The organism is Microbacterium sp. OR21, assembly GCF_047306785.1.
Classification (GTDB): Bacteria; Actinomycetota; Actinomycetes; order Actinomycetales; family Microbacteriaceae; genus Microbacterium; species Microbacterium esteraromaticum_E.
Genome location: NZ_JAZEXJ010000004.1, coordinates 1 through 206,808, shown reverse-complemented (window position 1 = coordinate 206,808; position 206,808 = coordinate 1). Strand labels below are relative to the sequence as shown.

193 protein-coding genes, 2 tRNA genes, 3 pseudogenes and 1 riboswitch are annotated in these 206,808 nt (G+C 70.1%); of the genes and pseudogenes, 126 read left to right on the top strand and 72 right to left on the bottom strand.

The features are described 5' to 3' along the window. Nucleotides 1–324: 324 nt before the first annotated feature. Nucleotides 325–1,113, bottom strand: coding sequence for an IclR family transcriptional regulator (locus V2S04_RS13525; protein WP_413638987.1), 789 nt, complete (start codon nucleotides 1,111–1,113; stop codon nucleotides 325–327). A gap of 51 nt (nucleotides 1,114–1,164) precedes the next feature. Here V2S04_RS13525 and hutH point away from each other — a divergent pair, with 51 nt between their 5' ends. The 5 genes from hutH (at nucleotide 1,165) to V2S04_RS13500 (ending at nucleotide 7,268) form a co-directional block, all read left to right on the top strand. Next, nucleotides 1,165–2,706 carry a histidine ammonia-lyase gene (gene hutH, locus V2S04_RS13520; protein WP_413638985.1) on the top strand — a complete coding sequence of 514 codons (1,542 nt, stop codon included), beginning with the start codon at nucleotides 1,165–1,167 and terminating at the stop codon, nucleotides 2,704–2,706. Then, entirely contained in the window at nucleotides 2,699–4,393 is a 1,695-nt protein-coding gene (gene hutU / locus V2S04_RS13515; protein WP_413638983.1) for a urocanate hydratase, read from the top strand. Before hutH ends, hutU begins: the two co-directional genes overlap by 8 nt. After that, entirely contained in the window at nucleotides 4,390–5,556 is a 1,167-nt protein-coding gene (gene hutI, locus V2S04_RS13510; protein ID WP_340088803.1) for an imidazolonepropionase, read from the top strand. The genes hutU and hutI overlap by 4 nt, the downstream gene beginning before the upstream one ends. Nucleotides 5,557–5,583: 27 nt before the next feature. Continuing rightward, entirely contained in the window at nucleotides 5,584–6,483 is a 900-nt protein-coding gene (locus tag V2S04_RS13505) for an arginase family protein (RefSeq protein ID WP_413638981.1), read from the top strand. Nucleotides 6,484–6,623: 140 nt separating this feature from the next. Continuing rightward, complete coding sequence (locus V2S04_RS13500) at nucleotides 6,624–7,268, top strand: SDR family oxidoreductase (protein WP_340088806.1); 645 nt, start codon at nucleotides 6,624–6,626, stop codon at nucleotides 7,266–7,268. Between the two features lie 18 nt (nucleotides 7,269–7,286). On the opposite strand, the gene V2S04_RS13495 is transcribed toward V2S04_RS13500, so the two are convergent. After that, a complete protein-coding gene (locus V2S04_RS13495; protein ID WP_413638978.1) occupies nucleotides 7,287–8,570 on the bottom strand; it encodes a DUF445 domain-containing protein in 1,284 nt (427 codons plus the stop codon). 34 nt (nucleotides 8,571–8,604) lie between these two features. Here V2S04_RS13495 and V2S04_RS13490 point away from each other — a divergent pair, with 34 nt between their 5' ends. The 3 genes and pseudogenes from V2S04_RS13490 to V2S04_RS13480 all read left to right on the top strand — a co-directional run bounded on the left by V2S04_RS13490 (nucleotide 8,605) and on the right by V2S04_RS13480 (nucleotide 10,405). Next, on the top strand, nucleotides 8,605–8,877 hold the full coding sequence (locus V2S04_RS13490; protein ID WP_099196194.1) for a metal-sensitive transcriptional regulator: 273 nt from the start codon (nucleotides 8,605–8,607) through the stop codon (nucleotides 8,875–8,877). Nucleotides 8,878–9,210: 333 nt separating this feature from the next. Further along, nucleotides 9,211–9,495 (top strand): annotated as a pseudogene (locus V2S04_RS13485) (ATP-binding cassette domain-containing protein); the annotation flags it as partial. A 172-nt stretch (nucleotides 9,496–9,667) separates the two neighbouring features. After that, complete coding sequence (locus tag V2S04_RS13480; protein ID WP_413638976.1) at nucleotides 9,668–10,405, top strand: amidohydrolase; 738 nt, start codon at nucleotides 9,668–9,670, stop codon at nucleotides 10,403–10,405. A gap of 13 nt (nucleotides 10,406–10,418) precedes the next feature. On the opposite strand, the gene V2S04_RS13475 is transcribed toward V2S04_RS13480, so the two are convergent. The 3 genes from V2S04_RS13475 to V2S04_RS13465 are packed head-to-tail and all read right to left on the bottom strand — an operon-like array spanning nucleotide 10,419 to nucleotide 13,543. Continuing rightward, complete coding sequence (locus tag V2S04_RS13475; protein ID WP_413638974.1) at nucleotides 10,419–11,579, bottom strand: acyl-CoA dehydrogenase family protein; 1,161 nt, start codon at nucleotides 11,577–11,579, stop codon at nucleotides 10,419–10,421. Further along, a complete protein-coding gene (locus V2S04_RS13470; RefSeq protein WP_413638972.1) occupies nucleotides 11,576–12,325 on the bottom strand; it encodes an alpha/beta fold hydrolase in 750 nt (249 codons plus the stop codon). Before V2S04_RS13470 ends, V2S04_RS13475 begins: the two co-directional genes overlap by 4 nt. Before the next feature lie 9 nt (nucleotides 12,326–12,334). After that, the gene (locus V2S04_RS13465) at nucleotides 12,335–13,543 is read right to left on the bottom strand and encodes an MFS transporter (protein ID WP_413638970.1); all 1,209 of its coding nucleotides are present in this window, start codon (nucleotides 13,541–13,543) and stop codon (nucleotides 12,335–12,337) included. Between the two features lie 376 nt (nucleotides 13,544–13,919). Between V2S04_RS13465 and nrdH the strand changes: the two genes are divergently transcribed. From nrdH to nrdF, 4 genes are read left to right on the top strand one after another with little or no spacing between them, the layout of a single operon-like run. Continuing rightward, the gene (nrdH, locus tag V2S04_RS13460; RefSeq protein WP_071644641.1) at nucleotides 13,920–14,153 is read left to right on the top strand and encodes a glutaredoxin-like protein NrdH; all 234 of its coding nucleotides are present in this window, start codon (nucleotides 13,920–13,922) and stop codon (nucleotides 14,151–14,153) included. Between the two features lie 10 nt (nucleotides 14,154–14,163). Beyond that, nucleotides 14,164–14,598 (top strand): class Ib ribonucleoside-diphosphate reductase assembly flavoprotein NrdI, encoded by a 435-nt coding sequence (nrdI, locus tag V2S04_RS13455; protein WP_413638968.1) that lies wholly within the window; start codon nucleotides 14,164–14,166, stop codon nucleotides 14,596–14,598. Continuing rightward, a complete protein-coding gene (nrdE, locus tag V2S04_RS13450) occupies nucleotides 14,580–16,739 on the top strand; it encodes a class 1b ribonucleoside-diphosphate reductase subunit alpha (RefSeq protein ID WP_413638966.1) in 2,160 nt (719 codons plus the stop codon). The genes nrdI and nrdE overlap by 19 nt, the downstream gene beginning before the upstream one ends. A gap of 42 nt (nucleotides 16,740–16,781) precedes the next feature. Then, nucleotides 16,782–17,762, top strand: a complete 981-nt coding sequence (gene nrdF / locus V2S04_RS13445) for a class 1b ribonucleoside-diphosphate reductase subunit beta (protein ID WP_099196083.1) — start codon at nucleotides 16,782–16,784, stop codon at nucleotides 17,760–17,762. Nucleotides 17,763–17,844: 82 nt separating this feature from the next. Here nrdF and V2S04_RS13440 read toward each other — a convergent pair whose 3' ends face one another. Beyond that, the gene (locus V2S04_RS13440) at nucleotides 17,845–18,225 is read right to left on the bottom strand and encodes a VOC family protein (RefSeq protein ID WP_413638964.1); all 381 of its coding nucleotides are present in this window, start codon (nucleotides 18,223–18,225) and stop codon (nucleotides 17,845–17,847) included. A 286-nt stretch (nucleotides 18,226–18,511) separates the two neighbouring features. On the opposite strand from V2S04_RS13440, the gene V2S04_RS13435 reads away from it, so the two are divergent. Continuing rightward, nucleotides 18,512–19,543 carry a fatty acid desaturase family protein gene (locus V2S04_RS13435; RefSeq protein WP_413638962.1) on the top strand — a complete coding sequence of 344 codons (1,032 nt, stop codon included), beginning with the start codon at nucleotides 18,512–18,514 and terminating at the stop codon, nucleotides 19,541–19,543. Nucleotides 19,544–19,609: 66 nt separating this feature from the next. Here the strand turns inward: V2S04_RS13435 and V2S04_RS13430 are convergent, their stop codons facing one another. Together V2S04_RS13430 and V2S04_RS13425 are read right to left on the bottom strand one after the other, a co-directional pair. Continuing rightward, nucleotides 19,610–20,221 (bottom strand): flavodoxin family protein, encoded by a 612-nt coding sequence (locus tag V2S04_RS13430; protein ID WP_413638960.1) that lies wholly within the window; start codon nucleotides 20,219–20,221, stop codon nucleotides 19,610–19,612. 63 nt (nucleotides 20,222–20,284) lie between these two features. Further along, a complete protein-coding gene (locus V2S04_RS13425) occupies nucleotides 20,285–21,916 on the bottom strand; it encodes an MFS transporter (protein WP_413638958.1) in 1,632 nt (543 codons plus the stop codon). A gap of 79 nt (nucleotides 21,917–21,995) precedes the next feature. On the opposite strand from V2S04_RS13425, the gene V2S04_RS13420 reads away from it, so the two are divergent. Continuing rightward, entirely contained in the window at nucleotides 21,996–22,547 is a 552-nt protein-coding gene (locus V2S04_RS13420) for a MarR family winged helix-turn-helix transcriptional regulator (protein WP_413638957.1), read from the top strand. A 27-nt stretch (nucleotides 22,548–22,574) separates the two neighbouring features. Here V2S04_RS13420 and pgi read toward each other — a convergent pair whose 3' ends face one another. After that, nucleotides 22,575–24,254, bottom strand: a complete 1,680-nt coding sequence (pgi, locus tag V2S04_RS13415; protein WP_413638955.1) for a glucose-6-phosphate isomerase — start codon at nucleotides 24,252–24,254, stop codon at nucleotides 22,575–22,577. A 93-nt stretch (nucleotides 24,255–24,347) separates the two neighbouring features. Here pgi and V2S04_RS13410 point away from each other — a divergent pair, with 93 nt between their 5' ends. From V2S04_RS13410 to V2S04_RS13390, 5 genes are all read left to right on the top strand, one after another. Next, complete coding sequence (locus V2S04_RS13410; RefSeq protein WP_413638953.1) at nucleotides 24,348–25,277, top strand: aldo/keto reductase; 930 nt, start codon at nucleotides 24,348–24,350, stop codon at nucleotides 25,275–25,277. Between the two features lie 16 nt (nucleotides 25,278–25,293). After that, entirely contained in the window at nucleotides 25,294–26,118 is an 825-nt protein-coding gene (locus V2S04_RS13405) for a sulfurtransferase (protein ID WP_413638951.1), read from the top strand. Between the two features lie 37 nt (nucleotides 26,119–26,155). After that, nucleotides 26,156–26,530 (top strand): PLDc N-terminal domain-containing protein, encoded by a 375-nt coding sequence (locus V2S04_RS13400; RefSeq protein WP_413638949.1) that lies wholly within the window; start codon nucleotides 26,156–26,158, stop codon nucleotides 26,528–26,530. Nucleotides 26,531–26,629: 99 nt separating this feature from the next. Beyond that, entirely contained in the window at nucleotides 26,630–27,232 is a 603-nt protein-coding gene (locus V2S04_RS13395) for an ArsR/SmtB family transcription factor (RefSeq protein WP_413638948.1), read from the top strand. Beyond that, nucleotides 27,229–28,470 carry an MFS transporter gene (locus V2S04_RS13390; protein ID WP_413638947.1) on the top strand — a complete coding sequence of 414 codons (1,242 nt, stop codon included), beginning with the start codon at nucleotides 27,229–27,231 and terminating at the stop codon, nucleotides 28,468–28,470. The genes V2S04_RS13395 and V2S04_RS13390 overlap by 4 nt, the downstream gene beginning before the upstream one ends. A 6-nt stretch (nucleotides 28,471–28,476) precedes the next feature. Here V2S04_RS13390 and V2S04_RS13385 read toward each other — a convergent pair whose 3' ends face one another. From V2S04_RS13385 to hrpA, 10 genes are all read right to left on the bottom strand, one after another. After that, on the bottom strand, nucleotides 28,477–29,427 hold the full coding sequence (locus V2S04_RS13385) for an epimerase (protein ID WP_413638945.1): 951 nt from the start codon (nucleotides 29,425–29,427) through the stop codon (nucleotides 28,477–28,479). Beyond that, entirely contained in the window at nucleotides 29,424–30,044 is a 621-nt protein-coding gene (locus V2S04_RS13380; RefSeq protein WP_413638944.1) for a DUF4166 domain-containing protein, read from the bottom strand. The genes V2S04_RS13385 and V2S04_RS13380 overlap by 4 nt, the downstream gene beginning before the upstream one ends. A gap of 18 nt (nucleotides 30,045–30,062) precedes the next feature. Continuing rightward, on the bottom strand, nucleotides 30,063–31,820 hold the full coding sequence (locus tag V2S04_RS13375) for a serine hydrolase (protein ID WP_413638943.1): 1,758 nt from the start codon (nucleotides 31,818–31,820) through the stop codon (nucleotides 30,063–30,065). Then, entirely contained in the window at nucleotides 31,817–33,136 is a 1,320-nt protein-coding gene (locus V2S04_RS13370) for an exo-beta-N-acetylmuramidase NamZ domain-containing protein (RefSeq protein WP_413638996.1), read from the bottom strand. The genes V2S04_RS13375 and V2S04_RS13370 overlap by 4 nt, the downstream gene beginning before the upstream one ends. Before the next feature lie 5 nt (nucleotides 33,137–33,141). Next, nucleotides 33,142–34,947, bottom strand: a complete 1,806-nt coding sequence (locus V2S04_RS13365) for a glycoside hydrolase family 3 protein (protein ID WP_413638942.1) — start codon at nucleotides 34,945–34,947, stop codon at nucleotides 33,142–33,144. Nucleotides 34,948–35,033: 86 nt separating this feature from the next. Continuing rightward, nucleotides 35,034–35,948 (bottom strand): NYN domain-containing protein, encoded by a 915-nt coding sequence (locus tag V2S04_RS13360; protein WP_413638941.1) that lies wholly within the window; start codon nucleotides 35,946–35,948, stop codon nucleotides 35,034–35,036. Nucleotide 35,949: 1 nt separating this feature from the next. Further along, the gene (locus tag V2S04_RS13355; protein WP_413638940.1) at nucleotides 35,950–36,939 is read right to left on the bottom strand and encodes a Gfo/Idh/MocA family protein; all 990 of its coding nucleotides are present in this window, start codon (nucleotides 36,937–36,939) and stop codon (nucleotides 35,950–35,952) included. 42 nt (nucleotides 36,940–36,981) lie between these two features. Beyond that, entirely contained in the window at nucleotides 36,982–38,322 is a 1,341-nt protein-coding gene (locus V2S04_RS13350; protein WP_413638939.1) for an O-acetylhomoserine aminocarboxypropyltransferase/cysteine synthase family protein, read from the bottom strand. Between the two features lie 85 nt (nucleotides 38,323–38,407). After that, entirely contained in the window at nucleotides 38,408–39,352 is a 945-nt protein-coding gene (locus V2S04_RS13345; RefSeq protein ID WP_413638938.1) for a quinone oxidoreductase family protein, read from the bottom strand. 22 nt (nucleotides 39,353–39,374) lie between these two features. Beyond that, entirely contained in the window at nucleotides 39,375–43,427 is a 4,053-nt protein-coding gene (gene hrpA, locus V2S04_RS13340; protein ID WP_413638936.1) for an ATP-dependent RNA helicase HrpA, read from the bottom strand. On the opposite strand from hrpA, the gene V2S04_RS13335 reads away from it, so the two are divergent. From V2S04_RS13335 to V2S04_RS13315, 5 genes are all read left to right on the top strand, one after another. After that, on the top strand, nucleotides 43,355–44,788 hold the full coding sequence (locus V2S04_RS13335) for a heparan-alpha-glucosaminide N-acetyltransferase domain-containing protein (RefSeq protein WP_413638935.1): 1,434 nt from the start codon (nucleotides 43,355–43,357) through the stop codon (nucleotides 44,786–44,788). The genes hrpA and V2S04_RS13335 overlap by 73 nt on opposite strands. After that, nucleotides 44,785–45,621 (top strand): aldo/keto reductase, encoded by an 837-nt coding sequence (locus V2S04_RS13330; protein WP_099194736.1) that lies wholly within the window; start codon nucleotides 44,785–44,787, stop codon nucleotides 45,619–45,621. The genes V2S04_RS13335 and V2S04_RS13330 overlap by 4 nt, the downstream gene beginning before the upstream one ends. 70 nt (nucleotides 45,622–45,691) lie before the next feature. Continuing rightward, entirely contained in the window at nucleotides 45,692–47,464 is a 1,773-nt protein-coding gene (locus V2S04_RS13325; RefSeq protein WP_413638934.1) for a thioredoxin domain-containing protein, read from the top strand. Between the two features lie 40 nt (nucleotides 47,465–47,504). Next, the gene (locus V2S04_RS13320) at nucleotides 47,505–48,914 is read left to right on the top strand and encodes an amino acid permease (RefSeq protein ID WP_413638933.1); all 1,410 of its coding nucleotides are present in this window, start codon (nucleotides 47,505–47,507) and stop codon (nucleotides 48,912–48,914) included. A gap of 68 nt (nucleotides 48,915–48,982) precedes the next feature. Next, nucleotides 48,983–49,909 (top strand): DUF808 family protein, encoded by a 927-nt coding sequence (locus V2S04_RS13315; protein WP_413638932.1) that lies wholly within the window; start codon nucleotides 48,983–48,985, stop codon nucleotides 49,907–49,909. A gap of 1 nt (nucleotide 49,910) precedes the next feature. Here V2S04_RS13315 and V2S04_RS13310 read toward each other — a convergent pair whose 3' ends face one another. Then, complete coding sequence (locus V2S04_RS13310) at nucleotides 49,911–50,129, bottom strand: hypothetical protein (RefSeq protein WP_413638931.1); 219 nt, start codon at nucleotides 50,127–50,129, stop codon at nucleotides 49,911–49,913. A 62-nt stretch (nucleotides 50,130–50,191) separates the two neighbouring features. Next, on the bottom strand, nucleotides 50,192–51,763 hold the full coding sequence (locus tag V2S04_RS13305; protein ID WP_413638929.1) for a dolichyl-phosphate-mannose--protein mannosyltransferase: 1,572 nt from the start codon (nucleotides 51,761–51,763) through the stop codon (nucleotides 50,192–50,194). Between the two features lie 59 nt (nucleotides 51,764–51,822). Between V2S04_RS13305 and rsmI the strand changes: the two genes are divergently transcribed. The 5 genes from rsmI to V2S04_RS13280 all read left to right on the top strand — a co-directional run bounded on the left by rsmI (nucleotide 51,823) and on the right by V2S04_RS13280 (nucleotide 56,617). Beyond that, a complete protein-coding gene (gene rsmI, locus V2S04_RS13300; protein WP_413638928.1) occupies nucleotides 51,823–52,638 on the top strand; it encodes a 16S rRNA (cytidine(1402)-2'-O)-methyltransferase in 816 nt (271 codons plus the stop codon). A gap of 118 nt (nucleotides 52,639–52,756) precedes the next feature. Next, nucleotides 52,757–53,365: a class I SAM-dependent methyltransferase gene (locus V2S04_RS13295; RefSeq protein ID WP_413638927.1), complete on the top strand. Its 609-nt coding sequence runs from the start codon at nucleotides 52,757–52,759 to the stop codon at nucleotides 53,363–53,365. 174 nt (nucleotides 53,366–53,539) lie between these two features. Beyond that, nucleotides 53,540–55,132, top strand: a complete 1,593-nt coding sequence (gene metG / locus V2S04_RS13290; protein ID WP_413638926.1) for a methionine--tRNA ligase — start codon at nucleotides 53,540–53,542, stop codon at nucleotides 55,130–55,132. A 6-nt stretch (nucleotides 55,133–55,138) separates the two neighbouring features. Continuing rightward, nucleotides 55,139–56,014 carry a TatD family hydrolase gene (locus V2S04_RS13285; protein ID WP_413638925.1) on the top strand — a complete coding sequence of 292 codons (876 nt, stop codon included), beginning with the start codon at nucleotides 55,139–55,141 and terminating at the stop codon, nucleotides 56,012–56,014. An 18-nt stretch (nucleotides 56,015–56,032) separates the two neighbouring features. Then, the gene (locus V2S04_RS13280) at nucleotides 56,033–56,617 is read left to right on the top strand and encodes a GNAT family N-acetyltransferase (protein ID WP_413638924.1); all 585 of its coding nucleotides are present in this window, start codon (nucleotides 56,033–56,035) and stop codon (nucleotides 56,615–56,617) included. On the opposite strand, the gene V2S04_RS13275 is transcribed toward V2S04_RS13280, so the two are convergent. After that, nucleotides 56,614–57,864, bottom strand: coding sequence for an MFS transporter (locus V2S04_RS13275; RefSeq protein WP_413638923.1), 1,251 nt, complete (start codon nucleotides 57,862–57,864; stop codon nucleotides 56,614–56,616). The two genes, V2S04_RS13280 and V2S04_RS13275, sit on opposite strands and share 4 nt — an antisense overlap. A gap of 44 nt (nucleotides 57,865–57,908) precedes the next feature. On the opposite strand from V2S04_RS13275, the gene rsmA reads away from it, so the two are divergent. The 9 genes from rsmA to V2S04_RS13230 all read left to right on the top strand — a co-directional run bounded on the left by rsmA (nucleotide 57,909) and on the right by V2S04_RS13230 (nucleotide 69,333). Continuing rightward, nucleotides 57,909–58,775 (top strand): 16S rRNA (adenine(1518)-N(6)/adenine(1519)-N(6))-dimethyltransferase RsmA, encoded by an 867-nt coding sequence (rsmA, locus tag V2S04_RS13270; RefSeq protein WP_413638922.1) that lies wholly within the window; start codon nucleotides 57,909–57,911, stop codon nucleotides 58,773–58,775. Nucleotides 58,776–58,779: 4 nt separating this feature from the next. Next, nucleotides 58,780–59,844, top strand: a complete 1,065-nt coding sequence (mgrA, locus tag V2S04_RS13265; protein WP_413638921.1) for an L-glyceraldehyde 3-phosphate reductase — start codon at nucleotides 58,780–58,782, stop codon at nucleotides 59,842–59,844. Next, complete coding sequence (locus V2S04_RS13260) at nucleotides 59,844–60,770, top strand: 4-(cytidine 5'-diphospho)-2-C-methyl-D-erythritol kinase (protein ID WP_413638919.1); 927 nt, start codon at nucleotides 59,844–59,846, stop codon at nucleotides 60,768–60,770. Before mgrA ends, V2S04_RS13260 begins: the two co-directional genes overlap by 1 nt. 69 nt (nucleotides 60,771–60,839) lie before the next feature. Next, nucleotides 60,840–61,853: a LacI family DNA-binding transcriptional regulator gene (locus tag V2S04_RS13255; protein ID WP_413638918.1), complete on the top strand. Its 1,014-nt coding sequence runs from the start codon at nucleotides 60,840–60,842 to the stop codon at nucleotides 61,851–61,853. 157 nt (nucleotides 61,854–62,010) lie between these two features. Continuing rightward, nucleotides 62,011–63,531 carry a multiple monosaccharide ABC transporter ATP-binding protein gene (gene mmsA, locus V2S04_RS13250; RefSeq protein ID WP_413638994.1) on the top strand — a complete coding sequence of 507 codons (1,521 nt, stop codon included), beginning with the start codon at nucleotides 62,011–62,013 and terminating at the stop codon, nucleotides 63,529–63,531. Then, entirely contained in the window at nucleotides 63,528–64,853 is a 1,326-nt protein-coding gene (gene mmsB, locus V2S04_RS13245; protein ID WP_413638917.1) for a multiple monosaccharide ABC transporter permease, read from the top strand. The genes mmsA and mmsB overlap by 4 nt, the downstream gene beginning before the upstream one ends. A 42-nt stretch (nucleotides 64,854–64,895) precedes the next feature. Further along, on the top strand, nucleotides 64,896–66,014 hold the full coding sequence (locus V2S04_RS13240) for a substrate-binding domain-containing protein (protein ID WP_413638916.1): 1,119 nt from the start codon (nucleotides 64,896–64,898) through the stop codon (nucleotides 66,012–66,014). A gap of 88 nt (nucleotides 66,015–66,102) precedes the next feature. Then, on the top strand, nucleotides 66,103–67,494 hold the full coding sequence (locus V2S04_RS13235) for a threonine/serine ThrE exporter family protein (protein WP_413638914.1): 1,392 nt from the start codon (nucleotides 66,103–66,105) through the stop codon (nucleotides 67,492–67,494). Between the two features lie 39 nt (nucleotides 67,495–67,533). Further along, nucleotides 67,534–69,333, top strand: coding sequence for an ABC-F family ATP-binding cassette domain-containing protein (locus V2S04_RS13230; RefSeq protein ID WP_413638913.1), 1,800 nt, complete (start codon nucleotides 67,534–67,536; stop codon nucleotides 69,331–69,333). A gap of 18 nt (nucleotides 69,334–69,351) precedes the next feature. On the opposite strand, the gene V2S04_RS13225 is transcribed toward V2S04_RS13230, so the two are convergent. Genes V2S04_RS13225 through idi form a run of 7 tightly spaced genes read right to left on the bottom strand, consistent with a single transcriptional unit; the run spans nucleotide 69,352 to nucleotide 74,898 of the window. Next, nucleotides 69,352–70,209: a prenyltransferase gene (locus tag V2S04_RS13225; RefSeq protein WP_413638912.1), complete on the bottom strand. Its 858-nt coding sequence runs from the start codon at nucleotides 70,207–70,209 to the stop codon at nucleotides 69,352–69,354. Next, entirely contained in the window at nucleotides 70,206–70,523 is a 318-nt protein-coding gene (locus V2S04_RS13220) for a lycopene cyclase domain-containing protein (protein ID WP_413638910.1), read from the bottom strand. Before V2S04_RS13220 ends, V2S04_RS13225 begins: the two co-directional genes overlap by 4 nt. Beyond that, on the bottom strand, nucleotides 70,520–70,849 hold the full coding sequence (locus V2S04_RS13215; RefSeq protein WP_413638909.1) for a lycopene cyclase domain-containing protein: 330 nt from the start codon (nucleotides 70,847–70,849) through the stop codon (nucleotides 70,520–70,522). The genes V2S04_RS13220 and V2S04_RS13215 overlap by 4 nt, the downstream gene beginning before the upstream one ends. Next, nucleotides 70,846–72,426: a phytoene desaturase family protein gene (crtI, locus tag V2S04_RS13210; RefSeq protein WP_413638908.1), complete on the bottom strand. Its 1,581-nt coding sequence runs from the start codon at nucleotides 72,424–72,426 to the stop codon at nucleotides 70,846–70,848. Before crtI ends, V2S04_RS13215 begins: the two co-directional genes overlap by 4 nt. Then, complete coding sequence (locus tag V2S04_RS13205; RefSeq protein ID WP_413638906.1) at nucleotides 72,423–73,295, bottom strand: phytoene/squalene synthase family protein; 873 nt, start codon at nucleotides 73,293–73,295, stop codon at nucleotides 72,423–72,425. Before V2S04_RS13205 ends, crtI begins: the two co-directional genes overlap by 4 nt. Beyond that, the gene (locus V2S04_RS13200) at nucleotides 73,292–74,338 is read right to left on the bottom strand and encodes a polyprenyl synthetase family protein (RefSeq protein WP_413638905.1); all 1,047 of its coding nucleotides are present in this window, start codon (nucleotides 74,336–74,338) and stop codon (nucleotides 73,292–73,294) included. Before V2S04_RS13200 ends, V2S04_RS13205 begins: the two co-directional genes overlap by 4 nt. Continuing rightward, nucleotides 74,335–74,898 (bottom strand): isopentenyl-diphosphate Delta-isomerase, encoded by a 564-nt coding sequence (idi, locus tag V2S04_RS13195; protein ID WP_413638904.1) that lies wholly within the window; start codon nucleotides 74,896–74,898, stop codon nucleotides 74,335–74,337. The genes V2S04_RS13200 and idi overlap by 4 nt, the downstream gene beginning before the upstream one ends. A gap of 77 nt (nucleotides 74,899–74,975) precedes the next feature. On the opposite strand from idi, the gene V2S04_RS13190 reads away from it, so the two are divergent. The 4 genes from V2S04_RS13190 (at nucleotide 74,976) to V2S04_RS13175 (ending at nucleotide 78,340) form a co-directional block, all read left to right on the top strand. Continuing rightward, nucleotides 74,976–75,527 (top strand): MarR family winged helix-turn-helix transcriptional regulator, encoded by a 552-nt coding sequence (locus V2S04_RS13190; protein WP_413638903.1) that lies wholly within the window; start codon nucleotides 74,976–74,978, stop codon nucleotides 75,525–75,527. A gap of 72 nt (nucleotides 75,528–75,599) precedes the next feature. Beyond that, a complete protein-coding gene (locus tag V2S04_RS13185; RefSeq protein ID WP_413638901.1) occupies nucleotides 75,600–76,499 on the top strand; it encodes a MetQ/NlpA family ABC transporter substrate-binding protein in 900 nt (299 codons plus the stop codon). Nucleotides 76,500–76,616: 117 nt separating this feature from the next. Further along, nucleotides 76,617–77,678 carry a methionine ABC transporter ATP-binding protein gene (locus V2S04_RS13180; RefSeq protein WP_413638899.1) on the top strand — a complete coding sequence of 354 codons (1,062 nt, stop codon included), beginning with the start codon at nucleotides 76,617–76,619 and terminating at the stop codon, nucleotides 77,676–77,678. Beyond that, entirely contained in the window at nucleotides 77,678–78,340 is a 663-nt protein-coding gene (locus V2S04_RS13175; RefSeq protein WP_099195692.1) for a methionine ABC transporter permease, read from the top strand. The genes V2S04_RS13180 and V2S04_RS13175 overlap by 1 nt, the downstream gene beginning before the upstream one ends. 7 nt (nucleotides 78,341–78,347) lie before the next feature. On the opposite strand, the gene V2S04_RS13170 is transcribed toward V2S04_RS13175, so the two are convergent. Then, entirely contained in the window at nucleotides 78,348–79,286 is a 939-nt protein-coding gene (locus V2S04_RS13170) for a pseudouridine synthase (RefSeq protein ID WP_413638897.1), read from the bottom strand. A 34-nt stretch (nucleotides 79,287–79,320) separates the two neighbouring features. Next, entirely contained in the window at nucleotides 79,321–79,815 is a 495-nt protein-coding gene (locus tag V2S04_RS13165; RefSeq protein ID WP_413638895.1) for a MarR family winged helix-turn-helix transcriptional regulator, read from the bottom strand. A gap of 107 nt (nucleotides 79,816–79,922) precedes the next feature. On the opposite strand from V2S04_RS13165, the gene V2S04_RS13160 reads away from it, so the two are divergent. The 6 genes from V2S04_RS13160 to V2S04_RS13135 all read left to right on the top strand — a co-directional run bounded on the left by V2S04_RS13160 (nucleotide 79,923) and on the right by V2S04_RS13135 (nucleotide 85,423). Then, nucleotides 79,923–79,994: transfer RNA gene (locus tag V2S04_RS13160), tRNA-Gln, on the top strand. Between the two features lies 1 nt (nucleotide 79,995). Further along, complete coding sequence (gene glmU, locus V2S04_RS13155; protein ID WP_413638893.1) at nucleotides 79,996–81,426, top strand: bifunctional UDP-N-acetylglucosamine diphosphorylase/glucosamine-1-phosphate N-acetyltransferase GlmU; 1,431 nt, start codon at nucleotides 79,996–79,998, stop codon at nucleotides 81,424–81,426. A gap of 5 nt (nucleotides 81,427–81,431) precedes the next feature. Beyond that, nucleotides 81,432–82,466 (top strand): ribose-phosphate diphosphokinase, encoded by a 1,035-nt coding sequence (locus V2S04_RS13150; RefSeq protein WP_413638891.1) that lies wholly within the window; start codon nucleotides 81,432–81,434, stop codon nucleotides 82,464–82,466. A gap of 55 nt (nucleotides 82,467–82,521) precedes the next feature. After that, the gene (locus V2S04_RS13145; RefSeq protein ID WP_413638889.1) at nucleotides 82,522–82,971 is read left to right on the top strand and encodes a hypothetical protein; all 450 of its coding nucleotides are present in this window, start codon (nucleotides 82,522–82,524) and stop codon (nucleotides 82,969–82,971) included. 5 nt (nucleotides 82,972–82,976) lie between these two features. Further along, entirely contained in the window at nucleotides 82,977–83,852 is an 876-nt protein-coding gene (locus tag V2S04_RS13140) for an FAD:protein FMN transferase (RefSeq protein ID WP_413638887.1), read from the top strand. A gap of 20 nt (nucleotides 83,853–83,872) precedes the next feature. Further along, the gene (locus tag V2S04_RS13135) at nucleotides 83,873–85,423 is read left to right on the top strand and encodes an FAD-dependent oxidoreductase (RefSeq protein ID WP_413638886.1); all 1,551 of its coding nucleotides are present in this window, start codon (nucleotides 83,873–83,875) and stop codon (nucleotides 85,421–85,423) included. On the opposite strand, the gene V2S04_RS13130 is transcribed toward V2S04_RS13135, so the two are convergent. The 3 genes from V2S04_RS13130 to V2S04_RS13120 all read right to left on the bottom strand — a co-directional run bounded on the left by V2S04_RS13130 (nucleotide 85,417) and on the right by V2S04_RS13120 (nucleotide 88,482). After that, nucleotides 85,417–86,928 carry a sensor histidine kinase gene (locus V2S04_RS13130; RefSeq protein ID WP_413638884.1) on the bottom strand — a complete coding sequence of 504 codons (1,512 nt, stop codon included), beginning with the start codon at nucleotides 86,926–86,928 and terminating at the stop codon, nucleotides 85,417–85,419. The genes V2S04_RS13135 and V2S04_RS13130 overlap by 7 nt on opposite strands. A gap of 2 nt (nucleotides 86,929–86,930) precedes the next feature. Further along, nucleotides 86,931–87,659 carry a response regulator transcription factor gene (locus V2S04_RS13125; RefSeq protein ID WP_099196315.1) on the bottom strand — a complete coding sequence of 243 codons (729 nt, stop codon included), beginning with the start codon at nucleotides 87,657–87,659 and terminating at the stop codon, nucleotides 86,931–86,933. Nucleotides 87,660–87,732: 73 nt separating this feature from the next. Further along, nucleotides 87,733–88,482: a FadR/GntR family transcriptional regulator gene (locus V2S04_RS13120; RefSeq protein ID WP_340088549.1), complete on the bottom strand. Its 750-nt coding sequence runs from the start codon at nucleotides 88,480–88,482 to the stop codon at nucleotides 87,733–87,735. Nucleotides 88,483–88,615: 133 nt separating this feature from the next. On the opposite strand from V2S04_RS13120, the gene V2S04_RS13115 reads away from it, so the two are divergent. The 6 genes from V2S04_RS13115 (at nucleotide 88,616) to manD (ending at nucleotide 94,730) form a co-directional block, all read left to right on the top strand. After that, nucleotides 88,616–89,926 carry an ABC transporter substrate-binding protein gene (locus V2S04_RS13115; protein WP_413638882.1) on the top strand — a complete coding sequence of 437 codons (1,311 nt, stop codon included), beginning with the start codon at nucleotides 88,616–88,618 and terminating at the stop codon, nucleotides 89,924–89,926. A 63-nt stretch (nucleotides 89,927–89,989) separates the two neighbouring features. Further along, the gene (locus V2S04_RS13110) at nucleotides 89,990–90,916 is read left to right on the top strand and encodes a sugar ABC transporter permease (RefSeq protein WP_340088551.1); all 927 of its coding nucleotides are present in this window, start codon (nucleotides 89,990–89,992) and stop codon (nucleotides 90,914–90,916) included. Beyond that, entirely contained in the window at nucleotides 90,913–91,794 is an 882-nt protein-coding gene (locus tag V2S04_RS13105; protein WP_413638881.1) for a carbohydrate ABC transporter permease, read from the top strand. Before V2S04_RS13110 ends, V2S04_RS13105 begins: the two co-directional genes overlap by 4 nt. Nucleotides 91,795–91,796: 2 nt before the next feature. After that, a complete protein-coding gene (locus tag V2S04_RS13100) occupies nucleotides 91,797–92,324 on the top strand; it encodes a gluconokinase (protein ID WP_413638880.1) in 528 nt (175 codons plus the stop codon). After that, the gene (gene dgoD / locus V2S04_RS13095; RefSeq protein WP_413638879.1) at nucleotides 92,321–93,469 is read left to right on the top strand and encodes a galactonate dehydratase; all 1,149 of its coding nucleotides are present in this window, start codon (nucleotides 92,321–92,323) and stop codon (nucleotides 93,467–93,469) included. Before V2S04_RS13100 ends, dgoD begins: the two co-directional genes overlap by 4 nt. Before the next feature lie 22 nt (nucleotides 93,470–93,491). Next, the gene (gene manD, locus V2S04_RS13090) at nucleotides 93,492–94,730 is read left to right on the top strand and encodes a D-mannonate dehydratase ManD (protein WP_413638878.1); all 1,239 of its coding nucleotides are present in this window, start codon (nucleotides 93,492–93,494) and stop codon (nucleotides 94,728–94,730) included. 74 nt (nucleotides 94,731–94,804) lie between these two features. Here the strand turns inward: manD and gndA are convergent, their stop codons facing one another. Next, the gene (gene gndA / locus V2S04_RS13085) at nucleotides 94,805–96,253 is read right to left on the bottom strand and encodes an NADP-dependent phosphogluconate dehydrogenase (protein ID WP_413638877.1); all 1,449 of its coding nucleotides are present in this window, start codon (nucleotides 96,251–96,253) and stop codon (nucleotides 94,805–94,807) included. A 91-nt stretch (nucleotides 96,254–96,344) separates the two neighbouring features. Next, the gene (locus V2S04_RS13080; protein ID WP_340088554.1) at nucleotides 96,345–96,470 is read right to left on the bottom strand and encodes a hypothetical protein; all 126 of its coding nucleotides are present in this window, start codon (nucleotides 96,468–96,470) and stop codon (nucleotides 96,345–96,347) included. A 212-nt stretch (nucleotides 96,471–96,682) separates the two neighbouring features. Between V2S04_RS13080 and V2S04_RS13075 the strand changes: the two genes are divergently transcribed. Together V2S04_RS13075 and pth are read left to right on the top strand one after the other, a co-directional pair. Then, nucleotides 96,683–97,300 carry a 50S ribosomal protein L25/general stress protein Ctc gene (locus tag V2S04_RS13075; protein WP_413638876.1) on the top strand — a complete coding sequence of 206 codons (618 nt, stop codon included), beginning with the start codon at nucleotides 96,683–96,685 and terminating at the stop codon, nucleotides 97,298–97,300. A 75-nt stretch (nucleotides 97,301–97,375) separates the two neighbouring features. Continuing rightward, complete coding sequence (gene pth, locus V2S04_RS13070) at nucleotides 97,376–97,954, top strand: aminoacyl-tRNA hydrolase (protein ID WP_413638875.1); 579 nt, start codon at nucleotides 97,376–97,378, stop codon at nucleotides 97,952–97,954. An 8-nt stretch (nucleotides 97,955–97,962) separates the two neighbouring features. On the opposite strand, the gene V2S04_RS13065 is transcribed toward pth, so the two are convergent. From V2S04_RS13065 to sdhC, 8 genes are read right to left on the bottom strand one after another with little or no spacing between them, the layout of a single operon-like run. Beyond that, nucleotides 97,963–98,472: a hypothetical protein gene (locus tag V2S04_RS13065; protein WP_413638874.1), complete on the bottom strand. Its 510-nt coding sequence runs from the start codon at nucleotides 98,470–98,472 to the stop codon at nucleotides 97,963–97,965. Between the two features lie 8 nt (nucleotides 98,473–98,480). Continuing rightward, nucleotides 98,481–99,485: a tryptophan--tRNA ligase gene (gene trpS, locus V2S04_RS13060; protein ID WP_413638873.1), complete on the bottom strand. Its 1,005-nt coding sequence runs from the start codon at nucleotides 99,483–99,485 to the stop codon at nucleotides 98,481–98,483. A gap of 36 nt (nucleotides 99,486–99,521) precedes the next feature. Next, nucleotides 99,522–100,415, bottom strand: a complete 894-nt coding sequence (locus tag V2S04_RS13055; protein ID WP_413638872.1) for an exodeoxyribonuclease III — start codon at nucleotides 100,413–100,415, stop codon at nucleotides 99,522–99,524. Nucleotides 100,416–100,425: 10 nt separating this feature from the next. Beyond that, on the bottom strand, nucleotides 100,426–101,412 hold the full coding sequence (locus V2S04_RS13050) for a YihY/virulence factor BrkB family protein (RefSeq protein WP_340088559.1): 987 nt from the start codon (nucleotides 101,410–101,412) through the stop codon (nucleotides 100,426–100,428). Nucleotides 101,413–101,426: 14 nt separating this feature from the next. Continuing rightward, complete coding sequence (locus V2S04_RS13045; protein ID WP_099195180.1) at nucleotides 101,427–102,194, bottom strand: succinate dehydrogenase iron-sulfur subunit; 768 nt, start codon at nucleotides 102,192–102,194, stop codon at nucleotides 101,427–101,429. Between the two features lie 2 nt (nucleotides 102,195–102,196). Then, nucleotides 102,197–104,002 (bottom strand): succinate dehydrogenase flavoprotein subunit, encoded by a 1,806-nt coding sequence (gene sdhA, locus V2S04_RS13040; protein ID WP_413638871.1) that lies wholly within the window; start codon nucleotides 104,000–104,002, stop codon nucleotides 102,197–102,199. Between the two features lie 17 nt (nucleotides 104,003–104,019). Then, the gene (locus V2S04_RS13035; protein ID WP_413638870.1) at nucleotides 104,020–104,460 is read right to left on the bottom strand and encodes a succinate dehydrogenase hydrophobic membrane anchor subunit; all 441 of its coding nucleotides are present in this window, start codon (nucleotides 104,458–104,460) and stop codon (nucleotides 104,020–104,022) included. Then, nucleotides 104,460–104,894: a succinate dehydrogenase, cytochrome b556 subunit gene (sdhC, locus tag V2S04_RS13030; RefSeq protein ID WP_340088562.1), complete on the bottom strand. Its 435-nt coding sequence runs from the start codon at nucleotides 104,892–104,894 to the stop codon at nucleotides 104,460–104,462. The genes V2S04_RS13035 and sdhC overlap by 1 nt, the downstream gene beginning before the upstream one ends. Nucleotides 104,895–105,020: 126 nt before the next feature. On the opposite strand from sdhC, the gene V2S04_RS13025 reads away from it, so the two are divergent. From V2S04_RS13025 to V2S04_RS12985, 9 genes are all read left to right on the top strand, one after another. Further along, nucleotides 105,021–106,133, top strand: a complete 1,113-nt coding sequence (locus V2S04_RS13025; protein WP_413638869.1) for a mannose-1-phosphate guanylyltransferase — start codon at nucleotides 105,021–105,023, stop codon at nucleotides 106,131–106,133. 151 nt (nucleotides 106,134–106,284) lie between these two features. Next, nucleotides 106,285–107,385, top strand: a complete 1,101-nt coding sequence (locus tag V2S04_RS13020) for a BMP family lipoprotein (RefSeq protein WP_413638868.1) — start codon at nucleotides 106,285–106,287, stop codon at nucleotides 107,383–107,385. A gap of 104 nt (nucleotides 107,386–107,489) precedes the next feature. Next, nucleotides 107,490–109,043 carry an ABC transporter ATP-binding protein gene (locus V2S04_RS13015; protein WP_413638867.1) on the top strand — a complete coding sequence of 518 codons (1,554 nt, stop codon included), beginning with the start codon at nucleotides 107,490–107,492 and terminating at the stop codon, nucleotides 109,041–109,043. Then, entirely contained in the window at nucleotides 109,040–110,338 is a 1,299-nt protein-coding gene (locus V2S04_RS13010; protein ID WP_413638866.1) for an ABC transporter permease, read from the top strand. The genes V2S04_RS13015 and V2S04_RS13010 overlap by 4 nt, the downstream gene beginning before the upstream one ends. After that, nucleotides 110,335–111,627: an ABC transporter permease gene (locus V2S04_RS13005; RefSeq protein ID WP_413638865.1), complete on the top strand. Its 1,293-nt coding sequence runs from the start codon at nucleotides 110,335–110,337 to the stop codon at nucleotides 111,625–111,627. The genes V2S04_RS13010 and V2S04_RS13005 overlap by 4 nt, the downstream gene beginning before the upstream one ends. An 8-nt stretch (nucleotides 111,628–111,635) precedes the next feature. Beyond that, nucleotides 111,636–112,034 (top strand): cytidine deaminase, encoded by a 399-nt coding sequence (locus tag V2S04_RS13000; protein ID WP_340088564.1) that lies wholly within the window; start codon nucleotides 111,636–111,638, stop codon nucleotides 112,032–112,034. Continuing rightward, the gene (locus V2S04_RS12995) at nucleotides 112,031–113,341 is read left to right on the top strand and encodes a thymidine phosphorylase (protein WP_413638863.1); all 1,311 of its coding nucleotides are present in this window, start codon (nucleotides 112,031–112,033) and stop codon (nucleotides 113,339–113,341) included. The genes V2S04_RS13000 and V2S04_RS12995 overlap by 4 nt, the downstream gene beginning before the upstream one ends. Before the next feature lie 17 nt (nucleotides 113,342–113,358). After that, nucleotides 113,359–114,444: an adenosine deaminase gene (locus tag V2S04_RS12990; RefSeq protein WP_413638862.1), complete on the top strand. Its 1,086-nt coding sequence runs from the start codon at nucleotides 113,359–113,361 to the stop codon at nucleotides 114,442–114,444. Between the two features lie 7 nt (nucleotides 114,445–114,451). After that, a complete protein-coding gene (locus V2S04_RS12985; RefSeq protein WP_413638860.1) occupies nucleotides 114,452–115,297 on the top strand; it encodes a carbohydrate kinase family protein in 846 nt (281 codons plus the stop codon). Nucleotides 115,298–115,299: 2 nt separating this feature from the next. Here V2S04_RS12985 and V2S04_RS12980 read toward each other — a convergent pair whose 3' ends face one another. The 3 genes from V2S04_RS12980 to V2S04_RS12970 form a co-directional block, all read right to left on the bottom strand. Beyond that, the gene (locus V2S04_RS12980; protein ID WP_413638859.1) at nucleotides 115,300–116,046 is read right to left on the bottom strand and encodes an alpha/beta hydrolase; all 747 of its coding nucleotides are present in this window, start codon (nucleotides 116,044–116,046) and stop codon (nucleotides 115,300–115,302) included. An 86-nt stretch (nucleotides 116,047–116,132) separates the two neighbouring features. Then, on the bottom strand, nucleotides 116,133–116,285 hold the full coding sequence (locus tag V2S04_RS12975) for a hypothetical protein (RefSeq protein ID WP_413638858.1): 153 nt from the start codon (nucleotides 116,283–116,285) through the stop codon (nucleotides 116,133–116,135). A gap of 149 nt (nucleotides 116,286–116,434) precedes the next feature. After that, nucleotides 116,435–117,649, bottom strand: a complete 1,215-nt coding sequence (locus V2S04_RS12970; protein ID WP_413638857.1) for a globin domain-containing protein — start codon at nucleotides 117,647–117,649, stop codon at nucleotides 116,435–116,437. Between the two features lie 118 nt (nucleotides 117,650–117,767). Between V2S04_RS12970 and V2S04_RS12965 the strand changes: the two genes are divergently transcribed. After that, a complete protein-coding gene (locus tag V2S04_RS12965) occupies nucleotides 117,768–118,454 on the top strand; it encodes a helix-turn-helix domain-containing protein (protein WP_413638855.1) in 687 nt (228 codons plus the stop codon). Here V2S04_RS12965 and V2S04_RS12960 read toward each other — a convergent pair. The 3 genes and pseudogenes from V2S04_RS12960 to V2S04_RS12950 form a co-directional block, all read right to left on the bottom strand. Next, nucleotides 118,414–119,159 (bottom strand): annotated as a pseudogene (locus V2S04_RS12960) (alpha/beta hydrolase). The gene V2S04_RS12965 and the pseudogene V2S04_RS12960 overlap by 41 nt on opposite strands. Nucleotides 119,160–119,185: 26 nt before the next feature. Next, the gene (locus tag V2S04_RS12955) at nucleotides 119,186–120,850 is read right to left on the bottom strand and encodes a phospho-sugar mutase (protein ID WP_413638853.1); all 1,665 of its coding nucleotides are present in this window, start codon (nucleotides 120,848–120,850) and stop codon (nucleotides 119,186–119,188) included. Further along, entirely contained in the window at nucleotides 120,847–121,680 is an 834-nt protein-coding gene (locus V2S04_RS12950) for a purine-nucleoside phosphorylase (protein WP_413638852.1), read from the bottom strand. Before V2S04_RS12950 ends, V2S04_RS12955 begins: the two co-directional genes overlap by 4 nt. Before the next feature lie 48 nt (nucleotides 121,681–121,728). Here V2S04_RS12950 and V2S04_RS12945 point away from each other — a divergent pair, with 48 nt between their 5' ends. Continuing rightward, nucleotides 121,729–123,177 (top strand): NAD(P)H-quinone dehydrogenase, encoded by a 1,449-nt coding sequence (locus tag V2S04_RS12945; protein WP_181417725.1) that lies wholly within the window; start codon nucleotides 121,729–121,731, stop codon nucleotides 123,175–123,177. 65 nt (nucleotides 123,178–123,242) lie between these two features. On the opposite strand, the gene V2S04_RS12940 is transcribed toward V2S04_RS12945, so the two are convergent. Both V2S04_RS12940 and V2S04_RS12935 read right to left on the bottom strand, forming a co-directional pair. Continuing rightward, complete coding sequence (locus V2S04_RS12940; protein ID WP_413638851.1) at nucleotides 123,243–125,012, bottom strand: biotin carboxylase N-terminal domain-containing protein; 1,770 nt, start codon at nucleotides 125,010–125,012, stop codon at nucleotides 123,243–123,245. Between the two features lie 67 nt (nucleotides 125,013–125,079). Next, the gene (locus V2S04_RS12935) at nucleotides 125,080–125,727 is read right to left on the bottom strand and encodes a Maf family protein (RefSeq protein WP_413638850.1); all 648 of its coding nucleotides are present in this window, start codon (nucleotides 125,725–125,727) and stop codon (nucleotides 125,080–125,082) included. 63 nt (nucleotides 125,728–125,790) lie between these two features. Between V2S04_RS12935 and V2S04_RS12930 the strand changes: the two genes are divergently transcribed. The 4 genes from V2S04_RS12930 (at nucleotide 125,791) to V2S04_RS12915 (ending at nucleotide 129,939) form a co-directional block, all read left to right on the top strand. Then, a complete protein-coding gene (locus tag V2S04_RS12930) occupies nucleotides 125,791–126,990 on the top strand; it encodes a class I SAM-dependent RNA methyltransferase (protein WP_413638848.1) in 1,200 nt (399 codons plus the stop codon). A gap of 63 nt (nucleotides 126,991–127,053) precedes the next feature. Then, nucleotides 127,054–127,716: a response regulator gene (locus V2S04_RS12925; RefSeq protein WP_413638847.1), complete on the top strand. Its 663-nt coding sequence runs from the start codon at nucleotides 127,054–127,056 to the stop codon at nucleotides 127,714–127,716. Next, nucleotides 127,706–128,944 (top strand): sensor histidine kinase, encoded by a 1,239-nt coding sequence (locus V2S04_RS12920; RefSeq protein WP_413638846.1) that lies wholly within the window; start codon nucleotides 127,706–127,708, stop codon nucleotides 128,942–128,944. Before V2S04_RS12925 ends, V2S04_RS12920 begins: the two co-directional genes overlap by 11 nt. Further along, nucleotides 128,941–129,939 (top strand): hypothetical protein, encoded by a 999-nt coding sequence (locus V2S04_RS12915; protein WP_413638845.1) that lies wholly within the window; start codon nucleotides 128,941–128,943, stop codon nucleotides 129,937–129,939. The genes V2S04_RS12920 and V2S04_RS12915 overlap by 4 nt, the downstream gene beginning before the upstream one ends. A 231-nt stretch (nucleotides 129,940–130,170) precedes the next feature. Here V2S04_RS12915 and V2S04_RS12910 read toward each other — a convergent pair whose 3' ends face one another. Both V2S04_RS12910 and V2S04_RS12905 read right to left on the bottom strand, forming a co-directional pair. Then, complete coding sequence (locus V2S04_RS12910) at nucleotides 130,171–130,389, bottom strand: acyl-CoA carboxylase subunit epsilon (protein WP_340088873.1); 219 nt, start codon at nucleotides 130,387–130,389, stop codon at nucleotides 130,171–130,173. After that, nucleotides 130,386–131,975 carry an acyl-CoA carboxylase subunit beta gene (locus V2S04_RS12905; RefSeq protein ID WP_099197033.1) on the bottom strand — a complete coding sequence of 530 codons (1,590 nt, stop codon included), beginning with the start codon at nucleotides 131,973–131,975 and terminating at the stop codon, nucleotides 130,386–130,388. Before V2S04_RS12905 ends, V2S04_RS12910 begins: the two co-directional genes overlap by 4 nt. 96 nt (nucleotides 131,976–132,071) lie before the next feature. On the opposite strand from V2S04_RS12905, the gene V2S04_RS12900 reads away from it, so the two are divergent. Beyond that, entirely contained in the window at nucleotides 132,072–133,034 is a 963-nt protein-coding gene (locus V2S04_RS12900) for a nucleoside hydrolase (protein ID WP_413638844.1), read from the top strand. 814 nt (nucleotides 133,035–133,848) lie between these two features. On the opposite strand, the pseudogene V2S04_RS12895 reads toward V2S04_RS12900, so the two are convergent. The 7 genes and pseudogenes from V2S04_RS12895 to V2S04_RS12865 form a co-directional block, all read right to left on the bottom strand. Next, nucleotides 133,849–134,832, bottom strand: a pseudogene (locus V2S04_RS12895) (IS481 family transposase); the annotation flags it as partial. After that, entirely contained in the window at nucleotides 134,832–136,007 is a 1,176-nt protein-coding gene (gene cmx, locus V2S04_RS12890; protein ID WP_071643369.1) for a chloramphenicol efflux MFS transporter Cmx, read from the bottom strand. The pseudogene V2S04_RS12895 and the gene cmx, both read right to left, overlap by 1 nt. A gap of 21 nt (nucleotides 136,008–136,028) precedes the next feature. Then, on the bottom strand, nucleotides 136,029–136,082 hold the full coding sequence (locus tag V2S04_RS12885; protein ID WP_011113070.1) for a chloramphenicol resistance leader peptide: 54 nt from the start codon (nucleotides 136,080–136,082) through the stop codon (nucleotides 136,029–136,031). 149 nt (nucleotides 136,083–136,231) lie between these two features. Beyond that, complete coding sequence (locus tag V2S04_RS12880) at nucleotides 136,232–137,140, bottom strand: hypothetical protein (protein ID WP_413638842.1); 909 nt, start codon at nucleotides 137,138–137,140, stop codon at nucleotides 136,232–136,234. A gap of 59 nt (nucleotides 137,141–137,199) precedes the next feature. After that, nucleotides 137,200–137,505 (bottom strand): hypothetical protein, encoded by a 306-nt coding sequence (locus tag V2S04_RS12875; RefSeq protein WP_413638841.1) that lies wholly within the window; start codon nucleotides 137,503–137,505, stop codon nucleotides 137,200–137,202. 77 nt (nucleotides 137,506–137,582) lie between these two features. Continuing rightward, a complete protein-coding gene (locus V2S04_RS12870; RefSeq protein ID WP_413638839.1) occupies nucleotides 137,583–138,464 on the bottom strand; it encodes a hypothetical protein in 882 nt (293 codons plus the stop codon). 87 nt (nucleotides 138,465–138,551) lie between these two features. Beyond that, nucleotides 138,552–139,244: an NTP transferase domain-containing protein gene (locus V2S04_RS12865; RefSeq protein WP_099197131.1), complete on the bottom strand. Its 693-nt coding sequence runs from the start codon at nucleotides 139,242–139,244 to the stop codon at nucleotides 138,552–138,554. A gap of 234 nt (nucleotides 139,245–139,478) precedes the next feature. On the opposite strand from V2S04_RS12865, the gene V2S04_RS12860 reads away from it, so the two are divergent. Genes V2S04_RS12860 through V2S04_RS12850 form a run of 3 tightly spaced genes read left to right on the top strand, consistent with a single transcriptional unit; the run spans nucleotide 139,479 to nucleotide 143,608 of the window. Further along, nucleotides 139,479–141,767, top strand: coding sequence for an ABC transporter ATP-binding protein (locus V2S04_RS12860; protein WP_413638838.1), 2,289 nt, complete (start codon nucleotides 139,479–139,481; stop codon nucleotides 141,765–141,767). Further along, nucleotides 141,743–143,308, top strand: a complete 1,566-nt coding sequence (locus V2S04_RS12855; protein WP_413638837.1) for a hypothetical protein — start codon at nucleotides 141,743–141,745, stop codon at nucleotides 143,306–143,308. Before V2S04_RS12860 ends, V2S04_RS12855 begins: the two co-directional genes overlap by 25 nt. 33 nt (nucleotides 143,309–143,341) lie before the next feature. Further along, nucleotides 143,342–143,608 (top strand): DUF3039 domain-containing protein, encoded by a 267-nt coding sequence (locus V2S04_RS12850; protein ID WP_099195834.1) that lies wholly within the window; start codon nucleotides 143,342–143,344, stop codon nucleotides 143,606–143,608. Nucleotides 143,609–143,681: 73 nt separating this feature from the next. Here V2S04_RS12850 and V2S04_RS12845 read toward each other — a convergent pair whose 3' ends face one another. Continuing rightward, entirely contained in the window at nucleotides 143,682–145,001 is a 1,320-nt protein-coding gene (locus tag V2S04_RS12845) for a nicotinate phosphoribosyltransferase (RefSeq protein WP_413638836.1), read from the bottom strand. Nucleotides 145,002–145,084: 83 nt separating this feature from the next. On the opposite strand from V2S04_RS12845, the gene V2S04_RS12840 reads away from it, so the two are divergent. The 6 genes from V2S04_RS12840 to V2S04_RS12815 all read left to right on the top strand — a co-directional run bounded on the left by V2S04_RS12840 (nucleotide 145,085) and on the right by V2S04_RS12815 (nucleotide 150,804). Then, nucleotides 145,085–146,551 (top strand): glycoside hydrolase family 3 protein, encoded by a 1,467-nt coding sequence (locus V2S04_RS12840; protein WP_413638835.1) that lies wholly within the window; start codon nucleotides 145,085–145,087, stop codon nucleotides 146,549–146,551. 36 nt (nucleotides 146,552–146,587) lie between these two features. Further along, nucleotides 146,588–147,523 carry an N-acetylmuramic acid 6-phosphate etherase gene (gene murQ, locus V2S04_RS12835; RefSeq protein WP_413638834.1) on the top strand — a complete coding sequence of 312 codons (936 nt, stop codon included), beginning with the start codon at nucleotides 146,588–146,590 and terminating at the stop codon, nucleotides 147,521–147,523. Nucleotides 147,524–147,534: 11 nt separating this feature from the next. After that, the gene (gene murI, locus V2S04_RS12830; protein WP_413638833.1) at nucleotides 147,535–148,404 is read left to right on the top strand and encodes a glutamate racemase; all 870 of its coding nucleotides are present in this window, start codon (nucleotides 147,535–147,537) and stop codon (nucleotides 148,402–148,404) included. Nucleotides 148,405–148,458: 54 nt separating this feature from the next. Then, nucleotides 148,459–149,205: a ribonuclease PH gene (gene rph / locus V2S04_RS12825; protein WP_413638832.1), complete on the top strand. Its 747-nt coding sequence runs from the start codon at nucleotides 148,459–148,461 to the stop codon at nucleotides 149,203–149,205. After that, nucleotides 149,202–149,792, top strand: coding sequence for an RdgB/HAM1 family non-canonical purine NTP pyrophosphatase (gene rdgB, locus V2S04_RS12820; RefSeq protein ID WP_413638831.1), 591 nt, complete (start codon nucleotides 149,202–149,204; stop codon nucleotides 149,790–149,792). Before rph ends, rdgB begins: the two co-directional genes overlap by 4 nt. Nucleotides 149,793–149,883: 91 nt before the next feature. After that, nucleotides 149,884–150,804, top strand: a complete 921-nt coding sequence (locus V2S04_RS12815; RefSeq protein WP_413638830.1) for a cation diffusion facilitator family transporter — start codon at nucleotides 149,884–149,886, stop codon at nucleotides 150,802–150,804. A gap of 6 nt (nucleotides 150,805–150,810) precedes the next feature. Here V2S04_RS12815 and V2S04_RS12810 read toward each other — a convergent pair whose 3' ends face one another. Continuing rightward, complete coding sequence (locus V2S04_RS12810; protein WP_413638828.1) at nucleotides 150,811–153,282, bottom strand: ATP-dependent DNA ligase; 2,472 nt, start codon at nucleotides 153,280–153,282, stop codon at nucleotides 150,811–150,813. A gap of 67 nt (nucleotides 153,283–153,349) precedes the next feature. On the opposite strand from V2S04_RS12810, the gene V2S04_RS12805 reads away from it, so the two are divergent. After that, nucleotides 153,350–154,249 (top strand): Ku protein, encoded by a 900-nt coding sequence (locus tag V2S04_RS12805; protein ID WP_340088764.1) that lies wholly within the window; start codon nucleotides 153,350–153,352, stop codon nucleotides 154,247–154,249. A gap of 68 nt (nucleotides 154,250–154,317) precedes the next feature. Here the strand turns inward: V2S04_RS12805 and V2S04_RS12800 are convergent, their stop codons facing one another. Both V2S04_RS12800 and V2S04_RS12795 read right to left on the bottom strand, forming a co-directional pair. Then, nucleotides 154,318–155,082: a DedA family protein gene (locus V2S04_RS12800; protein ID WP_413638827.1), complete on the bottom strand. Its 765-nt coding sequence runs from the start codon at nucleotides 155,080–155,082 to the stop codon at nucleotides 154,318–154,320. A gap of 60 nt (nucleotides 155,083–155,142) precedes the next feature. Continuing rightward, a tRNA-Leu gene (locus tag V2S04_RS12795) sits at nucleotides 155,143–155,224 on the bottom strand. A 97-nt stretch (nucleotides 155,225–155,321) separates the two neighbouring features. Here V2S04_RS12795 and V2S04_RS12790 point away from each other — a divergent pair. From V2S04_RS12790 to V2S04_RS12760, 7 genes are read left to right on the top strand one after another with little or no spacing between them, the layout of a single operon-like run. After that, the gene (locus tag V2S04_RS12790) at nucleotides 155,322–156,464 is read left to right on the top strand and encodes a CpaF family protein (RefSeq protein ID WP_413638825.1); all 1,143 of its coding nucleotides are present in this window, start codon (nucleotides 155,322–155,324) and stop codon (nucleotides 156,462–156,464) included. Beyond that, a complete protein-coding gene (locus V2S04_RS12785) occupies nucleotides 156,461–157,318 on the top strand; it encodes a type II secretion system F family protein (protein ID WP_413638823.1) in 858 nt (285 codons plus the stop codon). Before V2S04_RS12790 ends, V2S04_RS12785 begins: the two co-directional genes overlap by 4 nt. Continuing rightward, on the top strand, nucleotides 157,315–158,253 hold the full coding sequence (locus V2S04_RS12780; RefSeq protein WP_110554950.1) for a type II secretion system F family protein: 939 nt from the start codon (nucleotides 157,315–157,317) through the stop codon (nucleotides 158,251–158,253). Before V2S04_RS12785 ends, V2S04_RS12780 begins: the two co-directional genes overlap by 4 nt. Before the next feature lie 43 nt (nucleotides 158,254–158,296). Beyond that, on the top strand, nucleotides 158,297–158,482 hold the full coding sequence (locus tag V2S04_RS12775) for a hypothetical protein (protein WP_099196820.1): 186 nt from the start codon (nucleotides 158,297–158,299) through the stop codon (nucleotides 158,480–158,482). Between the two features lie 18 nt (nucleotides 158,483–158,500). After that, nucleotides 158,501–158,896, top strand: a complete 396-nt coding sequence (locus tag V2S04_RS12770; protein ID WP_413638991.1) for a TadE/TadG family type IV pilus assembly protein — start codon at nucleotides 158,501–158,503, stop codon at nucleotides 158,894–158,896. Beyond that, nucleotides 158,865–159,338, top strand: coding sequence for a TadE family protein (locus V2S04_RS12765; protein ID WP_340088770.1), 474 nt, complete (start codon nucleotides 158,865–158,867; stop codon nucleotides 159,336–159,338). Before V2S04_RS12770 ends, V2S04_RS12765 begins: the two co-directional genes overlap by 32 nt. Further along, complete coding sequence (locus tag V2S04_RS12760) at nucleotides 159,335–159,769, top strand: pilus assembly protein TadG-related protein (protein ID WP_413638821.1); 435 nt, start codon at nucleotides 159,335–159,337, stop codon at nucleotides 159,767–159,769. Before V2S04_RS12765 ends, V2S04_RS12760 begins: the two co-directional genes overlap by 4 nt. 15 nt (nucleotides 159,770–159,784) lie before the next feature. Here the strand turns inward: V2S04_RS12760 and V2S04_RS12755 are convergent, their stop codons facing one another. Beyond that, nucleotides 159,785–161,008 (bottom strand): MFS transporter, encoded by a 1,224-nt coding sequence (locus tag V2S04_RS12755; protein WP_340088799.1) that lies wholly within the window; start codon nucleotides 161,006–161,008, stop codon nucleotides 159,785–159,787. Nucleotides 161,009–161,141: 133 nt separating this feature from the next. On the opposite strand from V2S04_RS12755, the gene prfB reads away from it, so the two are divergent. Beyond that, a complete protein-coding gene (gene prfB, locus V2S04_RS12750) occupies nucleotides 161,142–162,251 on the top strand; it encodes a peptide chain release factor 2 (protein ID WP_340088771.1) in 1,110 nt (369 codons plus the stop codon). A 67-nt stretch (nucleotides 162,252–162,318) separates the two neighbouring features. Here the strand turns inward: prfB and V2S04_RS12745 are convergent, their stop codons facing one another. After that, nucleotides 162,319–163,383, bottom strand: a complete 1,065-nt coding sequence (locus tag V2S04_RS12745; protein ID WP_413638819.1) for a DUF2510 domain-containing protein — start codon at nucleotides 163,381–163,383, stop codon at nucleotides 162,319–162,321. Between the two features lie 158 nt (nucleotides 163,384–163,541). On the opposite strand from V2S04_RS12745, the gene ftsE reads away from it, so the two are divergent. Genes ftsE through smpB form a run of 3 tightly spaced genes read left to right on the top strand, consistent with a single transcriptional unit; the run spans nucleotide 163,542 to nucleotide 165,989 of the window. Next, nucleotides 163,542–164,561, top strand: a complete 1,020-nt coding sequence (ftsE, locus tag V2S04_RS12740; protein ID WP_413638818.1) for a cell division ATP-binding protein FtsE — start codon at nucleotides 163,542–163,544, stop codon at nucleotides 164,559–164,561. Next, a complete protein-coding gene (ftsX, locus tag V2S04_RS12735) occupies nucleotides 164,558–165,472 on the top strand; it encodes a permease-like cell division protein FtsX (protein ID WP_110554951.1) in 915 nt (304 codons plus the stop codon). Before ftsE ends, ftsX begins: the two co-directional genes overlap by 4 nt. A gap of 40 nt (nucleotides 165,473–165,512) precedes the next feature. Then, nucleotides 165,513–165,989 carry an SsrA-binding protein SmpB gene (gene smpB / locus V2S04_RS12730; protein ID WP_099196789.1) on the top strand — a complete coding sequence of 159 codons (477 nt, stop codon included), beginning with the start codon at nucleotides 165,513–165,515 and terminating at the stop codon, nucleotides 165,987–165,989. 3 nt (nucleotides 165,990–165,992) lie between these two features. Here smpB and V2S04_RS12725 read toward each other — a convergent pair whose 3' ends face one another. Beyond that, entirely contained in the window at nucleotides 165,993–167,858 is a 1,866-nt protein-coding gene (locus tag V2S04_RS12725; protein ID WP_413638817.1) for a S9 family peptidase, read from the bottom strand. A gap of 134 nt (nucleotides 167,859–167,992) precedes the next feature. On the opposite strand from V2S04_RS12725, the gene V2S04_RS12720 reads away from it, so the two are divergent. Together V2S04_RS12720 and metE are read left to right on the top strand one after the other, a co-directional pair. After that, nucleotides 167,993–168,943, top strand: coding sequence for a methylenetetrahydrofolate reductase (locus V2S04_RS12720; protein ID WP_413638816.1), 951 nt, complete (start codon nucleotides 167,993–167,995; stop codon nucleotides 168,941–168,943). Beyond that, nucleotides 168,940–171,252 carry a 5-methyltetrahydropteroyltriglutamate--homocysteine S-methyltransferase gene (gene metE, locus V2S04_RS12715; RefSeq protein ID WP_413638815.1) on the top strand — a complete coding sequence of 771 codons (2,313 nt, stop codon included), beginning with the start codon at nucleotides 168,940–168,942 and terminating at the stop codon, nucleotides 171,250–171,252. Before V2S04_RS12720 ends, metE begins: the two co-directional genes overlap by 4 nt. 64 nt (nucleotides 171,253–171,316) lie before the next feature. On the opposite strand, the gene lexA is transcribed toward metE, so the two are convergent. After that, a complete protein-coding gene (lexA, locus tag V2S04_RS12710; RefSeq protein ID WP_413638814.1) occupies nucleotides 171,317–172,003 on the bottom strand; it encodes a transcriptional repressor LexA in 687 nt (228 codons plus the stop codon). Nucleotides 172,004–172,307: 304 nt separating this feature from the next. On the opposite strand from lexA, the gene V2S04_RS12705 reads away from it, so the two are divergent. The 4 genes from V2S04_RS12705 to hisH are packed head-to-tail and all read left to right on the top strand — an operon-like array spanning nucleotide 172,308 to nucleotide 175,053. Next, entirely contained in the window at nucleotides 172,308–172,688 is a 381-nt protein-coding gene (locus tag V2S04_RS12705; RefSeq protein WP_413638813.1) for a LysM peptidoglycan-binding domain-containing protein, read from the top strand. Nucleotides 172,689–172,742: 54 nt separating this feature from the next. Further along, on the top strand, nucleotides 172,743–173,825 hold the full coding sequence (locus tag V2S04_RS12700; protein ID WP_413638812.1) for a histidinol-phosphate transaminase: 1,083 nt from the start codon (nucleotides 172,743–172,745) through the stop codon (nucleotides 173,823–173,825). Further along, nucleotides 173,822–174,424, top strand: coding sequence for an imidazoleglycerol-phosphate dehydratase HisB (hisB, locus tag V2S04_RS12695; RefSeq protein WP_099196055.1), 603 nt, complete (start codon nucleotides 173,822–173,824; stop codon nucleotides 174,422–174,424). The genes V2S04_RS12700 and hisB overlap by 4 nt, the downstream gene beginning before the upstream one ends. Then, nucleotides 174,421–175,053 carry an imidazole glycerol phosphate synthase subunit HisH gene (gene hisH / locus V2S04_RS12690; RefSeq protein ID WP_099196056.1) on the top strand — a complete coding sequence of 211 codons (633 nt, stop codon included), beginning with the start codon at nucleotides 174,421–174,423 and terminating at the stop codon, nucleotides 175,051–175,053. Before hisB ends, hisH begins: the two co-directional genes overlap by 4 nt. A gap of 51 nt (nucleotides 175,054–175,104) precedes the next feature. Here hisH and V2S04_RS12685 read toward each other — a convergent pair whose 3' ends face one another. Next, entirely contained in the window at nucleotides 175,105–176,250 is a 1,146-nt protein-coding gene (locus tag V2S04_RS12685) for a MinD/ParA family protein (RefSeq protein WP_413638810.1), read from the bottom strand. Between the two features lie 200 nt (nucleotides 176,251–176,450). Here V2S04_RS12685 and priA point away from each other — a divergent pair, with 200 nt between their 5' ends. Together priA and V2S04_RS12675 are read left to right on the top strand one after the other, a co-directional pair. Next, the gene (gene priA, locus V2S04_RS12680) at nucleotides 176,451–177,197 is read left to right on the top strand and encodes a bifunctional 1-(5-phosphoribosyl)-5-((5-phosphoribosylamino)methylideneamino)imidazole-4-carboxamide isomerase/phosphoribosylanthranilate isomerase PriA (RefSeq protein WP_340088779.1); all 747 of its coding nucleotides are present in this window, start codon (nucleotides 176,451–176,453) and stop codon (nucleotides 177,195–177,197) included. Continuing rightward, nucleotides 177,181–177,984, top strand: a complete 804-nt coding sequence (locus V2S04_RS12675) for an SseB family protein (protein ID WP_413638809.1) — start codon at nucleotides 177,181–177,183, stop codon at nucleotides 177,982–177,984. The genes priA and V2S04_RS12675 overlap by 17 nt, the downstream gene beginning before the upstream one ends. Nucleotides 177,985–178,007: 23 nt before the next feature. Here V2S04_RS12675 and V2S04_RS12670 read toward each other — a convergent pair whose 3' ends face one another. Continuing rightward, the gene (locus tag V2S04_RS12670) at nucleotides 178,008–178,388 is read right to left on the bottom strand and encodes a DUF1844 domain-containing protein (RefSeq protein ID WP_413638989.1); all 381 of its coding nucleotides are present in this window, start codon (nucleotides 178,386–178,388) and stop codon (nucleotides 178,008–178,010) included. Between the two features lie 250 nt (nucleotides 178,389–178,638). Between V2S04_RS12670 and infC the strand changes: the two genes are divergently transcribed. The 25 genes from infC (at nucleotide 178,639) to V2S04_RS12545 (ending at nucleotide 205,026) form a co-directional block, all read left to right on the top strand. After that, a complete protein-coding gene (gene infC / locus V2S04_RS12665) occupies nucleotides 178,639–179,262 on the top strand; it encodes a translation initiation factor IF-3 (protein ID WP_099196062.1) in 624 nt (207 codons plus the stop codon). A 74-nt stretch (nucleotides 179,263–179,336) separates the two neighbouring features. Then, entirely contained in the window at nucleotides 179,337–179,531 is a 195-nt protein-coding gene (rpmI, locus tag V2S04_RS12660; RefSeq protein WP_071643619.1) for a 50S ribosomal protein L35, read from the top strand. Between the two features lie 31 nt (nucleotides 179,532–179,562). Further along, nucleotides 179,563–179,949 carry a 50S ribosomal protein L20 gene (rplT, locus tag V2S04_RS12655; RefSeq protein WP_099196063.1) on the top strand — a complete coding sequence of 129 codons (387 nt, stop codon included), beginning with the start codon at nucleotides 179,563–179,565 and terminating at the stop codon, nucleotides 179,947–179,949. 75 nt (nucleotides 179,950–180,024) lie between these two features. Next, a complete protein-coding gene (locus tag V2S04_RS12650) occupies nucleotides 180,025–180,831 on the top strand; it encodes a TrmH family RNA methyltransferase (protein WP_413638808.1) in 807 nt (268 codons plus the stop codon). Between the two features lie 87 nt (nucleotides 180,832–180,918). After that, nucleotides 180,919–181,668 (top strand): amino acid ABC transporter ATP-binding protein, encoded by a 750-nt coding sequence (locus tag V2S04_RS12645; RefSeq protein WP_413638807.1) that lies wholly within the window; start codon nucleotides 180,919–180,921, stop codon nucleotides 181,666–181,668. 30 nt (nucleotides 181,669–181,698) lie between these two features. Then, nucleotides 181,699–182,601: a glutamate ABC transporter substrate-binding protein gene (locus V2S04_RS12640; RefSeq protein ID WP_413638806.1), complete on the top strand. Its 903-nt coding sequence runs from the start codon at nucleotides 181,699–181,701 to the stop codon at nucleotides 182,599–182,601. 61 nt (nucleotides 182,602–182,662) lie between these two features. Further along, nucleotides 182,663–183,319 (top strand): amino acid ABC transporter permease, encoded by a 657-nt coding sequence (locus V2S04_RS12635; protein WP_099196067.1) that lies wholly within the window; start codon nucleotides 182,663–182,665, stop codon nucleotides 183,317–183,319. After that, the gene (locus V2S04_RS12630) at nucleotides 183,316–184,254 is read left to right on the top strand and encodes an amino acid ABC transporter permease (RefSeq protein WP_413638805.1); all 939 of its coding nucleotides are present in this window, start codon (nucleotides 183,316–183,318) and stop codon (nucleotides 184,252–184,254) included. The genes V2S04_RS12635 and V2S04_RS12630 overlap by 4 nt, the downstream gene beginning before the upstream one ends. A 98-nt stretch (nucleotides 184,255–184,352) precedes the next feature. Then, complete coding sequence (gene pheS / locus V2S04_RS12625; RefSeq protein ID WP_099196069.1) at nucleotides 184,353–185,402, top strand: phenylalanine--tRNA ligase subunit alpha; 1,050 nt, start codon at nucleotides 184,353–184,355, stop codon at nucleotides 185,400–185,402. After that, nucleotides 185,402–187,906, top strand: a complete 2,505-nt coding sequence (pheT, locus tag V2S04_RS12620) for a phenylalanine--tRNA ligase subunit beta (RefSeq protein ID WP_413638804.1) — start codon at nucleotides 185,402–185,404, stop codon at nucleotides 187,904–187,906. Before pheS ends, pheT begins: the two co-directional genes overlap by 1 nt. A 90-nt stretch (nucleotides 187,907–187,996) precedes the next feature. Next, nucleotides 187,997–188,572 carry a pyridoxal 5'-phosphate synthase gene (locus V2S04_RS12615; protein ID WP_413638803.1) on the top strand — a complete coding sequence of 192 codons (576 nt, stop codon included), beginning with the start codon at nucleotides 187,997–187,999 and terminating at the stop codon, nucleotides 188,570–188,572. Between the two features lie 45 nt (nucleotides 188,573–188,617). Further along, nucleotides 188,618–189,589, top strand: a complete 972-nt coding sequence (locus V2S04_RS12610) for an NAD-dependent epimerase/dehydratase family protein (RefSeq protein WP_413638802.1) — start codon at nucleotides 188,618–188,620, stop codon at nucleotides 189,587–189,589. A 50-nt stretch (nucleotides 189,590–189,639) separates the two neighbouring features. Next, nucleotides 189,640–189,733: riboswitch (TPP riboswitch) on the top strand. Then, a complete protein-coding gene (gene thiM / locus V2S04_RS12605; RefSeq protein ID WP_413638800.1) occupies nucleotides 189,725–190,588 on the top strand; it encodes a hydroxyethylthiazole kinase in 864 nt (287 codons plus the stop codon). It overlaps the preceding riboswitch by 9 nt. Further along, nucleotides 190,585–192,711 carry a bifunctional hydroxymethylpyrimidine kinase/phosphomethylpyrimidine kinase gene (locus V2S04_RS12600; protein WP_413638799.1) on the top strand — a complete coding sequence of 709 codons (2,127 nt, stop codon included), beginning with the start codon at nucleotides 190,585–190,587 and terminating at the stop codon, nucleotides 192,709–192,711. The genes thiM and V2S04_RS12600 overlap by 4 nt, the downstream gene beginning before the upstream one ends. A gap of 279 nt (nucleotides 192,712–192,990) precedes the next feature. Further along, complete coding sequence (argC, locus tag V2S04_RS12595) at nucleotides 192,991–194,043, top strand: N-acetyl-gamma-glutamyl-phosphate reductase (RefSeq protein WP_413638798.1); 1,053 nt, start codon at nucleotides 192,991–192,993, stop codon at nucleotides 194,041–194,043. Beyond that, on the top strand, nucleotides 194,040–195,197 hold the full coding sequence (gene argJ, locus V2S04_RS12590; RefSeq protein WP_413638797.1) for a bifunctional glutamate N-acetyltransferase/amino-acid acetyltransferase ArgJ: 1,158 nt from the start codon (nucleotides 194,040–194,042) through the stop codon (nucleotides 195,195–195,197). Before argC ends, argJ begins: the two co-directional genes overlap by 4 nt. Beyond that, nucleotides 195,194–196,096, top strand: coding sequence for an acetylglutamate kinase (gene argB, locus V2S04_RS12585; protein WP_099195673.1), 903 nt, complete (start codon nucleotides 195,194–195,196; stop codon nucleotides 196,094–196,096). Before argJ ends, argB begins: the two co-directional genes overlap by 4 nt. Continuing rightward, the gene (locus V2S04_RS12580) at nucleotides 196,089–197,312 is read left to right on the top strand and encodes an acetylornithine transaminase (RefSeq protein WP_413638795.1); all 1,224 of its coding nucleotides are present in this window, start codon (nucleotides 196,089–196,091) and stop codon (nucleotides 197,310–197,312) included. The genes argB and V2S04_RS12580 overlap by 8 nt, the downstream gene beginning before the upstream one ends. After that, nucleotides 197,309–198,277: an ornithine carbamoyltransferase gene (gene argF / locus V2S04_RS12575; protein WP_413638794.1), complete on the top strand. Its 969-nt coding sequence runs from the start codon at nucleotides 197,309–197,311 to the stop codon at nucleotides 198,275–198,277. The genes V2S04_RS12580 and argF overlap by 4 nt, the downstream gene beginning before the upstream one ends. Continuing rightward, nucleotides 198,274–199,701, top strand: coding sequence for an argininosuccinate lyase (gene argH, locus V2S04_RS12570; RefSeq protein WP_099195670.1), 1,428 nt, complete (start codon nucleotides 198,274–198,276; stop codon nucleotides 199,699–199,701). Before argF ends, argH begins: the two co-directional genes overlap by 4 nt. Nucleotides 199,702–199,781: 80 nt before the next feature. Then, nucleotides 199,782–200,426 carry a SatD family protein gene (locus tag V2S04_RS12565; protein ID WP_413638793.1) on the top strand — a complete coding sequence of 215 codons (645 nt, stop codon included), beginning with the start codon at nucleotides 199,782–199,784 and terminating at the stop codon, nucleotides 200,424–200,426. Continuing rightward, on the top strand, nucleotides 200,423–201,172 hold the full coding sequence (locus tag V2S04_RS12560) for a hypothetical protein (RefSeq protein WP_413638792.1): 750 nt from the start codon (nucleotides 200,423–200,425) through the stop codon (nucleotides 201,170–201,172). Before V2S04_RS12565 ends, V2S04_RS12560 begins: the two co-directional genes overlap by 4 nt. A gap of 28 nt (nucleotides 201,173–201,200) precedes the next feature. Then, nucleotides 201,201–202,502 (top strand): tyrosine--tRNA ligase, encoded by a 1,302-nt coding sequence (gene tyrS / locus V2S04_RS12555; protein ID WP_413638791.1) that lies wholly within the window; start codon nucleotides 201,201–201,203, stop codon nucleotides 202,500–202,502. A gap of 94 nt (nucleotides 202,503–202,596) precedes the next feature. Then, nucleotides 202,597–204,174, top strand: coding sequence for an MFS transporter (locus V2S04_RS12550; protein ID WP_413638790.1), 1,578 nt, complete (start codon nucleotides 202,597–202,599; stop codon nucleotides 204,172–204,174). Nucleotides 204,175–204,219: 45 nt separating this feature from the next. Further along, nucleotides 204,220–205,026: a DUF4184 family protein gene (locus V2S04_RS12545; protein WP_413638789.1), complete on the top strand. Its 807-nt coding sequence runs from the start codon at nucleotides 204,220–204,222 to the stop codon at nucleotides 205,024–205,026. A gap of 9 nt (nucleotides 205,027–205,035) precedes the next feature. Here V2S04_RS12545 and V2S04_RS12540 read toward each other — a convergent pair whose 3' ends face one another. Further along, complete coding sequence (locus V2S04_RS12540) at nucleotides 205,036–206,304, bottom strand: CoA transferase (protein WP_413638788.1); 1,269 nt, start codon at nucleotides 206,302–206,304, stop codon at nucleotides 205,036–205,038. Nucleotides 206,305–206,808 lie beyond the last annotated feature (504 nt).

Sequence of the window (206,808 nt, the reverse complement as noted above, 5' to 3'; positions counted from 1 at the left end):
TCTGTGAAAGAGCCACCCATCGTCGGGTGGCTCTTTTGCGTTAACGCGACGCGATTTGACTTCCCCTCGGGACGGGCTATGGTCAGTGGTTACCGAACCCGCCAGCCGAAAGAGGGGAAGCGAGTCCATGTCTGGAAAGACACCGCAATCACGAGCCGGTAAGAAGGCTCCCCAGCTCTCACTCAAGGAGAAGAGAGCGGAGAAGCGCGCGAAGCGCGAGCCGGAGGCTTTCATCAAGCCCCGCAAGGGCGCATAGCGCCGAGTCGCACGCCGACAGGGCGCCGTGGCTGCCGTCGATCACGGTGCCACGGCGCCCTCGGCGTCTCACCGGCGGTCGTAGCCGAGCCTGCCGCGCAGAAGCTGCGCCGCCTCGAGCACGGCCGCATCCGGTCGCGTCTCCCGCTCGCCTTCCCAGGTGACGGCGACGGCGGCCACCGGCCACCCGGCATGGTCGTGTATCGCAGCCGCCACCGAACGGAAGCCGGGGGTGACCTCACCGTCCTCTTCCGCGATCCCGGCCTGACGCACCCGGCGAAGCACATCCCGCAGCTCGGACGGACGAGCGGGGCCACGGCTGGTGCGGTCGGTGAATGCACCGGCATCCGGATACAGTGCTCTCACCTGCGCCCGGGGGAGAGCGGCCAGCATCGCCCGCCCGGTGGCGGTCAGATGTGCGGGGAGCCGGACGCCGACGTCCGTGACCAGGGCGGGCCGGCGCGCGGCGCGCTCCTCGACGATGTAGAGCACGTCACGACCACTCATCACGGCGAGATGCGCGCTCTCGCCCAGCCGGTCCGCGAGGGCCGCGAGTACGGGGCGCCCCAGCCGGGCCAGCGGCTCCTGCCGAGCGTAGCCGCCGGCGAGCTCGAACGCGGTGGTGCCGAGGCCCCAGCGTCGCTCCTGCGGAAGATGCACGACGAAGCCGTGCTGCTCCAGGGTGGCGAGGAGGTGATAGACGGTGGAACGGGGAATGCCGAGGTCGCGCGCGAGCGCGGTCGCCGCGATCGGCGCCGGGCGTTGCGCGAGATGCCGCAGGATGCGCAGCGTCTGGTCGGCCGCCGGCACCTGCGGTCGGCCCACCCGGGCATCCGGAACGTCTGGGATCACAGACACAGTCTGGCATTCCGCACCCCTCCGCTGGGCGCGACAGTGTGGAATCGAGATATGCAGCCTTCCGCACCCGTGATCATCGGCGACGCACCCCTGTCGCCCGCCGAGGTCGTCGCCGTCGCCCGCCACCTCGCTCCGGTCGAGATCTCCGCCGCCGCTCGCGGACGCGTCGCCTCGGCACGGAGCGTCATCGACGGAATGGCCGCCGACCCGAATCCGCACTACGGGGTGTCGACCGGCTTCGGCGCACTGGCGACCACGTTCATCGCTCCCGAGCGGCGTCGCCAGCTGCAGCTCAGCCTGATCCGCTCGCATGCCGCCGGCACCGGTGCCGAGGTCGAGGACGAAGTGGTGCGCGCACTGCAGCTGCTTCGCCTTCAGACTCTGGCATCCGGGCACACCGGCGTGCGGCCGGTGCTCGTCGACACATACGCGGCCATGCTCAACGCGCGGATCACCCCGGTCGTGCGCGAGTACGGTTCGCTCGGGTGCTCGGGAGACCTCGCTCCGCTCGCGCACGTGGCGTTGGCGGCGATGGGCGAGGGCGACGTGCGCGGTGCCGACGGGCGGCTGATGCCCGCCGCCGACGCCCTCGCCGCGGTGGGGATCGCGCCCCTGACCCTCGTGGAGAAGGAGGGCCTCGCCCTCATCAACGGCACCGACGGCATGCTCGGGATGCTGGTGCTCGCCCTGCACGACCTGGAGATGCTCCTGACCACCGCCGACCTCGCCGCGGCGATGTCGATCGAGTCTCAGCTCGGCACCGACGCCGTGTTCGCCGCCGACCTGATGGCGCTGCGTCCGCAGACGGGCCAGGGCGTCTCGGCGGCGCACCTGCGGGCGTTCCTCGGCGACTCGCCCATGGTGCACAGCCACAAGGGCCCCGAGGACGGCCGCGTCCAGGACGCGTACTCGCTGCGCTGCTCCCCGCAGGTGCACGGTGCCGCCCGCGACACGATGGCGCACGCCGCCACCATCGCGCAGCGCGAACTGGCATCCGTCATCGACAATCCGGTGGTCACCTCCGACGGGCGAATCGAATCCAACGGCAACTTCCACGGTGCTCCCGTCGCCGCTGTGCTCGACTTCCTCGCCATCTCGGTCGCGGATGTGGCATCCGTGTCGGAGCGGCGCACCGACCGCGCGCTCGACCCCGCCCGCAGCCACGGACTGCCGCCGTTCCTCGCTCACGAGGTGGGTGTCGACTCCGGGCTGATGATCGCGCAGTACGCTGCCGCGGGCATCGTCTCCGAGCTGAAGCGGCTCGCCGTGCCCTCGTCGGTCGACTCCATCCCGTCGTCGGCGATGCAGGAGGATCACGTGTCGATGGGCTGGTCGGGCGCGCGCAAGCTGCGCCGGGCGATCGACGGCCTCGCGCGGGTGCTCGCCATCGAGATCATCACGGGTGCCCGGGCGCTCGATCTGCGAGCGCCACTGGAGGCGGGGCCGGCGACCGGCGCCGTGCGCGACCTCGTGCGCACCGTGGCCGCAGGGCCCGGACCCGACCACTTCCTCTCACCCGACATGGAGGCCGTGACCGAGCTCGTCCGCTCGGGCGCAGTCTCCCGCACCGCGAAGGAGCACGCGAATGTCTGACACCACACCGCTCGGGGCCACCCTGCACGACCCGGCGCGCGTCATCCGCGCGCCGCGCGGCAACGAGCGCACCGCGAAGAGCTGGGGCGCCGAGGCCGCCAAGCGGATGCTGATGAACAACCTCGACGCCGAGGTCGCCGAGCACCCCGAAGACCTGGTGGTCTACGGCGGCACGGGCCGCGCGGCACGCAGCTGGGAGGCGTACGACGCGATCGTCCGGACACTCGACGAGCTCGAGCCGGACGAGACGCTGCTCGTGCAATCCGGCAAGCCGGTCGGCGTGTTCCGCACCCATGAGTGGGCACCGCGTGTGCTGATCGCCAACTCGAACCTCGTCGGCGACTGGGCTACGTGGCCCGAGTTCCGCCGGCTCGAGTCGCTCGGCCTGATGATGTACGGCCAGATGACCGCGGGGTCGTGGATCTACATCGGCACCCAGGGCATCCTTCAGGGCACCTACGAGACCTTCGCCGCCGTCGCACGCTCGCTGGGCAAGGACTCGCTCAAGGGCACTCTCACCCTCACCGGCGGCGCCGGCGGCATGGGCGGTGCTCAGCCGCTCGCCGTCACGCTCAACGACGGTGTCGTGCTCATCGTCGACGTGGACGAGTCGCGCCTGTCGCGCCGCGTCGATCACGGCTACCTCGACGAGTACACCACCGACCTCGACGCCGCCGTGGCTCGCGTCATCGCCGCTAAGGAGGCAGGCGAGGCCCTGTCCGTCGGCGTCGTGGGCAACGCCGCCGAGGTGTTCCCCGAGCTGAAGCGCCGTCAGGATGCCGGGGAACTGACGATCGACGTCGTGACGGACCAGACCAGCGCGCACGACCCGCTCGCCTACCTGCCCATCGGCGTCTCGGTCGAGGACTGGAAGGCCGAGGCCGAGCGCGACCCCGAGGACTTCACCCGTCGCTCCCGAGAGGCGATGGCCGCTCATGTCGCCGCCATGGTCGCATTCCAGGATGCGGGTGCTGCCGTATTCGACTACGGCAACTCGATCCGCGCCGAGGCCGTGCTGGGCGGATTCGACCGGGCGTTCGAGTTCCCCGGATTCGTGCCTGCGTACATCCGCCCGCAGTTCGAAGAGGGCCGCGGACCCTTCCGCTGGGCTGCGCTCTCGGGCGACCCCGAGGACATCTACAAGACCGACCGTGCGATCGCCGAGCTGTTCCCCGAGGACAAGGCGCTGCACCGCTGGCTCGACAAGGCCGGAGAGAAGGTGCACTTCGAGGGCCTTCCCGCGCGCATCTGCTGGCTCGGCTACAAGGAGCGCCATCTGGCGGGCCTCAAGTTCAACGAGATGGTCGCCTCCGGTGAGCTGTCGGCGCCGATCGTCATCGGCCGCGACCACCTCGACTCCGGATCGGTCGCATCGCCCTACCGCGAGACCGAGGCCATGAAGGACGGCTCCGACGCGATCGCCGACTGGCCGCTGCTCAACGCTCTGCTGAACACGTCGTCGGGTGCGAGCTGGGTCTCGCTGCACCACGGCGGCGGCGTCGGGATCGGTCGCTCGATCCACGCCGGTCAGGTCACGGTCGCCGACGGCTCCGAGCTCGCCGCCGAGAAGCTCGAGCGCGTGCTGACGAACGACCCCGGCACCGGCGTCATGCGCCACGTCGACGCCGGCTACGAGCACGCCCGCGACATCGCTCGCGAGCGCGGACTCAAGGTGCCGATGCTGTGAGCAGCACGCTCATCACGAACATCGGGGAGCTGACGACCAACGTCGGCTCCCCGGTGGACCGGTTCGGCACCCTGGCCGACGCGGCCGTTCTCGTGGAGGACGGCCTGATCTCGTGGGTCGGTCCGTCGGCCGAAGCGCCCTCGGCCGATGAGAAGGTGGATGCCGGCGGCCGCGCCGTCATCCCCGGCTTCGTCGACAGTCACAGCCACATCGTCTTCGGCGGCGATCGAGCCGCGGAGTTCGAGGCTCGCATGGCCGGGCAAAAGTATGCCGCAGGCGGCATCCGCTCGACCGTCGCCGCCACCCGCGGTGCGACCGATGCCGAGCTGCGCGCCCGGGTGCGCGGATTTCTCGATGAGATGCTCGCCCAGGGCACCACGACCGTCGAGATCAAGAGCGGCTACGGCCTCGATGTCGCGACCGAGGCCCGCCTGGTGCGGCTCGCGGCGGAGACGACCGAGGAGGTCACCTATCTCGGGGCGCACGTCGTGCCGGCGGAGTACGCCGACCGGGGCGACGAGTACGTCGATCTCGTGGTCGGCGAGATGCTGGATGCCTGCGCACCGCACGCCAAGTGGATCGACGTGTTCTGCGAGACCGGAGCGTTCACCGTGGCGCAGTCGCGCCGCGTGCTCGAGGCCGGCATCGCGCGCGGGCTGAAGCCGCGCGTGCACGCCAGCCAGCTCGGCCCCGGAGAGGGCGTGCAGCTCGCGATCGAGCTCGGTGCCGCATCCGTCGATCACGGCACGTACCTGACCGACGACGACGTGACCGCGCTCGCCGCATCCGACACCGTCCTCACGCTGCTGCCCGGGGTGGAGTTCTCGACCCGGCAGCCGTATCCCGACGCGCGTCGCCTGATCGACGCGGGTGTGACGGTCGCGATCGCGTGCGACACCAACCCCGGCTCGAGCTTCACCTCGTCGATGCCGTTCTGCATCGCGGTCGCGGTGCGTGACATGGGCATGACGCCTGCCGAGGCGGTCTGGGCGGCGACGGCCGGGGGAGCGGCAGCCCTGCAGCGCTCTGACATCGGCATGATCGCGTCGGGCAGGCGCGCCGACCTCGTGCTGCTGGACGCACCGACCCGGGTTCATCTTGCGTACCGCCCCGGGGTGCCGCTGGTGAAGACGGTCTGGAAGGACGGCGTCGCGGTCCGCTGACGCGACGCGACGATTCAGGAGGACGACATGGCACTCTCACACGACGAGCTCTGGCCGCGGGCCGGGTCCTGGCCTGCACCCGTTGCGGGCGAGAAGGTGGACGCGGCGATCATCGGCATCCCGACCTGGCGCACGTCGCTGTCGCCGACCGGAGCGCACGCGACTCCGGCGGCGATCCGCGACGCGCTGCCGCGCTACAGCGCCACGCTCATGGGTCCGCCGGTCGTCGACCTCGACGAGGCGCTGCACATCGTCGACGCCGGCGACGTGCACGAGCCCGACGGCGATGAAGGCATCGAGCGCGCCGTCGCGACAGTGCGTGAGCTCGCGGAGCAGGCGCGGCTGGTGATCGCCCTCGGGGGTGACAACTCGCTCACCTACCCCGTCGCCCGCGGTGCCGGAGCCGACGGGCTGATCACGCTGGACGCCCACTTCGACCTGCGCGACGGCGTCTCCAACGGCTCACCCGTGCGTCGCCTGGTGCAGGACGCACCGGAGGTCGAGCGCGTCGATCCGACGCGCATCGTGCAGATCGGCATCGCCGACTTCGCGAACTCCGGCGCCTACGCCCGGCGCGCAGCCGACTGGGGCATCCGGGTGATCAGCCTCGACGAGGTGCGCGAGAAGGGCATCCGCGCGGTTGTGGCCGAGGCGCTCGCGATCGCGGGGGCGGGGTCGCGCATCCACCTCGACGTCGACGTCGACGTCGTCGACCGCTCGATGGCGCCGGGTTGCCCGGCGAGCGTGCCGGGTGGCCTCGCCGCGGGGGAGCTGCGCGCGCTGGTGCGCGCGATCGCGGCGGACTCGCGGGTGGTCAGCGCCGACATCGCCGAGGTCGACGCCACGGCGGATGCCGACGACGCACGCACCGTGCGCCTCGCAGCGCTCTGCGTGCTGGAGCTGCTCGCCGGGCTCGCCTCCCGCTGACGCGGTCCGGCGCGCCGCGCGGTCCCGCCGAGAAACCACATTCCGGTGATGCACCACGCCAGCGGGTGTTTCTCGTGCCCGAAATGGTTTCTCGCTGGCGTCGCGGAGCCGGCACCGGCTGAGGGGCGTACCGTGGAGGCATGGCTCGAATCGTGATCTTCGGCGGCCACGGCAAGGTGGCTCTCCTGCTCGCCCCTCTTCTCTCGACTCGCGGTGACGAGGTGACCGCCGTGATCCGCAACCCCGACCACGCCGACGACGTGCGGGCGGCCGGCGCGGAGCCGGTTGTGTTCGATGTGGAGCAGCAGGATCGTGCGGCGATCGCCGCGCTGCTCGCAGGGCACGACGCCGTGGTCTGGTCGGCCGGCGCCGGCGGCGGAGACGCCGCGCGCACCCGCGCCGTCGATCGCGACGCCGCCGTGCGATCGATGGATGCGGCGGCCGACGCGGGGGTGCGGCGCTACGTGATGGTGTCGTACTTCGGCGCATCGCCCGACCACGGCGTCCCGGCCGATAACCCGTTCCACACCTACGCCGAGGCGAAGGCGGCGGCCGACGAGCACCTGCGGGCATCCGGGCTCGACTGGACGATCCTCGGGCCGAGCAGCCTCACCCTCGGTGAGGCGACCGGGCGCATCGACGTCACCGCCGACGAGTCGCGTGAGGTGTCGCGCGCAGACGTCGCGCAGGTGATCGCCGAGACGCTGCGTGAGGATTCGACCGTTCGCCGCACCATCCGGTTCAACGCCGGCGACCAGCCGATCGCCGACGCGCTCCGCGCCTGACCTCGGTTCCCGACCGGCTCAACCGAGGCCGACCGGGATCAGGGCATGCGCGATCGCGTAGATCGCGAGCCCCGCGAGGGCGCCGACCACGGTGCCGTTCAGGCGGATGTACTGCAGGTCGCGCCCGACCATGAGCTCGATCTTCTCGGTCGTCTCGGCGGGATCCCACTTCTCGACGGTGTCGGTGATGATCGAGGCGATGTCGTGCCGGTACCGGTCGACGAGGAAGACCGCGGCGTCGGTCGCCCAGCCGTCGACGCGCGCCTGCAGCGCAGGCTCGGTGGCCAGGCGGTCGCCGATCTCGGCCACTGCCTGCGACGCGCGCACCCGCAGACCGCTCTGCGGGTCGGCGAGGGCGGCGAGCAGGCCGGCCTTCGCGGTGTTCCACAGCTGCGCCGCGAGCTCGCCGACGCGCGGGCTGTCGAACAGGTTCGACTTCGCGCTCTCGAGCCGCCCGCGCAGCGCCGGGTCGTGCTGCAGACCGTCCGCGAGCCGAACCAGGTATCCGTCGATGGCGAGGCGGGCCGGATGCCGGGGATCGGCGTGCACGGCACGCACGAACTTCAGCGCCTCGGAGTACGCCGTCTCGTCGACGAAACGATGCGCGAGTTTGGGCACCCAGCCCGGAAGCCGGCGCGAGATCAGCCCCTGGAAGGCGGCGGCGTTGTTCTCGAGCCACGACCCGATGCTGTCGACCGCCAGGTCGACGGCGCTGCGGTGCGCATCGGTCTCGACGATCCGCTGCAGCCAGCCTCCCGCGGTGGGCGCCCAGTCCGGCTCGATGAGGTGCTCACGGGCGAGATCGGCGATGAGGCCCTGCACGTCGTCGTCGCTGAGGGCGTGCAGCACGGCGGTGGCCGCGGTCGACGCCTCGGCCGTCACGCGCTCGGCGTGCGCGGGCACGCGCAGCCAGTCGCCGAACCGCTGCGCGAGCGCGGTGCGCGAGAGCTTGTCGCGCACGACCTCGCTCGCCAGGAAGTTCGTCTCGATGAACTCGCCGAGCGTGCGGCCGATCTCGTCCTTGCGGTTGGGGATGATCGCGGTGTGCGGGATCGGCAGGCCGAGCGGACGGCGGAACAGCGCGGTCACGGCGAACCAGTCGGCGAGAGCGCCGACCATGCCGCCCTCGGCGGCCGCGCGGACGTACCCGAGCCACGGATGCCTGGATTCGAGCCAGAACGAGATGACGAAGACGATCGCCATGAAGAGCAGCGCGCCGAGGGCCACGGCCTTCATGCGGCGCAGGCTCTGCAGTCGCTCCTGATCGGCGGGCGAGAGCAGCGCCATCGGTGTTCGCGACATGCCGACATCCTTTCACGGTGACTAGGCTCGAAGGGTGATCGACGACATCAAGAAGCGTGCCCTGCACCGCACCAGCATCCTCGAAGGTCAGCTGCGCGGCATCGCACGGATGATCGAGAACGAGGAGTACTGCATGGACATCATCACGCAGTCCCGTGCCGTGCAGCGCTCACTGGAATCCCTCAATCGCCTGCTGCTCGAGAATCATCTGCGCACGCACGTCACGCACATGTTCGAACAGGGTGGCGACGAGCGCGAGACGGCGGTCGATGAGCTCTTGAAGGCCTTCGACTTCGACCGGAAGTAGACCATATCCGCAGCGACGGGTTTGGTTCACAACGGATATCGTCGCTGATCTGATCACCTTCTTCGCTTTTCGCTATACCTCCCCGCGTGACTGTGCTTGACTGACGCTAGTCAGAACTCAACGTGGCGGTTCCATGGCACAGCCCGCACCCGCGGCCCCCACCCCGGCCCCAGCCCCGGCCGCTGAGCCCGGCACCGGCGGCGTCGACATCATCGGGGTCACCAAGCACTACGGTGACGCCACCGCCGTCGACGACCTGTCGCTGCCGATCAAGCCGGGGAGTTCCTGTCGCTGCTCGGACCGTCGGGCTGCGGCAAGACCACGACGCTGCGCATGATCGCCGGTTTCGAGCATCCCGACAGCGGCGACATCCGCATCTCGGGCCGCAGCGTCCTCGGCCTGCCGCCGCACCGCCGCGAGGTGAACACGGTCTTCCAGGCCTACGCGCTGTTCCCGCACATGACCGTCGCCGAGAACGTCGCCTACGGTCTGCAGCAGCGCCGGGTGCCGAAGGCGAAGCAGCGGGAGCGCGTGATCGCCGCCCTCGACATGGTGCAGCTGCGTCGTTTCGCAGACCGCAAGCCCACCATGCTCTCCGGCGGTCAGCAGCAGCGCATCGCCCTGTCGCGCGCACTCATCAACCGGCCCAGCGTGCTGCTGCTCGACGAGCCGCTCGCCGCGCTCGACCGGCAGCTGCGAGAGGAGATGCAGGTCGAGCTGAAGCTGCTGCAGTCCCGGCTCGGCACGACGTTCGTCTTCGTCACCCACGACCGAGAACTTCACGGCGTCGATGCTCGAACCGTACTGCGACGGGCACGGGCATCCCACCGAGAACGCCGGCATCTCGTTCGTCGAGCCGCAGGTGCTGAACGAGGCGGCCGCGCGGCTGGACGCGCTCGGCTTCACGCTGCACTTCCATGCGATCGGCGACCGCGCCGTGCGCGAGTGCCTCGACGCCGTCGAGACGGCGCTGCGTCGCAACGGCCCGCGCGGCAACCCGCACCACATCTCGCACATCCAGGTGGTGCACCCCGACGACGTGCCGCGTTTCCGCCGACTCGGTGTGACGGCCAACATGCAGATGCTCTGGGCCACGCTCGAGCCGCAGATGATCGACCTCACCCTGCCGTTCCTCGGCGAGCGGCGCTCGAGCTGGCAGTACCCGTTCGGCGACCTGCTGCGCTCGGGCGCCGCGCTCGCCGCGGGCAGCGACTGGTCGGTCTCGACACCCGATCCGCTGGCGGCGATCCACACGGCCGTCAACCGGCGCTCCGCTCCCTCGGAGTGGGAGGGCGACTACCCGCCGTTCCTGCCCGAGCAGGCCATCGACCTCGGCACCGCGCTGCAGGCGTACACCGCCGGGTCGGCGCGGGTGAACAGCCTGCCTGAGACGGGTGTCATCCGAGTGGGCATGCTGGCCGATCTCGCGCTGCTCGACCGCGACCCCTTCGAGGGTGACCCGGAGCAGATCGGCCAGACGCGCGTTCTCGGGACCTGGGTCGAGGGCGTGCGCGTCTTCGCGGCCTGATCGGGGCGGACCCTCAGATCTCGATCGGGCCCAGCCACGCGGACGCGGCCGTCGAGTGCGCCGACTCCGGGTCGGACGGGTGGAACATGCCGGCGAGCACGTCACGGTACAGTCGCGACAGCTCGTTCGAGGAGAAGTACGAGCTGCCGCCGGCGACGAGCATTGCCTCGTCGACGACCTGCTTCGCCATCACGACCGCGCGGTGCTTCAGCCCCGACAGCAGCGTGAACCAGCGCGCGCCGTGGTCGGCGCTGTCGTCGACGTCGCGCGCGAGCGCGGCGATTTGCGGCGGGAGGGCGTCGTACGCCATTGCCATCTCGGCGATCCGCCACCGGATGTCGGGATCCTGGCTGTAAGTCGTCCCGGTCTTCTTCGAACGGCGCGCCTTCGCGGCGCCGACAGCGAGGTCGAGTCCGCGCCGGGCGATGCCGGTGTACACCGATGCCATCAGGATCTCGAAGACGCTGAAGACGCCGAACACGATCGGGTCCGGGTTCGGACCGGGATCGATGCGGCGCACCACGTGCTCGGGCGCCGCGACTGCGCCGTCCAGTCGCGTGGTGCGACTCTGCGTGCCGCGCATGCCGAGGGTGTCCCAGTCGTCGCTCGTGGTCACGGCGTCCGTGCGGTCGATGAACGCGAACACGAGCTTCGGGGCATCCGGGCTCGTGGTGTCGAGACCGTGCAGCCCGAGCTTCGTCCACACCGGGGCGAGGGAGGTGAAGATCTTGGTGCCCGTGAAGGCGTAGCCACCGTCACTCTGCGGCACGGCATCCGTGTCGCTGCCGAACAGCACCAGATCGTTGCCGCCCTCGCTTATGCCGAACGCGAAGACGTCGCCGGCGACGGCGCCGTCCTGCACGAACCCCAGCCCCGGCACGCCGCGGTCGCTGAACACCTTCGCCACACCCGTCCACACCAGGTGCATGTTTATTGCCAGCGCGGTGGCGGGCGCCGCGCACGCCAGGCGCTGCTGCAGCGCCGCCGCCTCGACGAGGCCGAGGCCGGCACCGCCGCGCTCGCGCGGCACGAGGATCGACAGGTACCCGGCCTCGCGCAGCTCGTCGAGATCCTGCTGCGGGAAGGTGTTCTCCCGATCATGCACCGCCGCCCGCTCGCGGATGCGCTCGAGCAGATCGTCGGGCAGATGACGGGCGGGATCGAATGCGCTCACGAGAGGGCCTCCAGGATCTGCCGGATCGTCTCTTCGGGGCGATCGCGGTGGGGTGAGTGACCTGCGTCGGGCACGACCGACATGGTGATGTGCGGATTCGCGAGCACCGACTCGGCCAGGTCGCCGGTGAACAGGCTGTAGACCTCGGGGTCGGCTCCCACGATGTGGGTCGGGATGTCGAGCTGCGCTGCCTGCGCGCGCACGTCCCACGGCTGGTTCTGCGCGCTGGTCTGCTCGACGGCCCACCGGCTGGCCCGAAGCACGGCATCCACCTTCAGCTCCACGTCCTGCGGGTGCCAGTCGGGATGCTCTGCGCGCACCGAGTCGATGTCGGGCGCCGCGAAGGCGCGCTTCTGGCTGCGGCGGATGATCCCCTCGTCGCGCCCGGCGACATGGATCGCCGGATCGATCAGCACGAGGCGCCTCGCCCATCCGGATGCCGTGGTCGCGGCGACCACGGTCGAGGCGCCGCCCAGCGAGTGACCGATCACGGCATCCCATTCGCCGCCGCCCTCCGGGCGGGCGGCTGCGACGTCGGCGCCGTAGGCGGCGACCGAGTAGTCGAGCGCGCGAGGCGCGTCGCCGTGACCGCGCAGGTCGACCGCGGTGGCCTGCCACCCGGCATCCGCCAGCGCGGCGCCGATGCGCCACATCAGGGCGGCGGACGAGCCCAGGCCGTGGACGAGCAGGGCGCGGCGGGGGCCGTCGCCCCACACCAGACGAGGGAGGGTGAGCGGTGCAGGCACGCGACCAGCCTAGATGCGAGCGGTCTGGATCGGCTCGGTGTCGGGATAGGGAGAGGGGTCGCGGTGACGCAGGTCGGGGAACGCGCGGACGAACACGATCGAGACGACCAGACCGACGAAGGCGAACAGGGCTGCCGCGAGATACGCGCCCGTCGGACCGGACTGGTCGATGAGGATGCCGGCCACCGCCGACCCCGCGGCGGCGCCGATCAGCTGCCCGGTGCCCGCCCAGCCGAACGCCTCGGCCGTCTCGCTGAACTTCACGCTGGCGGTGGTGATCGCGAAGAGCACCGCCAGAGCGGGGGCGATGCCGACGCCGGCGAGCACCAGGGTGCCGCCGAGCCAGAAGATGTTCAACGACACCATCGTCAGGCCCAGACCGATCGTCACGATGAGCAGGCGGCGCGCCATCGCCCACGGGCCGATCGGGATGTGCCCGAAGGCCAGGCCGCCCACCAGGCTGCCGACCGAGAACACCGCCAGCACGAGTCCGGCTTCGAGTCCGCCGTGCCCGAAGGTCGCGACGACGCCCACCTCGACCGCCGAGCAGGCGCCGATGAGCAGGAAGCCGATGACCGTCGCGAGCATCACCGGGGGCTTGAGCACCACGCGCCCGAACGCACGACGGCTGCGTGGGATGCGCACACGACCCACCTCGGGGGAGAGGATGAACCACGCCCCGCCGAGCACGAGGATCGCCGCGACCAGCAGCAGTCCCTGCACCGTTCCGATCTGCGTGGAGACGACGGTGATGACCACCGGTGCGACGATCCAGATGATCTCCTGCAGCGATGCGTCGAGCGAGAAGAGCGGAGTGAGCTGACCGGCGTTGACGAGCTTGGGGTAGATGGTGCGCACGGCCGCCTGCACGGGCGGGGTCGACAGTCCCGCGAGCAGGGCGAAGACCATGTAGCCGGGCAGGCTGAGCGGGAGCAGCGCGAGACCGAGCACGGCGAGCACGCAGACGATGAGGGTGAGGGCGAGCACGCGGCGCATGCCCCACGCGCCCATCCAGCGGCTCGTCACGGGGCCGGCGACGGCCTGGCCGACCGAGGCTGCCGCGAGCACGATGCCGGCCGCGCCGTACGATCCGGTCTGCTGCTCGACATGCAAGAGGATCGCCAGGCTCGTCATGCCATTGGGGAAGCGCGCCACGAGCTGCGCGGCGATCATCCGCGACACGCCGGGGGTGCGAAGAAGGTCCCGATATCCCGCCACCAGAGAAGGCTATCCGGCCGTCGACGCCGGACGCGATGAGGTGCGACGGCGACACGCCGCGACACGCCGAGCACCCCTCTCCACAGGAAATCGAGTGTCGGTGGGCGGGCGTAGCGTCCTGCCTGTGGATGGATTCGGATGCGGGTCGGCAGACCCGCAGGAATCCGCGGTCCGAGGGCGTCCGCGAGACGCCGCGGGCTGTGGAAGAAAGCGTGGACAAGCTGTGTGGTATCTGGGGAAGGCAGTGGAAAACTACACGGATGTAACTACTACCCCTTGTGGTCGCTTCCAATGTCCGTCCCCATATGTAGTATTGAAGTCCCGGCGGGGGTCTGCCGGGAAAACCACCTGGAACAGAGGGGAATCAGACATCACCATGTCGATCACGGTCTACACCAAGCCTTCCTGCGTGCAGTGCAACGCGACCTACCGCGCCCTCGACGCCAAGGGCATCGAATACCAGATCACCGACCTCTCGGAAGACGCGTCGGCGCTCGAGCAGGTCAAAGCACTCGGCTACATGCAGGCACCCGTCGTCGTCACCGACGACGGCCACTGGTCGGGCTTCCGCCCCGACAAGATCGACGAGCTCGCAGCCCGTCTCGCATAAGGTGCCGGCCATGAGCGCTGTCGCGACCGCGGTGCCGCTCCTGGTCTACTTCTCGAGCGTGTCGGGCAACACCGCACGATTCATCGAGAAGCTCGGACTGCCCGCCCGCCGCATCCCCCTGCACCGCACCGATGAGCCGCTCGTCATCGACGAGCCGTTCGTGCTCGTCACTCCGACTTACGGCGGCGGGCAGGGACGCGGCGAGGAGAAGGGCGCCGTGCCCAAGCAGGTCATCCGGTTCCTCAACGATGAGCGCAATCGGCGACACATCCGCGGAGTCATCTCCGCAGGCAACACCAACTTCGGCGAGGCGTTCTGCCTCGCCGGAGAGATCATCAGCCGCAAGTGCGACGTGCCGCACTTGTATCGGTTCGAGGTATTCGGCACACAGGACGACGTCGATCGCGTGAGCGACGGATTGGAACGATGGTGGAAGCGACAGTGACAGACGCAGTCGAGTTCAAGGTGAACCCCGCATACGAGGGGCTCGACTATCACGCGCTCAACGCGATGCTCAACCTGTACGACGCGAACGGCAAGATCCAGTTCGACGCCGACAAGCGCGCCGCACGCGAGTACTTCCTGCAGCACGTCAACCAGAACACGGTGTTCTTCCACTCCCTCAAGGAGCGCCTGGACTACCTGGTCGAGAAGCAGTACTACGAAGGCGCCGTCATCGAGCAGTACTCGTTCGACTTCATCCAGAAGCTCAACGACCTGGCCTACTCGAAGAAGTTCCGCTTCGAGACCTTCCTCGGCGCGTTCAAGTACTACACGAGCTACACGCTGAAGACGTTCGACGGCAAGCGCTACCTCGAGCGCTTCGAGGACCGCGTCGTGATGACCGCGCTCGCGCTCGCCGAGGGCGACGAGCAGGTTGCGATCGACCTCGTCGAGGAGATCATCTCCGGCCGCTTCCAGCCCGCCACCCCGACCTTCCTCAACGCCGGCAAGGCGCAGCGCGGCGAGCTCGTCAGCTGCTTCCTGCTGCGCATCGAAGACAACATGGAGTCGATCGCCCGCGGCATCAACTCGTCGCTGCAGCTGTCCAAGCGCGGTGGCGGCGTCGCGCTGCTGCTGTCGAACATCCGCGAGTCGGGTGCGCCGATCAAGCAGATCGAGAACCAGTCATCCGGCATCATCCCCGTGATGAAGCTGCTCGAAGACAGCTTCAGCTACGCCAACCAGCTCGGCGCCCGGCAGGGCGCGGGCGCGGTGTACCTCAACGCGCACCACCCCGACATCATGCGCTTCCTCGACACCAAGCGCGAGAACGCCGACGAGAAGATCCGCATCAAGACGCTCTCGCTGGGCGTCGTCGTTCCCGACATCACGTTCGAGCTCGCGAAGAAGGGCGAGGACATGTACCTGTTCTCGCCGTACGACGTCGAGCGCGTGTACGGCGTTCCCTTCGGCGACATCTCCGTCACCGAGAAGTACCACGAGATGGTCGACGACTCGCGCATCAAGAAGACGAAGATCAACGCGCGCGAGTTCTTCCAGACGCTCGCCGAGATTCAGTTCGAGTCGGGTTACCCGTACATCATGTTCGAGGACACGGTGAACAAGGCGAACCCGATCAAGGGTCGTATCAACATGTCTAACCTGTGCAGCGAGATCCTGCAGGTGAACACGCCGACCACGTACAACGACGACCTGTCGTACGACCAGATCGGTAAGGACATCTCGTGCAACCTCGGCTCGATGAACATCGCCCTGGCGATGGACGCCGACGACCTGGGCAAGACCGTCGAGACGGCCATCCGCGCCCTGACCGCGGTCAGCACGCAGAGCCACATCACCTCGGTGCGCTCGATCGAAGACGGCAACGACCGCTCGCACGCCATCGGTCTCGGCCAGATGAACCTGCACGGCTACCTCGCCCGTGAGCGCGTCTTCTACGGTTCGGAAGAGGGCATCGACTTCACGAACATCTACTTCTACACCGTGCTGTTCCACGCGCTGAAGGCATCGAACAAGCTCGCCATCGAGCGTGGCGAGACCTTCGACGGCTTCGAGGACTCGACCTACGCGTCGGGCGCCTTCTTCGACAAGTACATCGACCAGGCGTGGGCACCGAGCACCTCAAAGGTCAAGGAGCTCTTCGCCGGCAAGTTCATCCCGACTCAGCAGGACTGGATCGAGCTGCGCGACAGCATCCAGAAGCACGGCATCTTCAACCAGAACCTGCAGGCTGTGCCGCCCACCGGATCGATCTCGTACATCAACAACTCGACGTCGTCGATCCACCCGATCGCCTCGAAGGTCGAGATCCGCAAGGAGGGCAAGCTCGGCCGCGTGTACTACCCGGCGCCCTTCATGACGAACGACAACCTGGAGTACTACCAGGACGCGTACGAGATCGGCTACGAGAAGGTCATCGACACCTACGCCGCCGCCACGCAGCACGTCGATCAGGGCCTGTCGCTGACGCTGTTCTTCAAGGACACCGCCACCACCCGCGACATCAACAAGGCGCAGATCTACGCATGGCGCAAGGGCATCAAGACGATCTACTACATCCGTCTGCGTCAGCTCGCCCTCGAGGGGACCGACATGTCCGAGTGCGTCAGCTGCATGCTGTGATTGCTGTCTGATCAGGCTTTTTTCTAGAACAGGATTGGTGGAATGACCCCGTCTCCCAAGCTCACGCTGATCGACCACGTGCAGGCGATCAACTGGAACCGCATCGAGGACGAGAAGGACCTCGAGGTGTGGAACCGCCTCGTGAACAACTTCTGGCTGCCCGAGAAGGTGCCGCTGTCGAACGACGTGCAGTCGTGGAACACGCTGACGCCCGACGAGCAGCTGCTCACCATGCGCGTGTTCACGGGGCTGACCCTGCTCGACACGATCCAGGGCACGGTCGGTGCGGTCTCGCTGATCCCCGACGCGATCACTCCGCACGAGGAGGCGGTGTACACGAACATCGCGTTCATGGAGTCGGTGCACGCGAAGAGCTACTCGTCGATCTTCTCGACCCTGTGCTCGACGAAGGAGATTGACGAGGCCTTCCGCTGGTCGGTCGAGAACCAGAACCTGCAGAAGAAGGCGCAGATCATCGTCGACTACTACCGTGGCGACGACCCGCTCAAGCGCAAGGTGGCCTCGACGCTTCTCGAGTCGTTCCTGTTCTACTCGGGCTTCTACCTGCCGATCTACTGGTCGTCGAAGGCAAAGCTGACGAACACGGCCGACCTCATCCGCCTCATCATCCGTGACGAGGCCGTGCACGGCTACTACATCGGCTACAAGTTCCAGAAGGGGCTCGAGAACGAGACCGAGGAGCGCCGTCAGGAGCTGAAGGACTACACCTTCAACCTGCTGTTCGAGCTCTACGAGAACGAGGTGCAGTACACGCAGGACCTCTACGACGGCGTCGGCCTGACCGAGGACGTCAAGAAGTTCCTGCACTACAACGCCAACAAGGCGCTGATGAACCTCGGCTACGAGCCGATGTTCCCCTCGACGGTCACGAACGTGAACCCGGCCATCCTGTCGGCCCTGTCGCCGAACGCCGACGAGAACCATGACTTCTTCAGCGGGTCGGGCTCGTCGTACGTCATCGGCAAGGCGGAGGCCACCGAGGACGACGACTGGGACTTCTGAGTCATCGCGATTCGAGAATGACGTGAGAGGGGTCGGATGCTGCTCAGCATCCGGCCCCTCTCGTGTCCGAGCCTGAGGGTGCTCAGCCCTGCGCGCCGTAGTCGGGCAGCTGCTGCAGGGTCCAGGTGTTGCCGTCGGGGTCGTCGAAGGTGACGAAGCGTCCCCACGCGAGATCCTCTACTCCCCGGGCGTCGACGCCGACTGACTGCAGGTGCGCGAGAGCCTCATCGGCATCCGGCACGACGACCTGGATCGTGTTCTGCCGGCCCGGCTCGAGATCGATGCCGAGGCCGGTACCGAAGGCGATGGAACACGCAGATCCCGGCGGTGTCATCTGCACGAAGCGCAGCTCGTCGCTCACCTGCTGATCGTGATCGGCGGTGAAGCCGATCTTCACGTAGAAGTCCTTCGAGCGGTCGGCATCTGCGACCGGTACGAAGATGAGCTCGATCTTCCAGTCCATGTTCCTGCGCCTTCCTCGAGATGACGGGAGTATCGCTACCGCGGTCACGCTACGCCCGACCACCGACATCCCGCGACGGCCCCGACACATGCCTTCCCCTGCATATCGACCCGCGTAGCGTGGGCACCAGCGATCGGCATCCGCCCTTGGCTGACACAGCTCAAGGGCATCCGATCGGCAGGAGAGCATCATCAGTTCCACTCACATCGACACCGGCGTCGAGACCAGCGCAGCCACCCTCGGACCGATCCGCCAGACCTACTCCGGCACAGCCGAGTTCCCGCCGATGGCGCACGCCTACAAGCAGGTGTCACAGGTCGTGCGCGAGACCGGCCTGCTGCAGCGGGCGTCGTGGTTCTACATCGCCGTCGCCGCCGGCATCGTGCTCGCCCTCGGGGGAGCGGTCACCGGATTCATCCTGCTCGGCGACAGCTGGTTCCAACTTCTGATCGCGGCAGCCCTCGGCATCATCTTCACGCAGATCGCCTTCCTCTCGCATGAGGCGGCTCACCGGCAGATCCTGAGTTCGGGTCCGGCGAACTTCAAGCTCGCCCGCATCCTCGCGGGCAGCATCGGCATGAGCTACTCGTGGTGGGATTCGAAGCACACGAAGCACCACGGCAACCCGAACCAGGTCGGCAAGGACCCCGACATCGAGGTCGACACCATCTCGTTCCTCGACGAGGACGCCGCGAAGTCCCGGGGCCTGATCCGCCTGATCACCCGCAAGCAGGGCTGGCTCTTCTTCCCGCTGCTCACCCTCGAGGGCCTGAACCTGCACTACATCGGGCTGAAGCACCTCTTCACGAAGAAGAAGGTCAAGGGGCGCTGGACCGAGCTCGGTATCATCGCGCTCCGCTTCGCGATCATCCTGATCCCCGTTTTCCTGATGCTGCCGCTGGGTATGGCGTTCGCCTTCATGGGCGTGCAGCTGGCCGTGTTCGGCGTCTACATGGGCGCGTCCTTCGCGCCGAACCACAAGGGCATGCCCATCATCGACCCGAATGCGCGCCTCGACTTCTTCTCGAAGCAGGTGCGCACCTCGCGCAACATCCGCGGCGGCTGGTGGGCGACGACGCTCATGGGCGGCCTCAACTACCAGGTCGAGCACCACCTGTTCCCGAACATGCCGCGTCCGCACCTCGCCAAGGCCCGCGAGATCGTACGCGACTACTGCGCGGCGAACAACGTGCCGTACACCGAGACCAGCCTGAGGCGTTCCTACGCGATCGTGATCGAGTACCTGAACCGGGTCGGCCTCGCCGCCGGCGCCGATCCGTTCGACTGCCCCGCGGCTACGGGCTTCCGCCGCGCCTGACACGCGGCGCGCGACAGAGAGAAGGCGGATGCCCGAGGGCATCCGCCTTCTCCTGCATCCGGCCGGTCATACCGCCGGGTAAGCCGACGCCTTCAGCGCGCGAGCGAGGTGCGCGGCGTTCGCCGCGGCCGTCGTGATCGTCTGCGCCACCTTCTCCGGCGTCTCGGGCAGATCCTTGTAGTCGGTCGACCCCATGGCCTCGCCGTTCCAGTAGATCGAACCCTGTGCGGGAATCGTGTACCCCACGTCGTCGAGCGACTGGAACACGATGGCGGCGATGTGGTGCGCGCCGTCCTCATTGCCGACGACGACCGCGAGCGCGACCTTGTCGAACAGGATCGGCCGTCCCTGCTCATCCGTCTCGCTGAGCTCGGCGTCCAGACGCTCGAGCACGCGCTGCGCGACGCTGGAGTGCTGGCCCATCCAGGTCGGCGTGGCGAACACGAGGATGTCGGCGGCGAGCACCCGCTCGCGCAGCGCCGGCCACTGGTCGCCGTCGCCCATGTCGGTCTGCACGCCCGGGCGGATGTCGTGATCGACCGCGCGGATGCGATCGGCGGTCACTCCGTGCTCGGCCAGGGCGTCGAGCACCTGCTCGCCCAGCACATCGGTGCTGGACTCGGCGGGGGAGGGCTTCAGGGTGCAGTTGATGAGAAGAGCGCTGAGCTGTTGGTCCATGCGCGGCACGAAACCACGCATCCGCGCGGCGCGCGAGGGCCTTTCGTGCCGGACGGCTATGGGCTACACGTCTCGCGCCTCGGCGAGGTCGGCCTCAGCGTCCGAACCGTCGTCCTCGCGTCGGGAGCCGGACCCCAGGCGCAGCGTCGCGAGGAGGCCCAGCGCGAGGAACCCGGCAGCGGCGAACGCCGACGCTCGGGTGCCGTCGCTGAACGCCTCGCGGGCGGCGTCGCCGACCGCCGGATCTCGGTCGGCGAGAGCAGGGATCGCACTCCCCGCGCTCACGACGACCGTGTCGACGATCTGCGTCCGGGCCGCGTCCGGCACCGCCGGCATGTCGGCGAGGCGCGTGTCGAGCGCCGCTCCGGTCGCAGTGAACAGCACGGTGCCGAGCACCGCGATGCCGAGCGCCGACCCGATCTGACGCGCGGTGCTCTGCGTGCCCGAACCCTGCCCGCTGAGGCGCACCGGAACGTCCTTGAGCACCACGCCGGTGAGCTGGGCGGTCGCGAGGCCCAGACCGACGCCGTAGAGGAAGAGCCAGGGAACCACCTGCAGCCACCACACCGTGGCGCTGATCGCCCAGCCGAGCCCGGCGACCCCGACGATCTCTGCGGCGATACCGACCCGTACGAGGGCGATCGGAGTCACCCGCGAGCCGACGGCCCCGGAGAAGCCGCTCGCCGCGAACGATCCGAGGGCGAGCGCGAGCAGCACGAAACCGGTCTGCAGGGCGTCGTAGCCCAGGACGTTCTGCAGCCACAGCGGCAGCGACAGCACGATGCCGAACTCTCCGAGCGAGATGATGAGCGCCGCGATGTTGCCATTGCGGAACGACGGGATCGCGAACAGCGACAGGGCGAGCAGCGTCGACTGCCCTCGACGGGTACGGCGGATGCCCCACCAGACGAACAGCGCGGTGGAGATCGCGGCCACGGCGAACGACACCGGCACGGGGGAGAGGTCGAACGGCCAGGTCCATCCGCCGATCGTCAGCCGGCGGGTGCCGTCGCTGAGCCACCAGCCGTACGTGCGGCCCTCGATGAGGCCGAACACGAGCCCTGCGCTGGCGAGCACCGAGAGCACGGCGCCGAGCACGTCGATGCGTCGGCCGTTGGGGGCATCCCGCGACTCGGAGACGGTGACGAGCACCCCGATCGCGACGATCAGACCGAGCGGGATGTTGATGCCGAACGCCCAGCGCCACGAGAAGTAGGTGGTGAGCCAGCCGCCCAGCAGCGGGCCGAGGGCGACCATGCCGCCGATCGTCGAGCCCCATACCGCGAACGCGATGCCGCGTTCGCGCCCGCGGAATCCCGCGTTGATGAGCGACAGCGTCGTCGGCAGGACCATGGCTCCGCCGACACCCTGGATCACTCGCGCGCCGATGAGCAGATCGCCGGTGGGCGCCAGTGCGACGAGCACCGACGCGGCCATGAACACGGCGATGCCGACGAGCAGCATGAGGCGGCGACCGTAGCGATCGGACAGCGTGCCGAAGACGAGCAGCAGAGCGGCGAAGACGAGGGTGTAGCTCTCCTGCACCCACTGCACCTGCGTCGAGCTGATCCCGAGGTCCTCGACGATCGACGGGATCGCCACGTTGACGATCGTGGAGTCCACGATGATGAGCGACACGGCGACGCTGATGAAGACGAGACTGAGCCATCTTCTTCTGGCTGATGCGGCATTCACCGAATCAGCGTTCCACAAACTAGCTCGCCTGGCAAGCAAATAGCCTGGCGTGCTGCCGTCGCGGGGATATGCTGTGCGCATGCATACGCGCAGGAAGAGCGCTGCCGCGCGCGGGCCGGCCATGATGGACCCGCGTGTGATCGACCCGGGCCAGCAGCTCGTCACGTTCGACGGCATGGGCGACGCCGAGATCGAGCAGGTCGTGCGCGTGCTGATGGCCATGCGCGCGTGGCGCGAATCCGAGCAGCGCATCAGCCGGCGCTCGCGCACCGAGATGGAGCTCAACGAGACCGACATGGAGGCGCTGCGCTTCCTGGTGGCATCGCTGAACAACGGCGTCGTCGTCACCGCCGGCATGCTCGCCGATCATCTGAGCATCTCGACGAGCTCGACCACGAAGATGCTCGATCGGCTCGCCAAGGCCGGTCACATCGCGCGCACACCGCATCCGACCGATCGGCGGGCGGTGATGGTGAGCATCACCCCCGACACGCACCAGCGCGTGCGCGACAGTGTGGGCCGGGTGCACGCCGATCGGTTCACCGCAGTCGCCGAGCTGACCCCTGACGAGCGCGAGGTCGTGGTGCGCTTCCTCGAGCGACTCACGCGCGGCGCCGACGAGATCTGCTGACGCTCGACGCCGGCGAACCGCCGCCGGTCAGCGCCGGTTCGCCTGGTAGTAGGCGAGAAGCGCCTTCGTCGACGGGTCCTGCGCGGCCAGGGCATCCGCATCGCCTTCGAGCGCCGGAGCGATCTGCAGCGCCAGCTGCTTGCCCAGCTCGACTCCCCACTGGTCGAACGAGTTGATGCCCCACACCGTTCCCTGCGTGAAGGTGATGTGCTCGTACAGCGCGATGAGCTGACCGAGCACCGAGGGCGTCAGCGACGGCGCGAAGATCGACGTCGTCGGGCGGTTGCCGGGGAAGGTGCGGGCGGCGACGAGCGCGCCGGTCGTGCCCTCGTCCTCGACCTCCTCCGCCGTCTTGCCGAAGGCGAGCGCCTTGGTCTGCGCGAGGAAGTTCGCGAGGAACAGCCCGTGCACATCACGTCCGTCGTCGGCGAGCGGGTAGGCGGGGTTCACGAAGGCGATGAAGTCGGCGGGGATCAGCCGGGTGCCCTGGTGGATCAGCTGGTAGAACGCGTGCTGGCCGTTGGTGCCGGGCTCGCCCCAGAACACCTCGCCGGTGTCGGTCGTGACCGGCGTGCCATCCCATCGCACGGACTTGCCGTTGGACTCCATGGTCAGCTGCTGCAGATACGCAGGGAAGCGGTTCAGCTGTTGGGCGTAGGGCAGCACCGCGTGCGTCTGCGCGTCGAGGAAGTTCGTGTACCAGACGTTGAGCAGGCCCATCAGCACGGGCACGTTCTGTGCGAGCGGCGTGCTGCGCACGTGCTCGTCGACGGCGTGGAAGCCCGCGAGCAGCTCGCGGAACGCCGACGGGCCGAACACGATCGCCAGTGACAGCCCGATCGCCGAATCGACGGAGTATCGCCCGCCGACCCAGTCCCAGAACCCGAACGCGTTCTTCGGGTCGATGCCGAAGGCCTCGACCTTGTCGAGGGCGGTGGACACCGCGACGAAGTGATGCGCGACGGCGTCCTTGCGGCTCGCGTCGTCGTCATCCATGGCTCCGGATGCCGACAGCCCCGCCCACAGCCACTCGCGGGCGAGGCGGGCGTTGGTCAGCGTCTCGAGCGTGGTGAACGTCTTCGAGGCGACGATGAACAGGGTCGTCTCGGGGTCGAGATCGGCGGTCTTCTCGGCGATGTCGGTCGGATCGATGTTCGACACGAACCGCGCCTCGATGCCGGCATCGGCGTACGGCTTGAGTGCCTCGTAGACCATCACCGGCCCGAGGTCCGACCCGCCGATGCCGATGTTGACCACGTGCGTCACCTTCTTGCCCGTCACGCCCTGCCAGTCGCCCGAGCGCACGCGCTCGGCGAACGCCGACAGCGAGCTGAGCACCGCCTGCACATCGGCATCCACGTTCTGCCCGTCGACCACCAGCTCGGGGGAGGCGCCCTCGGGGCGGCGCAGAGCCGTGTGCAGCACGGCGCGGTCCTCGGTGGTGTTGATGTGTCGCCCCTCGAGCATCGCGGCATAGCGCTCGGCGACACCCGTCTGCTCGGCGAGGCGCACCAGCGCGCCGACGATCTCGTCGGTGACCAGGTTCTTCGACAGGTCGACGTGCAGGTCGGCGAGCGGCAGCGACAGACGCTCGACACGCGTCGCATCTGCGGCGAACCAGCCGCGCAGGTCGGGCGAGAACGAGTCCCGGATGGTCGACAGCTCAGCCCAGGCGGACGTGGAGGTGGGGTCGATCGGTGCGCTCATGGAAGCAACGTTAGCGCCGCCGCCGCATCCGGGCGTCGCCGATGACGCCGCCGCGTCAGGCCGGTAGCGTGGACATCGAACTCAGGAGGAACGATGAAGACGATCCCGTTCGCCAGCCGCACCGCCCCCGCGGTCATCGCCGGAATGATGCGCATCCCCGACAAGACGGATGCCGAGGTCCGCGAGCTCTACGACACGGCGCGCTCGGCGGGAATCGACTTCTTCGATCACGCCGACATCTACGGCGGTGCCATGCACGTCTGCGAGGACCGGTTCGCGGCCGCCCTGCAGCTCAGCGCCGCTGAGCGCGAGGAGATCGTGCTGCAGACCAAGTGCGGCATCGTCCCCTCGCAGCAGATGTTCGACTTCTCGTACGAGCACATCATGACCCAGGTCGACGGATCGCTGAAGGCGCTGCGCACCGACTACATCGACGTGCTGCTGCTGCACCGCCCGGATGCGCTCGTCGAGCCCGACGAGGTGGCTCGCGCGTTCGACGAGCTCGAAGCCGCAGGCAAGGTGCGCGCGTTCGGCGTCTCGAACCACACTCCGCGTCAGATCGACCTGCTGCGCACGGCTGTGACGCAGCCCATCGTCGCGAACCAGCTGCAGCTGTCGATCACGCACTCGCCGATCATCGCCCAGGGCATCGCGGCGAACATGGCGGGGGAGGAGCAGAGCGTCGTGCGCGACGGCGGCGGCATCGTCGAATACTGCCGTATCAACGACATCACCGTGCAGGCGTGGTCGCCCTACCAGGCCGGATTCTTCGACGGCGTGTTCCTCGGCAACCCGAAGCATGCCGAGCTGAATGAGGTCATCGACCGGCTGGCCGCGAAGTACGACGTCACACCCACGGCGATCGCGACGGCCTGGATCACCCGGCACCCGGCTCGCATGCAGGTGGTGCTCGGCACGACCACGCCGCAGCGCGTGGCCGACGCCGCTGCCGGCGCCGACGTCGAGCTCACCCGATCGGAATGGTACGAGCTGTTCCGCGTCGGCGGGCACATCGTCCCCTGACCGGAGGAGGAGCGCCATGCATCCGCTGATCTCCGTCGCCGAGCTGCGCGAGCGGCTCGGCGAGGTCCACCTGCTCGACGCCCGCTGGTCGCTCGGGCGCAGCGACGGACACGATCAGTATCTCGCCGGACACATCCCCGGCGCGGTGTTCCTCGACGTCGAGCGCGACCTGACCCGCCACGGCGAACCCCACGAGGGGCGGCACCCGCTGCCGCCCGATGCGGCGCTCGCCGCAGCGGCGCGGCGATGGGGTGTGCGCCAGGGCGCGCCGGTGGTGATCTACGACGACGACCGGATGCTTCCCGCGTCGCGTGCCTGGTGGGCGCTGCGGCGCGCGGGGCTCGACGCGCGCGTGCTCGACGGCGGATGGCAGGCGTGGCTCGCGGCGGGCGGTGAGAGCGAGACCGGCGAGGTCGCCCCCGCCCCCGGTGACGTCACGCTCGGCGCTCCCGGCGACGCCGGCATCATCGACACCGGTGGCGCTGCGGCCTGGCCCGAGGCGGGCGTGCTGCTCGACGCGCGCGTGCCCGAGCGGTATCGCGGCGAGACCGAGCCGATCGACCCGGTCGCGGGGCACATCCCCGGGGCGAGGAACCTGCCCATCGGCCGGCTGCTCGCCGACGACGGGCGCTTCCGCCCGGCGCCGGAGATCGCCGCCGCCTTCGACGCCGTCGGGGCGGGGGAGGATGCGGCGATCGCCGCGTACTGCGGATCGGGCATCACCGCGGCGCAGCTGGCGCTCGCCGGCGCGCTCGCCGGGCGCGACGTGACGGTGTATCCGGGGTCGTGGAGCGCCTGGTCGAATACGCCGGGTCGCCCGATCGCCACCGGCGCGGAGTGACCGCGCCGTGACCGCGAGGGTCGTCTAATCTGAGAGCATGCCGTTCCTGTTCACCATGATCACCATCGCGCTGATGGTGTTCGCGCTCGTCGACATCATCCGTCGCGACGACAGCCAGGTGCGGTTCATGCCGAAGTTCGTCTGGCTGCTGCTTGTCGTGCTGCTGCCGCTGCTGGGCAGCGTGCTGTGGTTCGCCCTCGGGCGCGAGTACCCCGAGGGCGGCATCCGGCTCGGTCGCCCGACCCGGCGCGAGAGCGCGCCGTCGCCTCCCGTCGCCACGGCTCCGCCGATCGACTCCCGCACCACCGAGCAGCAGATCGCCGACCTCGACCGAGAGATCGAGGAGTGGCGGCTGCGGCAGGAGATCGAGAAGCGCAAGAAGGAGCACGGCGACACCGTCAGCGACGACTGATCCCACCTCGCGGCGGAGCGCCTCACCCCGCACACGTTCGATGCAAAGGATTCATGCAAAGAACTTGTGCGTGCGGCTCCCGCGTGGCACGGTGAGTGCATGGACGACGACGAGAAGAGCATCCGCCTCGACGAACGGCAGATCCGCGTGCTCGCCCATCCGCTGAGAGCGCGCATCCCCGGGCTGCTGCGCACCAACGGCCCCGCGACGGCCACCGACCTCGCCCGGATGCTCGACACGAACTCCGGCGCGACCAGCTACCACCTGCGACAGCTCGCCCAGGTGGGGCTCGTGATCGACACGGGGGAGGGTCAGGGCCGGCGCCGCGAATGGCGCGCGACGAGCGACTCGCACTCGTGGGCCCCCTCCGACTTCGACGACCGACCGGATGCCTCAGCGGCCGCCACCTGGCTACAGAGGGCGTACCTGCGCGACTTCCTCGAGCGCGCCGAACGCTGGGAGGCGGCTGCTGGCGCCTGGGCGCCGGAGTGGCGCGACCGTCTCGGCCTCAGCGACACGGTCATCGAGGTCACCCCTGAGCAGGCCGGCGCGCTGCACGCGGAGCTGGCCCGGCTCTTCGAGCGCTATCGGCACATCGGCACCGGCGCCCCCGGCGCAGTGAGGCTGCACGTCACCACACACGCCGCGCCCCTCGAGTACTCCGCCGGCCGGGGGTCGATCGAGGCGACGGACGGCGCATGAGAGCGCTGACCCGCCGGCAGGCCGAGCGCAGGTTCGTGCTGCTGACCTCGGTGCGCTGGCTCCCCGCCGGCGTCACGTTCGGGATGGTCGTGCTACTGCCGCTCGAGCGGGGACTCAGCCTGGCCGAGATCGGCGTGCTGATGTCGCTGCAGGGCTTCGTCGTGCTCGGGCTCGAGCTGCCCACCGGCGGTCTCGCCGACGCCATCGGCCGCCGCCCGCTGCTGCTGGCCGCAGCAGCGCTGGCGGTCGCGTCGACCTGCGTGTTCCTCGTCGCGGAGTCGTTCGGCGTCTTCGCGCTCGCCCTCGTGCTGCAAGGCGTGTTCCGCGCGCTCGACTCAGGCCCGTTGGAGGCCTGGTTCGTCGACACCGCGCTCGCCGACGAGCCGGATGCGGATCTGGACGCACCTCTCGGCCGCGCCGCAGCAGCCCTGGGCACCACGATCGCGATCGGTGCGGCGGCGGGCGGCGCGCTCGTCGCCTGGCATCCGATCCCCGGCGCCTCGGCGCTGGTGCTGCCCTTCGTCGTCTCCGCCGCGCTCTACGCCCTCTTCGGCGTCCTGGTCGCGATGCTCGTGCGCGAACCGCACCGCGAGCGCGTGTCGTTCGCGTTCGCCGTGCGCGAGACACCGCTGGCGATGCGGGGAGGGCTGCGCCTTCTGCGACGATCCGGCGTGCTGCGCGGGCTGGTTCTCGTGGAGGTGTTCTGGAGCGTGGCGATGATCGCATTCGAGTCGCTCGCGCCGGTGCGACTCACCGAGCAGCTCGGCAGCGAGAGCGCCGCTGCCGCCGTGTTCGGCCCCGCCTCGGCGGTCGCCTGGGGCCTGTTCGCAATCGGCTCGTCGTCGGTGGTCATCGTGCGGCGCCGGCTCGGACCGGCCGGGGCAGCCATGGCGATGCGCGTTCTCAACGGGGCTGTGGTCGTGCTGATGGGGGTCGTCGCCGGCCCGGTCGGACTGCTGATCGGCTACGGGCTGGCGTACCTCACGCATGGCGCCGCGGGCCCGCTGCACAACGCGCTGCTGCACCGCCAGAGCGGATCGGAGACGCGCGCGATGGCGCTGTCGATCAACTCGATGATCGCCGGCGGCGCGCACAGCCTCGGGCTGCTCGTGCTCATGCCGCTGGCGGAGGCGACCAGCCCGCAGGTCGCCATCGTCGCCGCCGGCGCGTTCAGCACGCTCGGCGCGCTCGGCTACCTGCCGGCGCTGCGGCAGCAGCGTCGTGGCGTCGCCGGCTGAGCGCCCTCAGGCGAGCGTCGAGGCGCGCAGCGCCTCTCCGAGATCTGGACGCCGGAAGCGGTACCCGGCGTCGATGAGCGTCGCCGGCAGCACCCACCGGCTCTTCAGGACCAGTTCGGTCTCGGTCCGGATGCCCATGGCGCCGAGCTCCAGCATCCATCGGGGGATCGGCGGGCCGATGCGCGCACCCACGGTGCGGCGCACCGCGGCCATGAACGTGCGGTTGTCGACCGGAGTCGGCGTGCAGGCGTTGACAGGCCCGTGGATATCGGGTCGCTGCTCGAGGAAATCGATGATGCCGAGCACGTCGTCGACATGAATCCAGCTGAAGCGCTGGCGCCCTCCGCGCGCGCCGGGAAGGTGCGCAGTGCCGGCCGTTCGCCGCGATGCACTGACCGGCCACCGGCCGTCGAGCTGCGTGCCGCCCAGGCCGAGCCGTGCGAGGCGCCGCAGCGGGCCCATCACTCCGGCGTCGCCGAGCACGATCGCGGTGCGCAGCGCCACCCGACGCGTGGCGGGCAGGGCATCCGCCATCAGTGCCCGCTCCCACGCCGCCGCCACCTCGACCGAGAAACCCGTGCCGAGCTCGCCCGTCGACTCGGTCATCGCCCGGTCCTCGGCGTGGCGGTAGATGGTCGCCGTGGACGAGTTGATCCAGAGAGGCGGGGGAGCGCTCGAGCGACTGATCGCCGTGCTCAGCGCCGAGGTGGTGTCGATTCGGGAACGGAGGATCTCCGCGCGGTTGGCTGCGGTGTACCGGCAGCTGACGCTCTTGCCGGCCAACCCGACCACGAGCGCCGCGCCGTCGACGGCCGCGTCGATGCCGGCCTGATCGGCCCAGCAGAGATCCGCGTCCGAGCGCGAGATCGTGATCACCTCTCGACCCTCGGCGCGGTACTTCTGCAGCAGATGCCGGCCGATGAACCCCGTCGAGCCGCCGACCACGACGCGCGTCACGCCTGCTCCTGTTCGACCCGATAGGCGAACGTGCCGCTGTACTCGTAGATCCGACCGATCAGCGGTGCGTCGACCGTCAGCTCCACCCGCTGCAGGCCCGCCTGCTTCTCCGCGCTCTCGCGCAGGCGCACCACGGGCGCGAGGAGGCGGGGGATGCGCACGCGGATGCCCGCGATCCGCACGCCCATCGCCCTGCTGCGCAGCGCGAGCGCATGCTCGTCGACCGCGACGTCGAAGGCCACCGCCAGCGTCGTCGGCTCACCGATCTGATCGATCACCCGGCCGCCGGGGCGCGCGGTCACGACATCCTTCATGACCCAGTCGCCGCCGGGCAGGTGCAGGGTGCGCACGCTGACCGCGCGCCCGGCGATCGTGCGGTTGCGGATGGTGAACGGCACCCGCTCATGCCATCCGGCGAGCACCGCACCGCTGCCCTGCATCATCCGCAGCACGGGCCACAGCCGGCGACGCGGCGTTCCCACCCGCTCGAACACCCCCTCGCCGATGCCGACGCTTCCGCGCGGCACCGGCGAGAAGTACGCTCGCAGCGCCGGGTGCAGGCCCGGCCGCTGGTCTCCCAGAGCCCGCAGATACGGCGACTGGGCGACGTGTTCCATGCTTCGAGATTACTCGCGTCAGCGATCGGTCTCGATGAATCCCTCCTCGACGAAGGCCTGCGGGGAGGCCTCCGAGTTGACCACGACCTTCCTGCCCTGGCGCAGTCTGACGCCGTCGACGTACACACCGCGGCCCTGCGTGTTCGCATCGGTGGTGTAGCGCCATCGCAGCACGTCCGTCCCGGCGGGAACGGCTGCTTCGGCTCTGCCCCAGGTGCGCTCACCCTGGTTCTCGTAGGTGCCGTCGGTGGTGATCGAGGTGCCGTCGCGCCGCACCGTGAACGGCAGCAGAGACCAGGTGCGGCCGCCGTCGGCCGATCCCTCCACGGCGAACACGTCCGTGGCCTCCATGTCGGCGAACACGTCGAACTCGACCGTGCCCGCTGCGGAATCCGGCACCTCCAGCGAGAGGGTGTGCTCGGCGGCATCGTCGGTTCCGCCGAACCACGCGGTGCGACCCTTCTGCGGCGAGACCGCGAGGGCGAGAGCCAGCCCCTGCGCCGCCGCGCGGCGCGCGGGGTTGTTCGAGCCCCAGCTGCGGCTGGGATGCACGCGGTTGGTGAGCAGCACCACGAACGAGCGCGACGTGAAGTCGATCACGAGCGAGGTGCCGGTGTAGCCGGTGTGACCCGCGGTCGAGGGCGCCGCGAGGCCGCCCATGTACCAGAGCTGATTCAGCTCGAACCCGAGTCCGTGCGAATCGCCCGGGAACTCCGTGTTCTCATCGGTCACCATCGCCCGAACCGATGCCTCGGACAGGATGCGGCTGCCGTCGTAGACGCCGCCGTTGAGCATGGTCTGCGCCAGCACGGCCATGTCGCGCGCGGTCGAGAAGACGCCGGCGTGGCCCGCCACGCCGCCGAGACTCCAGGCGTTCTCGTCGTGCACCTCACCCCAGACCATCCCGCGATCGGGGGAGAGCTGGAACTCGGTCGCCGCGATCCGCTCGCGCTGAGACGCGTCGGGGTTGTACCCCGTGTCGGTCATGCCCAGCGGTGCGGTGATGCCTGACTCGACCAGCTGATCGAGGGTCGAGCCGGTGAGCCGCTCGGCGAGGACGCCGAGCGCGATCAGGTTGAGATCGGAGTACTCGTAGACCGTTCCCGGCGGGTTCTTCACCTCCACATCCATCACAGCGGCTATCCGCGCGGCCTTGTCGTCGTACGCGCTCCACAGCGGCAGCCACGAGACCAGACCCGAGGTGTGCGTGAGCATCTGCCGGACGGTGATCGCCTGCTTGCCGCCGTTCGCGAACTCCGGCACGTAGCTGCCGTAGGTCGCGTCGAGGTCGATCAGCCCCCTCTCCACGAGCTGCATGATCACGATCGACGTGAACAGCTTGCTCACCGACGCCATGTCGTAGATCGTGTCCTGCCGGGCGGGGATCCTCTCGTCCTCAGGCAGCTTCGTATCGGCGTCGGCGTAGAGCAGCGAGTGCCCGGTGTGATGCTCGCTGACGATCCGGCCCTGGTGGCCCATGACCCCGACGGCCGATGCGTACATCGGCCTGGAATCCGGATCCGCCGGCGAGGCGAAGGCGTCGATCGCGGCCCACGCCGCGTCGATGGGCGCCGGATCCATGCCCAGCGCCTCAGGATCCGCCTGCTGCAGCACCGTGCTTGCGTCCATGAACCCCTCGGCCGGTCGATCGTACTGCCCGGTGCGCCCGTGGGCGTTCGCGCCATCCGCGAACGCGGGGCTGAGACCGCCGCCGACGAGGAGTCCTGCCGTCGTCACGCACACGAGCCCGATGCGGATCGCTCGTGCCGGGATCATCCGCGCGGTCCCGGGTAGAGCAGGTACGGCCGGGTGTCGTTCCTGAACCGCTCGAGCTCGGGCTGCCAGGCGGCGATGATCTCCTCCGCCGACGCTCCCGACTCGAGCTGCTGCTGGAAGCGCCCCGATCCGGTGAGCAGGCCGATCCACCGACCCCCGTCCCCGCGCCACGAGAACGCGGGGTAGAGGCGGCGCGCCTCCACCAGCATGTGCGTGGCGACCGCGATCGCGTCGACCTTCTCGGCATCCATGATGTGCACCTGCACGCCCGCGCACACCTTGTTGGCGTTCTTCGAGAACGTGGGCGTGAAATACGCCTCACGGAACTCGACGCCGGCCAGCTTCCGCTCGTTCAGCGCCGCAGCCCACCGGTGATCGAGGTACGGGGCGCCGATCAGCTCGAACGGACGCGTCGTTCCGCGCCCTTCCGACCAGTCGGTCGCCTCGACCATCCCGGTGCCCGGATAGAGCACCGCGGTCTGCGGCGTGGGCATGTTCGGCGACGGTGGGATCCAGCGGTCGGCCTGGTCGGGCCCGACCATCTGACGTCGCCAGCCCTCGGCTTCGACCACCTGCAGGTCGGTCAGCGGCGTCTGGTTCGCGCGCTGCATGAACGTCGCGTTGAAGTAGCGCGCCAGCTCGCCCACCGTCATGCCGTGCTGCTGAGCGATCTCGAGCAGACCGACACCCGAGGTATACCCCGGCTGCAGCACCGGGCCGCGGGCCCGACCGCCGAGCGGATTCGGGCGATCGAGCACGACGAAGCGCAGATCCCCCGCCTGCGCCGCCGCCTGCATCGCCGTCCACATCGTCCAGATGTACGTGTAGAAGCGCACACCCACATCGCGGATGTCGAAGACGATCGTGTCGACCTCCGCCTGCGCGAAGAAACCGGCGAATGCGGCGACAGTGGCGCCGTACGCGTCGTACACCGTGACTCCGGTGCGCGGGTCGACCGAGGTCTCCTCCGCCTCGCCCGCCTGGGCCGTGCCGCGGAAGCCGTGCTCCGGACCGAACACCGCACGCAGGTCGACGTCATGCGCGACCATGTCGTCGACGATGCTCGTGAAGTCCTCCAGCACGCCGGTGGGGTTGGTGATCACGCCGACACGTCGCCCGGCGAGGACCCGCCACCCATCGGCCGCGGCGACGTCGGCACCGGTGCGCACCCGCCGCCCCTTGCCGGGAGCGTCCGGCTTTCCGGGCTTGTCGGGCTTCCCCGCACCGAACGCGGCTCCTCCCGTCGCCACGACACCGGCTGCGCTCGCCGCGGCGAGACCGGCCGCGCGGAACACTCCACGTCTGCTGATGCCCATCGCGCTCACCACCCCAGTCCATGGCCGAACGGATAGAGGACCGCACCCGATCCGTCGCTCGTGTAGATGTCGACCGGCAGCTTGCCCTGCGGCTCGATCTCGCCGGTGATCACCTTCGCGAGCGATGCCAGCGCGGGAGCCGCGTACGAGTACGTGGCGATGAAGTTGTCGACGCCGGGCAGCTGGTTGATGTCGTACGGATTGCGCACGCCGGCCACGACGAGGTGGCTGTCGGTCGCATCGAGCGCGGCGACGAGCTGCTTCTGTCGGCTGGTCGCCGTCACGCCGTTGGTGAGCACCACGGTCACATCGTGCTGCGCGGCGGCCGCGGCCGCCTGGTCGATCAGACCGGCCGACGGCGCCGTCCCGGTGGGCAGGGTGGTCACTGCTGCGCCGCGAGCGGTGAGCTCGGCGGCGAGCGTGCGTCCGGTCACCTCGCCGTAGCCGGTGACGAGGACGGTCTTGCCCTCGACAGACACCGGCAGCGCGTCGTTCTCATTGCGCACGAGAGTGGTGGTGCGGTCGGTGATCTTCTCGGCGGCGCGCAGGCTTCCCTGGCGTCCGACGACGTTCATCACCTTGTCGACCTGGACCGTCGGCCGCTTGATGACGCCCTGGTCGTACTTCATCTTCAGGATGCGGGCGACGGACTCGTCGATGCGCTCCTCGGTGAGCCGGCCGGAGTCGAGTGCCTGCTCGAGCGCCGCGTAGGCGGCGGGCGGGTCGGCGGGGAGCAGCAGCTGGTCGACTCCGGCTTCGATCGCGCGCACCGCGACCTCGCCGTCGCCGTACTTCTGCCGCACGGCGGCCATCTCGAGACCGTCGGTGACGATGACGCCCTCGAAGCCGAGCGCCTCGCGCAGCTGACCGGTGACGATCTTCTTCGACAGCGTCGCCGGGTCTCCGCTGTCATCGAGCGACGGCACCACGATGTGGGCGGTCATGATCGAGTCGACACCGGCCGCGATCGCGGCCTCGAACGGCGGCGCGTCGATCCGCTGCCACTCCTCGAGGGTGTGCGTGATCACCGGCAGACCGGTGTGCGAGTCGGTCGCGGTGTCACCGTGGCCGGGGAAGTGCTTGGCGGTCGCCACGATGCCGGCGTCGTCCTGGTAGCCGCGCACGGCCGCGGCGGTCAGCTGCGAGACGAGGTCGGGGTCGGACGAGAAGCTGCGCACGCCGATCACCGGGTTGTCGGGATTGACGTTGACGTCGGCGTCGGGAGCGTTGTTCTGGTGGATGCCCATGGCGAGCAGCTCCTGGCCGGTGATGGCGGCGGCGCGGCGAGTGTCCTTCGCGCTGCGGCCGGCGCCCAGCGCCATGTTGCCGGGGAAGAGCGTCGCCGGCGATCCGATCCGGGTGACGAGACCCTGCTCCTGATCGGTGCTGATCAGCATGGGGATGCCGGCGCCGGCGTCCGCGGCTGCCGCCTGCAGGCCGTTCGAGAGGGTGGCGACCTGCTCGGGGTCGGTCACGTTGTCGCGGGCCGAGAACAGGATGAACCCGCCGGGCTCGTACTCGTCGACGATCTCGGCCGCGCTCGCCTCGCCGTACATCTTGGTGTTGCGTGGGTCTGCAGTGTCGGCGGCCGGTCCGTACGCGAAGAGGATGAAGAGCTGCCCGATCTTCTCCTCGAGGGTCATCGACTCGAGGGTCCGGTCGACGTACCGCTCGGCGAGGCGCTCCTTACCGGGAGGGGCATCGCCGGCGCCCTGATCCGGTGCCGCTGATGCGGCAGCCGGTGTCAGAGTGGCGGTGAGCGCTACCGCGGCGGCGACGGCCGCGGCGCGATGGGCAGGTCTTCTCAGCATGACGACTCCTCTTCGAGTTGCGTCCCCAGCTTCGTCCCCCCAGACGTGCGGGCCAGCCTAGCAACCCGATCGCGGAACCGACAGGGTCACTGCTCGCGCAGGCGCACCAGCCGCTCGTGACCGCTCTCCTCGAGCTCGGCGACATCGTCGCGTGAGCGCAGGAAGTCGTTGAACGAGCGGTAGCCGAGCGCCTTCTCGCTGAACGACGGGTCCATCCGCCGCATCTGCGTCTTCACCGCCGACGCGTGCAGCCATTCGTCCGAGTCGCCCTTGTCGTGTCCGAGGCGCAGCGCGCGCACGAGCAGAGAGGTCGCCTCGGTCTGCTCGTCCTGCTTGGGGGTCACCGTGCGGGTCCGACGCGTGCGTGCCGCGCTCTTGGGCTCGGTCTTGTCCTTCGACGACGACGACGCCGACGCGGCCGGCGCATCTGTGCTGGGGCGCACGACGCCGGGCAGCGAGTCGTACGACTCGAACTCGTCGCAGGCGGCGGCGAGCGATTTCGCCGTCGACCCCGCCACGCCCACGCCGATCACGTACCGGCCCAGTCGCTTGCAGCGCTGCGCGAGGGGGACGTAATCGCTGTCGCCGGCGACGATCACGACATGCGTGAGATCCGGCAGACGGAACATGTCCTCGACGGCGTCGACCGCCAGCCGGATGTCGGCGCCGTTCTTGGCGTACGCGGCCGCCGGGAACAGCTGCACCAGGTCGACGGCGCGGGCGACGAGCTGCGAGCGGTACTCGGCGTTCACGGGCGAGGACCAGTCGGCGTACGCGCGAGTGAGCACGAGCGTGCCGAACGACGAGGCGTAGTCGATTATGGCGCCCACCTCGATCGTCGCCTGCTTGAGGCGCTCGGCCACCTCGGGGTCGCCGGGATTGGCGGCATGCCGCTGGCGATCCTTGCCGTAGGCGTTGCGGCCGTGCACCCGGTCGTACCAGGAGAGCACGATGTTGTCGAAGTCGAGGTAGACCGCGACGCGGCCGGTGGTCTCGGCCATCTCAGCTCTCGCTCGGGTAGACGACGCCGATCTGACGGCGGATCTCGTCGAGGGTGCCCATGATCTCGACCGACTCCGCGATCGGCAGCGGGAGCAGCGCACCGGCGGTGTCGCCGGCGGCAACCGCGCCCTCTGCGGCCAGGGCCTGGTACTGCATGCCCCGACCCTCGACCTGCGACTCGTACCGCTCGAGCACCGACCCGTCCGCTGCGATGACACGGAACGACGTGGGTGTGTACCAGATGCGGTCGATCTCGATCCGCGCCGCGGTGCCGAGGACCACCGCGGTGTTCGGGCCTGCTGTGCGCGACGACGAGAGCGAGGTCGAGATCGCGCCGTTCGCGTGCGTCATGATCGTCGCAACCTCGGCATCCGCCCCCGTCTCGACCAGCCGGGCTGTCGCCGAGATCTCGACGGGCGCGCCCAGCACGTCCCAGATGAACGAGATCGGGTAGATGCCCAGATCGAGCAGGGCGCCGCCGCCGAGGGCGAGGTCGTTCAGCCGGTGCGCGGGGTCGGTGGGCAGGCTCTGCGTGTGGTCGGCCGACACCGAGCGGATCTCGCCCAGGGTGCCCTCGGCGATGATCTCGCGCAGGCGCACCATGTGCGGCAGGTAGCGGGTCCACATGGCCTCCATGACGAGCAGGCCGTTCTCGGCGCCGAGCCGCTGCAGATCTTCGGCTTCGGCGCGATTGAGCGTGAAGGCCTTCTCGACGAGCACGTGCTTGCCGTTCTGCAGCGCGAGCCGGGCGTCTTCATGGTGCATCGGGTGCGGAGTGGCGACGTAGATGATGTCGACCTCCGGATCCTCGGCGAGCGCGGCGTACGAGCCGTGCGCGCGGGGGATGTCGAAGCGCCGGGCGAACTCGTCGGCGGAGGCCTGCGAGCGCGATCCCACCGCGACGAGGTCGAGCCCCGCGGTGCGCAGGTCGGATGCGAAGGCGGTCGCGATGCCGCCGGTGGCGAGGATGCCCCATCGAAGTCCGGTCATGGGATCAGCGTATCGGGGCGGCCGACATCGCCGGTGCCCTGGTCAGCGTGCGCCGACCAGGGCATCCTCGAGCAGCGGCGCGAGCACCCGGTCGAGGTCGGCGATGAGATCGGCGGGATCCTCGAGTCCGGCCGAGACGCGCACCGTGTTCAGCGAGATCCCGGCCGCTGCCCGCTGAGCGGGGCTGAGGTGCGAGTGCGTCATCGACGCGGGGTGGGCGACCATGCTGCGTGCGTCGCCGATGTTCGCGACGAGGCGGAACACATGCAGCTCGTCGACCACGCTCGCGACGCGTGCGAACGAGGAGTCGTCTTCGGCGCCGGCGATGTCGAAGGAGAAGACCGAGGGTGCGCCGTTCGGCAGATATCGCGCGGCGAGCGCCCGCCACGGGTTGTCGTCGAGGGACGGGTGGTGCACCCGGGCGATCGCCGGATGCTGTGCCAGATGCTCGGCGAGCAGACGCGCGGTGGCCGACTGCCTGGCGACCCGCAGATCGAGCGTCTCGATGCCCTGCAGGATCTGCCACGCGTTGAACGGCGACAGCGACGGGCCGAGGTCGTGCACGTACTTCGACTTCACCAGCGCGGCGAAGGCATGCCCCTGTCCGAACCGCTCCCACAGCACGAGTTCGCCGAAGCGGGTGTACGGCGCGGTGAACTGCGGCCAGCGCGCGGGGGCGGCGCCGAAGTCGAAGCTGCCCTGGTCGACGACCACGCCGCCGAGTGAACTGCCGTGCCCGGAGAGGAACTTCGTGGCCGAGTGCACGACGAAGTCGGCGCCGTGCTCGCCCGGGCGCACGAGGTGCGGGGTGCCGACGGTGTTGTCGATGACGAGCGGCACGCCGGCGGCGTGGGCCACATCGGCGACCGCGCGGATGTCGAGCACCTGCGCGATCGGATTCGCGACCGACTCGGCGAACAGCAGGCGGGTGCGCGGGGTGATCGCGTCGCGCCAGGCGTCGATGTCGTCCTGGTCGACGAAGGTGACCGAGATGCCGAAGTCGTCGAGTGTCTCCTGCAGCAGATCGATCGTGCCGCCGTACAGCTGGTCGGCGGCGACGATGTGACCTCCGCGGTGCACGAGCGCGAGGATGGTGACGGCCACCGCCGCCTGCCCCGAGGCGACGGCCACCGCGCTGACACCGCCCTCGAGCAGCGCGACGCGCTCTTCGAGGATCTGCTGCGTGGGGTTGGCGTTGCGTCCGTAGATGATGCCCGGCCGCCGCAGCGCGAACAGATCCGCGGCCTCGGCGAGGGAGGCGAACTCGTACGCCGCGGTCTGGTGGATCGGCGGGATGGCGCTGATCGACCCGGTCGGCTGATAGCCGGCCTGCACCTGGGCGGTCGCGAAACCCGGCGTCGTCGCGGTACACGGGGAGCTCATGTGCTCATGATGCTCCGTGGCGCACCGTCCGCGCCCATCATGTGTCGAACTGTTGCGGCATGCGTCCGTGTGCGACGGGGTGTGCTCAGGGGACGAGGATGATCTTGCCGTTGGCGGCGTGCCGTTCGATCAGCTCGTGCGCCGTTGCCGCGTCGGAGAGGGGGAGCTCGGGCCCGAGCTCGACCTGGAAGTCGCCCGCCTCGATGAGGTTGATCGTCAGGGGGATCGCCTCCTGCCGCCAGGCCTGCTCCTCATCGGTGAGCGGCACCGGGCTGCCGCCCGAGAACGCGCGGATGCCGAAGTCGGCGGCATCCGGCCCGCGCACGATCGTCGCGATCCGTTCGCGGTCGGCGACGAGGGCGAGCGAGGCGTTGATCGCCTCGTCGGTGCCCGCGCAGTCGAGGGCGACGCTCACACCCTCCGGCGCGAGCTCGCGCACCCTCTCCTCGAGACCGTCGCCGTAGGCGACCGGCTCGGCGCCCAGGGCGCGCAGCTGGTCGAACCGCTCCGGGCTGCTCGTCGCGATGACCTTCGCACCCCACAGCACGGCGTACTGCACGGCGGCCTGGCCGACCGCGCCGGAGCCGGCGTGCACGAGCAGCGTGTCGCCCTGTGCGACGCCGAGCGAGCGCAGGCACTGATACGCCGTCCCGACCGGGATGCCGAGGGCGGCACCCTCTGCCATCGTGACGCCGTCGGAGAGGCGGAACAGCTTCGACACGGGCACGGCGAGGGCGCTGGCGTAGGTGCCGAGGACGTTGTCGATGACGACGCGGTCGCCGATCGCGAACCCCGTGACGCCCTCGCCGAGGCTCGCCACGACGCCCGCGCCGTCGAAGCCGACCCGGCGCGGTTCGACGATGGGAGGCGAGGGACGCGCGCCGCGGCGCAGCTTGGCATCCAGCGGGTTCACCCCGGCCGCCTCGATGCGCACGACGATCTCACCCGCCCCGGCGACCGGGTCGGGGATCTCGGTCAGGCGGAGGACGTCGGGGCTGCCGATCTCGGTGTAGACGATTGCGTGAGCCATGGGCCCCACGCTACCGGGCACGTCAGGGGCGGCTCGCGAGCGCCTTCGTGATGCGCTGCGGCGAGACCGGCTGCGCGGTGCCGAGCCGCTGCGCGAAGACGCTGATCCGGTACTCCTCGAGCAGCCAGCGCACCTCGGCGAGGTGCGCCGGGGCGTCCGCGGGGAGCGGCAGGGCGCCTCCCGCGTCCTCGTACGCCTTCGCGGTCCGCTCGTATTCGGTCATGCGGGCGCGGTCCTTGCCCGGCTCGTTCGCCAGCGTCTTCAGCCGCTCGAGCATCCCGTCGAGGTAGCGGGGCAGGTGCGTGAGCCGTTCGACCCCGGTCTCCGAGATGAAACCCGGGCGGATCAGCGCGCTCAGCTGCGAGCGGATGTCGTTCAGCGGGCCCAGCAGAGCCAGGGAGTTCTGCGACCGGATGGCCCGCTCGACATCGCGGCTGCGGGCGAGGATCTTCGCGACCAGCGAGACGCAGGCGAAGAGCCGGTCCACGAGCTCGGCGTTGACCTCGTCGCGCACCCGGCGGAACTCCGCCCCGGTGCGGATCACGCCGCCGGGAACGCGGTCGTCGATGAGGGCGCGCACGACCGCGGTGCGGGCGTCTTCGACGAGCGTCGCGACGTTCGGGTACGGCGAGGCGGCGAGGGCGAGCTTCTCGGGCGCCGTCAGGTGGTTCTGCACATACGAGGCGGGGGAGGGGACGGTCAGCAGCACGAGACGCAGCACGCCCTCACGGGTCGCGGCGGCCGCGGCATCCGCCGTCGCCTCGACCCGCACCGAGACCGACCTGCCGCGATCGACGATCGCCGGGTACCCGCGCACGGTGCCGCCGGCGACCCTGGTGTCGAGCAGCTCGGGCAGGTCGTCGAAGGTCCAGTCGGTGAGATCGTCGCGCTCGATGGGGCCGCGCGATGACGCCTCGGCCACGCGCTCCGCGCTCCGGCGCGGGGTGCGGGGCTGCTCTGGCCGGTTCAGCGAACGGGTGACGCTCTGCCGCGACCGGTCGGAGAGCCGCTGCTGCAGGGTCTGCAGGTCGCGGCTCGACCCGGCGATGCGACCGCGTTCGTCGACCGCCCGGAAGCCCATCAGCAGATGCCCCGGCACGCGGGCGTCGTCGAAGTCCTCGGCCGAGACCGGCTGATTGGCGAGCGGCTGGATGAGCCGGGCCAGAGCCTCCTTGAGCGCACGGGCGGGCAGGCCGGAATGGTGCTCGGGCCCCTCGCCGTCGAGCTGCTCTCCGAACTTCTCGGCCCAGTCCGCGGCGGGCACGACGTGGCGGCGGATCGCCTTCGGCAGGGCGCGGAGCAGGGCGGTGATGAGCTCGGCGCGCAGCCCCGGCACCTGCCAGTCGAAGCCGGTGTCGCGGATCTGCTGCAGCAGCGCCAGGGGTATCACGACGCTCACGCCGTCGTCCTCGGCTCCCGGCTCGAAGCGGTAGGCGAGTCCGAGCACCTGGTCGCCCTGCTGCCAGCGCGTGGGGAATTCGCTCTGATCCGTGCGGCTGTCATCGTCGATGAGGTCGCTCTCGCGCATCGAGAGCAGCTTCGGCGTCTGCTGCAGCGCATCGCGCCACCACTTCTCGAATGAGCGGACGTCGAACACCTCGCGTGGGACGCGCTCGTCGTAGAAGCCGAACACCGCCTCGTCGCCGGCGAGGATGTCACGGCGACGCTCGCGCTCCTCGAGCTTCTCGAGCCGGCGACGCAGTTCGGCGTTCGCGCGCCAGAACGCACTCACCCGCTTGTCGAGCCGCGACGGATCCCACTCGCCCTCGACGAGGGCGTGCCGCAGGAACAGCTCGCGTGCGCCGGCGCGGTCGATGCGCGCGAACTGCACTCGGCGCTTCGGGATGATCTCGACGCCGAACAGCGTCACCTTCTCGTACGCGACCGCAGCTCCCGCATCCTTCGACCAGTGCGGCTCGGTCACCTGACGCTTGGCGAGATCGTCGGCGAGCTCCTCGGCCCAGGCCGGGTCGATCGCGGCGACCGTGCGCGCGAAGGTGCGCGACGTCTCGACGATCTCGGCGGCCATCACCGCCTGCGGTGCCTTCTTGCGCAGTCCCGAGCCCGGGAAGATCGAGAACCGGATGCCGCGGGCGCCGCGGTACTCGGCGATGCGGCGAGCCCGGTCGCCCTTCGCCTTGTTGGCGCTGCCGGCCGTGGTGCGCTCGTCGAGAATGCCGATCTGCGAGAGCAGCCCGGCGAGGATCGCCCGATGGATGGCGTCGGGGTCCGTGGTGCCGCCGGCGGCGCCCTTCGGCGTCTTGACGAGTGTGCGCAGCTGGCGGTGCACGTCGAACCATTCGCGGACCCGCACGTAGTTCAGGTGCTCGCTGCGGCACATGCGCCGGAATGCGCTGGAGCCGAGCTCCTTCTGCTGTTCGCGCAGATGGTTCCACAGGTTCAGCAGAGTGAGGAAGTCGCTGGTCGGGTCGACGAAGCGGGCATGCATGCGGTCGGCCTCGTTCCGCAGCGACTGCGGTGCATCGGCGCTGGGCCGCTCGCGCACGTCCTGGATCGACAGCCCGGCCACGATCGCCATGACATCCGCCAGCACGCGGCCGGCGGAGGACGACGCGGCGACGAGCATCCGGGCGAAGCGCGGATCCATCGGCATCCGCGAGATCTCCCGCCCGATCCTCGTCAACCGGGGCTGCGCGCCCCGGGTCGCGTCGACCGCGCCGATCTCGGTGAGCAGGTCGAAGGCCGCCTTCACCCCGCGGGAGTCGGGAGGGGTGAGGAAGGGGAACTCGGTGATGTCGCCGAAGCCGAGCGACAGCATCTGCAGCACGACGGACGCCAGCGAGGTGCGCAGGATCTCGGGTTCGGTGAACTCCGGGCGCCCGTCGAAGTCGTCCTCGCCGTACAGCCGGATCGCGATGCCGTCGCTGGTGCGGCCCGCGCGACCGGAGCGCTGGGCGGCGGATGCCTGCGACACCGCCTCGATGGGCAGGCGCTGCACCTTCGAGCGCGGGCTGTAGCGCGAGATGCGGGCGGTGCCCGTGTCGATCACGTACTTGATGCCGGGCACGGTGAGGCTCGTCTCGGCGACGTTCGTGGCGAGCACCACGCGGCGTCGGACACCCGCGACCTTCGACGGCTCGAAGACCCGGTGCTGCTCGGCGGCCGACAGCCGGCCGTACAGCGGCAGCACCTCGACCGGAGAAGTCGCCGATCGGTACGCGCCGCGCACGGCATCCGCCGCATCGCGGATCTCGGCCTCGCCGGGAAGGAACACGAGCACATCGCCCGGCGCCTCGCGGTCGAGCTCGCGCAACGCGGACACGATCGCGGTGACATCGTCCTCGGGCTCGGAGGTCTTCGACGCGTCGTCCTCGCTCCCGTCGACGAGCGGACGGTATCTGATCTCGACCGGGTACGTCCGACCGGAGACCTCGATGATCGGCGCGGGCTCGCCGTTCGCGTCGGCGAAGTGCGTCGCGAAGCTCTCGGGGTCGATCGTCGCCGAGGTGATGATGACCTTCAGGTCGGGGCGCTCGGGAAGGATGCGCCGCAGGTATCCGAGCAGGAAGTCGACGTTGAGCGAGCGCTCGTGCGCCTCGTCGATGATGATCGTGTCGTAGCGGGTGAGCAGCCTGTCGCGGTGGATCTCGTTCAGCAGGATGCCGTCGGTCATCAGCGCGATGCGGGTGGCATCGGAAACCTGATCGGTGAAGCGCACCTTGTAGCCGACGAGGTCGCCGAGCTCGACGTGCAGCTCGTCGGCGACGCGCTCGGCGATCGTGCGCGCCGCCAGCCGGCGCGGCTGGGTGTGCGCGATGCGCTCGCGCCCGAGCTCGAGGCAGATCTTCGGCAGCTGCGTGGTCTTGCCCGAACCGGTCGCGCCGGCGACGATCACGACCTGGTGGTCGCGGATGGCCGCGGCGATCTCGTCGCGCGCCGCGCTGACCGGCAGCTCGGGTGGGAAGGAGATCACGGGCGAAGACATAGCCCTCCATCGTATCGCCGCTGATCCCGTTCCCGCCCGGTCGCTACGATCAGCGAGTGACCGCTGCTCCGCCCGTCTCCACCTCGGACTCGCCCGCCGCCCGACCGCCCGCCGCTTCCGCCCCCGCACGGTGGTGGCGCGAATTCGGCCGCGCGCCGCGCATCATGGGTCTGGACGTCGCCCGCGGCCTGGCCATCCTCGGCATGGTGGGCGCGCACGTCGCGACCACGGCCGACGAGGTGCGCGTGTTCGAGCCCGACACCTGGAGCGCCCTCGTGCACGGGCGCTCGTCGATCCTGTTCGCCGTGCTCGCCGGCATCTCGGTCTCGCTGATGACGGGGCGCACGAGCATCCCGCGTCGCGACGACCTGGCCCGGCTGCGCCTGAGCCTGATCGGCCGCGGAGCCGCAGTGTTCCTCATCGGCATCGCCCTGGAGCTGCTGGGCACCCCCGTCGCCGTCATCCTCACCGTGTACGGGCTGGTCTACGTCGCGGCGATCCCGATGCTGCGGTGGCGGGTGCGTCATCTGCTGCTGGCAGCGGGCGTCCTCGCCGTCGCGGGGCCGCCTCTGCTCGCGCTGGTGCGGGCGCTGTCGCTGGGGGCGACGGGACCCGGCACCGACCTGGTGCTGTTCGGCACCTACCCGATCACGGTGTGGATGGTGTTCGTGCTGGTGGGGATGGCGATCGGGCGGGTGCGGGTGGACACCGTCCGAACGGCCACGGTTCTGCTGGTGGCGGGCATCGTCTTCGCCATCGGTGGATACGGCCTCGGCGCCCTGGGCGGCGTCCTGATGCCGACCGATGTCGACGACCCCTCGAGCGTCATCGACGGCTCGGACGTAGACAGCGGCGGCGACCTCGAGGAGGCGTCGTCGCCGATCCCCGCGTCCGAGGTGGATCTCGGAGACGCGGTGTGCGACTCGTGGGGCGGAGGGGAGTTCTACTGCTACCCCCAGCCGTCGCGGAGCGAACTCTCCGGCACGCCGTCCGGCTCGTCGTCGAGCTCGTCGCTCGACGAGGAGCTCGACGACGTCAGCGGGTGGGCGGCGTACTCGCAGGCTCTGGCCGAGCAGATGCCCGCCGAGTCGGTCCTGACCGCGCTCGTCTCCACCCACCCGCACTCCGGGGGCACGGCGGAGATCCTCGGATCGGGCGGCTTCGCCGTCGCGCTGATCGGCGCGTGCCTGATCCTCAGCCGTCCCCTGCGCTGGGTGCTGCTGCCGTTCGCGGCGCTCGGCTCCATGCCCCTGACCGCGTACTCGGCTCACATCGTGGCGATCGTCGCCCTCGCCGGCCCCGCCGCGCTTCCCGACAGCGACCAGGCCTGGGGCTGGTTCACCCTGACGATGCTGCTGGCCGCCACCGCCTGGGCGATGACTCTGGGTCGGGGGCCGCTCGAGAGGCTGGTCGCCCGCGCCGCCGCCGCCATGTCTGCCGGCGCCGCCGCGGCGCCGGCCGCACGTGATCGACCTAGGCTGGATGGATGACGATTCCCACACTCGAACTCAACGACGGGCACACGATCCCTCAGCTCGGCTACGGCGTCTTCCTGGTGCCGGCCGACGACGCCGAGCGCGCGGTGACCGAGGCGCTCGAAGCCGGCTACCGGCACATCGACACCGCCGCGATCTACCGCAACGAGGAGGGCGTGGGCGCGGCCATCGCGAAGAGCGGCATCCCGCGCGACGAGCTCTTCATCACCACCAAGCTGTGGAACGACCGTCATGACGGCGATGAGCCCGACAAGGCGATCGACGAGAGCCTCGAGAAGCTCGGGCTCGACGCCGTCGACCTGTACCTGGTGCACTGGCCGACGCCAGCCAACGACAACTACGTCCACGCGTGGCAGAAGATGATCGGCATCCGCGAGCGGGGACTCGCCCGCTCGATCGGCGTCTCGAACCATCTCGTGCCGCACCTCGAGCGCCTCGTCGCCGAGACCGGGGTCACCCCCGCGGTGAACCAGATCGAGCTGCACCCGGCGTACCAGCAGCGCGAGATCACCGAGTGGGCGGCCGAGCACGGCATGCGCATCGAGTCGTGGGGCCCGCTGGGCCAGGGCAAGTACGACCTGTTCGGTGCCGAGCCGGTCGCGTCCGCTGCGGCGGCGACCGGTCGCACGCCCGCCCAGGTGGTGCTGCGCTGGCACCTGCAGAAGGGCTTCATCGTGTTCCCGAAGTCGGTGCACGCCGAGCGCATGCGCGAGAACCTCGACGTGTTCGACTTCGAGCTCGACGACGCGCAGATGACCGCGATCGACGGACTCGACCCGCTCGACGGCTCGGGCCGCGTCGGCACCCACCCGAACGACCTGAACTGACCCGCTCCCGAGACCCCCTGCCCGCCGGTCGACCGGCCTGCGGCAGGGGGTCTCGGCGTACCGTGGGTGCATGACCAACCGGCTCGCCGACACGCTCAGCCCGTATCTGCGGGCGCACGCCGACAACCCCGTCGACTGGCATCCGTGGGGCGAGGAGGCGTTCGCCGAGGCCCAGCGCCGCGACGTGCCGCTGCTCGTCTCGATCGGCTACTCCACCTGCCACTGGTGCCACGTGATGGCGCGCGAGTCGTTCGCCGACGAGGCCACCGCGGCGCAGATCAACGCCGCGTTCGTGCCGGTGAAGATCGACCGCGAGGAGCACCCCGAGGTCGATGCGGCCTTCATGGCGGCGGCCTCGGCCTTCACCCGAAGCCTCGGCTGGCCGCTCACGGTGTTCGCCACCCCCGCCGGCCGCACCTTCTACGCCGGCACGTATTTCCCTCCGCAGGCCCGCGGTGGGATGCCGTCGTTCCGCGACGTGCTGACGGCCGTGAACGAGGCGTGGACCGAGCGTCGCGCCGAGGTGGAGGAGTCGGCGGATGCCGTGGCCGACGCCCTGCGGCAGGCCGCGACCGCCGACGCAGGCGGGATGCCGGGCGCGGAGGCCATCGCGGCTGCCGCCGCGGCGATCCTGCAGCGGGAGGATCATCGCCACGGCGGGTTCGGCGGGGCTCCGAAGTTCCCGATGGCGACCACGCTGCGCTTCCTGCAGCACCCGCTGGCACAGGGCGCGGATGCTGCGCGTCGAGCGATCGACGCGATGTCGGCGTCGCCGCTGCGCGACGAGATCGACGGGGGCTTCTTCCGCTACGCGACCCAGGCCGACTGGAGCGTGCCGCACTACGAGCGGATGCTGATCGACAACGCCCAGCTGATCGACGTCGCGCTCGCCGCAGGGCGCGACGACATCGTGCGCGGCATCGTCGGGTTCCTGCTCGGCGTGCTGCGCCGCGACGGCGGTGCGTTCGGCGCCGCGCAGGACTCCGAGTCGTGGATCGACGGCGAGCGCAGCGAGGGCGGCTACTACCGCGCGGATGCCCGGGACAGGGCATCCCTCCGCCCTCCCGCTGTCGACGGCAAGGTGCTCACCGGCTGGAACGGGCTCGCGATCGGCGCGCTCGCGCGCGCTGGAGCACGGCTGGACGAGCAGGAGTGGGTGGATGCCGCGGCGGCCGCCGCCGTGCACGTGCTGCGCGTGAACCGCTCCGCGGCGGGAGCTCTCGTGCGCTCCTCGCTGGACGGCGTGGCGGCCGCGGCCGTCGCCACGGCCGCGGACGTCGGGCTGCTCGCGGACGGTCTGCTCGCCCTCGCCCTCGCCACGGGTGAGGCGTCCTGGGCGACCCGGGCGCTGGCCCTGCTCGAGGAGCCCCTCGTCGCCGATCCGGTGCTGTCGGCGCAGGGGCTCGCGGCTGCCGGTGACGACAGCGACGGCGATCTGCCCTCGGGGGCGGCGTCGCGGGCATCCGCTCACCTCACCGCCTGGCTGCTCGGCGCGGGAGACGAGCATCGCGAGCGCGCCGTCGCGCTGTGCGCGCCGCTCGTCGAGCGCGCGCTGCAGCATCCGCTCGCCTACGGCGCCCTGCTGCGGCTGTGCGCGACGCTCGCCGCCCCATCTCGCCAGGTCGTCGCCGTCGTCGAACACCGGCAGGGGGCGCTCGCGGACGCTGCCCGTCGCGTCGAGGCCGACGTGGTCGCGGTGGTGTCTCCGGCCCAGGCCCGCGGGTTCGCGGATGCCGGGTTCTCGCTGTTCGAGGGCAAGGACGCCGCCGACGGCGTCGCATACGACTGTCGGGACTTCGTGTGCCGTCTGCCGACGGTCGACCCGTCCGCGCTGTCCGTATGATGGCACGGGCCGTACCCGGCCTGGACGAGGAGGTCTCACGATGACCGAGGTGCCGCTGACGACGACGACCACGAAGGGTCTGCATCCCGGGCTCACCCGCCGGCAGATCTCGATGATGGGTCTGGGCGGCGCGATCGGTGCGGGGCTCTTCGTCGGCTCGGGGCAGGCCATCGGCATCGCCGGGCCCGCCGTGCTGGTGTCGTACCTCATCGCCGGCACCGTGGTCATCCTCGTCATGGCGATGCTCGCCGAGATGGTCGCCGCGCGCCCCAGCTCGGGCGCGTTCAGTTCGTTCGCGCAGCGCGCGATGGGCCGCAGCGCCGGAAGCGCCGTCGGATGGCTGTACTGGATTCAGCTCGTGGTGGTGATCGCCGCGGAGGCGACCGGAGCGGCAGGCATCATCGAGGGGTGGGTGCCCGGCATCCCGGCATGGCTGTGGGTGCTGATCTTCGTCGCCGCGCTCACCGCCGTGAACCTGTTCGGCGTGCGCAACTACGGACGCTTCGAGTTCTGGTTCGCGGCGATCAAGGTCTTCGCCATCATCGCGTTCCTGGTGGTGGGGGCGTGCGCGATCCTCGGGCTCATCCCGGGTGTGCCCGCCACCGGCGTCGGCAACCTGGTCGCGCACGGCGGGTTCGCCCCGCACGGGATCGCCGGCATCGCCGCCGCCCTGCTCATCGTCGTGTTCGCGTTCGGCGGCACCGAGGTCGTCGCGATCGCCGCCGCCGAATCCGACGATCCGGCGAACAACATCAAGCGCATCGTGCGCGAGGTGATGGTGCGCATTCTCGTGTTCTACCTGGGGTCGATCTTCGTGATCGTCGCGGTGCTGCCGTGGGATTCGCCGGAGGTGCTGGAGGGGCCGTTCTCGGCCGTGCTGGCCACCCTGCAGGTGCCCGGCGTCGACCTGGTGATGTCGCTGATCGTGGTGATGGCGCTGCTGTCGGCGATGAACGCCAACATCTACGGCGCGTCGCGCATGGCGTACTCGCTCGGCGAACGCGGACTCGCGCCGCTGGCATCCGTCCGCACCAGCGCCGCCGGCGTGCCCTACGTCGCCGTGCTCGCATCCGTCGCCTTCGGGTTCGTCACGGTCGTGCTGAACTGGGCGTTCCCCGAGACCGTGCTCGGGCTGCTGCTGAACATCGTCGGCTCGACGGTGCTCGTCATCTGGACGGCCACGGTCGTCTCGCAGATCATCCTGCGGCGCCGGGCCGACCGCGACGGCGAGCATCTGCCGATGCGCATGTGGGGCTTCCCCTGGCTGTCGTGGCTGGCCCTGGCTCTGCTCGGGACGATCATCGCCCTCGCCATGATCGATCCGACCGCCCGCATCCAGCTGCTGCTGACGCTCGCCCTCACCGCGGCGCTGCTGATCGTCGCGCGGCTCACCCGCGGGCTCGCACGCCGCGGCGTGATCAGACAGTCCGACGACACGCGTGCGCGGTGAGGCGCGAGCAGGCACAGTAGTCTTGCAGGCCGGAGCGCGCACACCGTGCACTCCGGGGGAGGAATCGCATGTCGGTTGGTCTGCTGGCGGTCGTCGACGACATCCTGAGCGCGGCGATGAAGGCATCCGCCAAGGCCGCGGGTGTCGTGATCGACGACGCGGCCGTCACTCCGCAGTACGTGCAGGGGCTCACTCCCGCGCGTGAGCTGCCGGTGGTCGGCAAGATCGCGCTCGGTTCGATCGCGAACAAGTTCCTCATCATCATCCCCATCGCGCTGGTGCTGACCGCCTTCGCGCCGTGGGTGCTGCCGTATCTGCTGATCATCGGCGGCACCTACCTCTGTTTCGAGGGTGCCGAGAAGGTGCTCGAGTGGTTCGGCTTCGCCCACGGTCACGCCGACGAGGGCGCGCGTGACGAGAAGCGGCTCGTGTGGGGTGCGATCCGCACCGACCTGATCCTGTCGACCGAGATCATGCTCATCTCGCTCGCGAGCCTCGACTCGAGCCTCGGCACCTGGCAGACGCTCGGTGTGCTGGCCGTCATCGCGCTGCTCATGACCGGAGTCGTGTACGGCGCGGTGGCGCTGCTGGTCAAGCTCGACGACATCGGCCTGAAGATGGCGAAGAACCCGGTGCGCAACGTGCGCCACACCGGGACGCGGATCGTGCGGTCGATGCCCGCGGTGTTCCGTGTGATCAGCGTCGTCGGCACGGTGGCGATGCTGTGGGTCGGCGGTCACCTCGTCGTCGTCAATCTCGGCGAGGTGGGTCTGCACGCGCCCGCCGATCTGCTGCACGGTGTCGACGAGCTGCTCGCCTCATTCGGCGGCTTCGTCGTCTGGCTCGGCAACACCGCGATGTCTGCGGTCGCCGGGATGCTCGTCGGCCTGGTCGTCGTGGGCGTCGTCCTGCTGATCGGGAAGCTTTTGGGCAAGAACCCCACGTTCGATGAGGCGCACCGCGCCGCGCACGCGGCCCCGGAGACGGTGGCCTGACTCAGCCCGCGTTGCGCGGATGCCGGCGCGCGGCGCGCTCGTTGCCGCGTCGGTAGTCGCCGGTCAGGCGCGCCATCAGCAGCTGCGGATCGCCGGTCTCGACGCGGTTGAGGAAATCGGCGGCCTTCGCGCCGCGAAGCGTGGCAGCCCGGATGCCGTGGTGCAGGATCACCACCTCGTCGCCGCGGACGATGTGCTCGAATCCATGTGGTGCGGGCATGGGACGAGTATGCCGGTCGGCCGCTGCACACGGCATCCCGGCAGGCCGCGGTCGCCCGAGGGTCAGATCCAGCCCGGCAGCCAGTTGTGGATGAGCCAGAACGGGTAGGGCACGCTCATGCCGGTCCACACCGGGTAGAAGAACGCCGAGACGAGCACGACGATCACGAGATAGACGGTCACCGTGCGCTGCCCCGCGGTGCGGCGGTGCAGGCCGGCGGAGCGGCGGCCGGCGAGCTCACGCAGCGCCACGGTCAGCGCCAGGATGAGGAACGGCACCATGACGACCGTGTAGAACTGGAAGATCGTGCGGTTCGGCACGAGCAGCCACGGCACATAGGTGGCGAGCAGGCCGACCAGGGCCACCGTGTGCGCGGGGCCCAGCGGTGCGCGCTCGATGAGTCCTCGCACGAAGCGGTAGAGCAGATAGAGGGCGGCAGCGACGCCGCCGTACCAGATCAGCGGGTTCGGCACCGACGAGATCACCGCGATGCAGTGCTCGGTGCCGCAGCCGGTCGGTTCGGAGCCCACCCAGACGGCGGTCGGTCGCAGCAGCAGCGGCCACTGCCACGCCGGGCTCGCGTAGGCGTGCGGACTGGCCAGGCCGATGTGGAAGCCGTACATCGACTCGTGGTACTTCCACAGCGCGACCAGCGGGTTCGCGTCGGCGCCGCGGTCGTAGCCTCCCGCCGTGACCAGCCAGCCGGTCCACGACACGAGATAGGTCAGCAGCGCCGGGCCCACCATCAGCACGAAGGAAACGGGACCCTGGCGCAGCACGGCATCGCTCGGCCACAGCGGGATGCCCGCTCGGCGGCGGGCCAGGGCATCGGTGATGACGACGTACAGACCGAAGACGGCCAGGGCGTACAGGCCGGACCACTTCACCGCCGACGCTGCCCCCAGCGCGATGCCGGCCGCGATCAGCCAGGGCCGCGACCACAGCACCGGGCCGGTCAGACGTACGGGCGCGTCGTCGGCATCCGCTCGCCGCCGGGCGACGATCCGCGCGTCGAGCAGCGGCAGGGAACGATCCCGATCGAGCAGCACGAACAGGAACCCCAGCAGGATGAAGAACGTGAGCACACCGTCGAGCAGCGCGATGCGGCTCATCACGATGCCGAGTCCGTCGACGGCGAGCAGACCGCTCGCGATGGTCGCGAACACCCGTGAGCGGGTCAGGTGCAGCGCGACCAGGTACAGCACCAGCACGGTGAGCGAGCCGAGCACGGCCGTCGTGAGCCGCCAGCCGGCGCTGGATCCGGGCCCCAGCAGGGCCATGCCGAGTGCGATGATCCACTTGCCGAGCGGCGGATGCACGACATACGACCCGGCCGTCTGCATGGCGGAGTCGTCGCCCTGCGGCAGTGCCGCATCGGCGCCGTCGCCCCACGTGCCCTCGTAGCCGAGGTTCCACAGCGACCAGGCGTCTTTGACGTAGTAGGTCTCGTCGAACATGATCTCGTGCGGATGCGAGAGGTTCGTCAGCCGCAGCACCGCCGCGAGCAGGGTGACCAGCAGCGGGGCCAGCCAGCTCAGGGCCCGGGATCGGGCGGCATCCGCGAGTGCCGACGCGATGAGTCGCTCCCCGCGGGTCGCAGAGCGCGGCGGCGTCGGGGGCGCGGGCAGGGTCACCAGATCAGCCTAGGCAATCCGCTTCGGATCGGCTGACGGCGCCCGCCTAAGCTGGTCGGGTGATCATCCTCGCCGCGACCCCGATCGGCAACCTCGGCGACGCGTCGCGCCGTCTGATCGAGGTGCTCGAGAACGCCGACGTCGTCGCCGCCGAAGACACCCGCACCACGCAGCGGCTGCTGCAGGCGCTGAAGATCGACAACCGTCCGCGTCTGATCGCCCTGCACGACCACAACGAGAAGCAGAAGGCGGCCGAGCTCGCCGAGATGGCGGAGCAGCACGACGTCGTGGTCGTCAGCGACGCCGGGATGCCCGCGGTGAGCGACCCCGGCTACGGCGTCGTCGCCGCCGCCGTCGAGCGCGGCGTGACCGTGACGGCGATTCCGGGGCCGAGCGCCGTGCTCATGGCCCTCGCGATCTCGGGCCTGCCCACCGACCGGTTCACCTTCGAGGGCTTCCTGCCGCGCAAGCCGGGGGAGCGCCGCTCGGTGCTGACCGCGCTGGCGAGCGAGCCGCGCACGATGGTGTTCTTCGAGTCGCCGTCGCGGCTCGCGTCTTCGCTCGCCGACATGGGCGCGGCGTTCGGCGATGCGCGGCGCGTCGCCGTCTGCCGCGAGCTGACCAAGCTGTACGAGGAGGTGCGCCGCGGCACGGCATCCGAGCTGGTCGCCTGGGCCGAGCAGGGCGTAAAGGGCGAGATCGTCGTGGTCGTCGAGGGCGCGGCCCCGGTCGCCGTCTCCGCCGACGACGCGCTCACCCAGGTGCAGGCGCTCGTGGCATCCGGAACCCGCCTCAAAGAGGCGTGCGCCGAGGTCGCCGCCGCCACCGGCCTGTCGTCGCGCGACCTCTACCAGGCCGCGCTCGCCGCCCGTTGATGCGCCCGCTCCCCACTCTCCTCGTCGAGAGCACGGCATCTCGGCGAGTGAACGGCTTGTTCACGCGAACGACCCGTCCGTTCGGTGACGTCCCGTGCTCTCGACGGAGGGCGGTCTTGTGACTGAGACGATCGGTTCGGCGTATGACGTGCGCGCGGCGGAGTATGTCGCGCTGCTCAGCGACATCGCGCAGACGGATGCTCGGGATCGGGCGCGCATCGCCGCGTGGCGCGACGCGACGCCGGGGCGGCTGCTGGATGCCGGATGCGGACCGGGCCAGTGGACGCGCTTCCTGCACGACGGCGCACGGGGCGTGCTCGGCATCGACCTCTCGACGGAGTTCATCGCGCACGCCGGCCGCGCGTATCCGGAGCTGGAGTTCCGCCAGGGTTCGTTCGCGGCGCTCCCGCTGCCGGACGCCTCTCTCGGCGGCATCCTCGCCTGGTACTCGCTGATCCACACCCCTCCCGAGGCGCTTCCCGCGATCCTGACCGAATTCGCGAGGGTGACGGCACCCGGCGGCAGCATCCTGATCGGCTTCTTCGACGGCCCGGCGCGCGAGACGTTCGACCACGCCGTCACGACGGCGTACTTCTGGACCCCGGATGCCCTGCAGCCGCTGCTCGAGCAGGCCGGCTTCGCCGTCACCTCCCGCGAGCGCCGGGAGCGCACCCCCGGCGAGCCCAGCAGCCGCCCCCACGCGTCCGTGACCGCCACCCGCACCTGACGCGCCAGCCCGCTCCGTGCGCTTCGCGCGGAGAGGTGCGCTTCGCGCGGACGAATCCGCGCATCCGCTCCGCGTCAAGCGCACATCCCCGCGCCGGGCGCACGCCTCCGCTCGTGCCCGCACCGCCAGGTCACGAATCAGAAGCGCCCGCGGTTCCCGCCTAGAATCGTGAGCATGCCCGCAGGCGAGTCCTTCTACATCACCACGCCCATCTATTACCCCTCCGATGTGCCGCACATCGGTCACGGGTACACGACGGTGGCCGTCGACACGCTGTCGCGCTGGCACCGCCAGGCGGGTGACGACACCTGGATGCTCACCGGCACCGACGAGCACGGCCAGAAGATGCTGCGCGCCGCCGCGGCGAACAACGTCACGCCTCAGGAATGGGTCGACAAGCTCGTCGGCGAGAGCTGGTTCCCGCTGCTGAACACGCTCGACGTCGCGAACGACGACTTCATCCGCACCACGCAGCAGCGGCATGAGAAGAACGTGCAGGTGTTCTTCCAGAAGCTGTACGACGCGGGGTACATCTACGCGGGCGAGTACGAGGCGCTGTACTGCGTGGGCTGCGAGGAGTTCAAGCCCGAGTCCGAGATCGTCGACGGCACCGGTCCGTTCGAAGGCTTGAAGGTCTGCGCGATCCACTCGAAGCCGCTCGAGCTGCTGCAGGAGAAGAACTACTTCTTCAAGCTCAGCGAGTTCCAGGATCGGCTGCTCGAGCTGTACAAGACCGAACCCGACTTCGTGCGCCCCGATTCCGCGCGCAACGAGGTCGTCTCGTTCGTGAGCCAGGGCCTCAAGGACCTGTCGATCTCTCGGTCGACCTTCGACTGGGGCATCCCGCTGCCGTGGGACGAGTCCCACGTCATCTACGTGTGGGTCGACGCCCTGCTCAACTACGTCACCGCCGTCGGCTACGGCGAGGACGACGCGAACTTCGCCCGCCGCTGGCCCGCGTATCACGTCGTCGGCAAGGACATCCTGCGCTTCCACGCCGTGATCTGGCCTGCGCTGCTGATGGCCGCCGGGCTCGATGTGCCCAAGGGCGTCTTCGCACACGGCTGGCTGCTCGTCGGCGGCGAGAAGATGTCGAAGTCGAAGCTCACCGGCATCGCGCCCACCGAGATCACCGACGTGTTCGGCTCGGATGCCTACCGCTACTACTTCCTCTCCGCGATCGCGTTCGGCCAGGACGGCTCGTTCTCGTGGGAGGACCTCTCGGCCCGCTACCAGGCCGAGCTCGCCAACGGCTTCGGCAATCTGGCCTCGCGCACGGTCGCGATGATCCAGAAGTACTTCGACGGCGTCGTGCCGGCGCCCTCCGAGTACACCGAGCGCGACCTCGTCGTGCAGAAGAAGGTGACGGATGCCGCCGCCGCGGCGGATGCGGCGATCGAGCACTTCCGCATCGATGAGGCCATCGACGCGATCTGGACGATCGTCGACGACCTGAACCTCTACATCACCGAGAACGAGCCGTGGGCGCTCGCCAAGCAGGCGGACGGCGGAGACGAGAAGCAGCGTGAGCGTCTCGGCACCGTGCTGTACACGTGCGCGGAGGGCCTGCGCGCTCTGGCCGTGCTGCTGTCACCGGTGATGCCGCAGTCGACGGCCAAGCTGTGGGATGCCCTCGGCGCCCAGGGCTCGCTCGGCGAGCTCACCGCGCAGCCGATCCGCGAGGCAGGTGCCTGGGGCACGCTCGCGCCCGGCACCACGGTGTCGACGCTCGCCCCGCTGTTCCCGCGGGTGGAGCAGACCGCCTGATCGCGCATGGCTGACACCTACGTGCGCGAGCGCTCGACAGAGGGCCGCAAGGACCTGCGGTACCCGGCGGCCCCCGAGCCGCTGGTGGTGCCGGTGTACGACAACCATGCGCACCTGGAGATCACCGACGGCGTCGAGCCGCTGAGCCTGACGGAGCAGCTCGATCGCGCCGAGGCCGTCGGCATAGCCGGGGTCGTGCAGGCGTCGGGCGACATCGAGTCGTCTCGGTGGGCGGTGGATGCCGCGGCATCCGACCCCCGGGTGCTCGCCGCCGTCGCCATCCATCCGAACGACGCGCCGACCTACGCGGCCGAGGGCAGCCTCGACGAGGCGATCGCGGTGATCGACGAGCTCGCCGCGCACCCGCGCACGCGGGCGATCGGCGAGACCGGGCTGGACTACTTCCGCACCGACGAGCCGGGAAGGCCCGCGCAGCACGAGTCGTTCGAGGCGCACATCGCGCTGGCGAAGAAGCACGGCATCGCCATGCAGATCCACGACCGCGACGCGCACGACGACGTGCTCGAAACGCTGACCCGCGTCGGCGCACCCGAGAAGACCGTGTTCCACTGCTTTTCGGGTGACGAGGCGATGGCGCGGGTCGCGGCGGATGCCGGGTACTGGCTGTCGTTCGCCGGCAACATCACGTTCAAGAACGCGCAGAACCTGCGCGACGCGCTGAAGGTCACGCCTCTGGAGCGCATCCTCGTCGAGACCGACGCGCCCTTCCTGACCCCGGTGCCGCTGCGCGGGCGACCCAACGCGCCGTATCTCGTGCCGCTCACGGTGCGCTTCATGGCGGCCGAGCTCGACGTCGACGTCGACGAGCTGTGCGCGCGGCTCGCGGCGAACACGCTCGCGGTGTACGGGCCCTTCGCCTGATCCCGCTAACCTGCTGGGGTGCGCTTTCTCGATGAGATCACCCTGCAGGATGCGTTCGTGCGGCTGGAGCCGCTCGACCACGCGCACGCCGATGAGCTGAGCCGTGCCGCGGCGACGCTGAGACCCGCCTGGTACACCTCGGTGCCGACCGCCGACGAGGTGCCCGCCGAGATCGACCGCCGGCTGGCACTGCGTGAGGCGGGTGCGATGAACCCGTTCGCGGTGCGCCGGCTGCACACCGGCGAGGTCGTCGGCATGACGACGTTCTGCACCATCGATCAGCCCAACCGTCGTGTCGAGATCGGCTACACCTGGATCGGCGTGCCGGCCCAGGGCACCGAGGTCAACCCGGCGATGAAGCGGCTGCTGCTCGGCCACGCCTTCGATGCGTGCGACGCGATCGCCGTGGCGCTCATGACGCACTTCCACAACAGGCAGTCGCGTGCCGCGATCGAGCGCCTCGGGGCCAAGCTCGACGGCATCCTGCGCAGCCATCGCATCATGCCGGACGGGTCGCTGCGCGACACCGCGGCGTACTCGATCCTGCCGCACGAGTGGCCGGCGGTGCGCAGCGGGCTCGCCGCACGCCTCGCCGAGCGCTAAGCGGCCACGGCGTCGTCGTCGAGCGCTGGTCTGGCGGCGGCGATGTGCGAGATCTGCCGCCACATCAGCGCGAGCGTCAGCGCCGACCCGGCGAACGCGAACCACCACGGCGCCGTCAGTCCCCACGCCTGCGCGATGAGTCCGCCGAGCGCCTGACCGAGTACCATGCCGCCGAAGACGCCGACCATGTTCACCGACCCGACCCGACCCTGCAGCTCGTGTGGCACGAGACGCTGGCGCACGGTCGTCGAGATCGTGCCCCAGACGAAGGCGTACGCGCCGAAGCCGAACATGATCGCCATCGCGACCACGCCGTTCGTGGTCAGCGCGAAGCCGAGATGCATGAGCACCTCGAGCGACAGGCACACCTTCATCAGCGTCGCGAACGAGACATGGCGCTCCAGCCAGCCGAAGCTCAGCGTCGCCAGCAGCCCGCCGACGGCCGACGCAGTGGTCAGCGCGCCGAAGCCGACCGGCCCCATGCCCAGGTGCTCGGTGGCGTAGAGCACGAGGATGCCCCACGGGGCGGCCCACGTGACGTTGAACGCCAGGATGATCACGATCAGCGTGCGCACCGGCTTGTGGTGCCAGGCCCATCGCAGACCCTGCCCGATGTCGTGGCGCACCCGGGTCGGCTCCCCGCGCGGCGGGACAGGCTGGCGCGCGATGCGAGAGATCAGCACGAGCGCCACCGACACCGCGAGCACCTGGGCGAGGAACGGCCAGAACGACCCGACGGCGAACAGGAAGGCGCCGAGCGGAGGCCCGGCGAGCTGATTGGCGACGAGGAAGCCGGCCTGCAGCCGCGCGTTGCCGATGCCGAGGTCGGCGGGCTTCACCATCATCGGCAGCAGGGTGCTCGTGCTCGTGTCGGCGAACACCTCCGCGGTGCCGTACAGGAACGACACGACCAGCACGATCGCGATGTTCGCGGTGCCGGTCACGAGGAATCCGACGAGAGCGGCGACGATGAGGGCCCGGATGCCGTGCGCGAACATCACGAGCATCCGCCGCTCCACGCGGTCGGCGATCGCTCCGGCGTGCAGACCGAACAGCAACCACGGCAGGAACTGCAGCATGGCGCCCGAGGCGACCAGGACCGGAGACGACGTCATCGACGCGATCAGCAGGGGAGAGGCCGCCAGGGCGATGCCGTCGCCGATGTTGCTCGTCCACGCCGCCGACATCAGCCACCGGAAGTCGCGGCCGAGACGGCGTGGTGCGATGAGCTCTCCGACAGCGGTCACTCGCTTGATCTTAGGGGCGAGGAGGGATGCGCGAGAATGGAACCATGACCGTCTCCCTGCTCGGCGCCACCGAGATCCGCCGTCTTGCCGCCGAGCTCGACGTCACCCCCACCAAGAAGCTGGGGCAGAACTTCGTCGTCGACGCCAACACGGTGCGCAAGATCGTGCACGCGGCGGGCGTGCAGCCGGGGGAGCGGGTCGTCGAGATCGGCCCGGGGCTGGGCTCGCTGACCCTCGCGATCCTCGAGGCGGGCGCGGCGGTCACCGCCGTCGAGATCGACCATCGCCTCGCCGAACGGCTGCCGCAGACTGCGCGCGAGCGCGGCGTCGCGGACGGTGCGCTGACGGTGGTGGATGCCGATGCCATGCGGGTCACCGAGCTGCCCGGCGATCCGACCGTGCTCGTCGCCAACCTGCCGTACAACGTCTCGGTGCCGGTGCTGCTGCACTTCCTCGAGACGTTCACCCACCTGCAGCGCGGCGTGGTGATGGTGCAGGCCGAGGTCGCCGAGCGCCTGGCGGCGAAGCCGGGTTCGAAGATCTACGGCGCCCCCAGCGTGAAGGCGGCCTGGTACGGTCCCTGGCGGCTGTGCGGCACCGTCTCGCGGCAGGTGTTCTGGCCGGTGCCCAATGTCGACAGCCTGCTGGTCGGCTTCGTGCGCGACGAGCAGCCGCGCGGCGACGACACCGAGCGCCGACGCACCTTCGAGATCGTCGACGCCGCGTTCAACCAGCGCCGGAAGATGCTGCGCCAGGCGCTGTCGGGTCTGTACGGGGGCTCCGCGGCGGCATCCGCTGTGCTGGAAGCCGCCGGTGTCGCACCCACCGCACGCGGCGAGGACCTCACGGTCGACGACTACCACCGCATCGCTCTGGTGCATCCCGATGCGGCGCAGGTGCCGATAGCCTGACAACGTGACCGAACCGCGCTTCCGCCCCGATGTCCCCGAGCTCCACCGGCCGTATGCCGCGGCCGCCGAGCGCTACCAGCGCTTCGCCTACCGCCAGGTCGGAACGAGCGGCCTCTACCTGCCGCCCATCTCCCTCGGGCTGTGGTGGAACTTCGGCGACAACATCCCGCTCGACAACCAGCGCGCGCTGCTGCGGCACGCCTTCGACAGCGGCATCACGCACTTCGACCTCGCCAACAACTACGGCCCGCCGTACGGCTCGGCCGAGAAGAACTTCGGTCGCATCTTCGCGGAGGACTTCGCGCCGTACCGCGATGAGCTGATCATCTCGTCGAAGGCCGGCTACGACATGTGGCCCGGCCCGTACGGCGACCTGGGCAGCCGCAAGTACATCCTCGCCAGCGCCGAGCAGTCGCTCGCACGCATGGGCCTGGACTACGTCGACATCTTCTATTCGCACCGCGTCGACCCCGTCACGCCGGTGGAGGAGACCATCGGCGCGCTCGACACGCTCGTGCGACAGGGCAAGGCGCTGTACGTCGGCATCTCGTCGTACAGCGCCGATCGCACCGCAGCGGCGGTCGCCGTGGCGCGCGACCTCGGCACGCCGCTGGTGATCCACCAGCCCTCCTACTCGATCCTCAACCGCTGGGTCGAGGACGGCCTCACCGACGCGCTGCGCACAGCGGGGATGGGGGCGATCGCCTTCACACCACTGGCGCAGGGCCTGCTGACCGGGAAGTACCTCGGCGACGGCACGGCCGAGCGCGCCCAGAAGCGCGGCTCGCTGCCCGACCGGCCGGTGTCCGAAGAGGGCCTCGCCGTGCTGCGTGGCTTGAACGACATCGCCGCCGAGCGCGGGCAGACGCTCGCGCAGATGGCTCTGCAGTGGACGCTGCGCGACCCCGTTGTCGTCTCGGCGCTGATCGGCGCGTCCAGGCCCGAGCAGATCGACGAGAACATCGCCGCCGTCGACGGTCCGGCGTTCAGCGACGACGAGCTCACGACCATCGACGCGCTCGCCCATGGGATCGATGTGAACCTCTGGTCCGTCTCGTCGGAGCTGTGATGGCACCGCGGCCGGATGCCGTGCACGTGCGCGCGCCGGGCAAGATCAATCTCTACCTGGGCGTCGGGCCGCGGCACGACGACGGATACCATTCCCTCGCGACGGTGTTCCAGGCGGTGTCGCTGTACGAGGACGTGCACGCCAGCCGCGCCGACGGGTTCACGCTGGAGGTGGACGGCGACGTCGACGTCTCCGAGGTGCCGCTCGACGACCGCAACCTGGCGATGCGCGCGGCGAAGCTGCTCGCCCAGACGGCGGGTGTGGATGCCGGCGTGCACCTGCGCATCCGCAAGGGTGTCCCCGTGGCGGGCGGGATGGGCGGCGGTTCGGCGGATGCCGCGGCCGCCCTCGTCGCGTGCGACGCGCTGTGGGGCACCGACCTGGGCGCTCAGCGGCTGCACGAGCTCGCCGCGCGCCTCGGAGCGGACGTGCCGTTCGCGCTGCACGGGGGCACCGCGGTCGGCGCCGGTCGCGGTGACGAGCTCACCCCGGCGCTCGCCCGGGGACGCTTCGACTGGGTGCTGGTGCTCAGCGAGCAGGGGCTCTCGACCGCAGAGGTGTACGCCAAGCTCGACCTGCTGCGCGCGCAGGAGGGTGCCGTCGCGGACGACCCGCCGCTGTCGCTCGACGTGCCGCTGCCCGTACTGCAGGCGCTGCGCGCAGGGGAGGCGCGCGAGCTCGCGCCCGCCCTGCTGAACGATCTCGAGGCGGCAGCCGTCGTCGACCGCCCCGACCTCGCCGCCACGCTTGTCGACGGCATCCGCTTCGGAGCGCTGGGCGGCCTGGTCTCGGGCTCCGGGCCCACGATCGCCCTGCTGTGCGACGGCCCGGAGCACGCGCGGTCGCTGCAGGACCAGCTGCACGACACCGGCCGGCGCGCATTGCACGTGCACGGCGCCGTGCCGGGCGCCCGCATCATCGACTGATGCACCCCGGCATCTCGCGTGTCATGATTGTGCGAGCGATGTGACCGTACACATGCGAGGAGGCATGCCGTGACTGCTGCCTCTGAACGCGCCAGAACGCCCAGCATCCGCGACGTCGCACGCCTCGCCGGGGTGTCGCACCAGACCGTCTCTCGCGTGCTGAACGAGCATCCGAGCATCCGGCCCGAGACGAAGGCGAAGGTGCTCGACGCCATCTCGGTGCTGGACTACCGCCCGAACCTCGCCGCGCGCGCCCTGGTCACCAGCCGATCCAACACGCTCGGCGTCCTCTCCGCGACCGTGGGCGAATTCGGTCCAGCGTCGGCGATCGTCGCGATCGAGGAGGCGGCGCGGGCCGAGGGCTACTCGGTCTCGACTCTGAACCTCACCGACACGACACCAGAGGCGATCGGCACGGCGGTGCGCCAGCTCGTGCGCGAGCATGTCGACGGCATCGTCGTGCTCGCCCCTCAGGTGCGCGTCTTCAATGTGCTGCGCGGCATGGCTGCATCCGTGCCCTTCGTCAGCCTGCAGACGGCTTCCGGGTCGGACGGTGTGACGCTGGCGGCCGACCAGGTGCACGGCGCACGGATGATCACAGAGCACCTCATCTCGCTCGGCCACTCCGAGATCCTGCATCTCGCAGGGCCGCAGGACTGGATCGAGGCCGAATCGCGGATGCGCGGATATCTCGAGGCGCTGCGGGATGCCGATCGCCCGACCTTCCCGCCGATCCGCGGGGACTGGACCGCCGACTTCGGATACTTCGCGGGCCGCGAGCTGTCGCGGCGGGTGGACTTCACTGCCGTGTTCGCCGCGAACGATCTGATGGCGATCGGGCTCATGCACGGCTTCCGGGACTTCGGCGTGAGGGTTCCGGACGACGTCAGCGTGGCCGGGTTCGACGACATCCCGGTCGCCGCCCACGTCGCGCCGACCCTGACGACCGTGCACCAGGACTTCCATGAGGTGGGGCGCCGGGCGGTGGCCATGCTGCTCGCCGAGATCCGCGGAGAGACGCGGCCGGTCTTCGGGGCGCTGCAGCCTGAGCTGCGCGTGCGCGAATCGACATCATCACACTGAGATCGCGATCGGCGACGGCCACTTGACAGTGCGTCGATCCCGGCGCATCATGAGTTAGCCAATGTGAACGGTCACATTGAGTCACCGCCATCCGTGTCGAGGAAGATCCGTGAGCATAACGACTACGCTGCCCAGCGTCGCAGGCCCGATCCTTGAGATGCGTCGCATCACCAAGGAGTTCCCCGGGGTGAAGGCGCTCGCCGACGTCTCGATCACGGTGCGCACCGCCGAGGTGCACGCCATCTGCGGCGAGAACGGCGCGGGCAAGTCCACCCTGATGAAGGTGCTCTCGGGTGTCTACCCGTACGGCACGTACGACGGCGACATCGTGCTCTACGGCGAGGAGCAGCGGTTCAAGGACATCGCGGCCAGCGAGAGTGCGGGGATCGTGATCATCCACCAGGAGCTCGCGCTCATCCCCGAGCTGTCGATCACCGAGAACATCTTCCTCGGCAACGAGATCCGCCGCTTCGGCGCCATCGACTGGCAGGCCCAGAAGCAGCGTGCGGTCGAGCTGCTCGCGCGCGTCGGTCTCGATGAGGACCCGGATGTTGCGATCAAGCACCTCGGCGTGGGCAAGCAGCAGCTGATCGAGATCGCCAAGGCGCTCAACAAGGACGTCAAGCTGCTGATCCTCGATGAGCCGACCGCCGCGCTGAACGAGAACGACTCGCAGCATCTGCTCGATCTGATCCTGGGCCTGAAGGCCAAGGGGATCACGTCGATCATCATCAGTCACAAGCTCAACGAGATCGAGCAGATCGCCGACGAGATCACCATCATCCGCGACGGCCGCACCATCGAGACGCTCGACATCTCCCGCGGCGAGATCAACGAGGACCGCATCATCCGCGGCATGGTCGGGCGCTCGCTCGAGAGCCGGTACCCCGACCGCACCCCCGAGATCGGCGAGGTGTTCTTCGAGGTGAAGGACTGGTGGGTGCAGCACCCCACCGTCGCCGAGCGCATGGTCGTGAAGGGATCGAGCATCGAGGTGCGCCGCGGCGAGGTCGTCGGCATCGCCGGGCTCATGGGCGCAGGGCGCACCGAGTTCGCGATGAGCATCTTCGGGCGCTCCTACGGACTGTTGCAGTCCGGCACCCTGATCAAGGACGGGCGCGAGATCGCCCTGCCCGACGTCGCCTCCGCGATCAAGCACGGGCTCGCGTACGTCAGTGAAGACCGCAAGGTGCTCGGCCTCAACCTGCTCGACACCATCAAGCGCTCGATCGTCGCGGCGAAGCTGTCGAAGATCGCCACACGAGGGGTCGTCGACGAGCGCCAGGAGTTCGCGACCGCCGAACGCTACCGCAAGGCTCTGCGCATCAAGACCCCGTCGGTCGAGGAGGGCGTCGGCAAGCTGTCCGGCGGCAACCAGCAGAAGGTCGTGCTGGCCAAGTGGATGTTCACCGACCCCGACCTCCTGATCCTCGACGAACCCACCCGGGGCATCGACGTCGGAGCGAAGTACGAGATCTACTCGATCATCAACGAGCTCGCAGCCCAGGGCAAAGGCGTCATCGTCATCTCCAGTGAGCTGCCCGAGCTTCTCGGCATCTCCGACCGCATCTACACCGTCTTCGAGGGACGCGTCACCGACTGCATCCCGTCCGACCAGGCCACCCCGGAGGCGCTCATGCGCAGCATGACCTCCGCAACCCAGAGAGCACAGGCATGAGCGAAACCACCCCAGAGCGCCGCCGGTTCCACCTCGGCGACATCAAGAAGATGTTCGGCGGCGGAGGCCGCTCGGCGCTGCGGCAGTTCGGGATCCTCGGAAGCCTCATCGTCATCCTGATCTTCTTCCAGATCTGGACGTTCATCGCGAAGGGCCAGGGCCTGACCCTCTCGCCGGGCAACCTCATCAACGTCGTCAACCAGTACTCGTACATCCTGATCCTGGCGATCGGCATGGTGATGGTGATCATCATGGGTCACATCGACCTGTCGGTGGGATCGGTCGCGGCGTTCACCGGGATCATCGTCGCCAAGGCGATGGCCGAATGGAACGTCCCCTGGTGGGGCGGCATCCTCATCGGCCTCGGCGTGGGCGTGCTGGTGGGCGCGTGGCACGGCGTCTGGGTGGCGTACGTCGGCGTGCCGGCGTTCATCGTCACACTGGCCGGCATGCTGTTCTTCCGCGGTGCGAACCAGTGGATCGGGCAGTCCACCACGGTGCCCGTGCCCAACGAATTCACCTACATCGGCGCGGGATACCTGCCCGAGGTCGCGGTGCCCCTGCCGTTCAACGTGCCGACCATGATCCTCGCCGTGATCGGCGTCGCCTGGATCGTGTTCCACGAGATCTGGACCCGCCGCGCGCAGCGACGGATGGGATCGGAGATGGCGCCGGGCTGGGTCAGCGCCACCAAGGTCACGCTGCTCTCGGTGATCATCCTGCTCGCCGGCTGGCAGTTCGCCACGGGCCGCGAAGGCACCAGCTTCCCCGTCTCGGGCGTGATCCTCCTCGTCCTCGTGATCGTGTACAGCTTCGTCACCAACAGCACCGTCTTCGGCCGGCACATCTACGCCGTCGGCGGCAACCGGCAGGCCGCCCGGCTCTCGGGCGTCAAGGACCGCTGGGTCGACTTCTTCGTGATCATGAACATGTCCGTGCTGGCCGCGCTCGCCGGCATGCTCTACGTCGCCAGGGCGACGGCATCCGGTCCGCAGGACGGCAACGGCTGGGAGCTCGACGCGATCGCCTCGGTCTTCATCGGCGGCGCGGCGGTGTCGGGTGGCATCGGCACGGTCATCGGGTCGATCATCGGTGGCTTCGTGATGGCCTTCCTGAACAACGGTCTCGCGCTGCTCGGCTTCGGCGCCGACGTCGTCGCGATGATCAAGGGCCTGGTGCTGCTGGTCGCCGTCGGCATCGACGTGTGGAACAAACAGCAGGGCCGCCCCTCGGTCATCGGCTTCCTCACCCGCCGATTCGCACGCCGCGATCCCGAGCCGTTCCCGGCCCTGGCCACCACGCCGGAATCCGGCAAGAAGTAGCTCTCACTCCCTTCACCGCAGAACACCAGAGAAAGAGATCACATGAAGAAAATCCTCCTGACGGCGACAGCGATCGTCGCCGCCGGCGCGTTCATGCTCACCGGATGCTCGTCCGAGCGCGGCGGAACCCCCGCCGGCGACGGCGGCAAGGGCGAGGCCGCGGGCTTCCCGGCCGATGCCACGATCGGCGTCGCCCTCCCCGACAAGACCAGTGAGAACTGGGTCCTCGCCGGAAAGCTGTTCACCGACGGCCTCGAGAAGGCCGGCTTCAAGGCCGACGTGCAGTATGCGCCCGCCTCGAACACGGTGGCCGAGCAGCAGAACCAGATCCAGGCGATGGTCACCGGCGGCGCCAAGGTCATCATCATCGGCGCGAAGGACGGCAAGCAGCTGACCACCCAGGTGCAGGCGGCGAAGGATGCCGGCGCCTACGTCATCGCCTACGACCGGCTGATCGAGAACACCGAGGCTGTCGACTACTACGTGGCATTCGACAACTTCAAGGTCGGCCAGCTGCAGGGACAGGCGCTGCTCGACGGGCTGGCAGCCAACGCCGGTCACGAGGCTCCCTACAACATCGAGCTCTTCTCGGGCTCGCCGGATGACGCCAACTCGGCTGTCTTCTTCAACGGCGCAATGGACGTGCTGCAGCCGAAGATCGACGATGGAACGCTGAAGGTGCTCTCGGGCCAGACCGAGATCGCGCAGACGGCGACCGACGGGTGGAAGGCCGAGAACGCTCAGCGCCGCATGGACTCGATCCTCACCTCGACCTACAGCTCGGCGACCGTCGACGGGGTGCTCTCGCCCAACGACACGCTCGCCCGTGCGATCATCACCTCAGTCCAGCAGGCCGGCAAGCCGGTTCCCGTCGTGACCGGTCAGGACTCCGAGGTCGAGTCGGTCAAGTCGATCATGGAGGGCGTGCAGTACTCCACCATCAACAAGGACACCACGCTGCTCGTCGAGCAGGCCATCAAGATGGTCGGCCAGCTGCAGAAGGGCGACAAGGCCGAGGTCAACGACACCGAGCAGTACGACAACGGCAAGAAGGTCGTTCCCGCGTACCTGCTCGACCCGGTGATCGTCACCAAGGAGAACGCAGAGGAGGCGTACGAGAACGTCCCGAGCCTGCTCGAGATCGTGAAGTCGTACAAGTAATCGCGCGAGTCGACACGGCGGGCCGCGCGGGATCATCCCGCGCGGCCCGCCTGCGCGTGTGCCGCCGTCCCTCTGTGAGGATGGAGGGATGGCTGCGCAGAAGAACTGGCGGATGCGCCTGGTCGAGGCGATCCGCGTCGACGCCGCATCCCGGCCCGAGACCCAGGCGATCCTGTCCGTCGACGAGATGTATGCCCGGCGGGTGATCGAACTCGCGATGCGCATCGCCGAGGCGCTGATCGCAGTCGGCGCGGCGGCGAACGAGGTGGTGCTCTCCGCGACCCGCGTCGCCGCCGCGCTCGGCATCCGCCCGGTGCACGTCGACATCACCTTCAACTCGATCGCCGTGTCGTATCAGGGCGGTGAAGCCGATGCGCCCTTCACGGCCATCCGCGTGGTGCGCGCACCCGTGCCAGACCACGCCAAGCTGCAGCAGCTGCAGGCGCTGGTGGTCGACATCGAGGCCGGCCTCGCGCTGCCCGAGGCGCGCGTGCGCTTTCATGCCATTCGGCGCACGCCCTTCCGCTACCGGCCCACGGTGATCGTGCTGGCCCAGGGGCTGCTGGCGGTCGGGGTCTGCCTGCTGTACGGAGCGTCGTGGGTGACGACGCTCATCGCGTTCCTCGCCGCGTGCGGCGCGGCGCTCACCCAGCGGTGGATGGCGCGGATGCACGTGCCGTTCTTCTTCTCGCAGGCGGCCGGCGCCCTCGTGGTCACGGCGTTCGCCGCCGCCACCAACGCGCTGCGCACCCAGGGGGTCGCGCCGTTCGACGAGGCGAGCATCGCCGTGATCGTCGCGGCCGGGATCGTCCTCATGCTCGCGGGGATGTCGGTGGTCGGCGCCGCGCAGGACGCCATCGACGGCTTCGCCCTCACCGCGGGCGGGCGCATCCTCGACCTCGCGCTGCTCACCCTCGGCGTCGTCGTCGGGATCGTCGGCGGCGTCGCCCTCGCGCAGCGGCTGGGCGTCGGCTTCACGCTGTCGACCGAACCGCCGGCACTCGGGCCGGGGACGATGCAGGTGGCAGGCGTCGTGCTGATCGCCGTCACCGTCGCGGTGTGGAACGGCGCGACCTCGCGCACCATCCTCGTGTCGGCGGTGCTCGGCGCCATCGCGTGGGGCGGATTCAGCGCCGGCGCGGCCGGCGGTTTCGGTGTGCCCATCGCCAGCGCGGCGGGCGCGCTGATCGCCAGCTTCGTCGGCACGCTCGTCGCGCATCGCCTGCACGTGCCGTCGATCGCGGTGACCACCGCGGCGATCGTGCCGATGGTGCCCGGATCGGTCGTGTACCGGGGTCTGCTGGGCATCGTCGAGGCGGAGGACGACCCCATCGGCCTCATCCTCGGCTTCGCCGACCTGCTGCAGGCGGGCGCGGTGGGCCTGGCGCTGGCATCCGGGGCATCCCTCGGCCTCGTCCTCGGCGCCCCGGTGCGCGACACGTTGCAGAGCGTCGTGCGCCGCCGCGGCCGCATCCGCTGAGAATCGCCGCGACGGCTGTCGCCTAACCTGGAAGGCGACATGGCACATCTTCTCGGGGCCGAAGGGCTCCACCTCGAGTTCCCCACCCGGGTCGTCTTCGACTCCGTCACCCTCGGCATCGAGGAGGGCGATCGTATCGGCATCGTCGGCCGCAACGGCGACGGCAAGTCGAGTCTGCTCGGCATGCTCGCCGGGCGGCGGGAGCCGGATGCCGGGCGGGTGACCGTCCGCGGCGGCACGACGATCGGCGTGCTCGATCAGGCCGACACCCTCGACGACGACCTCACGGTCGGTCGCGCGGTCGTGGGCGACACCCCCGAGCACGAGTGGGCGGGGGATGCGAAGGTGCGCGACGTCATCGCCGGCCTGGTGTCGGACCTCGACTGGGACGCCTCGGTGGCATCGCTCAGCGGCGGACAGCGCCGCCGCGTCTCGCTCGCGCGGCTGCTCGTCGGCGACTGGGACATCATCGCCCTCGACGAGCCGACCAACCACCTCGACGTCGAAGCCATCACCTGGCTCGCCGCCCACCTGAAGAGCCGCTGGGCGAAGACGGCGGGTGCCCTGCTCGTCGTCACCCACGACCGCTGGTTCCTCGACGAGATCTGCACCGCGACCTGGGAGGTGCACGACCGGATCGTCGAGCCGTTCGAGGGCGGCTACGCCGCCTACATCCTGCAGCGTGTCGAGCGCGACCGGATGGCCGCGGCGTCCGAGGCGAAGCGGCAGAACCTCGCCCGCAAGGAGCTCGCGTGGCTGCGCCGCGGGGCGCCGGCCCGCACGAGCAAGCCGAAGTTCCGCATCGACGCCGCGAACGCGCTGATCGCTGACGTGCCCCCCATCCGCGACTCCGTGTCGCTGCAGTCGCTGGCCGTCTCGCGGCTCGGCAAGGACGTGGTGGACCTTCTGGACGCCGGCGTCGTCTACGGCGACCGAACCGTGCTGCAGGACGTCGAGTGGCGCATCGCGCCGGGCGAGCGCACCGGCATCCTCGGTGTGAACGGCGCCGGCAAATCGACCCTGCTGGGACTCGTGGCCGGCACCGTTGAGCCCACCAGCGGGCGGGTAAAGCGCGGGAAGACCGTGCAGGTGCGCACCCTCACCCAGCGGATCGACGAGCTGGAGCAGCACTGGAACGACCCCGTGCGCACGGTCATCAACGGCCTGCGCACCTCGTACACCTTCGGCACCGGCTCCAAGGCGGCGGAGCTCACGCCCGGTCAGCTGCTCGAGCGGCTCGGCTTCACCTCGGCGCAGCTCTCGACGCCCGTGAAGGACCTCTCGGGCGGCCAGCAGCGCCGGCTGCAGCTGCTTCTCGTGCTGCTCGACCAGCCGAACGTGCTGATCCTCGACGAGCCGACCAACGACATGGACACCGACATGCTCGCCGCCATCGAGGACCTGCTGGACTCGTGGCCGGGCACCCTGCTCGTGGTCAGCCACGACCGGTACTTTCTCGAGCGGGTCACCGACCAGCAGTACGCCGTGCTGCGAGGGCACCTGCGGCACCTGCCCGGCGGCATCGACGAGTACCTGCGCCTGCGCGATCTCGAGAGGCGCGATCGCGCCGAGTCGCCGACGGCCGCTCAGGCGGCTCCGGCGAGAGCATCCGGTCTGGAGGGCGCCGCGCGCCGGGCGGCGGAGAAGGAGCTCGCGGCGCTCGAGCGGCGGATGCAGAAGCTGAACGACCAGATCGACCGCGCCAAGCACGCGCTCGCCGATCACGACCAGACCGACTACACCGGCCTGGGGGAGCGGATGCAGCAGATCCAGGCGCAGCAGGACGAGGTCGACGAGCTCGAGCTGCGCTGGTTCGAGCTCACCGAGCAGCTGGACTGATCGTCGCCCCGGCTCGGGTCACCGGCCGAGCGCGTAGACGATGAGCAGCATCGTCACCGCGAAGCCGCATGCGTAGTTGATCCACAGGAAGTGCCGCCAGCCGCGGTTCGCCGCTCCGGACTCGGCGTCCGGCACCGAGCGGAACGGCGCCGCCGCCCACAGGTACGGCAGGGCGAGCACGGCCGCCAGCGCCCCCGGCCATCCGGTGAGCAGCATCAGCAGACCCGCGGCCGCCCAGCAGGCGAGGGCGAGACGCACCGTGCGAGCAGCCCCCAGCGCGGTCGCGATCGACGAGATGCCGCCCTCGCGGTCGGGAACGACGTCCTGCACCGCGCCGAAGGCGTGGCTGGCGACCCCCCACAGGAAGAACGCGCTCAGCAGCGCGATCAGGCCGGGCGTCACCGTGCCGCCGGCGAGCGCGAAGCCGTACACGGCGGGGCTGACGAAGTGGATGCTCGAGGTCACCGAGTCGAGCACCGGCACCTCCTTGAAGCGGAACGGCGGTGCCGAGTACGCGACGACGGCGAACAGGCTGATCGCCAGGATCAGCCACGACACCGGCGAGCCGAGCACGACCAGCGCCACGACGAACGGCACGCACAGCGCGATGGCGGTCACGAGCACGGTGCGGTGCCGCTGCGGCGAGAGCAGGGCGCCCTCCACCCCGCCCTTGCGCGGGTTCGCGAGGTCGGAGGCGTAGTCGAACACGTCGTTGATGCCGTACATCGCCAGGTTGTACGGCACGAGGAAGAACAGCGTGCCGATGACCCAGCGCGCGTCGACCCCGCCGGCGACCAGCAGGTACGCGGCGGCGAACGGGTAGGCCGTGTTGATCCAGCTGAGCGGCCGGGAGGCGGCGAGGAGATCCCGGATCATCGCGGGCCCCTCTCGTGGCGTCGGTCGCGACGCAGTCGCGACCACAGAGCCGGCAGCAGGATCACCGCGACGAGCGGGTAGGTGAAGTCCTCGATCGGCGCCAGCCCGATCCGGATGCCGGAGATGTGCGCGTCGGAGTAGTCGATGAGTCCGATCCCGATCATGACGCTGTCGAACACCGCGGTGAGCACCAGCAGGCAGGCGGCGGCGATCGCCAGGGACGCGCAGGACGGCATCCGGTCGCGCCGTCGCGCGGACAGCGCGATCACGACGGCCGCGGCGACGAAGCCGGCGCACAGCAGCAGGTAGGTCATCGCGCTGCACCTTTCCGACGCTCGAGGAATCGCTGCGATCCGCACACGAGCACCATGGTGAGCTCGCACAGGAACAGCAGGAACACCGGCTCCTCGATGGGCAGCTCCGGTGCCAGCAGGATGCCGACGGCCAGCGCGTTGTCGCCTTCGAAGAAGATGCCCAGCGCGATGCCCGCGAGATCCCACAGCAGGAAGAACGTCACACCGATGACCAGCACGATGACGGCGCGCACCGGGTCGTGCCCGAGGAACAGGCGGTGTCGTACATCGAGCAGCACCATGCCCCCGAGCGAGACGAGCAGCGCGATCAGATAGGCGCCGGTCACAGTGCCGCCACGGTGGGCGTCGTGGCCGGCGGCTCGGCGAGGGGACCGGCCGAGGTATCGCCGCGCAGGCGCTTGACGACCAGCTCGGCGCTGATCAGGCACATCGGCAGACCGATGCCGGGGATCGTCGTCGCGCCGGCATAAAGCAGCCCGTCGACCTTCGACGACATGTTCGCGCCGCGGAGGAAGGCACTCTGACGCAGCGTGTGCGCAGGGCCGAGCGCACCGCCGCGCCACGCCCCGAGGTCGCGCTCGAAGTCGGCAGGTCCGATCGTGCGCCGCACGACGATGCGCTCGCGCAGGTCGGGGATGTCGCACCAGGCGGCGATCTGGTCGATGGCCGCGTCGGCGGCCCGCTCCACCCGCGCGTCGCCCGCGCCGTCGACGCCGCCCGCGCCGATGGTCGTGTCGGCCGGGACGGGGATGAGCACGAAGAGGTTCTCGTGTCCTTCCGGTGCCACGTCGTCGGTCGCGCTGGGGCGGCAGACGTACAGCGAGGCGGGGTCGGGGATGCGTCTGCCCTCGCCGCGGCGGCCCCTGCCGTAGATCGCGTCGAAGCCCTCCTCCCACGCCTTCGTGAACAGCAGCGTGTGGTGGGCCAGCTGCGGCAGCTCGCCGCGCACGCCGAGCAGGGCGAGGACAGCTCCGGGGCCCGGATCGCGCCCCTCCCACCAGCTGTCCGACCGGGTGCGGTGCTCGGGATCGAGCAGGTGCTGCTCGGTGACGTGCAGGTCGGCGGTCGACACCACGACGTCGGCGGGCAGCTGCTCGCGCGTGCCGTCGGCGAGTTCGACCTCGACACCCGTCGCGGCGCCGTCGACGACCGTGATGCGCGTGGCACGGCATCCGGTGCGGACGGTGACCCCCTCGGCCCTCGCCACGCGGGCGATGGCCTCGATCACGGCGGTGAAGCCGCCGCGCGGATACAGCACGCCCTGGCCGATGTCGAGGTGACTCATCAGGTGGTACATGCCCGGCGCCTTCGCCGGCGACGTGCCGAGGAACACGGCCGGGTAGCCGAGGATCTGCTGCACCCGCGGGTCGCGGGTGTGCCGGCGGATGCGCCGGTCGAGCGGCTCGGCGAGCAGCCGGGCGAGCGTGGGCAGGCCGCGCAGGGTGCGTGCGGTGAGCAGCGGACGCAGCGACTCGTAGGTGCTGTAGAGGAACGTCGAGGTGGCGAGGTCGTAGGTGTCGGCGGCCGAGGCGAGGTAGCGGTCGAGCTGCTGCTCGGCATCCGGGTCCAGGGCGACCAGCGCATCTCTGGCGCCCTCGGCGGGCAGGTCGAACGGCTCGTCGTCGCCCTCGAAGTACACCCGGTACGCCGGGTCGAGCGGCACGAGGTCGAGCTGCTCCGCCGACGAGGTGCCCAGCAGGCGGAAGAAGTGATCGAACACCTCGGGCATGAGATACCACGAGGGGCCGGTGTCGAAGCGGAAGCCGCCCGACTCCCAGCTGCCGGCGCGACCGCCCAGCTCGTCACGGGCTTCGACGAGGGTGACCTCGGCGCCCTCGCGGGCCAGCAGCGCGGCGGTGGCGAGACCCGAGATGCCCCCGCCGATGACGACGGCGCGGGTCATGAGCTCGTCCTTCCGGTCGCGGCGAGGATCAGGATGCGCAGCTTGCGACGCAGCGGCACCGAGACCCTGGTGGTGCGCAGCCGGGATGCCGGCGTCGCGCGCAGCTGCTCGTTGAGCCGGCCGAACAGGTCGGCGGCGGCGGTCGTCGCGCGGCGGGAGCCGTGCGGCAGGCGGGCGATCGCCGATCGGGCGACGGTCAGGTCCTCGGCGATCTCGTCGACGACGGCCTCCTTCTCTCGGTCGGTGAATGTCGCCGGGTCCAGCCCCGGGATGTACGAGCGGCCCAGGCGACCGGAGTCGTCGGCCAGGTCGCGCAGGAAGTTGACCTTCTGGAACGCGGCGCCCAGCCGACGCGCGCCCTCCTCGAGGTGCTCGTCGAGAACCATCCCCGACCGCTCGAGGGCGAACACCCGCAGGCACATCGATCCGACCACCTCGGCCGAGCCGTGGATGTAGCGGCGGTACTGCTCCTGGTCGAAACGCGGGTGGGCCGTGGCGTCCATCCGCATCGACTCGAAGAACGGCCGCACCAGATCCGGGCCGATCCCCGTCCGCCGGGCGGTCGCGGCGAAGGCGTGCACGATGAGGTTCGAGCTGAAGCCGCGCTCGATCGCCGTCAGCGTGTCCCGCTCCAGCTCGTCGAGGATCGCGATGACCTCCGGCCGGTCGAGGCCCGCCTCGGCGGCGGGCCCGTCGACGATCTCGTCGGCGACCCGCACGAGCGCGTACACGTCCGCGATCCCGGCACGCACCTCACGGGGGAGCAGGCGGCTGGCATAGCCGAACGAGGTCGAGTAGCTGCCGATCACCCGGGCGGATGCGGCGTGCGCCGTGCGGGTGTACAGGTCGAGGGCAGGCGACGCGGTCACGACTGCCGCTCCGCGCATCTCTCGGCGATGTGCGCCAGCTCGGCACGCAGCGCGGTGGGCAGCGGGGCTATGGCGACCTCGTGCAGCACCTCGCGCAGCACCTCGTCGATGACCCGCTGCATCCGCTCCACGGCGCCGCAGGCGATCAGCGCGGCGCGCAGTCGGTCGGCGTCGGCCGCCTCGAGGGGTGCCCGGCCGAAGAGCGGGCGCACCGCCTCCCACTCCGGCGTGCCCTCGGCGAACGCGACGAGCAGGGTGCGCTTGCCCTCGCGCAGATCCCCGATCACGCTCTTGCCCGTGCTGCTCTCGACCCCGAAGACCCCGAGCGCGTCGTCTCGCAGCTGGTACAGCAGACCCAGGCGCGAGCCGATCCGCTCCAGCGCCTGGCAGACCTGGTCGGTCGCGCCGGCGAGCAGCGCGCCGACGCGCAGCGGGGCCGCGAACGAATAGGCCGCGGTCTTCTGCTCGATCATCTGCAGGATGTCGTCGTGCCCGGCGTGCATCACGCCCTTGGCATAGCCGACGTCCGCATGCTCACCGGCAGCGGTGAGCATGAGCGCGTCGTCGATCACCCGGTGCAGAGCGGCCGACGCCGGATGGGCGACCTCGGCGACGAGCACGTGCGCGCCGCTGATCAGCAGGTCTCCGGCGAGCAGCGCGGACGCCTCGCCCCACGACGTGGCGGTCAGCGGGTCGAGCCCGTCGTCCAGCGCCGCAGAGGCGAACCTGCCGGCGAGATTGGGCTGACCGCGCCGGACGAGGTCGCGATCGAGCACGTCGTCGTGCATCAGCAGCGCGGTGTGCAGCACCTCGAACGCGGCGGCGGCATGCAGCGCGGCGTCGTCCTCGACACCGCCGAGCCGCTCGTGGGTCAGCAGAAGAAGTCGCGGGCGCAGACGCTTCCCGCCCTGGGTCGCGTCGGCGGCGCGGCGCCACAGATCGCCGTAGCGACCGCCCATGGCGTCGGCGCGAGCGATCCGGCCGGCGAAGAACCGGTCGATGATCTCATCCAGTCGCGGGTCCACCGCGGTCTCGAGTCTCACGCGACCCTCCGCCAGGCGGTGGCATCGATCGTGCCCGTCGTGGCGGAGAGCTGCTGCGCCTGCAGCACGAGCCAGGGGCTGAAGGCCCACGGGGCGGCGGTGAGGGCGGCCGCGAGGTCCTCAGGGCTGACCCACCGGGCATCCATCGCCTCGGCCGGGTTGAGCGTCGGATCGCCGACGGCGCGTGCGGTGTAGACCGGGCAGATCTCGTTCTCGACGATGCCCGACGCGTCGATCGCGCGGTAGCGGAAGTCGGGCAGCTCGAGCTGCAGGTCCGCGAGGTCGAGGCCCAGCTCCTCCCGCGCGCGGCGCTGCACGGCATCCGGGATCGCCTCGAAGGGACCGGGGTGGCCGCAGAACGCGTTCGTCCACGTGCCCGGCCAGGCGCGCTTGCTCAGAGCCCGGCGGGTCAGCAGCAGCCGCCCCTCGTCGTCTCGCACATGGCAGGAGAAGGCGAGGTGCAGCGGGGTCGCCTCGTGGTGCACGTCCGCTTTGGGGGCGACACCGCTGGGCGCGCCGTCGTCGTCGAGAAGGATCACGCGCTCGGGGGAGTGGTTCACTTCGGCCTCCTGAGTATTCGCTAGACAGGCTAGCTATCAACTACAGAAATATCCAGAACTGGCATAAAATCAACCGAATGAGGAAGGGTAACCCGTCCGCCTCGCCGGCGGTGATCATGCACGACCCGCGCCTGAACGACCCGGCGCAGGAGATCGTGCGCACCGCCGACCTCGCCCCCGCAGAGCTCGAGAGCGTCCTCGAAGTGCTCGACGCCATGCGGCGCTGGCGGGACGCCGAGCGTCTGACCAGTGAGGCGTCGCAGCGCTACATGCGTCTCGGCGCCAGCGACATGCGGGCGCTTCGCATGCTCATCGCGGCGGGCAATCAGGGGATCGCCGTCACCCCGAGCACGATGGCAGCCCACCTGGGCATCTCGGCCGCGTCCACGACCAAGCTGCTGGATCGTCTCGAGCGCGCCGGTCACATCGTCCGCAGAGCGCACCCGGACGACCGGCGCAGCCTCGTCATCGACGTCACCGACGACTCACGACGCGCCGCCCGCGCCACCGTCGGCCGCGAGCACGCGCGACGCTTCGACGTGGTCGCCTCCCTGACCGCCGAGCAGCGCCGGATCGTCACGGACTTCTTCGATGAGATGGCGGCCACCGCCGAGCGTGACGCCGTGTGACGACGCGATTCTGAACGCACCCCGGCTGCGGCGTACCTTTTCGGAGTCCCCCACGAGAGGAAGAACCCGAAAATGTCCCGCCGCTTCACCACCCTCGCCGCTGCAGCCGCGGCGGTTGCACTCGTCACCGGTCTCGCCGGCTGCGCCTCCGCCGACGGCGGAGAGACCGGATCCGCCGGAGCCGCCGACGACGTCGTCAAGATCGGCGTGGTCGGGAAGGGCGACCCGCAGTGGGCGGCGTTCGAGAAGGCCGCGAAGGCCGAGGGCATCGACGTCGAGATCATCGACTTCGGCTCGTACGAGCAGCCCAACCCGGCCCTGGCCGCCGGCGAGCTCGACCTCAACCAGTTCCAGCACATCGTCTACCTCGCCCAGTACAACGCCGCGAACGACGGCGATCTGCAGCCCATCGGCGCGACCGCGATCTACCCGCTCGGCCTGTACTCGACCAAGCACGACGATGTGAAGGACATCCCCGAGGGTGGCACGGTCGTCGTGCCCGACGACGCGTCGAACCAGGCTCGCGCGCTGCTCGTCCTGCAGTCGGCCGGCCTGATCGAGCTCAAGAGCGGCGGCACGATCGTCAGCGACATCGCCGACATCGACACCGGCAAGTCGAAGGTCGAGGTCACCGCGCTCGAGGCGGCCGTGATCCCCACCTCGCTCCCCGACGTGGACGCGGCGATCATCAACAACGACTTCGTGCAGGACGCCGGTCTGACGTTCGAGGACGCCATCGCGCAGGACGACCCGACCGATCCGAACGCCCTGCCCTACGTCAACATCTTCGCCGCGCGCGCCGATGACGTCGACAACGAGACCTACCAGCAGCTCGTCGAGATCTTCCAGACGGACGAGGCCGTGCAGAAGGGGCTGCTCGAGGCATCCGGCGGCACCGGCGTGCCGCTGACGACCCCGGCGGCCGACCTGCAGGAGTCGCTGAAGAAGGTGCTCGAGGACACCGCCGGCTGACCGGCTGAGCGGCGTTCCGAGACGAATGCGAGAGAATCGGGCGGCGCCGTCGAGCGCCGCCCGATTCCCGTGTCCCGGGCGCCGGCAGCACCCACCAACCTCACCCCGGAGCACAGCATGGCCATCGTGAGCCTTCACGGCGTCACCAAGACATACCCCGGCCGAGGGCGCGACAGCGCCGAGGTGACCGCGGTCGACGACGTCACCCTCGAGATCGAACAGGGTGACGTGTTCGGCATCATCGGCTATTCCGGCGCCGGCAAGTCGACCCTCGTGCGGCTGATCAACGCCCTCGAGCCCGCGACCGCCGGACGCATCGTCGTCGACGGCGTCGACATCACCCTGTTGAGCGAGCGCCGGCTTCGCGCGGTGCGCGGCGGCATCGGCATGATCTTCCAGCAGTTCAACCTGTTCTCGTCCCGCACGGTGCGAGCCAACATCGCCTACCCGCTCAAACTGGCGGGCTGGCCGAAGGCCGACATCGACGAGCGGGTCAGCGAGCTGCTGCGCTTCGTCGGTCTCTCCGACAAGGCGCGCGCCTATCCCGAGCAGCTGTCCGGCGGGCAGAAGCAGCGTGTCGGCATCGCGCGTGCGCTGGCGACCCGCCCGGCCATCCTGCTCGCTGATGAGGCCACCAGCGCGCTCGATCCGCAGACCACGCACGAGGTGCTCGAGCTGCTCGGTCGGGTCAACCGCGAGCAGGGCGTGACGATCGTGGTGATCACGCACGAGATGGACGTCATCCAGACCATCGCGACGAAGGTGGCGGTGATGGAGGGAGGCCGCGTGATCGAGCAGGGAGACGTGTTCGAGGTGTTCTCGCGCCCGCAGAACCCCGCATCTCAGCGCTTCGTCGGCACCGTGATCAAGGGCATCCCCTCTCCGGCCGAGCGCGCCGCGCTGCGTGCGCGGCACGACGGGCGCTTGGTCACCTTCTCGTTCCGCGACGGCGACTCCTCGCAGGCCCAGGTCTTCCTCGACCTCGCGAAGGCGGGTCTGGACTTCGAACTCGTCTACGGCGGCATCAACGACATCCGCGGTCGCGCCTTCGGGCACCTGACCCTCGCGATCAGAGGCGCGGATGCCGATGTGGACGCGGCGCTGCAGACCATCGGCCGCCACGCCGACGTCACCGAGCTCGCAGACGATGCCGATCTCGCGAACGGGGAGGTGCGCTGATGGACCGGCTCGTGGAACTGGCGCCGGAGTTCTGGAAGGCCGCCGTCGAGACGCTGTACATGACGGCGTTCGCTCTGATCATGGCGGGCGTGCTCGGCACGCTCATCGGCGTCGGGCTGTACATCACCCGACGCGGCGGGCTGCTGCAGAACCGAGTCGTGAACGGCGTGCTCGAGCTGCTGGTGAACTTCTTCCGCCCGATCCCGTTCGTGATCTTCATCGCCGCGATCTCGCAGCCGCTCTCGCGCGCGATCCTCGGCATCGGCATCGGGATCAACGCGGGTGCGTTCGGCATCGGCCTCGCCGCGTCGTTCGCGATCGCCCGCATCGTCGAGCAGCATCTCGTCTCGGTGCCGCCCGGGATCATCGAGGCGGCACGGGCGATGGGCGCCGGGCCGTGGCGCATCCTGTTCACCGTGGTGATCCCGGAGTCGCTCGGCCCCCTGATCCTCGGGTACACGTTCGTGGTCGTGGCGCTCATCGACATGACGGCCATGGCCGGGCTCATCGGCGGCGGGGGTCTGGGCGCCTTCGCCCAGATCTACGGCTTCCGGCAGTTCTCGCCGGTCGTGATGTGGGCGGCGATCATCCTGATCGTGCTGTTCGTGCACCTCGTGCAGCTGCTGGGCACCAGGCTCGCCCGCGTGGTGATGCGCCGCTAGCCGGAGCTCACGCCGAAGGGGCCTCCTGCAGGGTGCGCCGCGTGACGAACTCGCGCGGCGCGCCGCTCAGCGGGTCGGTGAAGCGCAGCTCGCGCGCGAGCAGCTGCAGCGGACGGCTGAAGTCGTCGGGCGCCTCGGGCAGAAGCTCGGGATAGAAGCCGTCGTTCAGGATGCCCGCGCCGAGGGCCGCCAGATGCACGCGCAGCTGATGCATGCGCCCAGAGTGCGGCCGCAGCAGGGTGTGCACGACCCGGTCGTCGAACCCGTGCAGCTCGATCAGCGTCTCGGAGTTCGGCTCGCCGGCATCGTCGACGCGCACGCAGACGTGCGCACGCAGCTTCTCGATGTGATTGCGGTGCACGATCGGGAACGGCCGGCCCGCCAGAGCGGGGGATGCCGGATCCCAGCCGGCAGGCAGCGCCGACACCGCCTCGTACACCTTCTCGACCTGCCGGCGCTCGAACAGCAGCTGATACGCGCCGCGGGTCTCGGGGCGGGTGGAGAACATCAGCAGGCCGGCCGTGGCCCGGTCGAGGCGGTGGATCGGCGTGAGCTCGGGGATGCCCAGCCGGTTGCGCAACCGCACCAGCGCCGAGTTCTGCAGGTACTTGCCGCCGGGTGTGGTCGGCAGGAAGTGCGGCTTGTCGGCGACCACCAGGTCGCGGTCGCGATGCAGCACCTCGATCTCGAACGGGATCTCGCGCTCCACCGGCGGCTCGCGGTAGTACCAGACGAACTCGTGCGCTCCCAGCGGCGTGTGCCGCGTGAGCGGGGTGCCGTCGCGGGCGACGATCTCGCCGCGGTCGAAGCGCGACAGCAGCCGCTCCGGTTCGAGGTGGAAGAAGCGCTCGGCCATGTACGCGCCTACTGTGGGCCAGGGGCCGCTCATGGGCAGGTGCAGCCGGGTCGCGCCGACGCCGTCGCGCACCGGCAGGGGAGAGGCCATCGCCATCAGCGGCCGTGCCCCGTCGCACGAGAGCTCACGAGTCGAAGCTCAGACTCAGCTTGCGCAGCAGACCCGCCAGTCGCTCCCGGTCGCCGCGGGGGAGCGCCTGCAGCAGCACCGCCTCGGCGTCGACCAGGCGGGTGATCGCGGCATCCACCCGCACACGGCCGTCGTCGGTCAGCGTGACCAGCACGCTGCGGCCGTCCTGGGGATCGGACTCCCGACGCACGAAACGCCGGCCGACCAGACGGTCGATGCGGTTGGTCATCGTGCCGCTCGAGACGAGGGTCTGCTGCAGCAGCTGCTTGGGGGAGAGCTGGAAGGGCGCGCCCGCCCGGCGCAGCGCCGAGAGCACGTCCCATTCCCACGGCTCGATGTCGCTGCGGCGGAACACCTCGCGGCGCGCGCGGTCGAGGTGCCGCGACAGGCGGTCCATGCGCGAGAGCACCTCGAGGGGTGAGAAGTCCAGGTCGGGACGCTGGGTGTTCCAGGCGCCGACGATCCGGTCGACCTCATCCGCCTCGTTCATCCCCTCATTATCCCGCGGCTCGCACGTCGTCGCGGACGGGACGGTCGGCGGCGCCGTGGCAGAATTGAGACGCGGTCGCCCGTCTCGCACGGCGCTGAAGGCCGTGGTCCGCCGTGGTGTAACGGCAGCACGACAGCCTTTGGAGCTGTGAGGTTCAGGTTCGAATCCTGGCGGCGGAGCATGACGCAGAACAATCTCGCCATCATCGTGCTCGCCGCAGGTCAGGGCACTCGGATGAAGTCCCGTCGACCCAAGGTGCTGCACGAGATCGCGGGGCGCCCGCTGGTCGGCCACGTGCTCACCACGGCGCGCTCGCTCGGCGCCGCGCACATCGAGGTGGTCGTGCGCCATGAACGGGAGCAGGTCGTCACCGCGCTCGCCGCGGACTACCCGGACGCGGTCTTCGTCGACCAGGACGACGTGCCCGGCACCGGACGCGCCGTGCAGGTCGCGATCGACGCCCTGCCCGACGACTTCGACGGCGACGTGCTCGTGCTCTCCGGCGACTGCCCGCTCGCCGACGTCGATACCCTCTCGGCCTTCCTCGACGAGCACCGCGCCGGCGGCGCGCCGGCGACGCTGATGACGGCCGTCGTCGACGACCCGACCGGCTACGGTCGCGTGATCCGCGACGCGGACGGCGGGGTCGACCGCATCGTCGAGCAGAAGGACGCCAGCGAGGACGAGGCGGCCGTCCGCGAGATCAACGCCGGCATGTACGTCTTCCGCTCGGAGACGCTGCGCCGCTATCTGCCCGAGATCGGCGTCGACAACGCGCAGGGGGAGATGTACCTCACCGATGTGCCCGGCCTGCTGCGCCGTGACGGCGACCGCGTGGCGGCATCCGTGGTGTCGGATGTCACCGTCACGTATGGCGTCAACGACCGCGCCCAGCTCGCCCTCGTCGGACGCCTGCTCAACCAGCGCATCGTGCGGCACTGGCAGCGCGAGGGCGTCACGATCGTCGACCCCGAGACCACCTGGATCGACGACGATGCGAAGCTCGCGCCCGACGTCACGATCCTGCCCAACACGCAGATCCTGCGCGCCACGGTCATCGCCGCCGGCGCGACGGTGGGCCCCGATACGACCCTGGTCGACTGCGAGATCGGCGAGGACGCCGTGGTCAAGCGCACCGACGCCAACCTTGCCGTGGTCGGGGCGAATGCGACCGTGGGCCCGTTCTCGTTCCTGCGCCCCGGCACCGTGCTTGGCGCGGGCGGCAAGATCGGCGCGTACGTCGAGACCAAGAACGCCGAGATCGGCGAGGGCAGCAAGGTTCCGCACCTGTCGTACGTGGGAGACGCCACGATCGGCCGGGGCGTGAACCTGGGCGCCAGCACGATCACCGCGAACTACGACGACGTGAACAAGCACCGCACGGTGGTCGGCGACGAGGTGCACACCGGATCTCACACGGTGCTCGTCGCGCCCGTTAGGCTGGGAGCCGGTGCGAAGACCGGTGCCGGCGCGGTCGTCCGCAAGGACGTCCCGGCGGGTGCCCTGGCCATGAGCGTCGCCCCCCAGCGCAACATCGACGGGTGGGTCGAGAAGAACAGAGCAGGCACGGGCGCAGCCGATGCGGCGGCCCGCGAACGATCGGCGGAGTGAGTCGCATGGGCAACAAGAAGAAGAAGGCCGCGCTCGATCGTGAGAACGGCGTCGCACCCGGACTGATCGCGAAGACCAAGAAGCGACTCGTCGTCGCCGGCGGACGCTCGCACCCCGAGCTGACCGCGGCCGTGGCCGCGGCGCTGGGCCAGGAGGTCGCCCCGGTCGAGCACCGCACGTTCGCCTCCGGCGAGATCTACGCCCGCTTCGAGGTGTCGATCCGCGGCTGCGACCTGTTCATCGTGCAGTCGTTCGGCCAGCCGGTGAACGAGTGGCTGATGGAGACGCTGATCATGCTCGATGCCGCCAAGCGCGCCTCGGCCAAGCGGATCACCGTCGTCGCGCCGTACTACCCGTACTCCCGGCAGGACAAGAAGGGCCGCGGCCGTGAGCCGATCTCCGCGCGCCTGGTCTCCGACATGCTGAAGACCGCGGGCGCCGATCGCGTGATGAGCGTCGACCTGCACGCCGCGCAGATCCAGGGCTTCTTCGACGGCCCCGTCGACCACCTCTTCGCCAAGCCCGTGCTGCTCGAGCACTTCGAGGGCACCCTCACCGCCACGGACCGCGAGACGCTCACCATCGTCTCTCCCGACATGGGACGCGTGCGCGTCGCCGACACCTGGTCGGACAGCCTCGGCGCGCCGCTCGCGATCATCCACAAGCGCCGCGACCCGAAGGTCGCCAACCAGGTCTCCGTGCACGAGATCGTCGGCACGGTCGACGACCGCACCTGCCTGCTCGTCGACGACATGATCGACACCGGCGGCACGATCGTCAAGGCGGCGCAGGCGCTGAAAGCGAACGGCGCCCGCAAGGTGATAGTCGCCGCCACGCACGCGGTGTTCAGCGACCCGGCATCCGAGCGCCTGCAGGACGAGGCGATCGACCAGGTCGTCGTCACGGACACCATCCCGCTGACCGAATCGCGTCGTTGGGACGGACTCACCATCCTCCCCATCGCGCCGCTGCTGGCGACCGCGATCAAGCAGGTCTTCGAGGACGGTTCGGTCACCAGCATGTTCGGCGGAGACGCCTGACACCTCGCCGACGGGCATCCGGATTGCTCATAGCCGGATGCCCGAAGCTGGTCACATGAACGTGCCTCCCGCCGCCCGCACTGGAACCGCTCTGCTCGGCGTCGCCGGCGCACTCGTGCTCGCCGGCTGCTCGGGCGCCGCAGACGCGGACACGACGAAGCCCGACCCGTCGCCGCTGAGCACCGATGCGACCGCCCCGTACGCCGACGGCACCTACACCGCCGAGGGCTCGTACCGCACCCCCGAGACGGTGGAGACCATCGAGGTCACTCTCACCCTCGCCGACGACGTCGTCTCCGATGTGCAGGTCTCGGGCGACCCGGTCGCACCCGAGTCGAGGAACTACCAGGGCCAGTTCATCGCCGGCATCTCCGACGTCGTGGTGGGCCGCAAGCTCGACGAGCTGCAGGTCGACCGCGTCGCCGGCTCGTCGCTCACCAGCGGCGGGTTCGACCAGGCCGTGGTCAGGATCAAGGACGAGGCCGCCGCCGCCGCGGCCGAGTGAGCCCGATGCACGCCTGGCGGTTCGACGCGATCGGAACGCGCTGGGAGATCGAGACCGCAGCCCCGCTCGGCGAGCGGGATCGGGCACGGGTGCGTGCGCTCGTCGGCGGCTTCGATGCGACCTGGTCGCGGTTCCGCCGCGACTCCCTCGTCTCGGCGCTGCGCTCGCAGGGCGGCACGACGCCGCTGACACCGGATGCCGCCGCCGATGCCGCCGCGATGCTCGGTGCATACCGCGAGCTCAGCCGCGCCACCGACACCGCGGTGAACCCGCTGATCGGCGCGGGCCTGGAAGCGCTCGGCTACGACCGGGACGTGTCCCTGATCTCCGGTCCGGCGCAGCCGGCGCCGGGGGAGTGGGAGCGGATGCTCTCTTGGGACGGCGCGTCGCTCACCCTCGTCGGCCCCGGCGTCGTCGACGTCGGCGCGCTCGGCAAGGGCCGGCTGGTCGACCTGATCAGCGACGCGCTCGCCGGCGCAGCCGGCCGGGTGACCGTCGACGGCAGCGGGGACCTGCGGGTGCGCGCCGGCGCGGCGAGGGTCGCCCTGGAGCATCCGTACGACCCCACGTCCGCCATCGGAGTGGTGGAGGTGGCGGATGCCGCGCTGTGCGGCTCTGCCGTCACACGCCGCGCGTGGGGCGACGGACTGCACCACGTGCTCGACGGGCGCACCGGCGTGCCCGTGCGCACCTGGGCGGCGACCTGGGCTCTCGCCGACGACGCGCTGCACGCCGACGCCGCAGCGACGGCCCTGTTCTTCGACGGGGGCCCGGAGCTCGCCGACAGCTGGGGCGTGCAGTGGGTGCGGATGTCGACCGACGGGCGAGCCGAGCGCTCCGCCGGATTCCCCGGCGAGCTCTTCACCGAGCCCGCACGCTGAGGATACGGAAGAGTGGAACTGTGATCACTGCGTTACTGGCCATGCGGCAGCGGGTGCTGGCCGTGCTCGGAGCCATCTCGATGTACCGGCTCGCCCTGTTCGCCCTCGCGGCGCTGGCGGTGATCGCCCTGGGGCTCTCCCTCGCGCGACTGGTGGGGCCGACGGCCCCCGAGATCCTGGCCACCTTCGCGGTGCTCGCCGTCGCGATCTCGGCGGTCGACGCCGTCGCGCAGCGGGTGCTGCGCCTGCCGTGGCGGATCGAGTCGTCGCTGGTCACCGCGCTCATCCTGCTTTTCGTGCTCGCCCCCTCGCTCACCGCGGCCGGGCTGGGCGGCATCGCGCTCGCCGGGGTGCTCGCCAGCGTCTCGAAATACGTCATCGCGTGGCGCGGCCGGCACATCGTGAACCCGGCGGCGTTCGGCGCCGCGGTGGTGACGATCCTCGGACTGGGCACGTTCTCGGCCTGGTGGGTGGGCACCCCCTGGCTGTCGCCGTTCGTCGCGCTGCTCGGACTGCTCGTGCTGTGGCGCACCGAGAAGGTGCGGCTGGTGCTGGTTTTCCTGCTCATCGTGGTGACCGTGTCGGTGGTGCGCCAGGGGATGCAGTCGGCGTCGTTCGGCATCCCGTTCAGCCCGGGCGAGGCCCTGCTCGCGGCGATCACCCAGACGCCCTACCTGTTCCTCGGCGCGTTCATGCTCTCCGAGCCGCTCACTCTGCCCCCGCGCCGCTGGCAGCAGTTCGCCGTCGCCGCCCTGGTCGGTGTGCTCGCCGGCTGGCCCATCCCCGTCGGCTCGCTGTTCACCCTCGGGCAGGAGCGCGCGCTGCTGATCGGCAATCTGCTGGCCTTCGCGTTCGCGCTGCGCAGCTCTGTGCGCCTCGTGCTCACCGATCGCTCCTTCGTCACACCCACCGCGCAGGAGCTCACGTTCCGCACCAAGGGACGGCTGCGGTTCCTGGCCGGGCAGTACCTCGAGCTCGAGGTGCCGCACCGCAATCCGGATGCCCGCGGCACCCGCCGCGAGTTCAGCATCGTTTCCGCGCCCGCCGATCTGCCCACGCTACGGATCGCCTACAAGGACGGCGATCAGAAGCATCCGTCCAGCTACAAGCGCGCGCTCAAGGCGGCCGAACCCGGGGCGGTGCTGGCTGTCACCGGCACGTGGGGCGACTTCCTGCTGCCGCGCGGCACGGCACCGGTGCTCATGGTGGCCGCGGGTATCGGCGTCACGCCGTTCGTCTCTCAGCTGCGCCAGCTGCAGGCGACCGGGGTCGAGCGCGACATCGTGCTCGTGTACGTGGCGTCGGAGGCGGCCGAGCTCGCCTTCCGCGACGAGCTCGCGGCGACCGGTGCGCGCACGATCGTGTTCACCCGCGACGAGCCGGCCGATCTGCCGGCGCACTGGACATGGGTGCAGGGCGTCCGCCTCGACGCGGACGGCCTGCAGCGGGTGGTGCCCGACCTCGCGCTCCGGCACGCCTTCATCTCGGGGCCGCCCCGGCTGATCGCCGACCTCGCCCCGGCACTGCAGAGGGCCCGCGGCGTGACGACCGACGCCTTCGCCGGCTACTGAGCGGAGGCCTGCCCGCCGGGCTCGGACGGCGCCGGCTGCGCCCCGCGCGGCAGACGCACGGTGAACGTCGTGTCGCCGGGCGCGCTCTCGACGGTGATGCTGCCGCCGTGACCCTCGATGATCGCCTTCGCGATCGCGAGGCCGAGGCCGGTGCCTCCGGTCTGACGTGCGCGTGAGACATCGCCGCGGGCGAAGCGGGCGAAGAGCTCGTCGCGCACGGCGGGATCGATGCCGGGCCCGTCGTCGTGCACCCGCAGCTCGGCAGCGGCCGGGGTCGCCGTCACCGACAGGGTGATGGTCGTGCCCTCCGGAGTGTGCGTGCGGGCGTTGGCGAGCAGGTTGCCCACCACCTGGTGCAGCCGCCCCACATCGCCGTCCACCAGCAGGGGCTCACCGGGGGCGTCGAGCTTCCAGTGATGGCCGGGCCCGGTGGGCTGCGCGTCGGCGAGCGCCTCGACGGCCAGCTGGGAGAGGTCGACCTCGCCGTGCACGAGCTCGGCGCCCTCGTCGAGTCGCGCGAGCAGCAGCAGGTCCTCGACCAGGCGGGTCATCCGCAGCGATTGTGCCTGGATGCGCTCGAGCGCCGAGGTCGTGTTCTCGACCGTCGACGCGTCCGGCGACTGGCGCAGCGCACGCAGCGACAGCTCGGAGTAGCCGCGGATCGACGCCAGCGGAGTGCGCAGCTCGTGACTGGCATCCGCCACGAACCGCCGCATGCGCTCCTCGTTGCGTTGGCGTGCCGAGAGGGACGAGTCGACGTGGTCGAGCAGAGTGTTCAGCGCCACGCCCACTCGTCCCACCTCGGTGCGCGGATCGGCCTCGTAATCGGGAACGCGCTCGGTGATGCTCACCTCGCCGCGATCGAGCGGCTGCCCGGCGACGCGTGATGCCGTTGCCGCGACGGCGCGCAGCGGGCGCAGGCCCATGCTGATCGTGAGCGCGGTGGTGAGCGCGAGCAGGATCAGCCCGCCGAGGGTGGCGAGCGCGATCACCGTGAACAGCGAGGTCATGGTGTGCTGCACCTCTGCCCGCGGCAGGCCGGTGATCACGACCACGTCGTTCTCGGTGCGGTCGGCCGTCACCCGGAACGAGCCCACGTCGCTCATGCTGACCGTCGCCGAGCCCGACTCCCGCAGGGCGGAGGTGAGCGTGAGCAGATCGCGCGCGGGAAGGTCGCGACGGGATTCGGGAGTCACGATCACGCCCGACGGGGGCGTGTTGGGGGGCAGCACCGCGAGCAGCAGGCTGCCGGTCTGGACGATGCCGCCGCTGACCGCCTCCTCGGCGGTCAGCGGCTCGCCGCGCAGCTCCGCCGCCTTGGCGCGGCTGGTGACCAGGGCGGTGGTGACGTTCGAGGTGGCGTCGAGCTTTCGCTGCAGGTCGTCTTCGAGGGTCTTGCCGAGGGTGGCGCTGGTGATGATGGCGACGATGACGAGGATGAGCGAGACGAACCCGATCACGGCGGCCATCAGCCGCGCCTGCAGGCTCAGCGGGTGGGGGAGCATGTCTACTGCGGCGACTTGATCATGTAGCCGACGCCGCGAACGGTGTGCAGCAGGGGCGTGCGACCGGCGTCGATCTTCTTGCGCAGATACGAGATGTAGAGCTCGACCACAGACGACTTGCCACCGAAGTCGTAGCTCCACACCCGGTCGAGAATCTGCGCCTTCGACAGCACACGGCGCTCGTTGCGCATGAGGAAGCGCAGCAGCTCGAACTCGGTCGCGGTGAGTTCGATCTCGTCGTCGCCGCGCACCACCTCGTGGCTGTCCTCGTTGAGCGAGAGGTCGGCGACGCGGAGGATGGACTGCTCGTCATCGGTCTGCACCTGTCCGGAGCGGCGGATCACCGCGCGCAGCCGGGCGATGACCTCCTCGAGGCTGAACGGCTTTGTCACGTAATCGTCGCCACCCGCGGTGAGGCCGGCGATGCGGTCTGCGACGGCGTCCTTCGCGGTGAGGAAGACGACGGGCACGAGGTTGCCCGACTCGCGCAGCCGCCGCAACACGCTCATGCCGTCGAGATCGGGCATCATCACATCGAGCACGAGCGCGTCGGGCTCGAAGTCGCGGGCGACCTGCAGCGCCTCGAGCCCCGAGGCCGCCGTGCGCACCTCCCAGCCCTCCATGCGCAGCGCCATGGCGAGCAAGTCGGTGAGCATCGGCTCGTCGTCGACCGCGAGGATGCGCAGTGGGGTTCCGTCGGGGCGACGCAGGTCGGGATGCTCGGTGCTCATGGCACCATTGTCACCGGTGTTTCATCGAGAACCCATAGGTTTCGCTATGAGGACACTGAACTCCTGGTCGCCGTCAGAGCTCCGCGGACTGCTGCTCCCAGATGGAGCGCATCTCGTTCATGGTGCGCTCCATGATGGCGATCATCGCCGCGGCCGCCTTGTCGGCGTTGCCGGCCTGGATGGCCGTCGCGATGTCGACGTGCATCTGCAGCGCCTCGTGAGCGGGGTACTGGGGCATGAGACCGTAGTGCGTGCGGCCGGAGAGGACCTCGTCGACGAGGTGGTGCAGCTGAGCGAACATCTCGTTGCCGCTCATCTCGAGGACCAGGGCGTGGAACTCGCGGTCGAGCTGCAGGAACCGCTCGGTGTCTCCCTCCCGGCCGGCCGCCCAGAGACGGCCGGCGAGCCCCACCAGCTCGCTGGCCTGGTTCAGGGGCGCGCGCATGGCGGCCAGGCGGGCGGCGGCGGGTTCGATCGCGCCGCGCAGCTCGGTGAGCGAGCGCAGCTGCGCGACTCGGCTGGGGCCGGCGAGTCGCCAGCGGATCACCTGCAGGTCGTACACGTTCCACTGCGTCAGCGGCTGCACGCGCACGCCGACGCGTCGCTTGGAGACCACCAGGCCGAGGGCCTCGAGGGCGCGCAGCGCCTCTCGCACGACCGGACGCGACACCTGGAAGCGGTCTTCGACGGACTCCGTGGTGAAGGTGGAGTCCGGTCCGATCGCTCCCGAGCAGATCTCCCTGCCGAGCGTGTCGAGCACCATGTTGCGCAGGTCGCCCGACACGGCGAGCGGCACATGCGGCGGGGTCAGCGGTATCTGCATCTCATGAGCATATCTTTTGTGCAACGACAGTTGAATTGTCATACTTTTACGAGTTATCGTGTCGACAGGGCAGATGAAAGTCTGCATCGGGACGTCGCCGCAGCGAGGGAGCGCGGCACAGGATGGAGTCACAGTGAAGTACGTATCCAAGCCCGTTCGCATCATCGCGGCGGCAAGCATCGTGATCGTGGCAGGAGCGCTGGCCAGCTGCAGCTCCTCCGCGGAGGTCGACCCGGACGCCGGCATCGACGGGCAGACCATCAGGGTCACCCTCGCCAACCACGTCTGGACCGAGAGCATCAAGGAGCTCATCCCGGAGTTCGAGAAGGAGACCGGCGCGAAGGTCGAGATCACGCAGCTGGCCGAGGATCAGCTCTCCGACCAGTACAACGTCAAGCTCAACGCGGGCACCGACGAGATCGACGTGATGATGTACCGCCCCCTGCAGGAGGGCAAGCTCTTCGCGGACAACGGCTATCTCGCCGATCTCACCGACCTGGCCAAGGGCGACGAGGAATGGGACTGGTCGGACTTCCAGAAGGGCCCGGCGGAGCTGACCACGTACGACGACGAGATCGTCGGCGTGCCGATCATCACCGAGCGCACCGTGCTCTACTACCGCAAGGACCTGCTCGAGAAGGCGGGGCTCGAGGTGCCGACCACGCTCGAGGAGCTCGATGCCGCGGCCGCCGCGATCCACGAGCAGAACCCCGACGTCGCGGGCTACATCGGCCGCACGGGCAAGTCGGCGGCGGTGACTCAGTTCAGCGCCTTCCTGTACAGCTTCGGCGGACAGTGGATCACCGACGACGACAAGTCGGCCATCGGCAGCGACGAGGCACGCGCGGCGTACAAGTACTACGGCGATCTGATCCGCACGCACACGAACGCCACGATCAACCCCGAGATGAGCTGGCCGGAGGCGTTCGCCGTGTTCCAGCAGGGCAAGGCCGCGTTCATCGCCGACGCCGACAGCCTGTACAAGAACATGACCGATCCGACGCAGTCGACGGTGGCGGACAACGTCGGATTCGCGGCGTTCCCGGCCGGTGAGGCCGGCGCCAAGCCGTACAACATCGCCTCCTGGGGCCTCGCGATCAACGACGCGACCGAGAAGAAGGACGCCGCCTGGCAGTTCATCGAGTGGGCCACCTCCAAGGACACCATGCTCGAGCTGTCCAAGGCCGGCGTCTCCGGCTCACGCACCTCGGTGTGGGAGAACGCTGAGGCGACCGCCGAATACCCCGACGAGCTGATCGAGGCGATCAAGATCAACGCCGAGAACGGCGTCGGTCAGGACCGTCCGCTGGTGATCCAGGTCGCGCAGGCTCGCGAGATCGTCGGAGAGCCGATCGTCGCCTCCATCGCCGGCGACGACGTCGATGCGGCCGTGGATGCCGCCGACAAGGCGTTCGACGACTTCCTCGTCGAAGACGCCCAGTAACGATCCGACTCCGCACCGTCCCCGTTCGCACGGGGGCGGTGCGGACCGAACCTTGGACGCATCATGACAGCATCCCCGACCGCACCGGAGATCGGTGCCCGCGAGCGCTTCAGCCGCTGGGCCGACCGGCACCGCAAGTGGGTCCTCGCCGGCCCCTCGATGGTGTTCACCCTGCTGATGCTCGCGATCCCGCTGGGCTGGACCATCTACCTCGGCTTCACCGACTCCAAGCGCTCGGTGCGCCGTGACTTCGACTTCATCGGCTTCGAGAACTACGCGACGGCGCTGACCGACACCGAGCGCTTCTGGCCCTCCGTGGGCCGAACGGCCTACTTCACCGCCGGAGCCCTGTTCTTCGAGCTGATCCTCGGCATGATCATCGCCCTGCTGCTGTGGAAGCCGTTCCGCGGTCAGGGCGTCGTGCGCACGATCGTGCTGCTGCCCCTGGTCGCGACACCGGTGGCCGTCGGCATGATGTGGCGGCTGCTCTTCGAGCCGAACATCGGCTTCATCAACGAGATGCTCTCGTGGGTGGGCATCCCCGCCCAGCCCTGGCTGGCGGACCCGGCGACGTCGCTGTCGACGCTGATCTTCGTCGACGTCTGGCAGTGGACGCCCATGGTCGCGCTCATCCTCCTCGCCGGTCTCACCGGGCTGCCGGAGGAGACGCAGGAGGCTGCGCGCGTGGACGGCGCCAACGGCTGGCAGCGCTTCTGGTTCGTCACCGTGCCGCTGATGCGACCGGTCATCGTCGCCGCGGTGCTGCTGCGCGGCATCGACGCGCTGAAGACCTTCGACATCCTCTACGCCACCAAGGGCAAGGGCGGCGGGTCGTCGCACGACGTCGAGACGCTCAACGTCTACGCCTACGGACTGAGCTTCGACTACAACGAGTACGGTCTCGCCTCGGCGGTGCTGATCCTCTTCTTCCTCATCATCCTCGCTGTCATCTGGGTGCTGCAGATGCAGAGAAAGGGCAGGGAGTCATGACCTCCGCCACCCAGACCCGCGCGCTGATCGCTCCCGGTCCCGCCCCTCTGCTCCGGCGCCGCCGGTTCCGCTGGGGCTCCGTGGGCCGCTTCATCGGCCTCGCGCTGATCGTGCTCGCCTTCCTCGGTCCCATCGTCTGGATGGTGCTGGCGAGCTTCAAGCTCAACGTGCAGATCTACGACGCCGGCCAGGCGTTCATCTTCGACCCGACGCTGGAGAACTACGGCACGGTCTTCGACCCCAGCCGCGGCAACTACCTCGTCTACATCTGGAACTCGTTCTTCGTCGCGTTCATGGCGACGGCGCTCTCGCTGGTGCTGGCCGTCCCGGCGGCCTACGCGATGAGCCGCTTCCTGATGAACCGCTCGGCGATGATCGTGCTGCTGGCGCGCATCATCCCCGGAGTGAGCCTGCTGGTGCCGTGGTACTTCATCTTCGCGCAGCTGAAGATGACGGGCGGCTACCTGCCGCTGATCCTGTCGCACATGTTCGTGTCGCTTCCGCTGATCCTCTACATCATGATGTCGTTCTTCGACCAGCTGCCCGAGGAGCTCGAGGAGTCCGCACAGGTCGACGGCCTCACCGCGATCGGGGCGTTCTACCGGATCACGCTGCCGCTGTCGGTGCCCGGTATCGCGACCGCGACGATCCTGTCGTTCATCTTCTCGTGGAACAACTTCATGTTCGCGCTGGTGCTGGCGGGGCAGTCCACGAAGACCCTCCCCGTGGCGATCTTCGACTTCATCGGGTACGCGTCGATCGACTGGGGCGCGCTGATGGCGGCATCCGTCGTCGTGACGACTCCGATCATGCTGATCGCCCTGTTCACCCAGCGCTACATCGTCTCCGGTCTGACCGCCGGCGCCACGAAGGGATGACCATGTCGCACAGACCGCCAGTCGCCATCGTCGTCATGGGCGTGCAGGGCATCGGCAAGACCACCACGGGGCGCATGCTCGCGACCCGGCTCGGCGTGCCGTTCATCGACGGCGACAGCCTGCACCCCGCCCGCAACGTCGCGCTCATGGCCGCCGGCACCCCGCTCGACGACGAGGACCGCGAACCGTGGCTGCGCCGGGTCGGTGACACCATCGCGCAGCACGCCGAGTCCGGGGGTGTCGTGGTGGCCTGCTCCGCGCTGAAGCGGAGCTACCGCGACACGCTTCGCGCACATGCACCTGCGCTGTACATCGTCGAGCCGTGGGGCCCGATCGAGCTGATCGCGGCGCGCATCGCGGCGCGCAGCCACGAGTACATGCCGGTGACCCTGCTGCAGTCGCAGTACGACACCCTCGAACCGCTCGAAGCGGATGAACGGGGCATCCGGGTGAGCGTCGAGAACAGTCCGGAGGAGGTCGTCGACGAGATCCTCGCCGACTACCTGGCCGGCGCGAGGGAGGCGACATGAGCGGCATCGCGCGGGTGGAGGCCCTGCCGGTGGCACCACGCTGGCTGTTCGTGCGCATCGAGACCGACGACGGGCTGGTGGGCTGGGGCGAGGGGTCGCTGGAGGGCTACGCCGATGTCGTGGCAGCCGCCGTCGAGCAGTTCGCCGTGTACCTCATCGGCAAGGACCCCGACCGCATCGAAGACCATTGGCAGGTGCTCACCAAGGGCCAGTTCTACCGGGGCGGCGCGGTGCTCGCCAGCGCCGTCGCCGGCATCGACCAGGCGCTGTGGGACATCAAGGGCAAGCGCCTGGGAGTGCCCGTACACGACCTGCTGGGCGGCGCGGTGCGCGAGCGCATCCGCGCCTACGGCTGGGTCGGCGGCGACGACCCGAACGAAGTCGCCGACCACATCTCCGACCAGCTGGCGGTGGGCCTGACCGCCGTGAAGATGAACGCCTCAGGGCGCATGAGCCGCAACGGCTCGGTCGCCGAGCTGGACCGCGTCGTGGCCCGGGTCGCCAGCGCCCGCGAGGTGCTCGGCAGTGACCGCGACGTCGCGGTCGACCTGCACGGACGGTTCACGATCGCGACGGCGCGCCGACTCGCCCCTCTGCTCGAGCCGCTGCACCCGTTCTTCCTCGAAGAGCCGGTCGTGCCCGAGAACACGCACATGATCGAGCGGATCGTCGACTCGACGAGCATCCCGATCGCGACGGGGGAGCGGCTGTACTCCCGGCAGGAGTTCATCCCGGCGCTGCAGGCCGGCGTCGCCATCCTGCAGCCGGACCTGTCGCACGCGGGCGGCATCTCCGAGGTCAGACGGATCGCCTCGATGGCGGAGGCGTTCGACGCCATGATCGCCCCGCACTGCCCCCTCGGCCCGATCGCGCTGGCGTCATGCCTGCAGGTGGCGTTCGCCTCGCCCAACCACCTCATCCAGGAGCAGTCGATCGGCATCCACTACAACCAGGGCGCCGAGGTCCTCGACTACGTCGTCGACACCGAGCCACTGCGCTTCGTCGACGGCTGCTTCGAGCGGCTCACCGCGCCCGGTCTGGGCATCCAGGTCGACGAGGCGGCCGTCCGCGACGCGGCATCCCGGTGGCAGCCGTGGCAGAACCCCCTCTGGCGTCATCCGGACGGATCGGCGGCGGAGTGGTGAACGACAGAAAGGACATCCCGCAGTGATCATCGACAAGGCCGAGGTGATCGTCACCAGCCCCGATCGCAACTTCGTCACGCTCAAGCTCACCACCGACGACGGACTGACCGGTCTGGGCGACGCGACCCTGAACGGCCGCGAGCTGGCGGTGGTGTCGTACCTGGCAGAGCACGTCGTGCCGCTGCTGATCGGCCGCGATGCGCACCGCATCGAGGACACCTGGCAGTTCCTGTACCGTTCCGCGTACTGGCGCCGCGGCCCCGTCACGATGGCGGCCATCGCCGCCGTCGACGTCGCGCTGTGGGACATCAAGGCCAAGGCCGCCGGGATGCCGCTGTACCAGCTGCTCGGCGGCGCCAGCCGCACCGGCCTGCTCGCCTACGGGCACGCCTCCGGCAAGTCCCTGCCGGAGCTGTTCGACAGCGTCCGCAGTCACCTCGAGCAGGGCTACCGCGCGATCCGGATCCAGACCGGCGTCCCGGGGCTGAAGTCGATCTACGGCATCGCCTCCAACGCCACCTTCGAGGCGAACGCTGGCCGGCGCTACGACCACGAGCCCGCCCAGCGCGGCGCGTACCCGTCGGAGGAGGACTGGGACACCCGCAGCTATCTGCGCCACGTGCCCACCGTGTTCGAAGCCGTGCGCAACGAGTTCGGCCCGGAGCTGCCGCTGCTGCACGACGGACACCACCGGATGACGCCGATCCAGGCAGCCCAGCTGGGCAAGTCGCTCGAGCCGTACGACCTGTTCTGGCTCGAGGACTGCACCCCGGCCGAGAACCAGGAGGCGCTGCGGCTCGTGCGGCAGCACACCACCACTCCGCTGGCGATCGGGGAGATCTTCAACACCGTCTGGGACTACCAGCAGATCATCCGCGAGCAGCTGATCGACTACGTGCGCAGCGCTGTCACGCACACCGGCGGCATCAGCCATCTGCGGCGGGTGCTCGACTACGCCGCGCATTACCAGATCCGCTCGGGGATGCACGGTCCGACCGACATCTCGCCCGTCGGCATGGCGGCCGCCATGCACCTGGGGCTGAGCATCCACAACTTCGGCATCCAGGAGTACATGCAGCACGGCGCGCGCACCGACGCGGTGTTCCACCAGTCGTTCACCTGGCAGGGCGGCTCGCTGCACCCGGGCGACGCGCCGGGTCTCGGGGTCGAGCTCGACGTCGACGAGGCGGGGAAGTACCCGTACCAGCAGGCCTACCTGCCGTACAACCGCCTCGCCGATGGCACGGTTCACGACTGGTGAGGCGGACGCAAGCCCGTTGAACGGAGAAGGACCGCGGCGAGCCGCGGTCCTTCTTCGTTTCGGTGCTTACCCGCTCAGTGCGTGTCGACCGCGGGGATCTCGGTGCGGTCGCCCGACCACAGCGTGTGGAACGTGCCGTCCTTATCGATGCGACGGTAGGTGTGCGCGCCGAAGAAGTCGCGCTGACCCTGCACCAGTGCGGCCGGCAGACGCTCGGCGCGGATGCCGTCGTAGTACGACAGCGACGACGAGAACGCCGGGGCCGGGATGCCCGCCTGGGCCGCCGCGATGACGACGCGGCGCCACGCGGCCTGGCCGCGGGAGAGCGCCTCGGCGAAGTAGGGCGCGGTGAGCAGGGCCGGCAGGTCGGGCTCGCCGGCGTAGGCCTCGGCGATGCGGTTGAGGAACTGCGCGCGGATGATGCAGCCCGCGCGCCAGATCTTCGACACGGCGCCGAGGTCGATGCTCCAGCCGTACTCGGCGGCACCGGCGCGGATCTCGTCGAAGCCCTGCGAGTAGGCGACGATCTTCGATGCGTACAGCGCCAGGCGCACGTCCTCGATGAAGGCCTCGGCGTCGTCGACGACGAAGTCCCCCTCGGGGCCCGGCAGGTGCGCGGCGACGGCGCGCTGCTCGGGGTTCGATGACAGCGAGCGGGCGAAGGTCGCCTCGGCGATGCCGGAGACGGGCACGCCGAGCGCGAGCGCGGTCTGCACCGTCCACGCGCCGGTGCCCTTGGCGCCCGCCTGGTCGACGATCACGTCGACCAGCGGCTTGCCGGTCTCGGCGTCGATCTGGCGCAGCACCTCGGCGGTGATCTCGATGAGGTACGACTCGAGCTCGCCGGTGTTCCACTCGGCGAAGATATCGGCGATCTCGGCCGGGGTCCTGCCGGTGCCCCGGCGGATGAGGTCGTAGGCCTCGGCGATGAGCTGCATGTCGGCGTACTCGATGCCGTTGTGCACCATCTTCACGAAGTGCCCGGCGCCGCCGTGGCCGACGTGCGTGACGCAGGGCTCGCCTTCGGCGACCGCGGCGATCGACTCCAGGATCGGACCGAGCGTGACCCACGACTCGTCCGAGCCGCCGGGCATGATGCTCGGGCCGTTCAGCGCGCCCTCCTCGCCGCCGGAGATGCCGGCGCCGACGAAGTTGATGCCGGTCTCGCGCACAGCCTGCTCGCGACGGATCGTGTCGGGGAAGTAGGCGTTGCCGCCGTCGACGATGATGTCGCCCGGCTCGAACACGCGCACGAGCTCGTCGATGACCGCGTCGGTGCCCAGGCCCGCCTTGACCATGATGATCGCGGTGCGCGGCTTCTGCAGCGACGCGGCGAACTCCTCGTAAGAGAAGGTGGGCACGAAGCCCGCCTCGGGGTGCAGCGAGACCAGCTCGTCGGTCTTCGCGCGGGAGCGGTTGAGCACCGCCACTGTGTTCCCCTCGCGGCTGGCGAGGTTGCGGGCCAGGTTCGAACCCATGACGGCGAGTCCGACGACTCCGATGTTGGCAGCGGCTGTGGGCACAGGGATCTCCTCGATGGTGAAGGGGTGATCCCAGGGTATCGCCGACGCGAGGGTCGCGATTCCCTCGTGTCAGTGCACCGCCTGCGCGCGGTCAGTCCTCGCGGTAGCCCGAGCGACCCATCGAGAACATCGCGGCGAACGACGACACGACGCCGCAGACGGCGATGGCGCCGATGATCCAGAGGACGACGTGGGAGAGGAAGGCGGCATCGAGCATGCCCACAGCCTATCGAGCTTTCGGGTACCATGGAGGAGTTCCTCGGCGAGGGAGCGCGCCCGTGCGTGCATCCGTTATCGACGCGGTGACGTGAGCCCGGTGGTCGGCTGATCCTTCAGCCGCACAGCGTCTCGCCTCCTCGTGTCCGCGTCCGAGGTGCCGAGACCATGACCATCGCGCGGCCCCGTCCCGCGTGCCTGAAGGAGAACAACATGTCTGACGAGAACAAGGTCGTCGCCGAGACCCGCACGAGCTTCGGCAAGGGCTTCGCCCGTCGTCTGCGCGCAGCCGGCAAGATCCCCGCCGTCATCTACGGCCACGGCACCGACCCGGTGCACGTCGCCCTGCCCGGTCACCAGGTGTCGCTCATCATCCGCCGCGCGAACGCGCTGCTCGACCTCGACATCGACGGCACCTCGCAGCTCGCCCTCGTCAAGGACGTGCAGAAGGACCCGGTGCACCAGATCATCGAGCACATCGACCTCCTGGTCGTGAAGAAGGGCGAGAAGGTCGCCATCGACCTGCCCGTCGTCGTGACCGGCGAGTCGTTCTCGGGCACCATCGCGACCCTCGACGCCGCGACCCTCGCGGTCGAGGCCGAGGCGACCCACATCCCCGAGAACGTCGAGGTCTCGGTCGAGGGACTCGAGGAGGGCGCGCACATCACCGCCGCCGACGTGAAGCTGCCCAAGGGCGTCACCCTCGTCGCCGACCCGGAGACCCTCGTGGTCGCGATCTCCGTCCCGGCTGCTCCGGTCGAGGACGAGACCGCTGAGGCTCCCGCCGAGGAGACCGCTGAGGCTCCGGCCGAGGAGACCGCCGCGGAGTGATCCGCTGACGATCCTGACGGAGGGGGCGCGAGCTGATCGCGTCCCCTCCGTCATATCCGCTCGAGAGGAACGCGCATGACCACCACCTGGCTGATCGTCGGCCTCGGCAACCCCGGCCCCCGCTACGCGGCGACCCGCCACAACATCGGGCAGATGGTCGTCGACGAGCTGGCCGATCGCCGCGGCGAGCGGTTCCGGGAGCACAAGGCGGGCGCGCGCGTCGTCGAGACCCGGCTGCGGCCCGGCGGCGATCGCATCGTGCTGGCCAAGCCCAACTCGTACATGAACACCTCCGGCACGCCCGTCGCGGCCCTCGCACGGTTCTACTCGGTGGCACCCGAGAACGTCGTGGTCGTGCACGACGAGCTCGACATCCCGTTCGACAGCATCCGCATGAAGATCGGCGGCGGTCACGGCGGGCACAACGGGGTGCGCGATATCGCGCGCACCCTCACCACGGCCGACTTCCTGCGCGTGCGGGCCGGCATCGGGCGGCCCCCCGGCCGCCAGGATCCGGCGGACTGGGTGCTCGCGCCCTTCGGGTCGGTCGAGCTGAAGACGCTCCCCATCTTCATCTCGGATGTCGCGGATGCCGTGGAGCAGCTCGTCGACGAGGGGCTGCTCGCCGCGCAGCAGCGCCATCACTCGCGCTGAGCCGGCGCTCAGACGATCGGGTCGAACGCGATCCCGTTGCCGATGCCGTACGCGAGCGTCACGGCGAGGAAGAAGACCCCGGGGCCGAGCGCCGCGATCACGATCGCGGCGATGCCCATGCCGCGGCCGCGCCGCCGCGCGACGGCGATGATCCCGACGACGATCGCGCCGATGCCCAGCACCGTACCCAGCCAGAACATGATCTCCGCCCACAGCGTCTCGATGCGCGCGGGGGAGAGGGCGGCGATCACGAAGCCGCTGCCGTCGCTGATCAGATCGTCCACCGAGACCGCGAGCCCGATCCGCAGCGCCAGCACCGCGGCGACGACCGGCGAGACGACCGCGGCGATCAGCGCGGCGACCAGCCCGGTCGCCCCCAGCGCCCGTGACGGCGCAACGGGCGGCGGGGCGGCATAGCCGCCCACAGGCGCCTGGTAGCCGCCCACCGGAACGCGGTATGCGCCCGGCGGCGGAGCCTGCGGCGCGGGCGGCACCGGGGGCACGAACGAGTCCGACATGTCGCTCCTCAGACGCGCCGCAGCAGGCCGACGCGGTCGTACACGTCGGCGAGAGTGGCATCAGCGACCTCATCGGCCTTCGCGGCGTTCACGGCCAGCAGGCGGTCGAGCTCGGCCGGGTCGTCGAGGAGGGCGTTCGCGCGCTCGCGCACGGGACCGAACTCGTTCACGACGACCTCGGCCAGGCCCTTCTTGAAGTCGCCGTAGCCGCGACCCGCGTACTCGTCCTCGATCGAGCCGACCTGGCGGCCGGTGAGGGCGGCGTAGATGGTGAGCAGGTTCGACACGCCGGGCTTGCTCTCGCGATCGAAGCGCACCGTCCCCTCGTTGTCGGTCACCGCGCGCATGATCTTCTTCGCCGACTTCGCGGGATCGTCGAGCAGCCACAGCACACCGGCGTCGCTCTCGGCCGACTTCGACATCTTCGCCGTGGGGTTCTGCAGGTCGTAGATGCGTGCGGTGTCCTTCTGGATCACCGGCGTGGGCACCGTGAACGCCGTGCCGAACCGGCTGTTGAACCGCTCGGCCAGGTCGCGGGTGAGCTCGACGTGCTGCTTCTGGTCGTCGCCGACGGGCACCAGCTCGCTCTGATAGAGCAGGATGTCGGCGGCCATCAGCACCGGGTAGGTGAACAGGCCCACCGAGGTGGAGTCCTGTCCGTAGCGCTGCGACTTGTCCTTGAACTGGGTCATGCGCCCGGCCTCGCCGAAGCCGGTGATCGTGCTGAGGATCCAGGCGAGCTCGGCGTGCGCGCGCACGTGCGACTGCACGTACAGGGTCGACTTCGACGGCTCGATCCCGGCCGCGATGTACTGCGCCGCGGTGCGGCGCGTCTTCTCGCGCAGCTCGTCCGGGTTCTGCGGCACGGTGATCGCATGCAGGTCGACGACCGAGAAGAACGCGTCGTAGGAGCTCTGCATCTCACGCCACTGCAGGAGCGCCCCGATGTAGTTGCCGGCCTGGAGGGAGTCGGCTGAGGGCTGCATTCCGGAGTAGAGGCGTGGTTTCGTCACGGATCAATCCTATGGGCGCGCGGGCGGCGCGACGGATCAGTGCGCGTAGTCGACGACCACCGGAGCGTGATCGCTCCACCGCTCGGCGTAGGTCGCCGCTCGCGCCACGGTGTACCCCGACGCGCGGGCCGCCAGCGCGGGGGTCGCCAGGTGGTAGTCGATCCGCCAGCCGCTGTCGTTGTCGAACGCCTTTCCGCGCATCGACCACCAGGTGTACGGTCCCGGCACGTCACCGTGGTGCGCTCGCCCCACGTCGATCCAGCCGAGGCCGCGCCCTCCGCCCTCGGCGGCGTAGGCGCGCGTGTCGCTCAGCTCGCCCACCATGCCGCGGCCGACGCCCTCCTGGCCGACGACGCTCTCGCCCGCCGTGCCGAGGAATCGATCGAAGTACGCGCGCTCGCGGGCGAGGAACCCGGACTTGCGGACGTTGCCCTTCCAGTTCAGGATGTCGGACGGGCGGTGCCCGACGTTCAGATCGCCGGTGACGAGCGCGTGCGCGTCATCCGCGCCGAGCTGCGCCATCCGCGTCGTCATCGCGTCGAGGAACTTCCACTTCTCCTCCTGCTTGGGAGTGTCGGCCTCTCCGGAGTGCACGTAGGCGCTGACGACCGTGAGCGGCATCCCGCCGATCTCGAAATCCGCCTCGAGCCATCGGCCCGCCGAGTCGAAGTCGTCGGCGCCGAGCGCGGTGCGCGAGGCGAGCGCGGGCGTGCGGCTGAGCACCGCGACCCCGGCGCGGCCCTTCGCCGTGGCCGGGTCGTGCAGCATCGACCACTCGGGGAACGCCTCGAGCAGGTGCTCGTCCTGACCCCGCACCTCCTGCAGCGTGAGGATGTCGACATCGGCGGCGTCGAGCCAGGTGCGCATGCCGTTGCGCACCGCGGCGCGGATCCCGTTGACGTTGACAGTGGCGATACGCAGATGGGGCATGATGTCCAGCCTAACGACGGGCTCGGACATCCCGCCGTGGCCGCGTTCGGGCATCCGACACCGGCCGCGGCCGGGCATCCCGATCACGCAGCGGCTCGTCGCTGTCGTCGGCGCTGAGGGCGATCCACGCCGCCGCCAGCAGGATCACGGCGGCGATGATCCGGCACCACAGCAGCAGACCGACCATGACCGCGAACGTCGCCAGCAGCGGGTTGCCCGGCGTGTGCGCGAGAAGCAGCCCGGCGCCCAGCTGCAGCACGGCGACGGCGGCTCCGCCGAGCGCCGCGCCGGGGAGGATGCGCCGCCAGCGGATCATCGTGCCGGTGAGGAACCGCACGAGTGCGGCGATCGCGGCGACATCGATCACGACCATGACGAGCACCGAGGAGGTCGAGACGAGCGTCGTCAGCATCGTGCTGGGCACGTCGCGGCCGAGCATGTCGAACAGGGTGCGCAGCGCCCAGACCCCGCCGATGCTGAGGGCTGCGCCGAGGAGCAGACTGAGTCCGAACGCGAGCGCCGCGACGCCGTCGCGCAGCTTCAGAAGCACGTAGCTGCGGGAGTCGAACGGCAGGCCGAAGATGCCGCGCACCGCACGGCGCGTGAAGGTCACCGCGCCGACCGCGGTCCACAGCACGACCGCCACGGCGATGGCGCCCGTGACGGTGAACGCGCCCGTCGCCGACGCGGCGACCTCGCGCACGGCGTCCGGGGTGACCAGGCCGTCCGGGCTGATGAATCCCGGCAGGTAGCCGTTCACGATCCGGATCATCGCGGCGACCGCGACCTCGCTGCCGCCCACCCACACCCCGATGCCGGCGAAGGCGACGTACAGCAGGGCGAACAGAGCGAACAGCGACTGATACGCCATCCCCGCCGAGAGCAGGAAGCCGTTGCGGCGCAGGAAGTGCCGCCACACCCGCACCGGGAACAGGGCAGCCGCACGCCGGCCCCACACAGCAGCGCGCCCGGCTGAACGGGTCAGTCGGGCGCGCACGGTGCTGTCTGCGCTCAGCGGGCGCCGCCGCGCAGGACGGCCTGCTTCACCTCGGCGATCGCCTTGGTCACCTCGATGCCTCTCGGGCACGCCTCGGTGCAGTTGAAGGTCGTGCGGCAGCGCCACACACCCTCCTTGTCGTTGAGGATGTCGAGACGCACGTCGCCTGCGTCGTCGCGCGAGTCGAAGATGAAGCGGTGCGCGTTCACGATCGCGGCGGGGCCGAAGTACTGACCGTCCGTCCAGAAGATCGGGCACGAAGAGGTGCACGCGGCGCACAGGATGCACTTGGTGGTGTCGTCGAAGATCGCCCGGTCGGTGATCGACTGCACGCGCTCCTTGCCCTTCTCAGGGGCGGAGTTCGCGATGAGGAACGGCTGCACCTCGCGGTACGAGGCGAAGAAGGGCTCCATGTCGACGATGAGGTCCTTCTCGAGCGGCAGGCCCTTGATGGCCTCGACGTAGATCGGCTTCGAGATGTCGAGGTCCTTGATCAGCGTCTTGCAGGCCAGGCGGTTGCGGCCGTTGATGCGCATCGCGTCGGATCCGCAGATGCCGTGCGCGCACGAGCGGCGGAACGACAGCGAGCCGTCGACCTCCCACTTGATCTTGTGCAGGGCGTCGAGCACGCGGTCGGTCGCGTACAGCTCGACGTCGTAGTCGACCCAGCGCGGCTCCTCGTCGACCTCCGGGTCGAAGCGGCGGATGTTGAAGGTGACCAGGAAGGACTGCACTCCCGAGTCGTTCGCGGCGTCGGCGGGTGCCTCTACGACATCGGACATGATCAGTACTTCCTCTCCATGGGCTGGTAGTTCGTGACGACCACGGGCTTCCAGTCCAGCTTGATGTGGTCGGAGGCGTCGGACGAGTGCGCGTCGCCCACCAGGTAGGCCATGGTGTGCTTCATGTAGTTCTCGTCGTCGCGCTTCGGGAAGTCGTCGCGCATGTGACCGCCACGGCTCTCCTTGCGGTTACGGGCGGCGTAGACGACGACCTCGGCGATGTCGAGCAGGAAGCCCAGCTCGACGGCCTCGAGCAGGTCGGTGTTGAAGCGCTTGCCCTTGTCGTCGACGTGGACGTTCTTGTACCGCTCGCGCAGCTCCTCGATGACACCGAGCACGTGGGTCAGCGATTCCTCGGTGCGGAACACCTGGGCGCCCTTGTCCATCTCGTCCTGCAGCTTCTTGCGCAGCACGGCGATGCGCTCGGTGCCCTGGTTGCGGCGCAGACCCTCGATCATGTCCTGCACGAAGCCGGCGGGGTTCTCGGGCAGCGGCACGAAATCGGCGGTCTTGACGTACTCGACCGCGTTGCGGCCGGCGCGCTTGCCGAACACGTTGATGTCGAGCAGCGAGTTCGTGCCGAGACGGTTCGAGCCGTGCACCGACACGCAGGCGCACTCGCCGGCCGCGTACAGCCCCGGGACGACGGTGGAGTTGTCGGCGAGCACTTCGGCGTCGTTGTTGGTCGGGATGCCGCCCATCGCGTAGTGCGCGGTGGGCATCACCGGCACCGGCTCGACGACCGGGTCGACGCCCAGGTAGGTGCGGGCGAACTCGGTGATGTCGGGCAGCTTGGTCTCGAGCACCTCGGCCCCCAGGTGCGTGCAGTCCAGCAGGACGTAGTCCTTGTGCGGGCCGGCGCCGCGGCCGTCGAGCACCTCCTGCACCATGCTGCGCGCCACGATGTCGCGGGGGGCCAGGTCCTTGATGGTGGGGGCGTAGCGCTCCATGAAGCGCTCACCCGAGGCATTGCGCAGGATGGCGCCCTCACCGCGGGCACCCTCGGTGAGCAGGATGCCGAGACCGGCGAGGCCCGTCGGGTGGAACTGGAAGAACTCCAGGTCCTCGAGCGGCAGCCCCTTGCGCCAGACGATGCCGACGCCGTCGCCGGTCAGCGTGTGCGCGTTGGAGGTGGTCTTGAAGATCTTGCCGAAGCCGCCGGTCGCGAAGATCACGGCCTTGGACTGGAAGACGTGCAGGTCGCCGGTGGCGAGGTCGTACGCGACCACGCCTGCCACCTGCGTGGAGCCCGAGGCGTCCTTGACGGTGATCAGGTCGAGCACGTAGAACTCGTTGAAGAAGTTGATGCCGAGCTTGACGCAGTTCTGGAACAGCGTCTGCAGGATCATGTGCCCGGTGCGGTCGGCCGCATAGCAGGCGCGACGCACAGGGGTCTTGCCGTGCTCGGCGGTGTGACCGCCGAAGCGCCGCTGGTCGATCTTCCCGTCCGGCGTGCGGTTGAACGGCAGACCCATGTTCTCGAGGTCGATGACCGCGTCGATGGCCTCCCTGGCGAGGATCTCCGCCGCGTCCTGATCGACGAGGTAGTCACCGCCCTTGACCGTGTCGTAGGTGTGCCACTCCCAGTTGTCGTCCTCCACGTTCGCGAGGGCCGCCGCCATGCCGCCCTGCGCCGCACCGGTGTGCGAGCGCGTGGGGTAGAGCTTGGTGATGACGGCCGTCCTCGCGCCGGGACCGGCCTCGATGGCCGCGCGCATGCCGGCGCCGCCCGCGCCGACGATGACGATGTCGAACTGGTGGTAGTGCACGCCGTCGCGCACGACGGAGTCAGAGGTCTGCGTAGTCAATGATCTGCCTTCTTCGCTTACTTGCCCAGTGCCTGGCAGGTCTCCCACATCGCGCCGTCTTCGAAGACGCCCGCGCAGGGGTCGAACGTGAACACCACGAGGGTGCCGAGGATGATGAGGAGCGCCGCCGCCAGGCCCAGCGCCCAGACGAGGGGCTTGCGGACCTTCTCGTTGGTGACGTAGTCGTTCACGATCGTGCGCATGCCGTTGGAGCCGTGGATCAGCGCCAGCCAGAGCATCAGCACGTCCCACCACTGCCAGAACGGCGTGGCGTACTTGCCGGCCACGAAGCCGAAGTCGACGGCATGGATGCCCTCGCCGACCATGAGGTTGACGAACAGGTGGCCGAAGATCAGCACGACGAGCAGCACGCCGGAGCCGCGCATGAACAGCCAGCCCCACTTCTCGAGGTTGATCCCGCGCTGGCGGCGGGCGGGCGCGATGGTCTGCGCGGACATCAGTTGCCCCCTCCGAAGCCGGCGAACGCGAGGGCGAGATGACGCGGCACGAAGCCCGCCATGACCACGGCCCACAGTCCGATCACGATCCAGAACAGCTGGCGCTGGTACTTCGCGCCCTTCGACCAGAAGTCGACGACGATGATGCGCAGGCCGTTGAACGCGTGGAACGCGATGCCGGCGACGAGCACCACCTCGCCGATCGCCATGATCGGGTTCTTGTACGTGCCGATCACCGCGTCGTACGCCTCCGGCGACACGCGGATCAGCGAGGTGTCCAGGACGTGCACCAGAAGGAAGAAGAAGATCGCGACGCCGGTGATGCGGTGCAGCACCCACGACCACATGCCTTCGCGGCCCCGATACAGTGTGCCGCGCGGAGACCGGGATGTGGTCTCCGATACCGACGGTGTCAAGCGTGTGCTCGTGGACACGTCGTCCTCCCTGATCGATGAGACGTCGCGCATGCATCCGGGCAGGCCCGACCTCATCCATCCTATTCCTGTCAGATGGCTGGGGGCGACGAAGGGCACCCTTATCATTCCGGCTAGGTTTGAGCCATGGCGAGAATCGACGACTTCTACGCGGTGATCCCGGCCGGCGGCATCGGCAGCAGGCTCTGGCCGCTCTCGCGGGCGGATGCCCCGAAGTTCCTGCACGACCTCACCGGTTCCGGTCACTCGCTGCTGCGCGACACCTGGGACCGGCTGGAGCCGCTCGCGGGGGAGGACCGCATCGCCGTGGTCACCGGGCGCGCGCACCGCGCGGCCGTCGAGGCGCAGCTGCCCGGCATCCCGGACGCGAACGTCTTCCTCGAATCCGAGCCCCGCGAATCGGCGGCGGCGATCGGACTCGCCGCCGCGATCCTGCACCGGCGCGACCCCGACGTGATCATCGGCTCGTTCAGCGCCGACCATGTGATCCGAGGCACGCGGGTGTTCGAGTTCGCCGTGCGCGACGCGGTCGAGGTCGCCCGGGAGGGCTACATCTGCACGATCGGCATCAGCCCGACCGAACCGGCCGTGGGATTCGGGTACATCAAGAAGGGGCCCGAGCTCGTCGTCGAGGGGGCCCGCGAGGCCGCGCTCGTGGAGCGCTTCGTCGAGAAGCCGGATCTCGAGACGGCGCGGGCGTACGTCGCCGACCGCGCGCACCTGTGGAATGCGGGCATGTTCATCGCCAAGGCCAGCGTGCTGCTCGACGAGCTGAAGCAGAACGAGCCCGAGCTGCACGCCGGCCTCATCGAGCTCGCCGAGGCATGGGACGACCGTGACCGGCGCGGACCGGCGGTGGATCGCATCTGGCCGACCCTGAAGAAGATCGCCATCGACTACGCCGTCGCAGAGCCCGCCGCCGAGCGCGGTCGGCTGGCCGTCGTGCCGGGGCACTTCGACTGGGACGACGTGGGCGACTTCGCCTCCCTCACCAAGCTCATCACGAACGGCCGAAAGAACGACCTCGCGGTGCTCGGGCCCCGGGCGCGCGTGCTCTCGGATGCCGCCAGCGGAATCCTCGTGTCGCAGACCTCGCGCGTGATCAGCCTGGTCGGGGTGCAGGACATCGTGGTCGTCGACACCGACGATGCGCTTCTGGTGACGACGGTCGAGCACGCTCAGCGGGTCAAAGGCGTCGTCGAGTCGCTGAAGCTGACCGGACGCGGCGACGTCCTCTGACCTGTGGGGTGCGGACGACGCCCGTCCGGCGGTGAGATTGCGGATTTGTAACCTTTCGTCAGCACATCCGAGGCGAGCGTGCAGGAAACGCGTAACACTGGGTAACCTCGATCGATCCGCGATGTCCGCGGAGATCACCCGGGAGGCATGAGTGTCCATCTCCATCACCAAGAAGCTGCTCGGCGTCACGGTCGCCGCCGGCGTCGTCCTGAGTCTCGCCGCCTGCGGCCAGGCTCCCGCTGACAAGCCCGCCGGCGACGGCGATAAGCCCGCGGCGTCCGACTTCCTGCCCTGCATCGTCTCCGACATGGGCGGCTTCGACGACAAGTCCTTCAACCAGCTCTCCTTCGAAGGTGCGAAGAAGGCGGCTGACGAGCTCGGCGTCGAGCTCAAGGACGTGCAGTCGAACGCCGAGACCGAGTACGGCCCCAACGTGACCAACCTCGTCGACGAGGGCTGCAACGCCATCGTCGCGGTCGGCTTCGCGCTGTCGCAGGCCACGGTCGAGGCCGCTACGGCGAACCCCGACATCGACTTCATCCTCGTCGACGACGCGGCCGACAACGACTTCGACGGCGAGAAGGACGCGGAGAACGTCAAGCCGCTGCTGTACAACACGGCTGAGGCCGCGTTCCTCGCCGGCTACCTGTCGGCCGGCTACTCGAAGACCGGCAAGGTCGGCACCTTCGGCGGCATGGAGTTCCCGACGGTGACCATCTTCATGGACGGCTTCAAGCAGGGCGTCGACCACTACAACGAGGTCAAGAGCAAGGACGTCAAGGTCGTCGGCTGGGACGGCAAGACCGGCTCGTTCACGGGCGGCTTCGAGGCCAACCCCGACGCCAAGCAGGTCGCGGTCAACATCCTCAACCAGGGTGTCGACGTGATCCTCCCCGTCGGCGGCCCGATCTACCAGTCCGCACAGCAGGCGATCAAGGAGTCCGGCAAGGACATCGCCCTGATCGGCGCTGACGCCGACCTGTTCGTCACCGACCCGAGCACCAAGGACGTCGTGCTCACCTCGGTGCTCAAGGCCATGGACCTGTCGACCTACCAGGCCGTGCTCTCCAGCGGCGAAGGCGAGTTCGACGCGGAGGCGTACATCGGCACGCTCGAGAACGAGGGCGTCGGCATCGCGGATCTGCACAACTTCGCCGACAAGGTCGACTCGGGTCTGCAGGACGAGGTCAAGCAGCTCCAGCAGGACATCATCGACGGGAAGGTCGAGGTCACCTCGTACCTGAGCAAGTGACCGTCATGGATCGGGGAGGTCGGCGAGTGCCGGCCTCCCCGTTTCTGCCTGAACGGGGGTCGGTGCAAGCCGGCCACTCGATCCAGCCTGAATAGGATCAGAACATGAAGCTTGAACTGCGCGGCATCACGAAGAGGTTCGGCGCGCTGACGGCCAACGACCACATCGATCTCACCGTCGAGGCGGGTGAGATCCACTGTCTTCTCGGTGAGAACGGCGCCGGCAAGTCGACGCTGATGAACGTGCTCTACGGCCTCTACCAGGCCGACGAGGGCGACATCCTGCTCGACGACGTCGTCCAGAACTTCGCGGGCCCCGGCGACGCCATGGCGGCCGGCATCGGCATGGTGCACCAGCACTTCATGCTCATCCCCGTCTTCACCGTCGCCGAGAACGTCATGCTCGGCCACGAGCAGACCACCTTCGGCGGCCGTCTCGACCTGAACGCGGCGCGCGCACGGGTTCGCGAGATCTCCGACCGCTTCGGGTTCGACGTCGATCCCGACGCTCTCGTCGAGGATCTGCCGGTCGGCGTGCAGCAGCGCGTCGAGATCATCAAGGCGCTCTCGCGCGAGGCGCGCGTGCTGGTCTTCGACGAGCCCACCGCGGTGCTCACCCCGCAGGAGACCGACGAGCTGATGGCGACGATGCGCCAGCTCAAGGCGCAGGGCACCTCGATCGTGTTCATCACGCACAAGCTGCGCGAGGTGCGCGAGGTCGCCGACCGCATCACCGTCATCCGCCTCGGCAAGGTGGTCGGCGAGGCCTCGCCGACCGCGTCCAACGAGGAGCTGGCCTCGCTCATGGTCGGCCGCGCCGTCGAGCTCACCGTGCACAAGGGCGCTCCGGCCGTGCGTGAGAACGGCCTGGTCGTCACCGACCTCACCGTCACCGACCCAGCCGGCACCGTCGTCGTCGACGGCGCCTCGTTCGAGGTGCGCGGCGGCGAGGTGCTCGCGATCGCGGGCGTGCAGGGCAACGGCCAGACCGAGCTCACCGAGGCGATCCTGGGTCTGCAGGAGAACGTGCGCGGCAGCATCTGCCTCGACGGGCAGGAGCTGGTCGGCCGCACGGTGCGCCAGATCCTGGATGCCGGAGTCGGCTTCGTCCCCGAGGACCGCAGCGTCGACGGACTGGTGAAGGAGTTCTCGATCGCCGAGAACCTCATGCTCGACCGCTCGCACGGCGCGCCGTTCGTCAAGGCCGGCACCGTGCAGCGCTCGGACCTGCACGACTTCGCCCACGATCGCATCGCCGAGTTCGACATCCGCACCCAGGGCCCGGAGCAGGCCGCCGGCCGGCTGTCCGGCGGAAACCAGCAGAAGGTCGTCCTCGCCCGCGAGCTCAGCCGCGACCTGTCGCTCTTCGTCGCGGCGCAGCCCACCCGCGGTGTCGACGTCGGATCCATCGAGTTCATCCACAAGCGCGTGATCCAGACGCGCGACGCGGGCGTACCGGTGATCGTCATCTCCACCGAGCTCGACGAGGTGGCGGCGCTCGCCGACCGCATCCTGGTGATGTACCGCGGACGGATCATGGGCATCGTGCCCGGCGACACCTCACGGGAGAAGCTCGGCCTGATGATGGCCGGCATGTCCGAGACGGCCGCCACGACCACGGCGAGGCCGATCGCCGTCACGAACGGAGAGACGAAGTGAGCGCCACCCAGACGCCGGCTCCGCAGCCGCCGGCCCCGCTGGCCGAGCCCGAGACGCCGATCGCACCGTCGCGCTGGCAGACGACCATGCAGGCGATCGTCACCGGCAACGGCATCATCTCGCTGCTGGCCGTCCTGCTCGCGGTGCTCGTGGGCTCGATCATGATCGCCGCGACGAACGAGGAGGTGCAGGCCGCGTCCGGATACTTCTTCGCGCAGCCGGGAGACACCTTCGCCGCGATCTGGGAGGCTGTGACCGGCGCGTACGCCGCCCTGTTCCGCGGCGCGATCTACAACTTCAACGCCGACACGTTCGAGCGGGGCATCCGCCCGCTCACCGAGACGCTGAAGTTCGCCACCCCGCTGATCGCCGCCGGCCTCGGCGTGGGCCTGGCGTTCCGCGCCGGTCTGTTCAACATCGGCGGCCAGGGGCAGATGCTGCTCGCCGCCGCCGCGGCCGGCTACGTGGCCACCTCGATGGACCTGCCGATGGGGGTGCACCTCCTGGTCGCCGTCGTCGCCGGTCTGATCGCCGCCGCTGCGTGGGCCGGCATCGCGGGCTACCTCAAGGCGCGCACCGGCGCGCACGAGGTGATCACCACGATCATGCTCAACCACATCGCGTTCTATTTGCTGGCCTGGATGCTCGCGACCCAGGGCCTGCTGCAGGCGCCCGGCTCGAGCAACCCGAAGACCGCGCCGATGGCCGAGACCGCGGTGCTGCCGCAGCTGCTCGGCCCGTCCTACAAGCTGCACGCGGGCTTCCTGCTCGCCATCGTCGCGGTCGCGTTCACCTGGTGGCTGCTCGAGCGCTCGTCGCTCGGCTTCCGCTTCCGGGCGGTGGGGGAGAACCCCTCCGCGGCGCGGGTCGCGGGCATCGACGTCGGACGCATGTACTTCGTCGTCATGCTCATCGCCGGCGCGCTGGTCGGCATCGCCGGTGTCAGCCAGGTGCTCGGCACCGAGGTGCGCGGCTTCAGCGGCGGCATCGACGCCGGCATCGGGTTCGACGCCATCACGGTCGCGCTGCTCGGGCGCTCCTCGCCGATCGGGATCCTGTTCGCCGGTCTGCTGTTCGGCGCGTTCAAGACCGGCGGATTCACGATGCAGTCCTCGCAGGGCATCCCGGTCGAGATCATCCTCGTCGTCCAGTCGCTGATCGTGCTCTTCATCGCCGCGCCTCCGCTGGTGCGCGCGATCTTCGGGCTGCCGCAGCCCGGCCGTCCCAGCCGCAAGGCCAAGCGGGTCGCGAAGGCCCGCCGCAGCCAGACCGAGGGAAAGAAGGTGTCGGCATGAGCCTCACCACCCCTGTGAACGATGCGCCGCAGAGCGACATCGACCAGCCGCGCGTCGTCGCCGTCGTGTCGTGGAAGGCGCCGATCATCTTCGGCATCTTCACCGTGCTCTTCGCCCTGCTGCCGCTGCTGGTGCCGCGCCCCGGCATGACCACGTTCCGCCTCGCCGAGCAGAACGCCGCGATCGCGGTGCCCGATGTGCTGCTTCCCGCGACGCCCACCGCATGGATCGCGGTGGTGCTGCTCGCGCTGTGCACCGGCTACGCGGCCCTGACCGTCAGGGCGCACCGCCGCCTGCCGCTCTGGCTGATCGTCGTGTACGTCGCCGTGCTGCTGATCGGCTTCCTCGCATGGGCGGGTGCCGGCGCGACCCTGCCGATGATCGGGCTGCTGGCCGGCGCGCTCGCGCTCGCCACCCCGCTCATCTTCGGCGCCCTCGGCGGCGTCATCGGCGAGCGGGCCGGCGTGGTCAACATCGCCATCGAGGCGCAGATGCTGGCAGGCGCCTTCACCGCCGCCATCGCCGGCTCCCTCGCGGGCACGCCGTGGGCGGGGCTCGTGGCGGCGATGCTCGCCGGCGTGCTCGTCGCCCTCGTGCTCGGCGTCTTCACGATCACCTACTACGTCGACCAGGTGATCGTCGGCGTGGTGCTGAACGTGCTGGTGATCGGCCTCACGACGTTCCTGTTCCGCCAGGTGCTGGCGCCGAACACCGAGGCGCTGAACAGCCCGGAGACCTTCGCGGTCGTGCCGATCCCGCTGCTCAGCGAGATCCCGCTGATCGGCCCGATCCTCTTCCAGCAGTCGTTCATCGTCTACCTGATGTACGCGGTCGTCGCGCTGGTCTGGTTCGGCCTGTACCGCACCCGCTGGGGTCTGCGGCTGCGCGCCGTGGGCGAGCACCCGCAGGCGGCCGACACGGTCGGGATCAAGGTCGCCGCGACCCGCTACCGCGCGGTGCTGCTCGGCGGCGCCGTGGCGGGTCTGGGAGGCGCGTTCTACACGCTCGTCTCGGTGCCGCGGTTCAACCAGGAGATGACGGCGGGCGCGGGCTTCATCGCCCTCGCCGCGGTGATCTTCGGAAAGTGGGACCCGATCCGCGCGACGCTCGCCGCGCTGCTGTTCGGCTTCGCCACCAACCTGCAGGGCGTGCTCAGCGTCATCGGCTCGCCGGTGCCCAGCCAGTTCATGCTCATGCTGCCGTACGTCGTGACGATCTTCGCCGTGGCCGGCCTCGTCGGGCGCTCCCGCCCGCCGGCAGCCGACGGCGAGCCGTACATCAAGTCTTAGGAGAACACGTGACCGACATCGATTGGGACGAGCTCAGACAGGTCGCCACCGAGGCGATGCAGAAGGCCTACGCGCCCTACTCGCGGTACAAGGTGGGGGCGGCCGCCCTCGTCGACGACGGCCGACTGGTCTCGGGATGCAACGTCGAGAACGCCTCGTACGGCGTCGGCCTGTGCGCGGAGTGCGCCCTGGTCGGCGACCTGCACATGTCCGGTGGCGGGCGCCTGGTCGCCTTCGTCTGCGTGAACAACGACGGCCAGACGATCATGCCGTGCGGCCGGTGCCGTCAGCTGCTCTTCGAGCACTCCAGCCCGGAGATGCTGCTCGAGACCGTCTCGGGCATCCGCACCATCGACGAGGTGCTGCCCGACGCGTTCGGACCGCGCGACCTGGAGGACGTCCGATGACCACAGGGACCGGAGTCGAGCCCTTCGACGCGATCGACGTCATCCGCGCCAAGCGCGACGGGGGAGCGGTGCCCGAGAAGGCGCTGCGCTGGATGGTCGACGCGTACACCCGCGGCTACGTCTCCGACGCGCAGATGGCCTCGTTCGCGATGGCGATCTTCCAGCGCGGCATGCAGCGCGACGAGATCCGCGTGCTCACCGACGCGATGATCGCGTCGGGCGAGCGGATGAGCTTCGCCGCACTGGGGAAGAAGACGGTCGACAAGCACTCCACCGGCGGTGTGGGAGACAAGATCACCCTGCCGCTGGCGCCGCTGGTGGCCGTGTTCGGCGTCGCCGTGCCGCAGCTCAGCGGTCGGGGCCTCGGGCACACGGGCGGCACGCTCGACAAGCTCGAGTCGATCCCGGGCTGGCGTGCGGCGCTGAGCAACGACGAGATGTTCGCGCAGATGCAGAGCGATGTCGGCGCGGTGATCTGCGCGGCAGGCTCGGGACTCGCCCCGGCCGACAAGAAGCTCTACGCCCTGCGCGATGTGACGGGCACGGTCGAGGCGATCCCGCTGATCGCCTCGAGCATCATGTCGAAGAAGATCGCCGAGGGCACCGACGCGCTGGTGCTCGACGTGAAGTTCGGCAACGGCGCCTTCATGCAGGACATCGATCGCGCCCGGGAGCTGGCACGCACGATGGTCGAGCTGGGCACCGACTCCGGAGTCGCGACCACGGCGCTGCTGACCGACATGAATGTTCCGCTCGGGCTCGCCATCGGCAACGCCAACGAGGTGCGCGAGTCGGTGGAGATCCTCGCCGGCGGCGGTCCCGCCGATGTGCGCGAGCTGACCCTCGCGCTCGCACGCGAGATGCTGTCGCTCGCCGGTCAGCCGGATGCCGATGTCGCAGCCGCCCTCGACGACGGTCGCGCCATGGACAGCTGGAAGGCGATGATCCGCGCGCAGGACGGCGATCCGGATGCCCCGCTGCCGACCGCCCGCGAGACGCACGTCGTCACCGCCGATCGCGACGGCGTCGTCACCCGCATGGACGCGCTGCCGTTCGGCATCGCGGCCTGGCGTCTCGGCGCCGGTCGCGCGCGCGCCGAGGACCCGGTGGTGTTCGCCGCCGGCATCGACCTCGCCGTCAAGCCCGGTGAGACGGTCAGCGCGGGCCAGCCGCTGTTCACGCTGTCGGCCGACGACGAAGGCCGCTTCGCCCGCGCGCTGGAGGCGCTCGAGGACGCGTACGAGATCGGCGACGTCTCGGCCGCGCCGGCGGCGCAGCCCATCGTGCGCGAGCGCATCACCGCCTGAATCCCGGAGGATCACCCATGAAGATCGACGAACTGCGCGCTCTGCCCAAGATCTCGCTGCATGACCACCTCGACGGCGGCGTGCGCCCCGCGACGATCCTCGAGCTCGCCGACGCGGCGGGAGTCCAGGCCCCGGCGCAGGATGCCAAAGCGCTGAGCCGCTGGTTCGCGAAGCAGAGCGACGCCGGCTCCCTGGTCGAGTACCTGAAGACCTTCGAACTGGTCACCTCGGTGATGCAGTCCGAGGCGGCCCTGACCCGGGTCGCGCGCGAGTTCGTCGCCGACCTCGCCGCCGACGGCGTGATCTACGGCGAGATGCGGTGGGCCCCGGAGCAGCACCTCGCGGGCGGCCTCAGTCTCGACGACGCGGTGCGCGCCGTGCAGCGCGGCATCGAGGAGGGCGAGGACGAGGCGGACGCCGCTGGCCGCAGCATCCGGGTCGGCCAGATCCTCTCGGCCATGCGCCAGAACGACCGCGTGCGCGACATCGCGGAGCTCGCGGTGCGCCACCGCGAGGACGGCGTCGTGGGCTTCGACATCGCCGGGCCGGAGGACGGCTTCCCCGCCTCGCAGCACCGCGCCGTGTTCGACTACCTGGCCGGGGAGTTCCTGCCGGTCACCGTCCACGCCGGGGAGGCCGCGGGGCCGGCATCCATTCGGTCGGCCCTGCTCGACGGGCGGGCGCTGCGTCTGGGCCACGGTGTGCGCATCGCCGAGGACCTGCAGGTGATCGAGCGCGAGGGCGACGAGGTGCAGGTGCAGTTCGGCGACCTGGCGCGCTGGGTGCGCGACCGGGAGATCCCGCTCGAGCTCTCGCCGTCGTCGAACCTGCAGACCGGCGCGATCGCGCAGTGGGGCGAGGAGCTCGCCGACCACCCGTTCGATCTGCTGTACCAGCTGGGCTTCTCGGTCACGGTGAACGTCGACAACCGCACCATGAGCGGCACCTCGCTCACGCGTGAGCTCTCGCTGCTCGTCGACGCCTTCGAGTACGACCTCGACGACCTCGAGGCGTTCCAGTTCAACGCCGCGTCCGCGGCGTTCCTGCCGGTCGAGGAGCGCGAGGAGCTGGTCGAGATGATCGCCGAGGGCTTCGAGCGCTGAGCTGCCGATGAGCTCGGTCTTCATCGCGGGCCCCGCATCGTGGAACACGCTCGTCGTGCTCGACAGGCTGCCCGAGCCGGTGCCGCACATGCAGTTCGCCGAGGACTCGTGGGAGACCGTCGGCGGCACGAGCGCGGGAAAGGCGCTGAGCCTCACCGCCCTGGGGCGTTCGGTCCTGCTGTACGCGATGAGCGCCGAGGACGCTCCCGGTATGCGGGTGCGCTCCGCGCTGGCGGATGCCGGGGTCCCCACCCTCTGGGCTGACGGAGAGGCCACCGAGCGGCACCTCAATCTGATGACGCGAGGCGGCGAGCGGGTGTCGCTGTACCTCGCGTCGCCGCCCCCGACCGACGGTGCGGACGACGCGACGATCGAGGCGGCCATGCGGGCCGCTGACGCGCTCGTGCTGGATCTCGCCGCCGAGCCGCTGAGGCTGCTGCCGCTCGCGCAGCGCACGGGCCGTCCCGTCTGGATCGACGTGCACGACTACGACGGCGAGGAGGAGTTCCACAGACCGTTCCTCGCGGTCGCCGACGCGGTGTTCTGCAATGCCGATCGGCTCGATGACCCGGTCGCCTTCCTGCGTTCGCGGGTGGCGGCGGGCGCATCGCTGGCGGTGTGCACACTCGGCGCCGACGGGGCGGTGGCCATCGACTCCGACGGCGACGAGCATCGCGTCAGCGCGGTGCCGGTCGATGTCGTCGACACGAACGGCGCGGGCGATGCCTTTCTGGCGGGTGTGCTCGACGCGCGCCTGTCGGGTGCGACGGTTCCGCAGGCGCTGTCGGCGGGTGCCCGCTCAGCATCGGTCGTACTGACCTCCCGGCATCTGCATCCGCTGCTCGACGCCTGAGGTCAGTCGAGTCCGGCGGCGAGGGCGCCGACCGACTCGGTGATCTGCGCGCGCACATCGTCGTCCGGGATCGTGGGAGTGCCGTCGCCGGCCTGCGGGCCGTACGCGCCGAATGACGCGTGCGACGCGCCGTCGATCTCGATGAGCTCGGCGCTCCCCGGCAGCAGGTGCCTTGCATCCGCGATCTTCTGCGGCGTCGACAAGCCGTCCTCGCTGCCTGACAGGCTCAGCACGGGCAGCGCCGACTGCGACAGGTCGTCCGCGCAGTACGAGGCGAAGAGGGCCAGCGCATCGGCATCCGCGGCCAGCTGGCAGGCACGCACTCCGCCCAGCGAATGCCCGCCCACGATCCAGGTGCCGATCCCGGGTGCGGCCGACGTGAAGGCGTCCAGTCCTCGCGGATCGAAGAAGGCGAGGTTCAGCCACGGCCGCGTGATGACCACGGTGATGCCATCGTCTGCGGCGAGATCCTGAAGCGTCGATATGTAGCCCTCGGGCTGCACCTTCGCGCCGGGGACGAACACCAGGCCGACCTCCGAGTCGCCATCGGCGGGGGAGAGCACGACGCCGTCCGGTGTCTGCTCGATCGTCAAAGCGGGGTTCTTCTCCGCTTCTGCGAGCGGGCCCGGCTCGGCGCCCATGACGCCGACCTGGCTCCACACGATGGTGCCGATGACGAGAAGCACCACGATGGCCCCCAGAGACCACAGGACGCGGAGGAGGATGCGCTTCGAGCGCGTGCGGGCCATGGATAGAGACTATCGTCGTGCGACGACGTGGCAGGGTGCCGCCGCAGAGGCGCTCTGATGACTCAGCGGCGCTTCGATGAGCGGAGTCAGGCGAGAAGGGACGCGGTCGCACGCCCGAGCATGACGAGCGTGCCTGCCCACGCGCACAGCAGCATGACCCGGCGTGCGAGCGCGAGCGGCACCCGACGTGCGACCAGACCGCCGAGCAGGATGCCACCGGCCGTGCATGCGCCCAGCATCGCGTTCCAGTTCAACGCCGCGTCCGCCGCGTTCCTGCCGGTCGAGGAGCGCGAGGAGCTCGTCGAGATGGTCGCCGAGGGCTTCGAGCGCTGAAGCCCCCGGCGAGCGGGCCGCCGGCCTCGGCGACCGGCTCCACGCCTGATCGTGCTCAGGCCGCTTCGGGATTCCGCGCCCACAGGTCGGGGCCGAACACCTCGTAGTGGATGCGCTCGGCGGGCACTCCCCGGCCGATGAGCGTGCGGCGCATGGCCTGCATGAACGGCAGCGGACCGCACATGAAGACCGATGCCTGCTCGGGCAGCTCGACCTCGGCGAGGTCCATGAACCCCTCGCGCGCCGGGTGCAGGGTCGGCGCGTCGCCGGCATCCCGCTCGTACCAGTTCTGCGCCCTGGCGTCGGTCATGGCGAGCACCTGGCGGCGCAGCGACGAGTACAGCGCGTGCGTGTCGTGCGCGCGGTCGGCGTGGAACAGCCGCACGGTGCGCGCCGGCTGACGACGCGAGAGGTCCTCCATGATCGCGGCGACCGGCGTGATGCCGATCCCGGCTGAGACGAGCACGAGCGGGTGCTCCTCCTCATCGAGCACGACGTCCCCAGCCGGCTGCGAGACGTCGAGCACGGTGCCCGGCTGGGCGTGCTCCCACAGCCACGACGAGACCTGCCCGTCGGGAGCCTCGCCGACGCCGTGCACCCGCTTGATTGTCACCCGGATGGAGTCGCCGCGCGGACCCGACGAGATCGTGTACTGCCGTGGCTGACGGCTCCCGTCGGGCAGGTCGACTGCGATGGCGACGTACTGACCGGTGCGGTGCGAGGGGATGAGACCGTCGACGGGGGCGAGCAGCAGCGAGAAGATGTCGTCCGACTCCTCGAAGCGCTCGACCACCCGGTAACCGCGCCACGGGTTCTCCGGGTCGGTGGCGGCGAGGGCGTACAGCCGCGCCTCCTCGGCGATGAGCGCGGTGGCGAAGAGCCAGTACACCTCGTCCCACGCCGCCTTCACCTCGGGGGTGACCGCGTCGCCCAGCACCGTGCCGACGGCGTCGAGCAGGTGACGGCCGACGATGGTGTACTCGCGGGCCTTGATGCCCAACGACACGTGCTTGTGGGCGATCCGGCGCATCACCGGCGTGAAGTCGGGAGCATCCGGGTCGATGAGCTGCACCGCGAAGGCGACCACCGAGGCGGCGAGGGCCTTGGGCTGCTCGCCGATCGCCTGGTTCGCGCGGTTGAACACGCGCAGCAGCTCGGGATGCGCGGCGAACATCGCGGGATAGAACACCTTCGTGATCTGCTCGGCGTGCGCGGCGACGACGGCTGCCGTGGCCGCGACGACGGCTTCGGACTCGGGCGAGAGCTTCATGACGTTCCTTTCGTGGGGTGGGCGTCGTCTCGATTCTGCGCGCGGGCGTCGCCGAGTCGCAGGGTTTTCACCGGTTCTATTCGCCCCACGACGGAGTCCGCGCTCGTAGGCTGAACGCGTGCCCCGTCGAGTCGATGATTACCGCGGTCTGACGCAGCCGAACCGGCTTCGTCTGCTGCGTGCCGTGCAGAGCCACCCCGGCCTGCGCGTCGCCGAGCTCGCCGAACGCTGCGGGATGCCGCTGAACACCGTGCGCGATCACCTGCGGGTGCTCGTCGAGGAGGGCCTCGTGCGGGAGGAGCGACTGCACCCGGGCGGCAGGGGACGCCCGCCGATCGCCTACCACGCGGTTCGGGAGGCGGACTCCAACCCGATGGCGCGGCGTCGCGTCGACGGCGCCCGACGACGCGGCGAGCTGCTGCGGTCGGTGACCGCGTTGCCGGCGGAGCGCGCGACGCAGCGCGGTGACGTCGAGGCCGAAGCGCAGCTGGACGTGCTGTACGAGCACCTCGACGACGCCGGCCTCAGTCCCGAGCTGGACGAGCGGGCGCTGCGTTTCGAGATGGCACCGTGCCGCTATCGCGGGATGATCGCGCAGGATCAGGCGACGGTCTGCGGCACGCACGCGCGGCTGGTGCGCGACACCCTCGCGCAGGTCGACGGTCCGCTCGAGGTCGACCGGCTCGAGCCGTTCCTCACCGAGAATTCCTGTGCGCTTCAGCTGCGCCGCATCGGGCTCCGCGACAGCCCGGCATCCGAGCCCGTCAGCGCACCCTCTCCGCCAGCCCGGCGACGAGATCGGTGATCCGGGCACGCATAGCGTCGTCCGAGATCGTCGGGGTGCCGTCGCCGGCCTGCGTGCCGTAGCCGCCGAACGACGCGTGGGATGCGCCGTCGATCTCGACGAGCTCGGCGTCGGCGGGCAGCAGTGGCCGGGCGTCCGCGATCTTCTCGGGCGTCGACAGGCCGTCCGCGCTTCCCGCGATGCTCAGCACCGGCAGCTGCGACTGCGACAGGTCGTTCGCACAGTACGAGCCGACAGCGCCAGCGCATCGGCATCCGGCGCGAGCTGGCAGGCGCGCACGCCGCCGAGCGAGTGACCGCCCACGATCCACGCGTCCACCTCCGGCGCCGCGGAGGTGAACGCGTCCAGCCCGCGCGGATCGAAGAACGCCAGGTTCAGCCACGGCCTGGCGATGACCACGGTGATGCCGTCCTCCACGGCGAGGTCCTGCAGCGTCGCGATGTACGCCTCGGGCTGCACCTTCGCGCCCGGGATGAACACCAGACCGACGTCGGCGTCACCCTCGGCGGGGGAGAGCACGATCCCCTCCGGAGCGTCCTCGATCGTCAGGGCGGGATTCGCCTCCGCTGCCGCGAGCGGAGCCGCCTCGGCCGGCATCAGCCCCACCTGCGTCCAGATCAGGATGCCCGCGACGGCCAGGACGACCAGGGCCGCCAGCGACCACAGGATCCGGGAGAGGATGCGCTTTCGGCGGGTGCGTGGCATGGATGCGATCCCTTCCGTCGCGGCGTTCAGCCGCGCTCGGCGAGCATCGCCCGCACCGCGGCCTCCAGCTCGGTCACCGCCGCGGCGGCCGCCTCGGTGCTCTCACCGCGCGCGTCGATGTACACCTTGAGCTTCGGCTCGGTGCCGCTCGGACGCACGATCACTCGCGAGCCGTCGTCGAGACGGTAGCGCAGCACATCCCCGGCCGGCACGCCCGCATCGCCGGCCGCCAGGTCCTCCGCCGACGCGACGGCGCGAGAGCCGAACGCGGTCGGAGGCTCGGCCCGCAGCGAGGCCATCGTCCCGGAGATCACCGACAGGTCGTCGACGCGCACCGAGACCTGGCCGCTCGCGAAGTGGCCGATCTCTGCGCCGAGCTCGGCGAGAAGCCCCGCGATGCCGCTGCCGTTCACCCGCGCCTCGGCGGCCAGACCCAGCAGCGCGACGGCGGCGGAGATGCCGTCCTTGTCGCGCACCGTCTCGGGGTTCACCAGGTAGCCGAGCGCCTCCTCGAAGCCGAACACCATGCCGGGCGCACGGGAGATCCACTTGAATCCGGTGAGCGTCTCGTGGAAGTCCAGACCGTAGCGCTCGGCGACGGCGCCGAGCCCGGGGGAGGAGACCAGCGAGCAGGCGAGGGATGCCCCGGGAGCGCCCTGCGCCGCGCGGGCCGCGCGCCAGCCGAGCAGCAGCCCGACCTCGTTGCCGGTGAGGCGGCGCCAGCCGCCGTCGACTGCGGCATCCGGGATCGCGACGGCGAGACGATCCGCGTCGGGGTCGTTCGCGATGATGAACTCGGCATCCGCCTCGCGTGCCCGCGCGATGGCGAGATCCATCGCCCCGGGCTCCTCGGGGTTCGGGAACGCGACGGTGCGGAATGTCGGGTCCGGGTCGCGCTGCGCGTCGACGGTGCGGGGCGCGGGGTAGCCGGCCGACTTCACCACCCGCGAGAACGTCTCCCAGCCCACGCCGTGCATCGCTGTGTACACCCAGCGCATCTCCTGCACGCCGAAGGGCGCCGGTGCCACGGCGGCGGTCGCCGCCACGTACGCGTCGACGACATCCTCCCCGGCCAGCTCGTAGGCATCCGATCGCGGCAGCAGCCTGACATCACCGGCGTCGGCGACGCGCTGGATGTGCGCGGCGATCTCGGCATCCGCCGGTGCGACGATCTGCGACCCGGCGTCGTCACCGCCCAGGTACACCTTGTAGCCGTTGTCGTCGGGCGGGTTGTGGCTGGCGGTGACCATGATCCCGGCATCCGCCTGCAGATGCCGCACGGCGAACGCGAGCACCGGCGTGGGCAGCAGGCGCGGCAGGAGGATGGCGCGCAGACCCGCCCCGGCGAGGATCTCGGCGGAGTCGAGCGCGAACCGGCGCGAGTTGCGCCGGCCGTCGTACCCGATCACGACGGTCGGGCGGGTCGCGCTGCGCTGCAGCAGGTAGCCCGCGAAGCCCGCGGCGGCCTGGGTGACCAGCACCCGGTTCATCCGATTGCTGCCCGCCCCCAGCTCGCCGCGCAGACCCGCGGTGCCGAAGGCGAGACGGGTGCGGAAGCGGTCGTCGAGGTCGGCGATCGCGGTGCTGTCGCCGCCGGCGGCGCGGGTGATGATCCCGGCCAGCTCGTCGCGCGTCTCGGGGTCGGGGTCCTGTCGCAGCCAGGCGCGGGCCTGGGTGAGTCGCTCGCTCACAGCGCCTCGATCACGCGGGCCAGCAGCGCGGAGATGACCGGTTCGGCCTCGCGACCGGCCTCGATCACCTCTTCATGGCTGAGCGGGGTCTTCTGGATGCCGGCGGCGAGATTGGTGATCAGCGAGAAGCCGAGGATCTCCATACCCGCCTGGCGAGCGGCGATCGCCTCCAGGGCCGTCGACATGCCGACGATGTCGCCGCCGAGCCGCTTGGCCATCTGCACCTCGGCCGGAGTCTCGTAGTGCGGGCCGCGGAACTGGGTGTAGACGCCCTCGTGGAGGGACGGGTCGACGGTGCGGGCGATGTCGCGCAGCCGGGCCGAGTACAGATCGGTGAGGTCGACGAACGTCGCCCCCTCAAGGGGGGAGTCGGCGGTCAGGTTGATGTGATCGCTGATGAGCACCGGCTGACCCGGCTTCCAGCTCTCGCGGATACCGCCCGCGCCGTTGGTGAGCACCATCGTCTTCGCGCCCGTGGCGGCCGCCGTGCGCACCGAGTGCACGACGCGGCGCACGCCGTGAGCCTCGTAGTAGTGCGTGCGGGCGCCGATGACGAGCACGTTCTTGCCACCGCTGGTGCGGATGCTGCGCAGCGTGCCGACGTGGCCTTCGAGGGCGGGCTTCGAGAAGCCGGTGACCTCGGTGGCGGGGACGGTGGCGACGGTCTCGCCGATGAGCTCGGCGGCCTTGCCCCAGCCGGAGCCGAGGGTCAGGGCGATGTCGTGGTGGTCGACCCCGGTCAGGCGGGTGATGTCGGCGGCCGCGTCGGCGGCGACGGCGAACGGATCCGCCGTCGGGTCGTCGAGCGGGTTCAGGGTGGTGTCACGCATGACTCCACTCTAGGAAGGTGTCAGGGCCGGTGCCAGGATTGCGGAAGAATGGAGTTCATGTCTCAGACCTCCTTCGCGAACAGGCAGAGCGTCGCCGTCCTCGGCGGCGGTCCCGGTGGATACGAAGCGGCGCTCGCAGCCGCCCAGCTGGGAGCGGATGTGACGCTCGTCGAGCGCGTCGGGGTGGGCGGCTCGGCCGTGCTCACCGACGTGGTGCCGTCGAAGAGCCTCATCGCGACCGCGGACGCGGCCGTCGCCATCGCCGGAGCGACCGATCTGGGCGTGCAGTTCTACGCGCGCGGTGCGAACGACAGGCCGCTCAAGCCCGAGATCGCCATCAATCTGGCCGCGGTCAACAAGCGGCTGCTCGCGCTCGCCGGTCAGCAGTCCGAGGACATGCGAGCGACGCTGCTCGAGGCCGGCGTGCGCATCCTGTCGGGGCACGGCCGTCTCGAGGGCCCCAACGCGATCGTCGTCGCCACGGGCCCCGGCGGCACGGACTTCGACCGCGTCGAGGCCGACACGGTGGTCGTCTCGGTCGGCGCCTCACCCCGTGAGCTGCCGTCCGCCCTGCCCGACGGCGAGCGCATCCTCACCTGGACGCAGCTGTACGACATGAAGTCGCTGCCCGAGCACCTGATCGTCGTCGGCTCGGGGGTCACCGGCGCGGAGTTCGCCTCGGCGTACATGAACCTCGGGGCGAAGGTCACGCTGATCTCCAGCCGCGACCAGGTGCTGCCCGGTGAGGACGAGGACGCCGCGAAGGTCCTCGAGAAGGTCTTCACCCGCGGGGGGATGCAGGTGCTCTCCAAGTCGCGCGCGGAGAGCGTGCAGCGCACGGAGGACGGCGTGCTGGTCACCCTCTCCGACGGTCGCACGGTCGAGGGCAGCCACTGTCTGATGGCGGTCGGGTCGATTCCGAACACCGCGGGGATCGGTCTGGAGGAGGCGGGCGTCGAACTCACCGCATCGGGTCACGTCAGCGTGAATCGCGTGGCACGCACCTCTGTGCCGAACGTGTACGCGGTCGGGGACTGCACCAACTTCTTCCCGCTGGCGTCGGTGGCCTCGATGCAGGGCCGCACCGCCGTGTTCCACGCTCTGGGTGACATCGTCATCCCGCTCGAGCAGCGCAAGATCACCGCCAACATCTTCACCGCTCCCGAGATCGCCACGGTCGGCTACTCCGAGCACGACATCGAGAACGGCGTGGCGGACGGCGTGGCGCACAAGCTGCCGCTCGCGGCCAACCCGCGCGCGAAGATGCTGGGCATCAAGGACGGCTTCGTGAAGATCATCGCGCTGCGCGGCTCGGGCACGGTGGTGGGCGGCGTGATCGTCGCCCCCCGGGCATCCGAGCTGATCTATCCGATCGCGATCGCGATCGAGCGTCGTCTCACGGTCGATCAGGTCGCCCGTGTCTTCGCCGCCTACCCGTCGCTCACCACGAGCATCACCGACGCGACGCGCGCGATGCACGGGATCAGCGGGATCTGACCCGCACGCTGCGAACGCGGAAGGCGCGCCCCGAGGGGGCGCGCCTTCCGCGTTCATGTGGTCCGTCAGCTGATGGTGAGCAGCTGGTGCCCGGCCGACACGGTCGTGCCGGGCGTCGCGTCGATGTTGCTGATGACGCCGTCCTTGTGCGCCTGCAGCGGCTGCTCCATCTTCATCGCCTCGAGCACGACCACGAGGTCGCCCTTGACGACCTGCTGGCCCTCTTCGACGGCGAGCTTGACGACGGTGGCCTGCATGGGCGACTTGACCGCGTCGCCGGACGCACCGGCGTTCGCGGTGGCGGTGTGACTGCGGCGTGACGGCGGCACGGCCGCGGGCCGTCCGGCGGTGCCGGCGACGGTCGCGGCGACGCGGTCGGGCAGGCTGACCTCGAGGCGCTTGCCGGCGACCTCGACGACGACGGTGTGCCGACCGGGGGCGGGTACCGGGTTCTCCAGCTCGCCGTCCCACGCGGGGATGTCGTTGACGAACTCGGTCTCGATCCAGCGGGTGTACACGCCGAAGTCACCGTCGGCGGCGACGAACGCCGGGTCGTTGACCACCTTGCGGTGGAACGGCAGCACGGTCGGCATGCCGGCGACCTCGAACTCGTCGAGGGCGCGCCGCGAGCGCTCCAGCGCCTCGGCGCGGTTGCGTCCGCTGACGATGATCTTCGCCAGCAGCGAGTCGAACGCGCCGGAGACGGTGTCGCCGGCGGTGACGCCGGAGTCGAGGCGGATGCCGGGGCCGCCGAAGGTCTTGAAGACGTTGATCGGACCGGGTTGGGGAAGGAACCCGCGACCGGGGTCCTCGCCGTTGATGCGGAACTCGATCGAGTGCCCCTGCGGCGCGGGATCGTCGTAGTCGATCGTGCCGCCGGCCGCGATGCGGAACTGCTCGCGCACCAGGTCGATGCCGGTGACCTCTTCCGAGACGGGGTGCTCGACCTGCAGGCGGGTGTTCACCTCGAGGAACGACACGGTGCCGTCCGCGCCGATGAGGAACTCGCAGGTGCCGGCACCGACATAGCCGACCTCCTTGAGGATCGCCTTCGACGCCGAGTAGAGCAGCTCGTTCTGCTCGTCGGTGAGGAACGGCGCGGGTGCCTCCTCGACGAGCTTCTGGTGGCGGCGCTGCAGCGAGCAGTCGCGGGTCGAGATCACGACGACGTTGCCGGCGGCGTCGGCGAGGCACTGCGTCTCGACGTGACGCGGCTTGTCGAGGTACTTCTCGACGAAGCACTCGCCGCGGCCGAACGCCGCGACGGCCTCGCGGGTGGCCGACTCGAACTGCTCGGCGACCTCGTCAAGTTCGCGGGCGACCTTGAGGCCGCGCCCGCCGCCGCCGTAGGCGGCCTTGATGGCGATCGGCAGGCCGTGCTCCTTCGCGAAGGCGATGACCTCGTCTGCGCCGTCCACCGGCCCCGGGGTCCCCGGGGCGAGTGGTGCGCCGACCTTCTCGGCCACATGGCGCGCGGTGACCTTGTCGCCGAGCGCCTCGATGGCCTCGGGCGACGGGCCGATCCAGATCATGCCCGCGCCGATGACGGCCCGGGCGAAGTCGGCGTTCTCGGCGAGGAAGCCGTAGCCGGGGTGCACGGCGTCCGCTCCGGCGCGACGCGCGACCGAGAGGATCTTGTCGATCTGCAGGTAGGTGGTCGCGCTGGTCGACCCGTCGAGGCTGTAGGCCTCGTCGGCGAGACGCGCGTGCATGGCGTCGCGATCCTGGTCGGCGTACACGGCGACAGAGGAGATTCCGGAGTCCCGGGCGGCGCGGATGATGCGTACGGCGATCTCGCCGCGGTTCGCGATGAGCACCTTGGCGATATCAGGCATGAGCTTCAGCCTAGCGAGGTCGACGCGGATCTTTTTGACGACTCTCCACAAGAAATCATCGAATCGGTTAGGGCTGGGACCACAAATCCGTCCAGATCACGCCGAGCTCCTGCGCGAGTCGTCGCAGCGTCGACAGTGACATCCCCACGACGGTGGAGGGGTCGCCCTCGACGCGGGTGATGAATGGGCCGCCCAGGCTGTCGACGGTGAATGCGCCGGCCACGTGCAGCGGCTCGCCGCTGCCGATGTACGCGTCGAGCTCGGCATCCGTCACGTCCGCCGCGAAGGTGACCGACGCCTCGGCGACCGCGGTCGCCTCGACCGGTTCGGTGCCGGGAGCCACCCGGAAGACGGAATGCCCGGAGTGCAGCACCCCGGTGGCGCCGCGCATCCGCTGCCACCGCTCGCGGGCGGCCTCGGGCGTGTAGGGCTTGCCGTGCACCTGTCCGTCGATCTCGAACATCGAGTCGCCGCCGATGACGATGCCGTCGAAGTCCGGGCGCTCGTCGTGGATGCGGTGGGCGACCTCGGCGGCCTTCGCCCTCGCCAGGAGCAGCACCAGCTCGTCCGGCGCGAGCGCCGCACCGCGGTCGACGGTGGCGGCTGCGGCGACGGCGTCCTCGTCGACGGCGGGGGAGATGATGAGCGGTTCGATGCCGGCCTGTCGCAGCAGCATCAGACGGGCGGGGGAGGTGGATGCCAGGCACACGCGCATGCGACCACGGTAGCCCGTGCCGTGCTCGGGAGAGTCCGAGGGCGGGTGTGGGATCCTGGAGGGATGACTTCTTCTGCGCGCACGCTCGACCTCGACATCACCGGTATCGCGCACGGCGGCACGTTCATCGCCCGCCACGAGGGGCGCGTGGTGTTCGTGCCGGATGCGATCCCGGGCGAGCGGGTGCGCGCCGAGGTCACCGCGGGCGAGGACGGCAAGCGCTTCTGGCGTGCCGAGACCGTCGAGGTGCTCGAGCCGTCGCCGCACCGGCGCGATCACATCTGGGCCGAGGCGGATGTCTCCCGCACCCCCGCGGAGCGGGTGGGCGGCGCGGATCTCGGGCACATCGAGCTCGGTCACCAGCGCGTGCTGAAGCAGCAGGTGCTGCAGGAGGCGCTCGACAAGTTCGCCGGGACCGGCCTCTCCGCGCCCGTCGTGGAGCCGGTCGGCGACGATGACGGCACCGGGTGGCGCACCCGGGTCTCGCTGCACGTCGACGCCGACGGCCGCGTCGGACCATACGCCGCGCGCAGCCACCGCGTCATCGACGTCGCGACCCTGCCGCTGGCCAGGCCCGCCGTCGCGGCGGCGGCATTCGCGTTGCGCTCGCAGAAGCCGGGCCGGGTCGACCTGGTCGAACCCGGCGACGGCCGTGTGCGCGTGCTGCCGCGCCCGGACGGGGCGCGCCGGGGGCGCTCCGAGGTGGTCTTCGAGCAGGTCGGCGCTCGCCGGTTCCAGCTGGACGCGGCCGGGTTCTGGCAGGTGCACCCGCGCGCCGCCGAGACGCTGCACGACGCGGTCGCCGAGGCGCTCGCCGGTCGGGTGGATCCGGATGCCACCCACTTCGATCTCTACGGCGGAGTGGGCCTGTTCGCGGCGACGCTCGCAGAACAGGGCGCGACCGACATCGTCACGGTCGAGTCCGACCGTCGGGCGACCGAGCACGCCGCCGCGAACCTGGCCGATGTCGACGTCCACGCGGTCACCGCCCGCGTGGACCGCTTCCTGACCGGCGCCCCGGACGGAACGCGCGCCGGCGCCGTGGTGCTCGATCCGCCGCGGGCGGGCGCGGGGCGGGGTGTGGTCGAGTCGATCCACGCCCTCGACCCCGAGGCCGTCGTCTACGTCGCGTGCGATCCGGTGGCGCTCGCACGAGACCTCGGCACGTTCCGTCAGCTCGGCTGGGATGTGGAGACGCTCCGCGCATTCGACCTCTTCCCGCACTCGCACCACTTCGAGGCCGTCGCGCTGCTGAGCCGCTGAGCCGCCGGCTCGGGGCGAGGTCGGTGTTCCGGTCGACCCGCTCGCACTCGGTAGGCTGACGGGATGAGCACCGTCGCCCTCATAGACGACCACGAGTCGGTCCGCCTCGGCCTGGAAGCCGCCTGCCTGCGTGACGGCGAGCAGCGCGTCGTGTTCTCCGGCGCAACGGTGAAGGAGTACCTCACCTGGCGGGCGACGTCGTCCGAGCCGCCCGTCGACGTGGTCGTGCTCGATCTGACGCTCGGCGACGGCACGACCGTGACCGAGAACGTCACCACTCTCGTCGCAGACGGCGCGAGCGTCGTCATCCACAGTGTGGCCGATCGTCCGGCCTCGGTGCGTGAGGCGCTGGTCGCGGGCGCGGCCGGCGTGGTGAGCAAGTCCTCGACCCTCGACGACGTGCTCGAGGCGATCCACACGGTGGCCCGAGGCGAGGCGCTGAACAACGTCGAATGGGCGAGCGCCGTCGACGGCGACCGCGAGTTCGCCGATGCGCAGCTGTCCACCCGTGAGCGCGAGGTGCTGCGCCTGTATGCCGCGGGCCTTCCGCTGAAGGCCGTCGCCGAGCGGCTCGGGGTCGCCTACTCCACCGCGAAGGAGAACATCACCCGCATCAGGGTGAAGTACGTCGAGGTCGGGCGCCCCGCGCCCACCAAGGTCGACCTGCTGCGCCGCGCGATGGAGGACGGGATCGTCGCCGCGGACGGCGTGCCGAATGACGACTGACGACCGCAGCCTGAAGGAGGCGTGGAGCAGCATCCCCTCGCAGCGCGAGGTCGGCATCGGGCTCGAGCGCTTCACCGGGCAGCGGATGGAGCGGATCCTCTCCACGGTCGCTGCGATCGGCTCGGCGGCGCTGGGCGCGCAGGCTCTGCTCGCCGCGGTCACCCGCCTCGCGCCCCCGGATCCCGGCCGCATCGGGATGATGGCGCTGGTCTTCCTGCCGCTGCTGTGGATGATCGTCGCATGCGTGATCGGCAAGGGCGTCAAGCCTGCTGCCGGCACCTTCACTGTCGCCTACGCGATCGCGCTCGCACTGTGGCCCGTCGTCGTCGAGGGGGGAGTGCGCGACCCGTCGAACCAGCCGTGGATCTTCTTCCTCGTCAACATCGGCGTCGTCGCCGCCATGCTGGCCTTCACCACCCGCATCCAGCTGATCTGGGCGCTCACCCTGCCGATCCTGTACGGCTGGGTGCGCCTGGTGCAGGGCGGCTTCGAGCAGAGCTGGTGGATCAGCACCGGCTTCGACGTGTCGTTCACGATCATCCTCGGCACGGTGATCATCTCGCTGGCGTGGATGTTCCGCCAGATCGCCGCGGGCGTCGACGAGGCGCGATCGAGGGCGGTCGAGGGCTATGCCTCCGCGGCCGCGGCGTCGGCTGCCGAGGAGGAGCGCGTGGCGATGTCGGCCCTGATGCACGACAGCGTGCTCGCCGCGCTGATCGCCGCCGAGCGCGCCGACAGCGATCGCGCGCGGGCGCTGGCCGTCGCGATGGCGCGAGAGGCGCTCACCCGGCTCGCGAACACGGAGGCGTCGATCGCGCAGGAGGGCAGCGACGCGCCCGTCGCACGATCCCAGATCGTGACCGAGCTGCGCCGCACCCTGTCGGAGCAGGGCGCCGACGCGGTGGTCGAGGAGCGCGGCGCGGCCGACGCAGAGGTGCCGGGCAAGGTGGCGCGCGCGATCGTGCTCGCCGCGCGGCAGGCGATCGGCAACGCGCTCGCCCACGCCGACGGTCACGGTCTGCACGTCATCGTCGAGTCGGCCGCGGCCGATCGACTGCGGGTGACCGTGCTCGACGCCGGGCCCGGGTTCGACCCGGATGCCATCGGCGAGGACCGCCTGGGCATCCGCGCGTCGATCGTCGCGCGGATGGCGGCGGTCGCCGGCACCTCGGAGATCGTCTCGGATGCCGACGGGACGACCGTCGTTCTCGGGTGGGAGCCGTCATGAGGCGCTCGGTGCGCAGCATCACCACGTCGCTGGCCCTCGGGTTCGCGCTGTACTTCGCCGCGCGTGGGATCGCGTGGACGGTGCAGCCGCAGGGGCCGCTGCTCATCGTCGCGGCGATCGCGCTCTATCTCGCCGCCACGCTGACCGCAGTGCTCACCGCTCCCGGCGACGTGCGGCTGCCCGTGGCGGCCGCGGTTCTGGCTCTGGGCGCCAGCGCGATCGTGCCGACCCTGGTCAGCCTCGCGCTGGAGCCGTCGCTGCGCGGTGCGCCGTTCGCCACCTGGTACATCGGCGCGACGGGCCTGCTGGCCGTCGTATGCATCGTTCGTCGTCGCCCGGTGTTCGGCTGGGGGATGCTGGTCACACTCGTTCTCGTGGCGTCGGCGTTCATGGGGATCGGGCAGGCGTTCACCCTCGGCCTGGTCGGCTCGATCACCTGGGTGGTCGTGGCACAGCTGCTGGTGCTCTTCTGGGACCGCGCCGTGCGCGACACCGAGCGCCTCGCCGACATTCAGCGGGCGGTGTCCGCCTGGCATGCCACCCAGCTCGTGCGTCAGCGCGAACGCCGGGTGCGCGCCCAGCGCGCCCTCGCCGTGGCCGGGCCGGTGCTGAGCCGCACCGTGGCCGCGCGAGGCGAGCTGACCGAACAGGAGCGACTGGAGGCGCGGCTGGCGGAGGGCACACTCCGCGACGAGCTGCGCGGCGGCAGCCTGATGAGCGCGGCGGTTCGGGAGGCGATCACCGAGGCGCGTCGCGCGGGCGCGACCGTGACGGTGTTCGACGAGGGCGGACTGGACGGCATCGACGAGGACCGCATCGAGGAGATCCGTGCCGAGCTCGCCGACGTCCTCGCCCGAGCGCGCTCCAACCGCCTCATCATCCGCGCCGGCCGTGACGACACGAACGCGGTCACAGTGGTCGGTCGCACCGCGGGCGGGGCTACCGACGACGACGCCGTCGAGCTCTGGCACGAGATCCGTCGCGTGGCGGAATGAGAGAGGCGAGGGGCGGCATGTGTGCCGGCCCCTCGCCAGGTGCGGAACAGCTACCCGAAAACTGTCCGCTGGTGGGCGGTGCTGCGTCTGCCTACCCTGGGGACAGAGCAGCCGCCTAACGCGAAGCGTCTCTATCAGTGTGGCGGGCCGTGCAGACCCTGTCTGTAGGTATTTCGGGGGACATGTTTCTCGTATCCTCGAAGTACCGATATTCCAGCATCCTGGCTCGGATCAGCCGGAGTACCGGCCCCAGGGGATGTCGCGGCGCAGCGGACGGCGGATGCCGCGCTGGGTGCGCTGCCATGCCGAGATCCGCGGCTCCTCGGCGACCGCCTCCTCGGTCTCGTGCGAGTACGCCTCGGCGACGACCGCGATGAGCGCCGCCAGCTCTTCCTCGGTCGGGTTGCCGCGCACGATCTCCATGCGCGGGGTCTCGTCGGGCTCGGTCACAGCGGGATGTTCCCGTGCTTCTTGGGCGGCAGCTCGGCGCGCTTGCCGCGCAGGGCGCGCAGCGCCTTCGCGATGGCGACGCGCGTGGCGGAGGGCTCGATGACGCCGTCGATCTCGCCGCGCTCGGCGGCGAGGAAGGGACTGGTCACGCTGTACGTGTACTCGTTGGCCAAGCGCGTGCGCACGGCGGCGACGTCTTCACCGGCCTCCTCAGCCTTGCGGATCTCACCGCGGTAGAGGATGTTGACGGCACCCTGGCCGCCCATCACCGCGATCTCAGCGGTCGGCCAGGCGAGGTTCACATCGGCGCCGAGCTGCTTCGAGCCCATCACGATGTAGGCGCCGCCGTAGGCCTTGCGCAGGATGACGGTCACCATCGGCACCGTCGCCTCGGCGTACGCGTAGATGAGCTTCGCGCCGCGGCGGATGACGCCGGTCCACTCCTGGTCGGTGCCGGGCAGGTATCCGGGCACGTCGACCAGGGTGACGATCGGGATCGAGAACGAGTCGCAGAAGCGCACGAAGCGGCTGGCCTTCTCGCCCGCCTCGATGTTCAGGGTGCCGGCCATCTGCGAGGGCTGGTTGGCGATGATGCCCACCGAGCGTCCCTCGACGCGGCCGAACCCGATCACGATGTTCGGTGCGAACAGCGGCTGCACCTCGAGGAACTCGCCCGCATCCACCACGTGCTGGATGACGGTGTGGATGTCATAGGGCTGATTGGGGGAGTCGGGGATGATCCGGTTGAGCACGTGATCGGCATCCGTCGTCTCCCACTCGAAGAGCGAGTCGTACGCCGGGATCTCGGCCATGTTGTTGTCGGGCAGGTAGCTGAGCAGGGTGCGCGCGTAGTCGAGCGCGTCGTCCTCATCTTCGGCGAGGTAGTGCGCGACGCCGGAGCGGGTGTTGTGCGTGAGTGCACCGCCGAGCTCCTCCATGCCGACGTCCTCGCCGGTGACGGTCTTGATGACGTCGGGGCCGGTCACGAACATCTGGCTGGTCTTGTCGACCATGATGACGAAGTCGGTCAAGGCGGGGCCGTACACGGCACCGCCGGCGGCAGGGCCCATGATGATGGAGATCTGCGGGATGACGCCCGATGAGCGGGTGTTGTGCCGGAAGATCTCGCCATACTTGCTGAGCGCGAGCACGCCCTCCTGGATGCGGGCGCCACCGGAGTCGAGGATGCCGATGATGGGCATCCCGCCCTGCAAGGCGAACTGCATGATCTTGATGATCTTGTCGCCGGCGACCTCGCCGAGCGAGCCGCCGAAGGTGGTGAAGTCCTGCGAGTACACCGCGACGGTGCGCCCGTGGATGGTGGCGACGCCGGTGACGACGGAGTCGCCGTAGGGACGGTTGCGGTCCATGCCGAAGGCGGTGGTGCGGTGGCGCACGTACTCGTCGAACTCGACGAAGCTGCCGTTGTCGACCAGAAGCTCGATGCGCTCGCGGGCGGTCATCTTGCCCTTGGCGTGCTGCTTCTGCTGGGCGATCTTCTCGGGCTCGAGAACCGCGTCGGTGAAGCGCGAGCGGAGGTCCGCGATCTTGGCGGCCGTGGTCGAGAGGTCTGGCGTGTCCGTCACGAATTCCACCCTAGCGCCGGGGCCGGTTCCGCTGTTGGATGCTCGGCACAACGGGAGCGCAATTCCTTTGGCCTTTCCCTGCGTATGCTCGTGTGCATGCCCGTCCCCGTGATCATGGATGTCGACACCGGCATCGACGACGCCCTGGCCATGCTCTTCGCCGTGGCTCACCCGGATGTCGAGGTGCTCGGCGTCACCTGCGTGGCGGGCAACGCGGGCCTCGAGCAGGTCGTCGACAACACGCTGCGGATCCTGGATATGGCCGGTGCCGGGGATGTGCCGGTCGCCGGGGGTGCATCACGCCCGCTGCTCGCGCCGGCGCGCGCGGCGTCGCATGTGCACGGCGCCGACGGCCTGGGTGGCGTGGCGCTGCCGGCGAGCGACCGCGGCGCGGTCGCCGAGTCGGCCGTGGCGCTGATGCGCCGGCTGATCATGCAGCATCCCACCCCGGTGACGCTCATCGCGCTGGCGCCGCAGACGAACCTGGCGCTGCTGCTGCGCACGCACCCGGAGGTCGCCGAGCGGATCGAGCGGATCGTGTTCATGGGCGGGTCGGCGAGCGTCGGCAACGCCACAGCGGTAGCGGAGTTCAACGTCTGGCACGACCCCGAGGCGGCGGCGATCGTGATGGATGCCGGTGTGCCGACCACGATGTACGGACTGGACGTGTTCAACCGTGTGGCGGTGCCGCAGTCGCGTGCCGACGAGCTCGCGTCGGGCTCGCATCGCGTCGGCCGTGTCGTCGGGCAGTTGCTCGGCCATCGGGTGGCGCTGAGCGAGGACGAGTCGCTGATGTACACAGGCCTGATCGGCGACGCGGGCGCCGTGTGCGCGATGGTCGCGCCCGAGCTGGTGCGGTTCGAGTCGCTGCCGGTGCGCGTCGAGCTCAGCGGGTACAGCCGCGGGCAGACCGTCGTCGACCGTCGCGCGTTCGCCGGTGAGGACCGGCTGCACGGCCTCGACGACGAGTGGTCGCGCTCGCAGGTAGCTCTGGAGATCGACGCGGATGCCGTGGCCGACCTCTTCGTGCGGACCGTGCTGGCGCTGCCCGGGGAGTGAGCGCCGCGCCCGAAGAGGCGACCTGATCAACCGCCGGTGAGGAGATCGCCGGTCAGGACACCGCGGTGTCCCACGGAGGCGCTTCGCCGTGGACCGCCCAGCGGTCTTGCGTCTTTGCCGACGACGGCTCTGGCTCGTCCGGCACGGTGGCCGGCGCCCATGTCTGCGGCGGTGTCGGCGGTGGTGGCTCGCTGGGAGTGAACATGACCCGGCGGGGTGGTCTGTCGTGGTGGGTGCGTCCGGTGGGGCTGGTCCATTCGAGGGTCCAGTCGGGGAGCTGTCTGGCTGTCCAGCGGAACTCGTCGGGGATGTCGGGGTGTTTCAGGCTGTGGTGGGTGAGGCAGAGGTGGGCGAGGTTGTCGGTGCGGGTGGGTCCGCCGAGGGCCCAGTCGTGGGTGTGGTCGGTTTCGCAGCGGTGGATGGGCATGCGGCAGCCGGGGAAGCGGCAGTGCTGGTCGCGGGCGCGCAGGAAGCGGCGCATCGGCTCGGTAGGGGTGTAGGTGTCCGTCTCGGTGACCAGTCCGGTGGGATCGAGGAACAGCCGCGTCCACCCGGTGGACTCTCCGGCGAGGTGGCGGGCGATGTCGGGGTGCAGGGTGCCGTGTCCGTCGAGCTGCGCGGGGTGCTCGTCGGCGCCGGTGAGGGTGGTGGCGGCGACGGTGACCTGGATGCGGGCATGGATGTTCTCCAGCCCGGTGCCCATGATCTCACTGGGGTTCGCGGTGAGGAGGAGGTCGCTGAGCAGTTCCGTGCGGATCTCGTCCAACCCGCGGGTGTCGGTGGGGATCCGGATCACGGTCGGGCCGTGTTCGGTGTGATGTCCAGGGACGTTGTTGAGTCGGTCGAAGGGTGCGCCGCCAATCGCAGAGTGGTGTCGGTGGTGGTTGTAGAAGTGGAGCCAGCCGGGCAGCGCCAGGCGTCGTTCGGCCTCTGAACCGTAAAACCTGGCATAGGCCCATCCGTCCCCGAGCGTGCGGTGGAATCGCTCGATCTTCCCGTTCGTCTGCGGCCGGTAGGGGCGTGTCCGCTTGTGTCGGATGCCGAGCCGAGCGCAGAAGTCCCTCCATGCGTGGGATCTGTAGGCCGACCCGTTGTCGGATAGGACTCGCTCGACGGTCACGCCTCGTTCGGCGAACCAGTCCACGGCGCGTTCGAGAACTCCCACCGCTGTTCTCGCCTGCTCATCCGACCAGATTTCTGCGTATGCGACGCGGGAGTGGTCGTCGATGACTGTGTGAACGAACGCCGTTCCGGTGCGCGGCTTGTGGTCTTTTCCTCGTGGTAATCCCGGAGTCGCGAGCTTGTTCCGTGCGCCTTGCTTCCGACCTACGTAACGATGTCCACCGCCGTCGGGGATGTTGCCGAACTTCGTAACATCGACATGAATCAACGATCCCGGATGAGGATGCTCATATCGCCGCAATGGCTCGCCAGTGACACGATCGATATGCGAGAGGCGGTTCACGCGGCAACGGACGAGGACCGCGTGAACAGTCGACGTCGAGAGACCAAGTCGTGCAGCGATCTGGGCTGGCCCCAGTCGAAGCCGCCAGCGCAGGTTGATGATCTTCTTCTTGACATGCTCGGGCGTCCTGTCTGGGATCCGGTGCGGCTTGCTGGAGCGATCCTGCATCCCAAACTCGCCCTCTTCCCGGTAGCGGCCGGCCCATTTCCGGGCAGTGATCGGGGAAACCATGAACATCTTTGCGGCGATCGTGGCCGGATAGCCGTCTTCGACAATCAGTCGGGCTAACCGGAGACGGGCACGAGGAGTGAGAAGAGCGTTCGGATGGGTCATCAATTGGCCTCCGCCGCGGTCTTCGTGAGCGCGCGTCCGGTGAGAAGCATGATGGCGAGAGCGATCGCTGTCAGCACCGAGGCGACCCAAACCGGCGCGAGCAGCCCCAGCCCGGTCGCGAGCCCGAACGCACCAAGCACAGGCCCCGCGGCAGCTCCGATATTCAATGCTGCGGTTGCGTACGAACCGCCCATCGTTGGCGCACCCGATGCTGCATACAGCACACGCGTGATCAGAGTACTGCCGACGCCGAACGACAGGAAGCCCTGAACGAGGACGAGGACGATAAGCGCAACGGGATGAGATGCGACCACTGCCAACACGATCCAGCCCGTCAGCAACAGCGGTCCGCCGACTGCGAGCACGAGGCCAGGTCGTTGATCTGATAGTCGTCCTGCGATCGTGACGCCAAGGAACGATCCGATGCCGAACATCACCAGCGCGACGGACACCCACGCTTCGGCCAAGCCCGCGGTCTCGGTCACGACGGGTGCCAGGAAGGTGAATGCCGCAAAGGTCCCTCCGTTGATCAGCGCTCCGAGTGCCATGGCCAGGATGAGCCGCGGCATCGCCAACTGGCTGAGCTCGGCACGGAGCCTTGGTGAGGTCGCGCTAGTCGCGCTCCGACCAACATTGTTCGTGACGCCCCGAATGACTCCAACGGCCGCGGGAATACAGAGGATGGCGATCGCCCAGAACGTCGTTCGCCAGCCCAGCGCTGTGCCGAGCAGTGCCCCGGCGGGGACGCCCACGACGGTTGCGATCGTCGTGCCGGAGAGCAGGATCGACAGTGCACGCCCCTTCTGGTTCGCTGGCACGAGGGTAGTGGCCGTGCTCAGTGCTACGGCGAGGAATCCTGCGTTTGCGAGAGCGCTGAGCACCCGGGTGATGAGCAGGAGAGAGAACACTGGTGTCATCGCTCCGATGACGTGGCTTCCCGCGAACACGAGAAGGCAAACGATCAATGTGAGCCGCGGTGGCCAACTGCGAGCGAATGCCGCCATCACTGGCGCGCCGACGACCATACCGACCGCGAATGCGGAGGTCAGCAGGCCTGCAGTGCCGACCGAGACGTCAAGTTCGGTCGCGATCGCGGGGAGCAATCCCGCGAGCATGAATTCTGAAGTGCCCATGACGAAGACCGCCAGGGCAAGCATGTAGAGAGCAAAAGGCATCGAGTACTCCGAGGTGTGAGATCAAGAAATGGTTCTTCTTGTCACCACGGCCAGTGCCCCGGGTACGCCAGAAATACGCCCACACAGATCGTGGGCGTCGTAACTAGTGGTTCAAGGGGCTGGCGGTGTGACCGACAACCCCTGACCTGTCTGATTCGGGACTCGACATGCCCCAAACTCTACATGCCTTCAATGGTGAGCGGTCTGGACAGATGCTTCTTGAATCAGCACGGTGTCATTGCGCGCGGGGGCAGAACAACGTCCCTGGACATCACATCTAGGAGACGGTCCATGGCGTCCTCATAGGCCTCCCACGCCCCAGGCAGGTCGAACGGGTCGGGCAGGTCGAACGGGTCGGTGGTGTAGGTGTCGTCGCTGCCGAAGATCGCTCGCGCCTCAGCCTCTGCCTGCGCGCGACCGGTCTCGTATTCGAGGTCGGCGTCGAGGTCGGTGGGGAGGGTGGGGTGGCGGTTCTCGGGGTGCTGCTTCTGCGCGCGGGCGATGGTGGTGAGCCGGTCGAGGATCGCGACGGCCTTGTAGGTGGGCATGATGGCCTGCAGCAGCGCCATCTCATCGTCGAGCTCGCGCACCGTGACCGACTGCTCGGCGACGGCGGTGCGGTGCCGCTGGGTGATCGTCTGCGGTACGAGGGCGGCGATCAGTTCCCGCACGTGCGCGCGGGTGCGGGCGGGTGCTTCGGTCTCGGCGAACTCCAGGGCCGCCGCCTCGTACAGCGCGTGATCCGCCTCGGTCGCCGCGCCCTCACCGATCGCCTGGATCAGTGGGCCTGGCGCTCGGAGGATCTCTCGCACGTGCGCGGCGCTGACCCGTCCTGCAGCATACGACTCGCGCAGGTTCGGGAAGTCGTCGTGCAGGGCGCGCGCCTCGGCGAACGCCTGCTCGACGGTGCCTTTCGCCATCCGCCCGGCCGCGGAGTACTCCGCGACCATCGATCGGCGGATCGCCTCACGGTGCACGGGAGCGGCCGCGACATCGGCTTCCATCACCTCGATCCGAGCCGCGAGCAGCGCCGCCGCCCGCGCTTCGAGCCGGTTGATCTCCGTCCGCACCTCGACCCACTCATCCAGCAGCTCACGCTGCCGGTAAAACGGATCCTGCGATGCGATGGACATACTCGAAGAGTAGGACGCACCTCCGACATTCATGCCGACGCGACCCGAAGCCAGCCTCGTCACACGACGAATCGCCACACGTACTCCAGTCCGTCCAGCTGGCGGAACCAGCCGATCGTCACGACCGCCTCGTCGGGGTCGGAGGCGCACAGGCACAGCTCGACGTTCTCGCCGGGCAGCACCTGCCCCCACAGATCGACCATCTGCCGGTGATCGAGGTCATCGCGGAAGACGCGCACGAAGTCCACCGGCTCGCGACCGGCGTTGAGCACCACCGGGTGCGTGCGGTCGCGACGGGGGATCACCCACGGCACGCAGTAGGCGACAGGGGGAGGGGGCTGAGCGGGGTCGATGGAATGCAGCATCCCGTCACGGTAGGAACGAGCTCAGACCTCAGGGCCGGGCAGCAGGTGACGGCTGCAGCCGTGTGCAGAACTCGACCTCACTCGCTGTCTGTGGAGGGAGACTCCGTCGAAGACTCGATCTCCCGCGGTCCGCGCCGCAGCTTCGAACCGATGAAGCGCGCGCCCCGCAGCATCCGCGCCTCCAGCTTCTCGCTTCCGGGTGCCGGTTCGAGGTCCACGGGAAGCACGGCCGGCGCTGCGCCGAACGCCCTGCGGGAGGTGGTGAGCACGCGGCGCCCCAGCAGGTGGTTGCCGGCACCGCCGACGACCGCGCCCACCCCGAAGGGGAGCGCCTTGCCGAGGAAGGATGCGCCGCCGCGCTTGGCGAACTGCCGGATGAACTCGGACTTCAGCCGATCGACGATCGGGCCCATCGCCGCCCGGGGCAGCGACTTGGTCACCATCTCGCCCCAGTACGACGAGCGGGTGCCGCCCTTGCCCGTCGCCTGCCGCGCGAGCTGGGAGACGAGATCGACGCCCTCCTTACCCATCATGAGCGTCATGACGAGGGCCCGAGCGCGCTCGGGGTTCTCGATCGCGATGCCGTGCACCTCGGCGACGGACTGGGCGAACAGCGCGGTCGACTCCATGAAGCCGATGGTCTCGACACCCGACAGGGCCAGCGTGACGCCCGTGCCGATGCCGGGCACGACGGCGGTCGCGCCGATGGCGGCTCCGCCGGCTGTCACGGCGCCCAGGTAGCGGGCCTCGAGGATCCGCACGATCTGCTCAGGATCTGCCTCAGGGTACCGACGCCGGATGCTGCGGATGTGCGCGACGACGAGCGGCCGCTGCACGGTCATCACCCTGTCGAGGCTGCGCACGCTGAGCGGATGCTCGGTCGAACCCACCGGCGGGACGGGCTTGTCCCAGGGGGAGTCCTCCGGGAGCGAGTGGATCTTGTGGACCTTCTCACGCATGCGGCGATCCTATGCACCCCGTCCGCGAGAAAGCCGAAAGCCCCGACCCCCTTGACAGGGCGGGGCTTTCGGATCTCGCGAGTCGGCTCACACGAACAGGTTCGCGCGCTCCAGGTCCTCGGCGAAGTCGATCTCGACCGCGTACAGGTCGGACACGTCCATCGGCTCGAGCAGCAGACCGTCTTCGGCGATCGCGAGCTCGAGACCGCGCTCGAAGTAATCCTGGTCATCGACGCGCTGCAGCTGACGCATGAACGCCTTCTTGTCGCGCGACGAGATGTAGTTGATGCCCACAGCTTCGCCCAGGCCGCCCTTGACGGTCTTGGAGAGCTCGTCGATGTAGCCCTCGGCGGTCACGGTGTACTTGACCTCTTCGTCGCTCACCTTCGAGGTGTTGACGGTAACGAACGACTGGTCGCGCTCGATGAACTCGATGGCGCGGCCGAGGATGCGCGGGTCGAACACGACGTCGCCGTTCATCCAGAGCACGCCGCTCTTGCCTGTGGCGTTCAGCGCGCGCAGCAGGCTCTTCGACGTGTTGGTCACGTCGTAGCGCTCGTTGTGCACGTAGTTTGCGGTCGGGAAGGCCTCGACGATGGTCTCGGCGCGGTAGCCGACGACGGTGGTGATGCGCGCGGCCTTGCCGAACACCGCGCGGATGTTGTCGTGCTGCTGGCCCATGATGGTGCGGCCGTCGCTGAGTTCGGTGAGCGGCTTCGGAAGGGCGCGGCCGAGGCGCGAGCCCATGCCGGCTGCGAGGATGACGGTCTGAAGAGTCACGGAATCTCCTAAGAAAGAACGGTGTTCGCGGTCGGTTCACCGACCGGACACCTCTTCGTGCCTCCGCAATGCTACCGATGGTGACTGAGAGAGCTCCGGTGGAGGCGCTCCTGTTGCTCTTTCGTGATCGATTGCACACGTATCTCTCAGTGTCGGCAAGGGGGTTGCGTGACGGCGTCTTCGTGCTCATGACGCCGCCCCGGCGCTGTCAGCGGCGGTTGGTACCGTAGACGGGTGACTGCCGCGCGAGAACCAGAGGATGCCCGAATCGACGACACACCGAACTCGATCGCGGATGCCTCCGACCTGTCCGCCGAGCAGAAGACGCCCGTGAAGAAGCCCCGCACCTCCGGTGCGTCCGCAGCCGACGCGAAGAAGACTGCGGCGGTGAAGAGAGCGGCCGCGTCGACGGCCGCAGCCAGGTCGGCCGCGGCGAAGAAGACCGCAGAGGCGGATGCCGGCCGTGCGGCCGCCGTGAAGAAGGCGACCACCGCGGCCGCGGCCGCGAAGACCGCGAGTCGGACGACCGCCGCGCGCAGTGCCGCAGCGAAGACGGCCGCCGCCAAGCGGACGGAGGCGCTGAAGAAGGCGGAGTCCGTGGCGAAGAAGACCGCAGCCGATGCGAAGAAGAGCACGGCGAACGCGACCCCGGTCGGCGACGACGTGTCGAAGCCCGCCGCCAAGCGCACCACCGCCGCGGCCAAGACCAGTGCCGCGAAGACGAGTGCTGGAAAGACCAGTGCTGGAAAGACCAGTGCTGGAAAGACCAGTGCTGGAAAGACGACTACAGCGAAGTCGACCGCGGCGAAGACCACAGCGGCAAAGACCACAGCGGCGAAGACCACAGCGGCGAAGACCACAGCCAAGTCCGCCGCTGCCAGGACCACGACCGCGAAGACCACGACCGCGAAGACCACGACGGCGGCGGACACCGCGGCGACGAAGAAGACGGCGACGACTTCCGCACGGAGCACGACCCCCGCTGCGGCCGAGGCCCCCGCACCTGCTAAGGCGGCGGGACCCGCCAAGACGGCCGCGTCCAAGACCGCTGGCGCCGAGACCGCCGCGTCCAAGACCGCTGGGGCCGAGACCACTGCGGCCAAGACCGCTGGGGCCGAGACCACTGCGGCCAAGTCCACTGCGGCCAAGTCCACTGCGGCCAAGTCCACTGCGGCCAAGAGCGCCGCCTCCAAGACCGCCGCCTCCAAGATCACGGCGGCCGAGACCGCCGCGGCGAACACCGGCACGGCCGGGACCGCCGCCACCGAGACCGCCTCCGCAGACCGCACGGCTGCAGCTGAGGCGACCGCGGCAGAGCCCACGCCCGCGAAGCCGGCTGCAGCACGGAAGCCCGCTGCAGCACGGAAGCCCGCTGCAGCACGGAAGCCGGCGAAGAAGGCATCCGCTCCGGTGGCAGACGCACGGGGAGAGGACGCGACCGCACCGACGCCCGAGATCACCTCCGATGCGGTCATCTCCCTCGACTCCGACCCTGCGCGCAGGCTGGTCGCCGCATCCAACAGCGCCGACCTCGCCGAGGCGCGGCCTCCGCGCAACAGCGTCGCGGCATCCGCGACGATCGTCGACGACACGGCTGCGGCCGCCGCGCCGGCAGCAGAGCCCGCCTCGACTGATGCGACCACGGCCGACGATCCCGCCGTCGAGGCCTCCGCCGACCTCGCCGAGCCCGCCGCCCACGCCGACGCTGCCGCTGTCGAGCTCGACCTTCCCAGCGTGGACGAGCCGGCGACCGAGACCGAGCCTTCCGACGCCATCCGGATCCGCGGCCTGGTGAAGCGCTTCGGCGACACCACCGCCGTCGACGACATCGATCTGACCGTGCCCGCCGGATCGTTCTACGGACTCGTCGGGCCCAACGGCGCCGGAAAGACCACGACGCTGTCGATCATCGCGGGACTCCTGCGCCCCGATGCCGGCACCGTGCACATCAGCGGCATCGACCAGCGCGCGAAGCCGCTCGAGGCCAAGCGCGTGATGGGCGTGCTTCCCGACCGCCTGCGCACGTTCGACCGTCTCACCGGCCGACAGTTGCTGTACTACTACGGCCAGCTGCGCGGCCTCGACAGGGCGGTCATCGAGAAGCGCACGGCGGATCTCGCCCGCGCGTTCGACCTGAGCGAGGCGCTCAGCCGCGTCGTGTCCGACTACTCGGCCGGCATGACCAAGAAGGTGATGCTCGCCGGAGCCCTGATCCACTCGCCGCGGGTGCTCGTGCTCGACGAGCCCTTCGAAGCGGTCGACCCGGTCTCGTCGGGGGTCATCCTCGACATCCTGCGGTCGTATGTCTCGCACGGCGGCACGGTCATCCTGTCGAGCCACGGCATGGACCTCGTCGAGCGGGTGTGCTCGCGCGTGGCCGTGATCGTCGGCGGCGAGGTGCTCGCGGAGGGGACCATCGACGAGGTGCGGGCGGGTCAGACCCTCACCGAGCGGTTCATCGAGCTTTCGGGCACCGGAGGCGAAGTGGAGGGGCTCGAGTGGCTGCACACGTTCTCCGACTGAGGCTCGCGCTGCTGGTCGGCGCGCTGCGCGGAGAGCACGCGGTTCGCTCCGCCATCGCGCTGCTGGCATCCGTCGCCGCCACCGTCGCCGTCTGCGTCGCCATCCTCGGTCTCGGCGAGGCGCCGCTGCCCACCGCAGAGACCGTCATCGTGCTCGGCGCCGCCGCGCTGATGCTCGCGTTCTTCATCGGCCCGATGCTCACCGGCACGCCCGACCAGCTCGACCCGCGGCGCTTCTGGCCGTTCGGCGTCGACGAGCGCCGGCTCGGCTGGACCCTCGTCCTCGCCTCGCTGATCAGCGTTCCCAGCCTCGCCCTGATCGCCGTGACCACATGCGTGGTGATCATCGTCGTGCAGGCCGGGGTGGCGTGGGGTGCGGCGGCGCTGTTCGGAGCGATCGGCGTGCTGTCGATCGCGCTCGCCGCACGCATCGGCATGGCGATCAGCGCCATCATGCTGCCCGAGCGGCGCTCGCGCGAGCTCACGGTGCTCTTCACGCTGCCGGTGATCGTCATCGCGTTCCCCGTCGCGGCGTACTTCGCGTCGCTGCGGTGGGACGGACAGGTGCCACCCGCCGTGCACACGGCGACGAGCATCGTCGGGTTCTCGCCGCTCGCTGCACCCCAGGCGTTCCTCTTCCACCTCGCGGCGGGGGAGCGGTCTGCGGCGTGGACGAGCGGCGTGATCGCCGTCGTGACGATCGGCGCGATGCTGCTGTTGTGGAACCTGCTCGTGAAGCGCCTGCTCACGGCATCCGAGCGCCCCTACGCGACGCGCGAGCGGTCGGGTCTCGGCTGGTTCGGGTCACTCCCCGCCAATGCCTTCGGCGCCGTCGCCGCGCGCAGCCTGGTGTACTGGCTGCGCGACCGCCGCTACATCGTGAATTTGCTGGTCGTGCCGATCGCCGGGGTGCTGACGGTCTTCCCGCTGCTCGTCGCCGGCGTGCCGCTGTGGATCGCCGCCCTGGTTCCCGTGCCTCTCATGGCGCTGTTCTTCGGCTGGATGCCGCACAACGACGTCGCCTACGACTCGACCGCGCTGTGGATGCACATCGCCAGCGGTGTGCGCGGACTGGCTGACCGGTTCGGACGCCTCGTCCCGCTGCTGCTGGTCGCGCTGCCCGTGCTCGCGATCGGCATCTCGGTGACGCTCGCGGTCATCGCCGACTGGCACCTCATGCTGCCGCTGATCGGCGTGACCGCCGCACTGCTGCTGTCGGGACTCGGCATCTCGAGCATCGCATCGGTCGTCGCCCCCTATGCGGTGTCACGGCCCGGCGACAGCCCGTTCCAGCAGCCGCAGCGCTCGTCGGCGCACGGCTCGTACGGTGCCGCGCTCACCTTCGTGGGCGCTCTGCTGGCGAGCGCGCCCACGATCTGGATGTTCGCGCGGACGCTCATCGAGGGCGACCAGCACGCTCCGACGACGTTCTGGGTCGGCGTGATCACCGGTGTCGTGGTGCTCATCGGCGGCGCCGCGATCGGCGCGGCCATCTTCGAACGCAGCGGCGAGCGGCTGATGGAGTTCGTGGAGACCACCTGAGCCGGAGCGCTCCCAGGCGGCTAGAATCTCGGCATGAGTACTCCGCTGGACAGCCCCGATCAGGGTGGCGTGGCAACGCTCGATCGTGAACTTGAAGAGCTGCTTCGTGAAGAGCATCTCGAGCCCGGCGACCACGAGCGCTTCTCCCACTATGTGAAGAAGGACAAGATCCTCGAGTCGGCCATCACCGGCAAGCCGGTGCGCGCCCTCTGCGGCAAGAAGTGGACCCCGGGCAGGGATCCGGAGAAGTTCCCGATCTGCCCGACGTGCAAGGAGATCTACGAGAGCATGGTCTCCTGACGCGGTCCCGCGTCAGCCCGCGTCGACGTTCTTCGACTCGTCGCTGCGCTCCTCGCTCAGAAACCGGTGGCCGCTACAGCGCATCGACAAAAAGAGTCGGGATCGCGGGGTCGGACTTGCTGAGTGCAAGCGCCCGCACCGGCAGCTCCTCGCGCACACGCAGGTGGTGATCCCGGGCGGATGCGGTTCCGGCGGCGCCCTCGTGCGAGGAGTCGATCTCCCCGCCGTCGACGAGCACGACCTGCAGAGCGCGGGCATCCGGATGCTCGGCGGCCGTGTCGACCTGCTCGAATCCGTCGGCGACCGACACGGTCTCGGCCACGGCGACGCCGTCGTCCAGGGTGCGGAACGCGGCCTTGCGCCCGCCCTTCGAGCCCTTGTCGGTGGATGCCTTGGCCACGGCCACCCAGCCGCCGGCGGAGTCCTGCCGGGCGACGAGCTTGTAGACCATGCTCGCCGTCGGATATCCGGAGCCGGTGACCACCGAGGTGCCCACACCGTAGAAGTCGACGGGCGAGGCCGCGAGGGCGGCGATCGCGTACTCGTCGAGGTCGCTGGTCACGGTGATCTTCGTCTCGGTCGCGCCGAGCCCGTCGAGCTGCTCGCGCACGGCGGCGGCGACCAGTGGCAGGTCGCCGGAGTCGAGGCGCACCCCGCCCAGGCCGGTTCCGGCGACGCGGATCGCCGTCTCGACACCCTTCTCGATGTCGTACGTGTCGACGAGCAGGGTGGTGTCGGTGCCGAGGCTGTCGATCTGCGACCGGAAGGCGTCCTCCTCCGAGTCGTGCAGCAGCGTCCACGAGTGCGCGGCGGTGCCCATCGTGGGGATGCCCCACCGCCGACCCGCCTCGAGATTGCTCGTCGACGCGAAACCGGCGATGTACGCGGCGCGGGCGGCGGCGACCGCCGACTGCTCGGCGGCACGCCGCGAGCCCATCTCGGCCAGCGGGCGCTCACCGGCGGCGATGCTCATGCGCGACGCGGCCGTGGCGACGGCCGAGTCGTGGTTCATCACGCTCAGCGCCAGCGTCTCCAGGACGACCGCGTCGGCGAACGTGCCCTCGATCGTGAGGATCGGGGATCCGGGGAAGTACAGCTCGCCCTCGCGGTAGCCGCGGATGGTGCCTGTGAAGCGGTAGTTCTCGAGGTACGCCACCGCCTCGGCATCCACCACATCGTTGTCGCGCAGGTACCGCAGCTCGTCGTCTCCGAAGCGGAAATCCCGCAGCAGTGTCAGCAGGCGGCCGGTGCCCGCGACGACACCGAAACGACGACCGCCGGACAGGCGGCGCGAGAAAAGCTCGAAGACGCTGGGCCGTGCGGCGGTGCCGTCGCGCAGCGATGCGGCGAGCATGGTCAGTTCGTAGCGGTCGGTGAGGAACGCGGAGCTCATCCGGCCAGTGTATCCAGGAGCCGGATCCGGAATACTGATCAGCGGACCCGATCCGCCACGACGCGACCACGGAGGACTCCCGCATGGCCGACGAGCTGACCCGACTCGCCAACGGGGTGCTGTGGCCCGGCTTCCTCGGATCCGAGGTGCCGACCTGGCTCGGTGCGGCGCTCGAGGAGGGGCTGGCCGGAGTGGTCTACTTCGCGCAGAACCTGCGTGGTGACACGGCCGCGCTGAGCGCGGACATCCACCGTCGCGCGTCGCGCGCGCTGATCGGCATCGACGAGGAGGGCGGCAGCGTCACCCGGCTCGAGACCGAGACCGGCTCGACGGTGCCCGGAGCGGCGCAGCTCGGCGTCGTCGACGACGTGGACGCCACCGCGGCGACCGGCTACGAGATCGGCCGCCGTGTGCATGCGATCGGCGCCGACGTCGTGATCGGCCCGGTCGCCGATGTGAACACCGATCCGCGCAACCCGGTGATCGGGGTGCGCGCGTTCGGCGGCAGCACCGACCTCGTCGCCCGGCACACGGCCGCCGCCGTGCGCGGCATCCAGAGCGCCGGGGTCGCCGCATGCGCCAAGCACTACCCGGGTCACGGCGACACGCACACCGACTCGCACCACGGTCTGCCGGCGCTCTCGCTCAGCCCGCAGGAGATCGAGGAGCACCACCTGCCGCCGTTCGCCGCAGCCGTCGAGGCGGGCGTGCTCGCGATCATGACCGCGCACATCACCGCGCCGCACTGGGGCGACGAGCCGGCGACGCTCAATCCGGGCGTGCTCGCGGGGCTGCGGGCAGCCGGCTTCGACGGGGTGATCGTCACCGACGCGCTCGACATGGCGGCGATCCGAGAGCAGGTCGGCATCGGCGGGGGAGCGGTGCGGGCACTCGCCGCGGGCGCCGATCTGCTGTGCATCGGCAACCCGACCAATCCGGGCGCGGCGATGCTCCCGGATCAGGATGAGCGCGACTACCTGATGGCTCGGGACGCGATCGTCGCGGCGATCCGCAGCGGCGAGCTATCCCGCGACCGGGTGGCGGACGCAGCACGCCGCGTGGCGGCGATGGCGGATGCCGTGCACGGCCGGTCCACGGCACCCGAGGTGCCCTTCGACGCGGACCGCATCGCCGACCGTGCCGTGCGCGTGCAGGGCTCGCCGCCGCCGTTCGCCGACGGGCCCACCACCGTGATCGACCTGCGCCGGGCGTCGAGCCTCGCGGTCGACAGCGCGGCGGCCCACGTCGCGCTCGCCCTCGCCGCGGGCGGTGAGATCGTCCGCGTCGACGCGGACGCCGCCGCAGAGGCGGAGCTGGATGCTGCCGCGCAGCGCGCGGCCGCCGGGCAGAGCGTCGTGCTCGTCGACCGCCTCGACGCCGATTCCCCGCAGCTCGCGGTGCTCGAGGGCATCCGCTCGGCCGCACCGGGCGTCGTCGCGGTGAACGTGGGGCTGCCCGCCGACGCGCAGGGCGCCGTCATCTCCTCACCCGCCGCGAGTCAGCTCTCCGCCCGCGCCGCACGCCGCGCCCTGCTCGCCGGACCCGTGTGACCCACCCGCTGCAGAACCTGCGAAGGAAGAACCGACATGTCTGACCGCGAACAGCTGCGCTCCACCCTCGACACCCTGTCCACCGAACGCGTCGACCCGGCGTTCGCCGAACTCGACACGCTCAGCACCATCGACCAGGTCGCGCTGATGACCGACCAGGGGATCGTCGCGGCGCAGGCCGTGGCGGCCGAGTCGGAGAGCATCGCGCGCGCGATCGACGGCATCGTGGCCCGTCTTCACCGCGGCGGCCGGCTGGTGTACGTCGGCGCCGGCACGGCCGGACGGATGGGGGTGCTGGATGCCAGCGAGATCCCGCCCACGTTCGGCACCGATCCCTCGCTCGTGGTCGGTGTCATCGCCGGCGACGAGCAGGCGCTGCGCAACGCCGTCGAGAACGCCGAGGACGACGTCGAGGCGGGCGCGGCGGCCGCAGCCGAGCTCGGGCCGGATGATGCGATCGTCGGCATCTCGGCATCCGGCCGCACCCCCTACGTCAGCGGCGCGCTGCGGGCGGCTCGCGAACGGGGCGCGTTCACGGTGAGCCTGGCGTGCAACCGCGGCTCGGAGATCTCGGAGGGTGTCGACGTCGCCATCGAGGTCGTCGTCGGGCCGGAGGTCGTCGCGGGGTCGACGCGGTTGAAGGCGGGCACCGCCCAGAAGCTCGTCCTCAACGCCATCTCCACTGTCGCGATGGTGCAGTCGGGCAAGGTGTACGGCAACCTCATGGTCGATGTGCAGTCCACCAACGAGAAGCTGCGAGCGCGCGCCGAGCGCACCGTGATGCACGCCACCGGGGCGACGCCGGAGGCGGCTGCGGCGGCGCTGAGCGCCGCGGGCGGATCGGTCAAGCTGGCGATCGCCCTCGTCGAGACCGGGGCAGACGCCGCCACCGCACGTGCCGCCCTCGAGCGGGCCGGCGGCAACCTGCGACAGGCGCTCGCCGCGGCCCGCCAGGACGGCGCCGCCGAGTAGGCTTGGGCATCATGAACGACGCGCCCATCGGCATCTTCGACTCCGGTGTGGGCGGACTGACCGTGGCGCGCGCGATCCGTGCGCAGCTGCCGCAGGAGTCGCTCGTCTACATCGGCGACACGGCGCACTCCCCGTACGGTCCGAAGCCCATCGCCGATGTCCGGCGGTACAGCATCGAGGTGCTCGACACGCTCGTCGACCAAGGGGTGAAGATGCTCGTGATCGCGTGCAACACGGCATCCGCCGCGGTGCTGCGCGACGCGAGAGAGCGCTACGACGTGCCCGTCGTCGAGGTGATCGGACCGGCCGTGCGGCGCGCCGTCTCGACCACCCGCAACGGCCGCGTCGGAGTGATCGGCACGGTGGGCACGATCGGGTCGCGCGTCTACCAGGACATGCTCGAGGTCGATGAGCGCCTCGAGGTGTTCACCGCGGCGTGCCCCCGCTTCGTCGAGTTCGTCGAGGCGGGCATCACCGGAACGCCGGAGGTGCTCGCGGTGGCGGAGGAGTACCTCGCGCCGCTCAGGGAGGCCGGCGTCGACACCCTCGTGCTCGGATGCACGCACTACCCGTTCCTGCGCGGCGCGATCAGCTATGTGATGGGCGACGGAGTGTCGCTCGTCTCGAGCGACGACGAGACCGCCGCCGACGTCTACCGTCAGCTCGTCAAGCGCGATCAGCTCGCATCGCCCGGAGCCGTCGCCAGCTACGTCTACGAGGCGACGGGCGCGTCGGCCGACGACTTCACGGCACTCGCCAACCGGCTGATGGGCCACGAGGTGCGCGACGTGCAGCTGGTGCAGACCGGCGTGATCGACCTGCCGTATCTGCTCGACGACGAGGCGGATGCCGTCGGCCGTGACGGCATCGCGCGGCCCTGACCCGCGCCATCTGAACCCCACCCTCAGCCCCTCAACCGCTTCCGAGAGGACACCATGTCAGACATCGTCCGCGCCGACGGCCGCAGCACCGACCAGCTCCGCGAGATCACGATCGAACGCGGCTGGTCCGCACACGCCGAGGGCTCGGCGCTGATCAGCTTCGGCGGCACGAAGGTGCTCTGCACGGCGTCTTTCACCAACGGCGTGCCGCGCTGGCTGACGGGCAAGGGCAAGGGCTGGGTCACGGCCGAGTACGCGATGCTGCCGCGCGCGACGAACTCGCGCAACGACCGCGAGAGCGTCAAGGGGCGCATCGGCGGGCGCACGCACGAGATCTCGCGGCTCATCGGCCGTGCGTTGCGCGCCGTGGTCGACACGAAGGCGCTCGGTGAGAACACGATCGTGATCGACTGCGACGTGCTGCAGGCCGACGGCGGCACCCGCACCGCCGCGATCACCGGCGCCTACGTGGCCCTCGCCGACGCGATCGAGTGGGGCCGTGAGAAGAAGTTCATCGGCAGGAACGCGAAGCCGCTGCTCGACACCGTCGCCGCGGTGTCGGTGGGCATCATCGACGGCGAGCCGATGCTCGATCTCGCCTACGTCGAGGATGTGCGCGCGGAGACCGACATGAACGTCGTCGTCACCGGGCGCGGCCTGTTCGTCGAGGTGCAGGGCACCGCCGAGGGCGCGCCGTTCGACAAGCGCGAGCTAGACGCGCTGCTCGACCTCGGTGTGAACGGCTGCGCGACGCTGCAGCAGCATCAGCTGTCGGCGCTCGGCGAGGGCAGCGCCGAATGAGAGTCGTGCTCGCCACGCACAATCCGCACAAGGTCGCGGAGTTCCAGCAGATCACGGCCGGCACGCGTCCCGATCTCGAGGTGATCGGGTACGACGGTCCCGAACCGGTCGAAGACGGTGTCACCTTCGCGCAGAACGCGCTCATCAAGGCGCGTGCGGCCTTCGCGCACACGGGCCTGCCCGCGCTCGCCGACGACTCGGGCATCTGCGTCGACGTGCTCGGTGGATCGCCCGGCGTGTTCTCGGCGTACTGGGCCGGTCAGAAGAAGGACGCCACGGCGAACCTCGAGCTGCTGCTCGACCAGCTCCGCGACGTCGCCGACCCGCACCGCACCGCGCAGTTCCACTCGACCATCGCGCTGGTCACCGCCGACGGCGAGCGCACCGTCGAGGGGATCTGGCCCGGGCGACTCGCGCACCGGGCATCCGGGACCGGGGGATTCGGCTACGACCCGATCTTCATCCCCGATGGCCAGGACCCGGCCTCGGAGCGCTCGGTCGGCGAGTTCAGCGACGCCGAGAAGCAGGCGCAGTCGCACCGCGCGCGCGCCTTCCGCGCCCTGATCCCGCTGCTCACCGCGCTGTAAGATCAGGCCCGTCCCGCTATTGAGAAGCGTCATCGTTCCCGAGTAGGCGAAAGCCGCCGCGAAGGGCATCCGGTCGGCCTAGCCTGGAGTCATGCACGACCACGCGCCCGCAGCCGGAGGCATCCGCGACGCTTCCCACCGGCGTCTGCTGGCCATCTCGCTGTCGCTCACCGCCACCGTCATGGTGGTGCAGGTGGTCGGCGCGATCCTCTCGGGATCCCTGGCGCTGCTCGCCGACGCCGCGCACATGTTCACCGACTCGTCGGCCCTGGTGATCGCCCTGATCGCCACGGCGGTCGCCGCCCGCCCCGCCGATGACCGGCGCACGTTCGGGTACCAGCGGGCGGAGGTGTTCGGTGCGCTGATCAACGCCATCATCCTCATCGTGCTGATGGTCGTGGTCGCGGTGCAGGGCGTCCAGCGTCTGATCGACCCGGGCGAGGTCGAGGTGGCCGGCCCTCTCATGCTCGCGGTCGCGGTCATCGGCATGGTCGCCAACGCGATCGCGCTGTGGGTGCTGGGCCGCGCCCAGAAGACGAGCATCAACGTGCGCGGCGCGTACCTCGAGGTGATGGGCGATCTGATCGGCTCGGCGATGGTGATCGTCGCGGCGGTGGTGATCGTCACGACCGGATGGGTGCCTGCCGATGCGATCGCCTCGCTGCTGATCGCCGTGCTCATCCTGCCCCGCGCGGTGTCGCTGCTGCGCGAGGTGTTCTCGGTGCTCGCGGAGTCGGCGCCGGAGGGCATGGCGGTCGGTGAGATCCGCAGGCATCTGAAGGTGTACCCGGGCGTCGTCGACGTGCACGACGTGCACGTGTGGCAGCTGACCCGGGGTGCGCCGGTGTTCACCGCGCATGTCACGGTCGATCCGGCGGTGCTGGCATCCGGTCGCTCGTCGCAGCTGCTGCAGGAGCTGCAGGGCTGCCTCGCGCACCACTTCGACGTCGAGCACTCGACGTTCCAGCTGGAGCCTGCCGACCACGACGACTGCGCCGCCGCGCACGCCTGAGCCGGGTCAGCTCTCCACGCGCACCTCGTCGGGAGATTTGTCGGGGCGGAGCCCGCGCCACCGGGAATGACGGAGGATGCCGCCCGGCGACCAGTTCGCGAACTCGACCTCGCCCACCAGCTCCGGCCTGACCCAGAGTGCGTCGGAGGCGTCGGGGGCGGGCACGTCGAGGGGCGCCGCCGGTGTGCGCAGCGGCTCGAGCTGCGCGGAGAGGTCGCGCAGCATCCGATCGGTGAACCCTGTGCCCACCCGGCCCACGTACCGCAGCCCGCCATCCCCGGCGGGCACGGCGAGCAGCAGCGAGCCGATGCCGCTGCGGCGGCTGCCCTGCCCGGGCCGGATGCCCACGATCACCACCTCCTGCGTGTGCGTCTGCTTGAGCTTCAGCCACGAGCCCGAGCGCCGACCGGGGCGGTAGCGCGAATCGGGATCCTTCGCGACGACGCCTTCGAGCCCGAATTCGCGGCTCGCGTCCAGCGCCGCCTCGAGGTCGTCGAACACGGGCGGCACCTGCACCGGTGCGTCGAGGTCGGCCGCGAGCTGCTCGAGCAGCTCGCGCCGCCGACGCAGCGGCATGCCGGTGAGGTCGTGACCGTCGAGGTGCAGCAGATCGAAGAGCATGTAGACGATGGGCGTGCGCACGACCTCGCGTTCGATCTCGCGGCCCTTGGTCAGGTGCATCCGGTTCTGCAGGCGGGCGAAGCTCGGCCGGCCGTCGGAGTCGAAGGCGACGATCTCACCGTCGACGACCGCTTCGGCCGCCGGCAGGTGCGGGGCTCCGTCGGCGGTGAGCTCGGGGTAGCGGGCGGTGATGTCGGTGCCGCTGCGGGCGCGCAGGGTGAAGCGCCCGTCGGCTCCGTCGGTCTGCCGCCACGTGCCGACCGCCCGGATGCCATCCCATTTGATCTCGGCCCACGACCGGTCGCCGAGCGATCGGGCGAGCCCGGGTGTGCCGGACTCAGACAGCATCGGCGGGATGAACGACGGCGCGGTGTCGGTGGTCGCCTCCCGCTCCGCAGCTCGTTCGTCTGCTGCCCGTGAGGGGCCACGCGCCCCCGAGGCTCCGACCGACGCGGAGCGGCGGTTGGAGAGGGGCGTGGGCATCATGCGATGCAGCAGCCACTGCGACTTCTCGCCCGCGCCGCCGGTGCGGATGAGCGCCAGCCGGGCCGATCCGAGCCTGCCGCCGGTCTGCCCGGTGAAGGTGCCGATCACCTCGTCGTCGCGCCATTTCTCCAGCGCCACCGTCCCGGTGTCCCACACGGTCATCGATCCCGCGCCGTACTCGCCCGCAGGGATCTCGCCCTCGAAGGTCAGGTACTCCAGCGGATGCGGCTCGGTCATCACCGCGAGATGGTTGCGTTCGGCCGTCTCGGGCACGCCCTTCGGCACCGCCCAGCTGATCAGCACGCCGTCGCGTTCGATGCGCAGGTCGTAGTGCAGGCGGCTCGCGTGGTGCTCCTGGATCACGAACCGCGGCGCACCGCCCGATCCCGCGTATGCCGTCTGCGGCATGGGCTCGGGGGTCTTCGCGGCGTCGCGCTTGGCGAGGTACGAGGTGAGTGCGGTGCTGGCCGGGGCGAGCGCGGCGAGCGGGTCGATGCCGGCGTCCATCCGCTCCAGCACCTCGTGGTACTCGAGGTGTCGCAGGTCGGGATCGTCCAGCTCCTCCCATGTGCGCGGGGCTGCGACCCAGGGGCGGGCGCGACCGCGCAGCGAGTAGGGCGCGATGGTCGTCTTCGACGCGCTGTTCTGGCTCCAGTCGATGAACACCCGGCCGCCGCGCTGCGACTTCGCCATGACGTGCGTGGCGAGGTCGGGGTGGTCGGCCTCGATGAGGCGGGCGATCTCCTTGGCCACCGCGGAGACATCGTCGCTCGACTGCAGTCCGGTGCCGTCGTCGGTGGTGGGCAGGCGGGCGTACAGGTGGATGCCCTTGCTGCCGCTGGTGACCGGCATCGGCTCGAGCCCCATCCCGCTCAGGATGCCGCGGGCGATCCGCGCGATCTCCGCGCACTGCGCGAGCCCGACCCCGGGGCCGGGGTCGAGGTCGAGCACCATCCGGTCGGGCATGCCCCGACCGCCCGAATGCGTGAAGCGCCACTGCGGCACGTGCAGCTCGAGCGCGGCGATCTGCGCGAACCACACCAGCGAGGCGACATCGTCGGCGAGCGGATACTCCTTCGGGCCGTCGGAGTGCTCGATCGGCATCCGCCTGATCCACTCCGGCGCCCCGCGCTCGAGCTGCTTGGTGAAGAAGCTCTCGCCAGGGGCATCCGCCGTGCCGACGCCGTCGACCCACCTCTTGCGGGTGACCGGGCGCCCGCGCATGTGCGGCAGCATGAGCGGCGCGATCTGCGAGTAGTAGGCGATCACCTCGCCCTTGGTCGTGCCCGTCTCGGGGTAGACGACCTTGTCGAGGTTGGTGATGCGCAGGCGGCGGCCGTCGATCTGCACGACCTGCTCGCCCGATGCCATGGGCCCAGGTTAGTGGGCATCCGCAACCCCCTCGCCGCGGACGGCCGGCCTGGTGTTCACTGGGGTCATGAGAAGCATCTGGAAGGGTGCCCTGACGTTCGGTCTCGTGAACGTCCCGGTGAAGGTGTACTCCGCGACCGAGGACCACGACGTGCCCCTGCACCAGGTGCACCATGAGGACGGCGGGCGCATCCGCTATCAGCGCATCTGCGAGATCGACGGGCAGCCGGTCGAGTACGCCGACATTGATCGCGCCTACGTGGACGACGGTCAGACCATCGTGCTCACCAAGGACGACCTCGCCTCCCTCCCCGCCGAGAAGAGCCGCGAGATCGACGTGGTCGAGTTCGTGCCCAGCGAGCAGGTCGACCTGCTGACGCTCGATAAGGCCTACTACCTGGAGCCCGACTCGAAGTCGCCGAAGGCGTACGTGCTGCTGCGCAAGACCCTCGAGCAGACCGACCGCACCGCGATCGTGCGTTTCACCCTGCGGCAGAAGACCAGGCTCGCCGCTCTGCGGGTTCGCGGCGACGTGCTCGTGCTGCAGACGCTGCTGTGGTCGGACGAGGTGCGTGAGGCGTCGTTCCCGGCGCTGGATGAGGACGTGAAGATCAGCAAGAAGGAGCTCGACATGTCTGCGGCTCTCGTCGAGAGCTACTCGAGCGACTTCGATCCCGAGGAGTTCGTCGACGAGTACCAGAAGGAGCTGCGCACCCTCATCGACGCGAAGATCGAGGCCGGCGAGGGCTTCGACGTCGCGGAGACCTTCGGAGACGAGGGCAAGGCCGAGAAGGGCGGCGAGGTCATCGACCTCATGGAGGCACTGCGGGCGAGCGTCGAGCGCACGAAGGCCGCGCGCAAGGGCGGCGCCAAGGAGTCGGCGGAGGATGCCGACGACGACGCCGGTGACAAGAAGAAGCCGGCGTCCAAGCCCAAGAAGTCGACGGCGAAGAAGAAGGCCGGCTGACGCTCGAGGCGGTCGCCCGGTCAGCGCCGGCCGAGGTCAGTGCCGCTCGAGGTCAGCGCCGGGCGAGGTCAGTGCGTGCCGTCTCCGTCGAGGTCGGGTGCACGGTCGAAGACCTCGGGGTCGAGGCGCAGGGCCTTGGCCTCGGCGGCATCGGTGTCGACGTCTTCACCGGCGGCTGCGGCCTTCTTCGCCTTGTACCGCTCGACGAGGTAGTGCCAGAGGGTGACGATGGCCGTGCCGCCGACAGCGATCAGCAGGATCACGTCGATGTAGTCGACCACCAGATCGCGGATCCACGGAATGTAGGCGATGACGTAGCCGACCATGGTCAGGCCGAAGCCCCAGAGCAGCGCGCCGATGAGGTTGTAGAGCGAGTATCGCTTCCACGGCATATGTCCGACGCCGGCGGCGACGGGCGCGAACGTGCGCACGATCGGCACGAAGCGGGCGAGGATGATCGTGATGCCGCCGAAGCGCTCGAAGAACGCGTTGGTGCGCTCGACGTTCTTCACGCTGAACAGGCCGGATTCTCTGCGCTCGAACACCGCCGGTCCGCCCTTGTGGCCGATCAGATAGCCGACTTCGCCGCCGACGAAGGCCGCGAGGGCGATCAGCAGCGAGACGGCCCAGATGTTGACGCCGAAGATGTCGTTGGTGTGGGTGAGTAGGCCCGAGATGATCAGCAGCGTGTCACCGGGCAGCAGGAAGCCGACCAGCAGGCCGGTCTCGGCGAAGACGATGAAGCAGACGACGGCGAGCGCCCAGGCGCCCGCGCCGTGGATGATGTTCGCCGGGTCGAGCCACGGGATCAGCGCGGTCGGCGCCTGAAGCATGGTGTGGAGCAAGGGTGTTCCCGTCGTTCGATATCGGCGGAGTGCATATAGGGGATGCTGTGCGGAAGATGGGACTTGAACCCACACGCCCGGGGGCACAGGAACCTAAATCCTGCGTGTCTACCAATTCCACCACTTCCGCGCGCTTCCGAGTCTAGCGATCGGGCTCGTCGGGTTTTCCGTAGATCTGTTGTGGATAACTTCTGCGGCCCGTCGTGGATCTCTGTCAGGATGCCCGCGTGAGTCATCCGTCCGTTGCCGTCGCCGAGAGAGTGAGGCGTCGCCTGCGTCTGGAGAACACGGATCCGTCGTCGCAGCCCGACGAGGCGCGGCGGATCGCGCAGCTCGAGGTGCGGAGGCACAACGACCTGGCGCTGCAGCGCGGCGAGGGGATGATCGACGACGAGGCGGCGCTCGTGCGGGATGTGCTGGCGTCGGTCGCGGGCTTCGGGGCCCTGCAGCCGCTGCTCGACGATCCTGACATCGAGGAGATCTGGCTGAACGGGCCCGACCGCATCTTCGTCGCGCGGGGCGGTGCGACCGAGCGGGTCGATCTGCAGCTGACGGATGCCCTCATCCGCGACCTCGTCGAGCGGATGCTGCAGACCACCGGCCGCCGGGTGGATGTCAGCCAGCCGTTCGTCGACGCCTCGCTGCCCGACGGCTCGCGCCTGCACGTCGCCATCGCGGACGTGGTGCGCGGGTCGTGGGCGGTGAACATCCGCAAGTTTCTCAGGCGCCACCGCACCCTGGACGCCCTGATCGCGCAGGGCTCGGTGCCAGAGCACGTCGCCGACCTGCTGCTCGCGGCGCTGCGGGATGGACGCAGCATCATCGTCTCGGGGGCGACGCATGCCGGCAAGACGACGCTGCTCGGGGCGCTGCTGGGCGCGTGCGCCGCCGATCAGCGCATCATCACCGTCGAGGAGACGTTCGAGCTGGCGGTCGACGGACCGGATGTCGTCGCGCTGCAGGGGCGTCAGGCGAGCCTCGAGGGCACCGGGGAGATCACGCTGCGACGGCTGGTGAAGGAGGCGCTGCGCATGCGCCCCGATCGTCTCGTCGTCGGCGAGGTCCGCGACGCCGAGGCGCTCGACCTCGTGCTCGCGCTGAACACCGGAGTCCCGGGCGCCGGGACCGTGCACGCCAACTCCGCGGTCGAGGCACTCGAGAAGCTCGCTCTGCTGCCGCTGCTGGCCGGTCGCAACATCGACAGGGCGTTCATCGCGCCCGCCCTCGCCTCGTCGATCTCCTACGTGGTGCACTGCCGCCGCGAGCAGGACGGATCCCGCCGGATCGCCGAGGTGATCGCCCCGACCGGCGAGGTCCTCGACGGCCGCATCCTCAGCACCTCGGTGTACCGGGCGGAGGGGATGACATGACCGTGCTCGTCGGTGCTCTGCTCGGCGCGGGCCTGCTGCTGTGCGCGTCGCCGTGGCTCTGGCCGCCGCGCGAGAGACCCGTCCGCGAAGCGCGCAGCACCCGACTGCGCCGGCTGCTCGACGAGGCCGGGCACTCCCGCACGGCGACGCGCACCGTCGTGGTGATCATCGCGGCGATCGCCGTGGTGGCCGCAGCCCTCGCATGGCTGCTCACGGGCATCCCGGTCCTGGCGCTGCTCGCGGCGCTCGCCGGGGCGTCCGCACCGGTGATGTTCCTGCGCGGTCGCCGCCTGCGGCTGCGCAAGGCGCGTCGGCAGATGTGGCCGGACGTCTGCGACCTGCTGGTCGCCGCCATCAGAGTGGGCCTGTCGCTGCCGGATGCCGTGGCGAGCCTCGCCGAATCGGCGCCGCCCGCGGTGCGTCCGGCGTTCGCCGTGTTCGCCCGCGACCTGCAGGCGACCGGACGCTTCGAGTCGAGCCTCGACCGGCTCAAGGCGACCCTCGCCGACCCGATCGCCGACCGCATCGTGGAGACGCTGCGCATGGCGCGCCAGGTCGGCGGCACCGAGCTGACCGGGGTGCTGCGCGCGCTGTCGGCCTCAGTGCGGGCGGACGCCGCGCTGCGCGGCGAGGTCGAGGCGCGCCAGTCATGGATCCGCGGGGCGGCGGTGCTCGGAGCCGTCGCGCCGTGGGTGATCCTCGCGCTGCTGGCCATGCGCCCGGAGGGCCGGGACGCCTACGCCAGCGCGGAGGGCATGGTGGTCATCCTGGTCGGCGCCGTCGTCTCGGTGATCGCTTTCCGCATCATGCTGCGCATCGGCCGGCTGCCCGAACCGGAGCGGTGGTTCGGATGACCGTGCTGACCGATGCCGCTGTCGCGGTGCTGCTGGGCGGAGCGCTCGCCCTCGGCCTGCTCGGCGTGCTCTCCGCCCTGCCGCGCTGGGGCGCGCCGTCGCTGGAGCGGAGGATCGCGCCCTACGTGCGCGACGTCGTCGACGATGAGGCGCTCCCGGCGGGGATCCTGCCCGCCGTCGGCACCATGCCGGTGAACGGCAGACGGCTCTGGGATCGGCTGCGGGAGGCGTTCGACCGGCTGCTCGGCGGCGGCGATGCCCTGCGGCTGCGTCTGCGCCAGGCCGGGCTCGCGCAGACGCCCGCCACGTTCCGCGGACGCCAGCTCGCCTGGGGAGTCGGCGGACTGCTGGTCGGGGCGCTGATCGTCGTCGCGATCGCCGTCTCAGGGCGGCTGACGGCACCGGCGGCGCTCCTGCCGATCATCACCGCGGCCGGATCCGCGATCGGCTACGACATGCAGCTGACCGCGCGGGCGCGCTCGCGCCGCGCGCGTCTCGCCGACGAGCTGCCCACCACGCTGGAGTTCCTCGCGCTGTGCCTCTCTGCGGGGGAGTCGCTGCTGGACGCTCTGCGCCGTGTCTCGGCCATCGGCACCGGCGAGCTGACCGAGGAGCTGCGGCAGACCGTGCTCGCCGTGCACACCGGATCGCCCCTCGCCGATGCGCTCGGCGAGACCGCCACGCGCCTGCAGCTGCCCGGGCTGTCTCGAGCGACCGACCAGATCGTCGCGGCTCTCGAGCACGGAGCGCCGCTCGCCGCGGTGCTGCACTCGCAGGCGGCCGACGCGCGCGACGAGGCGAAGCGCGTGCTCATCGAGCAGGCGGGGCAGAAGGAGATCCTCATGCTCCTCCCGCTGGTGTTCCTGATCCTGCCGCTGAGCGTGCTGTTCGCGGTGTACCCGGGGCTGTTCATCCTGCGCCTCGGCCTGGGCTGAGAGCCGGCCCCGACAGACGATCCACAATCCGGAGGGAAGAGAGATGAAGACGCTGAAGAGATGGTTCGCCGCCGGTCGCGACCTGGTCGACGATGAGCGGGGTGATGTGCCCGGCTGGGTGCTCGTCACACTGATGACCGCTGCGCTGGTCGTCGTGATCTGGGCCGTGGCGGGACCGGCGCTGGTCGACCTGTTCGAGCAGGCGATCTCGCGCGTCTCCGGCATTTGAGCGGAGTGGTCGATGCGTGTGCGGTCGCTGCTCGGTGATGAGCGCGGGTCGAGCCCCGTCGAGTTCGTGCTCGTCGGGACCCTGCTGACCGCGCTCACCCTCGCCGTGCTGCAGGTCGCCCTCGCGATGTACGTGCGCAACGTCGTGCACGACGCCGCCGTCGAGGGAGCGCACTACGCCGCCCTCGCCGACACCTCGCTCGGCGACGGCGCGGCGCGCACCGAGGCCGTGATCACACGCGCGATCGGCGCCGACTACGCCGGAGACATCGCGGTCGGCGAGGACGACAGCCTCGGGCATCCGACCGTGCTCGTGCGCGTGCGCACGACCCTGCCGGTGCTGGGCCTGCTCGGCGTGCCGCTCGGATTGGAGGTGGAGGGTCGTGCGCCCGTCGAGTCGTTCGGAGAGGGGTGAGCCGCTGCTGGCTGACGAGACGGGTTCGGCTGCTCTCGAGTTCATCGTCGCGGGCCTGCTGCTGCTCGTGCCGCTCGTCTACCTGGTGCTCGTGCTGGGCGCCGTGCAGGAGCAGACCCTCGGCGCCGAGGCGGCTGCCCGGCACACTGCCCGGGTGATCGGGCAGGCGCCGGATGCCGCTGCCGCCGCCGCACGAGGAGACGCGGTGCTCGCCGGTGCGGTTCGCGAATACGGGATGGATGCCGGTGCCGTCGATGTCGGCATCACGTGCCGCCCTGCCGCCGCGGAGTGCCCGGCGGCCGGAGCCACCGTCATCGTCACGGTGCGCACCGCGGTCGCGCTGCCGTTCCTGCCGCCCGTCTTCGGGCTCGACGAGCTGGCCGCGATCCCCGTCGAGGCGCAGGCTGCGCAGAAGGTGTCGAGGCTGTGGGGAAGCGGATGAGCGGCCGCGACCGTCGTCGTGCCCTGCTCGCCGAGGAGGAGGGCAGCGTGCTGCCGCTGGTGTTCGGGTACGTGCTCCTCGCGATCGCCGTCGTCTTCGCGTGCGTGTGCGCCACCGACCTGTACATCGCTCAGAAGCGCCTCGACTCGCTGGCCGATGCCGCGGCGCTCGCCGGCTCCGACGGATTCACGCTGCAGGCCGAGGGGGCCGGCGTGCGGGCTGAGCTCACCGACGCCGGTGTGCGCGACCAGGCGGTGGCCGTGGTCGCTGCGATCGGCTCCGAGGCCACGCTGGTGTCGGCGTCGACACCGGACGGCGTCTCCGCCCGCGTCACGGTCGGCATGTCCTGGCATCCGCCGCTCTTCTCGCCCTTCGTGCCGGACGGCGTCCCCCTCGAGGCGACCGCGACCAGCCGCACGGCGCTGCGCTGACCCGACCGCGGGCTGTCAGTGCTCGCGTCGCGTCAGGAACCTCGGCGTCCAGACCGCGAACCCGGCGGCGCCCAGCAGCGCCACGCCGCCCATCACACCGGCCGCGACCGGCAGCGAGGCCAGGGCCACGACGGACGCGATCACGACTGGGGCGGCCGCGCCGCCGGCATCCGTCAGCGTCCGCCACGCACCCAGGAAGGTCGCCGGATCCGTCTCGGGCGCGAGGTCGGCGCCGTAGGTGAGCAGGATGCCGCTGGAGAGACCGTTGCCGAGACCGAGCACGGCGGCCATCAGCACGAACCACATCGTCGCCTGATCGAGGTCGTGGGTGATGGAGAGGACGATGAGCCCCGCGCCCATGAGCAGCATGGCCGGCAGCGCGGCCCAGATCCGCCCGAACCGGTCCATCACCTGCCCGCTGGCGTAGAACAGCGTGAAGTCGATGGCGCCCGAGACGCCGACGACGATCGCGATCGTGCTGGCGTCCAGACCCAGCGAGACGCCCCACAGCGGCAGGATCACCTGCCGGGCCGAGCGCACCGCCGACAGTGCGGCGGCCGACAGGCCCAGGCGCATCAGCACGGCGCGGTAGTACGAGATCGTCTCGAGCACGCCGTACCGGTCGCGGGTCGGGATCGATCCGGTCACGACCTCGCCCGAGTCCTCGGCTACCGCGGCGCCGGTGGGCTTGAGCAGCACGGGGCTGGTCTTCTCGGGGTCGGGCCCGAACAGCACGAGCGGCACGATCGCCGCGCAGCACACGATCAGCGTCCAGATCGTCGACTGCTCCGACCCGGTCAGCTGAATGAGCGCGGCCGCGACGAACGGCCCGATGAAGACCCCGAAGCGGAAGCTGCCGCCCAGCAGCGACAGGGCCCTGGCGCGGAACCGGGGCGGCACGCGCGTGGTCATGAACGCGTGCCTGGCCAGTCCGAAGGCCGCGGCGCAGAAGCCGAGCACGAACACCGCCGCGGCGAACAGCGCGAGCTGCTCGGCGACGAGCATCCCGACGCCGGCCGCGATCGAGAGGGCGCCGGCGAAGACCATCGTGAACCGCTCGCCGACCTTCGCGACCAGCGCCCCCGCGGGCAGGTTGCCGCACAGCTGGCCGATCACCAGCGCGGCGGCCACGAGCGCGGCCAGCGACACGTCGGCGCCGAGTCGCGTCGCGATCACGGGGATGAGGGGGATGACCGCGCCCTCGCCCAGCGAGAACAGCACCGTCGGCGCGTAGACCATGGGTCCGAACCGCCTCAGGACACTCACCGCGCTGTCGACCACACCGCCACGCTAGCCCCGCCCGCGCCGCGGTGAGGGGAGGGACATACCGCGGTCAGGGAAGCGGGCCCCCGGCGCGATAAGGTGGACTGCCATGTTCGAACTCGATCTCTCCGCCGACATACAGGCCCTGCGACACACCTTCGGCGACATCCGCGAGGTCGTCGACGTCGATTCTCTGCGCGAGGACATCGCGCGACTCAGCGAGGAAGCGGGCGCCCCCGACCTCTGGGACGACCCCGAGAAGGCGCAGAAGGTGACCAGCGCGCTCAGTCACAAGCAGGCCGACCTCAAGCGCGTCACCGAGGTCGAGCGCCGACTCGACGACCTCGACGTGCTCGTCGAGCTCGCCAACGAGATGCAGGATGAGGACTCGGCCGCCGAGGCGCGCGCCGAGCTCGAGTCGCTCACGCAGACCATCAACCAGCTCGAAGTGCAGACGCTGCTCGACGGCGAGTACGACGACCGCAACGCGATCATCACCATCCGCTCGGGTGCCGGCGGCGACGACGCCACCGACTTCGCCGAGATGCTCATGCGCATGTACCTGCGCTGGGCCGAGCAGCACGGCTACCCGGTGAAGGTGATGGACACCTCGTACGCCGAGGGCGCGGGCATCAAGTCCGCGACCTTCGAGGTCACCGCGCCGTACGCGTTCGGCACGCTGTCGGTCGAGGCGGGCACCCACCGCCTCGCCCGCATCAGCCCGTTCGGCTCGGCCGACAAGCGCCAGACATCGTTCGCCGCGGTCGAGGTCATTCCGCTGATGGAGGAGGCCACCGAGGTCGAGATCCCCGAGAACGACCTGCGCGTCGACGTGTTCCGCTCGTCGGGCCCTGGCGGGCAGTCGGTGAACACGACCGACTCCGCCGTTCGCCTCACCCACCTTCCGACCGGCATCGTCATCTCGATGCAGAACGAGAAGTCGCAGATCCAGAACCGCGCCGCCGCCATGCGCTTGCTGCAGACCCGTCTGCTGCTGCTGCAGAAGGAGCAGGAGGCGGCGAAGAAGAAGGAGCTCGCGGGCAACATCACCGCCAGCTGGGGCGACCAGATGCGCTCCTACTTCCTCTACGGTCAGCAGCTCGTGAAGGACCTGCGCACCGGCCACGAGTCGGGCAACCCTGCCAGCGTCTTCGACGGCGACCTGGACGACTTCATCTCGGCGGGCATCCGCTGGCGAAAGCGCAAGGAAGAGGACTGATCCTCGCCTGACATGACGACGGGCCCGGGAGCAGCGCTCCCGGGCCCGTCGTCATGTCAGCGACCGCTCACTGGCTGCAGGTGCCCGCCGCGTCCGCGAAGGTCGAGGCGAAATCCAGCCCGTCGGTCGGATCGGTGAAGTCGGTGCTGCCCTCGGCGACGGTCTGCAGCGCCTCGTCGCTCATGTCGGATGCGTAGAACACATCGCCCAGGCAGAGCAGCAGGTCGTCGGGGTAGCCGCCGGTTCCGGTCTCGTCGACGATCGTCTCGAGGCCCGTCGCCAGCTCCTCCGCCGAGGGGCGCTCGCCGGTCGCCTCGGGTCCGGTCGACTCGTCGGGCCAGGGCTCGCTCGAGGAGTACGGGTCGAATCCGGAATCCCACCGGTCGGCGTAGCTCGCGAAGAGGGTGACGCTGAGCACGACGGTCGCGACGATGCCCATGATGATCGACAGGATCAGCCCGACGATACCGGGCCACTTCGCGGTGTTCTTGATGAACAGGGCGATGATCGAGACGACGAACGCGCCGAAGAGCAGGAACGAGCCGATGCCGAAGGTGACGAAGTTCGGGATGCAGGCGATGATGCCGCCCACGACGGCGAGGCCCAGGCCGATGTAGCCGAGCACCGGCGTCTTGCGCGGTCCGGCAGCGGGGTCCGGGTACGCGCCGGAGGCGGGGTCCGCGCCGTAGGGAGCCGGCGCCGCGTACGGGTTCTGCGGGTCGTACGCCGCCGCCCCGGGGTAGCCGGCCTGGCCGTACTGATCCTGTCCGTAGGGGGCCTGTCCGTACGGGGCCTGGCCGTACGGCGTCTGTCCGTATGGCGCCTGGCCGTAGGGGGCCTGTCCGTCGGACGCCTGGCCGTACGCGCTCTGCGGATACCCGTCGGCGTCGGTCGGCGGGTAGGCCTCGGTGGGCTGCGCGTCCTGCGCTCCGGGCGCGACGGGCGGGGTGTACGCGTCGGCGGTGTCGGATGCCGCTTCGGCGTCCGCCGTGGACTCGGAGCCCGCGAGCACGGTGCCGCCCTCCTCGGGCGCATCGGGTGTCTCCGGCGCGTAGTGGTCGGTCCACTGCTCGCCGTCCCACCAGCGCTGTCGCCCGGATCCGTCGTCGTACCATCCTGCGGGAACGCTCATCGCGTCCTCCTCCCGTCCACGTCGCCGGCGGTGAGCCCGCGACATCCCCTCTCGGCGCATCCGCGCCCCTACGTGTATATCAGCCGCTCTCGACGAGGACGCCACGGGGGAGTGTCGCTCGGCGCCGCACGCCGCCCCGCGCATAGGCTCGAATGGCCATGATCCGGTTCGAGAACGTCACCAAACGCTACCGCGGCACCACACGACCCGCACTGTCCGAAGTCGACTTCAACGTCGAGGCGGGGGAGTTCGTCTTCCTCGTCGGAGCCTCCGGCTCCGGCAAGTCGACGTGCCTGCGGCTGATCCTCCGCGAGGACGTGCCCAGCAGCGGCCGTGTCGCAGTGCTCGGCCGCGACCTCCGCTCGCTCGCCAACCGCAAGGTGCCGTACTTCCGGCGCCACATCGGATCGGTGTTCCAGGACTTCCGGCTGCTGCCGTCGAAGACCGTCGCGCAGAACGTCGCGTTCTCGCTGCAGGTGATCGGCTCCTCCCGCGGATTCATCCAGCAGGCGGTCCCCGAGGCGCTCGCCCTGGTCGGCCTCGACGGCAAGGCGAAGCGCATGCCGCACGAGCTCTCCGGCGGCGAGCAGCAGCGCGTGGCCATCGCGCGCGCGATCGTCAACAGGCCCAAGGTGCTGCTCGCCGACGAGCCCACCGGAAACCTCGACCCCGCGACGTCCGTGGGAATCATGCAGCTGCTGACCCGCATCAACGCCGGCGGCACGACCGTCGTCATGGCGACGCACGAGGCGGCCTTCGTCGACCAGATGCAGCGGCGTGTGATCGAGCTCAAGGGCGGCGAGATGGTGCGCGACGAGGTCGGCGGCGGGTACGGCGACACCTCCAGCATCCCCCGGCTCATGCCCGGGGCGGTGCCGGGCGCCGCCGCGGCGGCCGCACTCACGGCAGTGCAGGAGGTGCAGCGCGAGAGCGTCACCGGCGCCGCGCCTGCGGTCGACGAACCCGTCGCCGCCCCTGAGCATCCGGATGCCCGGCCTCCCGCAGTCGCGGAGGACCAGCGGCCGCCTGCAGTGCCCACCCCGGCCGAGGAGCAGCCGACGACGGTCGGCCCGCGCACCAACCCGATCATCATCCCGGAGGTGGAGGTCGCCGAGCTCGGCATGGCCGACCGGCTGGGACTCTCGGGCGACGACGAGGAAGTGGGCCCGACCTCATGAACTTCGGACTCATCGTCGGCGAAGCCCTGATCGGCCTGCGCCGCAACATCTCCATGGTCATCTCGGTGGTGCTCGTCACCTTCGTCTCGCTGACCTTCGTCGGCGCCGCGATTCTCATGCAGACGCAGATCCAGACGATGCGCGGCTACTGGGGCGAGAAGGCCGAGGTGACCATCTACATGTGCTCGCCGCTGTCGACGTCGCAGAACTGCACCTCGGCCGAGGCCACCGCCGAGCAGATCAAGACCGTCGAGGACGACCTCGCCGGCCCCGCCCTGTCTCCGCTGATCACCGAGGTGACCTACGAAGACAAGGAGACCACCTTCAAGAACTGGGTGGAGCGCTTCGGTGAGGAGCAGGCCAACGCCTTCGGCGTCGAGAACATGGGCGTCGCGTTCCGCGTGACGATGAAGGATCCGCAGCAGTCGCGCGTGCTCACCGAGGCGTTCTCGGGCAAGACCGGCGTCGACGAGGTGCAGGACCAGCGTCGTCTGCTCGATCCGCTCTTCTCGGCCCTCACCGTCGCGACCTACATCGCGGTCGGCGTCGCCGCCCTCATGCTCATCGCCGCCGTGCTGCTCATCGCGACGACGATCCGACTGTCGGCGTACGCGCGCCGCAAGGAGATCGGCATCATGCGCCTGGTGGGCGCGTCGAACCGCTCGATCCAGACCCCGTTCGTGCTGGAGGGCGTGTTCGCCGCCTTCCTCGGCTCGGTGTTCGCCAGCGCCGCCGTGCTCGCCGGGGTGAGGTTCGGGGTCGAGGGGTATCTGGCCGAGCGCGTGCCGTTCATGCGCCCGCTGGTCGACATGGCCGACGCTGCGTTCGTCGTCCCCGTGCTGATCGGGATCGGCGTCGTGCTCGCCGCGCTGTCGGCCGGGTTCGCCATCCGTCGCTGGCTGCGCACCTGAGCCTGTAGGCTGAGGGGCTGTCCATCGTCAGGAGAAGAGCATGCCCAGGGAACGCGGGGAGAAGGTCGTCGCGACCAACCGTCGCGCGCGTCACGACTACAACCTCGAGAAGTCGTACGAAGCCGGACTCGTGCTGACCGGCACCGAGGTCAAGTCGCTGCGCCAGGGGCGCGCCAACCTCAGCGACGGCTACGCCTACGTCAAGGGCGGCGAGGCGTACCTCGACGCCGTGCACATCCCCGAGTACTCCCAGGGGCACTGGACGAACCACTCCGCCAAGCGCATCAGGAAGCTGCTGCTGCACAAGGACGAGATCCGCAAGCTCGAGCACGCCGTCTCGGCCGGCGGGTACACGCTGATCCCGCTGAAGCTGTACTTCTCCGACGGTCGTGCCAAGGTCGAGATCGCTCTCGCCAAGGGCAAGAAGGAGTACGACAAGCGGCAGACCCTGCGCGAGCGTCAGGACACGCGCGAGGCCGAGCGCGCGATGCGCCTGCGCAATCGCGTGGGGGAGTAGTCCTCAGCTCTCCGCGTGGAACACGGGCTGGAAGCCGAATATCCGGCCCAGGAAGCGCAGCTCTGCCTCGAGGGAGGCGATGATCGTCTCCGCCGCACGGAAGCCGTGCCCCTCGCCCTCGAACAGCAGGTACTCGTGCGGCACCCCTCTGGCCTGCAGCGCGTCGCGTATCGCCTCGGACTGCGACGGCGGCACCACTCGATCGTCCGAGCCCTGCTGCAGCAGCACGGGCACGTCGATCCGGTCGGCATGCGAGAGGGGGGAGCGCTCGACGTACACGCTCTCGGCCTCCGGGAGAGGCCCGACCAGGCCCTCCAGGTAGTGCGCCTCGAAGTCGTGCGTCTCGGCCGCCAGCATCCGCAGATCCGCCACACCGTAGCGTGAGATGCCCGCGGCGAAGGTTCCGCCGCGCACGAGCGCGCACAGCACCGTCCACCCGCCGGCCGATCCGCCGCGGATGGCGATCCGCTCGGGATCGGCGAGCCCCGCCTCGGCCATGCCGCGCGCGGCGGCGATGACGTCGTCGACGTCGACGACGCCCCACTGCCCATCGAGCCGCTCGCGATAGGCGCGGCCGTAGCCCGTCGAGCCGCCGTAGTTCACGTCGAGCACGCCGATGCCGCGGCTGGTCCAGTACGCGTACGCCGTCGACGCCGCGCCCGAGACGTGCGCGGTGGGGCCGCCGTGCACCATGACGATGTACGGCGGCAGCTCGCCCTCGGGCGCGGTGGCGTCGGGATTGGTCGGGGGATAGTCGAATGCGTGCACGGGGCCGTGCGGGCCGTCGAAGGTCACCGCACGCGCACGCGGGACCCATCGGGCATCCGTCTCGGCGCCGCCGGTGACGGTCGTGATGGTGCCGTCGTCGAGATCCACGCACCAGAGTCCTGCCCCGACCGTGCGGCCCGCGCCCGAGATGAGCACCCGGGAGCCCTGCGAGTCGTCGATGCTCGCCGCGGCGCTGATCGGCAGGGTGAGCAGCTCGACAGCCTCGCCGTCGCGCGAGATCAGCACGATCTCATCCGCGCCGTCGGTGCGCACCGCCACGACGCGGCCGTCGTCCAGCCGCTGGTACCACCGGTTGCCGAGCACCCACAGTCCACCGCCGGTGTCGGCATCCGCGGGAGCGAGAGCGTCGGCAGGATGGCCGAGACGCAGACGCTGCAGGTTCCAGCGGCCGTTCGGGTCGTCGAGGTAGAGCAGTTCGTCGTCGTCCACCCACTCGGGCTGCAGGGCGGCTCGCGTGGGCATGGACTCGATCTCGTCGCCGTCGACCGGCGCGACGTGCAGCAGCGCCTGCTCCCAGGGCATCCGCACGGTGCTCCACTGCACCCACGCCAGACGCGTGCCGTCGGGGGAGAGGGCGGGATGCGCGACGAACCCGGTCGTCGAGACGAGCGTCCGCACGGCCGACTCGTCTTCGGCGGCGGAGGCGTCGAGCGGGATCTCCACGATCGCGCGACGGTGGGGCTCCGGCCGCAGATCCTCGCGCACCGCGAGCAGCCGGCCCCGCTGCAGCCGCAGTCCGCCGTACGCGGGGCCGGGAGCGGTCAGCGGCTCGGGGGCGCCGCCGCGAGACAGGCGGTGCACACGCTGGTCCGCTCCGTCGACGAAGTAGAGCGTGCCGTCGGCATCCGCGGTCCACGCCCCGCCGCCGTACTCGTGCACGCGCGAGCGCGCGCTCCAGGGCGCGGGCAGGATCTCGGTGCCGGTCGAGCTGCGCACCGTCACCCGGCCGCCCTCGGCGGGGACCGACTCGCCCCACCAGACCTCGTCGGCGACGAAGCGCGCCCCGTCGATGCGCGGGGAGGCCTGCGCGATCATCTGCGCGGTGAACGGAGAGGGCCACGAGCCGTACGGTGCGGTCATGCTTCCGAGCCTAGCCAGACCCGCACCCGACACACGGCGTCACACAGTGTGCGTCGGTGTGCGCCGCTGTCCTACCTTCTGAGAACACCACCGCCCGAGGGCATCCCGCCCGCGCACCGACGAAGGAGAACGCTGTGCACACCACTCCCTTCTCCTTCGAGCTGTACCCGCCGCGCACGGCCGAGAGCACGCGTGCGCTGCACGACACGATCGACCGCCTCGCCGAGGTGCACCCCGACTTCATCTCGGTGACCTACGGCGCCGGCGGATCGACCGGCGGCCGGTCGCTCGAGGTGCTCCGCTACATCCGCGCGCATACCGACACCGAGCCGCTCGCGCACCTCACCTGCGTGGGCAACACCTACGCGGGTGCCGCCCGGCTGATCCGCGAATTCCTGGATGCCGGTGTGCTGAGCTTCCTCGCCCTGCGCGGCGACCCGCCGGCAGGGCAGAACGAGGATGACGTCTTCCTCGGCGACCTGGAGAGCTCGGCCCAGCTGGTGCAGCTCATCGACCGCGTCCAGGCCGAGCGCGCGCCCTACGAGGAGTCGCCGGTGCGCGGCAACCCCGGAGCGGTCCGGGTCGCGCCGCGACGCCGGGTGAACATCGCCGTCGCAGCCTTCCCCAACGGCCACCCCCGTTCGGCGTACAGCAGCCAGCACGTCGATGCGCTGCTGGCCAAGCAGGCGGCAGGCGCCACCGTCGCCATCACGCAGCTGTTCTTCCACGCCGATCACTACCTGGCGTTCGTGGAGCGCGCCCGCCGTGCCGGCGTGACGATCCCGATTCTGCCCGGCATCATGCCCATCACCTCACCCGCCCGCCTCACCCGGGTGCTCGAGCTGACCGGCGAGGAGCTGCCCGGCGAGCTGGCCATCGAGCTCGAGATCGAGCCGACCGTCGAGGGACGCCGCCAGATCGGCATCCGCTGGGCATCCGACCTGATCCGCGCCGTCGTCGACGGCGGCGCCCCGGGCGTGCACCTGTACGCCTTCAACCAGCACGAGACCGTGCTCGACGTCCTCCACTCCGCCGGGGTCATCCCCGAGCGCCGGCTCTCCGCAGTATCGAAAGGAACCTCATGACCGCTTTCCCCGCAGGGACGATCCTCGGCTACCCGCGCATCGGCCGTCGTCGCGAGCTGAAGAAGGCCGTCGAGTCCTTCTGGGCCGGCCGGATCGACCGGTCCGAGCTCGAGCGCACCGCCGCCGAGCTGCGCAGCACGACGCGCGCTCGTCTCGCCGACCTCGGTCTCGGCCGCGACGACTCGTCGATCCCCGAGTCGTTCTCGTTCTACGACCAGGTCCTCGACGCTGCGGTCACCGTCGGCGCCATCCCCACGCGCTTCGACGACCTGCGCGACGAGGACGGCACGATCGGACTCACCGCCTACTTCACCGTCGCGCGCGGCGAGGGCGAGCGGGCGCCGCTCGAGATGACCAAGTGGTTCGACTCGAACTACCACTACCTCGTGCCCGAGATCGGCCCCGAGACGGTCTTCTCGCTCGCCAGCGAGCACCTCGTCCAGCAGGTCGCCGAGGCCGCGGCCGCCGGATACGTCACCCGCCCGGTGATCGTCGGACCGGTCACCCTGCTCGCGCTCGCGAAGGCCTCGGACGACGCCCCCGAGGGCTTCGACCCGCTCAGCCGACTCGACGACGTGCTGCCGGTCTACACCGCGCTGCTGTCGAAGCTGAAGGCCGCGGGCGCCGAGTGGGTGCAGATCGACGAGCCCGCACTCGTCAGCGAGTCGCTGCCGGTCGACCCCGCCACGCTCGCCGACGCCGCCGACCGCGCGCTCGCCGTGCTCGGCGCGGCCGAGGAGCGCCCTGCCATCTTCGTCGCGGCCCCGTACGCCGCGCTCGGTGCGACCCTCGACGTGCTGGCAGCCGCATCCGTCGAGGCGATCGGCATCGACCTCGTCCGCGGCGAGCTGCCCGCAGCGCTGCCCGCCCTCGACGGCAAGACCCTCGTCGGCGGTGTGATCGACGGGCACAACATCTGGCGCGGCGACCTCGACGCCGCCTTCGCGAAACTCGAGCGACTCCGCGCGCTCGGGGCGGGCGCTGTAGCGGCATCCACCTCCACCTCGCTGCTGCACGTGCCGCACGACATCGACGACGAGACGGCCCTCGATGCCCGCCTCGTCTCGTGGCTCGCGTTCGCCGACCAGAAGGTCGGTCAGGTGGTCACCCTCGCGCAGGGCCTGGCCGAGGGTCGGGATGCCATCGCCGAGGCCCTCGACGCGGCATCCGCCGCCCTCGCAGATCGCCGCGACGCCCCCGGCGTGCGCGACGGCGCCGTGCGCGGTCACGAGATCGCCGAGGCTGAATTCTCCCGCGTCTCGTACGAGGAGCGCGAGACCGCCCAGCAGGCGCTGAACCTGCCCGCGCTGCCGCTGACCACCATCGGGTCGTTCCCGCAGACCGGTGACATCCGCCGGGCGCGCGCGCAGTTCCTGCGCGGGGAGCTGCCGGCGGACGACTACGACGACTTCCTGCGCCGCGAGATCGATCAGGTCGTCGCGCTGCAGGAGGAGCTGGGGCTGGACGTGCTCGTGCACGGCGAGCCCGAGCGCAACGACATGGTGCAGTACTTCGCCGAGCACCTCGACGGCTTCGCGGTCACCCAGCACGGATGGGTGCAGTCCTACGGGTCGCGCGCCACGCGCCCCTCGATCCTGTGGGGGGATGTGTCGCGCCCGGCGCCCATCACCGTGTCGTGGGCCTCGTACGCCCAGTCGCTCAGCACCAAGCCGGTCAAGGGCATGCTCACCGGTCCCGTGACGATCCTGGCGTGGTCGTTCGTGCGCGACGACCAGCCGCTCGGCGAGACCGCCAACCAGGTGGCGCTCGCGCTGCGAGACGAGATCACCGACCTCGAGGCCGCGGGCATCGGCATCATCCAGGTCGACGAGCCGGCGCTGCGCGAGCTGCTGCCGCTGAAGGCCGCGGACCAGGCCGCCTACCTCGACTGGTCGGTGCGCTCGTTCCGCCTCGCCACCGGTGGCGCCCAGGCGGGCACGCAGATCCACACGCACCTCTGCTACTCGGAGTTCGGCGTCGTCATCGACGCGATCCGCGCGCTGGACGCCGATGTCACCTCGATCGAGGCCGCACGCAGCCGCATGGAGGTCGTCGCCGACATCGCCCGGTTCGGGTTCGATCACGGCGTGGGCCCGGGCGTGTACGACATCCACTCGCCGCGCGTGCCCAGCGTCGAGGAGATCGAGGCGCTGCTGCGCCGCGCCGTCGACGAGCTGCCGCTGCGGCAGCTGTGGGTGAACCCGGACTGCGGTCTGAAGACCCGCGCCTACGAGGAGACGGTGCAGTCGCTGCGCAACATCGTCGAGGCGACGCGGCGCGTCCGCGAGGACGTCATCGTCCCGGCCTGATCCCGCTCCGTACGAAGAGGCTCCCCGTCCGCCGACGGGGAGCCTCTTCGCATTCGCACCGAGTTCAGACCGCGCGCAGCACCGCCACGACCTTGCCGAGCACGACGGCCTCGTCGCCGAGGATCGGCTCGAAGGCGGAGTTCCGCGGCAGCAGCCAGGTGTGGCCGCCGCGACGGCGGAACGTCTTCACCGTCGCCTCGCCGTCGATCATCGCGGCGACGATCTCGCCGTTCTCGGCGTCGTTCTGGGTGCGCACCACCACCCAGTCGCCGTCGCAGATCGCCGCGTCGATCATCGACTCGCCGTTGACCTTGAGCATGAACAGGTCGCCCTTGCCGACCAGCTGACGCGGCAGCGGGAAGATCTCCTCGACCTGCTGGTCGGCGGTGATCGGAACGCCCGCGGCGATCTGCCCGACGAGGGGCACCAGGGCGGCGTCGCCCACGGCGGGAGCGCTGTCTGCCGGGTTCTCGGCGCCCGTGCCGGGCAGATCGATCAGCACCTCCATGGCGCGCGTCTTGCCCGGGTCGCGGCGCAGGTAGCCGCTGAGCTCGAGCTGTCCGAGCTGGTGGGTGACGCTGGAGAGCGACTTGAGGCCGACGGCGTCGCCGATCTCGCGCATGCTGGGCGGATATCCGTAGCGGGCGATCGAGGTCTGGATGACCTCGAGGATCGCCATCTGCTTCGGACTGAGGTTCTTCCGGCGCCGCGTGCGGGGAGCCTCAGCTGCGCTCTCGGTGGTCTCGCTCATCGGTGCTCCTTCATGCCCTCATGCGGTGCGGATCCGCGTCGTCGCGGGGATCCGATTCGAATGTCGGTGGCCCGTGGTGGGCTGACTTCATCGAAACCGTATCCGAGTTCGCGCGGAAAACGGAAGATCTGTTCGAGCGTGTCGACGAAGATTCGCCGGAGTATTCGAAGAATTCTTGACAGATGTTCGATATCGAAGATAAGTTCGGAACGTAGCTTCGCATCCGGCATCCCCGGCCGGATGCCGGATGCGAAAGCTGCACCACTTCCGCCTCACCGGCGGGGAGAGTGAAGAGGAGCATCACATGAGCACCATCAGCATCCAGGCCCCCCTGACCGCTTCGGTCCCGGCCGCTGCCGACGGACGTTCTGTCGCGACGCGTCTGCGCCTCACCGCGCGCGGCCGCCGTGTGCTCGCCACCCTCGCCGCAGCGCCCGTCGTGGCGGTACTCGCCGCGTCGCTGCTGGCGGGCGGAACCGCCATGGCATCGGGCGAGAGCGAGCCGACCGCGTTCGAGACCGTCACGGTGCTGCCGGGCGACACCCTGTGGTCGATCGCAGCCGAGGCCGCGCCCGGCGTCGACCCGCGCGAGGTGATCGACGACATCACCCGCCTGAACAACCTCAGCTCCGGCATGATCCAGGTCGGCGCGTCCATCGCCATCCCGACCGCCTACTCCGAGTGAGAACGAGCCGTCATCCGCGACGGTGCCGGCGGCGTGCGGCCTACGATGGAGTACGTGACATCACTCGATGAGCTGCCCCTCCGCGACGATCTGCGCGGGCTCACACCGTACGGCGCTCCGCAGGCGCCGCTGCCGGTCGCGCTGAACGTCAACGAGAACACCCATCCGGTGCCCGACGAGGTCGCGAGCGACATCCTCGACGAGATCGCGCTCGCGCTGCGTGACGTCAACCGCTACCCGGATCGGGAGTTCACCGCGCTGCGCGAGGGGTTCGCCGACTACCTCGGGCACGGTCTGACGCCCGAGCAGATCTGGGCGGGCAACGGCTCGAACGAGGTGCTGCAGCACATCATGCAGGCGTTCGCCGGCCCCGGCCGCGCGGCGTTCGGCTTCGCGCCCACCTATTCGATGTATCCGCTGATCACGCAGGGCACCGGCGCTCGCTGGATCGCCGGCACCCGCAACGACGACTACACCGTCGACCCCGAGGACGCGGCACGCCAGGTGAGCGAGGCGGACCCCGACGTGGTGCTGCTGTGCTCGCCTAACAACCCCACCGGCACGCCGCTGGGTCTCGACGTCATCGAGGCCGTCTACGCGGCGGCACGCGGCGTGGTGATCGTCGACGAGGCGTACCAGGAGTTCGCCCCGCACGATGCGCCGTCGGCGCTGACGCTGCTCGAGGGCCGTCCGCGGCTCGCCGTCTCGCGCACGATGAGCAAGGCGTTCGCGTTCGCGGGCGCCCGCGTCGGGTACCTGGCCGCCGACCCGGCGTTCATCGACGCGCTGCGCCTCGTGCGATTGCCGTACCACCTGAGCGCTCTCACCCAGGCCGCGGCCGTCGCCGCGCTGCGCAACTCGTCGACGATGCTTCGCATGGTCGACGAGATCGTCGAGCAGCGCGATCGGATCTCGGCCACTCTCGAGGCCCTCGGCTACACGCCGCACGCATCGTGGTCGAACTTCGTGCTGTTCGGCGGAGTGGACGACCCGAAGGCGGTGTGGCAGGCGCTCTACGACCAGGGGGTGCTCGTCCGCGACGTCGGCATCTCTCACCACCTTCGCGTCACGGCCGGAACCGAAGCCGAGACCACCGCATTCCTGGAAGCCCTCGCGTCGATTGGATCGTCGTCATGACCGACCGCACCGCACGTCGTACCCGCAGCACCTCCGAGTCCACCGTCGAGGTCGAGGTGAATCTCGACGGCACCGGCCGCAGCGACATCGACACCTCCGTGCCGTTCTTCGACCACATGCTGACCGCCTTCGCGAAGCACTCCCTCACCGACCTCACCGTGCGCGCCACGGGTGACACGCACATCGACGCGCACCACACGGTCGAGGACATCTCGATCGTGCTCGGGCAGGCCATCCGCGAGGCGCTCGGCGACAAGGCCGGCATCTCCCGGTACGGCGACGCGCTCGTGCCGCTCGATGAGGCGCTCGCGCAGGCCGTCGTCGACATCTCAGGCCGCCCGTTCCTCGTGCACGAGGGTGAGCCGGCCGGGTTCGAGTTCCACCTCATCGGCGGTCACTTCACCGGATCCCTGGTGCGTCACGTCTTCGAGGCCATCACGTTCCACGCCGCTCTCACCGTGCACGTGCGCGTGATCGGAGGCCGCGACCCGCACCACATCGCCGAGGCCGAGTTCAAGGCCTTCGCGCGCGCCTTCCGGCAGGCCAAGGCCCTCGACCCGCTCGTCGAGGGCATCCCGTCAACCAAGGGCGCGCTGTGACCGCGCGCCGTGTCGTCGTCTTCGACTACGAATCCGGCAACGTGCACTCGGCCGTCAAGGCGTTGGCCGCGGCCGGCGCCGAGGTCGAGCTCACGCGCGACCGCGGGCGGGCGCTCGAGGCCGACGGGCTGCTCGTGCCCGGCGTCGGCGCGTTCGCCGCGGTGCGCGACGCGCTCGTCGCGCACGGCGGCGACGAGATCATCGATCGACGTCTGGCCGGCGGACGGCCGGTGCTCGGCATCTGCGTCGGGATGCAGGTGATGTTCGCGCGCGGAGTCGAGCGCGGCCGTCCCGCCGACGGCCTGGGGGAGTGGCCGGGCACGGTGACCGAGCTCGATGCCCCCGTGCTGCCGCACATGGGCTGGAACACCGTGGAGCCGGGCGAGGGCAGCGTGCTCTTCCGCGGCATCGAGCGGGAGCGCTTCTATTTCGTGCACTCGTATGCAGCGAAGACCTGGGAGCTCGATGTCATCCCGCCCTTCCCGCAGCCGGCGGTCACCTGGGCCACCCACGGCGAGCGGTTCATCGCAGCCGTCGAGAACGGGCCCCTCGCGGCTACCCAGTTCCATCCCGAGAAGTCCGGGGATGCGGGCATCCGGCTGCTGCGTAACTGGGTCGAATCGCTCTGAGCCCGCGGCAGCAGCGGCGCCACGGGCATCCTGGGACGGACCCGCCTGACGTCAGAGTCCGCGCGCGACCGCCGCACCCGCTGCAAGCCATGCCGTCTGCGTGGCGGGAGCGAGGGCGCTCAGGCGAAGGTGACCGTCGACCATCTCGTGATCGAACGGGATGGAGACGACGTCGCGCGCGAGGTCGCGGTAGCCGGTGACCACCTGCTCGACGTCGGCCGGGGTCGCCTTGCGGTCGGCCTGCGTCACGACCACCACCGATCGGCGGGCGAGGTCGGCCGATCGCTCGTCGCGCTCCTCGAGCGCCTCCAGCAGCAGTGCGCCCGCCTCGGCGTGATCGTCCCGGGTCGTGGTCGCCACGACGATCTGATCGGCATGGTCGATCATCCTCAGCCACATCGGGTCCGACTCGTCGTTGCCCGAGTCGATGATGATCAGGCGATAGTACTTCGCGGCCACCGCGTGGATCGCGTCGATATCGGACGAGTGCAGTCGGTTCTCCTGCGCGAGCCGCATCGGCTTCGAACGCAGCACGTCGTACTTCTCCCGCACCTGGTGGTGCACGAAATGGGCGAGGTCGGCAGACTGCGCGCCGGCGCCGAGCAGGCGATCCGCCTCAGGGAGCAGTTCAAACAGGGTGCGGTCATGCGGGCCGGTGTCGGTGCGCCAGCCGAGCGTGCCGCGGGTCTGATTGTTGTCCCACGCGAGCACTCCGGCGCCTCCGAAGCGCGCGAACACCGCCGAGAGCAGAACCGTCGTGGGGGTCTTGCCCGCACCGCCCTTGCCGTTCACCACGGCGATCGTGCGCGGCCCCGGCCAGTGCTGGCCGACCAGCGTCTCGTTGTCGCGTATCGCGCGCTCGGCGACTCCCGGCGCGAGGGAGAACCCCAGCCGGTTCAGCATGCCGCGGGCACCGCTTCTCGCAGGCTCCTCGTGGCGCTCCTGCTGAAGGAACGACGGGCGCTCGCGCTGCTCGCGCCGTGACGAGCGCGGCGCCGCGTCGGCAGCGGGCTGCGGCTCGGCTGCCGGGGCGCCCCGGTGGTAGCGGGGCGTCGCGACGAGCCCGTCCGCGGGCGCCAGGGGCACGTCCGAGATCATCGGCGCAGACGCCGTCTCCGGGGTCGCGGCGACGCGACGGGTCGTATTGGTGCGTCGACGCAGCGCACCCGCTTCGCTGTCGTTGTGCGCATCGGTCATGCGTCCCGTTCCTCCGTGTCTGTGCAGGTGCAGGCGGAAGAGACCGCCCGCGCGCCTTCGATGCTACCGGGGGCGGCCTGCGAGACTCCCGGCAGCGCCGTGTCGGTCGCCGTGGAACACATTTGAGACGCCCGGTCGGCCAGACTAGTGTTTTCTCTCGTGCCCGATCGGGCCGCCATCTTCCCCTTTCGAAGGACGACATGAACGACTTCGCACAGTCCCCCTCGCTGATCCTGCTGCCCGCGGTCGACGTCGCCGGCGGCAAGGCGGTGCGCCTGACCCAGGGCGAGGCGGGCACCGAGACGAGCTACGGCGACCCCGTCGACGCGGCCGGCGAGTTCGTCGACGCGGGCGCGCAGTGGATCCACCTGGTCGACCTCGACGCGGCCTTCGGCCGCGGCAGCAACACCGCGATCCTGCGCAAGGTCATCAAGCAGTACCGCGGCGTGAACATCGAGCTCTCCGGAGGCATCCGGGACGACGCGAGCCTGGATGCCGCCCTCGAGGCCGGAGCCACGCGCATCAACCTCGGCACGGCGGCCCTCGAGAACCCCGAGTGGTCGGCCGACGTCATCAGCCGCTACGGAGAGGCGATCGCGGTCGGCCTCGACGTGCGAGGCACGACGCTCGCAGCCCGCGGCTGGACCAAGGAGGGCGGCGACATCTGGGACGTGCTGGAGCGCCTCGAAGAGGCCGGCTGCAGCCGCTACGTCGTCACCGACGTCACCAAGGACGGCACCCTGCGCGGGCCGAACCTCGACCTGCTGCGGGAGATCACCTCGCGCACCCCGAAGCCGGTGATCGCCTCGGGTGGCGTCGCATCGCTCGACGACATCGCAGCGCTGCGCGAACTCGTCCCGCTGGGCGTCGAGGGCGCGATCGTCGGAAAGGCCCTCTACGCCGGGCAGTTCACCCTGGCAGAGGCGCTGGATGTCGCCGGCGACTGACGACTCCTGCGACCACGGGCACGGCGCCGCGAACAGCGGCGACTCGGCCGGGGTCCCCTGGGAGGGGCGCAGCTTCGAGGCGAACCCGCACGCCGCCGACGACGGCTCCGCCGACCCCGCACTGCTGGCGGCGCTGCTGCGCTTCCGCTCGGGTGAGGGATCGCAGGCGGAGGTCGTCGACGCCTTCCGCGCAGCCCGCGTGCTCGTGCCGCTCATCGCCGAGAAGGGCGAGGAGGGCATCGGCCCGACCGGGCTGAAGGTCGACAAGACGCAGGAGCTGTCGATCGTCACCGTTGCCGCTCCCGACGGCCGTCGCGTGCAGCCCGTCTTCTCCTCCGTCGACACGATGCGGCGGTGGGATGCCGCCGCCCGCCCGATCCCCGTCGAGGCGATCCGCGTGGCGCTGTCCGCCTCCAGTGAGCAGACCGATCTGATCGTGCTCGATCCGGCATCCGAGACGGAGTTCGTCTTCCGGCGCCCCGCCGTGTGGGCGATCGCCCAGGAGCAGCGCTGGGAGCCGAGCCACCTCTCACCCGAGGTGTTCACCGCCTTGCGCGAGAGCATCGCCCACGAACTCGCGGTGATCGACGTCTCCGTCGCCGCCGGCGATCCGGATGCCCGGATGCGCGGCCCCGAGCTCATCGTCACCCTCGAGCTCGTCGACGGTCTCGAGCGCGAGACACTCGACGCCGTGCTGGCCAGGCTCGCGCAGCGCTGGGCTGCCGATGACCGGATGGCCGTGCTCGTCGACTCGCTGACCGTGAAGCTCACCCGCTCCGCCGGCTGAGCCGCATCCTCGGCTCGGTCCGGTCAGTTGACCGGACCTGTCCACTTCTCGCCGGGACCCTTGCCGATCGGGTCGGGGATGACGGATGCCTCGCGGAAGGCCAGCTGCACAGAGCGCAGGCCGTCACGCAGCGAGCGCGCGTGCATGTCGCTGATCTCAGGAGCTCCGGCCGTGATCAGACCGGCGAGGGCGTTGATGAGCTTGCGCGCCTCGTCGAGGTCGGTCTGCTCCTCAGGCGAGTCGGCCAGACCCACCTTCACGGCCGCCGCGCTCATCAGATGGACGGCCGTGGTGGTGATCACCTCGACCGCGGGAACATCGGCGATGTCGCGCGTCGCGGCGCTCGCGGCGTGCTCCTGCTGCTCCCAGCGCTCGGGGCGGTCATCGTGGTGCTCGGCAGGAATCGTCACTTCGGGGTGCTTTCTGGTAGACTTCTGCGGGCTTCGGAGTGTCATGCTCCGATACGAAAGAGGATTCTGATCCCACCCGCGCTTGCCGTTCCAGGCTACCGGGTTCAGCACCCCGCCGGTTCCGGTGGAAAGGGTGTCACAAGCCGGTGTGTCTGATCGCGCCGGCGGGTGGGGAGAACTCCGATTTCGCCCGAGATGCGACCCGCATCCCGGTGGCCGAGAACCCACGTCTTAGGAGCTCCGCATCAGCGATCCCCGTACCAATGAGCGCATCCGCGTCCCCGAGGTCCGCCTCGTCGGTCCCGCGGGTGAGCAGATCGGCGTTGTCCGCATCGAGGCAGCGCTGCGTCTGGCCCAGGAGGCAGACCTCGATCTCGTCGAGGTGGCCCCCAACTCCAAGCCGCCCGTGGTCAAGATCATGGACTACGGCAAGTTCAAGTACGAGGCCGCGCAGAAGGCGAAGGAAGCCCGCCGCAACCAGGCGAACACCATCCTCAAGGAGGTCCGCTTCCGCCTGAAGATCGAGGCTCACGACTACACGACCAAGCTCAAGCGCGCCGAGGGCTTCCTGAAGGCGGGCGACAAGGTCAAGGCGATGATCCTGTTCCGTGGTCGTGAGCAGTCGCGTCCCGAGCAGGGCGTGCGTCTGCTGCGCAAGTTCGCCGAGGACGTCGCGGAGTTCGGCACGGTCGAGTCGAACCCCACGATCGACGGGCGCAACATGGTCATGGTCGTGGCCCCCCTGAAGAACAAGTCCGAGGCGAAGGCAGAGCAGAACGCGGTGCGCACCGCGAACAAGCAGGCCGCGCGCGAGGCGAAGAACGGCTCGGGCGCGGACTCCGGTCCGACCGACGAGTCCGCGGCGTAAGCCGCCCCACCGACTCCCGCTTCCGAGCGGGTACCCACCGTCGCCCGCCAGGGCGCCACACGAAGGAAGAGAAGATGCCGAAGCAGAAGACCCACTCGGGTGCGAAGAAGCGCTTCAAGATCACCGGCAGCGGAAAGCTGAAGAAGCAGCAGGCCGGCATGCGCCACAACCTCGAGGTCAAGTCGAGCCGGCGCACCCGTCGCCTGAACCAGGACCAGGTCCTCTCCAAGGCCGACACCAAGGTCGCGAAGAAGCTTCTCGGTCGCTGAGCGCCGAACGTACGAATAGGAATACACGAAAATGGCAAGAGTCAAGCGCGCAGTCAACGCGCAGAAGAAGCGTCGCGTCATCCTCGAGCGCGCGTCCGGTTACCGTGGCCAGCGTTCGCGCCTGTACCGCAAGGCGAAGGAGCAGGTCACCCACTCGCTCGTCTACGCGTACCGCGACCGCCGCAAGCGCAAGGGCGACTTCCGCCGTCTGTGGATCCAGCGCATCAACGCCGCTGCCCGCCAGAACGGCATCACGTACAATCGCTTCATCCAGGGCCTCGGCCTGGCGGGTGTGCAGGTCGACCGCCGCATGCTGGCCGACCTCGCTGTGACCGACGCCGGCGCGTTCACCGCGCTGGTCGAGGTCGCCAAGAACGCTCTGCCCTCGGACGTCAACGCGCCGAAGGCCGCTGCCTGATCCTCGCGATCTGACGGGCGTCTCCCCTCGGGGAGGCGCCCGTTTCGCGTGTGGCCGCCCCGATAGACTGGGGGCGTGCTCGAGAACCCTCGCTCTCCCCGCGTCCGTGCCGTCGCCAAGCTGACCAAGCGCAGCGCCAGAGTCGAGACGGGGCTGTTCCTGCTGGAGGGGCCGCAGTCGGTTCGCGAGGCGCTGCACTACCTGCCCGCCGCGATCGTCGAGCTGTTCGCGACGCCCACCGCCTGGGAGAAGCACGCCGACGTCCGCGCCCTCGCCGCAGAGCACGACATCGAGGTCGAGTACGTCACCGAGTCGGTGCTCGCCGCCATGGCCGACACCGTCACGCCGCAGGGGCTGGTCGCGGTGACCCGGCAGACGCCCACCTCGGTCAAGGACATCTTCGCCGGCTCGCCGAAGCTCGTCGCGATCTGCGAGGAGGTGCGCGACCCGGGCAATCTCGGCACCATCATCCGCGCCGCGGACGCGGCGGGGGCGGATGCCGTGGTGCTGACCGGGCGAACGGTCGACCCGTACAACCCCAAGGTGGTGCGCTCCACCACCGGGTCGCTGTTCCATCTGCCGATCTCCGTCGGGGGAGATCTCGACGATGTCATCCGGCGTGCGCACGCGGCAGGGATGAGCGTGGTGGCAGCCGATGTCAAGGGCGACGACCTGCTCGCCGCCCGAGCCGAGGGCGTGCTCGCCCAGCCGACCGCCTGGCTCTTCGGCAACGAGGCGCGCGGTCTGGAGGACGACGCGCTCGCTCAGGTCGACAGAGCGCTGCGGCTGCCCATCTTCGGTCGAGCCGAGTCGCTGAACCTCGCCACTGCGGCGAGCGTCTGCCTCTACGAGTCGGCCTTCGCACAGCGCGCCGAGGGCTGACCGCGCACGTCGCTGCCCCGGTCACGAATCGGTAAACGCGCGCGCGGTCACTGCGGGGCCGACGGCCTCTGATCTAGTCTGTGATCCATGGCAGAGCGCACTGACGCCCTCGTGGTGGTCGAGAACGTCCAGAAGCATTACGGCGAATTCCACGCACTCAAAGACATCGACCTGAAGGTCGACAAGGGCGAGGTGGTCGTCGTCATCGGGCCGTCCGGCTCGGGCAAGTCGACGCTGTGCCGCACCATCAACCGGCTCGAGACGATCACGAGCGGCGAGATCCGCATCGACGGCAAGACCCTGCCCGCCGAGGGCAAGGGCCTGGCCAAGCTGCGGGCCGAGGTCGGCATGGTCTTCCAGTCGTTCAACCTCTTCGCGCACCTGACGATCCTCGAGAATGTGACGCTCGGGCCGATCAAGGTGCTCGGCAAATCCAAGGCAGAGGCCGAGAAGGAGGCCATGGCGCTGCTCGAGCGCGTCGGCGTCGCCCAGCAGGCATCCAAGCTCCCGGCTCAGCTCTCCGGTGGCCAGCAGCAGCGCGTGGCCATCGCGCGCGCCCTCGCGATGCATCCGAAGGTCATGCTCTTCGACGAGCCGACCAGCGCGCTGGACCCCGAGATGATCAACGAGGTCCTCGATGTCATGGTCGAGCTCGCCAAGGACGGCATGACGATGATCGTCGTGACCCACGAGATGGGCTTCGCCCGCAAGGCGGCCAACCGCGTCGTCTTCATGGCCGACGGGCAGATCGTCGAAGAGGCGACGCCCGAGGAGTTCTTCACCAACCCGAAGAGCACCCGCGCCAAGGACTTCCTCTCGAAGCTACTCACCCACTGACCCCGCACCACAGCACAGAAGGAGAAGCACATGCGACGCACACGAGCTCTCGCAGGCATCGGAATCGCGACGGCGGCGCTGCTCGCCCTCACCGGCTGCAACAGCGGCAGCCCCAGCAACCCGGGCGGCGACGGCGCCGACGGCGGCGACAAGCCGCTGTTCGAGGTCGCGAAGGACGTCACGCTCGACGGCAGCCCGACCTTCGACAAGATCGAGAAGGCCGGCCAGGTCACCATCGGCGTCAAGGAGGACCAGCCCGGTCTCGGCTACCTGGACGCCACGACGGGGGAGCGCACCGGCTTCGACGTCGACATCGCCCGCTGGATCGCCGCCTCGCTCGGCTACGGCGAGGACGACATCGAGTTCAAGCCGATCGCCTCGGCCAACCGCGAGCAGGCGATCGTCAACGGCGACGTGGACTACTACGTCGGCACCTACTCGATCAACGACAAGCGCAAGGAGCAGATCGACTTCGCAGGTCCCTACTTCATCACCGGCCAGGGCCTGCTGATCCGCAAGGACGACCCCGAGGCCGACAAGCTCGAGGACTTCAACGGCAAGACCGTCTGCTCGGCGACCGGCTCCACGCCGATCCAGAACATCAAGGCGAACTTCCCCGAGATCAAGACGCAGGAGTACGACCTGTACTCCGCCTGCGTGCAGGACCTGATCGACGGCAAGGTCGACGCGGTCACCACCGACCAGGCCATCCTGATCGGCTACGCGGCCCAGTACCCGGACGAGGTGAAGGTCACCGGCGGCCTGTTCACCGAGGAGCGCTACGGCGTCGGTCTGACCAAGGGCGATGACGTGCTGCGCAAGCACATCAACGACCTGTTCACCGAGAACCCCGACATCTGGCAGGCCATCTTCGACAAGAACCTGGGCAAGTCGGGCATCGAGGTCGAGCAGCCCGAGGTCGACGCGTACTGATCACCTCTCGGGGCGGCTCTGAACGGGCCGCCCCGAGCACATCCTGAGAAGGGAAGACGGCGTGGACGTCATCTTCGGAAACCTCGACCTGTGGGCGGAGGCGATCGGGAACACCCTGCTGGTGTTCTTCATCGGCGGTCTCATCGCCCTCGTGCTCGGCATGATCGTCGGCGCGATGCGCGTCTCACCGGTCCCGATCGCGCGCGGTGTCGGCACGGCGTACGTGAACATCGTCCGCAACACCCCGCTCACGCTCGTCTTCTTCTTCTTCGTGTTCGGGTATCCCCAGCTGGGGCTCCCGGACCTCTCGAACACCGTGCTCGGCATCCTCGCCATCGGCATCTACACCGCCACCTACGTGGCGGAGGTGCTGCGCGCCGGCATCAACACCGTGCCGGTCGGTCAGGCCGAGGCGGCCCGCGCGATCGGCCTGCCGTTCGGGCAGGTGATGACCCTCATCGTGCTGCCGCAGGCCTTCCGGTCCGTCGTCCCGCCGATGATGAGCGTGTTCATCGCACTGCTCAAGAACACCACCGTCGCCGCCGGCTTCTCGATCGGCGAGCTCGCGGCCCTGCGCGCGACCATCAACGACGCACCGGGCCGTCCCGGCAACCCGATGGAGGTCCTGCTCTGGGTCGCCATCGTGTTCGTGGTGCTCGTGCTGGCGATGAGCGCGGTGCAGCGCCACCTCGAGAACAAGTGGAGGATCGCACGATGACCTCAGTGCTCTACGACGTCCCCGGCCCCCGGGCGATCGTCCGCAACCGCATCCTGGCGATCATCACGATCCTCGTCGTCCTCGCCGCGATCGGCTTCGTGGTCTACCGCATGTACGCGACCGGACAGTTCGAGCCGTCGAAGTGGTACGTGTTCACCTTCTCGAACGTCTGGATGGGAATTCTCGGCGCCCTGGGCAAGACCCTGGGAGCCTTCGCGCTGGCCGCCGTCCTCAGCCTGATCCTCGGGTTCGTGCTCGCGATCGGACGCCTGTCCGACCACGCCTGGGTGCGCACCCCCGTCGGCGTGATCGTCGAGCTGTTCCGGGCGGTGCCCGTGCTGGTGTTCATGATGCTGCTCTACTACGGTCTGCCCGTTATCGGCGTCGACATGGATCCGTACTGGGCGGTCGTCATCGGCCTCATGGTCTACAACGGCTCCGTCCTCGCCGAAGCGCTGCGCGCCGGCATCGAATCGCTGCCGAAGGGGCAGAAGGAGGCCGGTTATGCGATCGGCCTGCGCAAGAGCGGCGTGATGCGCCTCATCCTGCTGCCGCAGGCGGTGCGGGCCATGCTGCCGGTCATCGTCGCCCAGCTGGTGGTCACCCTCAAGGACACCGCCCTCGGATTCATCATCACCTACCCCGAGCTGCTGTACTACGCCAAGCTGCTCAGCTCGCAGCAGGGCCGCCCGATCCTGCAGTCGGCGTTCGTCATCGGCGGCATCTACATCCTGCTCTGCCTGGTGCTCGCCGGCATCGCCAAGTGGGTCGAGGTGCGCACGCGTCATTCGGCCCGGCTGAAGGGGTACACCCCGGATGCCGGTGGCGGCGACCCGCGCATCCACGGCGAGTCCACGGTCACCGAGGTCATCGCCATGCAGCGCGGAGCCGGCAAGTTCGACGCGGGTTCCGGCGTGCCGCCGGCGCAGTTCTGACGGCCGCTCGAACGCGGAAGGCGCCCCCATCGCGGCGCCTTCCGCGTTCCTGTCCCCGGAACGGGGCGGCGGCGCGCGCGCCGGTAGACTCTTCTCTCGTGTCAGACTCGCCCGAATCACCCCAGATCACGCCCGAGGCGGTGCAGTCCGCCGTCGACGCCGCGCTGGCCGCCATCGTCGCCGCCGCGACCACTGCAGAGCTGAAGGCCGCCCGTGCCACGCACGTGGCCGAGGGCTCGCCGCTGGCCGTGCTCAATGCGTCCATGCGTCAGGTGGCACCCGAGCACAAGGCCGAGTTCGGCAAGCTCATCGGGCAGGGGAGGGGCCGGGTCACCCAGGCCCTCGCCGCCAAGGAGGCCGAGCTCGCGGAGGCCGAGACCGCAGCCCGGCTCGAGGCGGAGCGCGTCGACATCACCGCCGTCGCGTCCCGCTCGCGGGTCGGCGCCCGGCATCCGCTGCCCCTGATGCAGGAGCAGATCAGCGACATCTTCGTCGGCATGGGGTGGGAGATCGCCGAAGGCCCGGAGCTGGAGCACGAGTGGTTCAACTTCGATGCGCTGAACTTCGATGAGGATCACCCGGCTCGTCAGGAGCAGGACACCTTCTATGTCGATCCCACCTCGCGTCACCTCGTGATGCGCACGCACACCAGCCCGGTGCAGGTGCGCTCGATGCTCGACCGCGACCTGCCGATCTACGTGCTGTGCCCGGGCCGGGTGTACCGCACCGACGAGTTCGATGCCACGCATCTGCCCGTGTTCACCCAGGTCGAGGGACTCGTCATCGACAAGGGCATCACGATGGCGCACCTCAAGGGCACGCTCGACCACCTCGCGAAGCAGCTCTTCGGGGCCGAGGCGAAGACGCGGCTGCGCACCAACTACTTCCCGTTCACCGAGCCGTCCGCCGAGTTCGACCTGTGGCATCCGACCTTCAAGGGCGGCGCGCGCTGGATCGAGTGGGGCGGCTGCGGCATGGTCAACCCGAACGTGCTGCGCGCGGCGGGCATCGACCCCGAGGTGTACAGCGGGTTCGCATTCGGCATCGGGGTCGAGCGGGCCCTGATGTTCCGCAGCGATGTGAAGGACATGCGCGACATGGCAGAGGGCGATGTGCGCTTCAGCGAGCAGTTCGGGATGGTGGTGTGATGCGCGTTCCGATCTCGTGGCTGCGCGAGTACGTCGATGTGGCACCGGATGCCACGGCAGAGGATGTCCTGGCGTCGTTCGTGTCGGTCGGCTTCGAGGAGGAGGACATCCACCGCTTCGAGATCACCGGCCCGGTCGTCGTGGGCCAGGTGGTGTCGATCGAACCCGAGCCGCAGAAGAACGGCAAGACCATCAACTGGTGCCAGGTCGACGTGGGAGCGGAGAACGGCGGCGTGCGCGGCATCGTGTGCGGTGCCCACAACTTCGTCGTCGGTGACAAGGTCGTGGTGACGCTGCCCGGCGCCGTGCTGCCCGGCCCGTTCCCGATCGCCGCGCGCAAGACCTACGGTCACGTCTCCGACGGCATGATCGCCTCGGCACGCGAACTCGGGCTCGGCGACGAGCATGACGGCATCATCGTGCTCTCCTCTCTGGGGCTCGACCCCGAGGTGGGCACGGATGCCATCGCGCTGCTGCACCTCGACGACTTCGCCGTCGACGTGAACGTCACCCCCGACCGCGGGTACGCCTTCTCGCTGCGCGGGCTCGCGCGCGAGTACTCGCACGCGACCGGTGCGGCCTTCCGCGACCCGGCTGAGCGCGACTTCGCCGAGCTGCAGCCCGGCACCGGGTTCGAGATCAGCGTCGACGACCGCGCGCCCATCCGCGGCGCGGTCGGCGCGACCGAGTTCGTCGCCCGCGTGGTGCGCGGCGTGGACCCCTCCCGGCCGACCCCGCCGTGGATGATCGCGCGGCTCAGCCTCGCCGGCATGCGCTCGCTGGGGGTGCTCATCGACATCACCAACTACGTCATGCTCGAGCTCGGCAACCCGATCCACGGCTACGACCTCGACAAGCTGCAGGGCGGCATCACCGTGCGCCGCGCCCGGGAGGGCGAGCGGATGACCACGCTCGATGGTCAGGAGCGCGCGCTGCACATCGAGGACCTGCTGATCACCGACGGCTCTGGCCCGATCGGCCTCGCCGGCGTCATGGGCGGCGGCACCACCGAGATGGGCGCCGACACCCGCAACGTGCTCATCGAGGCGGCCACCTTCGATCCGATCACGATCGCCCGCTCGGCGCGCCGTCACAAGCTGCCGAGCGAGGCGTCGCGCCGCTTCGAGCGCGGAGTCGACCCGCTCATCCCGTTCGTCGCGGCGCGCCGCGTCGCCGACCTCATGGTCGAACTCGCCGGCGGCACGCTGACCGACGAGGGCGGCGCGCTGTTCGCCGAGGTCGAGATCGCAGGAATCGACCTGCCCCGCGGCTTCACCCAGGGCGTCGTCGGCGTCGACTACACCGACGAGGAGATCGTCGCAGCGCTCGAGATGATCGGCGCCGAGGTGACCGACGCCGAGGGCGGATGGTTCGTCATCCCGCCGAGCTGGCGCCGTGATCTGACCGACAAGTGGACACTGGTCGAGGAGGTCGCGCGCATCCACGGGCTCGACCGCATCCCCTCGATCCTGCCGATCCCGCCGTCCGGCCGCGGGTACACCGCCCTGCAGCGCGGACGCAGGCGCGTCGCCGACGCCCTCGCCGCGGCGGGTTTCGTCGAGACCCCGTCCTTCCCGTTCACCACCGAGGAGCACAACGACCTGCACGGGTCGGCGAGCGGGGCGCACCTGCCCAGCATCCGCCTGGCCAACGCGCTCGACGGGCAGGCGCCGTTCCTGCGCCGATCGCTCGTGCCCGGGCTGCTGCAGACCGCGCACCGCAACATCTCCCGCGGCCTGGTCGACCTGGCGCTGTTCGAGGTCGGATCGGTGTTCACCCCCGAGGAGGGCGTCGAGTACGGCACCGACGTCGTCCCGCCACTGGGCCAGCGGCCGTCCGATGAGACCCTCGCCGAGCTGAACGCGTCGATTCCGCCGCAGCCGCGGCTCGTCTCGGCGCTGCTGACCGGGAACATCACCTCTCGCCAGCCCGGCCGCGCGGCCGAGCACGTCGACCTGGCCGACGCCCTCGACGCCGTGCGCGCGATCGCCGTCGCCGCGGGCGTCGAGATCGAGGTCACCCAGACGCAGCGTGCGGCGCTGCACCCCGGCCGCGCCGGAGCCCTGGTCGTCGCCGGCGAGCAGATCGGCTACGTCGGCGAGCTGCACCCGCAGGTGTCCGCCGATGCCGACCTGCCCGGTCGGGCGTACGTGCTCGAACTCGACCTCGATCGCGCCCTCACCCTCGCCGGGCACCGCGTGGTCGCGGAGTCGCTGTCGACCTTCCCCGCGGCGACGCAGGACGTCTCGCTCGTCGTCGACGCCGCCGTGCCGGCATCCGAGGTCCGGGCCGCCCTGATCGAGGGCGCCGGAGACCTGCTCGAGTCGGCGCGTCTCGTCGACGACTACCGTGGCGAGGGCCTGGGCGACGGGCAGAAGAGCCTGAGCTTCGCGCTGCGCTTCCGGGCGGCGGACCGCACGCTGACCGCCGCCGAGGCGAGCGAGGCGAAGATGGCGGGAGTCGCCGTCGCGGCGGAGCGAGTCGGCGCGAGCATCCGCGACTGATCCGCCTGGCACGCAGCCCTCCCGTCGACCGACGGGAGGGCTGCGGCGACTGCGGCCCTGCGACGCCCCGGACATGCGTAGGCTCGGAGCATGACGATCGCCGCCCGTTTCCGGGCCGTGCCGAGCCTGACCGGAGACGCAGCCGTCTTCGACGCCCGCGATGCGCCGGCGGATCCCGTCGCGCTGTTCCTGAGCTGGCTCGACGATGCCCTGGATCGCTGTGTGGCAGAGCCCCTCTCGATGACGCTGGCGACGGTCGACTCCGACGGGATGCCGGATGCCCGCACCGTGATCCTGAAGGACGTGAGCGAGCGGGGCTGGGCCTTCGCGGGCCACCGCGGCTCGGCGAAGGGCAGGCAGCTCGCCGACCGGCCCACGGCCGCTCTCGCCTTCTGGTGGCAGCCGCTGATGCGCGCGGTGCGGGTGCGGGGCCGGGTGGTCGAGGCCAGCGCCGACGAGAGCGCCGCCGACCTGGCCGCGCGCTCGCGATCGGCCCGCGCCGGCATCTCGCCGGGGGAGTGGATGCTGTGGCGCGTCGTCCCCGAGCGAGTGGAGTTCTGGCAGGGACGCCCGGACCGCGACCACGTCCGACTGGTCTACCGGTGGCGAGAGCACGCCTGGAGCCACGGCATCGAGAGCGCACGGTCGGGCGCCGCTGTGCTCTGAGCGGAATCGCTTCCGTCCGATCGGCCCTGGTGATGTCATGGCGGCATGACTCAGGTGCTCGTGCTCGGCGGAACAGGTTGGCTCTCGGGGCGGATCGCCGATCGGTGGCGGGATGCCGGAGCGGAGGTGACCTGTCTTGCCCGCGGCGATCGGCCGGCGCCGGACGGTACCCTGCTGCTCCGGGGCGACCGCGACGCCCCCGACGTCTACGACCGGCTCGCCGAGCACGAATGGGACGAGGTCGTCGACATCTCGTCCCGCGCCGAGCACGTCGCGCAGGCGATCGGGGCGCTGGGGGATCGCACCGCGCACTGGACGTTCGTGTCGTCTATGTCGGTGTACACCGACGATGCGAGCGAGGGACTCGATGAATCCGGTGAGCTGCACGAGCCGGCACGCCCGGGCGACGAGTACGACTACGGCGCACAGAAGGTCGCGGCCGAGCAGGCGGTCTGGACCCTGGGCGATCGGGCCTTCGTCGTGCGCCCGGGGCTGATCGTCGGCGCCGGCGACCCGAGCGACCGCTTCGGGTACTGGGCCGCGGCCTTCGCCCGCGCGGGTGTCGACCCGGTGCTCGTCCCCGAGCTCGAAGGACGCTGCGCTCAGGTGATCGACGTCGACGACCTGGCCGCATTCCTCACGGGCGACCGGCGGCAGGGGGTGGTCAACGCCGTCGGCGACGTGCATCCGCTCGCCGAGATGCTCAGCCGCATCCGCGCCGCAGCCGGGCACACCGGCGAGCTCCTCGAGGCGAGCGACGACTGGCTCGAGGCGCACGACGTGCAGTACTGGATGGGGGAGCGCTCACTGCCGCTGTGGCTGCCGGCTGACATGCCCGGCTTCATGCGTCGTGACAACTCCGCCTACCGTGCCGCCGGCGGAACGCTCGCTCCGCTCGACGACACGATCCGCGCGGTGGTTGACGACGAGCGGGCTCGTGGTCTCGATCGCGAGCGCCGGGCGGGACTGAGCCGCGACGACGAGAGCGCGCTCATCGCTCAGCTGACCGGGGCGTGACATCGGGCGTCATGCTCCGGGGGAAGGTGACGTGTCTGGTTAGACTCGGGCGCAGTGACACGGGGTGCCGCATCCGCGGCTGAGATCACACCCGTCGAACCTGATCTAGTTCGTACTAGCGAAGGGATGTCGCCCATGAGCGATCCTCTGCGTCCGTCCACATCGATCCCGGCTGAGGCCGCCGATCTCCTGACCCGCGTGAGGGCGACACCGCCGCTCACGCACTGCATCACGAACACGGTGGTCACCGGCTTCACCGCCAACGTCCTCCTCGCCGTCGGAGCGTCCCCGGCTATGGTGGACATCGTCGGGGAGGCGGGGGTGTTCGCCGGCCTGGCATCCGGTCTGCTGATCAACACCGGCACCCCGAATCCCGAACAGCGCGCCGCGAGCCTGGAGGCCGCCGCCGGCGCCGACTCCGCGGGCACACCGTGGGTGCTCGACCCTGTCGCGGTCGGCGTGCTGCCGGTGCGCACCGCCCTCGCCGGGGAGCTGCTGCGGCTGCGTCCGACCGCCGTGCGCGGCAACCCCAGCGAGATCCTCGCTCTGGCGGGCGCCGGGTCCGGCGGTCGTGGTGTCGACGCCCTCGACTCGCCGGACAGCGCGCTCGACGCGGCACGCTCCCTCGCCGACCGGTGGGGGTGCGTCGTCGCCGTCTCCGGGCCGACCGATCTGATCACCGACGGCGTGCGCGTGGTCAGCATCGGCAACGGCGACACCCTCCTCACCCGCATCACCGGCGGAGGGTGCGCCCTGGGAGCGGTGATGGCCGCCTTCCTGGGCGCCGGGCGCGCGGTCGGCGCCGATGCCCTGCACGCCGTCGCTGCGGCGACCGCCGTCTACACGATCGCCGCGGAGCATGCCGCCCGCGTCGTCGACGGCCCGGGCAGCTTCGCCGTCGCACTGCTCGATGCGCTCGCGGGGGTCGACCCGGTCGATGTCGTCGCCGAGGCGCGCATCGCCGAGATGCGCACGCGCACCGAGGCGGGTGCTCGATGAGCCGCGACCTGTCGACCTACCTCGTGACCGACGCCGGCCTGTGCGGCGACCGCGGCGTCGTCGAGACCGTGCGCCACGCCGTCGACGGCGGGATCTCCGTCGTGCAGCTGCGCGACAAGGGCGCCTCCGACGCGTCGATCGTCGAGCAGCTCATCGCGCTCAGCGAGGTGATCGCCGGTCGGGCGCTGCTCGTCGTCGACGACCGCGTCGACGCGGTGCTGGAGGCCCGCGCCCGCGGTGCGCGCGTCGACGGGGTGCACGTCGGGCAGTCGGATCTGCCCGTCACGGAGGCGCGACGGCGGCTCGGCCCGGATGCCCTCATCGGCCTCACCGCGAACACCCCCGCGCATCTCGACGCCGTCCGCGCGCTGCCCGACGGCACGGTCGACTACGTCGGGATCGGCGTGATCCGTCCCACCACGACCAAGCCTGATCATCCGCCGGCACTCGGTGTCGACGGCTTCCGCGCGCTCGCCGCGGACAGCCCGGTGCCGGCCGTGGCGATCGGCGGCATCGGCCTGGCCGACGTCGCGGCACTGCGTGAGGCGGGGGCAGCGGGCGTGGCCGTCGTGTCCGCGGTGTGCGCGGCAGACGATGCCCGAGCCGCCGCACGCGACCTGCGCCGTCGGTGGACCGGACGCACCGCGCCTCGCGTGCTCAGCATCGCCGGCAGCGACCCATCGGGCGGCGCGGGGATCCAAGCCGACCTGAAGTCGATCGCCGCGCAGGGCGGGTACGGCATGGCCGCGATCACCGCCCTCACCGCGCAGAACACGCACGGTGTGCGCAGCGTCCACGTGCCGCCGGCGGCGTTCCTCGGCGACCAGCTGGCGGCGCTGTCCGACGACATCTACATCGACGCGGTCAAGATCGGCATGCTCGCCGACGCCGATGTCATCCGCACGGTCGTCGACTGGCTCGCGATGCACCGGCCCGCCACCGTCGTGCTCGACCCGGTGATGGTGTCCAGCAGCGGCGACCGCCTGCTCGATGCGCGAGCCGAATCGGCGCTGCGCGAGCTCGCCCGCTTCGCCGACGTCATCACCCCCAACCTGAGTGAGCTCGCCGTGCTCGCGGGCCGGCCGGTCGACGGCTGGGCCGACGCGCTGCAGGCAGGGCACGAGGTCGCGGCGGACACCGGCGCCCTCGTGCTCGTGAAGGGCGGACACCTCGCCGGGCCGACCGCGCCCGATGCGCTGGTCGGAGCGGATGGTGTGATCGCCGCCTTCGACGGGCCGCGGATCGAGACGACCAGTACCCACGGCACGGGGTGCTCCCTCTCGGCTGCGCTCGCGACGCTGCGCGCCGCCGGGAGCGACTGGCCGGAGGCCGTGCACGACGCACGTGCCTGGCTCCGGGAGTCGCTGCATGCGGCGGACGCCCTCGACGTCGGTCGCGGGCACGGGCCGGTGAACCACTTCGCCGGCCTGTGGCGGCGTGCGGGCGTGCACCCCCGGTACACCCCCGAGCAGATCCGCGAGCAGTGGTGGGCGAGCATCGCCGGGATCCGCGGTGACATCGACGAGCTGCCCTTCATCCGTGCGCTCGCCGACGGATCGCTCGACCGCGAGCGGTTCCTGACGTACCTGGCACAGGACGCCCTGTACCTGCGCGAATACGCACGGGTGCTCGCCGAGGCCGCGCGCCTGGCCCCCACACCGGGGGAGCAGTCGTTCTGGGCGGCGTCGTCGCAGGGCTGCATCGCAGGCGAGCTCGAGCTGCACGCGTCCTGGCTGACACCCGAGACCGGCGTGACGGCCGAGACCTTCGACAGCGAGCCGAGCGCGGTGACCTCCGCGTATCTCGACCACCTGCGCGCGACGGCGTTCAGCGGAGACTATCCGACGCTGATCGCCGCGGTGCTGCCCTGCTTCTGGCTGTACGCCGATCTCGGCACCCGGCTGCACGCGGGGGAGTTCGGCGCCCAGGTGCTCGACCCGGGGCATCCGTACGCATCCTGGCTCGACACCTACGCCGATCCCGCCTTCGCCGAGGCGAACGAACGCGCGATCGACCTCGTGACGGCTGCCGCGGCGGCCGCCGACGACCGGCTCAGGCCCCGCATGCACAGGGCGTTCGTCATCGCGTCCGAGCACGAGCGCGCCTTCTTCGACCTGCGCTGATCCGGTGGCGCCGGAGAGCGCGGCATCCGCGGGATTTGCAGGTGCCTCCTCTCCGGCGCTACTGTCACGGCATGCCCTCGGTCGCACACCACGTCGCTCAGCGCTTCCTCAGCGCTGGTCCTGTGCGCCGACGCCGCGGCGGCCGCCGAGTCTAGGCGACCCCGCGCTTCCCGTCATGCTCGGCGGGCACGGCGCCGGCGTCGCCGCCCCGGCCCCGTTCTCCGCTCTCGCCCGCGTCATCTCCCGGGCCGACCGAGCACCGACCGTTAAGGTGGAAGCATGACGTACTCCGTCGCCGTCTCCGGCGCATCCGGCTATGCGGGAGGCGAGATCCTGCGGCTTCTCGCCGCTCATCCCGACGTCGAGATCCGCACCGTGACCGCGCACTCCAACGCCGGCCAGCCCCTCGTCGAGCATCAGCCGCACCTGCGCTCGCTCGCGCACCTGACCCTGCAGGACACCACGCCCGAGATCCTCTCGGGGCACGACATCGTCTTCCTCGCGCTGCCGCACGGGCAGTCGGGGCAGTACACGGATGCCCTGGGAGGGGCGCCCCTCGTCATCGATGCCGGCGCCGATCACCGCCTCACCTCACAGCACGCGTGGGATGCGTTCTACGGCGGTGCCTTCCACGAGCCGTGGACGTACGGTGTTCCCGAACTGCCGGTCGACGGCGGCAAGCAGCGCGAGAGGCTGCGCGCGGCGACCCGCATCGCCGCACCCGGCTGCAACGCATCCACCGTCAGCCTGAGCCTCGCCCCCGGCGTCGCTGCCGGGGTCATCGAGCCCTCCGACATCGTCAGCGTCCTCGCCGTAGGGCCCTCCGGCGCGGGCAAGAGTCTGAAGACCAACCTGCTCGGCAGCGAGATCCTCGGCACCGCGAATCCCTACGCCGTCGGCGGCACCCACCGGCACATCCCCGAGATCCGCCAGGCGCTCGCCGCCGCCTCCAACGCGGCGCCCGATGACATCCGCATCTCGTTCACGCCGGTGATCGTGCCGATGGCACGGGGCATCCTCGCCACCTCCACCGCGACGATCGCCGCCGGGGTCACCGACGCCGACATCCGCGAGGCGTGGCAGAGCGCCTACGGCGACGAGACCTTCGTGCAGCTGCTCCCCGAGGGGCACTTCCCGCGCACGGCCGACGTGCTCGGTGCGAACACCGCGCTGATGGGTCTCGCCGTCGACCGTGCGGCGAACCGGGTCACCGTCGTGACCGCGGTCGACAATCTCGTCAAGGGCACCGCCGGTGCCGCAGTGCAGTCCATGAACATCGCGCTCGGCCTGCCCGAAGGCCGCGCCCTCACCGTGAACGGAGTAGCGCCGTGAGCGTCACCGCACCCCAGGGATTCGAGGCGGCGGGAGTCGCCGCAGGTCTGAAGAGCTCCGGCAAGCCCGATGTGGCGGTGGTCGTCAACCGCGGCCCGCGCAAGGTGGGAGCCGCCGTCTTCACCAGCAATCGCGCGAAGGCGAACCCGATCATCTGGTCGCAGCAGGTGATCACCGACCGCGTCGTCGAGGCGGTCGTGCTCAATTCCGGCGGCGCCAACTGCTTCACCGGCGCCTTCGGCTTTCAGACCAGCCACCTCACGGCCGAGAAGGCCGCGGAGCTGCTCGAGGTCAGCGCCGGGGACATCCTGGTCTGCTCCACCGGGCTGATCGGCACCGGAGGCGAGGAGTTCCGTGCGAAGGTGCTCGACGGCGTCGAGCGCGGGGTCGCCGCACTGAGCGCCGAGGGCGGAGGCGACGCCGCAGCCGCGATCATGACCACCGACACCGTGGCGAAGACGGCCGTGGTCAGCCGTGACGGCTGGACGATCGGCGGCATGGCCAAGGGCGCCGGCATGCTCGCGCCAGGGCTCGCCACCATGCTCGTCGTGATCACGACGGATGCGGATCTCGAGGCGTCGCAGGCCGATGCAGCGCTGCGCCGGGCCACCGGAGTCAGCTTCGACCGACTCGACTCCGACGGATGCATGTCCACCAACGACCAGGTCACCCTGCTCGCCAACGCCGCCAGCGGCGTCCGTCCCGACCTCGACGACTTCGCCGCGGCTCTCACAGAGCTGTGCCGCGATCTGGCGGCGCAGCTGCAGGCCGACGCCGAGGGGGCGAGCCACAGCATCGCCATCGAGGTGAAAAACGCCGTGAACGAGACGGAGGCGGTCGAGGTCGGTCGATCGGTCGCCCGCAACAACCTCTTCAAGGCGGCGATCTTCGGCAACGACCCGAACTGGGGTCGGGTGCTCGCCGCGATCGGCACGACATCCGCGCAGTTCGACCCGTACGACGTCGACGTGTCGATGAACGGCGTGCGGGTGTGCACCGCCGGCGGTCCCGACCGCCCCCGTGAAGAGGTCGACCTGACCCCGCGCGACACGCACATCGAGATCGACCTGAAGATCGGCGACGCGACCGCGACGATCCTCACCAACGACCTGACCCACGACTACGTGCACGAGAACAGCGCCTACGCCTCATGACAGATCTTCAGGACACCGCCCCCGAGGAGGCCGCCGTCAAGGCCGCCACCCTCATCGAATCGCTGCCGTGGCTGAAGAAGTTCCGCGACCAGATCGTGGTCGTCAAGTACGGCGGGAACGCGATGGTCTCGGACGAGCTGCAGGAGGCGTTCGCCCAGGACATCGCATACCTGCGCTATGTCGGCGTGCAGCCGGTCGTCGTGCACGGCGGCGGTCCGCAGATCTCGAACATGCTCGACCGGCTCGCCATCCCCAGCGAGTTCAAGGGCGGCTATCGCGTCACCAACACCGAGGCGATCAGCGTGGTGCGCATGGTGCTCACCGGGCAGGTGAACCCGCAGCTGGTCGCGAAGATCAACTCGCACGGACCGATCGCCACGGGTCTCAGCGGTGAGGACGCCGGCCTGTTCGGCGGTCGTCGCCGAGGCGTCGTGATCGACGGCGAGGAGGTCGATCTCGGTCGTGTCGGCGACGTGGTGCAGGTCGACCCGACCCCGGTGCTGGATCACCTCTCCGCCGGGCGCATTCCGGTGGTCTCGTCGATCGCCCCCGACCTCGATCACCCCGGTCAGTCGCTCAACGTCAACGCCGATGCCGCGGCGGCGGCGCTCGCCGTCGCTCTGAACGCACGCAAGCTGGTGATCCTCACCGACGTGCCCGGTCTGTATGCGGACTGGCCGAACCGCGACTCCCTCGTCTCGCATCTCACCTCGAGCGCGCTCACCCGGATGCTCCCGACGCTCGAATCGGGGATGATCCCGAAGATGCGCGCCTGCCTCGACGCCGTCGAAGGCGGTGTGGATGCCGCGGCCATCATCGACGGACGCGTGCCCCACTCGGTGCTGGTCGAGCTGTTCACGAGCAAGGGAATCGGCACGGAGGTGGTCAAGGATGTCTGACTGGAGCGCAGACGCGGCACGCGATCTGATGAGCCTGGGCGGACGCCTGGCCCTGCTCACCCGCGGCGAGGGGTCGTGGGTGTGGGACGCCGACGAGAGCCGGTACCTGGACTTCCTCGGCGGGATCGCGGTCAACTGCCTGGGGCACGCGCACCCCGTCTTCGTCGACGCCGTGTCGCGACAGGCCGCCACCCTCTCGCACGTGTCGAACTACTTCGCCTCGCCCGCGCAGCTCGAGATCGCCGCGCGGCTCAAGCGCCTCGCCGGCACCGGCGAGCAGGGGCGCGTGTACCTCGCGAACTCCGGCGCCGAGGCGAATGAGACCGCGATCAAGCTGGCGCGCCTGCACGGCGCCCGGTTCGTCGAGACCGAGGGGCGCGCACGCACGACGATCCTCGTCGTCGAGGGGGCCTTCCACGGGCGCACCATGGGAACCCTGTCGCTGACTCCGAAGGCCGCCTACCGGGATCCCTTCCAGCCGGCCGTGCCCGACGTCGTCACCGTCGAGCGCTCGATCGAGAGTCTCGAATCCGCGTTCTCGGCCGGGACTGTCGCTGCGATGGTCGTCGAGCCGATCCAGGGCGAGGCGGGTGTCGTCGAACTCCCCGCAGGCTTCCTCGCCCGCGCCCGCGCGCTCGCCACCCAGCACGACGCGCTGCTGATCCTCGACGAGGTGCAGACCGGATCCGGCCGCACCGGCGAGTGGTTCGCCTTCCAGCGCGAGGGGGTGACCCCGGATGCCGTGACCGTGGCGAAGAGCATCGGCGCCGGCTTCCCGCTCGGCGCGCTGATCACCTTCGGCGCCGCCGGCGAGCTGTTCTACCCCGGCACGCACAACTCCACCTTCGGCGGCAACCCGCTCGCGAGCGCCGTGGCCAACGCCGTACTCGGCTTCATCGAGAACGAGAACCTGCTCGCGAACGTCACCGCCCGCGGCACGCAGCTGCGCGACGCCGTGATGTCGCTGCCCCTGGTCGACGCCACCTCGGGCGCCGGGCTGCTCATCGGCATCCGCCTCGCCGCTCCCGTCGCCGCCGAGGTGCGGGCGGCCGCGCACGAGCGCGGCCTCATCGTCAACGCGCCCACGGCGGACGTCATCCGCATCGCACCGGCGTACACGATCGGCGACGACGAAGTGCACGAGTTCGTCTCGCGCTTCGGTGCGGCGCTGGCCGCCGTGGCCCAGACCCTTTCCGACACCAAGGAGCCCCAGTGACCCGCCACCTGCTGCGCGATGACGACCTGACCCCCTCCGAGCAGGGCGAGATCCTCGACCTCGCGCTCGAGCTGAAGAAGGACCGCTGGGCGAGCAAGGCCCTCGCAGGTCCCCAGACCGTCGCCGTGATCTTCGACAAGTCCTCCACCCGCACCCGCGTCTCGTTCGCCGTGGGCATCGCCGATCTCGGCGGTTCGCCGCTGATCATCTCCACCGCGAACAGCCAGCTCGGCGGCAAGGAGACCCCGTCCGACACCGCGCGCGTCCTCGAGCGCCAGGTTGCGGCCATCGTGTGGCGCACCTATTCCCAGGCGGGGCTCGAGGAGATGGCGCGCGGCACCCGGGTGCCGGTCGTCAACGCGCTGTCGGACGACTTCCACCCCTGTCAGCTGCTGGCCGATCTGCTCACGATCCGAGAGCACAAGGGCGACCTGACCGGGCTCACGCTGACGTTCTTCGGCGACGGGCGGAGCAACATGGCGCACTCGTACGTGCTCGCCGGTGTCACCGCGGGCATGCACGTGCGCATCGCCTCGCCGGAGGCATACGCTCCGCGTGACGACGTGGTCGCCGCGGCCGAGGTGCGCGCCGCCGAGACCGGCGGCTCGATCACCCTCGTCACCGACCCGCGCGAAGCCGCGGACGGCGCCGATGTGATCGTCACCGACACGTGGGTGTCGATGGGCAAGGAGGAGGAGAAGATCGAGCGGCTGCGCGATCTCGGCGGGTACAAGGTGACCACCGACATCATGGCGCGCGCGGCATCGGATGCCGTCTTCATCCACTGCCTGCCCGCCGACCGCGGCTACGAGGTCGACTCCGAGGTCATCGACGGGCCGCAGAGCGTGGTCTGGGACGAGGCCGAGAACCGCCTGCACGCGCAGAAGGCGCTGCTGGTCTGGCTGCTGAGCAAGCAGGAGGCTGCGGCGGACGGCGTGCCGAGCGGGCAGGGGGATGCGAAGTGAGCGCGAGTGGTCACGGCACGAACGACGGCGCCCTCTGGGGTGCGCGTTTCGCGGGCGGACCCTCGCCAGAACTCGCCGAGCTGAGCCGGTCGACGCACTTCGACTGGATCCTGGCGCCGTACGACATCGCCGGCTCGCATGCGCACGCCACGGCGTTGGAGGCCGCGGGGTACCTGGACGCGGACCAGGCTCGCATCATGCATGAGGGGCTGGATGCCCTGGCCGCGCGCATCGCAGCGGGCACGCTGCTGCCCGATCCCGGCGACGAGGACGTGCACGGTGCGCTGGAGAAGGCGCTCATCGCCGAGGTCGGCGCCGAGGTCGGCGGTCGCCTGCGCGCCGGGCGCAGCCGCAATGATCAGATCGCCACCCTCGTGCGCATGTACCTCATCGACCACGCCCGGGTGATCGCGAAGGACCTGCTGCGCGTGATCGACGCGCTGGTCGCTCAGGCCGAAGCCCACCCGCAGGCGATCCTGCCGGGCCGGACCCACCTGCAGCACGCGCAGCCGGTGCTTCTCGCCCACCATCTGCAGGCGCACGCCTGGCCTCTGGTGCGCGAGCTCGAACGCCTCGTCGACTGGCGCCGTCGCGCCGGTGTCTCGCCGTACGGCGGGGGAGCGCTGGCCGGATCCACGCTCGGGCTCGACCCGGCGCTCGTGGCGAGGGAGCTCGGCCTCGACCGGCCCGCCGAGAACTCGCTCGACGGCACATCCGCGCGCGACGTCGTGGCGGAGTTCGCGTTCATCGCGGCGATGACCGGCATCGACCTGTCGCGCCTGAGCGAGGAGATCATCCTCTGGAACACCCGCGAGTTCGGTTTCGTCACGCTCGACGACGCCTACTCGACGGGCTCGAGCATCATGCCGCAGAAGAAGAACCCTGACATCGCCGAGCTGGCGCGCGGCAAGTCCGGCAGGCTGATCGGCAACCTCACCGGTCTGCTCGCGACGCTCAAGGGCCTGCCCCTGGCGTACAACCGCGATCTGCAGGAGGACAAGGAGCCGGTGTTCGACTCGGTGCGGACCCTCGAGGTGGTGCTCCCCGCGTTCGCAGGCATGATCGCCACGCTCCGTTTCGACACGGGGCGGATGGCCGAGCTCGCCCCGCAGGGCTTCTCGCTCGCAACCGACGTCGCCGAGTGGCTGGTCAAGCGTCGGGTCCCGTTCCGCGATGCTCACGAGATCTCCGGCGCGCTGGTTCGTGCCTGCGAGGAGCGGGGGATCGGGCTCGAGGATGCCGATGACGCGCTGCTGACATCGGTGTCGGACCACCTGACCGCCGAGGTCCGCGAGGTGCTGACGATCGAGGGTTCGGTCGCCTCGCGAGCCGGCGCCGGCGGCACAGCGCCGGATCGGGTCGCCGAGCAGCGGGCGGAGCTCGTGGCCCGCGCGCAGGCCGCAGCGCACGCGCTGGGCCTCTGACGTTGGGGCAGGGTGCGCCGCTCCACCATTGGATAACCAGATAGCTTATATGCCTGGAATATTCCTGCTATGGTGATCCCATGGTCGTCGCAGTGATCGCCGACATTGTCGGCTCCCGTCGACTCCGCGACCGGGCCGGCGCCCAGCGGATGCTCGACGAGACGATCGCGCGCGTCGAGCGCGAGCATCCTCTGGCCGATCAGCCGCTGCGGCCCACGGTCGGCGACGAGCAGCAGGGTGTCTACCGCACCCTCGACGATGCCGTGACCGGGGTGCTCCTGCTGCAGCTGGCCCTGCCGGAGGGCATCGAGTTCCGCTACGGGATCGGGGTCGGCGACGTCCGCGCCATCGAGTCCGCCCACCGCGAGCTCTCCGACGGGCCCGGATGGTGGGCCGCCCGGGAGGCCGTCGAGACCGTGCACGCCCGCCAGGAGCGGGCCGTGCCGACAGCGCGCAGCTGGATTGTCGCAGCCCCCGGGCAGGATGAGGTCATGGACTCGGAGGTGTCGATGGGCAACGCGTACCTGCTTGCGCGCGACGCGATCGTCGTGCGGATGACCGAACGCGAGCGCCGCCTGGCATACGGACGCATCGGCGGGCTGTCGCAGACTGCGCTGGCCGAGCAGGAGGGCATCACGCAGCCCGCGGTGTCGAAGGCGCTGCGCAGCTCGGGAGCCGCCGCTCTGCTCGACGGCCTGGCCCTGTTCGCCGAGGAGCGGGCGTGATCCTCGCAGGGTTCTGCCTCGTGGCGGTCGGCGGCGCCGACCTCGTCCGCCGTTTCGCCGCCCGCAGAGGGGCGCGAATCGCGCTCCTGCTGCTGCTGGTCGTGGCGATCATCGCGGTCGGTGCACTCAGCGACGCGGGGGTCTCTGCCGTGATCGCGATCGCCGTCGGCGCCGCCTGGGTGCGGTCGATGCCCCTGGATGCCACAGGCCGGGCATCCTTCTGGCCCGCCGTCCTGCTCGGCGTGCTGGCGGCCGTCAGCACGGCGCTCATACACGAGCGCGATGATCCAGGACTCCTCGGATCGATCTGGCGCCTGCCGTCGCCCGAGGGCGAGATCGGCTTCGATGCCGCGGTGCTCGCCGTGGGCGTGCTGCTCATCGTCGCGGAGTCGGGCAACCTCATCGTGCGCGCCGCCCTCGACCGAGAGGGCACCTGGCGGCCGGTGGAGTCGGGTGGGCGCTTCCGCGGCGGTCAGCTGCGTCAGCCGCAGCAGGAGGCCACCGGCTTCCAGGGCGGCCGGCTGATCGGTCCGCTCGAACGGCTGCTCGTCGTGGTGCTGACCCTCGCCGGAGCCTATTCGCTGCTCGCCGCCATGCTCGCGGCGAAGGGCATCGTCCGCTTCCCCGAGATCTCCAAGGACGGCGAGACCGGTGCGCGTGCGGAGTACTTCCTCGTCGGCAGCCTCGTCAGCTGGGTCGTCGCGCTCGGCGCCGCGTTCCTGCTGTGGTGGGGTGTGCACAGCTGAGTTCGGCGCCGCTGATAGCCTGGAACGCGTGTCGAATCCCGCTCTGACGACCGCCCCCGTGGCGCTCGACCCCACGTTCGAGAACGTGTGGGACGAGCTGCTGTGGCGCGGCCTCGTCCACGTGTCCACCGATCAGGAGGCGCTGCGCGCCCTTCTCGCCGGGGACCCGATCACCTATTACTGCGGCTTCGACCCGACAGCGCCGAGCCTGCACCTGGGAAACCTGGTGCAGCTGCTCACGCTGCGGCGCATCCAGCTCGCCGGGCACAAGCCGCTCGGCCTCGTCGGCGGCTCGACCGGTCTGATCGGCGACCCGCGTCCGACGGCCGAGCGCACCCTGAACACGCGAGAGACCGTCGAGGAGTGGGTGCAGCGACTGCGCACGCAGGTCGAGCGGTTCCTCAGCTTCGAGGGCGACAACGCCGCCCGCATCGTGAACAACCTCGACTGGACGGCGCCGATGAGCGCCATCGACTTCCTGCGCGAGATCGGCAAGCACTACCGCGTGGGCACGATGCTCAAGAAGGACGCCGTGGCTGCGCGCCTGAACTCGGACGCCGGCATCAGCTACACCGAGTTCAGCTACCAGATCCTGCAGGGCATGGACTTCCTCGAGCTGTTCCGCTCGTACGACTGCGTGCTGCAGACCGGCGGCAGCGACCAGTGGGGCAACCTCACCAGCGGCACGGATCTCATCCACCGCGTCGAAGGCGTCTCGGCCCATGCCATCGGCACGCCGCTGATCACCAACAGCGACGGCACGAAGTTCGGCAAGAGCGAGGGCAACGCGGTCTGGCTCGACGCAGAGATGTGCAGCCCGTACCGGATGTACCAGTTCTGGCTCAGCACCGCCGACGCCGACGTGATCGAGCGGCTCAAGGTCTTCACGTTCCTGACCCGTGCCGAGATCGAGGAGTACGCGGCGCTCGTCGAGAGCGAGCCGTTCCGTCGCGCGGCGCAGAAGCGTCTCGCGCTCGAGGTGTGCACGACGGTGCACGGCATCGAGGCCACGGCTGCGGTGATCGCCGCCTCCGAGGCGCTGTTCGGGCACGGCGACCTGAGCGAGCTCGACGCGGCGACGCTGCGCAGCGCGCTCGACGAGCTGCCGAACGCGACGGTGCCCGCCGGGACGAGCGTCGTCGACGCGCTCGTCGCGACCGGCCTGGTCTCCAGCGCCTCCGAGGCGCGCCGGGCGATCGCGCAGGGCGGTGTGACTCTCGACGGAACGAAGGTCGCCGACGGCGAGAGCGCCGTCGAGGGCTCCCTCCCGGGCGGGGTGTCCGTGCTGCGGCGAGGCAAGAAGACCCTCGCCGGCGTCTTCGTGGATTGAGTCCGCTCTGCGTGGCGCCTCGGCTTCGCGGTGGGGGAGTGCAGTAGCATCGGACAGCTGACGCTGTCCGCAAGCACTCGAGGAGCTGGTCCCCTTGCCCAAGGAAGCACATGTCCGCCGTACCGTCCCGCGCCGTGCCACCCGCCGGCTGAAGGTCGATGACGTTCTGGTCGTCCGCAAGAGCCGTCTGAGGACGGCGATCTCGGGCACCGTCGTCGGCAACTTCATGGAGTGGTTCGACTTCGGGGTATACGGCTACCTCGCCGTCACGCTCGCCGTCGTCTTCACCGGCGATCTGCCAGGTGCCTGGGGTCTGCTGATCACGCTGCTCGGGTTCGCGATCTCGTTCCTCGTGCGCCCGCTGGGCGGGCTCGTGCTCGGTCCGCTGGGCGATCGCATCGGCCGCCAGCGCGTCCTGTTCCTCACGATGGCGATGATGGCGGCGGCGACCGGCCTCATCGGCGTGCTGCCCACCTCGGCGCAGATCGGCCTGTGGGCCATCATCCCGCTGTACCTGCTGAAGATGGTGCAGGGCTTCTCGACCGGCGGCGAGTACGCCGGCGCCACCACGTACGTCTCGGAATTCTCACCCGACCGCACCCGCGGCTACTGGTCGTCCTTCCTCGACGTCGGCTCCTACGTCGGCTTCGCAGCCGGCGCCAGCGTCGTGGCGCTGACCACCTGGATCACCGAGAATCTGTCCGGCCCCGACGCCATGACCGACTACGGCTGGCGCATCCCGTTCCTCATCGCCATCCCGCTCGGTGCGGTCGCGATCTGGTTCCGGCTGCGCATCCCCGAGACCCCGGCCTACGAGGCGGAGGAGAGCGCCGGACTCAACCGCGCGGACGCCGAAGACCCGATGGCGCGCCAGGGCATCGCGGGCATCTTCCGCCATTACTGGCGACAGATCCTGATCGGGGTCGCGCTCGTGTCGGCCACGAACACCGCCGGGTACGCCCTCACCAGCTACATGCCGACCTACCTCGAGACGGAGGTGGGCGTGTCCAACCTCATGGCGGCCCTGGCGACCGTGCCCGTGCTCATCGTGATGAGCGCCTGCCTGCCGCTGATCGGACGACTCTCCGACCGGATCGGCCGTCGGCCCGTGTACGGCATCGCCGTCGGCTCGACGATCGTGCTCATGCTGCCCGCGTTCGCCGTCATGCAGATCGGCGAGGAATGGGCGGTCATGATCGCCCTCGCCATGGTGGCCATCCCGGTGGCCTTCTATGTGGCGATCTCGGCCTCCGCTCTGCCGGCGCTGTTCCCGACGGCGTCTCGGTTCGGCGCGATGGCCATCGCGTACAACCTCGCCGTGTCGCTGTTCGGCGGCACCACGCCGCTGTTCAGTCAGGCGCTGATCGAGCTGACCGGGAACATCTACATGCCCGCGTTCTACATCATGTTCTTCGCCGCGCTGGGCGGCATCGCCCTGCTCACGATGCGCGAGACGGCCCAGCGCCCGCTGCTGGGCTCGGTGCCCACCGTCGAGAGCGAAGCCGAGGCGGAGGAACTCGTGGCCGGGCAGGACGAGAACCCGCTCATCGACACGAGCACGATGCCGCTCGCCGTGGTCGGCGCCGAGACCGCGCGCGAAGGCGATTCCGAGCGCGAGGACATTGCTGTGCGCGGGCGTGCATCCGCGCGCGACGAGCCGACCGACGTCTGAGCCTGAGAGCCCGAGGCGTCTGCGCGCGCCCTCGCGGAGGACCGCATGCCGTTCACACCCAGTCACGCCGTCGTGGCGCTGCCGTTCCTGCGCACGCCGCTGGTCCCCGGGGCGATCGCGATCGGTGCGATGACCCCGGACCTGCCGCTCTTCCTGCGCGGTGCCGGGCTCTCGTACGGCTTCACGCACGGATGGGCGAACATCCTCTGGACGACCCTCGCGGGGCTCGTGCTGCTGCTGGTCTGGCGGGTGGCGCTGCGCCCGGCGTCGGTGGAGCTCGCGCCGGATGTCGTGGCTGATCGTCTTCCGGGCGACTGGCGTGCGACCGGGCCGGAGGTCGCGCTCGAAGCGGTCGCTCCGCGGCGGCGCTGGCAGGGCCTGCTGCTGGTGCTCATCTCGCTCATGCTCGGCGTGCTCTCGCACATCGGCTGGGACCTGTTCACCCACGAAGGGCGCTGGGGTGTCGAGGCGGTCCCCGCTCTGCAGCAGATGTGGGGTCCGCTGGCGGGGTACAAGTGGCTGCAGCACGGATCGAGCGTGGTGGGTCTGCTGATCATCGGCGTCTTCGCGCTGCTCTGGCTGACCCGGCGACCTGTCGTCGCGCGCCCCCGCATGCTGCCCGCCTGGATGCGCTGGACATGGATGCTGAGCCTGCCGGCCCTTCTCATCGGCGCCTGGGTCGTCGGCCTGGCAGTGCTCGGCCCTCTGGATCCGTCGTTCACCGTGCAGCATCTGGCCTATCGGGTGCTGCCGCCCGCGTGCGGGCTGTGGGGCGCGGGCACGCTCGTGCTCTCGGTCGCCATCGTCATCGTCGCTGATGGACGGCGGAGGGCATCCGCAGAGCCGGCGTGATCGCCGTGCTCACCACCATGCGGCGGGGTCTGCACCCCACCGGCGCGGCGCACGGAATGAATCCGGAGACCCCGGCCACCGCACGGCGGGTGCCACGGTGGTGACGCGCTGTCCCGCGACCTCGAACTCCTGGGTCCGCACGGGTGCGGTGGCCTGCTCGGCAGGCTCTGCGCTCCGGGGCATCCCCAGCAGTTCTGCGGCGACCCGCCGCAGCGAGGTGCGCACCAGCCAGCCGCCGCCCTCATCGGCACGACGGCGCAGCGCCCCGATCACGGCTGCGGCGAGCAGGTAGCCGGCGGAGTGGTCCAGAGCCTGCGCCGGCAACGCGCCGGGCGTGGCCGTGTCGCTCGACTCGAGCCATGAGATCCCGGACTCCGCCTGCACGAGACTGTCGAACCCGCGGGGCGAGTCATCACCGGGCCAGGCACTCAGCTGGGCGATCACGAGATGCGGATGCCGACCGGCGAGCGACCCGGGTGTCAGCCCGAGGTGCGCGAGCGCGGCCGGACGGTATCCGAGCACGACCACGTCGGCGTCCGCGAGCAGCGCGTCGAGCCGGGGCCGGTCGAAGGCGACGTCGAGCAGGGCCGAGCGCTTACCGTGACCGGTGTCGAGGTGCTGCCACTCCGGCTCGGGCAGGTGGGGCGGATCGATGCGCAGCACGTCTGCGCCCGCGAAGGCGAGCGTGCGCGTTGCGACCGGACCGGCGATCACGCGGGTGAGATCGACGACGCGCACTCCGGCCAGCGGCGCCGTAGGCGAAGCGGGCCGGAGCGGTCGAGCAGGGGAGTGCGCGACACGCGTCGTCTCGACGAGCGGATGCCCGCGCAGCGCGTCATCGCGTGACCGATCCTCGCGGCGCACCGGTGCGCACAGTCCGCCCGCGCGGACGATCGCGGCTGTCGCCGCTTCGGCGGTCCGCGCCGCGAGTCGCTCGCCGACCTCATCGGCACCCGCGTCCGGTGGGAGACCGAGCCCGGCGCGCAGCGCTGCGGCGTGGTGCGGGTAGTTGCCATGCGTGCGCACCCAGCCGTCGGTGACCTGCCAGAAGCGGGAGAGCGGTGACCACACGTCGGGTGCCACGCCGTCGACGAGAAGGTGCCGATCGCTCCGGTAGGCGGCGGCGATGCGATCGGGATCCGGGAGAGCGGAGCCGGCGGGATCCAGCGCCGCTCCCACGGAGCACACGCTGCGCCAGGCGAGCTCGCCGACCGCGAGGCGCGAAGGCAGCGGCACGGGCCGTTGGGGGACGGACCGGTGAGAGACGGACTGTCGCATGAGCCGACCCTACGCCGCGCGAGCCCGGGAAACACGGGTTCTCCGGGCGGTGGGTGGGGGTGCGACACGCCCGGGGTGTGGTGGTGATTTGCGGGGTGGGTGGGTGGCGCGTAAGTTATTACTTGTTCGCCCCAAGCGGTTGAGCGGAAGGCCTGAAGGGCCTGGCTCCCCTCCAAGTAGCGAACCACCCACCTCCACTTCGGATCACTTGTTGGTTTGGAGGGGCTGTTAGGCCCGGGGAGTGTGGTTCCCGGTTCGGGTTTCGTCGATTTGACAAGCTCGTCGGATGGGATAAGCTGGAGCGGCTGCCTCGTGTGAGGTGGTGGACGTCTTCACCTTGATCCTTTCGGCGTGTCGGATTTGACTGCCTGGTCGGGGAGACATACGATTGTGAAGTTGCCCTGCGCTTCTTGCCCTGATGGGGTGGGTGTGCGGGTGCGTCCGATCCTTGAGAACTCAACAGCGTGCACTTGTCAAATGCCAAATTATCCTCGTCCAACCCTT

Bases quoted from the DNA above. Each gene is read 5' to 3' on its own strand.
- V2S04_RS13005 (WP_413638865.1), top strand. From the start codon at position 110,335: ATGAGCCTCACCACCCCTGTGAACGATGCGCCGCAGAGCGACATCGAC.
- V2S04_RS13075 (WP_413638876.1), top strand. From the start codon at position 96,683: ATGTCTGACGAGAACAAGGTCGTCGCCGAGACCCGCACGAGCTTCGGC.
- V2S04_RS13410 (WP_413638953.1), top strand. From the start codon at position 24,348: ATGAAGACGATCCCGTTCGCCAGCCGCACCGCCCCCGCGGTCATCGCC.
- V2S04_RS12915 (WP_413638845.1), top strand. From the start codon at position 128,941: ATGAGGCGCTCGGTGCGCAGCATCACCACGTCGCTGGCCCTCGGGTTC.
- rplT (WP_099196063.1), top strand. From the start codon at position 179,563: ATGGCAAGAGTCAAGCGCGCAGTCAACGCGCAGAAGAAGCGTCGCGTC.
- thiM (WP_413638800.1), top strand. From the start codon at position 189,725: ATGAGCGATCCTCTGCGTCCGTCCACATCGATCCCGGCTGAGGCCGCC.
- V2S04_RS13505 (WP_413638981.1), top strand. From the start codon at position 5,584: ATGGCACTCTCACACGACGAGCTCTGGCCGCGGGCCGGGTCCTGGCCT.
- nrdI (WP_413638968.1), top strand. From the start codon at position 14,164: ATGAGCGCTGTCGCGACCGCGGTGCCGCTCCTGGTCTACTTCTCGAGC.
- V2S04_RS13190 (WP_413638903.1), top strand. From the start codon at position 74,976: ATGAGGAAGGGTAACCCGTCCGCCTCGCCGGCGGTGATCATGCACGAC.
- V2S04_RS12630 (WP_413638805.1), top strand. From the start codon at position 183,316: ATGACCTCAGTGCTCTACGACGTCCCCGGCCCCCGGGCGATCGTCCGC.
- V2S04_RS12990 (WP_413638862.1), top strand. From the start codon at position 113,359: ATGAAGATCGACGAACTGCGCGCTCTGCCCAAGATCTCGCTGCATGAC.
- V2S04_RS13170 (WP_413638897.1), bottom strand. From the start codon at position 79,286: ATGGCCTCTCCCCTGCCGGTGCGCGACGGCGTCGGCGCGACCCGGCTG.
- V2S04_RS13440 (WP_413638964.1), bottom strand. From the start codon at position 18,225: ATGGACTGGAAGATCGAGCTCATCTTCGTACCGGTCGCAGATGCCGAC.
- V2S04_RS12980 (WP_413638859.1), bottom strand. From the start codon at position 116,046: ATGGCCCGCACGCGCTCGAAGCGCATCCTCCTCCGCGTCCTGTGGTCT.
- V2S04_RS13235 (WP_413638914.1), top strand. From the start codon at position 66,103: ATGGCTGCGCAGAAGAACTGGCGGATGCGCCTGGTCGAGGCGATCCGC.
- V2S04_RS12565 (WP_413638793.1), top strand. From the start codon at position 199,782: ATGGTCGTCGCAGTGATCGCCGACATTGTCGGCTCCCGTCGACTCCGC.
- V2S04_RS12540 (WP_413638788.1), bottom strand. From the start codon at position 206,304: ATGCGACAGTCCGTCTCTCACCGGTCCGTCCCCCAACGGCCCGTGCCG.
- V2S04_RS12950 (WP_413638852.1), bottom strand. From the start codon at position 121,680: ATGCGTGACACCACCCTGAACCCGCTCGACGACCCGACGGCGGATCCG.
- V2S04_RS12815 (WP_413638830.1), top strand. From the start codon at position 149,884: ATGCACGACCACGCGCCCGCAGCCGGAGGCATCCGCGACGCTTCCCAC.
- V2S04_RS13435 (WP_413638962.1), top strand. From the start codon at position 18,512: ATGGCGCACGCCTACAAGCAGGTGTCACAGGTCGTGCGCGAGACCGGC.
- V2S04_RS12705 (WP_413638813.1), top strand. From the start codon at position 172,308: ATGAGCACCATCAGCATCCAGGCCCCCCTGACCGCTTCGGTCCCGGCC.
- V2S04_RS13380 (WP_413638944.1), bottom strand. From the start codon at position 30,044: ATGGAACACGTCGCCCAGTCGCCGTATCTGCGGGCTCTGGGAGACCAG.
- V2S04_RS13150 (WP_413638891.1), top strand. From the start codon at position 81,432: ATGGGCAACAAGAAGAAGAAGGCCGCGCTCGATCGTGAGAACGGCGTC.
- V2S04_RS13045 (WP_099195180.1), bottom strand. From the start codon at position 102,194: ATGTCCGATGTCGTAGAGGCACCCGCCGACGCCGCGAACGACTCGGGA.
- V2S04_RS12610 (WP_413638802.1), top strand. From the start codon at position 188,618: ATGACTCAGGTGCTCGTGCTCGGCGGAACAGGTTGGCTCTCGGGGCGG.
- V2S04_RS12845 (WP_413638836.1), bottom strand. From the start codon at position 145,001: ATGAGCTCCGCGTTCCTCACCGACCGCTACGAACTGACCATGCTCGCC.
- V2S04_RS13180 (WP_413638899.1), top strand. From the start codon at position 76,617: ATGGCCATCGTGAGCCTTCACGGCGTCACCAAGACATACCCCGGCCGA.
- V2S04_RS12925 (WP_413638847.1), top strand. From the start codon at position 127,054: ATGAGCACCGTCGCCCTCATAGACGACCACGAGTCGGTCCGCCTCGGC.
- V2S04_RS13175 (WP_099195692.1), top strand. From the start codon at position 77,678: ATGGACCGGCTCGTGGAACTGGCGCCGGAGTTCTGGAAGGCCGCCGTC.
- pth (WP_413638875.1), top strand. From the start codon at position 97,376: ATGACCACCACCTGGCTGATCGTCGGCCTCGGCAACCCCGGCCCCCGC.
- V2S04_RS12900 (WP_413638844.1), top strand. From the start codon at position 132,072: ATGCCCGTCCCCGTGATCATGGATGTCGACACCGGCATCGACGACGCC.
- dgoD (WP_413638879.1), top strand. From the start codon at position 92,321: ATGAGCGGCATCGCGCGGGTGGAGGCCCTGCCGGTGGCACCACGCTGG.
- V2S04_RS13145 (WP_413638889.1), top strand. From the start codon at position 82,522: ATGAACGTGCCTCCCGCCGCCCGCACTGGAACCGCTCTGCTCGGCGTC.
- V2S04_RS13390 (WP_413638947.1), top strand. From the start codon at position 27,229: ATGAGAGCGCTGACCCGCCGGCAGGCCGAGCGCAGGTTCGTGCTGCTG.
- V2S04_RS12640 (WP_413638806.1), top strand. From the start codon at position 181,699: ATGCGACGCACACGAGCTCTCGCAGGCATCGGAATCGCGACGGCGGCG.
- V2S04_RS12760 (WP_413638821.1), top strand. From the start codon at position 159,335: ATGAGCGGCCGCGACCGTCGTCGTGCCCTGCTCGCCGAGGAGGAGGGC.
- V2S04_RS12685 (WP_413638810.1), bottom strand. From the start codon at position 176,250: ATGACCGATGCGCACAACGACAGCGAAGCGGGTGCGCTGCGTCGACGC.
- V2S04_RS13315 (WP_413638932.1), top strand. From the start codon at position 48,983: ATGTCGGTTGGTCTGCTGGCGGTCGTCGACGACATCCTGAGCGCGGCG.
- V2S04_RS13480 (WP_413638976.1), top strand. From the start codon at position 9,668: ATGCTCGAACCGTACTGCGACGGGCACGGGCATCCCACCGAGAACGCC.
- nrdF (WP_099196083.1), top strand. From the start codon at position 16,782: ATGACCCCGTCTCCCAAGCTCACGCTGATCGACCACGTGCAGGCGATC.
- V2S04_RS13310 (WP_413638931.1), bottom strand. From the start codon at position 50,129: ATGCCCGCACCACATGGATTCGAGCACATCGTCCGCGGCGACGAGGTG.
- V2S04_RS12755 (WP_340088799.1), bottom strand. From the start codon at position 161,008: ATGGTCTACGCGCCGACGGTGCTGTTCTCGCTGGGCGAGGGCGCGGTC.
- V2S04_RS13500 (WP_340088806.1), top strand. From the start codon at position 6,624: ATGGCTCGAATCGTGATCTTCGGCGGCCACGGCAAGGTGGCTCTCCTG.
- V2S04_RS12785 (WP_413638823.1), top strand. From the start codon at position 156,461: ATGACCGTGCTCGTCGGTGCTCTGCTCGGCGCGGGCCTGCTGCTGTGC.
- crtI (WP_413638908.1), bottom strand. From the start codon at position 72,426: ATGACCCGCGCCGTCGTCATCGGCGGGGGCATCTCGGGTCTCGCCACC.
- hutH (WP_413638985.1), top strand. From the start codon at position 1,165: ATGCAGCCTTCCGCACCCGTGATCATCGGCGACGCACCCCTGTCGCCC.
- rpmI (WP_071643619.1), top strand. From the start codon at position 179,337: ATGCCGAAGCAGAAGACCCACTCGGGTGCGAAGAAGCGCTTCAAGATC.
- V2S04_RS13110 (WP_340088551.1), top strand. From the start codon at position 89,990: ATGACAGCATCCCCGACCGCACCGGAGATCGGTGCCCGCGAGCGCTTC.
- V2S04_RS12975 (WP_413638858.1), bottom strand. From the start codon at position 116,285: ATGCTGGGCGCATGCACGGCCGGTGGCATCCTGCTCGGCGGTCTGGTC.
- V2S04_RS12850 (WP_099195834.1), top strand. From the start codon at position 143,342: ATGAGTACTCCGCTGGACAGCCCCGATCAGGGTGGCGTGGCAACGCTC.
- V2S04_RS13365 (WP_413638942.1), bottom strand. From the start codon at position 34,947: ATGCTGAGAAGACCTGCCCATCGCGCCGCGGCCGTCGCCGCCGCGGTA.
- glmU (WP_413638893.1), top strand. From the start codon at position 79,996: ATGACGCAGAACAATCTCGCCATCATCGTGCTCGCCGCAGGTCAGGGC.
- V2S04_RS12940 (WP_413638851.1), bottom strand. From the start codon at position 125,012: ATGCCTGATATCGCCAAGGTGCTCATCGCGAACCGCGGCGAGATCGCC.
- V2S04_RS12995 (WP_413638863.1), top strand. From the start codon at position 112,031: ATGACCACAGGGACCGGAGTCGAGCCCTTCGACGCGATCGACGTCATC.
- rsmA (WP_413638922.1), top strand. From the start codon at position 57,909: ATGACCGTCTCCCTGCTCGGCGCCACCGAGATCCGCCGTCTTGCCGCC.
- V2S04_RS12675 (WP_413638809.1), top strand. From the start codon at position 177,181: ATGTCGCCGGCGACTGACGACTCCTGCGACCACGGGCACGGCGCCGCG.
- V2S04_RS13260 (WP_413638919.1), top strand. From the start codon at position 59,844: ATGGCACCGCGGCCGGATGCCGTGCACGTGCGCGCGCCGGGCAAGATC.
- smpB (WP_099196789.1), top strand. From the start codon at position 165,513: ATGCCCAGGGAACGCGGGGAGAAGGTCGTCGCGACCAACCGTCGCGCG.
- V2S04_RS12645 (WP_413638807.1), top strand. From the start codon at position 180,919: ATGGCAGAGCGCACTGACGCCCTCGTGGTGGTCGAGAACGTCCAGAAG.
- V2S04_RS12780 (WP_110554950.1), top strand. From the start codon at position 157,315: ATGACCGTGCTGACCGATGCCGCTGTCGCGGTGCTGCTGGGCGGAGCG.
- V2S04_RS13355 (WP_413638940.1), bottom strand. From the start codon at position 36,939: ATGACCGGACTTCGATGGGGCATCCTCGCCACCGGCGGCATCGCGACC.
- V2S04_RS13420 (WP_413638957.1), top strand. From the start codon at position 21,996: ATGCATACGCGCAGGAAGAGCGCTGCCGCGCGCGGGCCGGCCATGATG.
- metG (WP_413638926.1), top strand. From the start codon at position 53,540: ATGCCCGCAGGCGAGTCCTTCTACATCACCACGCCCATCTATTACCCC.
- V2S04_RS12985 (WP_413638860.1), top strand. From the start codon at position 114,452: ATGAGCTCGGTCTTCATCGCGGGCCCCGCATCGTGGAACACGCTCGTC.
- V2S04_RS12920 (WP_413638846.1), top strand. From the start codon at position 127,706: ATGACGACTGACGACCGCAGCCTGAAGGAGGCGTGGAGCAGCATCCCC.
- V2S04_RS13345 (WP_413638938.1), bottom strand. From the start codon at position 39,352: ATGGCTCACGCAATCGTCTACACCGAGATCGGCAGCCCCGACGTCCTC.
- V2S04_RS13015 (WP_413638867.1), top strand. From the start codon at position 107,490: ATGAAGCTTGAACTGCGCGGCATCACGAAGAGGTTCGGCGCGCTGACG.
- V2S04_RS13400 (WP_413638949.1), top strand. From the start codon at position 26,156: ATGCCGTTCCTGTTCACCATGATCACCATCGCGCTGATGGTGTTCGCG.
- V2S04_RS13325 (WP_413638934.1), top strand. From the start codon at position 45,692: ATGACCAACCGGCTCGCCGACACGCTCAGCCCGTATCTGCGGGCGCAC.
- V2S04_RS13220 (WP_413638910.1), bottom strand. From the start codon at position 70,523: ATGACCTACCTGCTGCTGTGCGCCGGCTTCGTCGCCGCGGCCGTCGTG.
- V2S04_RS12775 (WP_099196820.1), top strand. From the start codon at position 158,297: ATGAAGACGCTGAAGAGATGGTTCGCCGCCGGTCGCGACCTGGTCGAC.
- pheT (WP_413638804.1), top strand. From the start codon at position 185,402: ATGCGCGTTCCGATCTCGTGGCTGCGCGAGTACGTCGATGTGGCACCG.
- V2S04_RS13320 (WP_413638933.1), top strand. From the start codon at position 47,505: ATGACCGAGGTGCCGCTGACGACGACGACCACGAAGGGTCTGCATCCC.
- V2S04_RS13125 (WP_099196315.1), bottom strand. From the start codon at position 87,659: ATGAGCACCGAGCATCCCGACCTGCGTCGCCCCGACGGAACCCCACTG.
- V2S04_RS13395 (WP_413638948.1), top strand. From the start codon at position 26,630: ATGGACGACGACGAGAAGAGCATCCGCCTCGACGAACGGCAGATCCGC.
- V2S04_RS12945 (WP_181417725.1), top strand. From the start codon at position 121,729: ATGGAGTTCATGTCTCAGACCTCCTTCGCGAACAGGCAGAGCGTCGCC.
- V2S04_RS12970 (WP_413638857.1), bottom strand. From the start codon at position 117,649: ATGAAGCTCTCGCCCGAGTCCGAAGCCGTCGTCGCGGCCACGGCAGCC.
- V2S04_RS12600 (WP_413638799.1), top strand. From the start codon at position 190,585: ATGAGCCGCGACCTGTCGACCTACCTCGTGACCGACGCCGGCCTGTGC.
- argB (WP_099195673.1), top strand. From the start codon at position 195,194: ATGACAGATCTTCAGGACACCGCCCCCGAGGAGGCCGCCGTCAAGGCC.
- V2S04_RS12870 (WP_413638839.1), bottom strand. From the start codon at position 138,464: ATGCGTGAGAAGGTCCACAAGATCCACTCGCTCCCGGAGGACTCCCCC.
- V2S04_RS13225 (WP_413638912.1), bottom strand. From the start codon at position 70,209: ATGATCCGGGATCTCCTCGCCGCCTCCCGGCCGCTCAGCTGGATCAAC.
- V2S04_RS13185 (WP_413638901.1), top strand. From the start codon at position 75,600: ATGTCCCGCCGCTTCACCACCCTCGCCGCTGCAGCCGCGGCGGTTGCA.
- V2S04_RS13035 (WP_413638870.1), bottom strand. From the start codon at position 104,460: ATGTCCGCGCAGACCATCGCGCCCGCCCGCCGCCAGCGCGGGATCAAC.
- V2S04_RS13055 (WP_413638872.1), bottom strand. From the start codon at position 100,415: ATGCCCCATCTGCGTATCGCCACTGTCAACGTCAACGGGATCCGCGCC.
- V2S04_RS13100 (WP_413638880.1), top strand. From the start codon at position 91,797: ATGTCGCACAGACCGCCAGTCGCCATCGTCGTCATGGGCGTGCAGGGC.
- priA (WP_340088779.1), top strand. From the start codon at position 176,451: ATGAACGACTTCGCACAGTCCCCCTCGCTGATCCTGCTGCCCGCGGTC.
- V2S04_RS13430 (WP_413638960.1), bottom strand. From the start codon at position 20,221: ATGGACCAACAGCTCAGCGCTCTTCTCATCAACTGCACCCTGAAGCCC.
- nrdH (WP_071644641.1), top strand. From the start codon at position 13,920: ATGTCGATCACGGTCTACACCAAGCCTTCCTGCGTGCAGTGCAACGCG.
- ftsE (WP_413638818.1), top strand. From the start codon at position 163,542: ATGATCCGGTTCGAGAACGTCACCAAACGCTACCGCGGCACCACACGA.
- V2S04_RS13065 (WP_413638874.1), bottom strand. From the start codon at position 98,472: ATGTCGGACTCGTTCGTGCCCCCGGTGCCGCCCGCGCCGCAGGCTCCG.
- V2S04_RS13375 (WP_413638943.1), bottom strand. From the start codon at position 31,820: ATGATCCCGGCACGAGCGATCCGCATCGGGCTCGTGTGCGTGACGACG.
- V2S04_RS13120 (WP_340088549.1), bottom strand. From the start codon at position 88,482: ATGCAGATACCGCTGACCCCGCCGCATGTGCCGCTCGCCGTGTCGGGC.
- V2S04_RS12810 (WP_413638828.1), bottom strand. From the start codon at position 153,282: ATGGCATCGGGCGAGCAGGTCGTGCAGATCGACGGCCGCCGCCTGCGC.
- V2S04_RS13240 (WP_413638916.1), top strand. From the start codon at position 64,896: ATGAAGAAAATCCTCCTGACGGCGACAGCGATCGTCGCCGCCGGCGCG.
- mmsB (WP_413638917.1), top strand. From the start codon at position 63,528: ATGAGCGAAACCACCCCAGAGCGCCGCCGGTTCCACCTCGGCGACATC.
- pgi (WP_413638955.1), bottom strand. From the start codon at position 24,254: ATGAGCGCACCGATCGACCCCACCTCCACGTCCGCCTGGGCTGAGCTG.
- V2S04_RS12725 (WP_413638817.1), bottom strand. From the start codon at position 167,858: ATGACCGCACCGTACGGCTCGTGGCCCTCTCCGTTCACCGCGCAGATG.
- murI (WP_413638833.1), top strand. From the start codon at position 147,535: ATGAACGACGCGCCCATCGGCATCTTCGACTCCGGTGTGGGCGGACTG.
- V2S04_RS13130 (WP_413638884.1), bottom strand. From the start codon at position 86,928: ATGCTCCCCCACCCGCTGAGCCTGCAGGCGCGGCTGATGGCCGCCGTG.
- V2S04_RS12545 (WP_413638789.1), top strand. From the start codon at position 204,220: ATGCCGTTCACACCCAGTCACGCCGTCGTGGCGCTGCCGTTCCTGCGC.
- hutU (WP_413638983.1), top strand. From the start codon at position 2,699: ATGTCTGACACCACACCGCTCGGGGCCACCCTGCACGACCCGGCGCGC.
- V2S04_RS13405 (WP_413638951.1), top strand. From the start codon at position 25,294: ATGCATCCGCTGATCTCCGTCGCCGAGCTGCGCGAGCGGCTCGGCGAG.
- V2S04_RS13140 (WP_413638887.1), top strand. From the start codon at position 82,977: ATGCACGCCTGGCGGTTCGACGCGATCGGAACGCGCTGGGAGATCGAG.
- ftsX (WP_110554951.1), top strand. From the start codon at position 164,558: ATGAACTTCGGACTCATCGTCGGCGAAGCCCTGATCGGCCTGCGCCGC.
- V2S04_RS12840 (WP_413638835.1), top strand. From the start codon at position 145,085: ATGGCCGACGAGCTGACCCGACTCGCCAACGGGGTGCTGTGGCCCGGC.
- V2S04_RS13285 (WP_413638925.1), top strand. From the start codon at position 55,139: ATGGCTGACACCTACGTGCGCGAGCGCTCGACAGAGGGCCGCAAGGAC.
- V2S04_RS12875 (WP_413638841.1), bottom strand. From the start codon at position 137,505: ATGCTGCATTCCATCGACCCCGCTCAGCCCCCTCCCCCTGTCGCCTAC.
- rdgB (WP_413638831.1), top strand. From the start codon at position 149,202: ATGAGAGTCGTGCTCGCCACGCACAATCCGCACAAGGTCGCGGAGTTC.
- V2S04_RS12580 (WP_413638795.1), top strand. From the start codon at position 196,089: ATGTCTGACTGGAGCGCAGACGCGGCACGCGATCTGATGAGCCTGGGC.
- V2S04_RS13025 (WP_413638869.1), top strand. From the start codon at position 105,021: ATGGCGAGAATCGACGACTTCTACGCGGTGATCCCGGCCGGCGGCATC.
- mmsA (WP_413638994.1), top strand. From the start codon at position 62,011: ATGCGTCGCATCACCAAGGAGTTCCCCGGGGTGAAGGCGCTCGCCGAC.
- metE (WP_413638815.1), top strand. From the start codon at position 168,940: ATGACCGCTTTCCCCGCAGGGACGATCCTCGGCTACCCGCGCATCGGC.
- V2S04_RS12800 (WP_413638827.1), bottom strand. From the start codon at position 155,082: ATGCTTCAGGCGCCGACCGCGCTGATCCCGTGGCTCGACCCGGCGAAC.
- V2S04_RS13165 (WP_413638895.1), bottom strand. From the start codon at position 79,815: ATGAACGAGGCGGATGAGGTCGACCGGATCGTCGGCGCCTGGAACACC.
- V2S04_RS12805 (WP_340088764.1), top strand. From the start codon at position 153,350: ATGAGAAGCATCTGGAAGGGTGCCCTGACGTTCGGTCTCGTGAACGTC.
- V2S04_RS12615 (WP_413638803.1), top strand. From the start codon at position 187,997: ATGACGATCGCCGCCCGTTTCCGGGCCGTGCCGAGCCTGACCGGAGAC.
- V2S04_RS12880 (WP_413638842.1), bottom strand. From the start codon at position 137,140: ATGTCCATCGCATCGCAGGATCCGTTTTACCGGCAGCGTGAGCTGCTG.
- lexA (WP_413638814.1), bottom strand. From the start codon at position 172,003: ATGAGCGAGACCACCGAGAGCGCAGCTGAGGCTCCCCGCACGCGGCGC.
- V2S04_RS13360 (WP_413638941.1), bottom strand. From the start codon at position 35,948: ATGGCCGAGACCACCGGCCGCGTCGCGGTCTACCTCGACTTCGACAAC.
- V2S04_RS12935 (WP_413638850.1), bottom strand. From the start codon at position 125,727: ATGCGCGTGTGCCTGGCATCCACCTCCCCCGCCCGTCTGATGCTGCTG.
- V2S04_RS13105 (WP_413638881.1), top strand. From the start codon at position 90,913: ATGACCTCCGCCACCCAGACCCGCGCGCTGATCGCTCCCGGTCCCGCC.
- V2S04_RS12745 (WP_413638819.1), bottom strand. From the start codon at position 163,383: ATGAGCGTTCCCGCAGGATGGTACGACGACGGATCCGGGCGACAGCGC.
- V2S04_RS13330 (WP_099194736.1), top strand. From the start codon at position 44,785: ATGACGATTCCCACACTCGAACTCAACGACGGGCACACGATCCCTCAG.
- rph (WP_413638832.1), top strand. From the start codon at position 148,459: ATGTCAGACATCGTCCGCGCCGACGGCCGCAGCACCGACCAGCTCCGC.
- prfB (WP_340088771.1), top strand. From the start codon at position 161,142: ATGTTCGAACTCGATCTCTCCGCCGACATACAGGCCCTGCGACACACC.
- V2S04_RS13230 (WP_413638913.1), top strand. From the start codon at position 67,534: ATGGCACATCTTCTCGGGGCCGAAGGGCTCCACCTCGAGTTCCCCACC.
- nrdE (WP_413638966.1), top strand. From the start codon at position 14,580: ATGGTGGAAGCGACAGTGACAGACGCAGTCGAGTTCAAGGTGAACCCC.
- murQ (WP_413638834.1), top strand. From the start codon at position 146,588: ATGTCTGACCGCGAACAGCTGCGCTCCACCCTCGACACCCTGTCCACC.
- argC (WP_413638798.1), top strand. From the start codon at position 192,991: ATGACGTACTCCGTCGCCGTCTCCGGCGCATCCGGCTATGCGGGAGGC.
- cmx (WP_071643369.1), bottom strand. From the start codon at position 136,007: ATGCCTTTTGCTCTCTACATGCTTGCCCTGGCGGTCTTCGTCATGGGC.
- hisB (WP_099196055.1), top strand. From the start codon at position 173,822: ATGACCGACCGCACCGCACGTCGTACCCGCAGCACCTCCGAGTCCACC.
- V2S04_RS13080 (WP_340088554.1), bottom strand. From the start codon at position 96,470: ATGCTCGATGCCGCCTTCCTCTCCCACGTCGTCCTCTGGATCATCGGC.
- V2S04_RS12930 (WP_413638848.1), top strand. From the start codon at position 125,791: ATGACTTCTTCTGCGCGCACGCTCGACCTCGACATCACCGGTATCGCG.
- V2S04_RS13350 (WP_413638939.1), bottom strand. From the start codon at position 38,322: ATGAGCTCCCCGTGTACCGCGACGACGCCGGGTTTCGCGACCGCCCAG.
- V2S04_RS13370 (WP_413638996.1), bottom strand. From the start codon at position 33,136: ATGGGCATCAGCAGACGTGGAGTGTTCCGCGCGGCCGGTCTCGCCGCG.
- V2S04_RS13495 (WP_413638978.1), bottom strand. From the start codon at position 8,570: ATGTCGCGAACACCGATGGCGCTGCTCTCGCCCGCCGATCAGGAGCGA.